Raw genomic sequence first — 230686 nt, 5'->3', positions numbered from 1 at the left:
GGTGGTGTCGACGTTCAGCCAGAAGTCGCGGTTGGTGTAGAGCACCACCCGGTGGCCGGGCCGCAGTTCCTTCACCCTGCGGATGAAGCGGTCCTTCTCGGCGTTGCTCGCGCGGGTGCCGGAACCGGTGGTCTCCCAGTCGACGGCGAGGAGCTCGCCGGCCTTCTCGGGGGCGTGCTCGACGAAGTGCTCGGCCTGGGCGGTGAGATCGCCGGGCCACAGGAAGTGGTAGAAGCCGACGACCAGTCCGGCGTCCCGCCCCGTCCTGGCCTGGGCGGCGAGCCGGGGATTGACGTACGAGTGCCCCTCCGTCGCCTTGACGAAGACGAAGGAGAGACCGTCCGTGTCGTACCCGGAGGACTGGTACGCGCTCACGTCGATACCGTGCAGCATGTGGGGGCTCCCTGAGTGCCGGTGGGGGAGGGGGCGTTGCCTTCGCCCATCCCGTGTTCCCCGACCGGCCCGGAAGATCCGCACGGACATGTGAACGGCCGAGCGGCCAGGCCGGGGCCTGACCCCTCAGCACTCGATGATGTTCACCGCCAGCCCGCCGCGGGCCGTCTCCTTGTACTTGACGCTCATGTCGGCGCCGGTGTCCTTCATGGTCTTGATGACCTTGTCGAGGGACACCTTGTGGGAGCCGTCGCCGCGCATGGCCATGCGGGCCGCGGTGACCGCCTTGACCGCGGCCATGCCGTTGCGCTCGATGCAGGGGATCTGGACCAGGCCGCCGACCGGGTCGCAGGTGAGGCCGAGGTTGTGCTCCATGCCGATCTCGGCCGCGTTCTCGACCTGCTCCGGGGAGCCGCCGAGGACCTCGGCGAGCGCGCCCGCCGCCATCGAGCACGCGGAGCCGACCTCGCCCTGGCAGCCGACCTCGGCGCCGGAGATGGACGCGTTCTCCTTGAAGAGCATGCCGATCGCGCCGGCGGCGAGCAGGAAGCGGACCACGCCGTCCTCGTCGGCACCGGGGACGAAGTTGACGTAGTAGTGGAGGACTGCCGGGATGATGCCGGCCGCGCCGTTGGTGGGGGCGGTGACGACCCGCCCGCCCGCCGCGTTCTCCTCGTTCACGGCCATCGCGTAGAGCGTGATCCACTCCATCGCGTGGGCCAGCGGATCGCCCTCGGCGCGCAGCTGCCGCGCGGTCACCGCCGCCCTGCGTTTGACCCGGAGCCCGCCCGGCAGGATGCCCTCGCGGGACATGCCGCGCGACACGCACGCCTGCATCACCCGCCAGATGCCCAGCAGGCCCTCCCGGATCTCCTCCTCGGTGCGCCAGGCCCGCTCGTTCTCCAGCAGCAGCGCGGAGATCGACAGGCCCGTCTCCCGGGTCAGCCGCAGCAGCTCGTCACCGGTGCGGAAGGGGTACTTCAGGACCGTGTCGTCCAGCTTGATGCGGTCCGCGCCGACCGCGTCCTCGTCCACGACGAACCCGCCGCCGACCGAGTAGTACGTCTTGGAGAGCAGCTCGGCGCCCCCGGCGTCGTACGCCCACAGGGTCATGCCGTTCGCGTGGTAGGGGAGCGCCTTGCGGCGGTGGAGCACGAGGTCGTCGTCGAAGGAGAAGCCGATCTCGTGCTCGCCGAGCAGTCGCAGCCGCCTCGACGCCTTGATCGCCTCGACCCGGGCGTCCGCCGTCTCCACGTCGACCGTGCGCGGCGAGGCGCCCTCCAGGCCGAGCAGCACCGCCTTGGGGGTGCCGTGGCCGTGGCCGGTCGCGCCCAGGGAGCCGTACAGCTCGGAGCGTACCGACGCGACGGACTCCAGGAGCCCCTCGTTGCGCAGGCGGCGGGCGAAGATGCGGGCCGCGCGCATCGGGCCGACGGTGTGGGAGCTCGACGGGCCGATGCCGATCGAGAACAGGTCGAAGACCGAGATGGCCACGGGGAACTCCTTGGAAAAGGGCGGGGGCACACGCCGTCGGGTGCCCCCACCAGGGAACTACTTGTTCAGACCGGGGTAAAGCGGGTGCTTCGCGGTGAGCGCCTCGACCCGGGCCCTCAGGGCCGCCGCGTCGTAGGACGGCTTCAGCGTCTCGGCGATCACGTCCGCCACCTCCGCGAAGTCCTCGGCCGCGAAGCCGCGGGTGGCCAGCGCCGGGGTGCCGATCCGCAGCCCCGAGGTGACCATCGGCGGGCGCGGGTCGTTCGGGACGGCGTTGCGGTTGACCGTGATGCCGACCTCGTGCAGCCGGTCCTCGGCCTGCTGCCCGTCCAGCTCCGATTCCCGCAGGTCGACGAGGATCAGGTGGACGTCCGTGCCGCCGGAGAGGACGTTCACACCGGCCGCGCGGGCGTCGGCGGCGGTCAGCCGCTCCGCCAGGACACGCGCCCCCTCCACCGTACGGCGCTGGCGCTCCTTGAACTCCTCCGAGGCGGCGACCTTGAAGGAGACCGCCTTCGCCGCGATCACGTGCTCCAGGGGACCGCCCTGGAAGCCCGGGAAGACGGACGAGTTCAGCTTCTTCGCGAAGGCCTGGCGCGCGAGGATGATGCCGCCGCGCGGGCCGCCGAGGGTCTTGTGGGTGGTGGAGGTGACCACGTCGGCGTACGGCACCGGGTTCGGGTGCAGCCCCGCCGCCACCAGGCCGGCGAAGTGCGCCATGTCGACCCACAGGTACGCCTCGACCGCGTCGGCGATCCGGCGGAACTCCGCGAAGTCCAGCTGCCGCGGGTACGCCGACCAGCCCGCGATGATCACCTTCGGCCGGTGCTCCTTGGCGAGCCGCTCGACCTCGGCCATGTCGACCAGGCCGGCGTCGTCGACGTGGTAGGCGACCACGTCGAACTGCTTGCCGGAGAAGTTCAGGCGCATGCCGTGGGTCAGGTGGCCGCCGTGCGCCAGGTCCAGGCCGAGGATGGTGTCCCCGGGCCGGGCCAGCGCGAACAGGGCCGCCTGGTTGGCGGAGGCGCCCGAGTGCGGCTGCACGTTGGCGTACTCGGCGCCGAACAGCTCCTTCACCCGGTCGATGGCGATCTGCTCGGTGACGTCGACGTGCTCGCAGCCGCCGTAGTAGCGGCGGCCCGGGTAGCCCTCGGCGTACTTGTTGGTGAGGACCGAACCCTGCGCCTCCATGACCCCGACCGGCGCGAAGTTCTCGGAGGCGATCATCTCCAGGGTGGACTGCTGGCGTGTCAGCTCGGCGTCGACCGCCGCGGCGACCTCCGGGTCGAGCTCGTGCAGGGGCGTGTTCAGGACGGACATCTGTTTCTACGACTCCTAGGCCGGGGCCCGGCGGTTCTCAGCCGGTGGTGAAGGCGGTGTACTCGTCGGCGGAGAGCAGTTCGGCAGGCTCGTCCGCGACGCGCAGCCTGAACAGCCAGCCGCCCTCGAAGGGGGCCGAGTTCACCAGCGAGGGGTCGTCCACGACGTCCTCGTTGACCTCGGTGATCTCACCCGTCACCGGCGAGTACAGGTCGGACACCGACTTGGTCGACTCCAGCTCGCCGCAGGACTCGCCCGCGGTCACCGTGGCGCCGACCTCCGGGAGCTGGACGAAGACGACGTCACCGAGGGCGTTGGCCGCGTGCTCGGTGATGCCCACCGTCGCCACGCCCTCCTCGGTGGCCGACAGCCACTCGTGCTCCTTGCTGTAACGCAGCTGCTGGGGGTTGCTCATGGCCTGAATTCTCCTGTACGCGTGGGAGTGCTGGTGAATGGGGGACTGCGGAAGGCGTGCGTGAGCAGCGACGATGCGCTCGGCACGGCCGGCGGACGGCTGCTTCGGCTACTTCTGCCGCTTGTAGAAGGGCAGCGCCACGACCTCGTAGGGCTCGTGGCTGCCCCGGATGTCCACGCCGACGCCCGCCGTGCCCGGCGCCGAGAACGCCGCGTCGACGTACGCCATCGCGATCGGCCTGCCCAGGGTCGGGGAGGGCGCGCCGGAGGTGACCTCGCCGATCACCGCGCCGCCGGCGACCACCGGGTACCCGGCGCGCGGGACGCGGCGGCCCTCGGCGACCAGGCCGACGAGCACCCGCGGCGGGGCGGCCTCCGCGCGGGCGGCGGCCGCGGTGAGCGCCTCGCGGCCCACGAAGTCGCCCTCCTTCTCGAACTTCACCACCCGGCCGAGCCCGGCGTCGAAGGGGGTCAGGCCGGTGGTCAGCTCGTGCCCGTACAGCGGCATGCCCGCCTCCAGGCGCAGGGTGTCCCGGCAGGACAGCCCGCAGGGCACCAGGCCGACGCCCTCGCCCGCCTCGGTCAGCGCCTCCCAGAGCCGCACCGCGTGCTCGGGCCGCACGAACAGCTCGAAGCCGTCCTCGCCGGTGTAGCCGGTGCGGGCGATCAGGGCCGGCACGCCGGCGACGGTGCCGGGCAGCCCGGCGTAGTACTTCAGGCCGTCCAGGTCGGCGTCGGTCAGCGATTTCAGGATGCCGGGCGACTCGGGACCCTGGACGGCGATCAGGGCGTACGCGTCCCGGTCGTCCCGCACCTCGGCGTCGAACCCGGCGGACCGCCCGGCGAGGGCGTCGAGGACCACCTGGGCGTTGGAGGCGTTGGCCACGACCAGGTACTCGGTCTCGGCCCGCCGGTAGACGATCAGGTCGTCCAGGATGCCGCCGTCGGCCCGGCAGATCATGGTGTAGCGGGCCCGGCCGACACCGACGGAGGCGATGTTCCCGACGAGGGCGTGGTCCAGCAGGGCGGCGGCCCGGGGGCCGGTCACGGTGATCTCGCCCATGTGGGAGAGGTCGAAGAGGCCGGCCCTGGTCCGCACCGCGACGTGCTCGTCGCGCTCGGAGCCGTAGCGCAGGGGCATGTCCCAGCCGGCGAAGTCGGTCATGGTCGCGCCGAGCGAGCGATGCAGGGCATCGAGCGCGGTACGGCGGGGTCCGGAGAGTGGGGTGCTGCTCACGGTCGGTTGTCTCCCAAAGGCATGACAGGCGAGGTCTTTCCTCCCCATCTGTCATCGGAACCTGAGAGGTTCGCCCTGACCACGACGACGGTCAGCGGCTTGCACCTTGGGTGGGACCGCCGTCATGGCGGCCCGCTTTTCAGATGTGCCTCGCCCGCGCGGTAACGGGGCCTGAGAGATTCAAGGGAGGGACTTGCTCCTTCGGCGTCCCAGCGAGACTGCTGGGAACTCTCCCGCGCGGATTCAAGCGGCCGGTATGCAGTTGGCGCGCACATCATTGCACGGCACCCGGGCGCACCGCAGTCCGGACCGGGTACCGCCGTCTGTGACAGGGCTGTGGCCGGAAGCGGACGGAACCGCGAGACATCGTGCATTACCTTCTCTTTACATTAAGTGGGGAGAACCTTTCCTGAACCCCCGGGGAGGACGGACACGGTGACAAGGACCACGGCGTACGCGACGACGACGGGCATCGCCCTGCCCCAGCAGCCGGCGGCCCCGGCCCGCGAGCGGTGCGGCGAACTCCGGGCACCGGTCGTCCGCGACCTGCGCGAGCGGGCCGGCCGCAGTCCGCACGGCCTGCTCTTCGGCCCCCGGGACCTGGTCGTGGTCACCGGCCTGCCGGGGAGCGGCAAGTCCACCCTGATGCACCGCACGGTCCAGGGCATCCGCATCGACTCCCAGGACACCCGCGACCGTTGGGACGCCCGCCTGGGCCGCCTCCTGCCCTACGCCGTCTACCGCCCGCTGGTCCGGCTCGCCCACTACACCGGGCTCCGCCGCGCCCTGCGCTCCGGCGACGGCGTGGTCGTGCACGACTGCGGCACCCAGGCCTGGGTCCGCGACTGGCTGGCCCGGGAGGCCCGCCGCCGCGGCGGCACCCTGCACCTGCTCCTGCTCGACGTCACCCCGGACACCGCGCTGGGCGGCCAGCGCGAGCGCGGCCGGGGCGTCTCCCGGTACGCCTTCCTGCGCCACCGTCACGCGGCCGCCCGGCTGCTGCGCTCGGTGGCGGAGGGCAGGCTGCCCGAGGGCGTCGGTTCGGCGGTGCTGCTCGACCGGGACGCGGCGGACGGACTGCGCCGGATCGCCTTCGCGCGCCGCATCGGCTGATGGACTTGTCCGTGCCACCCGCTAGCCTTTTCCCTCTCAGCAGCGGTTCCCAGCAGGCGGTAGGCAGATGGACTTCCCGGCGGACATTCCCGCGGACTTCCCGGCACAGACACACCCCCACCCGCACGGCGGTTGGCCCGGCAACGAGTTGGAGGAGGTCCTCTCGGCCTCCCTCGGCGTGCCCGCGGCGGCGGCCCGGCTCATCGAGGTACTGGGCCGGGGCTTTTTGTGGATCCCGCTGCCCGAGGGCGGCGGCCCGCACAGCGGTCCGCTGGACCTGCCCACCACGGAGATCGACGGCCAGGTGTACGTCCCGGTCTTCAGCTCCGAGGAGCAGTTCCGGCTGGTGGTCGGCTCCCATCTGTCGTTCGCCGTCGCCCCCGCCGTCGAGTTCGCCCGCGGTCTGCCGCCGCAGGTCGGCATCGCCGTGAACCCCGGGGGAGTGGTCGGCCTGCCGCTGCCGCCGGAGGCGGTCGCCGAGCTGTGCCGGTCCGGTCGCAGCCACCCGGACGGCCCGGCCTCGGGCGGCCGGGTCCGGCTCTTCGAGCCCGACTGGCAGGACGACCCGATGGACTTCCTGGCCGCGGCCTCGGCGGAGTTCGCGGCGGTCGGTGTGGTCGCCACGGCCCGCCGCTGCCTCGCCGCGATCGAGACCGCCGACCCGGTGATGTTCGTGGGCGTCGAACTCTCCCACTGGGAGGGCGAGGACCTGCGGGCGGTGCCGCTGGAGGCACTGGGCAAGGCGCTCGGCCGGGTCCCGGTCGGCTGGCCGGTGAACCTGGTCCTGCTCGACGTGGCGGACGACCCGGTGGCCCACTGGATGCGGGAGAACGTCCGCCCCTTCTACCAGTACGGCCACTGAGGCGCCCCGCCCGGGGCGCGGGGAACTGCGCGACCAGCCATGACGAAACCCGCACTCGCGCACGACCAATCGGCTCCCGCCCCCCGGGCGCTTAAGCTGTCACCACACGCGGGGCAACTCTTCGAAGGGGCGGTACGACAGGTGAGCGCGAGCCTCAGCGGCAGCGTCGAGCACATGCTGCGCCAGGTCACGCCCGGGCGCTACGACGCCTACGAGGCACTCCTTCGCGCACTCGCCACGCCGTCCTCCGGCCAGGTCTGGATGCTGCTCTGGCACGGCCAGGCCGGTTCCCCCGACGCCCAGTACGGGAACATGCAGGTCGACGGCCACGGCTACGCCCCCTGCGTGACCTCGGCCCAGGAACTCTCCGCGAGCGGCTGGAACCGCTCGTACGAGGTGGTCGAGGGCGTCGACGTGGCCCGCACGCTCTACCCCGACCACTACGGTCTCTGGCTCAACCCGCACGCCCCCGGCGGCGGCGTCGGCATCCCCTGGCTCGACCTGCGCCGCATCGCGACCGGCCTGGACCGCCAGCCGGCCGGGCCGCTGCGGCTGTCCGAACCGGCGATCGAGGTGCCGCAGTTCTACGCGGTGCTCTCGCAGAACGCCCACCGCACGCCCGCGGTGCGCTCGCTGCGCCGGGCCTGGGTGCAGCCGGCCCTCGGGGCGCCGTATCTCGCGATCGGCCTCGACGTGTACGACACCTCGCCGCCCGCCGTCGACTCGGTGCGCGGGATGATGCAGCAGTCGATCGGGGCGGTGCCGGACGGGCTGCCGGTGTCGACGGTGGCGATGACCGACGAGAACGATCCCGTGGTGATGTGGATGCGGGCGGCCGCGCGGCCGTTCTACGACCGGGAGGCGCACGCGGCCCTGCCGCCGGCGCCGGTGGCCGGTTACGGGTACCCGCCTGTCCAGGGCGGCTACTGAGCCCTCTAGGCTGCGGGGCGGCCGAGACTGTTCACAGGCTTTACGTGACGAACACATTTCTCCGCGCGTAGATGGCGGCGAAAGGTGCGCCGTTGGGTTCGATGTCCCCTTGTGTCCCAACTGGGTCGCGTCCGGGGGGCGTTACCCCCTGTTCGGATAACGGAATCCCCCGGACTGCATCACGGTTGCGCATACTTTCCCCGCGAGATCTGGCGGGTGATCGCGGCGAAGCTGAAGACTCGCCCATCAGACATGAGGTTTAAACCTCGTGATCGAGCAAGTCGACAAAGCCGCAATCCGCGGCTGGCGTAGGCCGGTTACCACCGGCGAGAGGGGTCGGGTCACTGTGACCGCACCGATCGAGACCACCGGAGCGGCATCCGCGGCACAGCCGGAGGCCGTGCTGGAGGGTGCCGGAAAGGGGCAGATCGAGGGCCGCTCCCTCGGGCAGATCGCCTGGACCCGGTTCAAGAAGGACAGGGTCGCCGTGGCCGGCGGCGTCATCGTCGTCCTGCTGATTCTCGTCGCGGTGCTCTCCCGCCCCCTCCAGGCCCTGTTCGGACTCGACCCCAACGCCTTCCACCAGGACCTGATCGACGCCAACACCTCGCTGCCGAACGGCGGCTGGGGCGGCATGAGCCTCGATCACCCCCTCGGCGTGGACCCGAAGTTCGGCCGTGACATCGCCACCCGCGTCCTGGAGGGCTCCTGGGTGTCGCTGGTGGTCGCCTTCGGCTCCACCATCCTCTCCAACGTGATCGGCGCCATCCTCGGCGTCGTCGCGGGCTACTACGGCGGGCGCGTCGACTCGGTCATCAGCCGGCTGATGGACACCTTCCTCGCCTTCCCCCTCCTGCTGTTCGCCATCGCCATCTCCGCCACGCTCCAGGGCGGCGCGTTCGGCCTGAACGGACTGCCGCTGCACCTCAGCGTCCTGATCTTCGTCATCGGCTTCTTCAACTGGCCCTACCTGGGCCGGATCGTGCGCGGCCAGACCCTCGCCCTGCGGGAGCGCGAGTTCGTCGACGCGTCCCGCGGCATGGGTGCCAAGGGCCCGTACATCCTGTTCCGGGAGCTGATGCCCAACCTGGTCGGCCCGATCATCGTCTACTCGACGCTGCTGATCCCGACCAACATCCTCTTCGAGGCGTCCCTCAGCTTCCTCGGCGTCGGCATCCAGCCCCCGCAGGCGTCCTGGGGCGGCATGCTCCGCGAAGCGGTGACGTACTACCAGGTCGATCCCCAGTACATGATCGTTCCCGGTCTCGCCATCTTCATCACCGTCCTGGCGTTCAACCTGCTCGGTGATGGTCTCCGCGACGCTCTCGACCCGCGCAGCCGCTGACGCCTGTCGCATCGAGAGCCCGAAAAGTTTCCGACAATGGAGGGGAAAGCACCCATCATGCGAAGGTCAGCGCTGGCCGCGATCGCGGCCATCGGCTCCGCCACCCTGCTGGTTGCAGGGTGCAGCAAGGCCGATGACAACAAGGACGACAACGGCGGTGGCAGCTCCGCCGCGGCCAACGCGGCTACCAAGGGTGTCGTCAACGCGTCGGACAAGAAGGGCGGGACGGTCACCTACGAACTGTCCGACGTCCCGGACTCGTTCGACCCCGGTAACACGTACTACGCGTACATGTACAACTTCAGCCGGCTGTACGCCCGCCCGCTGATGACGTTCGAGCCGGCCGCCGGTTCCAAGGGCAACACCCTGGTCCCGGACCTCGCCTCGGGCAAGGGCGTCCCCAGCGACGGCGGCAAGACCTGGACGTACAAGCTGCGTTCGGGCGTGAAGTACCAGGACGGCACGGCGATCACGTCCAAGGACGTCAAGTACGCCGTGGAGCGCTCCAACTTCGCGCGTGACGTGCTCTCGCTCGGCCCCAACTACTTCCAGCAGCTGCTCGTCGGCGGCGACAAGTACAAGGGCCCCTACAAGGACAAGAGCGCCAAGGGCCTGTCGTCCATCGAGACCCCGGACGACACCACGATCGTCTTCCACCTGAAGCAGGCCTTCCAGGAGTTCGACTACCTGGTCGCCGCCCCGCAGACGGCCCCGGTCCCGCAGGCCAAGGACAACGGCGTCGACTACGTCAAGAACATCGTGTCCTCGGGCTCGTACCAGTTCCAGAGCTACCAGGACGGCAAGCAGGCCGTGCTGGTCCGCAACAAGAACTGGGACGCGAAGACCGACCCGCTGCGCAAGCAGCTGCCGGACAAGATCGTCGTCAACCTGAAGGTCAACGCCGAGACGATCGACAAGGACGTCCTGGCCGGCGACGCGATCGACCTCGGTGGTACGGGTGTCCAGGCCGCCACGCAGGCCCAGGTGCTCACCGACGCCAGCAAGAAGGCCAACACGGACAACACCTACGGTGGCCGTCTGGTCTACATGGCGATCAACACCAAGGTGAAGCCGTTCGACAACGTGGCCTGCCGCAAGGCCGTCGAGTACGCGATCGACAAGGTCTCGGTGCAGACCGCCGAGGGCGGTCCGATCCGCGGCGACGTCGCCTCCACCGTGCTGCCGCCGGACATCCCGGGCTACGAGAAGGCGGACGTCTACGCCAGCACCGGCAACAAGGGTGACGTCACCAAGGCGAAGGCCCAGCTGAAGGCGTGCGGCAAGTCCTCCGTCAGCACCAACATCACGGCCCGTTCGGACCGTCCGCAGGAGATCGACGCCGCCACGGCGATCATCAACTCGCTGAAGGCCGTCGGCATCAACGCCACCCTCAAGCAGTACCCGTCGGGCAAGTACTTCACCGACTACGCGGGTGTCCCGAAGTTCACCGAGAAGCAGAACGTCGGCCTGATCATGATGCAGTGGGGTGCCGACTGGCCGTCCGGCTACGGCTTCCTGCAGCAGATCCTGAACGGTGAGGCCATCGGCGCCTCGGGCAACACCAACCTGTCGCAGTACGACAACAAGACGGTCAACGACCTGCTGTCCAAGGCGATCGCCACCCAGGACGACACCGAGCGCAACAGCATCTACACGCAGATCGACAAGCAGACCATGGACGACGCCGTCATCGTGCCGCTGACCTACTTCAAGGTCCTGCTGGCCCGTCCGACCGGTTACACCAACCTGGTCTCCTCGGCTGCCTGGAGCGGTCAGTACGACTACCTCAACATCGGCGTAGCGTCGAAGTAGCAGCCCCGGAAGGCAGGTGAAGGCATTGGTGCCCGCGGGCTCTACGGCCCGCGGGCACCAGCGCCGATCCCCGTGATCTCGTACATCCTCCGTCGGACGCTCGCAGCGGTGATCCTGCTGCTGGTCGTCTCCGCGGTCACCTTCGCCATCTTCTTCGTGCTGCCACGGCTGGCCGGGCAGACCGCCGACCAGTTGGCACAGCAGTACATCGGCAAGAGCCCGTCGAAGGCGGACATCGCCGCGGTCAAGCACAACCTCGGTCTGGACCAGCCTGTCTACGTCCAGTACTGGCACTTCATCAAGGGGATCGTCTCCGGCGCCACCTACGACCTCGGCCCCACCACGGTGCACTGCGACGCACCGTGCTTCGGCTACTCCTTCAAGACCCACCAGGCGGTCTGGCCCCAGCTGACCTCCCGGATGCCCGTGACCCTCTCGCTCGCCGCCGGCGCGGCCGTGCTGTGGCTGGTCTCGGGTGTGGTGATCGGCGTGATCTCCGCGCTGAAGCCGCGTTCCTTCTTCGACCGCGCCTTCATGGGCGTGGCCCTCGCCGGTGTCTCGCTGCCCATGTTCTTCACGGGCAACCTGGCGATCCTGCTCTTCACCTACCAGTGGCCCATCTTCGGCCGCACGTACGTCCCGCTCACCGAGAACCCGGCGCAGTGGGCCAACACCCTGATTCCCGCCTGGTGTTCGCTCGCGCTCCTGTACTCCGCCATCTACGCGCGGCTCACCCGCTCGGGCATGCTGGAGACGATGAACGAGGACTACATCCGCACGGCCCGCGCCAAGGGCCTGCGCGAGCGCAAGGTCGTCGTCCGGCACGGACTGCGCGCCGCGCTCACCCCGATCATCACCGTCTTCGGCATGGACCTCGGTCTGCTGCTGGGCGGCGCGGTGATCACCGAGACCGTGTTCTCGCTGCACGGTGTCGGGCAGTACGCGGTGCAGGCCATCGACGACAACGACCTGCCCCCGATCCTCGGCGTGACCCTGCTCGCCGCCTTCTTCGTCGTGATCGCAAATCTCCTGGTGGACCTGCTCTACGCGGCCGCCGACCCGCGGGTGAGGCTCTCGTGACCGAACTCTCCAAGACCGGCGCGGCCGTGGGCGAGCCCACCCCGTCCGACGTGCCCGACGCCTTCCTCGAAGTCCGCGACCTCAAGGTGCACTTCCCGACCGACGACGGCATCGTCAAGTCGGTCGACGGCCTCAGCTTCTCCCTGGAGAAGGGCAAGACCCTCTCCATCGTCGGCGAGTCCGGCTCCGGCAAGTCCGTCACCTCGCTGGCCGTCATGGGCCTGCACCGGCTCGGCGCCCGCGGCAAGAACGTCCGCATGTCCGGCGAGATCTGGCTGGGCGGCAAGGAGCTGGTGAGCGCGTCCCCGGACGAGGTGCGCCGGCTGCGCGGCCGCGAGATGGCGATGATCTTCCAGGACCCGCTGTCCGCGATGCACCCGTACTACAAGATCGGCGACCAGATCGTCGAGGCGTACCGGGTGCACCACAAGGTCAGCAAGAAGGTCGCCCGCACCCGCGCCATCGAGATGCTCGACCGGGTCGGCATCCCCGAGCCCGCCAAGCGCGTCGACGGATACCCGCACGAGTTCTCCGGCGGTATGCGCCAGCGCGCCATGATCGCCATGGCCCTGGTCAACAACCCCGAGCTGCTCATCGCGGACGAGCCGACCACCGCCCTCGACGTCACCGTCCAGGCGCAGATCCTCGACCTGATCCGCGACCTCCAGAAGGAGTTCGGCTCCGCGGTCGTCCTCATCACCCACGACCTGGGTGTGGTGGCCGAGATCGCCGACGACGTCCTGGTGATGTACGGCGGCCGGTGCGTGGAGCGCGGTCCGGTCGACGAGATCTTCGAGAAGCCGCAGCACCCCTACACCTGGGGTCTGCTGGGTTCGATGCCGCGCATCGACCGCGAGACCTCCGACCGGCTCATCCCGGTCAAGGGACAGCCGCCGAGCCTCATCAACGTCCCCTCGGGCTGCGCCTTCCACCCGCGCTGCCCGTACGCGGACCTCCCCAAGGGGAACGTCACCCGCACGGTCCGCCCCGAGCTTCAGCAGGTCGACGGCGGCCACTGGTCCGCCTGCCACCTCTCGCCCGAGGACCGGACGCGGATCTGGACCGAAGAGATTGCGCCGAAGCTGTGAGCGACACGAAGAAACCCGATGACGCCGTCATCCCGCAGCAGGCGTCGGCCCCCGCGTCCGAGGAGCGGGAGGTGCTGCTGAAGGTCGAGGGCCTCCAGAAGCACTTCCCGATCAAGAAGGGCATCCTCCAGCGGCAGGTGGCCGCGGTGAAGGCCGTCGACGGCATCGACTTCGAGGTGCGCAAGGGCGAGACCCTGGGCGTCGTCGGCGAGTCGGGCTGCGGCAAGTCGACCATGGGCCGGGTCATCACCCGTCTCCAGGACCCGACCGGCGGCAGGGTCACCTTCGAGGGCCAGGACATCACGCACCTGTCCACCGCGAAGATGCGCCCGCTGCGCCGCGACATCCAGATGATCTTCCAGGACCCGTACGGCTCCCTGAACCCGCGCCACACCATCGGCTCCATCGTCTCCGCGCCGTTCCGGCTGCAGGGCGTCGAGCCGGAGGGCGGGGTCAAGAAGGAGGTCCAGCGCCTCCTGGAGCTGGTGGGTCTGAGCCCCGAGCACTACAACCGCTACCCGCACGAGTTCTCCGGCGGCCAGCGCCAGCGCATCGGCATCGCCCGCGCGCTCGCCCTGAAGCCGAAGCTGGTCGTCGCGGACGAGCCGGTCTCCGCCCTGGACGTCTCGATCCAGGCGCAGGTGGTCAACCTCATGGACGACCTCCAGGAGGAGCTGGGCCTCACCTACGTGATCATCGCCCACGACCTCTCCGTCGTCCGGCACGTCTCGGACCGGGTCGCGGTGATGTACCTGGGCAAGATCGTCGAACTCGCCGACAGCACCAAGCTGTACGAGACGCCGATGCACCCGTACACCAAGGCCCTGATGTCGGCCGTGCCGGTGCCGGACCCCAAGCGCCGGGGCCACAAGAGCGAGCGCATCCTGCTCCGCGGTGACGTCCCGTCGCCGATCGCCCCGCCGTCCGGCTGCCGTTTCCACACGCGGTGCTGGAAGGCGACGGAGATCTGCCGGACGACCGAGCCGGCGCTCGTCGAACTCCGTCCGGGCCAGCGGGTCGCCTGCCACCACCCGGAGAACTTCGCCGACCAGGCCCCGCAGGACACGGTCCTGCTGACCGCGGCGAAGGCGGCCTCGGAACTCGTGGGCGACTCGGTCCTGGAGGAGTCGGCGGAGACGTCGGCGGCGGTCGCGGCCGAGGTCGGGGCGCAGTCCGAGGACTCCACAGCCACGTCACAGGAGTCACAGGAGTCAACCGACAAGTAGCCCATGACCCAACTGGGCAAAGTCATGTACATGCCTTAGCGGGAGAGCGCAGAGTCGGGCGTGTCCGTCCGTCGACCGGCACGTTCGAAAGGGACGACCCATGCGCCTCTCCCGTTCGGCACGTCTGGCGGCCGTCGCCACCGCGGCGGCCGCCTCCTTCGTCATCGCGGCCGCACCCGCCCCCGCCCCGGGCGCCGACGGCGTGGGCGACCCGTACTTCCCGCAGCTGGGCAACGGCGGCTTCGACGCCCGCCACTACGACCTCGACATCGCCTACGCCCCGGACACCGGCCGCCTGGACGGCCGTACGACGCTCACCGCGCGTGCCACCCAGAACCTCTCCTCCGACAAGGCCACCTACGACATCCGGATCAAGGCGCCCGAGGGGCTGACCGGCGTCTCCAACGGCCGGCTGGTGTCGACGCACGACCGGGGCGGTTCGACGTACACCCACTGGCGCGAGTCGAAGCCCATGGCGACCTACCTCGCCACCGCCACCATCGGGAAGTTCGACGTGCGGACCGGCAGGACCCCCTCTGGCATACCGGTCTACGTGGCCGTCGACCCGGTCCTCGCGAGCAGCAACAGCGTCGACGCGTACGCCGTGACGGCCGCCGCGACCGACTACTGGGCGTCGCTCTTCGGGCCGTACCCCTTCGAGGAGACCGGCGCGATCGTCGACGACATGCCGGAGGCCGGGTTCTCGCTGGAGGTGCAGAGCAAACCGGTCTACTCCGCGGTGCGCACCGAGTCGACGATCGTGCACGAACTGGCCCACCAGTGGTTCGGCGACTCGGTGAGCGTGGCGCAGTGGAAGGACGTCTGGCTCAACGAGGGCTTCGCCACCTACGCCCAGTGGCTGTGGGCCGAGCACCAGGGCACCAGGTCGGCCCACGACTCCTTCCCGGCCGCCTACGACGCGCGGGCCGCCGACAACCCCTTCTGGCAGACCACCGTCGCCGACCCGCGGCGCGACACGATGTTCGCCTCGGCGGTCTACCGGCGCGGCGCGATGACCCTCCAGACGCTGCGCGAACGCATCGGGGACGAGGCCTTCTTCCGGCTGCTGCCCGCCTGGACGAAGCTGCACCGCCACGGCAACGCGGACACCGCCGACTTCGTCCGCCTCGCCGAGCGGGTGAGCGGACGGCAGCTCGACGACCTCTTCCGGACCTGGCTGTTCACCACAGGGAAACCCGCCTTGTGAGCCTGGCTTTGTAAGGTTCGCACTTCCTGACGGGTCACAATGTCAGGGTGCAGCTCCAGCAACTCTTCTCACCCTCCGTCCAGCACACGCTCGATGTCATCGGCATCTTCGTGTTCGCGATCTCCGGCGCGCTGCTGGCCGTCCGCAAGAACTTCGACGTCTTCGGTATCGCCGTGCTCGCCGAGGTCACCGCGCTGGGCGGAGGGATCTTCCGGGACGTGATGATCGGGGCGGTACCCCCGGCCGCCTTCACGGACCTGGGGTACTTCCTCACCCCGCTCATCGCCGCCCTGGTGGTGTTCTTCCTGCATCCGCACGTCGAGCGGATCCAGTCGGCGGTCCTGGTCTTCGACGCGGCGGGCCTCGGCCTGTTCGCCGTCAGCGGCACCACCAAGGCGTACTCCTACGGTCTCAACCTGACCGCCTCCGCGGCCCTGGGGCTCGCCACCGCGGTCGGCGGCGGCGTGCTCCGGGACGTGCTCGCCAACGAGGTTCCCTCGCTGCTGCGCTGGGACCGCGACCTGTACGCGGTCCCGGCGATCGTCGGGGCGACGACGGTGGTGCTGTGCATCCGCTACGACGCGCTGACCCCGTTCACCAGCGGGCTCGCGGTCGTCACCGCTTTCGCCCTGCGCCTGCTCGCGATGCGGTACCACTGGCGAGCGCCGCGTGCGTGGAACCGCCGCTCGACGGTGCGCGAGGAGTAGTGCCGCCCCGGGGCCGGCTCCGGCCCAGGTTGACCGTGAGCCACTCGAACACGGTCGGCACCTGGGGCCGCCACAGCGCCATGTTGTGACCGCCGTCGCTGCGCGGCAGGAACACCACGTGCACGGTGGTCGGCGCCTTGGCGACCTGTTCGAGCGCCACGCCGGCCTGGTAGCCGTCACCGGACTCCCCGGAGAGGTACAGGGCGATCCGGGGCGGGGTGGCCGCCTTCCTCAGCAGCAGGTAGGGGTTGTTCCGCTCGCGCAGGGTGAGGTTCTGCGCGGCGAGCGAACTCCGCTCGCCGATCGGGTCGTTGTAGCCGGACATGCTGATCGCCGCCCGGTAGCGGTCCGGATGGGCGACGGCCAGCTTGACCGCGCAGTGCGCGCCCGCCGAGTAGCCGGCGACCGCCCAGTTCGCGGGGGAGGGGGCGGCCCGGAAGTTGTCGTCCACCATCTTCGGCACGTCGATGCTGAGCCAGCTGTCGGCGTTGACCGTGCCCGGGATGTTGGCGCAGCCGGTGTCCACGCCGGCCAGCAGGTTGGTGCGCGGCGCGACCAGGATGAACGGCGCGACCCTGCCGCTCCTCATCAGCGGCGCCAGTTGCTGAGTCACCCGCATCGAGCCGAACCACGCCTTGGCCGAGCCCGGGTAGCCCGGCAGCAGCTCCACGACCGGGAACCGGTGGTCGCGGTACTCCGGTTGGCCGTACTGCGGCGGCAGCCAGACGTAGACCTCGGCGTCGACACCCGAGACCCGCCCCTTGAGCTGGGTGACCTCCACCCCGCGCATGCCCGGTCCGTCGGCCGCCGTGAAGGCCTGCTTCACCTTGGGCAACCGTTTCAGCGCTATTCCGCCGGTCCCGTCCTGGCCGAGGTCGGCGGCCTGCTGGACATGGTCGCCGGTACCGAGCAGATCGGCCCAGTTGTCGTACAGGTTGTTCTGGTTGTTGACCAGTACGAAGATCAGCGTCACCGCCGTCGTCTGCGCGAACAGCAGCATCAGGACCCGGGCCGCGACCCGTACGGACCTGGGGCCCCGCATCCTCGACCACAGGACGAGCGGCAGTATGAGGGCGACCACCGACAGCACGACGGTCGTGTAGAGGAACGGAGTCCCGGTGAGGCTCATGTCCCCATAGAGGGGAATTCCCGGCTCCGAGTTACGGACGTCTCCGGACACTTACCTAGAAATTGCCGGAACCTCACCCGGTGGAGGGATCTCTTACCGCCCGGTCGGATGGTGTGTGGATCACAAAAGCAACCGCTTAGTAATGGATTATTGTACGGTTCAGCCATGCCAGAAGCAGCTTCCACGCGGGCCGTGATCGGCGACAGCGAGTTCGACCGCGACACCGCGGTCACCCGGCGCGCTCCCGGCGTCTACGACACCGACCTCTCGGCCGGCTGGACCATCCTCGACGCCGTCAACGGCGGCTATCTGCTCGCCGTGCTCGGCCGGGCCCTCGCGGACGCGCTGCCGCACCCGGACCCGTTCAGCGTCTCCGCGCACTACCTGACCGCATCCCGGCCGGGCCCCGCCGTGATCCGCACGGACACCGTCCGCACCGGCCGCACCCTCTCCACCGGCCAGGCCTCCCTCTTCCAGTACGACGAACAGGGCGACGAGGTCGAGCGCATCCGCGTCCTCGCCTCCTACGGCGACCTCGCCGCCCTCCCCGACGACGTCCGTACCTCGGCGACCCCGCCCGCGTTCCCGCCCATGGAGCGGTGCTTCGGCTCCGAGGACGGACCGGCGCCGATGGAGAAGGGCGGCTCCGCCATCGCCGACCGCCTGACGCTCAGGCTGGACCCGGCCACCCTGGGCTGGGCCCTCGGCACCCCCTCGGGCAGGGGCGAGATGCGCTCCTGGTTCGGCCTCGCCGACGGCCGCGACGCCGACCCGCTCTCCCTGCTGCTGGCGGTCGACGCGCTGCCGCCCACCGCCTTCGAACTCGGCCTCAAGGGCTGGGTCCCCACGGTCGAACTGACCGTCCACGTACGCCACAGCCCGGCCCCCGGTCCGCTCCGGGTCTCCGTCACCACCCGCAACCTGGCGGGCGGCTTCCTGGAGGAGGACGCCGAGGTCTGGGACAGCGCGGACCGGCTGGTCGCCCAGTCCCGCCAGCTGGCCCGGGTGCGCCTCTGAGCCGCAACTCCACTGTTGTGTCACGGACTTGTACCAGCGAGTAGAACGGACCCGTCCGTGAACGCGCAGGTCGGCGAGGTGTCTTGAGGCGCTCTTTACCCGAATCACAGGCTGGGGACAGTACGGGCCCAAGAACGGCCTAAGCGGCGTTGGTTGAGTGCCACCCCTCAGGACTCCCTCATCCTTTATGGAGTTGTCTCTCATGAAGCGTGTCCGTCTCGTCCCCGCCGTGGCTCTGCTCGCCGTGTCCCCGCTGCTGCTGACCGCGTGCGGCTCGGACGACTCGTCGTCCACCGGCAGCGGCAACTCCGGTACGTCGCAGTCCTGTCAGGCGCCGTCCGGGATGCCGAGCGGCAACCCCTCGGGCATGCCGAGCGGCTTCCCCTCCGGAATGCCGAGCGGCAACTCCACCGCCAGGCCGACCGGTACCCCCACCGGCATGCCGAGCGGCGGCCCCGGCGGCGGCGGTCAGGGCGGCCCCGGCGGCGGCTGCGGCGGTGGCCAGGGCGGCTTCGGCGGCGCTGCCCCCAGCGGCGCCCCGACCGCGCAGGCCACCAAGAGCTGACCGCGCCCGCCCGGCGACAGGGGCGGCGCGTCCGGAGCACCGGACGCGCCGCCCCTTCGTGCTGTCCGCCCGCGGTGCCTAGTCGAGCCAGTGCTGCCGGCCGAGGCTGATCAGCCGCATCTGGCGGGCGGCGATCCGGGCGACCCGGTCCCGCTCCGCCTCCGAGGACTCCGGCGGCTCCAGGGTCTCCAGGAACAGCGAGGCGGTGATGAGCATCTGGTCCACGTAGAGGTGGGCGAGCATCAGGAGGTCGTCGTCGTTCCACCCCTCGGCCTCGGGGTCCTTGGCCAGTTCGGCCTTGACCTCCTCGGCGAACCGGGCCAGTTGGTCCCGGATCGCCTCCCGCACCGGCTGCACCCCGCCGTGCCGCTCCCGGGCGATGAACCGGACGTGCGCCGGGTGCGCGGCCACGTAGTCGGCGATCAGCCGCACGGCCCGGTTGATGCGCTCCGCGCCGGGGGTGGAGACCGTCGTGCGGACCATGGGGTGCAGGCTGCCCAGGGCCTCGTCGACCAGGGCGACACCGAGGTCGGCGGTGGAGCGGAAGTGCCGGTAGAAGGCGGTCGGGGCGACCCCCACGGCCCGGGTGACCTCGCGCAGGCCCAGGCTGCTCAGGCTCTGCTCCTCCAGCAGCCCGAGCGCCGCGTCCAGGAAGGCCTGGCGGGTCTTCTGCTTCTGGGCCTGTCGGATGCCGAGGGTGTGACTCATGTCATCCAGTTAACAACTGTTCTCTGGAATTGGAAAGCCGTGCGGCTTGCTAGACTCAAAGTCAGTGAACAACTGTTACTACAACCGTTCACTCAAATGTAACGGACCCACACGCAACGGAGGGGGGATCGAATCCCATGCTGTTCCTCGTCGCCGCACTCATGCTGTTCGGCGTGGTGCTGGGCACCGTGGCCCATGCCCCGGCCGACGTCACCGCCGCACTCGCCACCGTGATCGTCGTCTGGCTGGCCGCCTTCGCGCTCCGCGAGCGCATCGCCCGCCGGCGCGGCACCTCGGCCGACTGACCGTCCACCACGACCTCCAGGAGCTGAGCATGCTGCACCTCACCGCCCCGGCCGCCGGCCGCCCCGAACCCCGCGACCGCACCCGCGACGCCGACGGCATGGCCGTCGCGTCCTTCATCCTCGGCCTGTCGGGCCTGCTCGTCCTCAACCTCTTCCTCGGTCCGATCGCGGTCGTCCTCGCCCTGGTGTCGCTGTGGCGCGGTACGCGGCGCAGGGTCCGCGCCGGCCTGGGGCTGGCCCTGGGCGTGGCGGACCTCGCGGTCCTGGCGATCGCGATGGACGCCTCGAACACGATCTCCTGGAGCCTGTGAGCGGGACCTGGCCGTGACGCCCCTCGGTCCTGCGGCGGAGCCCCCGTAGAATCGACCCCACCATGGCTTACCTCGACCACGCAGCCACGACTCCGATGCTCCCGGAGGCGGTAGAAGCACTCGCCGCCGCCCTGGGCGTCACCGGCAACGCGTCCTCCCTGCACGCCTCCGGCCGCAAGGCCCGCCGCACGGTCGAGGAATCCAGGGAGACCCTCGCGGAGGCGCTCGGCGCCCGCCCCAGCGAGGTCGTCCTCACCTCCGGCGGCACCGAGGCCGACAACCTCGCGGTCAAGGGCCTCTACTGGTCCCGCCGCGACGCCGACCCGGCCCGCACCCGGGTCCTCGCGAGCCCCGTCGAACACCACGCGGTCCTCGACGCGGTGCACTGGCTCGGCGAGCACGAGGGCGCGACCGTGGAGTACCTCCCGGTCGACAGCCACGGCCGGGTCCACCCCGAGGCGCTGCGCGAGGCGGTCGCCCGCAACCCCGACGACGTGGCCCTCGCCACCGTCATGTGGGCCAACAACGAGATCGGCACCGTCATGCCGGTCCGTGAACTCGCCGACGTGACGGGTGAGTTCGGTATCCCTCTGCACGCCGACGCGGTTCAGGCCTTCGGTCAGGTCCCCGTCGACTTCGACGCCTCGGGCCTCGCCGCGATGACCGTCTCCGGCCACAAGGTGGGCGGCCCGTACGGCATCGGCGCGCTGCTGCTCGGCCGCGAGTACACCCCCGTACCGGTGCTGCACGGCGGCGGCCAGGAGCGGCATGTGCGCTCCGGCACCCTGGACGTCCCCGCCGTCGCCTCCTTCGCGGTCGCCGCGCGCCTCGCGGCCGAGCGGCGGGAGTGGTTCGCCCGCGAGATCGGCGCCCTGCGCGACCGCCTGGCCGACGCCGTGCTCGAGGCCGTACCCGACGCGATCCTCGGCGGCGACCCGGTGGACCGGCTCCCGGCCAACGCGCACTTCACCTTCCCGGGCTGCGAGGGCGACTCGCTGCTCCTGCTGCTCGACGCCCAGGGCATCGAGTGCTCCACGGGATCCGCCTGCACCGCCGGGGTGGCCCAGCCGAGTCATGTCCTGCTGGCCACCGGCACCGCCCCGGACCTGGCCCGCGGCACCCTGCGCTTCTCCCTCGGCCACACCTCCACCCGGTCCGACGTGGACGCGGTCGCCAAGGCCATCGGGCCGGCGGTGGAGCGGGCCCGGGCGGCCGGACTGTCGTAGCGGCACCGCGCCCGCGGTGCCCCCTGTCCGGGGCGTCTTGCCCCGACACGCGGAACAGATCACAACTCCGCGTCCAATAAGGTGAGTTGACGGGTTCTTCCCCAGCGACTTCACAGTGCGTGGCCATGGTCTGCCTCAGGTCGTTCTTTAAGTTCTCATGACATGACAGACAACACCCCTGCCTCCGAGCAGACCCCCGAACCCGTCTCCGGCCCGTCGGGCCGCCACCGGACGGACACCACCATGAAGCGGCGTCGCGTGCTGATCGGCGGCGCCACCATCGCCGCGGCCGGCGGCCTGATGGCGGCCGGACTCGCCTCCGCCGACACCACCACCGCGGAGGCCGACTCCGACGCCGCCACCACCGTCACCGGCGACGCCTCCTCCGGCGTCTGCTCCCTCAACGCCGAGGTCACCGAAGGTCCCTACTCGCTCGAGGGTGCGCTCGTGCGAGAGGACGTCCGGGAGGACAAGGAGGGCGTCGAGGTCCAGTACACCTTCACCGTGGTGGACGAGGCCGACGACTGCGCTCCGCTGGCGAACGCGCTGGTCGAGATCTGGCACTGCGACGCGCTCGGCGAGTACTCCGGCTTCGTCGGCAAGAACGGCCACACCGAGACCGACGACGGCACCTTCCTGCGCGGCGGTCAGCTGACCGACTCCGACGGGCAGGTGAGCCTGATCTCGATCTGGCCGGGCCACTACGTCTCGCGGGCCGTCCACGTCCACATGCGGGTGCACACCGACGTCACGCTCACCGACGACTCGTACACCGGCGGCTCGATCATCCACACCGGTCAGCTGTTCTTCGACGCGGACGTCAACACCGAGGTCCAGGCGTCCTCGCCGTACTCCGACAACACCACCAAGGAGACCCAGCTCGACGACGACACCATCTACGACGGCGGCGGTGCCTCCTCCGGCCTGCTGACCCTGACCGCACTGGGTGACAGCGTCTCCGACGGGTACAAGGCGACGCTCACCGTGGGCGTCAGCACCTCCTGAGGCCGACGGGCCCGGAGCTCCTGACGCCGCCGGCCCGGTGACCGCCCGTCACGGTCACCGGGCCGGCCTGTCCGTGTGCCGGCCGCGAGAGCGCCGACGATCCACCGATCACCGAATAGTGTCGGCAGAGCTGCCTGATATTTGGCTGTCGCATCTCTTGAAGGCGGAAAGTGTCGACAGTAGGGTCCCGAGTGAACGCGTGAGAAGACGGCGCCGGGTCGGGTACGGCCGTGACGGCCCGTTCCGCATCCGCACGACCCCCGCCGAATCCAGCACCGCCCTCGGCGTCGGCCGCGCCCCGCTCACCACCCGTGCCGGCCCGCGACCGGGCCCGCACCGCGCCCTGCCCGAAGACCACTGGAAGACAAAGGAGTTCACAGTGCTGCCCACCAACAGGCCGGAGACCCCCGAGTCCCCGTCCGGCACCGGCTTACTGGACCGCCCCGTCGCCAACCGCGCCCGGCCCCGCGCCCTCCTCGTCGCGGTGGCCGCCGCCCTCGCCCCGGCCCTGGCCGCCCCGACGGCCGCGCACGCGGCCACGCAGAAGGCCGGCAAGCGCATCACCGTCGGCGCCGACGAGACCCTCACGCTCACCGAGACCACCACCGCGACCCGGCTGGTGATCGAGGAGGGCGGCACCATCGCCGTCCCGGACGGCTACAGCCTCACCCTCACCGTCAACGGAGTGGAGACCGGCAGCGAACTCGCCGCGCTCACCGACGGCAACGGGGGAGTGGCCACCGCGATCGCCGCCGGCACCTACAGCGGCACGATCGTCCTGAACGTCGCCGAGGCCACCGACGTCGCCTACTCCACCCTGACCTTCCCGTTCCGCCAGGCGATCTACGTCGACTCCGACGGCGTGGACGAGTCCAGGTCGGTGCCCTCCGCCGTCATCGGCGGCACGGTCACCGACAGCGCCGCCACCGGCATCACGCTCACCTCCGACGGCGAGGCGTTCAACGGCGTGTACGTCGCCGACGGCGCCACCTACACCCTCACCGACCCCACGATCGCCTTCGCCGGCAACGGCCGCTGCGACTTCGTCGGCTACGGCGCCGCCGTCGTGGGCACCGGCTCCGGCACCACGCTCGTCGTGGACGGCGCCACCATCGGCAACGAGGGCGTCGTCCGCACGGCGGTGATCGCCGACGCCACCGCCAACGTCGTCGTCAAGAACTCCACCATCCACTGCGCCGACGGCACCGTGCCCGCCGAGTACCCGGCCAGCGGCACCGGCGACACCCGCTACATGATCACCGTGCCCTGGATGCTGGGCATCTCCGGCAACGTCCGGGCCACCAACCTCCTGGGCGCCGGCACCAAGGCGTCGTACATCAACTCCAGCATCTCCTCGGAGAAGTGGGGCGCCCTGTCGGTCGACGGCGGCAGCTACTGCACCCTCACCGCCATCAACAGCACGATCGCCAACACCGGCGGCCAGGGCTACGGCAGTTACGCCATCGGCAACGTCACCGAGCACTTCCTCGGCTGCACCTTCGACGTCGGCGACTACGCCCTGATCCACTGGGGTGCCTCGGCGCACTACGGCGACAGCACCGCCGCCGCGGTCTCCGCGCTCAACGACTCCCTCGGCATCGGCCTCACCGGCGCCGAACTGAGCGCGCTGCCGGAGCGGTCCACCACCATCGACGCCGGCCGCTTCATGGTGCTCTGGTACGCGGCCGGATCCGTCGCCATCGACGGCGGCACCCAGGTCACCACCGGTGAGACCACGTTCATGTGCAAGGCGGTGGCGGGCACCGTCACGGTCGACGGCTCCGACGGCGCGACCATCACCAGCGGCAACGGCGTCCTCTTCCAGCTGATGGACACCGACCGGCCGAGCAGCGTCACGGTGTCCGGCGAGCCGTGGAGCAGCGAGACCACCGGCACCTACACCGAGCCGACCGGCTCCCCGAGCAGGTCCTCCAGCTGGGTGACCACGTCCTCCCAGTCCACCGACGCGAAGGGCACCTTCACCGACATCGCCCTGACCGGCGACTTCTACAACTCGGTCCGGGGCGGCGGCAACGCGAGCCTCCAGGGCCAGAACCTCAGCCTCTCCTTCACCGGCAGCACGGTCGAGGGAGTCATCTCGGCCAGCACCGCCCAGCACGGCGTCTCCACCATCACCTCGGCGGAGTACCGCCAGATCAGCGAGGTCACCAACACCCCGAGCGCGGTGGTGAACAACGGCGTCCTGGTGACGCTGGGCGCCGGCTCGACGTGGACGGTCACCGGCACCTCGTACCTGAGCGCGCTCACCCTGGCGTCCAGCGCGTCGGTGGCGGCGCCCAGCGGCAGCACGGTCACCCTGACCGTCGACGGCACGGCGACCACCCTCACGCCCGGCCGGAGCTACACCGGTGCCCTCACCCTGACGGTGTCGTAACCGGGACGACGCGAGAGGCCGGCCCCCGGGGATGGATGCGAACCGGATCCCGGGGGCCGGAGTCTTACCCCCCGCTTACTTCGGAAGGTAGGCCACCGCACCGCCCAATGTCCACACTTGAGCGGGCAGTTGCGGACAGGCGTGCCCCAGTACGCCGTCGGATGTCGACAGTTCAGGGAGGTCGTGGCGAGCGGCTCGGAGGGCTGAGCGGTGCGTCCCGGGGGCTGTCCGTTGTCGACAGAGAGCGGATGAGCGGGGTACTGGGCGGTAGAAGAGTGCGATAGTGTCGACACCGTTGGTTCCGCTGTGAACCCGGAAACGGCTCCGGGTACGGGCAGGGAGGCCGCCGGATGACCGATCAGGACACGCATGTCGTGCTCGCCCGTCTGCTGCGGCTGCGTGACCGGCGGGAGCCGTTGGTCGCGCAGATCGCCGAGTGGGTGGGCGCCGGGATCATCGAGGGCAGGCTGGCGGCCGGCCAGGACCTCAACAGCGTCGACCTGTCACGGCGGTTCGACACCAGCCGCACCCCCGTGCGCGAGGCCCTGATGGTCCTCGAACAGGAGGGCCTGGTCGAGATGAAGGCGCGCCGCAGGCCCCGGGTGGCCGCGCCCTCCCTCCAGGACATCCGGGACATCTACCAGGTCCGGCGCCAGCTCCTGTCGATGCTCGCCGCACTGCTGGTCGAGCGGGCGGGCGACGACGAGATCGCCGAGCTGCGCGGCCGGGTCGAGAAGATGCGCGCACTCGCCGACGAGGGCGACGTGGACGCCTACTTCTGGGGCCATGTGCAGCTCCAGGAGCGGATGACCGAGATCGTCGGCAACGCCACCCTCAAGCAGATCCTCGACTCCCTGGCGCTGCGCACGCTCATGCTCCGCCACCTCAGCCTGACCCGCCCCGGCCGGCTCGCCTACAGCGTGGACGACCAGGAGCGGCTGATGCAGGCCTGCGAGGAGCGCGACGGCGAACTGGCCGCCGCGCTGATCGCGGGTGCGACGGTCCGGGCGCTGCGCTCGGTGGAGGAGCAGATCCAGGAGCAGGAGGCGGGCCGCAAGCCGGCACGCCGACGGCGCACCTCGTCGACGTGACGGCCCGCGGGGAAGACCTTCCACTTCCTGTCTAGTGTCGACAGTAAGCCTTGGTCAAGGGGTTCTGATTCATTTATAGCGCAAGGTGTCGACACTGTGCGCTTCTTCGGGCAGACTGCGGGCTCAACGGGAAAGGCCGCGCCCCGGGCGCGGGACCTGTGTGCGCGTGTCCAGGGAAGTCACAGGCCGGCAAAGGCCGCGGCAAAGGCGCGCACTTTACGTTCCGTTGAACAGCCGGTCATGCGGCGCGCTGCCCCGCCTGGAAGCCGCATGACCGGTCTCCCCCAGCCATCGAGTCGACGGAGGGCCGCCCCATGACCGTCGTACCACCGAACCGACAGCCTCTCGGAAGAAGGAAGTTGTTCCGGATCGCCGGTGCCGGAGCCGCCGCCTCGCTGATCGGCGCACCCCCGGCGCACGCGGCACCCGCGGCACCCGCGACGGACATCGCGGACGCCGCGGACGCCGTCTCCGTCGCCGGGCAGACCCTGGTGCCGGCCCCCGCCGACCCGGACTTCGCGTTCACGGCCGACCTGTCCAACACCACCACGGGCGAGGCCTCGCCGATCGGCTCGGCGTACTGGCTGGGGGCCTACCAGGTCACCAACGCCCAGTACGCGGCCTTCCTCGCCACGGACGCGGGGGCGGGCCACACCGTGCCGTCGTTCTGGGACGACGGGACCGTCCCCGCCGGGAAGGAGCAGCACCCGGTGCTCCAGGTCGCGCTGGCGGACGCCGAGGCCTACTGCGACTGGCTCACCGGACAGGCGGACGGCTGGACCTTCCGGCTGCCGACCGAGGCCGAGTGGGAGAGCGCGGCCCGCGGCCCCGACTCCTACGCCTACCCCTGGGGAACCGCGGCCGGTACGGCCTACACGGACTCCGTGCTGACCAGCAGGTACAACTACAACGCGGTCTGTGCCGTCTACTACCTGGTCAACTACGGCTCCACCGAGGCGACCTACGACGAGGCGGACTCCACCCGGTACGGCGAGAGCGAGCCGATCTCCGAGATCCTCACCGTCAGCGCGACCGGCGGGGTGACCGGCTGGATCTACCACGACACCTGGACCGGGTTCGTCTACACCGACGTCTTCGACGCGCTGATGGCGACCGGCGGACTCACCTCGGCCGTGGGCGCGTACCCGGACGGCGTGAGCGTGTACGGCGCCTACGACATGGCGGGCAACTGCTTCGAGTGGACCTCCAGCGTCGTCACCGCCACCAACGGGGCGGAGGCCGGCCAGGACGTCAACGCCGTACGCGGCGGCTCCTGGTACGCGACCCTGCGCAGCTGCACCACCCACTACCGCGGCGAGGGCCGGGACGGCGGCGGCGGTTATCCGACCGTGGGCTTCCGGGTCGCCGCCGACCAGGGCTGAGCGACGGGGATCCCGGTGACCGCAACCCACAGAACGGCTGCCGCCGGCACTTCCACTGCCGGCGGCAGCCTGCTCGGGGGGTCCGGGCGGCGGCTAGCTGTCCGTGACCATGAGGGACGCCATCATGCCCTCGTCCTCGTGCTGGAGCAGATGGCAGTGAAGCATGTACATGTACGTGTCGTCGGAGAAGTCGGTGAACTCCATGGCGATCTCGATGGTGCCGCCGCCGACCACCTCGTACGTGTCGTACCAGCCGAGCTCGACGCCGGTCGGATCATCACCGTTGATGGAGACCAACTGGTAGGGCACGTCGTGCAGATGGAACGAGTGCTCCAGCTGGGTGCTGTTCTTGATGGTCCAGATCTCCTTGGACCCCAGCGTGGTGCTGATCATGGCCATGGAGGACATGCTCGTGCCCGCCGAGCCGTTGATCAGCATGGTCGCGCCGGACTGGCCGAGCGTGATGGTGCGCGCGGTGAAGTCGCTGGTGTCGTAGCGGTCGATGGTCCGCAGCGAGCTGGGCAGGTCGTCCGGGGTGTCGGTGCCGCTCGCGGTGACCGCCAGGAAGTCGTACGTGCCGCTGCCGCCGCGGACCCAGCCGGTGGTGACGACGGCCTGGAGGGTGACGTCGTCGGACAGGTCCATGACCATCTCGGCGCGGGCGCCGGCCACCAGGCGGATCTCGGTCACGTCCGCCGCCTCGGCCAGGTAGCCCTGGTCGGTGGCGATCTGGGTCATCGTGCCGCCGTCGCTGCGCTGGACGGTGATGATGTCCGACGGCGAGGCGTTGAGCAGCCGGAACCGGGTCCGGGTCTTGGTCGCGGTGAAGGTGAGGGTGGTGTCGTCGACGTTGGTGCCGTTCACCAGCAGCGGGAAGTTCAGGCCGTTGGTGAGGTAGCCGGTCAGGTCGTACTTGATGTCACCGTCGTCGTCGACCGCCAGGCACTGGAAGATCAGCGGGATGTCGTCGGTGCCGTAGGTGCTGGGCAGGTCGGCGCTGGTGTCGTCGTCGGCCTCGACGATGATCATGCCGGCCAGTCCGTGCACCGCCTGCTTCGCCGTGGTGCCCAGCGCGTGCGGGTGGTACCAGAGGGTCATGGCGTCGTCCTTGACCGTGAAGGTCGGCGACCAGGTGTCCCCGTCGGAGAAGGCGACCTGCGGGCCGCCGTCCATCTTGGCCGGGACGTGCGCGCCGTGGAAGTGGACGGTGGTGTCCTCGCCCAGGCTGTTGGTGATGTTGAGTACGTTGGTGTTGCCCTGGGTCCACTTCATGGTGGGGCCGAGGAAGGACTGGTTGTAGCCGGCGGTGGTGCTGGTGACGCCGCTGACGACCTCGGCGGTCCCGGTCTTCGCCTCCAGGGTGAAGGTGGTGGTGCTGTCGGAGGTGGTGCCCTCCAGCAGGTCGGGGACGGAGAGGGTCGCGGTGTTGGTCGCCGCGCCCGCCTTGTTGCCGCGCGCGTCGGTCAGCAGGGCGAAGGAGGCACCCGCCGCGCCGACCGCGCCCAGGCCGACCCCCGCCATGCCGCCGAGGAACCTCCGCCGGTGAACCCCCTTGCCGCGCTTGGCCGTCGACTCCTTGGAGTGCTCGGCCTTCGTCACCCGCCCGGCCTTGCCGTGCTCCGTGCCCCCGGCCCGCCGTCGCCGGCCGCGGGCTTCCGTGTCTTCGCTGTCGTCCGCCTCGAAGGCGGGATCCGTGGTGTGGGTCATGGCCCCGGATGTTTGACCTGGGGACTGTGCGAAATCTGAGGCGAAGTTAGGAGCGAACCCGGGGGACTGTGAGGTGGCTGTGGATGCTGATAATGCTTAACTCCCTTGAAAACAAGGGGAGTTGATCAGGCGCAGTTGGCGACACGGGTGCGGGACGCAACGGACACAGGAAGGGTACGGACCGCACACAGGATAACGATTTCATCACGGACGGAACCCGGTGTCAGGCCTGTCCGACGCGCCGAACAAGCCCCATGTAGCGGCCCCAGTCCCAGTGCTTCCCCGGGTCGGTGTGATCCGTCCCCGGCACCTCCACATGTCCGATCACATGCTCCCGGTCCAGGGCCATCCCGTACCGCCGGCATATCGCGGCCGTCAGCCGAGCCGAGGCCGCGTACATCGCGTCGGTGAAGTCCTCCGGCCGGTCCACGAACCCCTCGTGCTCGATGCCCACACTGCGCTCGTTGTAGGACCGGTTGCCCGCGTGGAACGCCACGTCCAGCTCGCGGACCAGCTGGGTGATCCGCCCGTCCTTGCGCACGATGTAGTGCGCCGCCGCCTGGTGCCCCGGGTCCTGGAACACCTTCACCGCGCTCGCGTAACCGCCCTGGGTGACATGGACGACCACCCGGTCGATCACGTAGTCGTCCGGCCGGTTCGCCGTCCGGTAGTTCCCCGCGGACGCCGCCACCCAGCGCGCCCCCTCGAAGTCCACCGCGCCCGCCACCCGCGCCTTGTGCACCCCGGGCAGCCGCCAGTACAGCCGCGTCAGCTCCTGCCTGGTCAGCACCGCCGTGCCGGCCGCGGCCGCCGCCCCGCCGACCAGCAGCGCCCGCCGCCCGATCCGCCGGTCCCGATCACCCGTTCTCTCCCCCATGTGATCTCCAACGGATACTCGCGGGCCCCGGTTCCCGCGCCCCCTTACCCTGGAGGGGCTATGACTGACACCCCGCAGCGCACCCGCCCCCTCCGCGTCCTCGCCGCCATGTCGGGCGGCGTGGACTCCGCCGTCGCCGCCGCCCGCGCGGCCGAGGCGGGCCACGACGTGACCGGCGTCCACCTCGCGCTCTCCGCGAACCCCCAGTCGTTCCGCACCGGCGCGCGGGGCTGCTGCACCATCGAGGACTCCCGCGACGCCCGCCGCGCCGCCGACGTCATCGGCATCCCGTTCTACGTCTGGGACCTCGCCGACCGCTTCCGCGAGGACGTCGTCGAGGACTTCGTCGCCGAGTACGAGGCCGGCCGCACCCCCAACCCGTGCCTGCGCTGCAACGAGAAGATCAAGTTCGCCGCGCTGCTCGACAAGGCCCTCGCCCTCGGCTTCGACGCGGTGTGCACGGGCCACTACGCGCAGATCGTGACGCTGCCCGACGGCGGCCGCGAACTGCACCGCGCCTCCGACATGGCCAAGGACCAGTCCTACGTCCTCGGCGTCCTGGACGAGTGCCAGCTCGCCCACGCCCTCTTCCCGCTCGGCGACACCCTGACGACCAAGGACGAGATCCGTGCCGAGGCCGGGCGCCGGGGCCTCGCCGTCGCGAAGAAGCCCGACTCGCACGACATCTGCTTCATCGCCGACGGCGACACCCAGGGCTTCCTCGCCCAGCGGCTCGGCAGGGCCGAGGGCGACATCGTCGACGAGTCCGGCACCCGGATCGGCACCCACGAGGGCGCGTACGGCTTCACCATCGGCCAGCGCAAGGGCCTGCGCATCGGCCACCCCGCCGCGGACGGCAAGCCGCGCTACGTCCTCGACATCTCCCCGGTGGACAACACGGTGACGGTCGGCCCGGCCGCCTCCCTCGACGTGACCGGCCTGACCGCGATCAGGCCCCGCTGGTGCGGCACCGCCCCCACCGGTCCCGGCGTCTACACCGCCCAGCTCCGCGCCCACGGCGGCGAGACCGAGGTGAGCGCGGAACCGGTCGACGGCGGGCTGCGCGTCACGTTCACCGAGCCGGTCCGCGGCGTCGCCCCCGGCCAGGCGATCGTCCTCTACGACGGCACCCGCGTGGTCGGCTCGGCGACGATCGCCACGACGGTACGGCGTCAGCCGGTGAGCTCCACCTCGTAGAAGCAGAGGTGGTCCTTGATCCGGGCGACGTCGGACCTGGGCTCGGGGTAGGCCCAGACGAGGTCCGCCGCGTCCGGCAGGGACCAGTAGGACGCGGTGCCCTTGAACGGGCAGACGGTGTGGGATCCGGACGGCGTCAGCAGGTCGAGCCGCACGTCGTCGGCGGGGATGTAGTAGCGCGGGGGACAACCGGTCTCGTGCAGGACGAGAGCCCGGTCGCTCTCGGCGAGGACCAGCTCGCCGTGCGTCACGCGCACGTGCCGGTCGCTGTTCTCGATGGTGATCGTGTGTCCAGCGGTCATATGGGGATGACGCCCGCGGACGCCCGCTTGTTCCCCACGGCAGGGATCTCACCCGGCAGTGCATACCCTGACGGCATGCGAATCTGTGTCTTCCTCTCCGCCGCCGACCTCGACGACCGCTACACCCGTCCCGCCCGGGACTTCGGCAGACTGATCGGCAAGGGCGGCCACTCCCTGGTCTGGGGAGGCTCCGACACCGGCCTGATGAAGGTCGTCGCCGACGCGGTCCAGGAAGCCGGCGGCCGTCTCGTCGGCGTCTCCGTCGGCTTCCTCGCGAACAAGGCCCGTCCCGGCGCCGACGAGATGGTCGTCGCCGCCGACCTCGCGGAGCGCAAGCGGCTCCTCCTGGAGAAGGCCGACGCCGTGGTCATCATGGTCGGCGGCACCGGCACCCTCGACGAGGCCACCGAGATCCTGGAGCTGAAGAAGCACGGCCGCACCGACAAGCCCGTCGTCCTGCTCAACACCGCCGGCTTCTACGACGGCCTCGAAGAGCAGTTCCGCCGCATGGAGGCGGAGGGCTTCCTGCCCCGCCCCCTCGCGGAGCTGATGCACTTCGCCGACGAGCCCGCCGCCGCGCTCGCCCACCTGGAGGCGCACCGGCCGGCCGGCTGATGCGAGCATGGCCGCATGGCAACTCATGTGATCACCGGCGCCGGTTCCGGAATCGGCGCCGCGGTGGCCCGCCGGCTGCACGCGCGCGGGGACGAACTCGTCCTGCACGCGCGCGACGCCGGCCGCGCGAAGGAACTGGCCGCGGAGTTCCCCGGCGCCCGCACCCTCGTCGGCGACCTGGCGGACCCGGACCGGCTGTCCTGGGCGTTCTCCCACCAGACGCTGCCCGACCGCGTCGACTCGCTGCTGCACATCGCGGGCGTGGTCGACCTGGGCGAGGTCGGCGAGCTGACTCCGAAGTCCTGGCGCCACCAGCTCAACGTCAACCTGATCGCACCGGCCGAGCTCACCCGGCACTTCCTGCCCCAGCTGCGCACCGCCCGCGGCCACGTGCTGTTCGTCAACTCCGGCGCCGGCCTCAACGCCCACGCGGGCTGGTCGGCGTACGCGGCGTCCAAGCACGGCCTGAAGGCACTGGCCGACTCGCTGCGCCACGAGGAACACGGCAACGGCGTCCGGGTCACCTCGGTCTACCCCGGCCGCACCGCCAGTCCCATGCAGGCCAAGGTCCACCAGCAGGAGGGCAAGGAGTACGACGCCTCCCGCTGGATCGACCCGGAGTCGGTGGCCACCACCATCCTCACGGCGCTCGATCTGCCCGGGGACGCCGAGATCAACGACCTCAGCGTCCGTCCCGGCCCGCTTCCCGGCTAGTACCGCGCAGCGTGAGCCGGCCGCGGAAGTTCTCCGGCACCGGCGCGAACCGCAGCGCCATCGTGGCCTCCTGCGGCCGCTCCACGGTGAGCCGGTAACGCGTGCACAGCAGGTGGCACAGGCCCATCAGCTGGACGACGGCGATGTTCGCGCCGACGCACTTCTTCGGCGCCCAGCCGAACGGCACGTAACAGGTGCGGTCCGCCGGCCCGTGCGGCGCGCCCGGCAGGAAGCGGTCCGGGTCGAAGACGTCGGGCCGCTGCCAGACCCGCTCGTCGCGGTGGATCAGATGCGGGCTCAGCAGGTACCACTGCCCCGGCTCCAGCCGGGCCGCGCCCAGGTCGAACGCGAACGTGGAGCGGCGCACCAGCAGCAGCGGCGGGCTCCACATCCGCAGCGTCTCCTTCACGAACCGGTGCGTCTGCGGGGCCGCCCTGGCGGGTGCCGTGCGGAACTCCACCGGGTCCACCGCGCCCAGTTCGGCCTCCATCCGGCGCTGCCACTCGGGGTGTCGTACGAACTCGTACAGCAGGCTCGCGGCGGCGGTGCCCGGCGGGCCGCCGATGGCCGTGAGGACGGTGGTCACCACGTCCAGCGCGCGGTCCATGCCGAGTTCGGGCAGCAGGTCCACGAACGGGTCGGCGAGGTCCGGCTCGCGCTCGCGCCGGCCGTCGGCGCGCTGCCGCAGCACCCGGCGCACCACCAGCCCGGCCCGCACCTGGACGGCGAGGTGACGCAGGTGGTGCAGCGGGCCGCCCGGCGTGGGGGACACCAGCCGCGCCAGCTTCATCTCCAGGTCCCGGCGCACCAGTTCCGCCTCCGCGCCGGTGAGCCCGGCGAGCGCTACGGGCAGCAGCGAGCGCAGCGACACGTCCTGCATCAGCATCGTCAGGTCGGTGTCCGCGCCGGCGCTCGCGTCCATCACCCGCGCCATGCGGTCGATCAGCAGGCCGTGCTGCTCGGCCGTCGCCAGCGTGTGCAGCCGGGTCAGCCAGGTGGAGCGGATCAGGCTCCACCGCACCTCGGGGCTGTGCCGCCGCCGCACCAGGTCGACCAGACGGTCCTGGAGGACGAACCGGTGCCAGTTGGCGGCGCTGACCCGGCGGGCCGCCTCCGGCTCGAAGACCCCGAGCCGTCGGTCGTCGACCCAGAAGATCCCGTCCTCCGCGGCGCTGCGCAGCCGCAGGGCGCTGAGGAAGTCCTCGGGGTGCTGCGGGGTGGTCATCGTGGGTGTTCCCCTCCTGGGGGCGCGGGGAGCCGGCGGACGCCTCCCCGCGCCGGGCCGGTCAGATGTGGTGGTACACGTACCAGAACAGCCCGTACGTGCGACGGACGTTGAGGACCGACATCGTCTTGAGGTACAGCGCGCGCATGCTGGTTCACCTCCTCTCGGGACAGCCGTCGGGACGGCTCAGCACCGCGGTGAACCGCGGCGGAGCCAGCGCCGGACCCACCTGGGGCCCGTCGCCGTCAGGGGTGGCCGACGGGGCGAGCGACACCCGCCAGTCACGGGTCAGGAGGCCGACCAGGTCCTCCAGCAGCCGTACGGTGACGGTCGCGCCGGCGCAGGTGTGCGGGCCGTGCCCGAACGGCAGGTAGGCGGCGTCGGGCGGGCCCTCGGCCCAGCGCTCGGGGAGGAACTCGTCGGGCCGCTCCCAGTGGCCGGGGTGCCGGTGCACCAGGTAGCTGCACACCATGAGCCGGTCCCGGGGCGTGACCGGGACCCCGCCCAGCTGCTGCGCCCGGCTCGGGGTACGGGCGAACAGCCACGCCACCGGCCACAGCCGCAGCGCCTCGCGCACGATCCAGGCCGGTTCCGCCGCCGCCCGCTCCGGGTGGGTGCCGAGCAGCCGCACCGACCAGCCCAGCGCGAACCCGATCGACCCGGCCGTGGCGAACAGGAAGGACAGGTAGACCTCGACCAGGTCGCGCGGGTCCGCGTCCGGGCCGCCTCCGCCGACGACGACGTCCACGAGGTCGCGCGGTCCGGCCGGGTGGTCGAGGGGCCGGGCGGCCCGCTGCCGGGCACGCATCTCCGCGCGCAGGACGGCCAGCGCCCGGTGGCGGAACAGCAGCCGGGACGGGGCCGGGTGGCGGCGCCGGGCGTCCGCCGGCACCGCGCGGGAGACGATCGCCGCCACGGTCGCGTGCAGGTGGGGCGGCGCCCCGGGACGCAGCAGCACATCGCGCAGATGGTCCAGCACGAGCAGGTTCCCGGCGTCCGGCCAGTCGCTGCGCGGCGCGAGCCGCCCGGCCACCAGACCGGGCAACTCGGCCCGGTGCTCGCTTAGGTGACGTTGTATCAGCTGCCGGGCGGCGCGGCCGATGGCGACCTGCGCGGAGCGCGGCCCGAAGACGCCGTGCCGGTGGTGGTAGAAGTCGGAGGTGTCCGCGACGACGCCGTCCCGGTTGCCCATCACCGCGCGGGCGGCCTCGGGACCGGCCACGCACACGCCGCCGTCCAGCGCCGAGCGCCACACGTCGGCCCCGGCGCCGAACTCCGAGGTCAGCAGGGACAGCGCGTCGCCGGGCCGGGCGGCCGGGCCGGTGTCCCCGCCGGTCGCGGGGTGTGCGGGCGACGAGGCCATGGGTGTCCTCCCTGAGCGGTCGGTGGTCAGCGGTGAGCGGTGAGTGGTGACGGGGCGGTGGTACGCGGGGAGCCGAGGGGAGCACCGGCCCGTACCGTGGTGCGGACTCCGTGGCCGACGGACCCAGCCTGGGCGGCCGGCGGCGCCCTGTCGCTCCCTGTGCCGTTGAGCGGAACGGCCGGGCGGCGCGCCGGGTCTGGCGTCACCGGCGGCGGCCGAGCCCCGCCGTGACGGCCGACGCCGCGCGGCGGGCCGTGTCGGCGAGCCGCTCCAGACGGTGGTCGGGCCCGGTCAGCACGCTCAGCGCCGCCACCGGCACACCGTCCGCCCCGTACACCGGCACGGCGGCGCAGCACACCCCCGCCAGCACCTCCTGGTGGTCGTAGGCGGCCCCGGACTCCCGGATCCGCCGGGCCCGGGCCGGCCAGGCCGGGGGCGGCGGACCGGGTGCCGGACCGGAACGCGCCCAGGCGGCCAGGACCTGGCCCGCCGCCGTGTGCCAGGGCCACACCGGACGGTCGTCGGGCAGCGGGCACGCCAGGTCCGCGCCGGTCGCCCGGTCCAGGACCAGCGTCTGCCCCAGGTGCAGCACCGAGAGCTCGGCCGTCATCCCGGTGACGGCGGTCAGCCGCCGCAGCGGCCGCAGCGCGGCCCGCCGCAGCCCCGGGTACGGCTGCCAGGCCTGGCCCAGCCGGAACATGCCCGGTCCGATGCGGTACCGGCCCGCACTGCGTTCCACGGCGCCCAGTTCCGCGAGCTGGTCGAGCAGCCGGTACGCGGTCGTCTTGGGCAGACCGGACGCCGCGGCCAACTCGGTGACCCCGGCGTCCTGTTCCTGGCGCAGGGCGTTCAGCAGCGCGAAGGCGCCCTCCAGCACCCCGCGTCCGGCCGTCGCGGACAGCGCTCCGCCGCCTGGCGGTGCCGTGGCGGTCGCGGTCGCCCTCTCCGATCGATGCACGTGTCAACCCCCGTGGTCACGTGTGAGCCCCGTCGGTCAGCCGGTGCGGGGCGTGGTCGCGGGTGCCGTCGGCCGACGTGCCGGCACGAAAGCGCCCGCACCAGGGTGGAGGCCGCGCATGGGCCGAATTTTTGTCGAAAGCTTGTCGCCCGGCCGAGAACCACGGAAGGCGCGGGGCGGGCGGGCCCGTCCGCCCCGCCCACCGGCGCACACCGTGCCGTCCGCCCCGCTTAGGCTCCTCACGTGAACGAAACCCCCTTCTTCGGCCCGGCCACCGGCGTCGGCTCGCTCCCCGGTGGCGACGCCCGCGAGGCCGCCAAGACCGCGACCGGCAGTTTCGAGGACTTTCCCTTCCTCCCCGAACTGCCCGCCCGCGGCCCCGGCGCCGACATGATCGGCCGCACCGCCGGCCTGCTCGTCGAGCTGTACGCGCGCGTGGAGCCCAGCGGCTGGCGGCTCGGCGACCGGCCGGGCCGGGACACCCGGCGCGCCTGGTCCTGGCTGGGGGAGGACCTGGACGCGCTGGAGGAGTTCACCCAGGGCCACGAGGGACAGGTCAAGGTGCAGGCGGTCGGGCCCTGGACGCTCGCCGCCGCCCTGGAGCTGAGGAACGGCGAGTCGGCGCTCTCCGACCCCGGCGCCTGCCGTGACCTGGCCGCCTCCCTCGCCGAGGGCCTGCGGCTGCACCTCGCCGAGGTGCGGCGCCGCATCCCCGGTGCCCGGCTCGTGCTCCAGCTCGACGAGCCCTCCCTCACCGCCGTGCTGCGCGGCCGGGTGAAGACCGCCAGCGGCTACCGCACCCACCGGGCGGTCGACCGCCAGGTCGTCGAGGCGACCCTGCGGGACGTGATCGGCGTGCACGGCGACGGCGGCGTCGTGGTCCACTCCTGCGCTCCCGAGGTCCCCTTCGCCCTCCTGCGCAGGGCCGGTGCCGCCGCCGTCTCCTTCGACTTCTCCCTCCTCACCGAACGTGACGAGGAGGCGATCGGCGAGGCCGTGGAGGGCGGCACCCGGCTGTTCGCGGGTGTCGTGCCGGGGACGGACACGGCATTGTCGGACCCTGCCGGTAGCGTCATGGGTGTCAGGACGCTGTGGCGCAGGCTGGGGCTGTCTCCGGGGCTTCTCCCGGAGGTGGTCACGGTGACCCCGTCGTGCGGGCTCGCGGGCGCTTCCCCCGCGTACGCCCGGCAGGCGCTCGCCCACTGCGTCCGGGCGGCGAGATCACTCGCGGACAACCCTGAGTAACGGGAGGACCACACGGTGGCCGGCGACAAGCAAGCGGAGACGACGGTGCCCGCCGAGACGCGGGAGCGGCACGCGCAGCTCGCTGAGCAGATCGAGGAGCACCGCTTCCGGTACTACGTGAAGGACGCTCCGGTCGTCAGCGACGCGGAGTTCGACAGACTCCTGCGCGCCCTGGAGGCGTTGGAGGAGGAGTACACCGAACTGCGCACGCCCGACTCGCCGACCCAGAAGGTCGCCGGGGCGTACCAGACGGAGTTCACCTCGGTCGAGCACCGCGAGCGCATGCTCTCCCTCGACAACGCCTTCGACGACCTGGAACTGGCGGCCTGGGGCGAGCGCGTCCACAAGGACGTCGGCACCTCCGACTACCACTACCTGTGCGAGCTGAAGGTCGACGGCCTCGCCGTGAACCTCACCTACGAGCACGGCCGTCTCACCCGCGCGGCGACCCGCGGCGACGGCCGTACCGGCGAGGACATCACGCCCAACGTCCGTACGATCGCCGAGATCCCGGACCGGCTGGACGGCGAGCACGTCCCCGACCTCGTGGAGATCCGCGGCGAGGTCTACTTCCCGATGGAGAAGTTCGCCGAGCTCAACGAGCGGCTGGTCGGGGCCGGTGACAAGCCGTTCGCCAACCCGCGCAACGCGGCGGCCGGTTCGCTGCGCCAGAAGGACCCGCGGGTCACCGCCTCCCGCCCGCTGCACATGGTCGTCCACGGCATCGGCGCCCTGGAGGGCTTCGAGGCCCTGGGCCGCCTCTTTGAGGCCTACGAACTGCTGAAGTCCTGGGGGCTGCCCACCTCCACGCACAACCGGGTGGTCGACGACCTCGACGGCGTACGGGCGTTCATCGCGTACTACGGCGAGAACCGGCACTCCGTGGAGCACGAGATCGACGGGGTCGTCGTCAAGCTCGACGAGATCCGGCTCCAGGGGCGGCTCGGCTCGACCGCGCGGGCGCCGCGCTGGGCGATCGCCTACAAGTACGCGCCGGAAGAGGTCAACACCAGGCTGATCGACATCAAGGTGGGCGTCGGCCGCACCGGTCGGGTCACGCCCTACGCCCAGGTCGAGCCGGTCACCGTGGCCGGCAGCGAGGTGGAGTTCGCGACCCTGCACAACCAGGAGGTCGTCAAGGCCAAGGGCGTGCTGATCGGCGACACCGTGGTGCTGCGCAAGGCCGGTGACGTCATCCCGGAGATCCTCGGCCCGGTCGCCGACCTCAGGGACGGCACCGAGCGGGAGTTCGTGATGCCGGCCGAGTGCCCCGAGTGCGGGACGCCCCTGCGGGCCATGAAGGAGGGCGACATCGACCTCCGCTGCCCCAACGCCCGTACCTGCCCGGCCCAGTTGAGAGAGCGGGTGTCCTACCTCGCGGGCCGCGAGTGCCTGGACATCGAGCACTTCGGCGCGGTGGCCGCGGCCGCCCTCACCCGGCCGCTGGAGCCGGCCGACCCGCCGCTCGTCGACGAGGGCGACCTGTTCGACCTCACCGTCGAGAAGCTGCTGCCCATCAAGGCGTACGTCCTGGACCCGGACAGCGGGCTGCCCAAGCGCGACCCGAAGACCGGCGAGGAGAAGGTCGTCACGGTCTTCGCCAACCAGAAGGGCGAGCCCAAGAAGAACACCCTCGCCCTGCTCCAGACCATCGAGGAGGCGAAGACCCGCCCGCTCGCCCGCTTCCTCAACGGTCTGTCCATCCGGCACGTCGGACCGGTCGCCGCCCAGGCGCTGGCCCGCGAGTTCCGCTCCCTCGACCGCATCGAGCAGGCCACCGAGGAGGAGCTGTCGAACATCGACGGCGTCGGCGGCATCATCGCGGCCGCGCTCAAGGAGTGGTTCGCCGAGGAGTGGCACCGCGAGATCATCCGAAAGTGGAAGGCCGCTGGAGTCCCGCTGGAGGACGAGTCCACCGGGGAGGACGAGGGGCCGCGTCCGCTGGAGGGGCTCACCGTGGTCGTCACCGGCACCCTGGAGCACTTCACCCGGGACGGCGCCAAGGAGGCGCTCCAGAGCCGCGGGGCCAAGGTGACCGGCTCGGTGTCCAAGAAGACGTCGTTCGTGGTCGTCGGGGACAACCCCGGATCGAAGTACGACAAGGCGATGCAGCTGAAGGTGCCGGTTCTGAACGAGGACGGATTCGTCGTCCTTCTGGAGCAGGGACCGGACGCGGCGGCCGAAGCCGCCCTTCCGACCGAGGAGTAGCGGTTGAAGGCCACCCGTTCGGCGCATACCAGATGCATACGGGTGGCCGGGGCGCAATCGGGCAACCGTCGACGACCGCTGCCCGTGACAGCCTTCCGCGGCCTACTGTTGGGACATGCGCCTGCCGTGCCCAGCTGCGGTCGGGGCATTGCTGTGCTCCCGGAGGGCACGGACCGCATGGCGTGGGCACCGCCGGCTGTGAGAGGGACGGGAATGGAACCGACCGAGAGCGCCGCCCCGGACGGGCGGCTGCCGCTGCGCCGCCGGGCGGGCGCATGGCGGGGGACTCGGTGGACGGCAGGGGGTGACCGGCACACGGCCGTCGCGGCCTGCGGCGCCGCGGTGGCCGCGCGCGACCCGCTGCCGCGGTCCGCCGTCGGCCCCGCATCCCACCTGGCCGGCACCGAGCACGAACGGCACCTGCCCTGGCCGGCCCTGCCCGCCGCGGTCGTCGCGACCGCCGCGTTCGTCCTCGGCGCCGGTTTCTACCGCGCGTTCAGCGACCACCACGCGCTCTTCCCGTCCGGCACGGTCGGCTGGTCGCTGGCCGTGCTGACCGGCATCATCGTCGGCCACCTCGTCCTGCTGGGCCGGGCCCGCTGGTGGGGCGGCACCGGCTCCGGCGCCGCCCTCACCCTCGCCGTGCTCCTGCTGTACGGCTGGGTGCCCGCCGGCATGGTCAGCCTCACCGTCGTCGTCCTGGTCGGCATAGCCAGGCGCCACCGCTGGCGGCAGGGGCTCCTGCACGGCGCGGTGGACCTCCTCGGCATCGGCGCCGGCGCGCTGCTGCTCGGCGCCTTCGGCCGGGTGCCGACCGTCGAGTCGCCCTGGGACCCGGACCGCTGGAGCGTCACCACGGCCCCCGAGGTCGTGCTCGTCGCGGGCGCCTACCTCGCCGTCACCCGCGCCCTGCTCTGGTACCTCCAGGCACCCCGCGGCGGCGGTCTGCCCACCGTGGCCCGCACCGCCCTGGTCAGACAGGGCCTGGTCGCGGTCGCCCTGCTCGGCATCGCCCCGCTGATCTGCGTGGTCGCCGTGGCCCAGCCGCTGCTGCTGCCGCTGTTCGCCATCCCGCTGGTCGCCCTCGACTCCACCCTGTGGATGGCCCGGGCCCGCGCGGAGGAGCAGCTGCGCGACCCGCTGACCGGCCTGCCCAACCGGCAGTGGCTGCTGGAGCGGATCTGGACCGCGCTCGACGACGCCGAGCGCATCGGCGCCCGCTCCGCGCTGATGCTCATCGACCTCGACCGGTTCCGTTCGGTCAACGACACGCTCGGGCATCTCGCCGGTGACCGCCTGCTCCTCCAGATAGCGGACCGGCTGCGGGCCGCCCTGCCGCGCGGTGCGGAGGCGGCGCGGCTCGGCGGCGACGAGTTCGCGGTCTTACTGCCGGTCGCCGACTCCACGACCTCCGCCACCCGGGTGGCCCGCAACCTGGTCACCGCGCTCTCCTCCCCGCTCGACCTCGACGGCCTCACCCTCGTCCTGGAGGCCAGCGCGGGCGTCGCCGTCTTCCCCGACCACGCGCTCGACGCGGAGGGGCTGCTGCGGCGCGCGGACGTCGCGATGTACCAGGCGAAGCGGGACCGCACGGGCGTCGAGGTGTACGAGTCCAAGCGGGACTCCAACACCCCGGACCGGCTGGGGCTGCTGGGCGATCTGCGCCGCGCCCTGGACGCGCACGAGGTGCAGCTGCACTACCAGCCGAAGGTGCGCTTCGACGGGCAGGTGGCCGGTCTGGAGGCGCTGGTGCGGTGGGTGCACCCCGAGCGCGGGAAGGTGCCGCCGGACGAGTTCATAGCGATCGCCGAGTCCTCCGGGCTGATGCCCCATCTGACGGAGTACGTGCTGGACACCGCGCTCGCGCAGGTCGCCCAGTGGCGGGCGCAGGGGCTGCGGGTGCCGGTGGCGGTCAACGTCTCGCCGCGGGACGTGCACACCCCGGGGTTCGCGGGGTCGGTGGCGGCCCGGCTGGCCCGGCACGGGGTCCCGGCGGGGGCGTTGCAGCTGGAGATAACCGAGCACGTGCTGCTGGAGGACCCGCAGCGGGCCGCCGACACGCTCGCGGGGCTGACCGGGCACGGCGTGAAGATGTCGCTGGACGACTTCGGCACCGGGTACTCCTCGCTGGTGCATCTGCGGCGGCTGCCGGTGAGCGAGCTGAAGATCGACCGGTCCTTCGTGGCGCGGCTGGCCGTGGACAACGAGGACGCGGAGATCGTGCGCTGCACGGTCGACCTCGCGCACTCGCTGGGGCTGCTGGTCGTCGCGGAGGGCGTGGAGGACGACGAGACGTGGGAGCGGCTGCGGGACCTGGGGTGTGACGCGGTGCAGGGGTGGCTGGTGGCCGCGGCGATGCCCCCGGAGGAGGCGACGGCCTGGCTGCTCGCGCGGGGGTCCCGGGGGTGGCAGCGGCCGCGGGCGGCTCTGCCGGCCGCCGAGTAGTCCACCCGCCCGCCCGTGCGCCGACGATCGAGAAGCGGGCCTCCGCTGCGGGGGCGCCGCCCGGCGGCCGCGGATGCGCCGTGGCCGCTCGCGCCGCGGTCTCCGCACGGGTGATGAAGCGGGCGATCAGGAGTCCCGGGCGTTCCCCGCGGGCGGCTTCCGGCCGGCGGCCGGCCCGGAGGGCGACGCCGCCGTACCGCTCGGCGACACGCTGACGGTGCTGCGGAACGGCGGGCCGCGCGGCGTCGTGTTCGGCGTCCGCCTCGCCACCGCGGCCGTCGTGCCGATCAGCGCCGCACCGCTGTTCCCCGGGTGACCGGAGCCGACGTTCGCGGGGGACCGGGGAAACCGTTTAACGGGCACCCTGCCCCGCCCCATAGGATTGGCTCCAAACCACACACACTCACCCCAGAGGAACGCTGCATGCCTGGCATCACGCGCGAGGAGGTCGCCCACCTCGCCCGGCTGGCGCGTCTGGAGCTGAAGCCCGAAGAACTCGAACACTTCGCCGGCCAGCTCGACGACATCATCGGCGCGGTCGCCCGCGTCAGCGAGGTCGCCGACCAAGACGTACCGCCGACCTCGCACCCGCTGCCGCTGACGAACGTCATGCGCGCGGACGAGGTCCGTCCCTCGCTCACCCCCGAGCAGGCGCTCTCCGGCGCCCCGGCCCAGGAGCAGCAGCGTTTCAAGGTGCCGCAGATCCTGGGGGAGGACTAGACAGTCATGACGGACATCATCAAGCTCACGGCCGCCGAGACCGCCGCGCGGATCGCCTCCGGCGAGCTCACCGCGGTGCAGGTCACCGAGGCCCACCTCGCCCGGATCGAGGCCGTCGACGAGAAGGTGCACGCCTTCCTGCACGTCGACCGCGAGGGCGCCCTGGCGCAGGCCCGCGCCGTCGACGAGAAGCGGGAGCGGGGGGAGAAGCTCGGCCCGCTGGCCGGCGTCCCGCTCGCGCTCAAGGACATCTTCACCACCCAGGGCGTACCGACCACCGTCGGTTCGAAGATCCTGGAGGGGTGGATCCCGCCGTACGACGCGACCCTCACCAAGAGGCTGAAGGCCGCCGACGTCGTCATCCTCGGCAAGACCAACATGGACGAGTTCGCCATGGGGTCCAGCACCGAGAACAGCGCGTACGGGCCGACCGGCAACCCGTGGGACCTGACCAAGATCCCCGGCGGCTCCGGCGGCGGCTCCTCCGCCGCCCTCGCCTCCTTCCAGGCCCCGCTCGCCATCGGCACCGACACCGGCGGCTCCATCCGCCAGCCGGCCGCCGTCACCGGCACGGTGGGCGTCAAGCCGACGTACGGGGCCGTGTCCCGGTACGGCATGGTCGCCTTCTCCAGCTCCCTGGACCAGGGCGGGCCCTGCGCCCGTACGGTCCTGGACGCGGCGCTGCTGCACGAGGTCATCGCCGGACACGACCCGCTGGACTCCACGTCGATCGACGCGCCGGTCCCGGCGGTCGTCGAGGCCGCCCGCAACGGCAGCGTCGAGGGCATGCGCGTCGGCGTCGTCAAGCAGTTCCGCGGCGAGGGCTACCAGCCCGGTGTCATCCAGCGCTTCGACGAGTCGGTCGCCCTCCTCAAGGAGCTGGGCGCCGAGATCGTCGAGCTGGACTGCCCGTCCTTCGACCTCGCGCTGTCGGCGTACTACCTCATCGCGCCGAGCGAGTGCTCCAGCAACCTCGCCCGCTTCGACGGCCTGCGCTACGGCCTGCGTACCGGCGACGACGGCTCGCACTCCGCCGAGGAGGTCACCTCCCTCACCCGTGCGGCGGGCTTCGGCCCCGAGGTCAAGCGCCGCATCATGCTCGGCACGTACGCGCTCAGCTCCGGCTACTACGACGCGTACTACGGCTCCGCCCAGAAGGTCCGCACGCTCATCACGCGCGACTTCGAGAAGGCCTTCGAGCGGGTGGACGTCATCGTGTCGCCCACGACGCCGACCACCGCCTTCGCGATCGGCGAGCGCGCCGACGACCCGATGGCGATGTACCTGGCCGACCTGTGCACCATCCCGACGAACCTCGCGGGCAACGCGGCCATGTCGCTGCCCTGCGGTCTCGCCCCGGAGGACAACCTCCCGGTGGGCCTGCAGATCATCGCCCCGGCGCTGAAGGACGACCGTCTGTACAAGGTCGGAGCCGCTGTCGAGGCCGCCTTCGTGGAAAGGTGGGGCCACCCGCTCCTGGAGGAGGCTCCGTCGCTGTGAGCAACGCACTGTCGAAGGCCAAGGGCTTCAAGAAGTCGAAGTCCGGTACGTACCTGTCCATGGCCACCACCGCGTTCGGTGCGGTCGGTGTCGCCAAGCAGATCAAGAAGGCCCGGTCCGAGCACGACACGCTCCGGCTGATCGACGCCACCGTGTCCGCCGTCGCGATCGTCACCGGCCTCGCCATCCTCTACCGCGAGCTGAAGCGGCTGGGCGACGACGACGTCCTGCTGGGCTGAGAGGGAAGTTTCACCGTGACCACCACGACCGACCTGGTGTCGTACGAGGACGCGCTGGCGTCCTACGACCCCGTCATGGGCCTTGAGGTCCATGTCGAACTCGGCACCAAGACCAAGATGTTCTGCGGCTGTTCGACCGAGCTCGGTCAGGACGCCAACACGCAGACCTGCCCGACCTGCCTCGGCCTGCCCGGCTCGCTCCCGGTCGTCAACGCGACCGGCGTCGAGTCCGCGATCAAGATCGGCCTCGCGCTGAACTGCGAGATCGCCGAGTGGTGCCGCTTCGCCCGGAAGAACTACTTCTATCCGGACATGCCGAAGAACTTCCAGACCTCCCAGTACGACGAGCCGATCGCCTTCAACGGCTACCTCGACGTGCAGCTGGAGGACGGCACGTCCTTCCGCGTGGAGATCGAGCGCGCCCACATGGAGGAGGACACCGGCAAGTCCACCCACGTGGGCGGCGCGACCGGCCGCATCCACGGCGCCTCGCACTCGCTCCTCGACTACAACCGCGCGGGCATCCCGCTCATCGAGATCGTCACCAAGCCGATCGAGGGCGCGGGCGAACGTGCTCCCGAGGTGGCGCGGGCGTACGTCCGTGAGCTGCGCGAGGTCATCAAGGCGCTCGGCGTGTCGGAAGCCCGCATGGAGATGGGCCAGATGCGCTGCGACGTGAACCTGTCGCTGCGCCCCAACGGCACCGAGAAGTTCGGCACGCGCTCCGAGACCAAGAACGTGAACTCGCTGCGGTCCGTGGAGCGTGCGGCCCGCTTCGAGATCATGCGGCACGCGGCCGTGCTGAACGCCGGCGGGACGATCATCCAGGAGACCCGCCACTTCCACGAGGACACGGGGTCCACCACCTCGGGCCGCGTGAAGGAGGAGGCCGAGGACTACCGGTACTTCCCGGAGCCCGACCTGGTCCCGGTCGCCCCGTCCCGCGAGTGGGTCGAGGAGATCCGCGCCGCGCTGCCCGAGCTGCCGCTGGCCCGCCGTACCCGCCTCCTCGCGGAGTGGGGCATCACGGCCACCGACATGCAGGCGATCCTGAACGCCGGCGCGCTGGACCCGATCGTCGCCACCATCGACGCCGGTGCCGACGCGACCTCCGCCCGCAAGTGGTGGATGGGCGAACTGGCCCGCAGCGCCAACGAGTCGGGCACCTCGCTCGACGAGCTGGCGATCACCCCGGCGCAGGTCGCGCGGGTCACCGAGCTGGTCTCGAAGGGCGACCTCAACGACAAGCTGGCCCGCCAGGTCATCGAGGGTGTCCTCGCGGGCGAGGGCACCCCGGACGAGGTCGTCGAGAAGCGCGGTCTGAAGGTCGTCTCCGACGACTCCGCGCTCGGCACCGCCGTCGACGAGGCCATCGCCGGCAACCCGGGCGTCGCGGACAAGATCCGCGGCGGCAAGGTCGCGGCGGCCGGCGCCCTGGTCGGCGCGGTCATGAAGGCGACCCGCGGCCAGGCCGACGCGGCCCGCGTCAAGGAGCTGATCCTGGAGAAGCTCGGCGTCGGCGAGGGCTGAGCCGGAGCACGCGGTACGGCCCCGGAAGCGGCGCTTCCGGGGCCGTACGGCTGTTCAGGGGGCCGTCGGCGGCTGCTTGCCGCGGCGGCCGACGACCCGTACGAAGCCGAGGGTGCGGCCCTGGTCGGCGCGGAGCATCTCGGCGCAGCGGGTCGCCGTCCGGACGTGGAAGTCGTCCGTGCTCTCCTCGGCGACCACCTCGCACCACAGCAGCCAGTCCCGCCAGCCGTCCGGCTGCCAGTCGGCCGCCTCGACCTCGACGGCCCCGCTGCGGGTCCAGTGGCGGTGCCACCAGTCGGGGGAGTGGAAGCACCAGAAGTCGGGCTCCCACCACGGCTTCAGATGCTCCGGCGGCTCGCTGCCCGCGATCTCCTCCCGCAGCGCCGGTACGACGACGCCGATCCGTCCGCCGGGCTTCAGCAGCCGGGTGAGCGTGGGCAGATACAGGTCGTCGGTGCCGAAGTACTGGTAGGCGTCGATGCTCACGATCGCGTCGAACCCGCCCTCGGCGAAGGGCAGGTCGTGCGCCTCGGCGTGCACGGGCTGCACCCGGTCGGCGAACCCGGCCTCGGCGATGCGCCGGGCGTTGTCGTCGGGCTTGACCCACAGATCGGCGGCGGTGACCTGCGCATGGAACTCCCTGGCCAGGAAGATCGAGGTCATCGCCCGGCCGCAGCCCAGGTCGAGCACGCGCGCGCAGGGGCGCAGCGCGTCCAGGCCGAGGGCGGGAGCCAGCCACTCCAGCAGCCACAGGGCGTGCGGGCCCATCTGGTTCTCGACCGCCCAGCGGGCGTCGTAGGTGCTGCTGAGGGGGTAACGGGGCAGAGTCAGTCGGTCAGTGAGCGGATCGTCCTTCGACGGTGGGCGAGAGGTGGCGTCGAACATGGCTGAACGGGCTCCTTGTGATCTTCGTAGTGAAGGGCGATGCGTAGGAGCTCATTCGGACCGGCAAACAATGCACCCGCTTCGGTCGTCGGCGAGGGGCCGATCAAGGCTGACCAGCGGAAGCTAGCAGTTGTGGACCTCGTCCGCAGCCGCTTTCCTCAGGTGCGGGTACTACGCTCGCCCGCCATGACCGCACACGCCGAATCCGACGTCGAACCCCTCGTGACCGAGGTGGAGGCCGCGGACGGGGAGGACCTCGACGAGGAGTCCCTCGACGAGGCCCGCCGGGCCCGCTGGACCGCCGCCGTGACCGGGGTCCTGCTGGCCCTGATGGGGCTCACCGCCTCGCTGATGAGAATCGGCGGGGGCGTGCCCGCGCTGGTGCCGAGCGCGTACGGCATCGGGTCCGCGGTGTGCGTGTCCGCCGCGGCGCTCGGGGCCCGGGGCCGCACCCGCAGGGCCCTGTGGCTGATGATCCTGGGACTGATGGTGATGGCCCTGGGCGACCAGTTCGACTGACGCCCGTGAGAGGCTCGGCGGGGTCGTGGAGGAACTGGCGGAGGAGCGGCGGCACGATGTACGCGAGAGACCTGGGCGACGGCGCCGAACTGCGGCCCCTGGAGGTCTGGCACGCGGGGGAGCTGCTCGCCAACATCGACCGGGGGCGGGACTTCGTGGGGCGGCACATCGGTCTGCCCGACGTGATCGAGGACCTCGCCGGGGCCCGTGCCTACCTGCGTTCCTACGCCGACAAGCGTGCCGCCGACGCCGGCGGCCTGCACGGGGTGTGGCGGGACGGGCGGCTCGTCGGCGGGCTGCTGTTCCGGGTCTGGGACACGCCGAGCGGGGTCTGCGAGGCCGGCTGCTGGCTGGAGCCCGCGGCGGCCGGGCGGGGCCTGGTGACGCGGGGCATGCGGGCGCTTCTGGACTGGGCGTTTGACGAGCGTGGCATGCACCGTGTGGAGTGGCATGCGTCGGCGGCCAACCAGGCCAGCATCAACGTGGCCCGGCGGCTGCACATGACCCGCGACGGCGTGATGCGGGAGAACTACCCCCACCGGGGCGTGCGCACGGACACCGAGGTCTGGTCGGTGCTGGCCCCCGAGTGGCGTGCGGCACGCGCGCGTACCGCCGAGAACGATCATTAAGAGACCTCTCAGACAGCGTCCGTACGGTGCGAGGTATGGGAACGAAGACAGTGGACGGGGCCGGGAGCGGCGCCGAGGCGAAGACCGCAGAGACGGCCGCCGAAGAGAAGACGGTGGACGCCACCGAGGCCTCCGCCGGTGCCGGTGAGCCGGCCGCGCAGACGACGGAGTCCGCCGAGCCGGCCGACACCGCGAGCGACGAGAAGGCCGTGAACGCCGAGAGCGCCGAGAACGCCGAGAACGCCGAGAACGCCGACGACGCCGACGACGCCGAGGACGACGAGGTCGACGAGGAGCTGGCGGCCCTGCTCGCCGAGGAGCAGGCGCAGGGCCCGTCCGGCGTCGGCCAGGGCGCCGGTGCCATCGTCTCCGTCGCGCTCGGCCTGGTCTCCCTCACGGGTGGCTGGGTCGGTACGATCGCCGCCGCCCGTGAGACCCTCATCGGCCAGCTCCAGACCTCGTCGACCGCGAGCGTCGCCAAGCAGGTCAAGGAGGTGTACGGCGACGCCTGGCAGACCACCGCGCTGTGGGCCGGCCTGTTCGCTCTGGTCGCGCTGATCACCGGCGTCGTGGTGCTCGCCCGGCCCGCGTTCGGCGCGCCCGGCAGGGCGCAGGCCCCGTGGATCAAGTCGGTCGCCTGGGCCGGCGTCGCGCTCGGTGTCATCGGCCTGCTGCTGGCCGCCCTCAAGTACTCCGACGTGCTGCTCGGCCTGCCGTCGACCAGCTGAACCGGCGCGTCCCGGCAGGGGCCTTAGACCGTCCGTGAGCACCTCATGGACGGTCTAAGGCCCCTTACGCGTCCCGGCGGCCCGACGGCCGGCCGAAGATGCGGAACTCTCCCGATGTGGCCCACCCCCCTGGGAGACGAAGGTGGAGTCGTCGCGGAAAGCGACGACCCACCTCTCTCACACACAGGGGAACCGCCATGTTCGAGTACGAACTCCACCAGCTCCGTTCCGCCGAGCTGCGCCGCCAGGCCGCGGACGCCCGCCTCGTCCGCGAGGCCGTCCGCTCCCGCCGCGCCGCCCGCCGCGAGGAGGCGGCCCGCAAGGCCGCCGCGGTGGAACACACCCATACCGGCCCCCGGACCGGCCGACGGCTCCCCCACACCGCGTGACCGGGCCCCGCCCCGGCCGGCGGCCGTACGGGGGTCGGCCGTCGGCATCGGAGCGGGAGGTGTGATGAGCGTATCGGGGCTGGGGAAAACCGGTGCCGTCGGCGTCGGGCCGCGTGCGATGCTCTGGCCCGTGGAAACCAGGTCCGTGAGTCCCGTGTTCGTAGGCCGCGACGACGAGTTGGACACACTCGACGAGGCGCTCGCCCGCGCCGGGGCCGCCGAGCCGCAGGCGCTGCTGCTCGGCGGTGAGGCCGGGGTGGGCAAGACCCGTCTGGTGGAGGAGTTCGCCGCGGCCGCCTGCCGCCGGGGCGCGGTCGTCGCGCTCGGCGGCTGCGTGGAGATCGGCGCCGACGGCCTGCCGTTCGCCCCCTTCTCGACCGCGCTGCGTGCGCTGCGGGCCGCCCTGCCCGAGGAACTGGCCGCGGCCGCCGCCGGGCAGGAGGACGAACTGGCCCGGCTGCTGCCCGAGCTCGGCGAGGCCGCCTCCGGCCGCCACGACGAACAGGGCATGGCCCGTCTCTTCGAGCTCACCGCCCGCCTGCTGGAACGCGTCGCCGCCGAGCGCACCGTCGTCGTCGCCCTGGAGGACCTGCACTGGGCCGACGCCTCCACCCGCCACCTCCTCGCCTACCTGCTGCGCACCCTGCGCACCGGCCGGCTCGTCGTCCTCGCCACCTACCGCTCCGACGACATCCACCGCCGCCACCCGATGCGCCCCCTGCTCGCCGAACTCGACCGGCTGCGCACCGTCCGCCGTCTCGAACTCGCCCGTTTCAACCGCGAGGAGGTCGGCCGCCAGATCGCCGGCATCCTCGCCACCGAGCCCGCCCCCGACCAGGTCGACGAGATCTTCGAACGCTCCGACGGCAACGCCTTCTTCGTCGAGGAACTCGCCGTCGCCGCCAGCGAGGGCTGCTGCACCGGGCTCACCGACTCGCTGCGCGATCTGCTCCTGGTCCGTGTCGAGGCGCTGCCCGAGAGCGCCCAGCGGGTCACCCGGATCGTCGCCGAGGGCGGCTCCACCGTCGAGTACCCGCTGCTGGAGGCCGTCGCCCGGCTCGCCGAGGACGACCTCATCGAGGCCCTGCGGGCCGCCGTCGGCGCCAACATCCTCACCGCCACGCCCGAGGGCGACGGCTACCGCTTCCGGCACTCCCTGGTCCGCGAGGCCGTCGCCGACGACCTGCTGCCCGGCGAACGCTCCCGGCTCAACCGACGCTACGCCGAGGCACTGGAGAGCGACCCGGCGCTGGTGCCGGCCGACGCGCGCGTGACCCGCCTGGCCAGTTACTGGTACCAGGCCCACGACCCCGCCAAGGCCCTGCCCGCCGTGCTCGACGCCTCCGTGGTGGCCCGCCGCCGGCACGCCTACAGCGAGCAACTGAGGCTCCTGGAGCGGGCGATGGAGCTGTGGGACACCGCCCCCCAGGAGGTCCGCGCGGCCCTGCGCCCCGTCGACTGCACCGACGTCTACCCTCCCTGCGGCTGCGATCCGGCCACCGCACCGCTGCGCTACCTCGACCTGATGGCGGAGGCCGCGGTCGCCGGCCGGCTCTGCGGGGAACGCGAACGCGCCCTGAAGATCACCAAGAAGGCGCTGCGGATCATCGAGGACGAGGGCGATCCCCTGCGCGCCGCCTGGTTCTGGGTGCAGCGCTCCCGTCTGGTCCAGGCGCTGGCCCGCGGCGACGGCTGGCAGGAGCTGGGCATCGCCCAGGACCTGGTGCGCGGCCTGCCCCCGTCCGAGGTGCACGCCGACGTACTGGCCACCGCCGCCAACTGGTCGATGCTGCACGAGCCCGGCCCGGAGGCCTTCGCCGCCGCCGAACGGGCCGTGCAGTACGCGCGCATGGTGGGCGCCCGCGAGATCGAGCTCAACGCGCAGGTCACCCTCGGCTGCCTGATGGTCGACGCCGGTGACGTCGACGCCGGGCTGGCCGAACTGCGCCGGGTCAAGGAGGCCGCGCTGCGGGAGGGCATGGCGTACGTGGCGGGCCGCGCCTATCTGAACCTGCCCTCCGAGCTGGAGGCGGTCGGCCGGTCCCGGGAGGCCGTGCCGATCCTGCGTGAGGGCCTCGCCTTCGCCCGCAGGTTCGGCCTGCTGGACACCGAGGCATGGCTCTGGGGCAACCTCTCCGACTCGCTGTACGCGCTCGGCCAGTGGGACGAGGCCGCCGAGGCCGCGGCGGGCTCCCTGGGCTCCGCGGCCAGCGCCAAGCCCCGCGGCGCGGGCGCCCTGCGCCTCGCCCACATCGCCCTCGCCCGCGGTGACGCCGCCGAGGCCGCCCGCCAACTGGCCATCTCCCACGCCCACTACGGCACCCACGACCCGATGCCCCAGGTGCTGATCCCGGTCGCCCGGATCGCCATCGGCGTCGCCGCCGAGGAGGGCCGCCTCCACGACGCCCGCGCCGAACTGGACCGCGCCCTGGAATCCGGCTTCCCGCCCGGCACCCAGCGCTACGTCTGGCCGCTCCTGCTGGCCGCCGCCACCGCCGAGGCGGACGCCCGCGCCCTGCCCGCGGCGGCCGACGGCCGCGCCGAGACCCTCGACCGGCTCACCGGGGCGGCGCGCAAGCTCACCACCGGCGCACCCATCTGGGCCGCCTACGCGCACTGGACCCGCGCCGAACTGGACCGCGCCCGGGGCACCGGCACCGCCGCCGTCTGGTCGGACGTGGTCACCGACTTCGAGCGCCTGGACCGCCCCTACGACCTCGCCCGGGTCCGCCGCCGCCTCGCCCAGGCCCTGCTGGAGGAGGCCGCGGGCGACGGCGAACGCGACCGGGCCACCGAACTGCTCCGGCTGGCCGGGACGGTCGCCGACCACCTGGGCGCCCGCCCGCTCGCCGGGGCCGTCGCCCTGCTCGCCCAGCGCGCCCGCCTCACCCTCACGGCCGCCGTCCCCCGGCAGGTCCTCGACCCCGCCGAGCGCCTCGGCCTCACCAGCCGGGAGCGCGACGTGCTCCGCCTGGTCTCGGCCGGCCGCACCAACCGCCAGATAGCCGAGGAGCTGTTCATCTCCCCGAAGACCGCGAGCGTGCACGTCTCCAACATCCTGGGCAAGCTCGGCGTCTCGGGGCGGGGGGAGGCGGCGGCCGTGGCCCACCGCCTCGACCTCTTCCCGGCTAGCTGACCTCCAGCTCCAGGATCCGGTCGTCGCCCGCCTTCGGCTCGCCCCGCCCGTCGGTGTTGCTGGTCACCAGCCACAGCTTGTCGCCGCCCGCCGCCACGACCGTCCGCAGACGGCCGTACTCGCCCTTCAGGAAGGCCTGCGGCTCGGCGGCCGTGACCGTGCCCTTCAGCGGGATGCGCCACAGCCGCTGGCCCTTGAGACCGGTCATCCAGATGACGCCGCCGGCATAGGCGATGCCGCTGGGCGAGGCGTCGTCGGTGTGCCACTCGGCGATCGGGTTCACGTACTTCGCGTCGGTGGACCTGCCCTCGGCGTCCGGCCAGCCGTAGTTCCCGCCCGGCTTGATCGCGTTCAGCTCGTCCCAGGTGTCCTGCCCGAACTCCGAGGCGAACAGCCGCTGTCTGTCGTCCCAGGCCAGCCCCTGCACGTTGCGGTGACCGTAGCTGTAGACGGGGGAGCCGGGGAACGGATTGCCGGGGGCCGGTTCCCCCTCCGGGGTGAGCCGCAGGATCTTCCCGCCCAGGGACTCCCTGTCCTGCGCGAGACCGCGCCGCCCGCTCTCGCCGGTGCCCGCGTAGAGCATGCCGTCCGGGCCGAAGGCGATCCGGCCGCCGTTGTGGATGTAGCCCTTGGGGATGCCCTTGAAGATCGTGTCGGGGGCGCCCAGCTGTTCCCCGGCCGGCTTGCTCTCGTCCCAGAGCATCCGCACGATGCGGTTGTCGGAGGCCGACGTGAAGTACGCGTAGATCATGTGGTCCGAGGCGAAGTCGGGGGACAGGGCGATCCCCAGCAGACCGCCCTCGCCGGCCGCGGACACCCCGGACACCGCACCCAGCTCGGTGATCTTCCCGGTCTTCTCGTCGACCTTGCCGATCGTCCCGTCGTCCCGGTCCGACACCAGCAGCCCGGCCCCGTCCGGCAGCGCCGCCAGCCCCCAGGGCGACTTCAGTCCCTCGGCGACCGTACGCACCACCTTCACCGACCCCTTGGCGGGCGCGGCGGACTCCGTGGCACCGGCGGAGGCGGACGGACCGGCCGACGTGCCCATGGCCCAGGGCGGCCGGGACGACCCACCACCGTCACCGGAGGAACACCCCGCCACCAGCAGGAGCCCGGCCGTAGCCAACACGGCGGTCACAGTGCGACGTTGCACGATCAGTCCCTTCGGGAAGCCTGACGGCCTCCTCCCGACCGACGGTAGTACAGCGCCGCGTCGGGGGCGCGGGACCGTAGCGATTCACCGCTCCGCCGCGCGGGCGCGACCAGCCACGACACCGCCGCACCCGACCACCGGCGGATCACGGCAACGGGCCCGCTAGTCCCACGACCCCTGAGCGGCCGGCAGCCGCCCCAGCTCCGCCAGATCCTGCGCGGTCAGCCGCAGCCGCGCCGCGCCCGCGTTCTCCACCGCCCACCGGCCCTGCTTGCTCCCCGGCACCGGAACCACGTGCGGCCCCCGCGCCAGCACCCACGCCAGCGCCACCTGAGCGGCGGTGACACGGTCCCCGTGCCGGCCCGCCACCCGCCGCAGCCCCGCCACGATCGGCTGGTTCGCCGCCATCATCTCCGCCGTGAACCGGGGATGCCGCGCCCGCAGGTCGTCCGGCTCGAACCCCTCGCCCGGTGTGAGCGTGCCGGTCAGGAAACCGTTGCCCAGCGGCATCGCCGCCAGGAACCCCACCCCCCGCGCCTCGCACCACGGCAGCAGCGCGTCCAGCGCCTCCGGCGACCACACCGACAGCTCGGCCTCCACCGCGCTCACCGGAAACACCTGCTGCACCCGCTGAAGCTGGCGCAGCGTGGCGTCGTACAACCGCGCTCCCGACCTGCGCCCCCCGCGCGCCCCCACGGCGCACAACCCCAGTGCCCGCACCTTCCCCGCCCGCACCAGTTCCGCCATCGCGCCCCAGGTCTCCTCGACGGGTACCTCGGGGTCGGCGCGGTGCAGCTGGTACAGGTCGATGACGTCGGTCTGGAGCCGGCGCAGCGACGCGTCGCAGGCCCGCCGCACATAGCCGGGGCGGCCGTTCGCCACGATGTGCTGCTCGCCCGCCAGCAGGCCGACCTTCGTCGACACGAAGGCCTCCGCGCGCCGCTCCCTGAGCACCCGCCCCAGCAGCAGCTCATTGGTGAACGGGCCGTACATGTCCGCCGTGTCCAGCAGGGTCACGCCGAGGTCGAGCGACCGGTGCACCGTTCTCAGCGATTCCTCGCCCCGCTGCCGGGAGCCGTTGTACGCCCAGCTCATCGGCATGCACCCGAGTCCGACGGCCCCCACCGCGAGCGCCCCCGCGCCGATCGTCCTGCGCTCCACCTGCCCGTGAACCTCCTTCTCCGGACCCCCAACCTAACCTCTGCGCGCCCGCACCCCTGACATAGCCTCCTGACCATGACCCACGACGTATGGCTCCCCATCCCGCCCGACGGGTTCACAGACCTGCCCGAAGGGCTCAATTACCTTTTCTGGGACGGTGACCAGGACTTTCCCGGTGACCCCGCGGACTGTGCGGTCTACGTCGTCCCCTACATGAAGCCCCAGGACGTCAAGGTGCGGCCGCTGGAGCGGATGCGCAACGTCCGGCTCGTCCAGACCCTCACCGCGGGTGTGGACGACATGATCGCGGCCCTCGACCTCATCGCCCCCGGCGTGCCGCTGTGCAACGCGCGCGGGGTGCACGACGCGAGCACCGCCGAGCTCGCCCTCACGCTGACCCTCGCCTCCCTGCGCGGCATCCCGGGGTTCGTGCGCGCCCAGCAGCAGGAGCGCTGGCAGGGCGGGTTCCACCCGGCGCTGGCCGACAGGTCCGTTCTGATCGTCGGATACGGAGCCATCGGCTCCGCCATCGAGGACCGGCTCGTGCCGTTCGAGTGTGCGCGGGTGGCGCGCGTTGCGCGCTCCGGGCGCGCATCGGCGCGCGGTCCCGTGCATCCGCTCACCGAACTTCCGCATCTGCTTCCGGAAGCGGATGTCGTCATCCTCGCCACGCCCCTCACCGACACCACGCGTGGCCTGGTCGACGCGGACTTCCTCGCCAGGATGAAGGACGGCGCCCTGCTCGTGAACGTCGCGCGCGGCCCCGTCGTCGACACCAAGGCGCTGCTCGACGAACTGGAGAGCGGCCGCCTCACCGCCGCCCTGGACGTCACCGACCCCGAGCCGCTGCCGGCCGGACATCCCCTGTGGCAGGCGCCGGGCGTGCTGATCAGCCCCCACGTCGGCGGCCCCACCTCGGCTTTCCTGCCGCGCGCCAAGCGCGTCGTCACCGAGCAGCTGAACCGTTTCGTGAACCGGGAGCCACTGCGCAACGTGATCCTTACGACGGGATCCCCCGACGCCTGACGACCGGCGCGACAGCCGCGCAATCCGCTTCCGGCACCCTCCGCGACCCCCCGGAAGCGGTGCGTACCCGCATATGCGCTGGTCGTCACGGAGCGTAGAGAAGCTATGTCCCTGAGTGACGAACCTGGTGTATCGTCCCGACAGGGGCTGCGCCGCGCACCGTTCGGCGCCGGGGATGGACATTTCAGATTCGTGAGGGGGCGACGGGCGATGCACGGCCTATGGACGAACGATCCGACGCGGCGGAGCCGCCGGCGGCGACCCTGGCGCACAGCTGCGCGCAGACGCGGCCACCACACCAGCCATCACCACCACCGCAGGCACAGCGGACGCAGGAGGCATGCGCACCCAGCGCACCGGGACCAGCGGGACCCGGGGACGGCGCGGACCGGGAGGGTCCGGTGACAGCGCCGACGCCTGTGACGACCACCCTTCCCGGAGCGCTGCGGGCACAGCCTCCGGCAGGGATGCCGCAGCCCCCCCGTCCGCCCGCCGCGGGCGGCGGCGGTGGGGCCGGCGTGGTCCGACAACTGTTACTGGCCCTGATCTGCGCGGGATACGCCGTCGGTTCCGCGCTCGACTGGGGTTCGAGCCAGGTCGCCCTGTTCATGGGCGACTTCGGCCTCACCGCGGCCGCCGGCACCGCCGCCGTGTCGTGCTTCCTCTACGCCCGCTCCCCGCGGGTCCGCTTTCGAACCGCCTGGCTGCTGTTCGCCCTCTCCTCGGCGATGGCGGCTCTGGGCAACGCGGTCTGGGGGTGGTACGAGGTCGTGCTCCAGCGGCCCGTGCCCAGCCCCAGCTACGCCGACCTCTTCTTCCTCTGCTTCGCGCCGCCCGCCATCGTCGGACTGCTGGTGCTGGCCAAACGGCCGGTGACCAGGGCCGGCTGGATCTGCCTGGCGCTGGACGCCTGGCTGATCGGCGGCTCGCTGCTCACCCTGTCGTGGAGCCTCGCGCTCGCCCAGGCCGCCCGGTTCGACGGGCCCAGCGTCGCGCACACCGCGCTCTCGCTGGCCTACCCGCTGCTGGACATCGCCCTGGTCAGCATGGTGCTCGCACTGCACTTCCGGCGCTCGCCGGGCAACCGCACCGCGGTCAACACCGCGATCGGCGCCCTCGCCCTGACCGTGATGTGCGACGCCCTGTTCACCTCGCCGCTGCTGCACAGCAGTTACCGCTCCGGCCAGCTCCTGGACGCGGGCTGGTTCGCCGGCTCGCTGCTGCTCGCCTACGCCCCCTGGGCCGCGCCCCGGCCGCCCGGCCCGCCGGAGGCCGAGGGGCACACGCGCGTGGTCCACGAGCACCTGCCCGGAGCCCGGGTCGCACCGCCCAGGCAGGCGCCCGCGCCCGCCCCGGGAGGCGATCACGGCCGGTACCCGGCGGGCCGCCCGCTGACCGGCTCCCTGGCCGCGCTCACCCCGTACCTGGCCGCCGCCGTATGCACCCTGGGCATCCTCTACAACGTCCTCGACGGCCGCAGCCCCGACCACGTCGTCCTGATCACCGCCGGCTGCGTGGTCCTCGCGCTCGTCGTGCGCCAGGGCATCATGCTGCTCGACAACATCACCCTCACCCAGGAACTGGCGCACCAGGAGAACCACTTCCGCTCCCTGGTGCAGGGCTCCAGCGACGTCATCATGATCGCCGCGCCCAACGGCATCCTCCGGTACGTCTCCCCGGCCGCCGCCGGGGTCTACGGACGGCCCGCCGAGGACCTGGTGGGCTCGGAACTGGCCAACCTCATCCACCCCGAGGACCTGGGCTGCGTGGTGCACGAGGTGCGCCGCTTCCTCGCCGCCCGGCCGCTGGAGGAACCCACCACCCGTATCGAGTGCCGTTTCCGGTCCGGCGAGGGCGGCTGGCTCAACGTCGAGTCGACCGTCAACCGGCACCACGGCGGCCTCATCTTCAACAGCCGGGACGTGACCGAGAGAGTGCGCCTCCAGGCGCAGCTCCAGCACAACGCCGAGCACGACCCGCTCACCGACCTGCCCAACCGCGCCCTGTTCACCCGGCGCGTGCAGCAGGCCCTGTCCGGGCGCCGCTCCTCCGACCGGGGCCCCGCCCTCAGGAACACGGCGGTGCTCTTCATCGACCTGGACGGGTTCAAGGCCGTCAACGACACCATCGGGCACCAGGCCGGGGACGAACTGCTCGTCCAGGCCGCGCGCAGACTCCAGGACGCGGTCCGCCACGGCGACACCGCCTCTCGGCTGGGCGGCGACGAGTTCGCGGCGCTGATCGTCGGGGACGGCACCCGTGACCACGGTGCCCGGGAGCGGCACATCCTGGAGCTCGCCGACCGCCTCAGGATGACCCTCTCCCAGCCGTACCTGATTGACGGCAACGATGTCCGTGTCAACGCGTCCATCGGTGTCGCCTTCGCCGAACCGGGCCTCGGCGCGGGCGAGTTGCTGCGCAACGCCGACCTGGCGATGTACCGGGCCAAGTCGGCCGGGAAGGGCCGCGTCGAGCTGTACAAGCCACAGATGCAGCAGGACGTCGTACGCAAGGCGGAACTGGCCACCCGGCTGCGGGCCGCCCTGCACGACGGCGAGTTCACGCTGCTGCACCAGCCCGTGGTGTGCCTGGAGGACGGCCGGATCGAATCGGTCTCCGCGCAGGCGCGCTGGCGCTCCTCGCAGGGGGTGCTGTTCACCCCGGCGGAGTTCCTGCGGGTGGCCGAGGACAGCGACAAGACCGCCGAGCTGGACCGGTGGATCTTCCAGAAGGCGGTCGAACAGGCCGCCGAGCGGGCCGCGGGCGGGCTGGTGGTGCCGGTCGCCGTGCGCACCAGCGCCCGGCGGCTGCTCGACCGGTCCTCGCCGCTCGGCTCCGTGGAGGCGCTGCTCGCCCGGCACGGGCTGCCCTCCGGGGCGCTGGTCCTGGAGCTGTCCGACACCGACCCGAGGATTCCGCTGGACGAGCTGGAGCGGCGGCTGACCGCCCTCAGCCGGGCCGGTGTCCGGATCGCGCTGGACGGCTTCGGCAGCGGCTACGCGGCCATCACCGCCCTGCGCAAGCTCCCCGTCGACGTACTCAAACTCGACCGCAGCCTGGTCGAGGGCGTCGTCGAGTCGGCCCGGCTGCACAAGATCACCAGCGGTCTGCTCAGGATCGCCTGCGACCTCGGGCTCCAGTCCGTGGCCGAGGGCGTGGACCTGCCCGAGCAGGTCACGGTGTTGCGCGCGATGGGCTGCACCCACGGGATGGGCATGGCCTTCTCCGGGCCGGTGGACGAGTACCGGCTGCGCCGGGCGCTCGGATCCGGCCATTATCCGGTTCCGCACCTCCAGGCCGAGCCGGCGTTCGCGGGCGGTGGCGCGGGGGTGTACACCAGTGGTGTGCCCGCGGTCGCCGGGGGTGTGCCCGCGGTGCTCGGAGGCGGAAGTGCCCTTCGCTCACATAATGAGACTCCCGTCCCACCCACTTGACACGTGGTGCGCGTCGGGGGGAGGGTCAGTCCCATGCGCACCCGAATTCTCGTACTTGGACAGCGCGTCGGCTGAGCTGGGCCCCACCGGAGAAGGATCCGGAAAGCCCAGCGACCACACCGGCGCGCTCCCCTCGCTTGCCTTTTGGCACGAGGGGTTTTTTGTTGCACCAGCACCAGACGTACGGACGTAGAAATCCGTACGAAACTCGCGAAAACCCTCAGCATCGAGAAGAGAATGCCGATGACCGAGCAGGCCACCGGGGCCCACCATCCGCAGCCGCGGCCCCGTTCCGGAGGACAGCAGTCCACCCCCGTCGAGCACGTCACGGGTGCGCAGTCCCTCATCCGCTCCCTCGAGGAGGTCGGCGCTGACACGGTATTCGGCATCCCCGGCGGCACGATCCTGCCCGCGTACGACCCGATGATGGACTCCACCCGGGTCCGTCACGTCCTGGTCCGCCACGAGCAGGGCGCCGGTCACGCGGCCACCGGTTACGCGCAGGCCACCGGCAAGGTCGGCGTCTGCATGGCGACCTCGGGCCCGGGTGCGACCAATCTGGTGACCCCGATCGCGGACGCCAACATGGACTCGGTGCCGCTCGTGGCGATCACCGGCCAGGTGGTCTCGGCCGCGATCGGTACGGACGCCTTCCAGGAGGCGGACATCGTCGGCATCACGATGCCGATCACCAAGCACAGCTTCCTGGTCACCAAGGCCGAGGACATCCCGCGGATCATCGCGCAGGCGTTCCACATCGCCTCCACCGGCCGCCCCGGCCCGGTCCTCGTCGACATCCCCAAGGACATCCTCCAGGCGAAGACCACCTTCTCCTGGCCGCCGGTCATGGACCTGCCCGGCTACCGCCCGGTGACCAAGCCGCACGCCAAGCAGATCCGCGAGGCCGCCAAGCTGATCACCGCCGCGAAGCGGCCGGTGCTCTACGTCGGCGGCGGTGTGATCAAGGCCGGCGCCACCGCCGAGCTGAAGGTCCTCGCCGAGCTCACCGGAGCGCCCGTCACCACCACCCTGATGGCGCTCGGCGCGTTCCCCGACAGCCACCCGCTGCACGTGGGAATGCCGGGCATGCACGGTTCGGTCACCGCCGTCACCGCGCTGCAGAAGGCCGACCTGATCGTCGCCCTCGGAGCCCGCTTCGACGACCGCGTCACCGGCAAGCTGGACAGCTTCGCCCCGTACGCCAAGATCGTCCACGCCGACATCGACCCCGCGGAGATCGGCAAGAACCGCGCCGCCGACGTGCCGATCGTCGGTGACGCCCGCGAGGTCGTCGCCGACCTGATCCAGGCGGTGCAGAAGGAGCACGGCGAGGGCCACAAGGGCGACTACAGCGCCTGGTGGAAGGACCTCTCCCGCTGGCGCGAGACCTACCCGCTCGGCTACGACCTGCCGGAGAACGGCTCGCTCTCCCCGCAGCAGGTCATCGAGCGCGTCGGACAGCTCGCCCCCGAGGGCACGATCTTCACGGCGGGCGTCGGCCAGCACCAGATGTGGGCCGCGCACTTCGTCCAGTACGAGAAGCCCGCGACCTGGCTGAACTCCGGCGGCGCCGGAACCATGGGCTACGCGGTCCCGGCCGCCATGGGTGCCAAGGCCGGCGCCCCGGACCGTACGGTCTGGGCGATCGACGGCGACGGCTGCTTCCAGATGACCAACCAGGAACTGACCACCTGCGCCCTGAACAACATCCCGATCAAGGTCGCCATCATCAACAACGGCGCCCTCGGGATGGTCCGCCAGTGGCAGACCCTGTTCTACAACCAGCGGTACTCCAACACCGTGCTGCACTCCGGGCCGGAAGACGTCAACCCGGACGCCCGCGGCACCCGGGTCCCCGACTTCGTCAAGCTGTCGGAGGCCATGGGCTGCCACGCGATCCGCTGCGAGTCCCCGGACGACCTCGACAAGGCCATCGAAGAGGCGAACTCCATCAACGACCGCCCGGTCGTCATCGACTTCATCGTCCACGAGGACGCCATGGTGTGGCCGATGGTCGCCGCCGGCACCTCCAACGACGAGATCCTCGCCGCCCGGGACCTCCGCCCCGACTTCGGCGACAACGAAGACGACTGAGCGAGAGAGACGCAGAAGAATCATGTCCAAGCACACGCTCTCCGTCCTGGTGGAGAACAAGCCGGGCATCCTGGCCCGGATCGCCGCCCTCTTCTCCCGCCGCGGCTTCAACATCGACTCGCTCGCCGTCGGCGTCACCGAGCACGCCGACATCTCCCGCATCACGATCGTGGTGAGCGTCGAAGCCCTGCCGCTGGAGCAGGTCACCAAGCAGCTCAACAAGCTCGTCGAGGTGCTGAAGATCGTCGAGCTGGAGCCCGGATCGGCCGTTCAGCGCGAACTCGTTCTGGTGAAGGTGCGCGCCGACAACGAGACGCGCTCCCAGATCGTCGAGATCGTCCAGCTGTTCCGCGCCAAGACCGTCGACGTCTCCCCGGAGGCCGTCACCATCGAGGCCACCGGCAGCAACGAGAAGCTGACCGCCATGCTCAAGATGCTGGAGCCGTTCGGCATCAAGGAGCTGGTCCAGTCCGGCACGATCGCGATCGGCCGCGGTGCCCGTTCGATCACCGACCGGTCGCTGCGCGCACTCGACCGATCTGCGTAAGGCTGGAAGCGGGCGGCCCGACGACCGTCGGCCGCCCGCATGCCGAGACCCCGAGACTTCCCTTCCACCCGCCGTCATACGGTGGGACGCAACATCTGCACACCAAGGAGAGAACCCAAAGTGGCCGAGCTGTTCTACGACGCTGACGCCGACCTGTCCATCATCCAGGGCCGCAAGGTCGCGGTCATCGGCTACGGCAGCCAGGGCCACGCCCACGCCCTGTCGCTGCGCGACTCCGGTGTCGACGTCCGCGTCGGCCTGCACGAGGGCTCCAAGTCCAAGGCCAAGGCCGAGGAGCAGGGCCTGCGCGTGGTGACCCCGGCGGAGGCCGCGGCCGAGGCCGACGTCATCATGATCCTGGTCCCGGACCCGATCCAGGCCCAGGTCTACGAGGAGTCCATCGCCCCGAACCTGAAGGACGGCGACGCGCTGTTCTTCGGTCACGGCCTGAACATCCGCTTCGACTTCATCAAGCCCCCGGCGGGCGTCGACGTCTGCATGGTCGCCCCCAAGGGCCCGGGCCACCTGGTGCGCCGTCAGTACGAGGAGGGCCGCGGCGTTCCCTGCATCGTGGCCGTCGAGCAGGACGCCACCGGCGGCGGCTTCGCGCTCGCCCTGTCCTACGCCAAGGGCATCGGCGGCACCCGCGCCGGCGTCATCAAGACCACCTTCACCGAGGAGACCGAGACCGACCTGTTCGGTGAGCAGGCGGTGCTCTGTGGCGGTACGGCCGCCCTGGTCAAGGCCGGTTTCGAGACGCTGACCGAGGCCGGCTACCAGCCGGAGATCGCGTACTTCGAGTGCCTGCACGAGCTGAAGCTGATCGTGGACCTCATGTACGAGGGCGGCCTGGAGAAGATGCGCTGGTCGATCTCCGAGACCGCCGAGTGGGGCGACTACGTCACCGGCCCGCGGATCATCACGGACGCCACCAAGGCCGAGATGAAGAAGGTCCTCGCCGAGATCCAGGACGGCACCTTCGCCCGTGAGTGGATGGCCGAGTACCACGGCGGTCTGAAGAAGTACAACGAGTACAAGCAGCAGGACTCCGAGCACCTGCTGGAGACCACCGGCAAGCAGCTGCGCAAGCTGATGAGCTGGGTGAACGAGGAGGCGTAGGCCTCAGTCGACGGGGCCGGAGCCAGTCGCTCCGGCCCCGTTGTCCACCCCGTCGAATCTCGGACGGGTGATCCTTCCGCAGAGGCGCAGGACGACTTACGCCACGCCACTACACTGCCGTACTACATACGCGTCAGGCCCACAGCGTCGTGCGTCTCCGCGGTAGCCCCCTCCACCGCCAGCGGCCGTCGGGACGGCCGTCCGCATTGGACATGTGAGGACTCACGTGAGCTCGAAACCTGTCGTACTCATCGCTGAAGAGCTGTCGCCCGCCACCGTCGACGCGCTGGGCCCGGACTTCGAGATCCGGCACACCAACGGAGCAGACCGAGCCGCGCTGCTCCCGGCCATCGCCGACGTGGACGCGATCCTGATCCGCTCCGCCACCAAGGTCGACGCCGAGGCCGTCGCCGCGGCGAAGAAGCTCAAGGTCGTCGCACGGGCCGGCGTCGGCCTGGACAACGTCGACGTCTCCGCCGCCACCAAGGCCGGCGTGATGGTCGTCAACGCGCCGACCTCCAACATCGTGACCGCCGCCGAGCTGGCCTGCGGTCTCCTCGTCGCCACCGCCCGCCACATCCCGCAGGCCAACTCGGCCCTGAAGAACGGCGAGTGGAAGCGCAGCAAGTACACCGGTGTCGAGCTCGCCGAGAAGACCCTCGGTGTCGTCGGCCTCGGCCGCATCGGCGCCCTGGTCGCGCAGCGCATGTCCGCCTTCGGCATGAAGGTCGTGGCCTACGACCCCTACATCCAGCCCGCCCGCGCCGCCCAGATGGGCGTCAAGGTGCTGTCGCTGGACGAGCTGCTGGAGGTCTCCGACTTCATCACCGTGCACCTCCCGAAGACCCCCGAGACCCTCGGCCTCATCGGTGAGGAGGCGCTGCGCAGGGTCAAGCCGTCCGTGCGCATCGTCAACGCCGCGCGCGGTGGCATCGTCGACGAGGAGGCGCTGTACGCGGCGCTGAAGGAGGGCCGGGTCGCCGGCGCCGGCCTCGACGTGTACGCGAAGGAGCCGTGCACCGACTCCCCGCTCTTCGAGCTGGACCAGGTCGTCTGCACCCCGCACCTCGGCGCCTCCACCGACGAGGCCCAGGAGAAGGCCGGTATCGCGGTCGCCAAGTCCGTCCGCCTCGCCCTCGCCGGCGAGCTGGTCCCGGACGCGGTCAACGTCCAGGGCGGTGTCATCGCCGAGGACGTCAAGCCGGGCCTGCCGCTCGCCGAGCGTCTCGGCCGCATCTTCACCGCCCTCGCGGGCGAGGTCGCGGTCCGTCTCGACGTCGAGGTGTACGGCGAGATCACCCAGCACGACGTGAAGGTGCTGGAGCTGTCCGCGCTCAAGGGCGTCTTCGAGGACGTCGTCGACGAGACGGTCTCCTACGTCAACGCGCCGCTGTTCGCGCAGGAGCGCGGTGTCGAGGTGCGCCTGACCACCAGCTCCGAGGCGAGCGAGCACCGCAACGTGGTGACCGTGCGCGGCACGCTCGCGGACGGCGAGGAGGTGTCGGTCTCCGGCACCCTGGCCGGCCCGAAGCACCTCCAGAAGATCGTCGCGGTCGGTGACTACGACGTCGACCTCGCGATCGCCGACCACCTGCTGGTGCTGCGCTACGAGGACCGTCCGGGCGTCGTCGGCACCGTCGGCCGCATCCTGGGCGAGGCGGGCATCAACATCGCCGGCATGCAGGTGGCCCGTTCCGCCGTGGGCGGCGAGGCGCTCGCCGTCCTCACCGTCGACGACACGGTGGCCCCCGGTGTGCTGGCCGAGGTCGAGGCGGAGATCGGTGCCACGTCGGCCCGCTCCGTGAACCTGGTCTAGCGCCTGACGCACGAACGCCGGGTGGGCCGACTCGCGTCGGTCCACCCGGCGTTCGCATGTCCGCCTACTCGCCGGCCCCGCGCAGCGTCACCCCCGCCGCGACCGCGGCCCCCGCCAGCAGCACCGCCCCCGCGACCGCCGCCCCCTGCATCCCGCTGGTGAACGCCTCCCGCGCGGTCCGGGCCAGCGCCTTTCCGGTGTGCCCCGGCAGCCGGTCCGCCGCGGCCAGCGCGCCGCCCAGGGTCTCGCGGGCCCCGGCCGGAGCCGTGTCCGGCATCCGGTGGCGGTAGACCGCCGTACCGATCGACCCGAGCACGGCCATGCCCAGCGCGCCGCCGAACTCCGTGCCCGTCTCCAGCAGCGAGGACACCGTCCCGGCCCGCTCCACCGGTGCCCCGCCCATCGCGAGGCCGGTCAGCTGGGACATGATCGCGACCATTCCGCAGGCGAGGACGCCGGCCCCGGTCAGCACCAGCCACAGCGAGTCGGTGCCGACGAGGGCGAGCAGCACGAACCCGGCCGCCATGGCCGCGAAGCCGCCCGCGACCACGTACCCCCGGTCCACGCCCCGCTGCACCAGCAGGGCCGTGACCGGTCCGGCGACGCCGATGAACACCGAGGGCAGCAGGCTCCACAGCGCCGCCGCGAGCGGGCTCATCCCGAGCACCGACTGGAGGTACTGGGTGGTGAAGACCGCCGAGCCCAGCATGGCGAGCGAGGCGAGGAGGTTGAGGACCAGCGCCGGGGCGAAGCCGCGGCCGCGCAGCAGGGCCGGCGGGACCAGCGGGGAGCCGGTGGTGCGCTGGCGGTGGACGAAGAGCGCGCCGAAGCACAGGCCGACGGTGACCGAGACGACGTACAGCGGGTGCCGGCCCTCGGAGGCGATCTCCTTCAGGCCGTAGACCACCGGGAGCACGGCGGCCATCGAGAGCGGGACGCTCGGCCAGTCGAAGCGGCCGGGGGAGGGGTTTCGGGACTCCGGGAGCAGGACCGGGCCGAGGACCAGCAGCAGGGCCATCGCGGGCAGGTTGACCAGGAAGACCGAGCCCCACCAGAAGTGCTCGACGAGGACGCCGCTCAGCACGGAGCCGAGCGCGATGCCGCCCGTCATCACCCCGGACCACAGTCCGATCGCCTTCGCGCGCTGGCCGGGGTCGGTGAACATGGTGCGCAGCAGGGCCATCGTCGAGGGCATCAGGGTCGCGCCGCCGACGCCGAGGACCGCGCGGGCGGCGATCAGGGTGCCGGCGCTGCCGGCGTACGCGGCGAGGAGCGAGGCGCCGCCGAAGGCCGCGGCGCCCGTCAGCAGCAGGCGGCGGCGCCCTATGCGGTCGCCCAGGGCGCCCATGGTCATCAGCAGGCCGGCCAGGACGAAGCCGTACACGTCCAGGATCCACAGCTGCTGGGTGCCGCTCGGCCGCAGGTCCGCGCCGATCGCCGGGAGGGCGAAGTAGAGGACCGAGACGTCCATCGAGACGAGGAGCAGCGGCAGCATCAGCACGCCGAGCGCCGTCCATTCGCGGCGCCCGGCAAGGGAGCCGGTCTCACCTGCGGGCGTGCCCGCGGTCAGGCACGCGGTCGTGCCCGTGGTCGTGCTCTTCGGGTTCGTCATGCCGAGAAATGTACGGCCGTATAAAACACTTGTCTAGAACGAGCGTGTAAGTCACTCGTATAGGACGTCTGTATGGATCGCGGAGTAGGGTGACCCCATGGGACACCGCGAGGATCTGCTCGAAGGCGCCAAGCGCTGCCTGCTGGAGAAGGGGTTCGCGCGGACGACGGCGCGCGACGTGGTCAGGGAGTCGGGGACCAACCTCGCCTCCATCGGCTACCACTACGGCTCCAAGGACGCGCTGCTCGCACAGGCCTACATCGCGCTGGTGGAGGAGCTGTCCTTCGAGGGCGCCGACGGCGTGCTCACCGGAGCGCCCGGCTCGCTGGAGCGGTTCCGCGAGGTCTGGACGAACATCGTCGCCAGCATGCGCGAGCCCGGCACGATGTGGCGGCTCAGCGTGGAGATCATGGCGACGGGCGATCAGCTGCCGGAGGTCCGCGACCAGTTGGCCCGCGCCCAGCGGGAGGGCGGCCGCGGGCTGACCTCGCTGATGATGGGCGTACCGGAGGAGCAGGTCTCCGACGAGACCGCCGACACCCTCGGCCGCTTCTACATGACCCTGATGTCGGGCCTGATCTCGGCGTGGACCTTCGACCCCGGCACCGCCCCCGACGGCGACGCGCTCACCGAGGGCCTGCGCCGCATCGTCGAGGCCGCCACCAGGGCCTGACCTACGCGTCCGCGTCGTTGCGGCGCCCCGGGGGCCCGCGGTGTCTGCCCCCGGGCCTGCCCTCCAGACCCTTCCCCGCGTGCCGCCGGGGGGTGAAGGATTCTTCGTCTCTGCCCTGGCGGACATGAAGGAGATGTGGCGTGCGCGCGCAGCAACGGCCCGGCGCGGTCGAGGAGACCGCGGCCGGGCGGCAGCGGTCCGGAACGGCGACCGTCCGGCCGCCCGTGCGGGACCTGAGCCCTGCGGGCGTCCGGGACCTCCAGCGGACCGCCGGCAACGAAGCGGTGACCCGGACGGTCCAGCGGCAGCGGGACCCCGTCGCGACGGTGCAGCGGACCAGGACGGCCGACCCGGAGATCCAGCCCATCGTCGACGCGGTGGAGGAGATGCTGGGCACCGCCCGGTCCCTGATCACCACGGCCCAGGGGTTCGGGTTCCGGATGCGGGGCAGGGAGAGCCAGCAGAAGCACTGCGACGACCTCGGCTCGTCCCTGGACACCGCCGAGCACATGGTCTACGGGCAGTTCCGCGCCGACGGTCCGGCCGGCCGGGCGACCAACGCGCGCACCACCGCGCTGAAGGAGCTGCTCGACGAGATCCAGCAGCGGCACATCCAGTACGTGGGCATCCTGCGCCGGTTCGGCCTGCGTCCCGTCGGCGCCGACATCGGTCCCGAGGACACCGAGGGCCTGGCCCAGCTGTCGAACACCTGGTCGCGGGTGGTCGGCGGGCAGGGCATCAGGACCTCGTCGACCCCGCGGCCGTTCGGCGAGGACCGCACGCCCGCGCCGGTGCAGGGCTTCGAGGACCAGATGCTGTCCCACCACGCCCGGCTGCTCTCCCGGCAGCACGGCCGCAACCTGGTCGGCGGTCTCACCGCCGGGGTCGCGGGCGCCGGCGCGGCCATGGTGGGCGTGGTGCCCTTCCACCCCGAGCAGATCGAGTTCATGGGCGGCAACAGCGTGGTCGGCGCGGAGGCGGCCGTCGACACGCCCGAAGGACTCGCGTCCGCCCCCGACGCCCCCGGCAGGGGCAGCACCAGCATCGTCGCCGTGCCGCACAACCTGCGGGACAGCGAGGGCGCGCAGGAGGGCGAGTCCGTCTCGCCCGCCTTCCTGGTCTACGGGCACGAGCTGATCCACGCGCAGCACAACATGCACGGCATCAACATCCGGAACATCGGCGACGAGGAGGCGGCGACCGTCACCGGCGACGCGGCCTCCACCGCCCTGCACGAGCAGCGGCGGGTGCCGGTCACCACGGAGGAGATGCTGCGCGACGAGCACGGCCTGCCGCGCCGCGGCGGCTACACGTAGCCCGCGGCCCCGTCGGCGTCACCGGCCGGGGGCTCTCCCGGCGGAGCGCTACCGGAGCCGGGACTCCTTGAGCGCCATGTGCAGGAGCAGACGGTCCTCGCCGTCGTCCAGGTCGAGGCCGGTGAGCTGTTCGACGCGGGACAGCCGGTAGTACAGCGTCTGCCGGTGGATGCCGAGCGCCGCCGCCGTGCGGCCCGCCTGGCCGGCGCAGTCGAGGTACGCCTCGGCGGTGCGGGCCAGCTCCCGGTGGGCCGGGGTGAGCAGCGGGGCGACGGCCGGGTCGGGCGCCGACTCCGGCGGCAGCGCGGTGAGCAGCCGGTACGGCCCGATGCCGCCCCACTGCGCGACCGGCCCGAAGCGGGGCTCCGCCAGCGCCGCCCGGGTCGCGCCCACCGCCTCCCGCCAGACCGTGGCCAGCTCGGCGAGCCCGGTGCGGGCCCCGCCCACGCCGGCCGCGACCGTACCGGCCGTGGCCGCGAACCCCGCGGCGACGGCGGCCGCGGTCCGTGCCCCGGCGCCGCGCAGCGCCGGGGACCGCGCGTCCCGCGCCTCCTTGAGCAGCCGTCCGGCGGCGGTCAGGGCGGGGGTGGCCACATCGGTGCTGCGCAGCCTGACCAGCACGGCGAGCCCCAGACCGGTCTCCCCCCACGGCAGCGTGCACAGCGCGGTCGCGTGCGGGACCGTGCGCGGCGACGGGGCGTCGTCCGGGTCGGCGGACGGCCAGGGGGCCACACAGAGCAGCGTGTGCGGGCCGTCGGCGCGGGCGCCCAGGGCGGTCCGCAGCTCGGCCACCGCCATGTCCCGCTGCCAGCCGCTCTCCGCGACCAGCACCGCCCGCAGCTCCCGGCCCAGCCCGGCCCCCGCCCGCGCCTCGTCCGCGAGCAGCGCCCCGAGCCGCCCGGCCACCCCCATGGCCGCGGTCAGCTGGGCGTCCGTCGGGCCCGGATCGTCGTCCAGCAGCCACACGTACCCGAGCACGACACCCCGATGGCGTACCGGCAGGCAGATCCTGCCCCGGTACACCCCGGCCTCCGGGGTCGGCGGGATGCGGACCGGTCCGGTCGCCCGGGTGATGCCGAAGCCCTCGAACCAGGTGCGGACCGCCGCCGTGGAGCGCCGGGTCAGGATCGAGCGGGTGCGGACCGGGTCCAGCGCCGACGGGTCGAGGTCGCCCTCGCTGTCGTAGGCACCGAAGGCGATCAGCTCGAAGTCGCGGTTCTCCAGGGTCGCCGGGACGCCCAGCAGCTCCGAGATCTCGTCGACCAGCTCCTGGTAGTCACCCTTGAATTCCGACGTCACCCGGGCATTCTCCCGCAGTTCCCCGGGGCCTTCATACATCTGTCTGAGATCTGTGGCACGGATGCGTGACAGCTGTCGATGGCCCACGATCGGAGGGATCCTTAACTTTCACGGTGGTTCCCCGTGCCGTATCCACTCCGTCGGATCGCGGCTGTTCTGGCATGTGTTGTGGAGGTGCCCCGTGCTGGGTCCCGTGATTCTCGCCGCGTCGCGCAGCGACCGGATGCGCCGACTGATCTCGGCGGCTCCGGTGACGAAGCAGGTCGTCGACCGGTTCATCCCCGGAGAGACGGTCGACGACATCGTCCCGATCATCGAGCGGCTCACCGACCGCGGTCTGGAGCTGACGATGGACGTCGTCGGCGAGGACATCACCACCCCCGAGCAGGCCACCGCCGCCCGGGACGCCTACCTCGCCCTCGTCGCGCGGCTGAAGGACCTCGGCCTCGGCGAGCGCGTCGAGATGTCGGTCAAGCTCTCGATGTTCGGCCAGGCCCTCCCGTCGCCCACCACCACCCTGCTCGAAGGGCCCTCCGGGCCCGCCCCCGCATTCCAGGGCGGCCACGAGCTCGCCCTGGCGAACGTACGGCCCGTGGTCGAGGCGGCGGCCGCCATCGGCACGACCGTCACCCTCGACGCCGAGGACCACACCACCCTCGACTCGATGTTCGCCATCCACGAGGAACTGCGCCGCGACTTCCCGCAGACCGGTTGCGTCATCCAGGCCTACCTCTTCCGCACCGAGGCCGACGCCCGCCGCCTCGCCGAGGCCGGCAGCCGCGTCCGCCTGGTCAAGGGCGCCTACAAGGAGCCCGCCGAGGTCGCGTACCAGCAGAAGGGCGAGATCGACAAGGCGTACGTGCGGATCCTGCGCACGCTGATGGAGGGCGAGGGGTACCCGATGGTCGGCTCCCACGACCCGCGCCTCATCTCCATCGCCCAGGAGCTCGCCCGGCGCGCGGGCCGCAAGCCCGACGAGTACGAGTTCCAGATGCTGTACGGCATCCGCGGCGACGAGCACCTGCGGCTCGCCGCCGAGGGCCACCGCATGCGCGTCTACACCGCCTACGGCACCGACTGGTACGGCTACTTCATGCGGCGGCTCGCGGAGAAGCCGGCGAACCTGCGCTTCTTCCTCCGCTCGATGATCAGCAAGGGCTGAGCCCCAGCACGCTTCACCACCCGCTCACGTACAAGGAGTTACGGATCCCATGGACGCTGTGACCCAGGTCCCCACCCCCGTCAACGAGCCGGTGCACGGCTACGCCCCCGGCTCGCCCGAGCGGGCCCGGCTGGAGGCCAGGCTCAAGGAGCTGGCCGAGAACCCGATCGAGCTGCCGATGACCATCGGCGGCGAGCGTCGGCTCGGCGGCGGCGAGCCGTTCCAGGTCGTGCAGCCGCACCACCACAAGGCCGTCATCGGCACCGGCCGCCACGCCACCGCCCAGGACGCCCAGGACGCCGTCGACGCGGCCCTCGCCGCCGCGCCCGCCTGGCGCGCGATGTCCTTCGACGACCGCGCGGCGATCATCCTGCGCGCCGCCGAGCTGCTCTCCGGCCCCTGGCGCGAGACCATCGCCGCCTCCACCATGCTCGGTCAGTCCAAGACCGCCCAGCAGGCCGAGATCGACTCGCCCTGCGAGCTGATCGACTTCTGGCGCTTCAACGTCCACTACGCCCGCCAGATCCTGGCCGAGCAGCCCCCGGCCAACTCCCCGGGCGTGTGGAACCGCATGGACCACCGCCCGCTGGAGGGCTTCGTCTACGCGATCACGCCCTTCAACTTCAGCGCGATCGCGGGCAACCTGCCGACCGCGCCCGCCCTCATGGGCAACGTCGTCGTCTGGAAGCCGTCCCCGACCCAGACCCACGCCGCCGTGCTGCTGATGCAGCTGCTGGAGGAGGCCGGTCTGCCCAAGGGCGTCATCAACCTCGTCACCGGCGACGGCATCGAGGTGTCGAAGGTCGCGCTGGTCCACCGGGACCTCGCCGGCATCCACTTCACCGGTTCCACCAAGACCTTCCAGTACCTGTGGAAGACGGTCGGCAACAACATCGAGAACTACCGCACCTACCCGCGTCTGGTCGGCGAGACCGGCGGCAAGGACTTCCTGGTCGCCCACCCCTCGGCCGACCGCGCGGTCCTCAAGACCGCCCTCACCCGCGGCGCCTTCGAGTACCAGGGCCAGAAGTGCAGCGCGACCTCCCGCGCCTACATCCCGGCCTCCATCTGGAACTCCGGCTTCAAGGAGGAGTTCGCGGCCGAGGTCGACTACCTGACCATGGGTGACGTCACCGACCTGTCGAACTTCATCGGCGCCGTCATCGACGACCGCGCGTTCGCCAAGAACCGGGACGCCATCGAGCGCGCCAAGCAGGACCCGGCGTGCGCGATCGTCGCGGGCGGCACCTGCGACGACTCCGTCGGCTACTTCGTGCGCCCGACCGTCGTGGAGTGCTCCGACCCGGAGAACGAGGTCTTCCGCACCGAGTACTTCGGCCCGTTCCTCGCCGTGCACGTCTACGAGGACGACCGGTACGACGAGATGCTGACGCAGATGGAGTCGGTCTCCGACTACGCGCTCACCGGCTCGGTCGTCTCCAACGACCGCGCGGCGGCGGCGTACACGATGGAGAAGCTGCGCTACGCGGCCGGCAACTTCTACATCAACGACAAGTCGACCGGCGCCGTCGTCGGCCAGCAGCCCTTCGGCGGCGGCCGTGCCTCCGGCACCAACGACAAGGCCGGCGCCCCGCAGAACCTGCTGCGCTGGACCCTGACCCGGGCCATCAAGGAGACGCTGGTCCCGCCGACCGACTACACGTACCCGCACATGGGCTGACCCTCAGCCCGCCCGAGCACGGGCCGGGAAGCCTGACCCACGAGCAGGCTTCCCGGCCCGTTCCCATGCCCGTTCCGCCGCCTCGGTGCCGGCCCGCCGTCTCAGATAGTAGGAAGTCCGAGTAATTGTGCAGACAGGAGCGGGCCGCTCCCTTATTTTTGTAGAAGCCGAACGTCTCGCTCGACCAAGCGAATGGCGGTCGTGAGCCGGGCCCCGTGCAGGCAACCCCTGCGGCACCGCTCCCCGCCCCTTCCGGCGTCTCGTATCCCCCCTCGCGTACTCCGCGTACGTCTAAGGAGTCGATTCCCATGGCCGAGACGACCGTCCGCCGCCGAGTCCGCCACGTGTCCCGCACGAGCGACTCCGAGCGCAAGAACGCGGCCGCCGCTCTCCAGCGCGCCCTCGACCGCCGTGACAACGGCGGCGAGACCGGCCACTGAGCGACGGCCCCCCCGACCGGGAGCCGCACCCGCACGGAGTACGGCGCGGCCGGGACAGCCGCGCCGTACTCCGGGGGCTCACGCCCCGCGCCGTACCTCGAAGTGGTCGATCCGCGTGCCGTTCTGGGCCAGCGCCGACACCTTCAGCCTCGGAGCCGTACCGGCCTCCGCCTCGACCCTGAGGAAGGAGAAGCCGGTGTAGCGCACCCGTGACCACTCCACCGTCTCCGCCACGCTGTGCTGTCCCTCGGCCCAGTGGAAGCTGTCCACCGCGCCGTGCCGGGTGACATGCCCCTCGTAGCTGTCCCTGACCCCGGACGGGAACGCGTAGAGGTTCCGTCCGCCGCCGCCCGCCGTGACGTGGACGATCCCGTCCCGGGTCGGGTCGGTCGAGCCGCCGACCGGCACCGCGCGGCCGACCTCGCCGCCCTTGACCGCGTCGGTGCGCTCGTAGACGTGATTGTGCCCGTTGACCACCAGGTCCACCTGGTACCTGGCGAACAGCGGCAGCCAGGCCGCCCTGACGCCCCCGTCGGAGGCGTGCGAGGACGTCGAGTACGCGCAGTGGTGGAAGAAGACGACCACGAACTCCACGTCCCGCGCCGCCCGCAGCTCCTTCAGCTTCCGCTCCAGCCACTTCGTCTGACGCCCGCCGCTGTAGCCGAGGTTGGCGGGGATCTCGTACGACACGTCGTTCGCGTCCAGCGCCACGAAGCCCACGTTGCCGTAGGTGAACGCGTACACGCCCGGCGCCCCGTGCGGGTCGAAGCCGTTGTCCGGGAGGGCGAAGCGGGCGTACTGGCCGCCGTAGCCGTCGGGGGAGTACCAGGCCTCCATGTCGTGGTTGCCGGTCGTCACCATCCACGGGACCGAGCGGGCCACCGCCTCGTTCTGCCGCAGGAAGCGGTCCCACTCCCGGGCGTCGTAGCCGTCGCTGGTCCTGCCCGTGCCGTTGCCGTCCGCGTAGCAGATGTCGCCCGCGTGCAGATGGAAGGCCGGGTCCTGCTTCAGCAGCGCGCTGTCACTGGCCTTCCCGGCCTGGCTGACGCCCTGGTCCCCGAAGGCCGTGAACACGAACCGCCCGGGCGTCGCGGGCGCGGTGCGGAAGGAGGCGACGGAGGCGCGGTGGCGCGGGCCGGCCGGGTCCCAGCCCTCGTGGCCGACGCCGTAGTAGTACGTGGTGCCGGGGGTCAGGCGGTCCAGGGCCGCGTGCACGTAGTACTGCTCGACCACCGGGCGCACGCCCTGCACGCCCGGCGTGTGCAGGTGCCGGATCTCGGCGGCGACCCGGGTGCCCAGCGCGTCCGGCCGTGTCCCGATCCGCACGAACGGCCTCCGTACCGCGAACGGCACCTGCCAGGAGATCCGCATCTGCGTGCGCGGGTCGGCGCCGAAGGCGAGATGGCGGCCGAAGGGCGTGACCGCCGAGCCGCGGACCGCCGAGGTGGCCGCCGCCGGAGCCGCCGCCGGGGCCGCCCCGCCCGAGCAGCCGCCCAGCAGCCCGCCGCCCGCCAGCGCGCCCGCCGTCACCAGCGTCCGGCGGCCCACCGGCCGGGTGCGCAGGTACTCGTACTGCTCGGCCATGCTCATCCGGGCGGCGAGGCGGGGCGGAATACCGAAGTCGGGGATGTCCATACCCGGGAAACTGCCCAGCGCGGACCAACGACGTCCCCGCGTACGGGTGAACGCCGGTCGAACGAACACCCCGCCATGTCCGTATGGCGGACGGTGCATGTCATCCCATGGGACGAGGAGTAGGGTGCCGGGCATGTCTCGCAGCATCGATCTCGCAGTGATCCCCGGTGACGGCATCGGGCAGGAAGTCGTGGCCGAAGGCCTCAAGGTCCTCTCCGCCGTCCTCCCGCAGGATGTGAAGCTGGAGACCAAGGAGTACGACTTCGGCGCCAAGCGTTACCACGCCACCGGTGAGACCCTCACCGACGCCGACCTCGACGCGCTGAAGCAGCACGACGTCATCCTGCTGGGCGCGATCGGCGACCCGAGCGTCCCCTCCGGCGTCCTGGAGCGCGGCTTCCTGCTCAAGCTCCGCTTCGCCTTCGACCACCACGTCAACCTGCGTCCGTCGAAGCTCCTCCCCGGTGTCGCCACCCCGCTGGCCGGCGAGCCGGAGATCGACTTCGTCGTGGTCCGCGAGGGCACCGAGGGCCCCTACACGGGCAACGGCGGCACCATCCGCAAGGGCACCGAGCACGAGGTCGCCACCGAGGTCTCCGTCAACACGGCCTTCGGTGTCGAGCGCGTCGTCCGGGACGCCTTCGCCCGCGCCCAGGCCCGCCCCCGCAAGAAGCTCACGCTGGTCCACAAGAACAACGTGCTGACCTTCGCCGGGCACCTGTGGACGAACATCTTCAACCAGGTGGCCGCGGAGTTCCCCGAGGTCACGACGGACTACATCCACGTCGACGCCGCCACCATCTACCTGGTCACCGACCCGGCCCGGTTCGACGTCATCGTCACCGACAACCTCTTCGGCGACATCATCACCGACCTCGCCGCGGCCGTCTCCGGCGGCATCGGCGTCGCGGCGAGCGGCAACATCAACCCCTCCCGCGAGTTCCCCTCGATGTTCGAGCCGGTCCACGGTTCCGCGCCCGACATCGCCGGCCAGGGCAAGGCCGACCCCACCGCCACGGTCCTGTCCGTCGCCCTGCTGCTGCGCCACCTCGGCTACGACGCCGAGGCCGCCCGCGTCGAGGAGGCCGTCACCGCCGACCTCACCGAGCGCCAGGGCAAGCCCGCCCGCTCCACCTCGGAGATCGGCGACGCGCTGGCCGTCCGAGTAGCCGGCTGACCCGAGCCACTCGAAGCACGACTTCGAAGCCGCCGGGTCGCACCAGCGCCCGGCGGCTTCCCCATGCCTGCCGCCGGGTGTCACCATCTACCCCGGTCCGCTCCCACCCCGATTCCGTCCGTCCCGGCCCCGCGCGATAATCGAACGCGGAGCCGCGGTGTGAGGGAATGCTCGGACGTCCTACGAGACGAGACAAGGGTGTGAGCGCGGCCACTACTACAACCGGTGAAGGACTACCACTCATGACGACGCCCACGATCGAGCTCAAGCCGTCCGCGCACCCGCTCGCCGCCGCCGAGCGCGAGGCGATCCTGGCCAACCCCGGGTTCGGCCGCCACTTCACCGACCACATGGTCATGATCAAGTGGACCGAGGGCCGCGGCTGGCACGACGGCCAGCTCGTTCCGTACGCGCCGATCCCGCTCGATCCGGCCACCAACGTCCTGCACTACGCCCAGGAGATCTTCGAGGGGCTCAAGGCCTACCGCCGCCCCGACGGCACGGTCGCCACCTTCCGCCCCGACCAGAACGCCAAGCGCTTCCAGCGCTCGGCCCGCCGGCTCGCCATGCCCGAGCTGCCGGTGGAGACCTTCATCGAGGCCTGTGACGTGCTGGTCCGCCAGGACCAGGACTGGGTCCCGGCGCACGGCGGCGAGGAGTCCCTCTACCTGCGCCCCTTCATGATCGCCACCGAGGTCGGCCTGGGCGTCAAGCCGGCCAACGAGTACCTCTTCCTGGTCATCGCCTCCCCGGCGGGCGCCTACTTCCCCGGCGGCGTCAAGCCCGTCTCCATCTGGGCCTCCGACGACCGCGTCCGCGCCGTCCCCGGCGGCATGGGCGACGCCAAGACCGGCGGCAACTACGCGGCCTCCCTGCTCGCCCAGGCCGAGGCCGCCGCCCAGGGCTGCGACCAGGTCTGCTACCTCGACGCGGTCGAGCACAAGTGGGTCGAGGAACTCGGCGGCATGAACCTGTACTTCGTGTACGGGGACCGGATCGTCACCCCGACCCTCTCCGGCTCCATCCTGGAGGGCGTCACCCGCGACAGCCTCCTGACCGTCGCCCGCGACCTCGGCTACGAGTCCGAGGAGGCCCGCGTCTCCATCGACCAGTGGCAGCGCGACTCGGCGAACGGCACCCTCACCGAGGTCTTCGCCTGCGGCACCGCCGCCGTCATCACCCCGGTCGGCACGGTCAAGCGCACGGGCGCCGAGTGGCGGCAGTCGGACGGCGAGCCCGGCGAGGTCACCCTCCGGCTCCGCGAGGCCCTGCTGAACATCCAGCGCGGCACGGCGGAGGACAAGCACGGCTGGATGCACCGGCTCGGCTGATCACCCCGCCCCCGCCCGACGCGTATCACCTCCCCCGTGCGGGTATCTCCCCGATCCACGGGGGAGGGAGAACGCGTAACCTGTTCGGCCCGCAGTTCGCCGAGCGCCTCTTCCGGGGCGTCGGATCCGCCACCGCGAGCGGCGCCCTGCACCTGATCCAGGCCCGCGACCCGGAGCTGGTCGGCCGCCCGTTCTTCGCCGCGTACGACGAGGGCGCGACCTGGTTCACCGACCTCAAGCCCGCGTTCGGGGCGAGCCGGTTCCTGCCGGGACTGGAGCCGGGGTGACGGGCACCGGCGGCCGGCCCGCCGTGAGCGCGAGGTAGACCAGGCCGCCGGTGACGCCCGAGAGCAGGAAGCTGCAGTCCACCCCGCCCGTCAGGGACAGCAGCGGTCCCTCGTACGACGGCAGGGACACCGCCAGCAGGCCGACGCCGGCGCCGGCCGTCCAGGACGCCGTCGCGGGCACGTTCCAGCCCGCCCGGTACCAGTAGATCCCGCCCCGGGAGCGGCGGTTGAAGACCTGGAGCGCGTCCGCGTCGTACACGCCCCGGCAGCGGGCGAAGCCGATGAGGGTGATGACCGCCCACGGGGTGCCGACGGCCGTCAGCAGCAGCACGAAGGACGTCATCGCGGACTGGGCGTTCCAGGCGTAGTGGCCCGCGAAGACGCAGGCCGTGGCCACCACGGCGACCGTGTACGTGGCCCGCGCCCGGGAGGCGCGGGGCAGGATCGCGTCCAGGTCGAGGCCCATGGAGTAGAGCATCAGGCCCGCGTTGCCGACCGAGCCGGCCGAGGCGGAGAGCAGCAGCGGCACCAGGTACCAGGAGGGGGAGGCGGCCACCAGCGGGCCCGCGTAGTCCGTCGCGGCCCGTGCCGCGTAGGCGGTGAACGTGCCGAACAGCTGGGGCACCAGCAGGCCCAGGACCAGGCCCAGCCAGGTCGCGTGCAGGACCCGGCGGGAGGTGTGGCGGGCGGGGGAGATGTAGCGGGTGTAGTCGCCGAGGAGGGTGATGAAGGCGACCGGCCCGGACAGGCCCGCCGCCACCGCCGCCAGACACCACGTCGGCCGGTAGCCGCCCAGCAGGTAGCCGCCCGCGTCCGGGAGGGCGGAGGTGGTGAAGTGGGGCGCGTAGGCGAGGACGCCGAGGACGAGGAGGGACGTCATGCCGACGGCGAGCACCTTGGACATCGCCAGCAGCACCCGGTAGCCGTAGACCGCGCCCGCCACCGTCGCCGCCGCGAGCACCGTGTAGACGACGGCGTACGCCGGCCCGTCCGCCGCCATGCCGGACAGCCGCCCCAGCACGCTCACCATCACGTCGCCGCCGATCCACACGGTCAGCGCGGTGTAGCCGAGGGCCAGCAGCAGGCCCACCACCGAGCCGACCAGCCGCCCGCGCACCCCGAACTGCGCGCCGGAGGAGGTGGAGAGGTTGGTCGCGGTGCGCAGGGAGACCAGCGCCAGCGGGGCCGTGAACACCGTGCCGACCAGCGTGCCGGCCACGATCGCGCTCACCGACGACCACCAGTCGAGCCCGAAGGACGGCGGCAGCCAGCCGAAGATGACCACGCCGAGGCAGAGGTTGGAGCCGAGCAGGATCGAGACCAGGTCCTTCGGCCCGCTGGTGCGTTCCTCGTCCGGGACGGTGTCGACTCCGCGCTGTTCTATCGGCATGGCCGGGCTCCCTCGCATCGCGCTGCACTTAGAACGGCATTCAATGTGAGTCATGACGCCATGGCCGTCAAGCCTTTCCCTGGAGGATTGCTTTGATTAGAGTGGTGTTCTAAGTGAAGGGAACGAGATGCGGCTGACCCCCACCGAACGCGACCGGCTGCTGCTCTTCGGAGCCGCCGAGCTGGCCCGTGCCCGCCGCGCGCGGGGCCTCAGGCTCAACGTGCCGGAGGCCACCGCCCTGATCGCGGACACCGTCTGCGAGGCCGCCCGGGACGGCAGGCGGCTCGCCGAGGCCGTCGAGGCGGCCCGCTCCGTCCTCGGCCCGGCCGACGTCCTGCCCGGCGTCGCCGACATCGTCACGGAGGTGCACGTGGAGGCCGTCTTCGACGACGGGTCACGGCTCGCGGTCGTCACCGACCCCATCGGGGGCGGCTCCCTCGGCACCGAGGGCCCCGGCGCGCTGCTCCCCGGGCCCGAGCACGCCGATCCGGCGGCGGTGGTCCGGCTGACCGTCACCAACACGGCCTCCGTCCCCGTCTCCGTCACCTCCCACTTCCACTTCTTCGAGGCCAACCCGCGTCTCGACTTCGACCGAGCCGCGGCCTACGGCCTGCGGCTCGCCGTGCCCGCCGGGTCCTCCGTGCGGTTCGGACCGGGGGACTCGCTGGAGGTCGGCCTGGTGCCCATCGGCGGCGGCCGGGTCGCCATCGGCTTCGCCGGTCTCGTCGACGGGCCGCTGGACGCGCCCGGCGCCCGCGAGGAGGCCCTGCGCCGGGCGGCCGCCTGCGGCTACCTGGGCGTCCACGACGAGGAGGCCGGCCGATGAGCCGCCCCGGAGGCCACCCCGCCGAGGCCCGCCGCCTCACCCCCCACGAGTACGCGGCCACCCACGGCCCCCGCGCCGGCGACCGCGTCCGCCTCGGCGACTCCGGGCTCGTCGTCCGCGTCGAGGAGGACTCCCAGCGCTACGGCGACGAGTTCCTGGCCGGCTTCGGCAAGACCGCCCGGGACGGACTGCACCTGAAGGCCGCCGCCGTGCGGGAGACCTGCGACGTCGTCGTCAGCAACGTGGTCGTGATCGACGCCGTGCTCGGCATCCGGAAGGTCTCCATCGGCATCCGCGAGGGACGGATCTGCGCGATCGGGCGGGCCGGCAACCCCGACACCCTCGACGGGGTGGACGTCGTGGTCGGCACCGGCACCTCGATCGTCTCCGGCGAGGGGCTGATCGCCACCGCCGGGGCCGTCGACACCCACGTCCACCTGCTGTCGCCGCGCATCATGGAGGCCTCGCTGGCCTCCGGCGTGACCACGATCATCGGCCAGGAGTTCGGGCCGGTGTGGGGCGTCGGCGTCAACTCGCCCTGGGCGCTGAGGCACGCGTTCGGCGCCTTCGACGCCTGGCCGGTCAACATCGGCTTCCTGGGCCGGGGTTCGTCCTCGCACGAGGCCCCGCTGGTCGAGGCCCTCGCCGAAGGGGGCGCCTCCGGTTTCAAGGTGCACGAGGACATGGGCGCCCACACCCGCGCCCTGGACACCGCGCTGCGGGTCGCCGAGGAGCACGACGTCCAGGTCGCCCTGCACAGCGACGGACTGAACGAGTGCCTCTCGGTCGAGGACACCCTCCGCGTCCTGGAGGGCCGCACCATCCACGCCTTCCACATCGAGGGCTGCGGCGGCGGACACGTGCCCAACGTGCTGAAGATGGCCGGCGTCCCGAACGTCATCGGCTCCTCCACCAACCCCACCCTGCCCTTCGGCCGGGACGCGGTCGCCGAGCACTACGGGATGATCGTCTCCGTCCACGACCTCAAGACCGACCTGCCCGGCGACGCCGCCATGGCCCGCGACCGCATCCGCGCCGGCACGATGGGCGCCGAGGACGTGCTGCACGACCTGGGCGCGATCGGCATCACCTCGTCCGACGCGCAGGGCATGGGCCGGGCCGGGGAGACCGTCCGCCGCACCTTCGCCATGGCCGGCAAGATGAAGGCCGAACTCGGCGCCCCGGACGGCGGCGACGACAACGCGCGCGTCCTGCGCTACATGGCCAAGCTGACCATCAACCCCGCCATCGCGCACGGCCTCGCGCACGAGGTCGGCTCGATCGAGGTCGGCAAGCTCGCGGACATCGTGCTGTGGAGCCCGGAGTACTTCGGGGCCAAACCGCAGCTCGTCCTCAAGTCCGGCTTCCCCGCGTACGGCGTGACCGGCGACCCGAACGCGGCCACCGACACCTGCGAACCCCTCGTCCTGGGACCGCAGTTCGGCGCCCACGGCGCGACCCCCGCCGACATCTCGGTGGCCTTCGTCGCCCGGGCCGCCCTCGACCAGGGGAACGACACCATGCCCACCCGGCGCCGCCGGGTCGCCGTCCGCGGCACCCGCGGTATCGGCCCCGCCGACCTGCGCCTCAACTCCCGCACCGGAGCGGTCGACGTCGACCAGCGCACCGGACTGGTCACCCTCGACGGCGAGCCGCTCCGCTCGGAACCCGCCGACTCCGTCTCCCTCAACCGCCTGTACTTCCTGTAAGCGTCACACCCTGTGAGGATCACCATGTCCGCTGCCTCCGACGGCTTCTGGATGCCCGCCGAATGGACCCCGCACCAGCGCACCTGGATGGCCTGGCCGGGCCCGAACCCCACCTTCGACGACCCGGACGACCTGCGCGCCTCCCGCCTGGCCTGGGCCGGTGTCGCCCGCGCGATCCTGCGCTTCGAACCGGTGACGGTCGTCTGCGGCCCCGGCCAGTCGGCGGCCGCCGAGACGCTGCTCGGCCCCGGCGTCGACACCGTCGAGCGCGACCTCGACGACGCCTGGATGCGGGACATCGGCCCCACCTTCCTGACCGACGGACGTGAACTGGCCGCCGTGGACTGGACGTTCAACGGCTGGGGCGCCCAGCACTGGGCCCGCTGGGAGCACGACGCGAAGATCGCCGCCGAGGTCGCCGACCTCGCGGGCGCCCGGACGTACGCCTCGAAGCTGGTCAACGAGGGCGGCGCGATCCACGTCGACGGCGAGGGAACCGTCCTGCTGACCGAGACGGTCCAGCTCGGCCCCGAGCGCAACCCGGACTGGACCCGCGAGGAGGTCGAGGCGGAGATCCACGGGATGCTCGGCACCCGCAAGGCGATCTGGCTGCCCCGCGGCCTCACCGGCGACTACCCCCCGCACGGCTTCGGCACCCTCGGCCACGTCGACATCGTCGCCGCCTTCGCCCGCCCCGGCGTGGTCGTCGCCCACCACCAGCCCGACCCGGCGCACCCCGACCACGAGGTGACCCGGGAGGTCATCGGCCTGCTGCGGTCCCAGACCGACGCGCGCGGCCGGGCGCTGGAGGTCGTCGAGGTCCCGGCCCCGACCGTCCTGGAGGCCGACGGCCACTGGGCCGACTACTCCTACATCAACCACTACCTCTGCAACGGCGGGGTCGTGCTGTGCGGCTTCGGCGACCCGCGCGACGAGACCGCCGCCGGGATCTTCCGCCGTCTCTTCCCCGAGCGTGCGGTGACGCTCGTGGACGCCCGTACGATCTTCGCGGGTGGTGGCGGTATCCACTGCGTCACCCAACAGCAGCCGAGGATCTAGGAGCCGACGATGGCCGGTGCGCGCAGGAACGCCCCGCCCCGCGAGGACGTGCTCGCCGCCGCCATGACGATGATCGCCGAACGGGGGCTGGAGAAGCTCACCATGGCCGCCCTCGGCCGGGAGGTGGGCATGAGCAGCGGCCATCTCCTCTACTACTTCCACTCCAAGGACGAACTGCTGCTGCGGACCCTGGAGTGGAGCGAGGGCCGGCTGGGCGGCGAACGCGGCCTGCTGCTCACCCGCCCCGGCACCGCCCGCGAGCGCCTCGACGCCTATGTCGACCTCTACGTCCCCGACGGCCACCGCGACCCGCACTGGACGCTCTGGCTGGAGGTCTGGAACCGCTCGCAGAACGCCGGCGACCCGGCCCGCGACCGGCAGGCCGCCATCGAGGGCGCCTGGCACCGGGACCTGGTGGCACTGGTCGCCGAGGGCATCTCGCGGGGCGAGTTCCGGGCCGTCGACCCGGACCGCTTCGCCGCCCGCCTGCGCGCCCTGCTCGACGGCTTCTCCATCCATGTGGCGATCGGCCTGCGCGGCGCCGACCGGACCCAGGTGCTCCGGCACGTGGACGAGTTCCTGGCGGCCGATCTCCTCGCGGACGCGTGACCGCATCCTGAGACAGTGGGTGAACCGGGGGCACAGCTGTGCCAGACTGCCCCCGTGCTCTCGTTCGCCATCATTATTGGCAGCAGGCGCGCCGGTCCGCAGTGACCACCACGTACGACCAGGTACGGGTGGCCATCGTCGTCCTCGACCCGCGCGCAGACCTCTCGCACCCGCGAGGGGTTTTTTCGTTTTCCGGCCCACCTTCAGCCGGGGAACGGGCGCGAGGGACTATGGAGGCACGGTGGAGCCGGTCATTCCGGTACGACCGAGATTCGACATCAGGAGCCTTGAGACCATGACCGTGACGGAAACCAACGAGCTGGACGACTCGTTCCACGTCTTCGACACCACGCTGCGCGACGGCGCGCAGCGCGAGGGCATCAACCTCACCGTCGCGGACAAGCTGGCCATCGCCCGGCACCTGGACGACTTCGGCGTGGGCTTCATCGAGGGCGGCTGGCCGGGCGCGAACCCCCGGGACACCGAGTTCTTCGCCCGCGCCCAGCAGGAGATCGACTTCAAGCACGCCCAGCTGGTCGCCTTCGGCGCCACCCGCCGGGCGGGCGCCAAGGCGGCGGAGGACCCGCAGGTCAAGGCCCTGCTCGACTCGGGCGCCGGGGTGATCACCCTGGTCGCCAAGTCCCACGACCGGCACGTGGAGCTGGCGCTGCGCACCACCCTCGACGAGAACCTGGAGATGGTCCGCGACACCGTCTCCTTCCTCAAGGGCCAGGGCCGCCGCGTCTTCGTCGACTGCGAGCACTTCTTCGACGGCTACCGCGCCGACCCCGAGTACGCCAAGGCCGTCGTCCGCGCCGCCGCCGAGGCCGGCGCCGACGTCGTCATCCTCTGCGACACCAACGGCGGCATGCTCCCGGCCCAGGTCAACGCGGTCGTCTCCACGGTCCTCGCCGACACCGGCGCCCGGCTCGGCATCCACGCCCAGGACGACACCGGCTGCGCGGTCGCGAACACCCTGGCCGCCGTCGACGCCGGCGCCACCCACGTCCAGTGCACGGCCAACGGCTACGGCGAGCGGGTCGGCAACGCCAACCTCTTCCCGGTGGTCGCCGCCCTGGAGCTGAAGTACGGCAAGAAGGTGCTGCCGGACGGCCTCCTGCGGGAGATGACCCGCATCTCGCACGCCATCGCCGAGGTCGTCAACCTCACCCCCTCCACCCACCAGCCCTACGTCGGCGTCTCCGCCTTCGCCCACAAGGCCGGCCTGCACGCCTCCGCGATCAAGGTCGACCCCGACCTCTACCAGCACACCGATCCCGCGCTCGTCGGCAACACCATGCGCATGCTGGTCTCCGACATGGCGGGCCGTGCCTCGGTCGAGCTCAAGGGCAAGGAACTGGGCGTCGACCTCGGCGGCGACCGCGAGCTGGTGGGCCGCGTCGTCGAGCGCGTGAAGGAGCGCGAGCTCCAGGGCTACACCTACGAGGCCGCGGACGCCTCCTTCGAGCTCCTGCTGCGCGAGGAACTCGCCGGGAAGCCGCTGAAGTACTTCCGCGTCGAGTCCTGGCGGGCCATCGTCGAGGACCGCCCCGACGGCACCCACGCCAACGAGGCCACGGTCAAGCTCTGGGCCAAGAGCGAGCGGATCGTCGCCACCGCGGAGGGCAACGGCCCGGTCAACGCCCTCGACCGCGCCCTGCGCGTCGGCCTGGAGAAGATCTACCCCCAGCTCGCCAAGCTGGGCCTGGTCGACTACAAGGTCCGCATCCTGGAGGGCAAGCAGGGCTCCGAGTCCACCACCCGGGTACTGATCTCCACCTCCGACGGCACCGGCGAGTGGTCCACGGTCGGCGTCGCCGAGAACGTCATCGCCGCCTCCTGGCAGGCCCTGGAGGACGCGTACACCTACGGTCTGCTCCGCGCGGGGGTCGAGCCGGCCGAGTGACGTCCGCCGGCCCGGTGGCGGGCGCGACCGCTGACCGTCAGTTCCTGGTCAGCGTCCGCGTGAGGCCCGCCACCGCGGCCGTCGTCAGGATCCACCCGACGCCGATCAGCCCGTACGCGAGCGACTGCACCCAGCCCTGGGCCCAGTGCCAGTCGCCGCGCATCCCGAGACCGCCGACCGGGACCAGCAGGTCCAGGGTGTACACGACCGGGTTGAAGGGCGCCCCCTCGCCCGCCTTGTTCGGCACCGGCGTGTGCAGGTGGAAGACGAGCGAGCTGACCAGGGTGAGCAGGGCCAGCCAGAGCCCGGCGAGCCACGGCCGGTAGCCGTACCCGACCGCGCCGTCCAGCAGCCAGCCCCACACCCGCCCCGCCGGCCCCAGCGTCGCCCGCCGGCGCCGCTCCCGCACCAGCAGCACCCGCCGCGCCTCGTCCTCGTGCCCCGACCGCCGGTAGTACGAGGCGAGCTGCTCGTACGGCTGCGGTGCGTAGACCGGCATGCGGCTGAGCCAGTCGAGCCGGTGCGGGACGTCCGCACCGCGCAGGTCGGTGATCCTGCCGAGCCAGTCGTAGGTCAGCCCGTCGAGCCCCAGCGACCCGGGCCAGGTCGACGGATGGTCCTGGATGCGGGTCGCGTGCGCGTTGCGCAGGTTCACGAGCCCCGCGGGGCTACGCGCGAACCGCAGGTCGAGGGCCTCGGTGCGCATCCCCACGCACATCAACGACGAGCCGGTGCTGAGGAGTTCGGCGTCGTGGAACGTCAGCAGATCCGTGATCCGCGCCCCGCGCAGCCGCACCCTGCCGTCCGTCCGGAACCCCTCCGACAGCCGTACCGTCGACGCCGAGAGCCCGTCCCCCTGGAACGCGAACCGCTCCGCGTCCCCGACCGTGATCCGCGCCCCGCGCATCCACAGCCCGCCCGGCAACTCCGCACCGCGAAAACCGACTTCGCCCTCCGCGACGAACCCGTCCTCGCAGAACACCCCGCCCCGTATCAGGAGCCCGCCGGCCTCCAGCGCCACCCGGTCCGGAGCGATGAGCCGTGCCCCGTCGAGCCGCAGCCCGCCGGCGATGTCCGCGTGCACCAGGTCGACGGCGTTCTCGACGCCGTCGGCCTCGCCGATGGTGGAGCGCCGCAGGTCGAGCCGGCCGCCGACGTGCGCGGTCGAGGCCCGCAGCCCCGGCAGCACGCACTCGACCAGCGCGAACGCGAGCGTGCTCGCGCCTTCGAGGGTGACCGGGCCGTCGAACCGGCAGCCCTCGAACCGCACGGCCCGCCGTATCCCGGCCCCGTCGAGCCGGAGTTCCCCCGTGACGAGGGCGCCGCGCAGCAGGTAGGGGCGTCCGCCCGCACCCTCGTCGAGGATCTCCTCCCTGACGCTCTCGGCGTCGACGCTCCGCTCAGGAACGACCGACGACACCGGAGCCCAGGAACGCGGTCCAGGAGGCGGGGGAGACGGTGACTATGGGCCCGGTGGCCGGGTCACGCTTGGAGTCCCGGATGTGGATTGCGACGGGGCGACTGGCGACCTCGACGCAGTTGCCGCCCGCGTCGCTGCTGTAGCTGGACTTGCGCCAGTCGTGGGCGACTTCGAAGCATTCGCCGCCCTCGTTGCTGCTGTAGCTGGATTTGAACCACTGGAGTGCGGTGCTCATGAGTCTCCTAGCAATCCCTCCACGAGGCGCACGCTCTCATCAGGTGAGAGCGCCTGTGACCGCAGCATTCCATACCTCAGTTGATAGTCATTGACTTCGTCGGGGTCGTCAACAAGGAAGCTGGCGCGCTGTACTTCCAGGTAGACGAGGTCAATGTGCTCAAGGGTCTTCAGCAGCGTCATGGGACCGGCGAGGCCGGCGTGGGGCATCCGGTCCATAGGCATGATCTGAAAGCTCATGTGGACTGGCTCCGTGTATTCCAGGATGCGGCGGCACTGGTCCCGCATCACTTCCGCGCCTCCGACCTGGCGCTTGAGGATGCTCTCCTCCATGACGAAGTGGCACACAGGGGGCTGCTGTCGCTCCAGGACCAACTGCCGCTCCATGCGGGCGTTCACCCACTGGTCTGCCGTCTCGCTGCCGAGTGCGGGATAGCGTGCGTCAAAAGCGGCGCGGCAGTACTCCCTGGTCTGGAGCAGTCCGTGGACCATCAGGCTCTGGTAGGACAGGATGCTCAGCGCTTCCTGCTCGTGATCCACATACCCCTGCGCGAACTGCACCACCTTGTCCCGCACCGGCATTCGCGCCACCAGCAGCGCCAACGCACCCTTCGTGTCGAGGAGTTCGTCGAACTGTTCCGCCCGGTCCGGCTGGAGTGCCAGTCGGCCCTGCTCGATGGACCCCACCGTGTCGACGTGGATGTTCGCCGTCTCCGCGAACCGCTCCTGCGTCAGGCGGGCCTGCTTCCGGAAGTGCGCCACGAGCGCACCGACCGCCTGCCACGAACCGACCTTCTTCGACATGGCCGACCTTTCCCCCCGTAGCGATCAGGACTACGACCTCACTCACTGCCCCAGTGTAGTCACGCACGGTGACAGTGATCTCATGAACGCCGCACCCCAACTCCTCCGCGCCCGCACCGCCCTCTACCCCAGGGACCGCAGATCGGTGCACGCCGCCCGTGACTTCACCCGTGTCACCCTCGCCGACTGGGGCCTGGCCTCGCGCGGCGACGACGTCCTGCTGTGCGTGAGCGAACTCGCCACCAACGCCGTGCTGCACGGCGTCCCGCCGGGCCGCCGGTTCCGGCTGGAGCTGAGCCTCGACACCGACGGCGTGCTCCGCGTCGAGGTGCGGGACAGCGGTCCGGGCGAGATCCGTACCCCCGGCGTCACGCCGGAGGCGGAGCACGGCCGGGGGCTGCTGCTGGTCGCCGCGCTCTCCGACGACTGGGGCGTGCGCGGGCGGACTCCGGGCAAAGCGGTGTGGTGCGAGTTCCGGGGGTGTCCGGTGTCTTGACGGTCCCTCGGCGGTGCGCATTAACTCACGAGGTGAACTAAGTCATTTGCGAGACACGAGAGTTGAGGGAAGGTCCATGCGAAGAACCGCCCTGCTCGTCTCCACCGCCCTGCTCACCGCGCTGATGCCCCTCGCCGCGGCCCGCGCCGCGGACGACCCGGCCCCCACCCCCGTCGACCGCTTCGAGGGAGAGGTGCCCTTCGCCTCCCAGCCGGCCGAGGGCATCTTCACCTGGGGGAGCGACAGCGACGACCCGCCCGCGCTGCGGCTCGCCGACCGCGCCGACGCTCCCGAGGGCGCCAAGGTCCTCGCCGGGACGTACGACATCAGCGGCTACGGCGGCTTCACCCACGACTTCGCCGCCACCGAACCCGCCCACGACTGGTCCGCCCACAAGGGCATCCGCTTCTGGTGGGACGGCCAGGACAACGGCAAGAAGGTCTCCTTCGAGATCAAGGACGGCGGTACGAACGGCGAGGCGTCCGAGCTGTGGACGACGTCCTTCACGGACGACTTCACCGGCTGGAAGCAGATCGAGATCCCGTTCACGGACTTCGTCTACCGGACCGACTACCAGCCGGTCGGCGGCATCGACCACGTCCTCGGCCTGACGCAGATGTGGGGCTACGCGCTCACCCTCCCCGTCGGGGTCCAGGGGCAGTTCGCCATGGACGACGTGGAGCTGTACGGCAAGGCCGACCAGTCCCTGCGGGCCTCCGTCACCACGGACGCCGCCGTCTACCCGGTGAAGGAGGGCGCCACCGCGACGGTGCGGGTCTCCGTCGCCACCACCGGCGCCGCCCCGCTCGAGGAACCCGTGACCGTCGCCTACGAGACGGCCGGCGGCACCGCCGACTCCGGCAAGGACTACACGCCCGTCTCCGGCACCCTCACCTTCCCGGCGGGCACCGCCTCCGGGGCCACCCGGACCGTCCAGGTGCGGACGCTGAAGGACAGGTCCGCCGAATCGGCCGAGACCATCCCCCTCAAGCTGACGGTCACCGGCGCCAAGGCCCCCGCGGAGACCCCGCAGGTCGTCGTCGACGCGCACGGACTGCCGTACCTGGACAGCAGGCTGCCGGTGAAGAAGCGGGTCGCCGATCTCCTCTCCCGGATGTCCCTGGCGGAGAAGGCCGGCCAGATGACCCAGGCCGAGCGCGGCGCCGTCGGCACCGGCGGGGACGTCGCGGCCTACGACCTCGGCTCGCTGCTCTCCGGCGGCGGCTCGACCCCCACGCCCAACACGGCCGCGGCCTGGGCGCGGATGATCGACTCCTTCCAGCTCCGGGCACAGGCCACCCGGTACCAGATCCCGCTGATCTACGGCGTCGACGCGGTGCACGGCCACAACAACCTGGCCGGCGCCACCGTCATGCCCCACAACATCGGCATCGGCGCCACCCGCGATCCGCGACTGGCCGAGAAGACGGGCGCGGTGACGGCCTCCGAGGTGCGCGCCACCGGCGTCCCCTGGGACTTCGCGCCCTGCCTCTGCGTCACCCGTGACGAACGCTGGGGCCGCTCCTACGAGTCCTTCGGCGAGGACCCGGCCCTGGTGAAGTCCATGGAGACGGTCATCCAGGGCCTCCAGGGGCGGGCCGACGGGCGGGACCTCAAGGACAACGACAAGGTGCTGGCCACCGCCAAGCACTTCGTCGGCGACGGCGGCACCGCCTACGGCTCCTCCACGACCGGGTCGTACACCATCGACCAGGGCGTCACCACCGTCACCCGGCAGCAGCTGGAGGCGGTCCACCTGGCGCCGTACCGGACCGCCGTGGACCGGGGCGTCGGCACCGTCATGCCCTCGTACTCCTCGCTCGACATCGTCGGCGACGGCCAGGGCCCGGTGAAGATGCACGCCCGCGCGGACATGATCAACGGGGTGCTCAAGGGCCGGATGGGCTTCAAGGGCTTCGTGATCAGCGACTGGAACGCCATCGACCAACTGCCCGGCGACTACCCGTCGCACGTCCGCACGGCCGTGAACGCGGGCGTCGACATGATGATGGTCCCCTACAGCTACCAGGACTTCACCGCCACCCTGACCGACGAGGTGAAGGCGGGACGCGTCAGCGAGCGGCGCGTCGACGACGCGGTCTCCCGCATCCTCACCCAGAAGTTCCGACTGGGGCTCTTCGAGCACCCCTACGCCGACACCGCCAACGCCTCGCGGATCGGCTCCACCGCCCACCGCGCGGTCGCCCGGCAGGCGGCGGCGGAGTCCCAGGTGCTGCTGAAGAACTCCGACGCGGTCCTGCCCCTGAAGAAGTCGCAGAAGGTGTACGTCGCCGGGTCCAACGCCGACGACCTCGGCAACCAGACCGGCGGCTGGACCATCACCTGGCAGGGCCAGTCCGGCACCCACACCACCGGCACCACCATCCTCCAGGGCATGCGCAACGCCGGGGGAGACGTCACCTACTCCGCGGACGCCTCCGCGCCGACGAGCGGGTACGACGTGGGTGTGGTCGTCGTCGGCGAGACCCCGTACGCCGAGGGTGTCGGAGACGTCGGCAACGGCAACGACCTGTCGCTGTCCGCCGCCGACCAGGCCGCCGTGGACAAGGTGTGCGCGGCCATGAAGTGCGCGGTGCTGGTCGTCTCCGGGCGCCCGCAGCTGATCGGCGACCGGCTCGGCGAGATCGACGCCCTGGTGGCGTCCTGGCTGCCCGGCACCGAGGGCGACGGCGTGGCCGACGTGCTCTACGGCAGGCGGGCCTTCACCGGGCAGCTCCCGGTCACCTGGCCCAGGTCCGAGGCGCAGCTGCCGATCAACGTGGGCGACGCGTCGTACGACCCGCAGTACCCGTACGGCTGGGGTCTGACGACCCTGACCAAGGTCCCGCAGGGCGGCGCGGCCACGCTGAAGGCGCTCGGCACCGAGGCCCGCGCGGCCGAGCGGTCCGGGGCCGGCGCGAGGGGCCGGAAGCTGGTCGAGTGGGCGCGGCTGCTGGTCCAGGAGCGGATCGGGCAGTCGATCACCGAGGCGGTCTCGAAGCCCTTCGCCGACGCCGACCACCTGCTGCTGGAAGGGAAGTACGCGGCGGCCGTGGCGAAGCTGACGGAGGCCTACCGGGCGGCCTGAGAAGTCCCGGGGAGTAACAGGGGCACCTCAGGGGAGCCCTGAGCAGTCCTGGCAGCCCTGGCAGTCCTGAGCAGTCCTGGCGGTCCTGGCAGCCCTGGTAGTCCTGAGAAGTCTGGCGAGTCCTGGGGGGCTTTGGGGTAGTTTCGAAGCATGAAGGCCGTGCTCCGGACCCGAAGCCTCCCAGGGCTGCTGCTGGCCCTGGCCGTGATCGCCCTGGCGGTCGTCCTCGCCCCGCGGCCCGCCTCGGCCGCCACCGGGGTCTCCACGATCGCCGAGGCCCTGCGCAAGAGCCCGGTCTACGTCGACCCGGCCGCCGCCGGCCGGCTCTCCACGGCCCAGGCCGACACCCTGGCCCGGCAGATCAAGGACGCGAACAAGCCCCTGTTCGTCGCGGTCCTGCCGGCCGGCTACCCCACCCAGGACCTCTTCACGAACCTGCGCACCGCCACCGGCGTCACCGGCCTGTACGCCGTCCGGCTCGGCGACCGCTTCGACGCGCGGGCGGACTCCTCGGTGCTCTCCCGCACCGCCGTGCGGAACCTGGTCACCAGCGTCCAGGGCGAGAGCGCGAACACCCAGCTGACCGACTTCACCGACCGCGCCCTCGTCAACATGGGCGGCACCGCCCCCGCCACCTGGGGCGGCGGCTCCACGGGCGGTTCCGGCTTCTCCGGCACGGCCCTGATCGCGGCCGGGGCCGTCGTGGTGGCGGGCGGGGCGGGCGCGTACGCCCTGGTCCGCCGCAACCGGCGGCGCCACGAGGAGGAGCAGCGGGCCGCCCTGGACCGGCTCCGGGTGGTCGTCGACGAGGACATCACCGCCTTCGGCGAGGAACTGGACCGCCTCGACTTCCACCCGGCCGAACCGGGCGCCGACGACCCGATGCGCGCGGACTACGAACGCGCGCTGAACGCCTACGACCAGGCGAAGCGGTCCATGGCCGACGCGCGCCGGCCGGAGGACGTCCGCACGGTCACCCAGGCGCTGGAGGACGGCCGCTTCTCGCTGGCCCTGCTCGCCGCCCGCCGCGAGGGGCACCCGCTGCCCGAACGCCGGCCGCCCTGTTTCTTCGACCCCCGGCACGGCCCCTCCGTCACGGACGCCACCTGGGTCCCGCCCGGCGGCTCGGCCCGTGAGGTCCCGGTCTGCGCGGCGGACGCCGCCCGGCTCGCCGACGGCCGCGACCCGGCGGTCCGCGAGGTCGACACCGACGGGGGCCGCCGCCCCTACTGGGACGCGGGCCCGGCCTACGGCCCCTGGGCGGGCGGCTACTTCGGCGGCGGCATCCTGCCCGGCCTCCTCCTCGGCACGGCCCTGGGCGGCTGGATGTCCGCCCCGGCCTACGGAGCCGACTACGGCACCGGCTACGGCGACTTCGGCGCCGGCGGCTACCAGGGCGGCGACCTCTCGGGCGCCGACTTCGACCCGGGCGACTTCGGCAGCTTCGGCGGGGGTGACTTCGGCGGCGGGGACTTCGGTGGCGGGGGAGGCGACGGCGGCGACTTCGGCGGCGGCTTCTGACCTACGCCGGCGCCGCGGCCGCCGACCCGCCCACGCTGCGGACGCACGCCCGCGAACGCGGCCGGCACCGGCTGCGGCTGCTCAGCTGCGGCGACAGCACGTTCAAGTACGACCTCGGCAGCGAGGACGAGGTCGGCGCGCAGGACTCCACCGTCTCCGTCTTCACCCGCGACGGCGACGGCACGGTCCGGCACACCTACTCCGCCCACCCGCGCATGGCCGACGACATCCAGGAACGCGGCATCGACCTGCTGACGCCCGTCTGGCACCTGCTGGACCCCGCGGGGGCGAGGGGACCGGTACCCGGCCGTCGACTCCTAGGGCCCGAGCACGTCGACCACCGGGGCCGGGCATGAGGACAGGTTCTGGCCTACTCGCCCCCTACGGTGCCGCCATGACCACAAGCGACGTCGCCGAGCCATCCGCCGCCCTGCCCTTCGCGTCCCGCTCCGGACTGGACGCCTGGCTCGCCGCGCATCCCGCCCCGCACCCCGGCCTCTGGGTGAAGGTCGCCAAGAAGGGGTCGGGGCCGGAATCGGTCACCTGGGCCGAGGTCAACGACGTCGCCCTCTGCCACGGCTGGATCACCGGGCAGCGCAAGGCACTCGACGCGACGTACTTCCTGCAGAAGATCACCCCGCGCCGGCCGCGCAGTCTCTGGTCCGTGGTCAACGTGCGCCGGGTGGCGGAACTGACCGCCGACGGCCGGATGCGCCCCGCGGGCCTCGCGGAGGTCGCCGCCGCCCGCGCGGACGGCCGGTGGGACGCGGCGTACGAGCCGCAGAGCGAGGCCTGTGTCCCCGAGGACCTGGCGGCGGCCCTGGAGCGCGACCCCGAGGCCGGGGCGGCCTTCGAAGCCCTGGGGCGGACGGACCGCTACCAGGTCGTCTTCGGGCTGCTCACGGCCCGCACCCCGCAGGGCCGGGCGGCCAGGCTCGCGGCCGCCCTGACCCGGCTGTCCTTCCGGCCCCGGACGTGACCGGGGGTCAGGCGTTCTTGATCGCCGAGATGTCGAAGTTCAGCTTGATCTTGTCGGAGACCAGGACACCACCGGTCTCCAGCGCCGCGTTCCAGGTCACGCCCCATTCGGAGCGCTTGATCTCGGCCTTGCCCTCGAAGCCGACGCGCTCGTTGCCGAACGGGTCCTTGGCGGCGCCGTTGAACTCCAGGTCGATGGTGACCGGCTTGGTGACACCGAGGATCGTGAGGTCGCCGGTGATGCGGTAGTCGTCGTCGCCGAGCGCCTCGGCCGCGGTGGAACGGAAGGTCATGGTCGGGAACTCGTCCGTCTTGAAGAAGTCCGCCGACTTCAGGTGACCGTCACGGTCCGGGCTGCCCGTGGTGATGCTGTCCATCTTGATGTCGAGGGAGGCGGTGGATTTCGACGGGTTCTCGCCGTCCAGGTGGAGGGTGCCCTCGAACTCCTGGAAGCTGCCCTTGACGTTGGTGACCATCGCGTGGCGGGCCACGAAGCCCAGCGTCGTGTGCGACGGGTCGATCGTGTAGTCGCCGGTCAGCGCGGCCGTGTCGGTGGCGCCGGCGGTGGTGTCGTCGTTCTTGCGGCCGAAGATGCCCATGACGTGCTCCTTGGGGGACGGATCGCGGCTCCGCTGCGGGAATGCCGAAGGTGCGGGCCGTTGATGTTTAACGTTCAACGAACTCAACGGAGCCCACCGTAGACCTATTCCTTTCAACCTTCAACATCATCGGTCCGCGTGTCGTACTCATCACTCAACGTAACCTCGCACGCCCGGTGGCGCGACGGGAGGCGGCCGCCGGTGCGGCTACGCTCTGCGGGTGCGGACCGCCGTCCGGGGGTCCCCGCGTCACTCCGGGGACGGAGTCGGACGGCCGTGAATGTGAGCGCCGTCTCGGGGAACGCCTTTGTCGCCCCCCTACAACGACGAAGCCCTCTGAGCAGTCGGAACGGCTGCATGCCGCTCTGGTTCTGTTCAGTGTTTCCAGGAAAACGCGTCGGAGACTGTACGGAGTCGACGTCTCGCATTCCTTGGTGTCCTTCGTAAGGTCGCTACATGACCGTTTTGGAAGAGACGACGGGCGAGCCCACCGGTGAACCGACGGACGCGCGCGGGCGGGTCGCCGAGCTGCACGAGATCCGTGCCGCGGCCGTGGCGGGCCCCAGCGAGAAAGCGACCGAGGCGCAGCGGGCCAAGGGCAAGCTGACGGCCCGGGAGCGCATCGAGCTGCTCCTGGACCCGGGTTCCTTCCAGGAGGTCGAGCAGCTGCGCCGGCACCGTGCGGTCGGCTTCGGCCTGGAGGCCAAGAAGCCGTACACCGACGGTGTCATCACCGGCTGGGGCACGGTGGAGGGCCGTACGGTCTTCGTCTACGCCCACGACTTCCGGATCTTCGGCGGCGCGCTGGGCGAGGCCCACGCCGCCAAGATCCACAAGATCATGGACATGGCCATCGCGGCCGGGGCCCCGCTGGTCTCGCTGAACGACGGCGCGGGCGCCCGTATCCAGGAGGGCGTCAGCGCGCTCGCCGGCTACGGCGGCATCTTCCAGCGCAACACCAAGGCGTCGGGCGTCATCCCGCAGATCTCGGTGATGCTCGGCCCGTGCGCGGGCGGCGCGGCCTACAGCCCCGCCCTGACGGACTTCGTCTTCATGGTCCGCGAGACCTCGCAGATGTTCATCACCGGCCCGGACGTCGTCAAGGCGGTCACCGGCGAGGAGATCACCCAGAACGGCCTCGGCGGCGCCGACGTGCACGCGGAGACCTCCGGTGTCTGCCACTTCGCGTACGACGACGAGGAGACCTGCATCGCGGAGGTCCGCTACCTCCTCTCCCTCCTCCCGCAGAACAACCGCGAGAACCCGCCGCGCGTCGAGTCCGCCGACCCGGTCGACCGCCGCTCCGACGTGCTCCTGGACCTGGTCCCGGCCGACGGCAACCGGCCGTACGACATGGCCAAGGTCATCGAGGAGATCGTCGACGACGGCGAGTACCTGGAGGTCCACGAGCGCTGGGCGCGGAACATCATCTGCGCGCTGGCCCGGATCGACGGCCAGGTCGTCGGCATCGTCGCCAACCAGCCGCAGGTCCTCGCGGGTGTGCTGGACATCGAGGCGAGCGAAAAAGCTGCGCGCTTTGTCCAGATGTGTGACGCTTTCAATGTTCCGATCGTCACCTTCCTGGACGTACCGGGCTTCCTCCCCGGCGTCGACCAGGAACACGGCGGGATCATCCGTCACGGCGCGAAGCTCCTCTACGCCTACTGCAACGCGACCGTGCCGCGGATCTCGCTCATCCTGCGCAAGGCGTACGGAGGTGCCTACATCGTCATGGACTCCCAGTCGATCGGCGCCGACCTCACGTACGCGTGGCCGACCAACGAGATCGCGGTGATGGGCGCGGAGGGCGCGGCCAACGTGATCTTCCGTCGGCAGATCGCCTCCGCCGAGGACCCCGAGGCCATGCGGCAGAAGATGGTCAAGGAGTACAAGGCCGAGCTCATGCACCCCTACTACGCGGCCGAGCGCGGCCTGGTCGACGACGTCATCGACCCGGCCGAGACCCGCGAGGTGCTCGCCAGGTCGCTGGCGATGCTCCACACCAAGCACGCCGACCTGCCGTCCCGTAAGCACGGCAACCCCCCGCAGTAATCCTGCGGAAACCTCTCTCACGGAGACTGACATCCATGAACGCCCCTGACATTCGCGTCGAGAAGGGCAATGCCGACCCGGAGGAAGTCGCCGCCATAACGGCGGTCCTCCTGGCCCGCGCGGCCGCCCGGCCGACCGCCGACACCGAGCACACCCACCGAGGCCGTCCGAAGGCCGCCTGGCGCCGTCTGGAACGCGAGAACGGCTTCCGCGCCCCGCACAGCTGGCACGGCTAGGCCGCGCCGCCCGACGGCACGCACGCGCAACAGAAGGGCCCCTCTGCCGAAGAGGGGCCCTTCTGTTGCGCACGCCCGCCGTGCACGCACCGGGAAAGAGTTCGGGCCCCTCTGCGACAGAGGGGCCCGGGGAACTGCGCGACAAGCCGCGAACTACCGCAGACGCGCCATCAGGGCGTGTTCCACGAGGGTGATCAGGGCCGACTTGGCGTCCGCGCGGTGGCGGGCGTCGGTCGTGATGATCGGGGTGTCGGGGCCGATCTGGAGCGCCTCGCGGACCTCTTCGGGGTTGTACGGCTGGCTGCCGTCGAAGCCGTTGAGGGCGACGACGAAGGGCAGGCCCGAGTTCTCGAAGTAGTCGACGGCCGGGAAGCAGTCGGCGAGCCTGCGGGTGTCGACCAGGACGATCGCGCCGATCGCACCGCGCACCAGGTCGTCCCACATGAACCAGAAGCGGTCCTGGCCCGGCGTACCGAACAGGTACAGGATCAGGTCCTGGTCGAGCGTGATACGGCCGAAGTCCATGGCGACCGTGGTGGTCGTCTTGTCCCCGGTGTGGGTGAGGTCGTCGATGCCGGCAGACGCGGACGTCATCACGGCCTCTGTGCGCAGCGGGTTGATCTCCGAGACAGCGCCGACGAACGTGGTCTTGCCCACGCCGAAGCCGCCCGCCACCACGATCTTCGCGGATGTGGTGGAGCGGGAAGGACCGCCGCTAGAGCTTGCGAAGTCCACTGAGCACCCTTTCGAGCAGTGTCACGTCTGGCTGGCCGCCGGCGCTCTCGTCGCCGCCGGGCTGATGGATGGCGACCAGTCCCGCCTCCGCCAAGTCGGCGACGAGGATCCTGGCCACGCCGAGAGGGATCGACAGCAGGGCCGAGACCTCGGCCACCGACTTGATCTCCCGGCAGAGGTTGCAGATGCGCTGATGCTCGGGCAGTTGGCCCTGCATCTGGTGCGGCTGCGCGGTGGTGTGCACCAGTGCCTCGATGGCGAGCTGGTACCGCGGGCGCGTCCGGCCGCCGGTCATGGCGTACGGACGCACCAAGGGGTTGTTGGACCCCGAGGCCGGCGCCGGCTCGGGACGGCGCTGCGGCTGTACCGGCTGGATGCGCGGCGCCGGCGGCTGGTCGTACGCTGAAGGACCTGGGCCCTGCGGCGCGTACGGCTGCCGGTGGCTGGGCGTGGAGGGGAAGTTGTACCGGTTCGCGGAACCGTCGCCGTGGCCCTGTGCAGGACCGTACGACCAGTTGCCGTTATTCGAACCGCCTGGGGGTGTTGCCACTCTCTCTCCTCCTCCGACCGTGCCGGGCACCCATCCTTGTGGAGCCGCGTCCCGAAACCTTACGGCCCCGGGACGCGAAAACGCACCGTCTGACTATTAGTTGAGAAGGCTTCCCTGGAGTTCCGCACGCAGATCCGGGGTAAGAACCGTGCCCGCGCGGTCCACCAAAAGGGCCATCTCGTACCCAACCAGGCCGATGTCGGCCTCCGGGTGGGCCAGGACCGCCAAGGAGGAACCATCGGAGACGGACATGATGAACATGAATCCCCGCTCCATCTCCACAACCGTCTGATTCACGCTGCCGCCCTCGAAGATCCGGGAGGCGCCTGCCGTCAGAGACGTCAGACCGGAGGCGACGGCCGCGAGCTGGTCGGCGCGGTCGCGGGGGAAGCCTTCGGACATCGCCAGAAGGAGTCCGTCGGCGGAGACCACCACCGTGTGGGACACCCCCGGGGTGTTGTCCACGAAGTTGGTGATCAACCAGTTCAGGTTCTGTGCCGCCTGGCTCATCGGGCTCACACTAACGCTCCTGGTTGTAGGTGCTGTCAGGACCGAAGCCCTGGCCGTTCGTTTCCGTGCCTGCGCTGCGTCCGCGCTGGACGCCCTGACGCAGGTTGCTCAGCCTGCCCCGGATGTCCTCCGGGGTGCGGGAGACCTGCGGGCCTCCCTGGGGGGTGGTGGCGGCGGCTCCCTCGACCAGGTTGGCCTTGGGCACCCGCCTCGGCAGACCGGAGGAGGTGACTCCGCCGGCCTTGGGCTTGCGCAGCTGAGAGGCCTGCTGCCAGCGCTCGTCGTTCTGCGAACGCCAGCTGCTGTCGTCGCCCGCCTCAGGAGCGGCCGGAGCCGGGGCCGCGGCCGCCGGAGTCTGCTGTGCGGGACCCGCGCCGTTCGCGCCACGGGCACCGGAACCCCGTCGCGGCAGACCCGCGTCGGTCAGCTGGTGGCCGTTGGAGGGGGCCGTTCCCGGACGGTCGAAGCCTACGCGGTTCAGGTCGTCCACGTCACCGGCCTGCGCCGGCTCCGCCTCCGGAGCGTACTGGGCCGGGTAGCCGTTCCGGTAACCGTCCTGCTGCGGCCAGTCGTCCTGGTAGGGACGCTGCTCCTCGTAGGCCGGGAAGGCCTCGGCCGCGGCGTGCGCGGCGGCGGGCTCCTCCTGGGCCGGCTCCGTGTACGCGGGTTCCGGGTAGCCGCCGGTCGCGGTGAACGCCTCGGAGGAGAAGGGGTCGTTCTGGGGCAGCCCGCCGTTCGGCGCGTAGTACTGCTCGTCGTACGTGCCCTGCTGCTGCTCCTGGTACGCCGGCTGGGCGTCGAAGCCCGCGGGCTGCTCCTGGAAGCCCGTACCGCTCGGGTCGTAGCCCTGCCGGCCGCTGTCGAACTCGTCGGTGTACGCCGGTGTCCCGGCGGTCTCCTGCGGGCTCTGGGCGGCCTGCGGGCCCGGTGCGGCCTGAGGGTCGTGCGTCTGGGCCTCCAGGGCCGCACGGCGCTCCTCGCGGATCAGGGAGCGGCCCACGGGGTCCAGGTCGCGGATGTCGTCCGGGACCTCCACGTAACGGCTGTCGTCGAAGCCGAGTTCGGCCGCCGTACGCATCGGCTGGAGCTGCGGCTGGGCGAAGTTCTCGCCCTGGTACTGCTGCTGCTCCGGGATGATCTGCGAGACGGTGAACTCGTCGCGCTCCGCGGGCTGTTCGCCGCCACCGCCGTGCGTGATCGCGTCCGGCAGCATGACCAGCGAGGTGGTGCCGGCCTGCTCGCCCGAGGGGCGCAGCTGGACCCGGATGCCGTGCCGGTCGGACAGCCGGCCGACCACGAAGAGGCCCATGCGCTGGGAGATCGCGGCGTCCACGGTCGGCGGGTTGGCCAGCTTGTGGTTGATGTCCGCGAAGTCCTCGGCGGTGAGGCCGATGCCCTTGTCGTGGATCTCGATCATCACGCGGCCGTCGGGCAGACGGGTCGCGGTGACGCGGACCTTGGTCTGCGGGGAGGAGAACGTGGTGGCGTTCTCCAGCAGCTCGGCCAGCAGGTGCACGAGGTCGGTGACCGCGCGGCCGTGGATCTCGGCCTCCGGGACGCCGGAGAGCTCGATGCGCTCGTACTGCTCCACCTCGGAGGAGGCGGCGCGCAGCACGTCGACCAGCGGGACCGGCTGGTCCCAGCGGCGGCCGGGCTCCTCGCCGGCGAGGACCAGGAGGTTCTCGCCGTTGCGGCGCATACGGGTCGCCAGGTGGTCCAGCTTGAAGAGGTTCTCCAGCTGGTCCGGGTCGGCCTCGTTGTTCTCCAGGTCGGTGATCAGGGTCAGCTGGCCCTCGATCAGCGACTGGTTGCGGCGCGACAGGTTGGTGAAGATCGCGTTGATGTTGCCCCGCAGCAGCGCCTGCTCGGAGGCGAGCCGCACGGCCTCGCGGTGGACCTGGTCGAAGGCGCGGGCGACCTCGCCGATCTCGTCGGTCGTGCTGATCGGGATCGGCGCCACCCGGGTGTCGACCCGGCCGGGGTCGGTGCGGGAGAGCTGGTCGACCAGCATCGGCAGGCGCTGTTCGGCGATGCCGAAGGCGGCGTTGCGCAGCTGGCGCATCGAGCGGGACATCTGGCGGGCCACCATGCCGGCCAGGATGAACGCGGCGAGCAGCGCGACCACGACGGCGGCACCGGTGATGAACGCCGAGATCTTGGCGTCGTCGGCGATGTCGGACGCCTCGCCCACCGCCTTGTCGGCCATGTCCGACTCGATCGTGCGGTAGGCGTTGTACTTGAGGGTGTTGACCGTCCACCAGTTCTCGGCGGTGATGCCCTTGGTGGCGAGCCCCTGCCGGGTCGACGCGTCGGTGTCCTGGAGCGTCGCGAGCGCCGAGACCATCGTGGTGGTGCTGGACGGCGGGGCCACGTAGTTCGGGTCCTTGGCCTTGGCCTGCTGGACCATCGCCGCGCCGTCGGTCTTGATCTTCTTCTCGAGATCGGTGAGCTTCTGCGCGTCCTCCTCGGTGCCACCGCCGACGTACTCCTCGACGGCGATGCCCTCGAGGTAGGCGTACGAGGAGAGGGCGACGCGCTGCGTGGCCAGGTTGCCGGCGTCGGGGCCGGGCTTGACCAGCAGGTGCATGCCGATCGACCGCTCCAGCGACAGCGCCGACTTGGTGAGCGAGATGGCGTAGACGGTACGGCCGTAGGAGGTGATGTTTCCGGTGCCCAGGCCGAGTTCGTTGGCGAACTCCGTCAGCGGGTGGGCGATCTGGACGTACCCCTCCTCGGTCTGCACACCGGTGAGCTTGGTGGTGTACGCCGCGGCGCGCAGGTCCGTGAGCTGGGGTTCGGCCTCGCGGAACAGCTTCAGCCGGCGCTGGAGGCCGGCTTTCTGGGGCATGTTCTGGGCGGCAGCGTCGAAGGCGTCGGCGGCCTTGTCGGTCGCCGCGCGCGCCGCGGTGACGGTGTCCTTGTCCTTGTTCAGCAGGAGCGGTGCCGCGGTGGTGTCGCGCTCGTTGTAGAGGGCGTCGGCGTAGGTCAGGGCGGCGCGGACCAGGCGCGCGGTGTTCTCCGCGTCGCGGGCCTCGTTCCAGGTGTCGATGGAGCTCTTCACCTGGAAGCCGCCCATGACCAGACCGACGACCACGGGTATCAGCAGGATCGCGTTCAGCCTGGTCGGCACCCGCCAGTTGCGCGGGGAGAAACGGCCGCCGCTCTTCGGGGGCGGGGCCGGTGCTTCGGCGGCCGGCACAGGGGTGGGCGCCGCGGCGCGCGGCGGCGGGGTGAAGTTGCCCCGGGCCGACGGCTCGGGACCGTTCTTGCTTCGCCTCACTCGACCAACAACCTCTCGGCGGCGGCGGGCACCTGTCGTCGTGCCGCAGTCTCTCAGAGCCCGGTGTGTCACAGACCACTACTGAGTACGTCTTTGACTATTGGGCAGTTCAGGCATTCCAGCACGGGGGCCTACGCAGTTCCAAACAGTGGAATCCGCCGAAGTGCGATCTTGTAAGCCCCAGATAAAACGGTCATAAAGAGCGAGCCCCGCCAAAAGGCGGGGCTGTTGTGAGCGCAGCGGCACCGCGTGACCGCGACGCGTGGCGATACCACCGGATTCCTCTGCCGAAACGTTATGAACACCGGAGCCGACCGTGTCAAAGGCCACAGTCGGCTCCGGTTACCGTACGACAACTGCCGTACGTGATGACGGACTTGATTCAGCGCCCGGCCGCTACCGCAGACGTGCCATGAGCGCGTGCTCCACCAGCGTGATCAGCGCACTCTTCGCATCGGCGCGATGCCGTGCGTCGGTCGTGATGATCGGCGCGTCCGGTCCGATCTGCAGCGCCTCGCGCACCTCTTCGGGCGTGTAGGGCTGGTGCCCGTCGAAGCCGTTGAGCGCGATGACGAACGGCAGACCGCTGTTCTCGAAGTAGTCCACCGCGGGAAAACAGTCGGCGAGCCGACGCGTGTCCACCAGAACGACCGCACCGATCGCACCGCGCACCAGGTCGTCCCACATGAACCAGAAGCGGTCCTGGCCCGGCGTACCGAACAGGTACAGGATCAGGTCCTGGTCGAGCGTGATACGGCCGAAGTCCATGGCCACCGTGGTGGTGGTCTTGTCCCCGGTGTGGGTCAGGTCGTCGATGCCCGCCGAGGCGGACGTCATGACGGCCTCCGTGCGCAGCGGGTTGATCTCGGAGACCGCTCCCACGAACGTGGTCTTGCCGACGCCGAAGCCGCCCGCCACCACGATCTTCGCGGAGGTGGTGGCCCGACCTCCGTCAGAGCTTGCGAAGTCCACTGAGCACCCTTTCGAGCAGCGTCACGTCAGGAGCGCCGCCGTTGTTCTCGTCGCCGCCCGGCTGGTGGATGGCGACCAGGCCGGCCTCGGCGAGGTCGGCCACCAGGATCCGGGCCACACCCAGCGGCATGGCGAGCAGTGCCGAGACCTCGGCCACCGACTTCACCTCGCGGCACAGGTGGCAGATGCGCTGGTGCTCCGGGAGCAGCCCCATGAGTGCTGCAGGGTCGGCCGTCGTGCTGATCAGCGCCTCGATGGCGAGCTGGTAGCGCGGCCGGGTCCGGCCGCCGGTCATCGCGTAAGGACGTACCAGCGGCTGGTCGCCCTCGTCCCCGTACGGCTCCGCGTACGGATCATGAGAGGCGGTGGGCGGGGTCATCGTTCCTCCGGGCGGGACAGCAAGTCGGTCAGTCGTGCCGTCGGACGTGGCCGGTGGGGGGATTGTGGCGGCCGGACGGTGATTTGGTGAGGTGGGTTGGATCCTGGCGGTCAGTGCAGCAGACTGCCTTGAAGTTCGGCACGCAGGTCGGGCGTGAGCACCGCGCCCGCGCGGTCGACCAGGAGCGCCATCTCGTAGCCGACGAGGCCGATGTCGCACTCCGGGTGGGCCAGGACCGCGAGGGACGAGCCGTCCGAGATGGACATGAGGAAGAGAAAGCCGCGTTCCATCTCGACGACCGTCTGTGCCACGTTGCCGCCCTCGAAGATCCGGGAGGCCCCGGCCGTCAGCGAGGTGAGTCCGGACGCGACGGCCGCGAGCTGGTCGGCGCGGTCACGGGGGAAGCCTTCGGACATCGCCAGAAGGAGACCGTCGGCGGACACGACGACGGTGTGGGACACACCTGGGGTGTTGTCCACGAAGTTGGTGATCAACCAGTTGAGGTTCTGTGCCGCCTGGCTCATCGGACTCAACTAACGCTCCTGCTGGTGAGTGGGGCTCGGGAAGCTGCCGGTCTGCGGGCCGGGTGCGGCCTGCCTGCCCTGCGCGATACCCCGACGGAGATTGGTCAGCCGGCCACGTACGTCGTCGGGCGCACGTGAGACAGCCGGACCGGTGTGGTGCTGTTGCTGCTGCGCCGTGCCGGGGACGAGGTTCGCCCGGGGCACGCGGCGCGGCAGACCGGAGGTGGTGACACCGCCTGCCGCCGGCTGCCGTACGCGTTCCGCCTGCCGAACGAGGTCGTCGTTGGGCGAGGTGCGCCAGGAGCTGGTGACAGGACGCTGGGGGGCCGCGGCGGTGGGGGCCGGCGGCTGGGTGGGAACGGGCGGGACCTGGGCCGGGCCGCTGCCGTTGCCGTTGTGCTGCGACTGCGGCTGCGGCTGCGGAGCCTGCTGCTCCTGCTGGCCGCCGTGGAACCAGTTGGTCTCCAGCGTGTCGTACAGGGGAGTACGACCGTCACCGGGACCGCTGGCCGGGGGCAGCGCCTCGGGCTCCTGGCGGGCCGGCGGCCCGGACGGGACCGGGGGACGCCGGTCGGCGCCGCCGAAGTCCGTACCGCGGCCGTTGGTGCCCGGACGCTCGAACTGGCCCGTGCCGTGCTGGCCGTTGCCGTTGACGTGGCCGCCCTGGCCGTTGCCCGCGAACCCGTTCTGGCGGTCCGGCAGGGCGTGCTGGCCGGTGGAGCCGGTGTCGAAGCCCTGCGGAGCGGCGAACTGGCCGGTGGAACCGGCGTCGTAGGCCTGCGGGGCGGCGAACTGGCCGGTGTTCTGCGCACCGCCCGGCTGCGCGGCCGGGGTGCCGAAGACGTCGGACCGGACGAACGGGTTCGCGTCCTGCTGGGAGCCCTGCCCGTTCTGCCCGTTGACGTTGGGCCGCGGGAAGGAGCCGGTGTCGTGCTGGCCGTTGAGGTTGGGCCGGGGGAAGGACCCCGTGTCCTGCTGCCCGTTGAGGTCGGGCCGCGGGAACGAGCCGGTGTCCTGCCGGCCGCTGGTGCCGGGCCGCTGGAACGAACCGGTGTCCTGCCTGCCGTCGGTCTCGGGCCGCGGGTAGGCGGCGCTCTGGGAGCCGGCCGGCATGGTGAAGTCCGGGCGCGGGAACTCGCCGGTGGCCGGCGGGTTCTGCGGGATCGCCGGCATCTGCGAGGTGGCGCCGAGGTCGTGCCGGTCGTCGACGCGGGGCATCGGCGCGGTCTGGGTCGGGTCCAGCTCGTCGTGGCCGCGCGGGGTGTCCAGCGAGGCCCGGGAGAGCGGCGGCTGGGCGTTGTCGTCGCTCCAGCTGGGCCGACCCGCCGACGGGTTGCCGCCGGGCAGCTCGGCCCGCGGGCCGCCGCGCGGCGGCAGCTGGGGCTGCCGGCTCTGGTCGGAGGAGCTCCCGGAGCGCTGCGGCGGGACCGGGCCACGGTTGCCGAAGGCGTCCTGGCCGCCGAAGCCGTCCTGCCGGTTTCCGAACGCGCCCTGGCCGTTGCCGAAGGCGTCCTGGCCGTTGCCGAACGCGTCCTGGCCGTTGCCGAAGGCACCGCCGCCCGCGGCCGGCCGGCCGCCCTGCGGCGCACCCTGCTGGCCGCGCGGACCGCCCGGCGCACCGGGACGGCCGCCGTTCGGACCCGCGCCGGGCAGCGCGGCCCGGGGACCCTGGCCGGCACCTACCTGGCCGCGCGGACCCGCGCCGGCACCGAGCAGTCCGCCGCCGGAGGGGCCGCCGGGACCGAGGGCGCCACCGCGCGGACCGGCCCCGGCGGCACCGCCGCCGAGCGCCGGAGCGGGAGCACCCGCGCCGAGCGGACCGCCGGCACCGCCCTGGCCGTTGCCCCGGCGGGCCGCGGCCGCACCGGCGGCCGCCTGCGCGGCGGCCGGACCGCCGGTCGGGGCGGGGGCGCCGGGCTTGCCCGGAGCGGGCTTGCGGCCGCCCTGGGCGACATCGACGGGCAGCATGACCAGCGCGGTCGTACCACCGGAGTCGGACGGGCGCAGCTGGATGCGGATGCCGTGCCGCTGGGACAGACGACCGACCACGAAGAGGCCCATGCGGCGGGAGACGGAGACGTCCACGGTGGGCGGCGAGGCGAGCCGCTCGTTGATCGCGGCGAGGTCCTCGGGGGAGAGGCCGATACCGGTGTCGTGGATCTCGATCAGCACCCGGCCGTCGGGCAGCGCGTGACCGGTGACCTTGACCTTGGTCTGCGGGGAGGAGAACGAGGTGGCGTTCTCCAGCAGCTCGGCGAGCAGGTGCACGAGGTCGTTGACCACGCGGCCGGCCACTTCGGTGGTCGGTACGGAGGCCAGCTCGATGCGCTCGTACTGCTCCACCTCGGACGCGGCGGCGCGGAGCACGTCGACCAGCGGGACCGGGCGGGTCCAGCGGCGGCCGGGCTCCTCACCCGCGAGGACGAGGAGGTTCTCACCGTTACGGCGCATACGCGTCGCGAGGTGGTCGAGCTTGAAGAGGGAGGACAGCTGGTCCGGGTCGGCCTCGCGGGACTCCAGTTCGGAGATGAGCGAGAGCTGACGCTGGATGAGGCCCTGGGAGCGGCGCGAGAGGTTGGTGAACATCGCGTTGACGTTGCCCCGCAGGAGGGCCTGCTCGGCGGCGAGGCGGACCGCCTCGCGGTGCACGTCGTCGAAGGCCGCGGCCACCTGGCCGATCTCGTCCCGGGAGTGCACACCGACCGACTCCACGGACGTGTCGACGTCCTGCGGGTCGGACTCGGAGAGCTGCTTGACCAGCTCGGGCAGGCGGTCCTGGGCGACCTTGGTGGCGGTCTCCTGGAGGCGGCGCAGCGAGCGGATCATGGACCGGGCCACGACGAAGGCGCCGACCAGCGACACACCGAGGACGAGCAGGATCAGCGCACCGTTGATGATCGCGTCCTGCTCGGACGCGGACCGCAGCTCGCGGGCCTTCTGCTCCATGTCCTCGAGCAGCGTGTGCTCGATCTTCTTCATCTGCTCGATCTTGGTCGAGCTGTCGTCCACCCAGTCGCGGTACGAGCGCTTGGCGAGCTCGTTCAGACCGTTCTGGGCGCCGAGCGCGCGCTTGGCGTAGGTGTCCGCGGTCTCGATCGTCGGGTTGCCCCCGTCGATCGGGCTGAGCAGTTCGGACGCGTTGCCCGAGTAGATCTTGCGGAAGATCGTCAGCTCGGAGGTCTCGCTCTCCTGGGCCGACTCGGCGTACAGCCGGTCGTTCTCGGAGAGGTTGCCGGTGGTCGTGTTGTTGGCCGGCAGGGCCGCGGCGATGACGGCCCGCTGCACGGACGCGTACTCCTTGGCGGTGGAGAACGCCGCCAGGGCACGGGTGCGCTGGATCATCTCCGAGTTGCTGGAGGCCTGCGCCATGTCCTGCGAGAGGTCGATCAGCTGCGTGATCAGCCGGTGGTAGGCCTCGACCGTCTGGGTCGAGTTCTCCTTCTGCTGGTACGCGTCCTTGCGGATCTTCGCCAGGTCGTCGAGCTGTCCGGCCAGACCGACGAGGCTGTCACGGACGCCCTGGAGCTGTCCGTTCTTGCTCGCGGTGTCGATCTCCTCGGAGGCGTTGAGGAAGTTCTCGCGGGCGCTGTCGGTCTTCTCCTCGTAGCCCTTGACCGTGATGCTGTTGACCGACTGACCGTGCGCCAGCGGACCGGCCGTCTGGTCGCGCTCCTCCTGGAGCGCGGCGGCCAGCTCGGTCGCCTGCTTGGTCATGTCCGTCAGCAGCTTCATGTTGTCGAGCTGCTGGATGTCGTCGAGCGAGTCGCTGATACGCGCCGCGCCCAGGGTCGTCGCCGCCACCACGGGGAGGGCGAGCAGCGACACCAGGCGGGTGGAGATGCGCCAGTTGCGCAGGGCCACGCGCGAGCCCGGGTTCGACGGACCCTTGGGCGGCTTGGCCGACGGTGTCGGCGGTGCCGTCGGCTGGGGGCCCGTGGACGCCGACACGGCGGGGCGCCCGGAGCGCTCACCGCCGTCACCACCGACCGGGGCCGGGCCCGGGTTCTGGGCGTGCTGGGGCGAGGAACCGCGGTCGGTCCCGCCGTGCGCCTCCGGCTCTACCGGAGCGCTGCCATCCCTCTTGAAACGTCCCTGCACTAGCGTCGCAACCTCTGGACCAGGCACCCCTCCGCTGAACGGAAGGACACGGTGTCGGCGTTGTGAGGGGAGCGCCCTGAATACGCCCCCAGTTGGTCGTGAGTGTGACCGGCGCTGGTTCCCCCTGTCTCGCCGCCACTCGGCGCTGTTGCGCCCCCTGCGCGCCGGCTCGATCCTGCGGCGGTCCGTGGAATTCCAGCACAGTGCCGGATCTCCAACAAGGGCCGTGGGCCGAGCTGTGACCTCCGTGACAGCGTGTAAGTGCCACGTTACGAGATGTCGAAGCTGATCGCGTACATAACGGACGTATGCCTGCCAGTCGAGGGGGCTCGGCGGGTGTCCCAGTCGCCATGATCAGGAGCGGAATGACAGGTTCGGTTCGGCAATGTCCGTTTTGTTATGCCGGGTTGTCCGTCGGGAATGCCCCTTTTGTTCTTGACGTCGTGAGCAAACTCACACGCAGATACGGGCCTCTTCACGGCTTCCGCCGGGAATTCGATGTTTAGCCTGACGCTTTACAAGAGGGAAGTATCTGCCAACTCACACATGACGGGGTCCACGACAACCGTGAAGACGACCATGATGTTCCGCAACATAGCCAACCCCCGGCGCACCACCCTCGCCCACCTGGAGGACGCCGAGGAGCTCCAGACCGCGGAACTGCCCGAGCACTCCCTCGACCTCCCCGCCCAGACCGCGAACCCGCGGCGCACGATCCTCATGGAGATCCCGGCCGGGATCTCGGTCGCGGAGTAGTACGGGGCGGGGCCGCCGGTCACTCACCCACCCGGCCACCCGGTCGTGCCACGGCGGCCGCCCCCTGCCGCGTTAGCCTGGAGCGTCAGACTCCAGCCGGCTCAGTGAGGGGCGCAAGGATCCCGTGCGCATCGCCAGGTTCTCCATCGACGGGAACGTCGCCTTCGGCGCGGTCGAGGGCGACAAGCAGGACGAACTCGTCCTCGACATCATCAAGGGCATTCCGTTCGCCGACCACCGGCTCTCCGGGACCAAGGTCCCGCTGAGCAAGGTGCGGCTGCTCCCGCCGGTGCTCCCCAACAAGGTCGTGGCCTACGGCCGCAACTACGCGGAGCACGCGAAGGAGCTGGGCAACGAGGTCCCGGACGTCCCCTTCGCCTTCTTCAAGCCGTCCACCTCGGTGATCGGCTCCGGCGACGAGATCCAGTACCCGCCCTTCTCCCAGGACCTCCACCACGAGGCCGAACTGGCCGTGGTCATCGGCCGCATGTGCCGCGAGGTCCCCCGCGAGCGGGTGGCGGACGTGATCTTCGGCTTCACCTGCGCCAACGACGTCACCGCCCGCGACGTGCAGAGGCGCGAGAAGCAGTGGGCCCGGGCCAAGGGCTTCGACACCTCCTGCCCGCTCGGCCCCTGGGTGGAGACGGACCTGGACCTCGCCACCGCCTCCGACCTGGAGGTCCGGCTCACGGTCAACGGCGAACAGCGCCAGCTCGGCCGTACGAGCGAGATGATCCACTCCATCGAGGACCTGGTCGTCAACATCACCGAGGCCATGACGCTGCTCCCGGGCGACGTGATCCTCACCGGCACCCCGGCAGGGGTCGGCCCCCTCAACGTCGGCGACGAGGTCGCCGTCACCATCGAAGGCATCGGCACTCTCACCAACAAGGTTGTCAAGCGTGGCTAGCGCACCCGTCCGCGTACGTTTCTGCCCCTCGCCCACCGGTAACCCCCATGTGGGCCTGGTCCGCACCGCCCTGTTCAACTGGGCGTTCGCCCGCCACCAGCAGGGCACGCTCGTCTTCCGCATCGAGGACACCGACGCGGCCCGCGACTCCGAGGAGTCGTACCACCAGCTGCTCGACGCGATGCGCTGGCTGGGCTTCGACTGGGACGAGGGCCCCGAGGTGGGCGGCCCGCACGCGCCGTACCGCCAGTCGCAGCGGATGGACCTGTACACCGACGTGGCGCGCAAGCTCCTCGACGCCGGTCACGCCTACCGCTGCTACTGCTCCCAGGAGGAGCTGGACACCCGCCGCGAGGCCGCCCGCGCCGCCGGCAAGCCGTCCGGCTACGACGGCCACTGCCGCGACCTCACCGCCGAGCAGGTGGCGGAGTACGAGGCCCAGGGCCGCGCGCCCATCGTCCGCTTCCGGATGCCCGACGAGACGATCACCTTCACCGACCTGGTCCGCGGCGAGCTGACCTTCACCCCGGAGAACGTCCCGGACTACGGCATCGTCCGCGCGAACGGCGCCCCGCTGTACACGCTGGTCAACCCGGTCGACGACGCGCTCATGGAGATCACCCACGTCCTGCGCGGCGAGGACCTGCTCTCCTCCACCCCGCGCCAGGTCGCCCTCTACAGGGCGCTGACCGAGCTGGGCATCGCCAAGTCGACGCCGGCCTTCGGCCACCTCCCCTACGTCATGGGCGAGGGCAACAAGAAGCTGTCCAAGCGCGACCCGCAGGCGTCCCTGAACCTCTACCGCGAGCAGGGCTTCCTCCCCGAGGGCCTGCTCAACTACCTCTCCCTGCTGGGCTGGTCGCTCTCCGCGGACCAGGACATCTTCTCGATCGAGGAGATGGTCGCGGCCTTCGACATCGCGGACGTCCAGCCCAACCCGGCCCGCTTCGACCTCAAGAAGTGCGAGGCGATCAACGCCGACCACATCCGCATGCTGGATGTGAAGGACTTCACCGAGCGCTGCGCCCCCTGGCTGAAGGCCCCCTTCGCGCCCTGGGCCCCGGAGGACTTCGACGAGTCCAGGTGGCAGGCGATCGCCCCGCACGCCCAGACCCGGCTGAAGGTGCTCTCCGAGATCACCGACAACGTCGACTTCCTCTTCCTGGCCGAGCCGGTCACCGACGAGGCCTCGTGGGCCAAGGCGATGAAGGAGGGCAGCGACGCCCTGCTGACCACGGCCCGCGAGAAGCTGGAGGCGGCCGACTGGACCTCCGCGGAGTCGCTGAAGGAGGCCGTCCTGGCCGCCGGCGAGGCGCACGGCCTCAAGCTCGGCAAGGCCCAGGCCCCGGTCCGGGTCGCCGTCACCGGCCGCACGGTCGGCCTGCCGCTCTTCGAGTCCCTGGAGGTCCTGGGCAAGGAGCGGACGCTGGCGCGGATCGACGCGGCGCTGGCGAAGCTGGCCGCGTAGCCACGCGCGCTGCTACGGCGAAGGGGCGGTCCGGGTTCACCCCCGGTCCGCCCCTTCGCCGTACCCGCCCGCCGTATCCGTTCGCAGGGTCTGCCGGGTACCGTCGGTCCTATGACGATCAGGGCCGTGGTCTGGGACGTGGACGACACTCTCTTCGACTACACGACCGCCGACCGCGAGGGCATGCGGGCGCATCTCGTGGCGGAGGGGCTGCTCGGCGGCCGGCAGAGTGCCGAGGCCGCGCTGGTGCGCTGGCGGGAGATCACCGATCAGCAGTGGGCGCGGTTCTCCGCCGGGGAGACGAGCTTCGAGGGGCAGCGCCGCGACCGGGTACGGGTCTTCCTGGGCGAGGAGCTGACCGACGCGCAGGCCGAGGACTGGTTCCGCCGCTACCTGACCCACTACGAGGCCGTCTGGGCCCTCTTCCCGGACGTCCTGCCCGCCCTGGACGCGCTCGCGGCCAGCCACCGGCACGCCGTGCTGTCCAACTCCAGTCTCCACGTCCAGGACCGAAAGCTGCGCGCCCTCGGTGTGCACGACCGGTTCGAGGCCGTCCTGTGCGCCGCCGAACTGGGTGTCTCCAAGCCCGAGGCCGGCGCCTTCCTGGCGGCCTGCGAGGCGCTGGAACTCGCCCCGCACGAGGTCGCCTACGTCGGTGACCATCCGGAGATCGACGGGCGGGGCGCCGCCGACGCCGGTCTGCTGTCGGTGTGGATCGACCGCCACGGACCGTCCGCCGCGGCCGGCGCACCCGCGGGCTCGCACCGGATCGGCTCGCTCGCCGAACTGCCCGCGATCCTCGGCGCGGATACCCGTTTTGGAGCCCCGTCCACCTTCGGGTAATGTTCTTCCTGCGCCGCCGGGGAGCGGGCCGAAAGGCCGGAACCGGAGGAGCAAAGCTAGAACAAGAACCCCTCAGGGGCTTGCGTTCCAGTGGCCTATGGTGTAATTGGCAGCACGACTGATTCTGGTTCAGTTAGTCTTGGTTCGAGTCCAGGTAGGCCAGCTCGCAGAGCTCATCTGCATACGCGGATCACATCCGCAGGCCCCCGTTGTGTAGCGGCCTAGCACGCTGCCCTCTCAAGGCAGTAGCGCCGGTTCGAATCCGGTCGGGGGTACGGTAGTCATCCAAGGATGACCGCTAGGGCCCCCGTTGTGTAGCGGCCTAGCACGCCGCCCTCTCAAGGCGGTAGCGCCGGTTCGAATCCGGTCGGGGGTACGAACTGGTCTAAACCATCATTGGTCTATGGTGTAATTGGCAGCACGACTGATTCTGGTTCAGTTAGTCTTGGTTCGAGTCCAGGTAGACCAGCTCGGATCTGCGGAAACGTAAGATCCACGCCCCCGTTGTGTAGCGGCCTAGCACGCCGCCCTCTCAAGGCGGTAGCGCCGGTTCGAATCCGGTCGGGGGTACAGGAAGAAGGCCCTTCGCTTCGGCGGAGGGCCTTCGTCGTGTCCGCGGCCCCCCGGCTACTCGAAGCCGTACCGCCGTGCCGTCTCCTCCTCCTGGGCCAGCCGGTGCAGGGCCCGCAGCAGCGGCTCGTTGACGATCGCCCCCAGTACGGCGAACTCGACCCGCTCCGCCTCCGAGGTGTGCCGCTCCATGTTGTCCAGGTCGAGGACGGCCGTCCGGTGCATCAACTCGGCGTACGGCGCGAGCAGTTCGGCGCCCCAGTCGTAGCCGAGCCGGCGGAACGCGGCCACCCCCACGACCAGTGAGCGGTAGGCGGGGGAGATGGTCGCCAGCTGCCGGGCGTTCTCCCAGCCGAGCCGCTCCAGGAGCGCGCCGACCTCCCGGTGCGCCGCCCGGACGAACTCGTCGTCCTCGTCCGGCTCCGGCACCTGCGGCAGCGCCCACAGCGCGGCGCCCAGCCGGATCGTGCGGCCCAGGGAGTCGTCGTCGACGTGGTCGAGCACCTCGCGCACCGTCGCCACGGGGACGCGGCCGATCTGGATCATCGCCCGCACCAGCCGCAGCCGGCGCAGATGCTCCTCGTCGTACTCGGCGGTGGTGGCGTTCACCTGGCGGCCCGGCGGCAACAGCCCTTCGCGCAGGTAGTACTTGATCGTCGCCGCGGACACACCGCTGCGCTCGCTCAGCTGGGCAAGCCGCATGCCTTGCACCCCTCCTTGGTAAGTGTCACTATCCAAGCATCGTTCGGAAAGATAGTGGCGCTATCTGATGAGGGAGCGGTCATGTTCGCGAAGCCGGTGCCGGGTCGTACGACCGCGGCGGCCGAGGGTGATGTGGTGGTGCTGCTCATCGGCATGCGGATCAACCGCTTCTGGGCGGTGCACCAGTGGTTCCCGGTCATGCGGTCGATGCTGCGCATGCTGAGGGAGCTCGCTCGGGACCCCGGCCGGGGACTGCGGGGGCACGTCCTGCTGACGGCCTCGCCGCGGACGTACTACGTCGTCCAGTACTGGGAGTCGAAGGAGAAGCTGTACGCGTACGCGAGCTCGCCGGACATGCTCCACCACGGGATGTGGAGCGTCCTGAACCGCAAGGAGCGGGCGGGGAAGCTGCGGCAGCACGTGGGCCTGTGGCACGAGACGTACGTCGCATCCGAGGGCTCGTACGAGTCGATCTACTTCGACATGCCGGAGTTCGGACTGGGCGCGGCGAACGGGGTGGTGCCGGTGGAGAGGCGCGGCCGGTACGGGAAGGACCGGTTCGCTTACAGGAGCGCCCCGTAAGGGGTACGGCTGACGGCCGGTGGGGGTGGATCCTGCGCCGTTGAAGCCGCGGTCACCGGTCGGGTGCGGGCCGCGGGCGGCCGGTCGCGCAGTGCCCCGCGCCCCTTGGCGGGACCGGTCTCCGTGCCCAGGAGGTTCCGCCTTCGTCGGGAAAGAGCCTGCCGCGGCGTTGAGGCCGGCTCTTTCCCGAAGAAGTGTCTCCGTGGGCGTCAGCCCGTGCGGCGCAGCGCCTCGGAGAGACGGCCCGCCGCGTCGATGACCGCCTGCGCGTGCATACGGCCGGGGTGGCGGGTCAGGCGCTCGATGGGCCCGGAGACGGAGACCGCCGCCACCACGCGGTTGGAGGGCCCCCGCACCGGCGCGGACACGGACGCGACGCCCGGCTCCCGCTCGCCGATGGACTGGGCCCAGCCGCGGCGGCGCACGCCCGACAGGGCCGTCGCCGTGAAGCGGGCGCCCTGGAGGCCGCGGTGCAGCCGCTCCGGCTCCTCCCAGGCCATCAGGATCTGCGCCGAGGAACCGGCCTTCATGGTGAGCGTGGAGCCGACCGGGACCGTGTCCCGAAGGCCGGACAGGCGCTCCGCGGCGGCGACGCAGATGCGCATGTCGCCCTGGCGGCGATAGAGCTGCGCGCTCTCCCCGGTGATGTCACGGAGGTGCGTCAGCACCGGGCCCGCCGTCGCCAGCAGGCGGTCCTCGCCGGCCGCCGCGGCCAGCTCCGCGAGTCGGGGACCGAGAATGAAACGGCCTTGCATGTCGCGTGCCACCATGCGGTGGTGTTCCAGAGCCACGGCCAGCCGGTGGGCCGTGGGTCGTGCCAGTCCGGTGGCCCCGACCAGACCCGCGAGGGTGGCCGGACCGGACTCCAGAGCGCTGAGGACAAGGGCCGCCTTGTCCAGAACGCCGACGCCGCTACTGTTGTCCATGCAACGATACTCACGTCTCACTCTGTGAAACGCAAGTTCAATTTTCCGTGGAACGCGCCACCCTGGAGAGACACAGTGGCCCGCGGACCAACGGGCCCGGCGGCGGACGCCCGGAATCACGACTTCAGGGGCCCTCGTGAAGGGCAGCCGCCGCTCCTCAAGATCTCTAGTTGGGCCGGTGGACGTTCGCCGGCCGGAGGGAAAGCGATGGGTAGGACACTCGCGGAGAAGGTCTGGGACGACCACGTCGTCCGGCGCGCCGAGGGCGAGCCCGATCTCCTCTTCATCGATCTTCACCTGCTGCACGAGGTGACCAGCCCGCAGGCCTTCGACGGTCTGCGGCAGAACGGCCGCCCGGTGCGCCGCCTCGACCTCACCATCGCGACCGAGGACCACAACACCCCCACCCTCGACATCGACAAGCCCATCGCGGACCCGGTCTCCCGGGCCCAGCTGGAGACGCTGCGCAAGAACTGCGCCGAGTTCGGCGTCCGGCTGCACCCGCTGGGCGACGTCGAGCAGGGTGTCGTGCACGTCGTCGGCCCGCAGCTGGGCCTGACCCAGCCGGGCACCACGGTCGTCTGCGGTGACTCGCACACCTCGACGCACGGTGCCTTCGGCGCCCTGGCGTTCGGCATCGGCACCTCCCAGGTGGAGCACGTGCTGGCCACCCAGACGCTGCCGCTGGCCCGCCCGAAGACCATGGCCATCACGGTCGACGGCGAGCTGCCCGACGGCGTCACCGCCAAGGACCTGATCCTGGCGATCATCGCCAAGATCGGTACCGGCGGCGGCCAGGGCTACATCCTGGAGTACCGCGGCTCCGCCATCGAGAAGCTCTCGATGGAGGCCCGCATGACCATCTGCAACATGTCGATCGAGGCCGGCGCCCGCGCGGGCATGATCGCCCCCGACGAGACCACCTTCGCGTACATCGAGGGCCGCGCCCACGCCCCCCAGGGCGAGGACTGGGACGCCGCCGTCGCGTACTGGAAGACCCTGAAGACGGACGAGGACGCGGTCTTCGACGCCGAGGTCCACATCGACGCCGCCGCCCTCTCGCCGTTCGTCACCTGGGGCACCAACCCGGGCCAGGGCGCGCCGCTTTCGGCCGACGTCCCCGACCCGGCTTCGTACGAAGACGCCTCGGAGCGCCTCGCCGCCGAAAAGGCCCTGGAGTACATGGGCTTGGAGGCCGGTCAGCCGCTGCGCTCCATCAACGTGGACACTGTCTTCGTAGGTTCCTGCACCAACGGCCGCATCGAGGACCTGCGCGCCGCCGCCGAGATCCTCAAGGACCGCAAAGTCGCCGACGGCGTACGGATGCTGGTCGTCCCCGGCTCCGCGCGGGTCGGTCTCCAGGCCGTCTCCGAGGGCCTGGACGCCGTCTTCAAGGACGCCGGCGCCGAATGGCGGCACGCGGGCTGCTCGATGTGTCTGGGCATGAACCCGGACCAGCTGGCCCCGGGCGAGCGCTCCGCCTCCACCTCGAACCGCAACTTCGAGGGCCGGCAGGGCAAGGGTGGCCGTACCCACCTGGTGTCGCCGCAGGTCGCGGCCGCCACGGCCGTCCTGGGCCACCTGGCCTCCCCGGCCGACCTGTCCGACGCCCGTACGCCCGCTGGAGTCTGATCAGCCATGGAAGCATTCACCACGCACACCGGCCGGGCCGTCCCGCTGCGCCGCTCCAACGTCGACACCGACCAGATCATCCCTGCTCACTGGCTCAAGAAGGTGACCCGGGACGGCTTCGAGGACGGTCTGTTCGAGGCCTGGCGCAAGGACGAGAACTTCATCCTCAACCGCCCCGAGCGGCAGGGCGCCACGGTCCTGGTCGCCGGCCCCGACTTCGGCACCGGCTCCTCCCGTGAGCACGCCGTCTGGGCGCTGCAGAACTACGGCTTCAAGACCGTGATCTCCTCCCGCTTCGCCGACATCTTCCGGGGCAACTCGCTGAAGAACGGCCTGCTCACGGTGGTCCTGGACCAGGAGATCGTGGACGCGCTCCAGGAGCTCACGGAGAAGGACCCGCAGACCGAGATCACGGTCGACCTGGAGGCCCGCGAGGTGCGCGCCGAGGGCATCACCGCCTCCTTCGAGCTGGACGAGAACTCCCGCTGGCGGCTGCTGAACGGGCTGGACGACATCTCCATCACCCTCCAGAACGAGGGCGACATCTCCGCCTACGAGGCCAAGCGGCCGTCGTACAAGCCGCGGACGCTCCAGGTCTGATCCGGAGCCCGCTTCGGACCTGATCCACCACATCTGAATACGGCTGGTTTCAGCCACCGCGACACCCCGCCTGTACCCCCGATCGCCACGATTGGGGGTACAGCCATGTCTGCACCCGAACGGACGCTCGCGTTGTCGCAGCTCTTGCCAACTTCCCACGTTAGGACGGATGTTGTGGGGGTACGTGAGTGCTGTGTCCGCGGCTTCCGCAAGTGCCCGGAAGGCCATTCGAGGCGGCAGTTGCCCCCTGCGCAGGCGACAACTCGCCCCAGATGGCACAATCTGTGCATGGAACACGACGGCCAACTCCAGCTGTATGCGGCGGTCGCGGGCCAACTCAAGGAAGCGCACACAAAAGTGCGCGCACTGCAAGTCCCGGAGGGCGTACGGATGGCGCTGGCCCGGAAGCTGCTGGTCATTACGGCCGCGGCCAAGCACGATCTCGCCGACGCGGCAAGACGGCTCGAGCGGTTCAACGCGGACCTCGACGCGGGGCGATTCCCCGAAGAGGACCGCTGACCTGACCGTCCGGGACGGCTGAGTCCGTTGCGGCACAAGGGTGATAAGCCCGTTTCGTGTTTGATTTGCGGTACATATCTGCCTAACGTGCGAAAAAGCTTGAACACATTCGTTCTGGCGATGTCTCCGAAGGGGAAGACGTGAACAAGGCGCAGCTCGTAGAAGCGATTGCCGACAAGTTGGGCGGCCGCCAGCAGGCCGCCGACGCCGTCGACGCGGTCCTGGACGCCATCGTCCGTGCGACCGTCGCGGGTGACCGGGTCTCGGTCACGGGCTTCGGGTCCTTCGAGAAGGTGGACCGCCCCGCTCGCTACGCCCGTAACCCCCAGACGGGCGAGCGGGTTCGGGTGAAGAAGACATCGGTGCCGCGCTTCCGTGCGGGCCAGGGCTTCAAGGACCTGGTGAGCGGGACGAAGAAGCTGCCGCGCGGCGGTGAGGTCGCGGTCAAGAAGGCGCCCAAGGGCAGCCTGACCGGCGGCGCTTCGGCGACGGTCAAGAAGGCGGCGGCGAAGAAGACCACCGCCAAGAAGGCCACGGCCGCAGCGAAGAAGGCCGCCGTGAAGAAGACGACGGCGAAGAAGACCACCACCGCCGCCGCGAAGAAGACCACCGTGACGGCGAAGAAGACCACGGCCGCCGCGAAGAAGACCACGGCGACGGCGAAGAAGGCCGCCGCGAAGAAGGCGCCCGCGAAGAAGGTCACCGCGAAGAAGGCGCCGGCGAAGAAGTCGACGGCGCGGAAGGCCGCCGCGAAGAAGACCACCGCGCGCTAAGGCGGGGCCCGCCGGACGGCGGGATCGGGACACTCACGCGACGGGCCGGACTCCCCAGGGGAGTCCGGCCCGCGGTGTGTCGTCTTCGGGGTGCGACGCCGTGGGGGTGATCGCGCGGTTCAGAACGTCTGCAAGGTGACCAGGGTGATCCGGAGGTCCGGGGCGGTGCCCTCCGTCTCGATGCGTACGCGCTGCCCCGGCCGGAGCAGCCGCAGGCCGCCCGCTTCGAAGGCCTCGGCGTCGAAGGGGACGGGAGTGCCGTCGTCCAGCAGCACCTGGCCGGCACGGGTCCCGGGGTCGTACGTGTACGCGGTCGCCTGCATGGAAGTCAGCCTACTGGCCCGGGATCAGCAGACGGGCCGCCACCGCCGCGGTGCGCGGGCCCACACCCAGCGCCAGGGCCGCCCGCAGGTCCGCGCCGGTGTCGACGTCATGGCGTACCGAGTCCACGCCGAACAGCCGCAGTTCCTCGGCGCCCGAGGCGGCGTGCCGGGCGCGGGAATCCGGGCCGAATGCGGGCGCCAATTCATTGCCCGGGACCGCCGCCAACAGGGTGGTGCCGATTGCCGCCGCGTCCGGCAGGAAAGCGCGCGGGAATTCCGCCGCCGCGTCGAGCACCCGGGACAATTCCAGTGGGCGCAGCGCCGGCAGATCGGCGTTCAGCGCGGCCACCGGGCTTTCCGGTCGCGACGCCCTGACGGCCGCCGCGCCGTGCCGCAGCGCCGCGTTGAGACCGCTGCCCGGCGGGTCCGCGACGATGCGCGCGCCCAGCGCCGAGAGCTCACGTCCGGCCAGCGTGTCGTCCGTGACGACCGCCACATCCTTGACTGCCTGGCAGGCCAGGGCCGCCGCCACGGTGTCCTGGGCGAAGGCGAGGGCCAGTCCCGGACGCAAACCGTCGGCCGCGGTGTCCGCGAGCCTGCTCTTGGCCCGCGCCAGGGGCTTGAGCGGGATGACCAAGGTCCACTGCACCGTCCTACCGTCCCTCCCTCGTTGCCTCATTGTCACCCGGGCCCACCGGGAGCCCGGGACCTTGAGGCGTACGGTGTTCTCGACAGACCGGCGGGCCGGGGCCACACTTCTGCCCGATCCCAGGCCGGGAGGAAGCCCTAGAGGAAGGTGTCCGCGTGCCCCGCCGGAGAATCGGCTTCTGGTACCGCTTCGCCGCAGTGCTCTGCAAACCGCTGCTGGTGCCTCTGCTCAAGCGGGACTGGCGCGGAATGGAGAACATTCCGGCCGAGGGTGGATTTATCACCGCGGTGAACCACAATTCCCACATCGATCCCTTCGCCTACGCCCACTATCAGTACAACAGCGGGCGCGTTCCGCGATTCCTGGCGAAGAGCGGGCTTTTCAAGAAGGGATTCGTCGGCGCCGCGATGCGGGGCACCGGACAGATCCCCGTCTACCGCGAGTCCACCGACGCGCTCAGCGCCTTCCGGGCCGCGATCGACGCCGTGGAACGCGGCGAGTGCGTCGCCTTCTACCCCGAGGGGACGATCACCCGCGACCCCGACCAGTGGCCCATGACCGGCAAGACCGGTGCCGCGCGGGTCGCCCTGCAGACCAAGTGCCCGGTGATCCCCGTCGCCCAGTGGGGCGCCAACGAGGTGCTCCCGCCGTACGCGAAGAAGCTCGACCTCCTGCCGCGCAAGACCCACCACGTCTACGCCGGACCCCCCGTCGACCTCACCCCGTTCTACGACCGGGAGATGACCCAGGACCTCCTCAAGGACGCGACCGCGGTCATCATGGCGGCCATCACACGCCAGCTGGAGGAGATCCGCGGCGAGAAGGCCCCCGGGACCGCCTACGATCCGCGCCAGGAGCGGATCGAGCAGCGGCGCCGGACGCGCGCGCAGAGCGGTCTGGAAGAGGAGAGCGGCAAGTGAGCAAGCCTGCCAAGGCGGCGGTCTTCAGCGCGGGTTCGTGGGGCACGGCCTTCGGGATGGTGCTCGCCGACGCCGGGTGCGAGGTCACCCTGTGGGCGCGGCGCGCGGAGGTGGCGGAGGCGATCAACTCCGGCCGGACCAACCCCGACTACCTGCCCGGGGTGGAACTCCCCGGGAACATGCGGGCCACGACCGACCCCGCCGAGGCCGCGGCCGGCGCGGACTTCACGGTCCTGTCGGTGCCGTCCCAGACCATGCGCGCCAACCTCGCCGACTGGGCGCCGCTGCTCGCGCCGGACACGGTCCTGGTGTCCCTCATGAAGGGCATCGAACTCGGCACCACCATGCGGATGAGCGAGGTCATCGCCGACGTCGCCAAGGTCGGCCGGGACCGCATCGCCGTCGTCACCGGCCCCAACCTGGCCCGGGAGATCGCGGCCCGGATGCCGGCCGCCGCGGTGGTCGCCTGCACCGACGAGACGGTCGCCCGGCGCCTCCAGGCCGTCTGCCACACGCCGTACTTCCGGCCCTACACCGAGACCGACGTGGTCGGCTGCGAGCTGGGCGGCGCGGTGAAGAACGTCATCGGCCTCGCCGTGGGCATCGCGGACGGCATGGGGCTCGGCGACAACGCCAAGGGCTCGCTCATCACGCGCGGTCTGGCGGAGACGGCGCGGCTCGGCATCGCGCTCGGCGCCGACCCGCTGACGTTCTCCGGACTCGCGGGCCTCGGCGACCTGGTGGCGACCTGCTCCTCGCCGCTGTCCCGCAACCACACCTTCGGCACCAACCTCGGCAAGGGCATGACCCTGGAGGAGACCATCGCGGTCACCCGGCAGACCGCCGAGGGCGTCAAGTCCTGCGAGTCGGTGGCCGATCTGTCGCGCCGGCACGGTGTGGAGATGCCGATCACCGAGACGGTCGTCGACATCGTGCACGAGGGCAAGCCGCCGGTGGTCGCCCTCAAGGAGCTGATGTCGCGCAGCGCGAAGCCCGAGCGACGCTGAGCGAACCCGCGCCACGGACGCTGTATCGGGGCTCTACCAACGGGTACTCTCAACGCGATATGAGCACCGAGAACCTCCCCCAGAGCCCTGACCAGCCCGCTCGCAAGCCGCGTGTGGCCATCGTGTTCGGCGGCCGCAGCTCCGAGCACGGGATCTCCACGGTCACCGCCGGAGCCGTACTGAACGCCATCGACCGGACGAAGTACGACGTCCTGCCGATCGGCATCACCCGGGAAGGCCGCTGGGTGCTCACGGCCGACGAGCCCGAACGCATGGCGATCACCGAGCGCCGCACCCCGGAGGTCGGCGAACTCGCCGAGTCCACCGAGGGCGGCGTGGTGCTCCCCGTCGACCCGGCCAGCCGAGAGGTCGTCTACAGCGAGCCCGGTTCGGTGCCCAAGGCGCTCGGCGAGGTCGACGTCGTCTTCCCGGTGCTGCACGGCCCGTACGGCGAGGACGGCACCCTCCAGGGCCTCCTGGAACTCTCCGGCGTCCCCTACGTCGGCTCGGGCGTGCTCGCCTCGGCCGTCGGCCAGGACAAGGACTACATGAAGCGGGTGTTCGCCTCCTTCGGGCTCAAGGTCGGCCCGTACCTGGTGATCCGGCCCCGCGAGTGGAAGCAGGACGAGTCCGCCGCCCGCAAGAAGATCGTCGACTTCGCCGGCGAGCACGGCTGGCCGCTGTTCGTGAAGCCCGCGCGCGCGGGCTCGTCGATCGGCATCACCAAGGTCGACGACCTCTCCGGCCTGGACGAGGCGATCGCCGAGGCCCAGTCCCACGACCCGAAGATCCTGGTCGAGGCGGCGCTGCGGGGCCGCGAGATCGAGGTCGGCGTCCTGGAGTTCGAGGACGGCCCGCGCGCCTCGGTCCCCGCCGAGATCCCGCCGCCGTCCGCGCACGCGTACTACGACTTCGAGGCCAAGTACATCGACTCCACCCCCGGCATCGTCCCGGCGCCCCTGACGCCCGAGGAGAGCGCCGAGGTCCGCGGACTCGCGGTGGACGCCTTCGAGGCCGCCTCCTGCGAGGGCCTGGTCCGCGCCGACTTCTTCCTCACGGAGGACGGCGACTTCGTCATCAACGAGATCAACACCATGCCCGGCTTCACCCCGATCTCGATGTACCCCCAGATGTGGCAGGCGACCGGTGTCTCCTACCCCGAGCTGATCGACCGCCTGGTGCAGGCGGCCCTGAACCGTTCGACCGGGCTCAGGTGACCTGCCCGGGGGCGGCGGACGGCCGGGCCGCCCGCGGCGGCTAGTCGGCGATCCCGGCCGGAACCGCCTTCTTGACGGCCGGCGCCAGGCTCACCAGCGGCGCCATGCCGTCGGCCGTCCGCCCCGCCGGGATCGTCACCTCGACATACGCCTTCCGCAGCGTCGTGGTGAACCGGAACGACTTGTCGGACCGCTCCTCCAGCAGCCACCCGACCCCGTTCACCTCCACCCCGTCGGCCTCGGGATCGGACATCTTCGCAGGCCGCTCCACACCGCAGCGCAGTATGATCGCCGGGTCGCCGCCCCACCCGGCGGTCAGCGCGGAGGCCGGCTCGGGATCACGGCGCCCCAGCTTGTCCATCTTCTTCGGCAGCACCTCGTCGAGACGCCCGCACACCTTGGTGACGGCCGCCCCCGGAGTGGGAACCGCCGCCGACGGGGCGTCGTCTGCTGAGGAGCAGCCCACCGCCGCGATCATCAGCACGGCGAGCGAGGGCAGACCGGACGGCCGGTGACGGAAGAAGTTCACCGGCCCAGCGTAGACGGGGGCTACAGATGGACGACCGGGCAGGTCAGGGTACGTGTGATGCCCTCCACTTGCTGGACCTTCGCGACCACGAGCCGACCGAGTTCGTCGACGGTCTCCGCTTGCGCGCGCACGATGACGTCGTACGGTCCTGTCACGTCCTCGGCCTGGATGACTCCGGGAAGTTTGCTGATCGTCTCGGCGACGGTCGACGCTTTGCCGACCTCCGTCTGGATCAGGATGTACGCCTGTACCACGGAACCTCCAGGGCGGCCACGAGGATCATGTGGGGAAAAGGAACGCCACGGTATCGCGTCGCCGCTCACCGCGGGGAGACCTGCGCGGACAGGGGCTTGCGCGCCAGGGTGCAGGCACGACAGATGTTGACGGTCACCTCGACCGTATCCAGGACCATGATGACGCGCGAGCGGGCACGGCAAGGCACAGAAGGGGCGTAAGGGCCATGAAGGGCACTGTTGGTGAGCTGGGGGAATTCGGGCTCATCAGGGAGCTCACCTCCCGTCTCACCACCACTCCGGGGGTCCGGGTCGGCCCCGGCGACGACGCCGCGGTGGTCTCCGCGCCCGACCGCCGGGTCGTGGCGAGCACCGACATCCTCCTGGAGGGCCGGCACTTCCGCCGCGACTGGTCCACGGCCTACGACGTCGGCCGCAAGGCCGCCGCCCAGAACCTCGCGGACATCGCCGCCATGGGCGCCGTGCCGACCGCTCTGCTGCTCGGCCTGGTCGTCCCCGCCGAACTGCCCGTGACCTGGCCCACCGAGCTGATGGACGGCCTGCGGGACGAGTGCCAGGTGGCCGGCGCCTCGGTGGTCGGCGGTGACGTGGTCCGCGGCGACACGATCATGGTGTCGATCACCGCGCTCGGCGATCTGCGCAACCAGGAGCCGGTCACCCGGGCCGGCGCCCAGCCCGGCGACCTGGTCGCGGTCACCGGCTGGCTGGGCTGGTCCGCCGCGGGGTTCGCGGTGCTCTCCCGCGGCTTCCGCTCGCCGCGTGCCTTCGTGGAGGCCCACCGCCGCCCCGAGCCGCCGTACCACGCGGGCCCGGCCGCCGCCGCCCTCGGCGCCACCGCGATGTGCGACGTGAGCGACGGGCTCATCGCCGACCTGGGGCACATCGCCGAGGCCAGCAAGGTGCGCATCGACATCCGCTCCGGCGCGATCGACATCCCGACCCAGATGAACGACATCGGCCAGGCCGTCGGCGTCGACCCGCTCCAGTGGGTGCTGACCGGGGGAGAGGACCACGCGATCGTGGCGACCTTCGCGCCGGACGTGAAGCTGCCCGCCCGCTGGAAGGTCATCGGCGAGGTCCTCAACCCGTCCGCGCTGCCGCAGGTGACGGTCGACGGCGCGCCCTGGACCAGCAAGGGCGGCTGGGACCACTTCGGGGACATCGAGTCATGAGCGTCCCGCGGGTGCTGACGGTCGCGGGCTCCGACTCCGGCGGCGGGGCCGGGATCCAGGCGGACCTGAAGACGGCGCTCGCGCTGGGCGTGCACGGCATGAGCGTGGTCACGGCGGTCACCGCGCAGAACTCCCGGGGCGTGCAGGGCGCCTGGGAACTGCCGGCGGCCGCCGTGCGCGCCCAGTACCGCAGCGTGGTCGACGACATCGGCGTCGACGCGGTGAAGACCGGGATGCTCGCCTCGGCCGAACTCGTCGAGACCGTCGCGGAGCTGATCGCGGGCACCGACGCGCCCGCGGTCGTCGACCCGGTCGACGTCTCCAAGCACGGCGACCCGCTCCTCGCCGCCTCCGCACTGGACTCGGTCCGCACCAGGCTGCTCCCGGTGGCCACCGTCGCCACCCCGAACCTCGACGAGGTCGCCCGGCTCACCGGCGTACGCGTCGGGTCGGAGGCGGATCTGCGGCGGGCCGCGGTCGCCGTCCTCGCGTACGGACCGAGGTGGGTGCTGGTCAAGGGCGGTCATCTGCCCGGCGAGGCCGTCGACCTGCTCACCGACGGCACGGAGGAGTACCTGCTGCGGGCCCCCCGGCACGGCAACCGGCACACCCACGGCACCGGCTGCACCCTCGCGTCCGCGATCGCGGCGCACCTGGCGAAGGGGCGGTCCGTGCCGGAGGCGGTGGCGGCGGCCAAGGAGTACGTCACCGGGGCGATCGCGGCCGGGTTCGCGCTCGGCGCCGGGATCGGGCCGGTGGACCACGGCTGGGCGCTCGGAACGGGGCTCACAAGGGGCACTGCCACAGCGTGACGCCGCCCGCCGCCTCCTCGGCCAGCCGCTTGGCGAAGCCGGCGGGCAAGGCCGGACCGCGGCGGGCGAGCTCGGGCCGTGGCGGTCGGACCGTGGCGGGCGAGCTCGGGCCATGGCAAAAAGCCGGCCCACCCTGAGGTGGACCGGCTCTGTGCAGCGAACCAGCTGTGGCCGCGCGCTCAGCGACAGTGCGTCAGCGCGAGACCTTGCCGGCCTTGATGCACGAGGTGCAGGCGTTCACGCGCTTCGGCGTCCCGCCGACCACGGTACGCACACGCTGGATGTTCGGGTTCCAGCGACGGGACGTACGGCGGTGCGAGTGCGAGATGTTGTTGCCGAAGCCCGGCCCCTTGCCGCAGACGTCGCAGTTGGCAGCCACGGGTCACTCCAAAGACTTCAGATGCACTTACGGTTGAATCCCGGCACGCCGGGATTCAGATCCTGGGGATCTGAGATCTTGAGTGGCCTGCCAGGGGAATGGCCCGATCAGATCGGGCAACCGGAGCAGCATACAACGGCTGCGACGGTTAGACGAAACTAGCATGGCAGCTCAGGGGCCCGCGCACCGCCCACTACCGGTGGACACCCCTGCGGGGTCTACGCTGCGTCCACGTCCGGCCAGCTCAAGGAGGCGCAGGTGGCGCAGGTGCCGCAGACATTCTTCGATGCTCTCGCGGTACGCGCCTGGTGCGGTCTCGCACTCGGGGCGCTCGGCAGGGCGCGCGAGGAGATCGACGCGATCAACGTCTACCCGGTGGCCGACGGGGACACGGGCACCAACCTCTACATGACGCTGGAGTCCGCCACGGGGGCCGTGGAGGCCGTCTTCGCCGGCTACGAGCTGGGCGAGGAGGTCCCGACCCTGGCCGACGCGGTCCACGCGATGGCGCACGGCGCCCTCATAGGCGCGCGCGGCAACTCCGGCACCATCCTCGCCCAGCTGCTGCGCGGCATGGCCCAGGTCCTCACCGAGAGCGGGACGGCGAGCGAGGCGGACGGTGAGACGCAGAGTGAGGCGGAGCGTGAGGCGGCTCACATAGACGGCGACGGGCTGCGGCTCGCCCTGCGGCACGCGGCCGACTCCGCCCGCGGAGCCGTCGCCCACCCCGTGGAGGGCACCGTCCTGTCGGTCGCGACCGCCGCCGCCGACGCGGCCGACGCGGCCCGGGGCGACTGCGCGTCGGTCGCGCGGGCCGCCTACGAGGGCGCCTGCGAGGCCCTCGCGGCGACCCCGGGCCAGCTCGCCGCCCTGGAACGGGCCGGGGTCGTCGACGCCGGCGGACGCGGCCTGGTCGCCGTCCTCGGAGCGCTCCTGGAGGCGTTCACCGGGGAGACCCCGGCCGCCTTCGACGCGCACACCCGCACGGCCGCCCCGGCCGGCCACGCGCGCGTGGACGCCGTCTCCGACGCCCGTGCCGAGGGCTGCGAGACCGCCGCCGGGCCCGCCTTCGAGGTCATCTACCTCCTGGAGGCCGAGGACACCGCCGTGGACCGGCTGCGGACCCGGCTCGACGCCCTCGGCGACTCCCTGGTCGTGGTCGGCGGCGACGGCCTGTGGAACGTTCATGTGCACGTCGACGACGCCGGCGCCGCCGTGGAGGCGGGCGTCGAGGCCGGACGGCCGTACCGGATCCGGATCACCCACTTCGGCGCCGGGGACGCGCACACCGGCGGGCGGCCGCCGCGCGAGCGGGCGCAGCGGGCCGTGGTGGCCGTCGTGCCGGGCGAGGGACTGGCCGCGCTGTACGCCGAGGCCGGCGCGACCACCGTGCTCGCGCGCCCCGGGGAGCCGCCCGCCAGCGGCGAACTGGTGGACGCCGTACGCCGGGCCCACGCGCGCGAGGTGGTGGTCCTGCCCAACGACGCCGACCTGCGGCACACCGCCGCCGCCGCGGCCGAGCAGGCCCGCGCCGAGGGCATCCGGGTCGCCCTCATCCCCACCCGCTCGGCGGTCCAGGGCATCGCCGCGCTCGCGGTCCACCAGCCCGACCGCCGCTTCGACGAGGACGTCGTCCAGATGACCTCGGCGGCCGGCGCCACCCGCTACGCCGAGGTCGTGGTCGCCGAGCGCCAGTCCTGGACCATGGCCGGCATCTGCCAGGCCGGGGACGTGCTGGGACTCGTCGACGGCGATGTGGCCGTCATCGGCTCGGACGTCACCGCCACCGCCGAGACCGTCCTGGACCGGATGCTCCAGGCCGGCGGCGAACTGGTCACCCTCGTCCTCGGCGACGAGGCCCCCGACGGCGTCGCCGACCGCCTGGAGGCACGCGTGCGCGAGGCGTACCTCGCCGTCGACACGGTGGTCTACGACGGCGGCCGGCAGGGAGCCCCGCTCCTCATCGGCGTCGAGTAGGCCGGGCGGGCCGAAGTGGGCCGGGCGGGCCGAAGTGGGCCGGGCGGGCCGCCCCGCTCACTCCTGGGCGGGCTCCAGCAGCTGCCGCGCCTCCGCCCGCCGCGCCCGGACCGTCTCGTCGGCCGGGTCGGCGCCCTCGTAGGCGTCCAGCACCGCACGCGCGCGTGCCGCCGCCCGGGCCGGCCGGCTCAGGTCCGCCTCCAGCCAGCCCGCGGCCAGCTCGGCGCCGGTACGGCTGTGCAGCCCGTCCTCGCCCAGCGTGGCGAAGACCGAGACCGCCGCGGCCATCTCCACGAGCGCCGCCTCGAACGCCTCCTGGATCGCCGCGTCCTCGGCCTCCTCGGGCACCGAACGCGCCAGCAGGTCACCGAACTGCCGATGGGTGTGACCGAGCTCACCTGTGAGCCGCTCCGCCGCGGCCGGGTCGGACACCGTCGCCAGCGCCGCCCCGCACTCCTCGACCGCCTCCGCCATCAGCCGGCGCGCACCCTGCGCACCCGCCTCCGTGCGCAGCGCCAGCCAGGCACGGGCACGCAGCGACCGGACCAGGAAGTGCACGTTGCCCATCGCCCGCCACAAGTCGCCCGCGCGCGTGTACGCCCGGTCCGCCTCGGCGGGCAGCCCCGCGTTGCCCAGCGACTCGGCCGCCAGGTGGGCCAGCGTCGCGTGGTCGTGCTGCTCGGGCCAGTGCCGGGCGATCTCGGCCGCCTGGAGCCGCCGCTCGGCCGCCGCGTGGTGCTCGCCCAGCTCGCTCAGACAGTCCCCGAGCCACCACTGCGTCTGGACCACCGCGCCGTCGCCGTGCTTCTCGGCGCTCAGGTCGGCCAGCGCCGACTCCAGCACCTCGGCGGCCTCCGCGAACCGCCCCTGGCGCAGCAGGAAGCCGCCCAGCTGATGCCGGGCCCAGGCCCCCAGCGTGCCGCTCTCCCCGGCCTCGTCGGCCCAGTGCGCCGCCTCCAGGGCGTGCTCCGCCGCCTCCTCGGCGGCCCCCCGCCCGCCGACGACCTCGGCGAGCTGGAGACGCAGCTGGGCCCGCCCCACCGGCTCCACGTACGGCCCGCCGTGTTCCAGCGCCGAACGCAGCGCCCGCTCCGCCTCGGCCATGTCGCCCTGCTCGTGGGCGAGCGCGGCCACCCGCACCTCGTACTCCACCGCGAACCACGGCAGCTGCGCGCCCACGAACTGCGCCGACGCCTGCCGGAACAGCTCGCCGGCCCGCTCCCGGTCCCCGGCGTGCTCGGCCAGCTCCGCGAGCATCGCCCGCGCCTCGGCCGCCCGGGACACCAGCCGCACATCGGACCCGCCGCGGCCGCCGACCAGCGCCAGTACCTCTCGCACCGCCCGCTCGGCGTCCGCGGCGCCCTCGGACCGCTCGTGCACCCGGCGCATCAGGATCCGCGCCCTGCTCATCAGCACCGACGCCGTCTGCCGCACCCCGGTCGCGTCGTCCGCGTACAGCGCGAGAATCCGGTCGTACGGCTCCTCGATCGCGGCCGTCGCCTCGTCCAGCTCCCCGGACAGCGCCCGTACGTACGCGGCACGCGCGTGTGCCGCGACCGCCTCGCCCTCGTCGCCGGCCTCCGCGTACAGCTCGGCCGCCCGCTCGAACAGCCCGACCCCCTCGGGGCCCCGGCCCATCGCCGTGTGGTCGGCGATCTCCGCGCGCACGTACGCGTCCACCTCGGTGTCCGGGGCGTCCTCGACGGCGCGCGCGACCTCTGCCCACGCCTCCAGGGCGTGCGGCTGGAGCGTGTCCGACAGCCTGCGCGCCTCCGCGAGGAGCTCGGGCAGCTCCCGCCGCTCCGGCCGCTGGGGCGCGCGCTCCCGCACGACCGGCGCGGACGGCACGGCGGGCGCCGTGCGCGCGGCCCGCACGCCCAGCGGCAGCCGGTCCACCAGCGGCCGCTGCGCCATGCGCTCCCGCAGCCGGTCGCCGACGTACGAGGTGCCGTTGCGGGCGTCGAACCGCGCGGCCAGCTCCTCGGCCTCCGCGCGCGCGTGCCCGGCGAGTTCCCCGGCCGTCCACGCCCGCCCACCGGGCCCCGGCACCCGCTGCCCGCCGAGCCCCAGCCCGGTCAGCCGCTCCATCAGCAGCGCCACCACCGCCATGAAGTCCATCCGGCTGCGCGGCTGCCCGCCGTCCGTGAAGTAGGCGGGACGTTCCGCCAGCAGCTCCAGACCGCGCGCCTCGTTGCCGGTCAGCGCACAGAACTCCACATGGTCCGCGTAGGCGCCCCGCATGCTCTCCATCGGGCGCACGAGACGGAAACCGCGCAGATGGTGGGCGCGCGCCTCGTCGGCCCGGCCCAGCCGCAGCAGCGGGGCCAGCGAGGAGGCGAGCACCGTGTGCGGCTCGTGGGCGCAGCTGTACTCGCCCTCCAGCACCGGCCCCCACAGCTCCAGCGCCTCCGCGTCCCGGCCGTTGCGCAGCTGCCAGCCGCCCTGCCCGTGCAGCTCGCACGCGTGGCAGTCGGCCATCCGGTCCCGGTCCGCCGCCAGCCAGGCCGCGTACGCCCGCTCCGCCCGCGCGAGGTCGCCCACGTGCCCCGCGACACTGAACTCGGCGCTGCGCACCGCCCGCTCCGAGTGCCCCGCGAGCCGGTAGCGGTGCTCCATCTCGCCCAGCCACTTCTCGATCGAGGCGAGCGGGACGTGCGGCTGGTCCAGCATGCCCGCCGTCATCCACTTGAAGACCCAGTGCAGCGAGTGCGTCTCGTACTCGTCGAAGTCCTCGGGCCGCTCGTCCCACATCCGCAGCAGCCGCGCGAACGGGACGAACATCTTGTCCTTCTCGGAGCTGTAGTTGTAGACCTTCAGCTGGTGCCCGAGCGCCTCGATCACGGCGAGCGGGACGTTCAGCTTCTCGGCCTCCAGCAGCAGCTGCTCCGCGCGCGCGTTGCGGGCGGGCCCCTCCGGTGCCTCGGAGTTCTCCGCCATCGCCCGGCGCAGCGAGTCGAAGTCCGTGACCCTGCCGACCTCACTCATCAGCGGTCACCCTCCCCATGCGTGGCCCACTCCAGCAGGCCGATGAACGAGCGGTTGATCAGCGCCGAGTCGGCGGGGCGCAGCGGACGCTGCGCCATCAGCAGCGCCTGCCCGTAGAGCGACTCGGTCGCGGTGCCGATCAGCTCCGGGTCCTTGAGAGAACTGATCCGCCGGATCAGCGGGTTGAGATGGTTCAGCACCAAACGCGCGCGGGGCGCGCTGCCGCGCAGCGAGCCCAGGATGCCCGCCCACAGGTCGTCGGCCTGCTCCTCGGCCTCCGCGCGGGCCTGCTCATGGCGGGCGGCGCGGTCGTCGAGATGGAGGGCGGGGACCGACAGCGGGTGGAAGGCGCGCAGCACGATGTCGCACTGCAACGGTTCCAGCCTGGCCCGGGCCACCGCGAGGAAGCCCGCCAGCGCCAGCTCCTCCGCCGGGTCCACCGCGTCCAGGTGCGCGGTCACGGTGTCCGCGTCCAGCTCCGCGACGGCCGTCCCGGGCCGCACCGACGGCAGCGCCTCGACCAGCTCGCTGTCGTACGTGTAACCGCCGTTGACCACCCCGACGCCCTGCGCGGAGGCGATCGGCGCGACCTGCCGGTACTCCTCGACCGTCCGCGTGAAGTGCACCACCGGGTGCCGCTGCGCGAACTCCTCCAGCGACAGCTGCCCGTCGGTCGTCTCGAAGGGCAGCCACGGCAGCATCGTGCGCAGCATCTCCCCGTCGTGCCGGGCCAGTGACTTCACGCCCAGGTGGTGCACGGACAGGAACGCCGACAGCCGTTCCGGATCACCCGCCGCCAGCCCGGTCAGCCAGGACCTGATCCTCTCGCCCAGCGCCTCCCGCACGGCGGCCAGGGTCTCGTCCTCGTACAGCGACTCGCGCGAGGCCGTCGGCCGCAGACTGTCCGTGTCCAGCACACAGCGCACGAAGAACGCCCAGTCCGGCAGCAGCTGTTCGGCCCGCTCGGTGAGCAGCATGCCCTTGAGGTGCACACGGTGCGTGGCCCGCTGCGCCGGACTCACCGCCGCCGGCAGCACGTACGCCACCCCGCGGATCCCGGCCAGCGGCACGTCCAGCGCGATCGAGTCCAGCGGTGTGAACCCGAACAGCTCGTGACAGTGCCGGGCCAGCGCCACCCGCCGGGTCGCGGGGGAGGGGTACGGCCGGTCCCAGGGCGCGGGCAGATCGGTGACCGCCTCCTCGCCCACCCGGACGTCGTACGGCAGCAGCGCGCCGAAGTCCCGGGCCAGCGCCAGCACCCGCCGCTCGTCCAGCCACTCCGCCGCGCCCGCCCGCGCCACCAGGTGCACGGTGGTGCCCGGCTCGGGCCGGGCCCCGGGCGCCAGCGTCCGCACGGTGTACGAACCGTCGTCGCGCGCCGTCCACTCCACGGGCGGCGCGTCCGGCGTCCGGGCGCTGTGGCTGACCACCCGGATCCGCTCGGCGACCACGAAACAGGCCAGCAGCCCGATGCCGAACTGGCCCAGGAAGTCCGAGCGGGCCTCCTGAAGCCCGTCCGCCCGCTTGGAGCTGCGCCCGATGGTCGCCAGCAGGCTGTGCACGTCCGACTCGGTGAGCCCGACGCCGCTGTCCTCCACGCGCAGCGAGCTGCCGTCGGCGTACAGCCGCACCCGGGCCGGGGCGTGGGGCTGCTCCGCCCGTCTCGCGGTGATCGCGTCCACGGCGTTCTGCAGCAGCTCGCGCAGGTAGACCTTGGGACTGGAGTACAGGTGATGGGAGAGCAGGTCCACCAAACCACGCAGGTCGACCTGGAACGTATGGGGTGACTGTGATGCCTGTGATGACTGTGAGGTCTGGGAATCCATCGTCGCTGCGCCGGAGGGGGGAAGACGCGGTCGGCGCGGGGTCGGGCGGTCCCGGGTGGGGTGGTGACCGCGGAAGGATGGCCGGAGCGCGTCATCCTATGACTCAAAACGACCGTCTGACCAGGACTTTCCCGAACCGTATCCGGCATTGTCAGTGGCGTGGTGTGCAATGGATCTCGTGCCCGCACTGGAAGAACCACTGAAGAAGGTGCTCGGCCCAGCCACCGCGAAGGTGATGGCCGAGCACCTCGGCCTGCACACGGTCGGCGACCTCCTGCACCACTATCCCCGCAGGTACGAGGAGCGCGGCCAGCTCACCCACCTCGCCGACCTGCCCATGGACGAACACGTCACGGTGGTCGCCATGGTCGCCGACGCCCGTCTGCACACGTTCGCTTCCTCCAAAGCGCCCCGCGGCAAGGGCCAGCGCCTGGAGGTCACCATCACCGACGGAAACGGCCGGCTCCAACTGGTCTTCTTCGGCAACGGCGTGCACAAGCCCCACAAGGAACTCCTGCCGGGCACCCGCGCGATGTTCGCCGGCAAGGTCTCGGTCTTCAACCGCCGCCTCCAACTGGCGCACCCGGCCTACGAGCTGCTCAGCGGCGAGGACCCCGCCGAGTCCGTCGAGAGCTGGGCCGGAGCCCTGATCCCCCTGTACCCGGCCACCGCCAAGCTGGAGTCCTGGAAGATCGGCAAGGCGGTCCAGACCGTGCTGCCCAGCGCCCAGGAGGCCCTGGACCCCCTGCCGCCGACGCTCCGCGAGGGCCGCGGTCTGCTGCCGCTGCCCGAGGCCCTCCTCAAGATCCACCGCCCGCACACCAAGGCCGACATCGCCGGGGCCCGCGACCGCCTCAAGTGGGACGAGGCCTTCGTCCTCCAGGTGGCCCTCGCCCGCCGCCGCCACGCGGACGCCCAACTCCCCGCGGTGGCCCGCCGCCCGTCCCCCGACGGCCTCCTCACCGCCTTCGACGACCGCCTCCCCTTCACCCTCACCGACGGCCAGCAGAAGGTCTCGAAGGAGATCTTCGACGACCTCGCCACCGAGCACCCGATGCACCGCCTCCTCCAGGGCGAGGTGGGTTCGGGCAAGACCATGGTCGCCCTGCGCGCCATGCTCGCCGTCGTCGACGCGGGCGGTCAGGCGGCCATGCTCGCCCCGACCGAGGTGCTGGCCCAGCAGCACCACCGGTCGATCACCGAGATGATGGGGGAGCTGGCCGAGGGCGGGATGCTCGGCGGCGCGGAGCACGCCACCAAGGTCGTCGTCCTCACCGGCTCGATGGGCACGGCCGCCCGCCGGCAGGCGATGCTGGACCTGGTCACGGGCGACGCGGGCATCGTGATCGGCACACACGCGCTGATCGAGGACAAGGTCCAGTTCCACGACCTGGGCCTGGTGGTCGTCGACGAGCAGCACCGCTTCGGTGTCGAGCAGCGCGACGCCCTGCGCGGCAAGGGCAAGCAGCCGCCCCACCTGCTCGTCATGACCGCGACCCCCATCCCGCGCACGGTCGCGATGACGGTCTTCGGCGACCTGGAGACCTCCGTCCTGGACCAGCTCCCGGCCGGCCGCTCCCCGATCGCCACCCACGTGGTCCCCGCCGCCGACAAGCCCCACTTCCTGGCCCGCGCCTGGGAACGGGTCCGCGAGGAGGTGGCCAACGGCCACCAGGCCTATGTCGTCTGCCCCCGCATCGGCGACGACGTCGACGAGGCGGCCGCCTCCGGGAAGGCGAGGAAGTCGGCCGAGGACGAGGCGGAGAAGCGCCCGCCGCTGGCCGTCCTCGACGTGGCGGACCACCTCGCCAAGGGCCCGCTGAACGGCCTGCGGGTGGAGGTCCTGCACGGCCGTATGCACCCCGACGACAAGGACGCGGTGATGCGCCGCTTCGCCGCGGGCGACACGGACGTCCTGGTCGCCACCACGGTCATCGAGGTCGGTGTCAACGTCCCCAACGCCACCGCCATGGTGATCATGGACGCGGACCGCTTCGGCGTCTCCCAGCTCCACCAGCTGCGCGGCCGGGTGGGCCGCGGCTCGGCGCCCGGCCTCTGCCTGCTGGTCACGGAGATGCCGGAGGCGAGCGCGGCCCGCCAGCGCCTCACGGCGGTCGCCTCGACCCTGGACGGCTTCGAGCTGTCGCGGATCGACCTGGAGCAGCGCAGGGAGGGCGACGTACTGGGCCAGGCCCAGTCGGGCGCCCGCTCCAGCCTGAGGGTCCTGGCGGTGATCGAGGACGAGGAGATCATCGCGGAGGCGAGGGAGGAGGCGACGGCCCTGGTGGCCCGGGACCCCGAACTGACCGACCTCACCGGCCTGCGAACGGCTCTGGACGCCCTCCTGGACGAGGAGCGGGAGCAGTACCTGGAGAAGGGCTGAGCGAACGTGCCCGGCGGGGGCGCGGGACCGTGTCGGCAGGCGGCTGCCGCCGTGCGGGCGCGAGCGGCCACGACGCACGTGCTGCCAGACTGAATCCGCAACCACCCCGGACCGAGGATTCAAGATGACCCGCGTGATCGCAGGCGCAGCCGGCGGACGCCGGCTCACGGTGCCGCCAGGCACCGGCACCCGGCCAACTTCCGACCGCGCACGCGAGGGACTCTTCTCCACCTGGCAGTCCCTCCTCGGCGGCCCCCTGGACGGCGAACGCGTCCTCGACCTCTACGCCGGTTCGGGCGCCGTGGGCCTGGAGGCGCTCTCGCGCGGCGCCGGCCACACCCTGCTCGTGGAGGCCGACGCCAGGGCGGCCCGGGTGATCCGGGAGAACGTGAAGTCCCTCGCCCTCCCCGGCGCCGAGGTCAGAGCGGGCAAAGCGGAACAGATCGTCCAGTCCCCGGCGCCCTCACAGCCGTACGACCTCGTCTTCCTCGACCCCCCGTACGCGGTCACAGATCACGATCTTCGGGAGATTCTCCTCACACTCCACTCCGGAGGCTGGCTCGCGCCCGACGCCCTCGTCACCGTGGAGCGCAGCACCAGGGGCGGCACGTTCCACTGGCCGGCGGGCTTCGAGGACCTGAGGTCCCGTCGCTACGGCGAGGGAACGTTTTGGTACGGTCGCGCCGCCTCTACGTGCGAAGACGCACGATGACCGGACCGGAGAGCGAGGGATCACAAGTGCGCCGCGCCGTCTGTCCCGGGTCGTTCGACCCGATCACCAACGGACACCTCGACATCATCGCCCGGGCCTCCCGTCTCTACGACGAGGTCTACGTCGCGGTGATGATCAACAAGTCCAAGAAGGGCCTGTTCGAGATCGACGAGCGGATCGACCTGATCCGCTCGGTCACCAGCGACTACGGCAACGTCCGCGTCGAGGCGTTCCACGGCCTCCTCGTCGACTTCTGCAAGCAGCGCGAGATCCCCGCCATCGTGAAGGGCCTGCGGGCCGTCAGCGACTTCGACTACGAGCTGCAGATGGCGCAGATGAACAACGGTCTGACCGGCGTCGAGACCCTGTTCGTGCCGACCAACCCCACCTACAGCTTCCTGTCCTCGTCGCTGGTCAAGGAGGTGGCCCAGTGGGGCGGCGACGTGTCCCACCTGGTGCCGCCGCCCGTTTTCGAGGCTCTCAACAAGCGTATTCACAGGGACTGATGGGGCTACAGTCGTCCCGTCCGTCTCCAACACGGCTGTAGAGAGTGGCGAGCGCAGGGTGGACGTACAGAAGAAGCTCGACGAGATCGTGGCCACGGTCTCCGGTGCCCGGGCCATGCCCATGTCCGCGTCGTGCGTGGTCAACCGCGCCGACCTGCTCGCGATGCTCGAAGATCTGCGCCAGGCGCTGCCCGGCTCCCTCGCGCAGGCCCAGGAGCTGATCGGCGACCGGGACCAGATGGTCGAGCAGGCCCGGATGGAGGCCGAGCGGATCATCGAGACCGCGCACGTCGAGCGCGGTTCGCTGATCTCCGGCACCGAGGTGGCCCGCCGCTCGCAGTCCGAGGCCGACCGCATCCTCACCGAGGCCCGTCAGGAGGCCGAGGAGGTCCGCGCCGAGGCCGACGACTACGTCGACTCCAAGCTCGCCAACTTCGAGGTCGTCCTCACCAAGACGCTCGGCTCGGTCGGCCGCGGCCGCGAGAAGCTGCTCGGCACCGGCCCGGGCCTCGACGAGCAGGGCTACGAGGACGAGGACGCCCCCGAGCGCAGCCACGACCCCGAGACCCTGCGCCGGGACGCCGACGCCTACGTCGACACCAAGCTGGGCGCCTTCGAGGCGGTCCTCGCCAAGACCCTGGAGGCGGTCGGCAAGGGCCGCGCCAAGCTGCACGGCCGGATCGCCACCGACGACCTCGGCGCCCTGGCCGAGGACAGCACGACCTTCCAGCACTCCAGCGACGCCGACTACCTCGCCGACCTCGCGGCCCTCGCCGACCAGGACGGCCGGGCGGCCCGGACGGCCCAGGCCGAGCAGCCCGCCGCCCGGCCCCAGCAGCAGCCGCAGTACGACCAGCAGCCGGTGCAGCAGCCCGTGGCGCAGGATCCCTACGGCTACCCGCAGCAGCAGGACCCCTACGGCGGCTACCCCCAGCAGCAGCCCGCCTACGCCCAGCAGGACCCCTACGGGTACCAGCAGGCGGACCCGTACGCCGCGGCCTACCAGGGCTACGACACCGGCCAGCAGCCCGCGTACGACCCCCAGCAGCAGCCGGCCCAGCACCAGCAGTCGTACGCGCTCGACGAGACCAGCCTCTTCGACACCAGCATGATCACGCCGGAGCAGCTGCGCGCCTACGAGCAGGGCCGGGGCCTGTAGCGACCGGGCGGATTGGGCCGACAGCGAAAGGTCCAGTATCCTGGCTGTTCGGTCGCGCCTACGTCCGCGATCCACGCTGCCCGGGAGCTCTTCCAGGCGGCGTCCCTCTGAGTTCGAAGATCGAAAGCAGGAATGGCTCCTCACGCGCGCCTCGACCACCGCAACCCGTTCGTGTTCGACACACACGAGCTGGGCCGGCGTCCTGGTGCCCTGCAGCGCCTGTCCCGCACGGTCGACGCTCCCCAGGACTTCGGCATCAAGGGAGTCATCGGAGTGCCGGAAGGCGCCCCGGTGGAGCTCGAACTCCGGCTCGAGTCGGTCATGGAAGGTGTGCTCGTCACAGGCACCGCCCGTGCACAGGCCGAGGGGGAGTGCGTAAGGTGTCTGGAGCCGCTCGGGCAGGAGCTCGAAGCGGACTTCCAGGAACTGTTCTCGTACCCTGACGCCGACGACCGGGGCCGCGTGATCGCGGAGCCGGGCGACGACGCCGAGGACGACGAGGACAGGTACTTCATCGAGGACGGCCTGTTCGACCTCGAAACCGTGCTGCGTGATGCGGTGGTGCTCGCACTGCCGATGCAGCCGGTGTGCCAGGACGACTGTCCAGGGCTGTGCTCCGAGTGCGGAGCCCGTCTTGCGGACGACCCGGACCACCACCATGACGCCGTCGACATCCGTTGGGCGGCTTTGCAGGGACTCGCCGGTTCCACCAGGGACGGCGAGAAGGACGAGATGAGCGGCGCTGACGCGGAAGCGGGCGTCGACGAGAAGCAGGAGAAGTAGCCGTGGCTGTTCCGAAGCGGAAGATGTCGCGCAGCAACACGCGCCACCGCCGGTCGCAGTGGAAGGCTGCGGTCCCCACCCTGGTTGCGTGCGAGCGCTGCCACGAGCCCAAGCTGCAGCACATCGCGTGCCCGTCTTGCGGCACCTACAACAAGCGCCAGGTCCTCGAAGTCTGAGCGGCCAGGTGAGAGGCACTGTGTCCAGTCCCAAGAAGGCGGATGACGCCAAGGCGGACCCGTCCGCCAAGAAGAAGACGGACAACACAGCCTCGTCCCACACGCTTCTGGAAGGGCGGCTCGGCTATCGGCTCGAGTCCGCCCTTCTGGTGCGTGCGCTGACCCACCGTTCCTACGCGTACGAGAACGGCGGTCTGCCGACGAACGAGCGGCTGGAGTTCCTCGGTGACTCCGTCCTCGGCCTCGTCGTCACGGACACGCTGTACACCACGCACCCCGATCTGCCCGAGGGCCAGCTGGCCAAGCTCAGGGCAGCGGTCGTGAACTCGCGTGCGCTCGCGGAGGTGGGCCGAGGCCTCGACCTGGGCTCCTTCATCCGGCTCGGCCGCGGTGAAGAAGGCACGGGCGGCCGGGACAAGGCGTCCATCCTCGCCGACACCCTTGAAGCGGTGATCGGCGCGGTCTATCTCGACCAGGGCCTCGACGCGGCGTCCGAGCTGGTGCACCGGCTCTTCGACCCGCTGATCGAGAAGTCCTCGAACCTCGGAGCCGGCCTGGACTGGAAGACCAGTCTCCAGGAGCTCACCGCGACGGAGGGCCTCGGCGTGCCCGAGTACCTGGTCACGGAGACCGGCCCCGACCACGAGAAGACCTTCACTGCTGCCGCCCGCGTCGGAGGCGTCTCGTACGGCACCGGCACCGGCCGCAGCAAGAAGGAGGCGGAGCAGCAGGCCGCCGAGTCCGCCTGGCGCGCCATCCGCGCCGCCGCGGACGAACGCGCCAAGGCCAAGGCAGCCGAACAGGCAGCCGCGGCCGAGCAGGGCGACGGTCCGTCGTCCGCCGCCGCCTCCGCCTGACGAACAGAGCAGACCGAGCGCCCGCCTCCGTGCCACGGAGGCGGGCGCTCGGACCTTCCACGGTCCCGCACAGGAGCCCCGATGCCTGAATTGCCCGAGGTCGAGGTCGTACGGCGCGGTCTGGAGCGGTGGGTCGCCCACCGGGTCGTGGCCGAGGTCGAGGTGCTGCACCCGCGTGCGGTACGGCGGCACGTGGCCGGAGCCGACGACTTCGCGCACCGACTCAAGGGGCACCGCGTCGGCACGCCGAGCCGGCGCGGCAAGTACCTGTGGCTGCCGCTGGAGGACACCCACCAGTCGGTCCTCGCCCACCTCGGGATGAGCGGCCAGCTGCTGGTGCAGCCGCACGCGGCACCGGACGAGAAGCACCTGCGCATCCGCGTCGGGTTCGCCGACGAGGTCGACACCGAACTGCGCTTCGTCGACCAGCGCACCTTCGGCGGACTGTCGTTGCACGACACCACCCCGGACGGGCTGCCCGACGTCATCGCGCACATCGCCCGCGACCCCCTCGACCCGCTGTTCGGCGACGAGGCCTTCCACCAGGCGCTGCGCCGGAAGCGGACCACCATCAAGCGGGCGCTGCTCGACCAGTCGCTGATCAGCGGGGTCGGCAACATCTACGCCGACGAGGCCCTGTGGCGGGCCCGTCTGCACTACGAACGCCCCACGGCCGGCCTCACCCGCCCGCGGACGGCCGAACTCCTCGGCCATGTGCGGGACGTGATGAACGCGGCCCTGGCCGTCGGCGGCACCAGCTTCGACAGCCTGTACGTCAACGTCAACGGCGAGTCGGGCTACTTCGACCGCTCGCTGGACGCGTACGGCAGGGAAGGGCTGCCCTGCCGGCGGTGCGGTACGCCGATGCTCAGGCGGCCCTGGATGAACCGGTCCAGCTACTTCTGCCCGAAGTGTCAGCGGGTGCCGCGGGCCTCGTCGTAACGCTCGCGGGCGGTCAGCACCTCGTCCATCCGGCTCTCCACGAAGTGCACGACGGACAGCAGACGGTCGGCGATCTCGCGGCCGAGCGGGGTGAGCTCGTAGTCGACGCGCGGCGGGTTGGTGGGCTGGGCCTCGCGGTGCACCAGACCGTCGCGCTCCAGCGCCTGGAGGGTCTGGGAGAGCATCTTCTCGCTGACGCCGTCCACGCGGCGGCGCAGCTCGTTGAACCGGAACGAACCCTCGTGCAGCGCGCTGAGCGTGAGTCCGCCCCAGCGGCCCATGACGTGTTCCAGGGTGGTGCGCGAGGGACAGGCCCTGGCGAAGGCGTCGTACGGAGGCGGCAGCTCCTCGGCGCGGTCCTGCGTGATGGTCATGGACCAAGGGTAAGGGAGCGCAGCGCTAACCGACAGGGCGCGCTAACCGATGGTTAGTGCACCCTGCCGGTCGGTCGCGGGCTCAGTACCCGAAGTCCTGCGTCCACCACGGGCCGCCGTCGCCGAACTCCACCCCGACCCCGAGGGTCTTGAAGTCGCAGTTCAGGATGTTGGCGCGGTGGCCCTCGCTGTTCATCCAGGCGTCCATGACCGCCTCGGCGGTGGTCTGGCCGCGGGCGATGTTCTCGCCGCCGAGGTTGCTGATGCCCGCCGCGGCCGCCCGGTCCCAGGGCGTCTTGCCGTCCGGGTCGGTGTGGTCGAAGAAGTCCCGCGCGGCCATGTCCGCGCTGAACGCCTCGGCCAGCTCGGTCAGCGAGGAGTTCGCCGACAGCGCGCTGCAGCCGACCTTGGCCCGCTCCTCGTTCACCAGCTTGAGCACCTCGGCCTCGGCGGCGGCCGCCTCGGACACGGTGATCGGCGCGGCCGACTTCGCCGGGGCCTTGGACGCCGTCTTGGAGGGCGTGGCCGTCGGCTTCTCGGTGGACGGCGTGGCGCTCGGCGTCGGCTCCTCGCTCGCCTTCTTCGCCGGGGCCGAGGGCGAGGCGGTGGACGCGGTCGGCGCAGGCGAGGCGGAGCGCTGGGTGGCCCCGCCGGCCGCGGTGCCGGTGCTGTCGGCGCTGCCGGAGGTGCCGCCCTGCTCGGTGGTCGTGTTGCTGGGCGCTCCGTCGGCCTGCACCTGCTCGCCGCCGGCCGTGCCGCTGTTGCCGCCGAGCTTGTAGTTCTCCAGCCCCGGCACCACGCCGGTGGCCACGGCCACCGTGCCGATGGCCACGGCGGCCGAGACGCCGAGCAGACCCGTCGCCACGGGCCGCCCGCCCTTCTTCCTGCGCCGGTGGCCGCTGCCCGAGGGGACGCCGCCGCCGGGGGCGAACTCCTCGGCGGAGAAGACGGCCGTCTCGTCGGCGCGGGCGAAGTCCTCGGTCGAGTACAGGTAGGCCGAGCTGCGCGCGTTGGCGTCGGCGTACTCCTCCTGGCGCAGGTAGGGCGCCGTGCCCGTGCCGTACCGGAGGGCCGCGTACGAGTCCTGCGACTCGTGGCCGCCGGTGTACGGGCCGTCGTTCTCAGTGATCCCCGTGGCGCGGCCCGTGGCGGCGCGGCCGGCGGCGGAGCGTCGGTGGCGTCCCATGTCCTTGCCTTCTTCCCTCGTCCTCGCGGTCGGGGTCGACCAGGGGCCGGTGTGGCCAGTGACTGTTTCTGGTCAACCAGGCTCACTCGATCGAGTGAGTTTCATATGAGATTCATTGGGTGGGGACGGTACCGCATGGTGCTGAGGGAGGAAGTGTCCCGAGTGACATTGGCCGGTTAGGTTGCACCCATGAGCGAGGATGTACGACTGGTCGCCTGGGTCCGTGGACACGTGCAGGGCGTGGGATTCCGCTGGTTCACACGGGCCAAGGCGCTGGAGATCGGCGGGCTGAGTGGTTTTGCTCTCAATTTGGGGGACGGCCGCGTCCAGGTGGTCGCCGAGGGCTCCCGGAACGGCTGCGAAGGGCTGCTCGACTGGCTCCAGGGGGCCGACACGCCCGGGCGGGTGGAGGGTGTCACCGAGATCTGGGACACACCCCGGGGCGGCTACGACGGCTTCGCCATCCGCTGAGTCCGAGCGGTCAAGCGGCGCGGGCGGAAGCGGAGCGAACTGCCACCGGCATGTGCCCGGAGCAGAAAGAGCCTGGTGGTTGCCAAGAACCGCCGGTCGTGGCAGGCTCCGCAGGTAGAGATGATCGCCACGCCCTGAGGGCCCCGCAGGAGTCGCAGCGCCGCCCGGTCAGGGCCGCCCGCCCCCGGGTTCGCCCGCCAATACAGGGCGTGATCGTGTTGACCGTCAAACTTTTTGGTGAGACGCTGAAAGCCCCGCGCACCTTAGCTGTTTGGCATGGCGCAACAGTCGAGCAACACCCGGTGTGCCAAGCACCGCGGGTGCGAATCCCTCACGACCCACACCGCTTCGGTCGGTCACTCAGTGTGGAGGACCATCCATCATGGCAAAGGCGCTTCTCGGTTACGTCGGCGGCTCCGACCCGCGACTCCTCGCCGAGATGCGACGGCTCCAGCAGCGTGTCCAGGACCTCGAATCCGAGCTCGTACGGATCCAGGCCGAGAACGACGCGCTGACGGCTGCCGCTTCTCCCGACAGGATCATGGAGAGCATCGACGCAAACCAGGCGGAGCCTGCGCTCACCTGATCGCTGCATCGCTCCACAACAGCACATGCGGCGGTTGGGCAGCCCTTTCCACCGCTTAAGTTGTCAAGATCTGCAAGGGACGCCCCGGCGTCCCTTCTTTTCTTTCCCGCCCCGCTCGCCCCGCCCGCTTGTAGCCCCGCGCATCCTTTCACCTTCTTTAACGTCTGGTGTGCCCTGCATGTTCATGCGCGAAACCGCGGGGTTGCGAGGCTTCGTGGAGTGGGGTAGCACCGCCGGGTAAAGTCCGACCCCGTGCACCTCAAGGCCCTGACCCTCCGCGGGTTCAAGTCGTTCGCCTCGGCGACCACGCTGCGGTTCGAACCGGGGATCACGTGCGTCGTCGGGCCGAACGGCTCGGGCAAGTCCAACGTCGTCGACGCGCTCACCTGGGTGATGGGCGAGCACAGCGCCAAGTCGCTGCGCGGCGGCAAGATGGAGGACGTCATCTTCGCCGGCACCACCGGCCGCCCCCCGCTGGGCCGCGCCGAGGTGTCCTTGACCATCGACAACTCCGACGGCGCGCTGCCCATCGAGTACGCCGAGGTCACCATCACGCGGATCATGTTCCGCAACGGCGGCAGCGAGTACCAGATCAACGGCGACACCTGCCGCCTCCTGGACATCCAGGAACTGCTTTCCGACTCCGGCATCGGCCGCGAGATGCACGTCATCGTCGGCCAGGGCCAGCTCGACTCCGTCCTGCACGCCGACCCGATGGGCCGCCGCGCCTTCATCGAGGAGGCGGCCGGCGTCCTCAAGCACCGCAAGCGCAAGGAGAAGGCGCTGCGGAAGCTGGACGCGATGCAGGCCAACCTCGCGCGCGTGCAGGACCTCACCGACGAACTCCGCCGCCAGCTCAAGCCGCTCGGCCGCCAGGCCGCGGTCGCCCGCCGGGCCGCCGTCATCCAGGCGGACCTGCGCGACGCCCGGCTGCGTCTGCTCGCCGACGACCTCGTACGGCTGCGCCAGGCGCTCCAGACGGAGATCGCCGACGAGGCCGCCCTCAAGGAACGCAAGGAAGCCGCCGAGCGGGAGCTGAGGAAGGCCCTCCAGCGCGAGTCGCTCCTGGAGGACGAGGTACGCCGGCTCTCGCCACGCCTCCAGCGGGCCCAGCAGACCTGGTACGAACTCTCCCAGCTCGCCGAACGGGTCCGCGGCACCGTCTCGCTGGCCGACGCCCGGGTCAAGAGCGCCACCGCCGCGCCCGCCGAGGAACGGCGCGGCCGCGACCCCGAGGACATGGAGCGCGAGGCCCACCGCATCCGGGAGCAGGAGGCCGAACTGGAGGCCGCCCTGGAAGCGGCCGAGCACGCCCTCGACGACACGGTCGCCCACCGCGCCGAGCTGGAGCGCGAGCTGGCCGTGGAGGAACGGCGCCTGAAGGACGTCGCCCGGTCCATCGCCGACCGCCGCGAGAGCCTGGCCCGGCTGAACGGCCAGGTCAACGCGGCCCGTTCACGCGCCGCGTCCGCCCAGGCGGAGATCGACCGCCTGGCCGCCGCCCGCGACGAGGCCCAGGAGCGGGCGGTCACCGCGCAGGAGGAGTACGAGGCGCTCAAGGCGGAGGTCGACGGTCTGGACGCCGGCGACGAGGAACTCGCCGGACGGCACGACGAGGCCAAGCGGCGGCTCGCCGAGGCGGAGACGGCCCTGAGCGCGGCCCGCGAGGCGGTCACGGCGGCGGACCGCAGCCGCGCCGCGACCCAGGCCCGCCACGAGGCGCTGGCACTGGGACTGCGGCGCAAGGACGGCACGGGGATACTGCTGGGCGCCCGTGAACGCCTGACCGGAATCCTCGGCCCGGCGGCGGAACTCCTGACGGTGGCCCCGGGCCATGAAGCGGCCCTGGCGGCGGCCTTCGGCGCGGCGGCGGACGCGATCGCGGTGACGACCCCGTCCGCCGCGGCCGACGCGATCCGCCTGCTCCGCAAACAGGACGGCGGCCGGGCCGCACTGCTGCTGGCGGGGGCACCGGACGATCCGGCACTCCGCGGCGGAATCCCCCGGTTCGATGGTTCCCGGACCGATGCGCTCCGCTTCGACGCGTACCAGTCCGACGGGTCCCAGTCCGACGGGCCCCGGGCCGAAGCGCCCCAAAGGGGCGCGGGGAACGGCGCGACCGGCCCCCGCCCGCCCGCGGCCGACGGACGGCCCTTCGCCGCGGACCTGGTCCGCGGCCCCGCCGACCTGATGCCCGCCGTACGGCGACTGCTCAGGAACATCGTCGTGGCCGACACCCTCGAAGACGCCGAGGACCTGGTCTACCGCCGCCCCGACCTCACCGTGGTGACCGCCGAAGGCGACCTCCTCGGCGCCCACTTCGCGCACGGCGGCTCCGCCGGCGCCCCCAGCCTCCTCGAAGTACAGGCCTCCGTCGACGAAGCCGCCGCCGAACTGGAGGAGCTCGCGGTCCGCTGCGAGGAACTGTCCGAGGCGCAGGAGTCGGCCCGGACGCACCGCAAGGAGTGCGCCGCCCTGGTGGAGGAACTGGGCGACCGGCGCCGCGCCGCCGACCGGGAGAAGTCCGCGGTCGCCCAGCAGCTCGGCCGCCTGGCCGGCCAGGCCCGCGGCGCGGCCGGCGAGGCGGAACGCTCCACCGCGGCGGCCGCCCGCGCACAGGACGCCCTCGACAAGGCACTCGAAGAGGTCGAGGTGCTCGCCGAGCGGCTCGCGGTGGCCGAGGAGATGCCCGTCGAGGAGGAACCGGACACCTCCGCGCGGGACCGGCTCGCCGCCGACGGCGCCAACGCCCGCCAGACCGAGATGGAGGCCCGCCTCCAGGTCCGCACCCACGAGGAGCGGGTCAAGGGCCTGGCCGGCCGCGCCGACTCCCTCGACCGCGCCGCCCGCGCGGAGCGCGAGGCACGCGCGCGTGCCGAGCAGCGCCGGGCCCGGCTGCGTCACGAGGCCGCCGTCGCCGAGGCCGTGGCGGCCGGTACGCGGCAGCTGCTCGCGCACGTGGAGGTGTCGGTCGGGCGTGCCGAGCGGGAGCGGGCCGCCGCCGAGGCCGCGAAGGCGCTGCGCGAGCAGGAGCTGACCGCGGCCCGGGGCACCGGCCGCGACCTCAAGGCGGAGCTCGACAAACTCACGGATTCAGTTCACCGGGGCGAGGTACTCGGCGCCGAGAAGCGGCTGCGGATCGAGCAGCTGGAGACCAAGGCGCTGGAGGAACTCGGTGTCGAACCGGCGGGGCTCGTCGAGGAGTACGGCCCCCATCAGCCCGTGCCGCCCTCGCCCCCCGCCGAGGGCGAGACGCTGCCGGACGACCCCGAGCACCCGCGCAACCGGCCCAGGCCGTTCCACCGGGCCGAGCAGGAGCGCCGGCTCAAGACGGCCGAGCGGGCCTACCAGCAGCTCGGCAAGGTCAACCCGCTGGCGCTGGAGGAGTTCGCGGCCCTGGAGGAGCGGCACCAGTTCCTCAGCGAGCAGCTGGAGGACCTCAAGAAGACCCGTACCGACCTGCTTCAGGTCGTGAAGGAGGTCGACGAGCGGGTCGAGCAGGTCTTCACGGAGGCCTACCGGGACACGGCCAGGGAGTTCGAGGGCGTCTTCAGCCGTCTCTTCCCGGGCGGCGAGGGACGGCTGATCCTGACCGACCCCGACAACATGCTCACCACGGGCGTGGACGTCGAGGCCCGTCCGCCGGGCAAGAAGGTCAAGCGGCTGTCCCTGCTCTCGGGCGGGGAGCGCTCGCTGACCGCGGTCGCCATGCTGGTGGCGATCTTCAAGGCCAGGCCCAGCCCGTTCTACGTCATGGACGAGGTCGAGGCGGCCCTGGACGACACCAACCTCCAGCGGCTGATCCGCATCATGCAGGAGCTCCAGGAGTCCTCGCAGCTCATCGTGATCACGCACCAGAAGCGCACGATGGAGGTCGCGGACGCGCTGTACGGCGTGTCCATGCAGGGCGACGGTGTGTCGAAGGTCATCAGCCAGCGCCTCCGCTGAGTTTGCGTGCACTCTGCACCGGTTCTTCACCGCCGGTCCCCGCCCTGACCTGCGTCTCCCCTTCATCTCTTCAAGTGTTGAACACAGAAACCTTCACCGCGCCTTCAAGCTCACACGATCCGGATTATTGACTTCGAAACTTGAAGGCATAGTCTCTGCAGCGTTGCTTTTACCTTCAGGTGTGAGTGGCGTGAAGTTGTGCGCCACTTGAACCTGAGAGGGCTCACCCCCACCCCGGCAGCGTTGCCGGTGGCCCGAGGAGTTTCTTGTGACCAGCACTGCGCAGGCACCTCAGTCAGGAGCCGGGACGGCTCACCCCGATCATCTCGGGCATGTCATCTTCATCGCGGCGGCCGCCGCGATGGGCGGTTTCCTCTTCGGCTACGACAGCTCCGTCATCAACGGCGCCGTCGAGGCCATCCGGGACCGCTACGACATCGGGTCCGCGGCTCTCGCCCAGGTCATCGCCATCGCCCTGATCGGCTGTGCCATCGGCGCCGCGACCGCCGGCCGGATAGCCGACCGGATCGGCCGTATCCGCTGCATGCAGATCGCCGCCGTGCTGTTCACCGTCAGCGCCGTCGGTTCGGCGCTGCCCTTCGCCCTGTGGGACTTCGCGTTCTGGCGGATCGTCGGCGGCTTCGCCATCGGCATGGCCTCCGTGATCGGTCCCGCCTACATCGCGGAGGTCGCCCCACCGGCCTACCGCGGTCGCCTCGGGTCCTTCCAGCAGGCCGCGATCGTCATCGGCATCGCCATCTCGCAGCTGGTCAACTGGGGTCTGCTCAATGCCGCCGGCGGTGACCAGCGCGGTGAACTGATGGGCCTGGAGGCCTGGCAGGTCATGCTCGGCGTCATGGTGATCCCGGCCGTCCTCTACGGCCTGCTCTCCTTCGCGATCCCCGAGTCGCCCCGGTTCCTGCTCTCCGTCGGCAAGCGTGAGCGCGCCCGCGCGATCCTCGAAGAGGTCGAGGGCAAGGGCGTGAACCTCGACGCCCGCGTCGCCGAGATCGAGCACGCGATGAAGAGCGAGCACAAGTCCACGTTCAAGGACCTGCTCGGCGGCAGCTTCTTCTTCAAGCCGATCGTCTGGGTCGGCATCGGCCTGTCGGTCTTCCAGCAGTTCGTCGGCATCAACGTCGCGTTCTACTACTCCTCGACGCTGTGGCAGTCGGTCGGCGTCGACCCGACGGACTCGTTCTTCTACTCCTTCACGACGTCGATCATCAACATCGTCGGCACCGTGATCGCGATGATCTTCGTGGACCGCATCGGCCGCAAGCCGCTCGCCCTCATCGGCTCCGTCGGCATGGTGATCGGCCTCGGCCTGGAGGCCTGGGCGTTCTCCTACGACCTGGTCGACGGCAAGCTCCCGGCCACGCAGGGCTGGGTCGCCCTGATCGCCGCGCACGTCTTCGTCCTCTTCTTCGCGCTGTCCTGGGGTGTCGTCGTCTGGGTCTTCCTCGGCGAGATGTTCCCGAACCGGATCCGCGCCGCGGCGCTGGGTGTGGCCGCGTCCGCGCAGTGGATCGCCAACTGGGCCATCACCGCGAGCTTCCCGTCGCTGGCCGACTGGAACCTCTCCGCGACCTACGTGATCTACACGGTGTTCGCTGCCCTCTCCATCCCCTTCGTCCTCAAGTTCGTCAAGGAGACGAAGGGCAAGGCCCTGGAGGAGATGGGCTGACCGACTCGAGGAGAAGGGCCAAGTCCCCGCTGCCCCTCTCCTCGTCCCTTCCACCGCCCCCGGCCACCCCTCGGCCGGGGGCGGTGGCCGTGCCACCCCACACGCACCCCTCCCGCCACCAAGACGGCCCCCCCGCAGCCCACCCCTTCCCGCCCGACGGCGTTCCCCGACGGCGGACCGCTCTCTCGCAGCCGCGTCGGCGCCTCGCAGCCCACCTCTTCCCGCCGCGACGGCGATCGGCCGCGACGGTGGTGCCCGGTGGTGGAGCGCTCTCGCCGTCGCGACGGCGCCCTCGTCGTGGGTGTGGTGCCCGGCGGGGCCGAGCGTGTCAGGGCGCTGCTCGCCCCTCTTCGGCGCGGCGGTGACCGGCGTCGGTGGGGGGTGCGGTTGTCTGGGCCGGTTCTTGGCGGTCCTGGCGCCGCTACGCCGGGAGTGCCGGGAGGACCTGTTCGGCGAACAGGCGGAGGCTGCGCCAGGCCTCGTCCAGGGGCATGCCGCCCGCCAGGGGGTGGAGGACCAGGTTGTCCAGGCGGGCCGTGGCGCACTCGTGCGGGGTGAGGATGCGGTAGACGCCCTCGGCACGCAGCTCCGCCACGGTCGTGGCCGTCGAGCGCACCGCCGAGCGGATGTCCCCGGACTGCCAGGAGGCGTACGTGCGGGCCTCGTGCAGGAAGTGCCCGCCGTACTCGGCCCACGCCCGGTCCGGGTCCTCGGCGATGTGCAGCAGCGGTGTCTCGGCGGTGGGCATCATCGTCCAGCCCTCCTTGCCGTGCTCGGTGAGCTGCTCCTTGTAGTACGCCTCCAGCTCGGGCAGGTGCGCGCTCGGGAAGAACGGCAGACCGAGGCGGGCGGCGCGGCGGGCCGCGGCCCTGGAGGAGCCGCCGACCAGGAGCAGCGGGTGCGGCGCCGTGAAGGGCCGCGGTGTGACCCGTACCGTACGGCCCCGGTACTCGAACTCCTCCCCGGTCCAGGCCGCGAGCAGGGTCTCCAGCAGCTCGTCCTGGAGCCGCCCCCGCCGCTTCCAGTCGACGCCGAACTGGGCGTACTCCTCGGGCCGGTAGCCGATGCCGGCGACCGTCACCAGCCGTCCGCCGCTGAGCAGGTCGAGTACCGCGATGTCCTCCGCCAGCCGCAGCGGGTCGTGCAGCGGACCGATCACCGCCGACACGGTCACCGCGATGTTCCGGGTCGCCCCGAACACCGCGCCCGCGAAGGCGAACGGCGACGGCAGCCAGTTGTTGTCGACCCCGTGGTGCTCCTCGGTCTGCACGGTGGTGATCCCGTGCTCGTCGGCGTACGCGGCCATGTCGAGGGCGGCCCGGTAACGGGCACCCAGGGAAGCGGAGTCGGCGCCGGGCTCGACGAGGTTGAAGCGGACGACCGAGACGGGCATGGGAGTTCCCCTTCACCTGGGCCGGACGGGTGTGCGGGGGACGGTAGCTGACGGTGCGTCAGACGGCCAGGGGTGCGGACCCGGTGACGACCGCCGGTTTCGGCAGCACCGCGTACAGCAGGCCCGAGACGACGATCGTCGCGACCCAGCCGAGGCCGTACCGGCCGACGGGGTTGTTCGCGGCGAGCGGGCCGGTGAACCAGTCGGACGTGCTGAAGAGCAGGCCGGTCACCAGGCCGAGGGCCCAGGCCGCGACGGCGGCGGGGGAGAAGCCCGCCCGGTACCAGTAGGCACCGGCCGGGGTCGTGTCGAGGAGGGCCTCCGTGTCGTACACCGGGCGTCGGAGCATGTCCGCGCCGAAGACGCCGACCCAGGCCGAGAAGGCCACCGCCAGCAGCGACAGGAACGCGATGAACGAGCCCATGAAGGAGGTCGCCGCCAGCATCAGGACGCCGCCGAGGACGAGCGAGATGACCGCGTTGACGGAGACCGCCCAGGGGCGGGGCATCCGGAAGCCGAGGGTCTGCGCGGTGAAACCGGCCGAGTACATCGACATCGCGTTGATCAGCAGCATCCCGGCCAGGGCGGTGAGGAGGTAGGGCACCGCGAGCCAGCGGGGGAGGATCTCGGCCAGGAAGGAGACCGGGTCGGCCGCCCGTGCCAGCCCCGGCGTGGCCGACGCCATCACCGCGCCCATCAGGACCAGCGGGAGTACGACGATCCCGGCGCCGCCGACCGTGTTGCGCACGATCGCCGCCGAGGACGCCGTACCCGGCAGATACCGCGTGAAGTCCGGCGAGGCCGGTGCCCAGCTCATCCCGCCCGCCGCGACCAGCCCGATCCCGGTGATCATCGCGGCGGTGGAGCCGGCGCCCCGCCCGAACACCCGGCCCCAGTCCGTCGCCACCGCCAGATGGCCGAGCACCAGCAGGGAGAATGCGCCGAACAGCCAGGTCGCCCACCGGTTGCAGCCCCGCACCGCCTTGATCCCCATGCCCGAGATCGCGAACGTGGTGGCCACGAAGAGCAGCAGGGTGACGACGATCAGCACGGTGTTGCTGCCGATCCCGAAGACGATGTCCAGGACGGTCAGCAGCGCATAGGCGCCGGTCACCGCGTTGATCGTCTCCCAGCCCCAGCGTGCGACCCAGATCAGCGCCCCGGGCAGCAGGTTCCCGCGCCGGCCGAAGACCGCGCGGGAGAGCGCCATCCCCGGTGCGCCGCCGCGCTTGCCCGCGATGCCGATGAGGCCGACCAGACCGAACGCCACGGCCGGCGCGGCGACGCCGACCACCAGGGCCTGCCAGAAGTTCAGCCCGAAGGTGACCGAGAGTCCCGCGCCCACGGTCACCAGCAGGACGGTGATGTTGGCGGCGATCCAGGTGGGGAGCAGTCCGCGGGTCGTCGCGGTCCGCTCGGAGTCCGGGACCGGTTCGATGCCCCGGGTTTCGAGGCCGTGCCGCTCCAGCGACTCTTCGAGATGTTCGAGCGCGCCATCGTGGTGGGCGGTGGTGCTCATGGTCAGTCATCGTACGTCAGTCCGACAAATTCCCTCAAAAGATACCTAAAAGGTTCATCGTCTTCGGAGAATCGTCCAGAAACTCCCGCGCGAGGGAGCAAAGTCGCGCTCGGGGGAGGGATGGATACTGGACGGGTTATGGAAACCGTCATCCTTGCTGTAGTCATCGCCGTGGTCGTGCTCGGCGCGCTCGGCGGGCTCGTCGTCGGCAGCCGGCGCAAGAAGTCGCTGCCCCCGCCGCCCCCCGCCGCGCCCGACATCACCGCGCCCCCGGCCGAGCCGCACGTCGGCGACGAGGCCGAGACGCCACGCGACGAACCGCGCCGGACGATAGAGGAGGTCGACCTTCCCGACGGCTCGGCCGCTCCCGTCGTCGTCGAAGAGCCCTCGGCTCCCGAGATCGAGATCCCCGAGCCCACCGCCGGCCGTCTGGTCCGGCTGCGCGCCCGGCTCTCCCGCTCCCAGAACGCCCTCGGCAAGGGGCTGCTCACGCTGCTGTCGCGCGAGCACCTCGACGACGAGACCTGGGAGGAGGTGGAGGACATCCTGCTCACCGCCGACGTCGGTGTGCAGCCCACCACCGAGCTGGTCGAACAGTTGCGCGAGCGGGTGAAGGTGCTCGGCACCCGCACCCCCGACGAGCTGCGCGGGCTGCTGCGCGAGGAGCTGCTGAAGCTCGTCGGCACCGACGTGGACCGCGTGGTGAAGACCGAGCCGGCGGACCGCAAGCCGGGCATCGTGATGGTCGTCGGCGTCAACGGCACCGGCAAGACCACCACCACCGGCAAGCTCGCGCGCGTGCTCGTCGCCGACGGCCGTACGGTCGTCCTCGGCGCCGCCGACACCTTCCGGGCCGCCGCCGCGGACCAGCTCCAGACCTGGGGCGAGCGGGTCGACGCCTACACCGTGCGCGGGCCGGAGGGCGGCGACCCCGCCTCCGTCGCCTTCGACGCGGTGAAGGAGGGCAAGGAGATGGGCGTCGACGTCGTCCTCATCGACACCGCCGGGCGCCTGCACACCAAGACCGGCCTGATGGACGAGCTGGGCAAGGTCAAGCGGGTCGTCGAGAAGCACGCCCCGCTGGACGAGGTGCTGCTCGTGCTCGACGCCACCACCGGGCAGAACGGCCTGGTCCAGGCCCGGGTGTTCGCCGAGGTCGTCGACATCACCGGCATCGTGCTGACCAAGCTGGACGGCACCGCCAAGGGCGGCATCGTGATCGCCGTCCAGCGTGAACTGGGCGTTCCCGTCAAGCTCGTCGGCCTCGGCGAGGGTGCGGACGACCTGGCGCCGTTCGAGCCGGAGGCCTTCGTTGACGCCCTTATCGGGGAGTAGCGGGGCGGTAAATCCACTACCCACAGGTGTGCGAAGCGCCCGTTCCCGAGAGAGTCGGGGCGGGCGCTTCGGTGTGCGGGTCCGGCCGCTACGCCCGTGAGCGGTGCGCCACGTAGGCCAGCGTCCCCAGCAGCAGCCGGGCGGCGGGCGGCCTGGTCGCGGAGTCCAGGGAGGGGGGCCGCAGCCAGCGCACCGGGCCCAGGCCGCCCCGGTCCGACGGCGGGGCCGTGAGGTACGCGCCGGTGCCGAGGCCGCGCAGGTCCAGGGAGGTCGGGTCGTCCCAGCCCGTGCGGTAGAGCAGCCGCGGGAGTTCGGCGGCGGCGCCGGGGGCGACGAAGAAGTGGGCGCGGCCGTCCGGGGTGGCGGTGACCGGGCCGAGCGGGAGGCCCATGCGCTCCAGGCGGACCAGGGCGCGGCGCCCGGCGGGCTCGGCGACCTCGATGACGTCGAAGGCGCGGCCGACCGGCAGCATCACCGCGGCGCCCGGGAACTCGCCCCAGGTCTTGGCGGCCTCGTCCAGGGTGGCCCCGGCGGACAGCTGGGGCGCGAAGTCCAGCGGATGGGCCCCCGGCGCCGGACAGCCGGTGCGCCCGCAGGAGCACGCGCCGGCCGCGGCCCGGGCGCCCGGCACCACGTCCCAGCCCCACAGACCGGTGAACTCGGCGACGGTGGTGCACTCCGACGAGCGGCCGCGCCGACGCGTGCCGGAGCGGATCTCGCGAATGCCGCCGATCGTGAAGCCCATGCCCCCTCCAACGGGTCCGGCGCGCCGGTGGTTACGAAACGGAACGAGACGGAAGCGGAACGTGACGTCACGGTCCGCTTTCCCGCCCGGCCGCGCGGTCAACGCGGCGCCCTGAAGCGCTTCGGGTGGTGCACCTGGGGGTGCGCGCCCCTGAATGCATCGCTCCGCCTACTTCTCGCCGTCCTATGTCAAGTGAATCGCGCCAAGGCCATCGGTAGTTCATTCGAAGGGGTGGCGAATGGTGGCGTTTCCGGGATCGCCATGGCTGGAGCAGTGATCGTAGGATTACTTTGAGTGCACGAGGCCTGGGGGCACATGCACTCGCGGGTATGCCGGAGGCAACTCGGTACCCCGTTCGAAGGGTGAGAACTACCGGACGGGAGGCCGTATTTACCGGCATTCTGATAGGGCTTGGCGCACTCGGCATCAAGTGGTCTCAGGGATGGGGGCGTTCCAGTGGGCGGCAACGGCGGAAGCGGGACGACCGCGACCAGCACGGACAAGCGCCCCAACGAGCTGCTCAACTCGTGGTTCGTGCGCAGTGGCTGGTCGAAGGGCGAGCTGGCGCGCCAAGTGAACCGCAGGGCACGCCAATTGGGCGCGAACCACATCTCGACCGACACGTCCAGGGTGCGTCGCTGGCTCGACGGGGAGAACCCGCGCGAACCGATCCCCAGGATCCTCTCCGAGCTGTTCTCCGAGCGGTTCGGCTGCGTCGTCTCGGTCGAGGACCTCGGACTGCGGGCCGCCCGCCAGTCACCCTCGGCGACCGGCGTCGACCTGCCCTGGACGGGCCCGCAGACGGTGGCCCTGCTCAGCGAGTTCTCGCGCAGCGACCTCATGCTGGCGCGGCGCGGCTTCCTCGGAACCTCGCTGGCCCTGTCCGCGGGCCCGTCCCTCGTCGAGCCCATGCAGCGCTGGCTGGTGCCCTCGCCGAACGGCCCGCAGACGGACCCGGAGTCCGCGGCCGACTCCCGCCGTCCGGGCCGCCTCTCCAGGCCCGAGCTGGACCTCCTGGAGTCCACCACGGTGATGTTCCGCCAGTGGGACGCCCAGTGCGGCGGGGGACTGCGCCGCAAGGCCGTCGTCGGCCAGTTGCACGAGGTCACCGACCTCCTCCAGGAACCCCAGCCCGAGGCCACCGCCCGCAGGCTCTTCAAGGTCGCCGCCGAACTGGCCGAACTGGCCGGCTGGATGTCGTACGACGTCGGGCTCCAGCCCACCGCCCAGAAGTACTTCGTGCTCGCCCTGCACGCGGCCAAGGAGGCCGGCGACAAGCCGCTCGGCTCGTACGTCCTGTCCAGCATGAGCCGCCAGATGATCCACCTCGGCCGGCCCGACGACGCCCTGGAGCTGATCCACCTCGCCCAGTACGGCAGCCGGGACTGCGCCAGCCCGCGCACCCAGTCGATGCTGTATGCGATGGAGGCCCGCGCCTACGCCAACATGGGCCAGCCCGGCAAGTGCAAACGGGCCGTCCGGATGGCCGAGGACACCTTCGCCGAGTCCGACGAGTGGGACGAGCCGGACCCCGACTGGATCCGCTTCTTCTCCGAGGCCGAGCTCTACGGCGAGAACAGCCACTCCTTCCGCGACCTCGCCTATGTCGCCGGCCGCAGTCCCACCTACGCCTCCCTGGCCGAACCCCTGATGCGGCGGGCCGTGGAGCTGTTCGCCAAGGACGCCGAGCACCAGCGGTCGTACGCGCTGAACCTGATCGGCATGGCCACCGTGCACCTGCTGCGGGGCGAGCCCGAGCAGAGCACCGTGCTCGCTTCCGAGGCCCTCGGCATCGCCAAGAAGGTGCGCTCGGAGCGCGTCAACACTCGTATTCGAAAGACGGTCGACTCGGCCGTCCGCGACCACGGCGACCTCGCGGTCGTCGTCGACCTCACCGAACAGCTCGCCGTCGACCTCCCGGAGACCGCCGACGCGGTCTGAACCCGGCAACCCCAAGACCCCGGCCGCGGCCGGCCCTCCCGAACTGTCCGACTCGGCTCCCCCACGCCAGGTCATCGGAAGGCCGCCGCGGCCGGTTCTGTTCGTCCGCGGGAAGGTTGCGCCACGATAACGATCCCGCAGCCGGACATCTCGCAATTCATCCATGCGTAACACGCCAGGCACCTTCGTCACTCCGGCGAAACAACGAGGGGCAACGACCGAAACCGCGCTGCGCCAGTCTCATGGCGCATAACCGGCCCACCCCCCGCTTCACCGGACCGCTCACGCTCCGACCCGCACGGGGCCGTACAACCGACGAGGAGACGCCGATGGCATCAGCCGCCATCACGCTTGCCGCGGAGGCACCCAAGCTGTCTGCCGCGAACACAGGCTTCATGCTCATCTGTTCCGCCCTGGTGCTGCTCATGACACCGGGTCTCGCCTTCTTCTACGGCGGCATGGTCCGCGTCAAAAGCACCCTGAACATGCTGATGATGAGCTTCATCAGCATCGGGATCGTCACGATCCTGTGGGTGCTCTACGGCTTCTCCCTGGCCTTCGGCGCCAGCAACGGCTTCATCGGCTTCAACTCCGACTGGCTGGGCCTGAGCAACATCGGCCTGACGGAGCTCTGGGACGGCTACACCATCCCGATCTTCGTCTTCATGGTCTTCCAGATGATGTTCGCGGTCATCACGCCGGCCCTGATAAGCGGCGCCATCGCGGACCGCGTCAAGTTCTCGGCCTGGGCGCTCTTCGTCGCCCTGTGGCTGACGATCGTCTACGTCCCGGTCGCCCACTGGGTCTGGGGCGCCGACGGCTGGGCCTACAAGCTCGGTGTGATCGACTTCGCCGGTGGTACCGCGGTCCACATCAACGCCGGTGCCGGCGCCCTCGGCGTCATCCTGGTCATCGGCAAGCGCGTCGGCTTCAAGAAGGACCCGATGCGCCCGCACAGCCTCCCGCTGGTCATGCTCGGCGCCGGTCTGCTGTGGTTCGGCTGGTTCGGCTTCAACGCCGGCTCGTGGCTCGGCAACGACGACGGCGTCGGCGCGCTGATGTTCGTCAACACGCAGGTCGCCACCGCCGCCGCCATGCTCGCCTGGCTCGCCTACGAGAAGATCCGGCACGGCGCGTTCACCACGCTGGGCGCCGCCTCCGGCGCGGTCGCCGGTCTGGTCGCGATCACCCCGTCCGGCGGTGCGGTCTCCCCGCTCGGCGCGATCGCCGTCGGCGCCATCGCCGGTGTCGCCTGCGCCGCGGCCGTCGGACTGAAGTTCAAGTTCGGCTACGACGACTCCCTCGATGTGGTCGGCGTCCACATGGTCGGCGGCATCATCGGCTCCCTGCTCATCGGCTTCTTCGCCACCGGCAAGGGCCAGTCCACCGCGACCGGCGTCTTCTACGGCGACCACTCCTTCACCCAGCTGTGGAAGCAGTTCGCCGGTGTCGGCGCGGTCCTCGCCTACTCCCTGGTCGTCTCGGCCGTCCTCGCCTTCCTCCTCGACAAGACCATCGGTATGCGGGTCTCCGAGGACGACGAGGTCTCCGGCATCGACCAGGCCGAGCACGCCGAGACTGCATACGACTTCAGCGGAGCGGGCGGCGGTGTCGTCAGCGCGGTCTCCGCGGCGGCCCTGGCCGGCACGAGCAAGAAGGTGGACGCATGAAGCTCATCACCGCCGTCGTGAAGCCCCACCGGCTGGACGAGATCAAGGAAGCCCTCCAGGCCTTCGGCGTACACGGCCTCACGGTCACCGAGGCCAGCGGCTACGGCCGCCAGCGCGGCCACACCGAGGTCTACCGTGGTGCCGAGTACACGGTCGACCTGGTGCCCAAGATCCGCATCGAGGTGCTGGCCGAGGACGACGACACCGAGCAGCTGATCGACGTCATCGTCAAGGCCGCCCGCACCGGCAAGATCGGTGACGGCAAGGTCTGGTCGCTCCCGGTCGAGACCGCCGTACGGGTCCGCACCGGCGAGCGCGGTCCGGACGCGCTGTAGAACAGAACCACCTGAATACAGGCAGGAGTCGCTGGGTGACGGGTACGAATGTGCGGAACGACGCAGAGGACACGGGACCCAGCGGCTACGCGGCGGCCCGGCTGCGCCTCCTCTCCGAGGGGGCGCGGTCCGGGCCGCCGCGCCGTACCGCCCTCGCCGAGCTGACCGACGACTGGCTGACCGGCCTCTTCGCGGCGGCCACCGAGGGCAGCACGGGCGGCGTCTCCCTCGTCGCCGTCGGCGGCTACGGCCGCGGCGAACTCTCCCCGCGCAGCGACCTCGACCTCCTGCTGCTGCACGACGGCAGCGACCCGGCCGCGGTGGCCGCCGTCGCCGACCGCCTCTGGTACCCGGTCTGGGACCTGGGCCTGGCCCTCGACCACTCCGTGCGCACCCCGGCCGAGGCCCGCAGGACCGCCGGCGAGGACCTCAAGGTCCAGCTCGGCCTCCTCGACGCCCGCCACATCACCGGCGACCTGGGCCTGACCTCCGGCCTGCGGACCGCGGTCCTCGCCGACTGGCGCAACCAGGCACCGAAGCGCCTCCCCGAACTCCGGGAGCTGTGCGCCGAGCGCGCCGAACGCCAGGGCGAGCTCCAGTACCTCCTGGAACCCGACCTCAAGGAGGCCCGCGGCGGCCTCCGCGACGCGACCGCCCTGCGCGCCGTCGCCGCCTCCTGGCTGGCCGACGCCCCGCGCGAGGGTCTCGCCGACGCCCGCAGGAGCCTGCTCGACGTCCGGGACGCCCTGCACCTGGCGACGGGGCGCGCGACCGACCGACTCGCGCTCCAGGAGCAGGACCAGGTCGCCGCCGAACTGGACCTGCTGGACGCCGACACCCTGCTGCGCCAGGTCTACGAGTCCGCGCGCGTCATCGCGTACGCCAGCGACGTCACCTGGCGCGAGGTGGGGCGCGTGCTGCGGTCGCGCGCCGTCCGCCCGCGCCTGCGCGCCATGCTGGGCGGCGGCAAGCCGGTCGCCGAGCGCTCCCCGCTCGCCGAAGGGGTGGTGGAACAGGACGGCGAGGTGGTGCTCGCCCGCACCGCACGCCCCGAACGCGACCCCGTGCTTCCGCTGCGCGCCGCGGCCGCCGCCGCCCAGGCCGGCCTCCCGCTCTCCCTGCACGCCGTCCGGCGCATGGCCGCCACCGCGCGCCCCGTGCCCACGCCCTGGCCCGCCGAGGCCCGCGAGCAACTGGTCACCCTCCTCGGCTCCGGCCGCCCGACCGTCGACGTCTGGGAGGCGCTGGAGGCGGAGGGACTGATCACGCGCCTGCTGCCGGACTGGGAGCGGGTGCGCTGCCGGCCCCAGCGCAACGCCGTGCACATCTGGACCGTCGACCGGCACCTCATCGAGACCGCCGTCCGCGCCTCCGAGTTCGCCCGCCGCGTGCACCGCCCCGACCTGCTCCTGGTCGCCGCGCTGCTGCACGACATCGGGAAGGGCTGGCCCGGTGACCACTCGGTGGCCGGCGAGATCATCGCCAAGGACGTGGCGGCCCGGATCGGCTTCGACCGCACGGACGTGGCGGTCCTGTCGACGCTGGTACGGCACCACCTGCTGCTCATCGAGACCGCCACCCGGCGTGACCTGGAGGACCCGGCCACGGTCCGCTCGGTCGCCGAGGCGGTCGGCAGCCAGGGCACCCTGGAGCTGCTGCACGCCCTCACCGAGGCCGACGCGCTGGCCACCGGCCCGGCGGCCTGGTCCTCCTGGCGCGGCTCCCTCGTCGCCGACCTGGTCAAACGGGTCTCCGGGGTGCTCGCGGGGGAGACCGCCGACGAGCCCGAGCCGGGCGCGCCCACGGCCGAGCAGGAACGGCTCGCCATAGAGGCCTTCCGCACCGGCGGCCCGGTACTCGCCCTGCGCGCCCAGACCGAGCCGGCGGCCACGGACGAGGAGCCGGCCGCCGACCCGGAACCGCTCGGCGTGGAACTGCTCATCGCCGTACCGGACCAGCCCGGCGTGCTGCCGGCCGTCTCCGGTGTGCTGGCCGTGCACCGCCTCACCGTGCGCACCGCCGAACTGCGCTCCCTGCGCCTCCCCGACGACGTCGACGAGGGCGCCGTCCTGCTCCTGGACTGGCGGGTCGCGGCCGAGTACGGCTCGCTGCCCCAGGCCGCCCGGCTGCGGGCGGACCTGGTGCGGGCCCTGGACGGCTCGCTCGACATCGCCGGACGGCTGGCGGAGCGGGAGGCGGCCTACCCGCGGCGCCGCGGCCGGGTGGCCCCGCCGCCGCGGGTGACGGTGGCCCCGGCGGCCTCCCGGCACGCCACGGTGATCGAGGTGCGGGCCCAGGACGCGCCGGGTCTGCTGTTCCGGATCGGCAACGCGCTGGAGAAGGCGGGCGTGCGTGTGCGCAGCGCCCATGTCTCGACGCTGGGCTCGAACGCGGTGGACGCCTTCTACGTCACGTCCGCCACCGGTTCCCCGCTGCCGGGGGAGGAGGCGGCCTCGGTGGCGAGGGCACTGGAGGAGACACTGAGGGCGTGACCTCGGGTCGTGCCGCGCGTTGACCGGGCGTGCTCCCCGCCGCTGCGGGACTTCGTCCCCGTCTGCCCTTCCGGCAGGCGGGGACGATTCGCTTGCGCGGCCAGATACCCTGGAGGGCAGCCCAGACTGTCGCCTACGCCGAGGACCGACGCAGCCGTGTTCGATACCCTTTCTGATCGCCTCTCAGCCACATTCAAGTCCCTCAGGGGCAAGGGACGGCTCAGCGAAGCGGACATCGACGCCACGGCGCGGGAGATCCGTATCGCGCTGCTGGAAGCGGACGTGGCGCTTCCGGTCGTCCGCACGTTCATCAAGAACGTCAAGGAGCGGGCGCTCGGCTCCGAGGTCTCCAAGGCGCTGAACCCCGCCCAGCAGGTCCTCAAGATCGTCAACGACGAGCTGGTCACCATCCTCGGCGGCGAGACCCGCCGGCTGCGGTTCGCCAAGCAGCCGCCCACCGTGATCATGCTCGCCGGTCTCCAGGGCGCCGGCAAGACCACCCTCGCGGGCAAGCTCGGCCGCTGGCTCAAGGAGCAGGGCCACTCCCCGCTGCTGGTCGCCTGCGACCTCCAGCGCCCCAACGCCGTCAACCAGCTCAGCGTCGTCGCCGAGCGCGCCGGTGTCGCCGTCTACGCGCCCGAGCCGGGCAACGGCGTCGGCGACCCGGTCAAGGTCGCCCAGGACTCCATCGAGTTCGCCAAGCAGAAGGTCCACGACATCGTGATCGTGGACACCGCCGGCCGCCTCGGCATCGACCAGGAGCTGATGCGGCAGGCCGCGGACATCCGCGACGCGGTCTCGCCCGACGAGATCCTGTTCGTCGTCGACGCCATGATCGGCCAGGACGCCGTCACCACCGCGGAGGCCTTCCGCGACGGCGTCGGCTTCGACGGCGTCGTGCTCTCCAAGCTCGACGGCGACGCCCGCGGCGGTGCCGCGCTCTCCGTCCGCCAGGTCACCGGCAAGCCGATCATGTTCGCGTCGAACGGCGAGAAGCTCGACGAGTTCGACGCCTTCCACCCGGACCGGATGGCCTCCCGCATCCTCGACATGGGTGACCTGCTCACCCTGATCGAGCAGGCCGAGAAGACGTTCAGCCAGGAAGAGGCCCAGAAGATGGCCTCCAAGCTGGCGTCGAAGAAGGGCCAGGACTTCACCCTGGACGACTTCCTGGCCCAGATGGAGCAGGTCAGGAAGATGGGCTCCATCTCCAAGCTGCTCGGCATGCTGCCGGGCATGGGCCAGATCAAGGACCAGATCAACAACCTCGACGAGCGGGACGTCGACCGCACCGCCGCGATCATCAAGTCGATGACCCCGGGCGAGCGCCAGGACCCGCACATCATCAACGGCTCGCGCCGCGCCCGTATCGCCCGGGGTTCCGGTGTCGAGGTCAGCGCGGTGAAGAACCTCGTCGAGCGGTTCTTCGAGGCCCGCAAGATGATGTCCCGCATGGCCCAGGGCGGCGGGATGCCGGGCATGCCGGGCATCCCGGGCATGGGCGGCGGCCCCGGCCGGAGCAAGAAGCAGCCGAAGCAGGCCAAGGGCAAGCAGCGTTCCGGCAACCCGATGAAGCGCAAGCAGCAGGAGCTGGAGGCGGCCCAGCGCCGCGAGGCCGCCGCGCAGGGCGGTGCCTTCGGGCTGCCGCAGCAGGGCGGCGAGGACTTCGAGCTGCCGGACGAGTTCAAGAAGTTCATGGGCTGAGTTCACCTGCGCGGGTGCCGGGGGCCGGTCGTCCCGTCACGTACGCTCACGCCCCCCGCGCCGCCCCGCGGGTCGCCCGAGGAGGCGGACGCCTACCGGATCGCCGGGATCACCCGGGTGTGAGCGCCCCCGAGGCGCGCGGGGAACCGCGGCCGGCCGCGACGGCGCCGCGGCCGAACGGCGGCGGTCCCTCCCGGGCGTCGGCCCACCCGGCGGCGCGTCAGCGCACGCGCGCGACCAGGTAGCGGAAGACGTTGGGCATCCACACCGTGCCGTCCGGGCGCTGGTACGGGTGGAGCGCCTCGGCCAGTTCCTTGTCGACCTGCTGCCGGTCCGTCGCCGTGATCGCCGCGTCGAACAGCCCGGTCGACAGCAGCCCGCGTACCGCGCTGTCCGGGTCCGCGTAGCCGAACGGGCAGGAGACCCGCCCGGACCCGTCGATGCGCAGGCCGGCCCGCTGGGCGACCTCCTCCAGGTCGTCCCGGCACGCGGGCCGCCAACTGCCCGCGCTGCGCAAAGGATCGGCCAACTTCGCGGCCACCCGCAGCACGGACGAGGTCGCGCAGCGCTCCGGCGGACCCCAGCCCGCCAGCACCACGGCCGCCCCGTGCTCCGCCAGCGGCACCGCGCCGGCGAGCAGCTCACCGAGCCCCTCGGCGTCCCCGGCCAGGCAGCCGATGGGGTCGAAGGCGGTGATCAGGTCGTACCCGGGCGCTCGCGCGCCCGCCCTGTCCGCCGCGTCGGGGGGTGCGCCCTCGACGATCCGGACGGCGCGGCCACGCGCGCGTGGCCCGGACGCCGGCTCGGGCAGCAGCCGCTCACGGGCGAGCGCCAGGCGCTCGGGGCAGGAGTCGACGCCGGTCACCGCGGCCCCTCTGGCCGCCGCCATCAGCAGGGCGAGACCGGAACCGCAGCGCAGGCCCAGCAGCCGCGTCGCGGGGCCCACTTCGAGCCGGTCGAGGACGGTCTCGTAGAGCGGGACCAGCATCCGCTCCTGGATCTCCGACCAGTCACGCGCGCGTGCGCCCGGGTCCACGCGGGGTGCGGAGTCCGCGTGGGACCGGTGCTGCCGCACGAGCGTAGGTGTCATAGGTAAGCGCCCCAATCCGCCGAGAGTTACGCACTGACCGATTCCGTGGCCCCCGTGCCGTGCGCTCGCACTTCCCACGTATGCCACATAACTCCGGGCTCGCGGTGGCGTCCAGGGGTCGCGGGTCCCGGCTTGTACGTGCGCTGTGACTGTGGCGAGATTTCACATCCCGGCAACTCGGGGCTCTACCATCGGACCCACGACGCGGCGGTTTTGGCCATGGTCGGCCCGGACGGCGACGGGACGGCGTCCGCCGCCCGGGACGGGGCGGCGCAGGGCGGCCGCGGGCTCCCGGGTAACGTCGGGGGCCCCGGTGGCGCTGACCGAGGTAGCGTCCCGTGCCACCAGAGCGACCGAAACGCCTCTTGCGCAGCCGCCGGCCGCGACCGCCCCCGCCCCGTACCGGCGGTACGCGTCGGGTCGTACGTCGGACTACGCACCGGCTTGGTACGAGCTGTGAGGCTTCTCCGCAGATCAGCGCACCCGTACTCGTCTCCACGCATCAGCGGCAACTGACGGGTACGTGCAAATTATTTGGGATGCCCCGGAATAGGAACACAGCGGCACTCCCGCTCGTTGTCATTACGTGAGCACGACACAGACACCACCTGTTCTCGCCGCAGAGCTGGCAGAGGCGTGGGCCGACATTCAGCGGTACCACCCCGAGCTGCCGGACCTTGCCGCGCCAGAGTCCCTGATCGGGGAGTCGTCGTCCGCGTGCGGTCACGAGCTCTCCTTCGAACGACTGCTCCATGAGGCAGTCCACGGCATCGCCGCCGCCCGTGGAGTCCGCGACACCTCCCGGGCCGGGCGCTACCACAACCGCAGATTCCTCGCGATCGCCGAGGAGCTGGGCCTGGACCATCCCGACGAGCCGCATCCCAGCAGCGGCTTCTCGCTGGTCACGCTCAACCCCGAGGCGAAGCGCCGCTACCGTCCGACCATCGAGCGGCTGCAGCGCGCTCTCAAGGCACACACGGTGGCCACCTCGGCCGACACCTCCCGTACGTTCCGCGGCCCGGCCGCCCGCCACGGCTCGTCCGGCGGCGGCGTCCGGGTCAAGGCGGTCTGCGACTGCGGTCGCAACGTCCGGGTGGTCCCCTCGGTCCTGGCCCAGGCCCCCATCGTGTGCGGCGGCTGCGGCAAGCCGTTCCGCATCCCGGAGGTCGTCGGGGCGGCGTAGGTCACGGCTGCTCGTGGCAGCCGCAGCCGTCGCCGCACCGTGATGCCGGTCAACGCACCCGACGTACACCACCTCCACGCCGGGTGCGCCTCCGGCCTGCCCGCGCGACCGCCGGACAGCGGGACCCGCGGGGTGTGGCACAATGGCTAGCTGTACTCGACAGCCGCACAGGACCCCTCTCTCCTCCGGCTGACGCGTCCATCGGGCACTCGGGTACCGCAACCCCACGCGGCAGTCTCGCCGTGCCCAACCACGTCAAAACCAGGAGAACCCACTCCCGTGGCAGTCAAGATCAAGCTGAAGCGTCTGGGCAAGATCCGTTCGCCTCACTACCGCATCGTCGTCGCCGACTCCCGCACCCGCCGTGACGGCCGTGCGATCGAGGAGATCGGCAAGTACCACCCGACCTACAACCCGTCGGTCATCGAGGTGGACGGCGACCGCGTCGCCTACTGGCTCGGCGTCGGCGCCCAGCCGACCGAGCCCGTGCTCGCCATCCTGAAGAAGACCGGCGACTGGCAGAAGTTCAAGGGCGAGCCCGCCCCTGCTCCGCTGCTCGTGGCCGCGCCGAAGGCCACGCGTCCGTCGTTCGAGGCGCTCGGCGGTGACGACGAGGGCAAGGGTGAGGCGATCACCCAGAAGAAGAAGGCCGAGAAGAAGGACGAGGCCGCTGCTGAGTCCGAGTCGACCGAGGCCTGAGCAGCATGCTCGAAGAGGCGCTTGAGCACCTCGTGAAGGGCATCGTCGACAACCCCGACGATGTGCAGGTCGCCTCGCGCGACCTGCGCCGCGGGCGCGTGCTGGAGGTCCGGGTGCACCCCGACGACCTCGGCAAGGTGATCGGCCGCAACGGTCGCACCGCCCGCGCCCTGCGCACCGTCGTGGGCGCCATCGGCGGTCGCGGAGTCCGTGTCGACCTCGTCGACGTGGACCACGTCCGCTGACGCTTTCGCAGCACCGGCTCGGGCCGGGGATGGCCACTGGCCGTCCCCGGCCCGCAGTCGTATGAGCAGGAGACGACAGGAGAACCAGCACAGTGCAGCTCGTAGTCGCACGGATCGGCCGCGCCCACGGCATCAAGGGCGAGGTCACCGTGGAGGTACGCACCGACGAACCGGAGCTCAGGCTCGGGCCGGGCGCCGTACTCGCCACCGATCCCGCCGGCGTGGGACCGCTCACCATCGAGGCGGGCCGCGTGCACAGCGGCCGCCTGCTCCTGCGCTTCGAGGGCGTCAAGGACCGCACCGGCGCCGAGGCCCTCCGCAACACCCTCCTGATCGCCGAGATCGACCCGGAGGAACTGCCCGAGGGCGAGGACGAGTACTACGACCACCAGCTCATCGACCTGGACGTGGTCACCGCGGACGGCACCGAGGTCGGCCGGATCACCGAGATCTCGCACCTGCCCTCCCAGGACCTGTTCATCGTCGAGCGCCCCGACGGCAGCGAGGTGATGATCCCGTTCGTCGAGGAGATCGTCACCGAGATCGACCTGGAGGAGCAGCGGGCGGTCATCGCGCCGCCGCCCGGCCTGATCGACGACCGGGCCGAGATCGCCTCCTCGCGGGACGAGTCGTGATGCGCCTCGACGTCGTCACGATCTTCCCCGAGTACCTGGAACCGCTGAACGTCTCGCTGGTCGGCAAGGCACGCGCGCGTGGGCAGCTCGACGTCCATGTGCACGACCTGCGCGCGTGGACCTACGACCGGCACAACACCGTGGACGACACCCCGTACGGCGGCGGCCCCGGCATGGTCATGAAGACCGACCCCTGGGGCGACGCCCTCGACGCCGCGCTCGCCGACGGCTACGAGACCGGCTCGCACGCCCCCGCGCTGATCGTGCCCACCCCGAGCGGCCGCCCCTTCACCCAGGAACTCGCCGTGGAGCTCTCCGAGCGGCCCTGGCTGATCTTCACACCGGCCCGCTACGAGGGCATCGACCGGCGCGTCATGGACGAGTACGCGACCCGGCTGCCGGTCTACGAGGTCTCCATCGGCGACTACGTGCTGGCCGGCGGCGAGGCCGCCGTACTGGTGATCACGGAGGCCGTGGCCCGGCTGCTGCCCGGCGTCCTCGGCAACGCCGAGTCGCACCGGGACGACTCCTTCGCGCCCGGCGCCATGGCCAACCTCCTGGAAGGCCCCGTCTACACGAAGCCGCCCGTCTGGCGCGGCCGGGACATCCCCGAGGTGCTGCTCAGCGGCCATCACGGGAAGATCGCCCGCTGGCGCCGCGACGAGGCGCTGCGGCGCACCACGGCCCACCGGCCCGACCTGATCGAGGGCTGCGACCCCAAGGCCTTCGACAAGAAGGACCGCGAGATGCTCTCCATCCTGGGCTGGGAGCCCGACCGCGAGGGCGAGCCGTACGGCCGATTTTGGCGCCGGGCCGCGGGCATGGAAGAATAGGCGGCTGTTGTGCTGTGAACCGTCCGGTGTGCGCCCCTGCCGCAGGGGGACACGACGCCCGTCCCGACGCCACGGCCCTCTTCCGAACCACCTCTAGTTGCCGTTGATGACCTGTGGCATCAGCGAAGAAAGCAGACGAAATGTCCCACCTGCTCGACTCCGTCGACGCCGCGTCGCTGCGCAGCGACGTCCCGGCCTTCCGCCCGGGTGACACCGTCAACGTCCACGTCCGCGTCATCGAGGGCAACCGCTCCCGTGTGCAGCAGTTCAAGGGCGTTGTGATCCGTCGCCAGGGCAGCGGTGTCCGCGAGACCTTCACGGTCCGCAAGGTCTCCTTCTCCGTCGGCGTCGAGCGCACCTTCCCGGTGCACACCCCGATCGTCGAGAAGATCGAGCTCGTCACCCGCGGTGACGTGCGTCGCGCCAAGCTGTACTACCTGCGCGAGCTGCGCGGCAAGGCCGCGAAGATCAAGGAGAAGCGCGAGAAGTGATCTCGCGCGACGGGGTTCTCATCGAGGCCGGATAACATCTGGCCCCGATGGACACCGAAGCACAGCCCACGGAGCGCGACCGCTCCTCCAGCCCCGAACCAGAGGCCGCGGAGGACCGGTCGCGTTTCGCGTTCCCGGCCCGGATCACCGACTGGCTGCCGGGCGGCTGGATCACCCTGACCCTCTTCGCCTGCCTGGCGTTTTTGCTCGTCCTCAACGCTTTCGTGGCTCAACCATTCCAGATTCCCAGCGGATCCATGGAAGAGGGATTGAGGATCGGGGACCGCGTTCTCGTAAATAAGTTGGCGTACCGTTTCGGTGCCGAGCCGCGCCGGGGAGATGTCGTCGTGTTCGACGGAACCGGGTATTTCGGGGACGCCGACTACATCAAGCGCGTCGTCGGTGTGGGAGGAGACCACGTGGTCTGCTGCGACAAGGAGGGGAGGATCGAGGTGAACGGCCGCTCGGTCGACGAGACCGCGTTCCTCTTTCCCGGGGACAGCCCCTCCAGTGTGGCCTTCGACGTCGTCGTACCCGAGGGCAGGCTCTTCGTCCTCGGCGACCACCGCGGCGACTCCAGCGACTCACGCGACCACCTGGGCTCACCCGGCGGCGGCATGATCCCCGTCGGGGAGGTCATCGGCCGGGCCGACTGGATCGTCTGGCCGTACGCGCACCGGACCCACCTGACCCGTCCCGACGCCTACGCGCGCGTGCCCGCGGCGGAGGGCGCGCATGGGTAACCGGGGCAGGCCGCGCGGAGTGGCCACGGACGCGGCCGCCAACCTGCTGCCCACCGGTGCCCGGCGCACCTCCGGCCCGTCCGGCGGCCGCAGCCGCGCCGAGCGGCGCAAGCTGCAGCGCAAGGTCAAGCGCAAGCGCAGGCGCGGTGCGGTGCGGGAGATTCCGCTGCTGGTCGGGGTGGCCGTCCTGATAGCGCTGGTGCTGAAGACGTTCCTCGTGCAGGCCTTCGTGATCCCGTCGGGCTCCATGGAGCAGACGATCCGCATCGGTGACCGCGTCCTGGTCAACAAGTTCACCCCGTGGTTCGGGTGGCAGCCGCACCGCGGTGACGTCGTCGTCTTCCACGACCCGGGCGGCTGGCTGGCGGACGAGCAGACCACCAAGGCGGACGACCCGATCGTGGTCAAGCAGGTCAAGGAAGGGCTCACCTTCATCGGTCTGCTGCCCTCCGCCAACGAGAAGGACCTGATCAAGCGGGTCATCGGTGTCGGCGGCGACCGCGTGAAGTGCTGCGACTCGCAGGGCCGGGTGACCGTCAACGGCGTGGCCCTGACCGAGGGCGACTACCTGTATCCCGGGAACGCACCCTCCACTCAGAAGTTCGACATCACCGTGCCCCAGGGGCGGCTGTGGGTGATGGGCGACCACCGCGGCAACTCGGCCGACTCGCGGGCCCACCAGGACACCGACTACGGCGGCACGGTCGCCGTGACGTCGGTGGTGGGCCGGGCCATGATGATCGGCTGGCCCATCGGCCACTGGACCAGTCTCGACGAACCTAAAACCTTCGCAAGCGTTTCCAACTCCGTGTCGGGGTCGACCGCGGCTCCCCAGCTGTCGCATAGGGTTGCCTCCGACGATCCGAACGGATACATCCAACTCCCGACCCCTGCGGAACTCCCGCTCGTTATGGGAGTGGTGGGCCTTCGCCGGGGATGGCGCGGGCGGCGGCACGGAGTGAGGAGTTGGCGTGGGGGATGTGGCGGTAGGCGCACGGTCGGGACACGACGGCGAAGAGCACGGCGGGCGCCCCGAGGAGAATGTCCCCAGCGCAGACGGTGGTTCCGCCTCCGGGAGTGACGCCGGACCGGCCGAGGCGGGCGCCCCGGCGGACGGGCCGTACTCCGGCGGAGACGGCGCCGGCACGGACGAGGGGGCGGGCGGTTCGGCGGCGGCCGCGCCGAAGAAGCCGCGGTCGTTCTGGAAGGAGCTGCCGATCCTGATCGGTATCGCGCTGGTCCTGGCGCTGCTGATCAAGACGTTCCTGGTGCAGGCCTTCTCGATCCCGTCGGACTCGATGCAGAACACCCTCCAGCAGGGTGACCGGGTCCTGGTCGACAAGCTCACCCCGTGGTTCGGCTCCGAGCCGGAGCGCGGCGAGGTCGTCGTCTTCCACGACCCGGACGACTGGCTGGCGGGCGAGCCCGCGGCCCAGCCGAACGCGATCCAGACCTTCCTGAGCTGGATCGGCCTGATGCCGTCCGCCCAGGAGAAGGACCTCATCAAGCGGGTCATCGGCGTCGGCGGCGACACCGTCACCTGCAAGAACAGCGGCCCGCTCATGGTCAACGGCCATGCGCTGAACGAGCCCTACGTGTACCCGGGCAACACCCCGTGCAGCGTCGACGACCAGGGCGGCCAGTTCACGGTCAAGGTGCCCAAGGGCTACATCTGGGTGATGGGCGACCACCGCCAGAACTCCCGCGACTCGCGCTACAACCAGTCCGACAAGCACCACGGCATGGTCCCGGTGAAGGAGGTCGTCGGCCGCGCGATCGTCAAGGCCTGGCCGATCAACCGCTGGGGCACGCTGCCCGTCCCGAGCACCTTCGACCAGTCGGGCATCGGCACGCAGTCGTCCGCCGCCGCCTCCCTCACGGTGGCTCCGCAGGGCGTGGCCGTCGCGGCCGTCCTGCCGGTCGCGGTGTGGCGCCGTCGCCGGGGCGACCGGACCGGGGCGAAGTTCGAGAAGCGCGCGGCCGCCGGCAAGCCCTGACGGCGCTCCGCGACCGTCCGCCGGCCCACCCATGTGAAACCCTTGGGGAGCTTGTGACCAGGGGCGGGGAAGAAGGGCTGCCCCTGCCCGGTACCGCCGGGTAGGGTGCGGCCTCATGGGTGGCGAGAGCACGATACGTACGGCCCCGCGCAGCGGCGGAGGCACCGGGACGGGCGCGGCGCGGACCGGCGGCAGCACCCTCGGGCACCGGCTGTCCGGGATCGCCGTCGCGCTGGGCATCGTGCTCTTCCTCGGCGGATTCGGGTGGGGAGCGGTGATCTACCGGCCCTACACCGTCCCCACCGGTTCGATGACGCCGACGATCGACGCCGGGGACCGGGTCCTCGGCCAGCGCATCGACGGCAGCCAGGTGCGCCGGGGCGACGTCGTCGTCTTCCACGACACCAGCTGGGTCACCAACGCGGACGTCGTCAAGCGCGTGGTCGCGGTCGGCGGCGACACGGTCTCCTGCTGCACCGACGGCAAGCTGACCGTCAACGGCAAGCAGATCGACGAACCGTATCTGCCGGCGGGCAGCCTGGCCGAGCTCCAGGACTTCCCGACCGTCACCGTCCCCAAGGGCCGGCTCTTCCTCCTCGGTGACGAGCGCCAGGGCTCCCTGGACTCCACCGCCCACCTCACGGACGCGGCCAAGGGCACGGTCGCGCGCAGCGCCGTCAGCGCCCGGGTGGACGCCGTCGTCTGGCCGATGAAGGGCCTGCTGGCGCGCCCGACCGGCTTCGAGACGCTGGGCACCCTCTCGCAGCCGGGCCCGCTGCGGATCATCGAGTTCCTGATCGTCGCCGGTGCCGTGCTGGTGCTCGGGGGCGGTGCTTACGGCCCGGTCGCCAAGGTGCTGGGCCGCTCCCGCTCCGCGGGCCGCAAGGAGCCCGCCGGTGCCCGCTGAGGCCACGGAGGGCGGGCCGCGCAAGGTGGCCCGGGTGGTGCTGCTCGACCCCGACGACCGCATCCTGCTCCTGCACGGCCACGAACCCGACGACCCCGCCGACGACTGGTGGTTCACGCCCGGCGGCGGGCTGGAGGGCGACGAGACCCGTGAGCAGGCCGCGCTGCGGGAACTCGTGGAGGAGACCGGCATCACGGAGGTCGAACTCGGCCCCGTGCTGTGGCGGCGGATGTGCTCCTTCCCGTTCGCCGGCCGCCGCTGGGACCAGGACGAGTGGTACTACCTCGCCCGTACGACGCAGACGGCCGTCGAGGCCACGGCACTGACCGAGCTGGAGCGGCGCAGTGTGGCCGGAGCACGTTGGTGGACGTGCCAGGAACTGACCCGGGCACATGAGACGGTGTATCCGACCAGACTCGCCGAGCTGTTCCGTAGGCTGCTCGACGAAGGTCCCCCCGCCGGGCCCGTGACCCTTGACACGGAAATCGTCTAGGGGCGCGCGGGACTGGCGCACAATGGTGGGATCGCACGGCTGAAGGGGAACATGCCATGAGCGCCGAGGACCTCGAGAAGTACGAGACCGAGATGGAGCTGAAGCTCTACCGGGAGTACCGCGATGTCGTCGGTCTGTTCAAATACGTGATCGAGACCGAGCGGCGCTTCTACCTCACCAACGACTACGAGATGCAGGTGCACTCGGTCCAGGGCGAGGTGTTCTTCGAGGTGTCCATGGCGGATGCCTGGGTCTGGGACATGTACCGGCCGGCTCGGTTCGTGAAGCAGGTCCGTGTCCTCACGTTCAAGGACGTGAACATCGAGGAGCTGAACAAGAGCGACCTGGAGCTTCCGGGCGGCTGAGCCCCGCCCGGTGGTCGCTCGTGCGGGTGACGAAGTTGTCCACAACCGCTGAGCCGTCCACCAAGATCAACACCTTGGCCGGGTGTGCGTGACCGTTGGCGCCGGAGGTGGTGCCGACATGAACACCAATCTGGCACGCAGTGCACTCGGCAAGTACGGCGAGACGCTGGCCGCGCGGCGGCTGGCGTCGGCCGGTCTGACGGTCCTGGAGCGCAACTGGCGCTGCGGCAGGACGGGCGAGATCGACATCGTGGCACGGGACGGCGACGTCCTGGTCGTCTGCGAGGTCAAGACCCGGCGGGCGGGGCCCTTCGGGCACCCCATGGCCGGGGTGACCCCGGAGAAGGCGGAGCGGCTCCGCGGCCTCGCCGAACACTGGATCCACGCCCACGGAGGGGCACCCCCGGGCGGCGTCCGCATCGACGTGGTCGGCGTGCTCCTGCCCCGGCGCGGCGCGCCCGTCGTCGAGCACGTGCGGGGGGTGGCCTGAGATGGGGTTCGCGCGTACCTGCTCGGTGGCGCTGGTGGGCGTCGAGGGCGTGGTGGTCGAGGTCCAGGCCGACCTGGAGCCCGGGGTCGCGGCGTTCACGCTGGTGGGGCTGCCGGACAAGAGCCTGACGGAGAGCCGGGACCGGGTCCGGGCCGCGGTGGTCAACTCCGGCTGCGCCTGGCCCTCGAAGAAACTGACCGTGGGGCTGAGTCCGGCCTCGGTGCCGAAGAGCGGCAGCGGCTTCGACCTCGCCGTCGCCGCCGCCGTCCTCGGGGCGGCCGAGCGGATCGACCCCCGGGTGCTCGCCGAGATCGTGATGATCGGCGAACTGGGCCTGGACGGCCGGGTGCGGCCGGTGAGGGGCATCCTGCCCGCCGTGCTGGCCGCCGCCGACGCCGGATACGAGCAGGTGGTCGTCCCGGAGAGCGCGGTACCGGAGGCCTCGCTGGTGCCGGGGGTGTCCGTGCTGGGCGTCCGGAGCCTGCGCCAGCTGATCGCGGTCCTCACCGACGAACCCGTGCCCGACGAGGAGCCCGTCCCCGGGGAGATCCGCCCCGACCCGTTCCTCGCCGGACTCGCCCTCCCGGGCATGGGACTGGGCACCGGCACCGCGACCGGCGAGCACGCGCCCGACCTGGCGGACGTCGCCGGGCAGCACGTGGCCCGGGCCGCCCTGGAGGTCGCGGCGGCCGGCCGGCACCACGTCTTCTTCAAGGGGCCGCCCGGCGCGGGCAAGACCATGCTCGCCGAACGGCTGCCGGGGCTGCTGCCCGAGCTGAGCCGCCAGGAGTCCCTGGAGGTCACCGCCGTCCACTCGGTCGCCGGGATGCTGCCCCCCGGCCACCCCCTCGTCGACAGGCCGCCCTACTGCGCCCCGCACCACTCGGCCACCATGGCCTCCCTGGTCGGCGGCGGAAGCGGCCTGCCCCGCCCCGGAGCGGTCTCCCTGTCCCACAACGGCGTACTTTTCCTCGACGAGGCGGCCGAGTTCCACGGCAGTGTCCTGGACGCCCTGCGCCAGCCCCTGGAGTCGGGGCACGTGGTGGTCGCCCGGGCCGCCGGGATGCTGCGGATGCCCGCGAGGTTCCTCATGGTGCTGGCCGCCAATCCCTGCCCCTGCGGCCGCCACGGCACCCCCGGTGACGCCTGTGAATGCCGGCCCTCCTCGATCAAGCGGTACCGGGCCCGGCTCTCCGGCCCCCTGATGGACCGCGTGGACCTCAGGGTGGCCGTCGAACCGGTCGCCAGAGAGGAACTGCTGCGCCTCCACCGGGCCGCCGAGCCGTCCGCCGCCGTCGCCGACCGGGTGCGCGTCGCCCGGGAGCGGGCCGCCCGGCGCTACGAGGGGCTGCCCTGGCGCACCAACAGCGAGGTCCCCGGCCACGAGCTGCGCACCCGCTGGCACGTCCGGCCCGGGGCGCTCGCCAAGGCCGAGCTGGACCTCGACCGGGGCCTGCTCACCGCCCGCGGCCTCGACCGGGTGCTCCGGGTCGCCTGGACCCTCGCCGACCTGGCGGGCCACGACCGCCCCACGGCCAACGACGTCAACCTCGCGCTGGAACTGCGCACCGGGATCAGGCGCGGCGCGGTCCTGGAAGGGGCCGCGTCATGAACGACGCCGGACCGCTCGCCCGGATCTTCCTCACCCGGGTCCTGGAGCCCGGCGACGAGACGGGCGGGCGGTGGCTGCGGGAGTACGGGCTCCCGGAGGTGGTCCGGCGGCTGCGCGAGGGCGGGGCGGCGGCCCTGCCCGGGGTGAGCGGGGCACGCTGGACCGGCCTGCGGGCCCGGGCCGCCCAGGCCGACCCGGAACGGGACCTCGCGACCGCGCGGGCGGCCGGGGTGCGCTTCGTCGCCCCCGGTGACGGCGAGTGGCCCAGCCAGCTCGACGACCTCGGTGACGCACGGCCCCTCGGGCTCTGGGTGCGGGGGCGGGCCGGGCTGCGGATGTGGGGGCTGCGGGCCGTGGCCGTCGTCGGGGCGCGGGCCTGCACGGAGTACGGCGCGCACATGGCGGCCACCCTCGCCGCCGGACTCGCCGAGCGCGGCTGGGTCGTGGTGTCCGGCGGAGCCTACGGCGTCGACGGCGCCGCCCACCGCGGAGCCCTCGGCGCCGGCGGGGCCACCGTCGCCGTGCTGGCCTGCGGGGTCGACCGGCCCTACCCCCGCGGACACACCGAGTTGATCAGCAGGATCGCCGAACAGGGACTGGTGGTGGGGGAGTTGCCGCCCGGCGAGCATCCGACGCCCAGCAGGTTCGTGCTCCGCAACCGCGTCATCGCCGCCCTCACCCGGGGCACCGTGGTCGTGGAGGCCGCCCACCGCAGCGGCTCCCTGGTCACCGCACGGGCGGCACAACGGCTCGGCCGGTTCACCATGGGCGTCCCCGGCCCCGCCACCAGCGGCCTCTCCGCCGGAGTGCACGAACTGCTGCGCGGCGAGGCCGTGCTGGTCACCGACGCCGCGGAAGTCGTCGAACTCGTCGGCGACATGGGAGAACTGGCCCCGGCCAGACGCGGCCCCGTCCTCCCGCGCGACCTGCTGGAACCCGCCGCCCGCCGGGTCCTGGCCGCACTGCCCGGCGACCGGCCCGCGTCACCCGAAGAGGTGGCACGCGGCGCGCAGACGTCCCCGGACGAGGCCGTCGCGAGACTGTACGAACTCCGAGCACTTGGTTACGTCGAACGACACGGCGACGGCTGGAAGTTGACACGCCAGGCGGTGATCTCGGTCCGGGGCGGTCGGAGTCTGTGCTGACCGAGGGTGTTCGGCCGTCCGGGCTAACCCCGACGCCCTTGGTAATTCCCGGAGTTGACACCCGGGGCCGATCACGCAGAGCTACCCGCCGGGCGCGGCCGGACGCCCCGTACAGGGGGTTCGCGCGGGGGTGGAGCCTCGTTGTTCGCACACCGCGACTCCTCAGTCACGCTACGCTCACGAAAGTCCGGCGCAGACCGCGCCGATCCGACACCGCACCGACAGCCCGACACCGCACCGACAGCCGCCCGGCGGACCCTTCTCCGGCCTCCTCCACCCTCTTCCACCCTCCTTCGCCCCCTTCCCCCCACCCCGCCCCGCTCACCGCACCTCGCGGCACATCACGGCACTTCCTGGCACTTCACGGCAGAACGGCACTAGGCGACGAATGCCCCAGCACACCTCCGGGTCCGACCGGGCGGCGATCCCCCCAGCCGCCCGTGACGGTGGCAACGTGCGGCCGCCCGCTCCCTCGACGCTCGACGAGCTGTGGCGGTCGTACAAGGACACGGGGGACGACCGGCTGCGGGAACAGCTGATCCTGCACTACTCACCGCTGGTGAAGTACGTGGCGGGACGCGTGAGCGTCGGACTGCCGCCCAACGTGGAGCAGGCCGACTTCGTCTCCTCCGGGGTGTTCGGCCTCATCGACGCGATCGAGAAGTTCGACGTCGACCGGGAGATCAAGTTCGAGACGTACGCGATCACCCGGATCCGGGGCGCGATGATCGACGAGCTGCGGGCGCTGGACTGGATCCCACGCTCGGTCCGGCAGAAGGCGCGCAACGTGGAACGGGCGTACGCCACGCTGGAGGCACGGCTGCGGCGCACGCCCTCGGAGAGCGAGGTGGCCGCCGAGCTGGGCATCGAGGTCGAGGACCTGCACGCCGTCTTCAGCCAGCTGTCACTGGCCAACGTGGTGGCGCTGGAGGAGCTGCTGCACGTCGGGGGCGAGAGCGGCGACGGGCTCAGCGTCATGGACACGCTGGAGGACACCGCCGCGGACAACCCCGTGGAGGTGGCCGAGGACCGTGAGCTGCGACGGTTCCTGGCGCGGGCCATCAACACGCTGCCGGAGCGGGAGAAGACCGTGGTGACGCTCTACTACTACGAGGGGCTCACCCTCGCCGAGATCGGCAACGTGCTCGGGGTCACCGAGAGCCGCGTCAGCCAGATCCACACCAAATCCGTGCTGCAGCTGCGCGCCAAGCTGGCGGGTTTCGGCCGCTGAGGGCGTTCGGACCCGCCGGAGTGAGCCGTGTCCCGGCCGGTGTGGCTCCCCTCCGGGGGGCTGCGTCCGTAGAGTGGTTGACGTGCCAAGGATTCGAGCGGCCTCCGTGGCCGAGCACCGGTCGATGCAGCGAGCCGCCCTGCTGGACGCGGCGCGGTCCCTCCTGTCCGAGGGCGGGACGGAGGCGCTGACCTTCCCCGCGCTCGCCGAGCGGACGGGGCTCGCGCGGTCGTCGGTGTACGAGTACTTCCGCTCCCGGGCCGCCGTGGTCGAGGAACTGTGCCAGGTCGACTTCCCCGTCTGGGCCGCCGAGGTCGAGGCCGCGATGGAGCGGGCAGATTCGGCCGAGGGCAAGGTCGAGGCGTACGTCCGGCAGCAGCTGGCCCTGGTCGGGGACCGGCGGCACCGGGCGGTGGTCGCGATCTCGGCGAGCGAGCTGGACGCGGGCGCGCGGGAGAAGATCCGGGCCGCCCACGGAGGCCTGGTCGCGATGATCGTGGAGGCGCTCGGGGAACTGGGGCACGCGCAGCCCCGGCTGGCCGCGATGCTGGTGCAGGGGGTCGTGGACGCGGCCGTACGCCGAATCGAGCTGGGCGCGGCCGAGGACCCGGAGGTCATCACGGCCGCCGCCGTGGCCATGGCGCTGCGGGGCGTCCGGGGCTGAGGGCGCCCGCGCCCCGCGAGGGGCACGGGGAACCATGCGGCCTGCGAGGGGCACGGGGGACCGCGCGCCTCGCCCCGTCGGCCCGCGGTCGCGCGCCCCGCGGCCGTCAGCCCGCAGGAAGCGGGACCCCGAGCACCGGCAGCAGTCTCGACGGACCCCGGTTCAGCAGCCACGGCGGCAGCAGGAGCAGCGGGTCCAGGTACGCGTCGCCCCTGAGCAGCCCCCAGTGCACACAGGTACGCCCGCCGCAATGCGCACCCGCGGCCTCCACCGTCCCCACCATCTCGCCCGCCGCCACCTCGCGCCCCTTCTCCACCGTCGCCTTCACCGGCTCGTAGGTCGTGCGGAGATCCGTCCCGGAGATGTCCACCGACACCACACCCCGCCCCGCCACCCGCCCCGCGTAGGACACCCGGCCCGCGGCCACCGCCCGCACCGGTCCGCCCACGGGCGCGGCCATGTCGACGCCGCGGTGCCCGGGGCCGTACACCGTCGCGGGCGGTTCCCAGCCGCGCAGGACCGGCGGCCGTACCCCCACCGGCCAGGCGCGGGCGACCGCCGGCACCGGTGCGGTGGGCGGATCGTCCGCCCGCGCCGCCGGCATCCCCAGCACCAGGGGCACCGCCGACGCCGTGCACATCAGCCGAGCCGCCCACCGAACCGTTCGCCGGCCCGCCCCAGGGGCCGTCCCTCGCGTGATCGTCATGCCCGAACCGTCCCGCATCTCCGCCGATCATGGCCGGTACCTGTGGATTACTCCCCGGTTGTGCACAGCGGCGTCACCCGGTACCCCGTGGGTCCCGTACACTTCTTACGGCGATCCGGGTCACCGGGTCGACTTCGCACGCCCCGACACCAGGTCAGCAGGACGATCTGGGTCAGCGCTTCTCGGTCCTTCGCGGCACAGTGCACCCGGGCGTCAGGCGCGGGAGCCGTCCGGCACCCGCGGCACAACCGAGAAACTCAAGGAGATGGCCATGGCCGTCGTCACGATGCGGGAGCTGCTGGAGAGCGGCGTCCACTTCGGTCACCAGACCCGTCGCTGGAACCCGAAGATGAAGCGCTTCATCTTCACCGAGCGCAACGGCATCTACATCATCGACCTGCTCCAGTCGCTGTCGTACATCGACCGCGCCTACGAGTTCGTCAAGGAGACCGTCGCCCACGGCGGCACGGTCATGTTCGTCGGCACGAAGAAGCAGGCGCAGGAGGCCATCGCCGAGCAGGCCACCCGCGTCGGCATGCCCTACGTCAACCAGCGCTGGCTGGGCGGCATGCTCACCAACTTCTCGACCGTCTACAAGCGTCTGCAGCGCCTCAAGGAGCTCGAGCAGATCGACTTCGAGGACGTCGCCGCCTCCGGTCTGACCAAGAAGGAGCTTCTCGTGCTCTCGCGCGAGAAGGCCAAGCTGGAGAAGACCCTCGGTGGTATCCGCGAGATGCAGAAGGTGCCCAGCGCCGTCTGGATCGTGGACACCAAGAAGGAGCACATCGCGGTCGGCGAGGCCCGGAAGCTCAACATCCCGGTCGTCGCCATCCTCGACACCAACTGCGACCCCGACGAGGTCGACTACAAGATCCCGGGCAACGACGACGCGATCCGCTCCGTCACCCTGCTCACCCGCGTGATCGCCGACGCGGTCGCCGAGGGTCTGATCTCCCGCTCCCGCGTCGCCACCGGCGACAAGGGCGAGAAGCCCGCGGCCGAGCCGCTGGCCGAGTGGGAGCGCGACCTGCTCGAGGGCGAGAAGAAGGCCGACGAGGCGGAGAAGCCCGCCGAGGCCCCTGCCGCCGAGGCCGCTGCCGCCGAGGCTCCGGCTGCCGAGGCTCCGGCCGCCGAGGCCGCTGCCGAGACCGAGGCTGTCGCCGAGGCCCCGGCCGCGGACGCCGAGCAGGCCTGACCCGCAAGCGTTGACGGCGGGGGCGGCGACATCCCGAACGCCCCCGCCGTTCACCCATAGGTTCGCGCTCCACATCTACGTGTGGATCGTGGATCGGGCAGATCTTCCGACTTCGAGAAAGACTTACGACTCATGGCGAACTACACCGCCGCTGACGTCAAGAAGCTCCGCGAGCTCACCGGCGCCGGCATGATGGACTGCAAGAAGGCGCTGGACGAGGCCGAGGGCAGCGTCGACAAGGCCGTCGAGGCGCTCCGCATCAAGGGCCAGAAGGGCGTCGCCAAGCGCGAGGGCCGCTCCGCCGAGAACGGCGCCGTGGTCTCGATCATCGCCGACGACAACTCCTCCGGCGTGATCGTCGAGCTGAAGTGCGAGACGGACTTCGTCGCCAAGGGTGAGAAGTTCCAGGCCGTCGCCAACCAGATCGCCGCGCACGTCGCCGCGACCTCCCCGGCCGACCTCGAGGCCCTGCTCGCCTCCGAGATCGAGGCCGGCAAGACCGTCCAGGCGTTCGTGGACGAGGCCAACGCCAACCTCGGCGAGAAGATCGTCCTGGACCGCTTCGCCCAGTTCTCCGACGGCTTCGTGCTCGCGTACATGCACCGCACGATGCCCGACCTGCCCCCGCAGATCGGTGTCCTCGTCGAGCTGGACAAGCCGAACGCCGACGTCGCCAAGGGCATCGCGCAGCACATCGCCGCCTTCGCGCCGAAGTACCTCTCCCGTGAGGACATCCCGGCCGAGGTCGTCGAGTCCGAGCGCCGCATCGCCGAGGAGACCACCCGCGCCGAGGGCAAGCCCGAGGCCGCGATCGCCAAGATCGTCGAGGGTCGCCTCAACGGCTTCTTCAAGGACGCCACGCTGCTCGGCCAGCCGTACGCGCTGGACAACAAGAAGTCGGTCCAGAAGGTGCTGGACGAGGCCGGTGTCGCGCTGAAGCGCTTCGCGCGCATCAAGGTCGGCATCTGAGTCCGTACCGCGATCGACGCGCGACCCACGGGGAAATCCCGATAGGGTCGGTCGACAGCAGTCGTCCGTACACACCGGCACACACAGGGACGTGACGGACGGCGGCAGATCTGACGAGGAGGCCATTGCCGCGCATGGGCAGCGAAAAGCGACCCCACCGGCAATGGCCTTCTTCGTATGTGCAACACGTGAAAGAGGCGGGATCCCCATGACCACCAAGGCTCAGAAGAGCGACGACGGCAAAGTACGCGGCCGGTTTCTGCTGAAGCTGTCCGGAGAGGCCTTCTCCGGAGGCGGCGGCCTGGGCGTGGACCCCGACGTGGTGCACAAGATCGCCCGTGAGATCGCGGCCGTCGTCCGCGACGGCGCCGAGATCGCCGTCGTCATCGGCGGCGGCAACTTCTTCCGCGGCGCCGAACTCCAGCAGCGCGGCATGGACCGGGCCCGCTCGGACTACATGGGCATGCTCGGCACCGTGATGAACTGCCTCGCCCTCCAGGACTTCCTGGAGAAGGAGGGCATCGACTCCCGGGTGCAGACCGCGATCACCATGGGCCAGGTCGCCGAGCCGTACATCCCGCTGCGCGCCGTGCGCCACCTGGAGAAGGGCCGCGTGGTCATCTTCGGCGCCGGTATGGGCATGCCGTACTTCTCCACCGACACCACCGCCGCCCAGCGCGCCCTGGAGATCGACGCCGAGGCGCTGCTCATGGGCAAGAACGGCGTGGACGGGGTCTACGACTCCGACCCCAAGACCAACCCCGACGCCGTCAAGTTCGACTCGCTCGGCTACGGCGAGGTCATCACCCGCGAGCTGAAGGTCGCCGACGCCACCGCGATCACGCTCTGCCGTGACAACAAGCTGCCGATCCTGGTCTTCGAGCTGCTGGCGGAGGGCAATATCGCGCGCGCCGTCAAGGGTGAGAAGATCGGCACTCTGGTGGGTGACCAGGGCAGCCGGTCCTGACCGGTAACGCCTGACGCACCCTGACCGGGGGATGGACAATGTCCTGCCGGTCGGGAACCGTGCAGGAAAGAAGACGCGACGAAGCCGGCCGCCGCCCCGCAACGGAACCGCAGCCGGGCCTTACTCAAGACACGCAGGAGCAAGTGGTGATCGAAGAGACCCTCCTCGAGGCCGAGGAGAAGATGGAGAAGGCCGTCGTGGTCGCCAAGGAGGACTTCGCCGCGATCCGCACCGGCCGTGCGCACCCGGCGATGTTCAACAAGATCGTGGCCGACTACTACGGCGCGCCGACGCCGATCAACCAGCTGGCCTCGTTCTCCGTGCCGGAGCCGCGCATGGCGGTCGTGACCCCGTTCGACAAGACGGCCCTGCGCAACATCGAGCAGGCGATCCGCGACTCGGACCTGGGCGTCAACCCGAGCAACGACGGCAACATCATCCGTGTGGTGTTCCCCGAGCTCACCGAGGAGCGCCGCCGCGACTACATCAAGGTCGCCAAGGGCAAGGCGGAGGACTCCCGGGTCTCCATCCGTTCCGTCCGCCGCAAGGCCAAGGACGCGATCGACAAGCTGATCAAGGACGGCGAGGTCGGCGAGGACGAGGGCCGCCGCGCCGAGAAGGAGCTCGACGACCTCACCTCGAAGTACGTCGCCCAGGTGGACGAGCTCCTCAAGCACAAGGAAGCGGAGCTTCTCGAAGTCTGATGAACGACTCATCCTGGGGAGCGCCGCCAGACGCCGGGCCGCAGGCCGGGTCACCGGCCGGGTACTGGGGGCCGACCGATCAGGGCACCGGGCACGGGTACGACCAGGGCCCTGCCGTCGGGTACGGCCAGGGTCCCGCCCACGGGTACGGCCAGGGTCCCGCCCAAGGCTTCGGCCAGGGGTACGACCACGGCCACGCCCATGGCCACGACCAGGGGTATGTCCAGGGAGCCGCCCCGGCGGGTCCCGCGTACGATGCGCATGACGCGCAGCAGACTCGCCCCATGCCCATCGTGCCCGACGACGTACCCGCGTACGGCTCAGACCAGGACGACGACCGGGGGGCCGCTCGGCTGAGCGGTCCCTTGTTCCGTGACGACACCCCGTCGGCGCAGCCCCTGCCTCACGCGGCGGCGCCGCAGAATCCGGAGCCCATGCCCGACGCCCCACAGCCGGCGCCCGCGCCGCAGAAGAAGAGCGCGGGCCGCGACCTGGGTGCGGCCATAGGCGTCGGTGTGGGACTGGGCGTCGTGATCGTGGCGTCCCTGTTCGTCGTCAAGGCCGTCTTCGTCGGCGTGGTCGCGGTCGCCGTCGTGGTGGGTCTGTGGGAGCTGACCAGCCGGCTCCAGGAGCGCAAGGGCATCAAGGCGCCGCTGGTCCCGCTGGCGCTCGGCGGCGCGGCGATGGTCGTCGCCGGCTATGTGCGCGGTGCCGAGGGCGCCTGGGTCGCCCTGGCGCTCACCGGGCTCGCGGTGCTGGTCTGGCGGATGACGGAACCGCCGGAGGGCTACCTCAAGGACGTCACGGCGGGCCTCTTCTCGGCGTTCTACGTCCCGTTCCTGGCGACGTTCGTCGCGATGATGCTCACCGCCGACGACGGCGCGTTCCGGGTCATGACCTTCCTGCTCCTGACGGTGGTCAGCGACACCGGCGCCTACGCGGTCGGCTGGCGCTTCGGCACCCACAAGCTCGCCCCGCGCATCAGCCCCGGCAAGACCCGCGAGGGCCTGGTCGGCGCGGTGCTGTTCGCCATGGTCGCGGGCGCGCTGTGCATGCAGTTCCTGATCGACGACGGCACCTGGTGGCAGGGCCTGCTGCTGGGCCTCGCGGTCGCCGCCAGCGCCACCCTCGGCGACCTCGGCGAGTCGATGATCAAGCGGGACCTCGGCATCAAGGACATGGGCACGCTGCTTCCGGGCCACGGGGGCATCATGGACCGCCTGGACTCCCTGCTGCCCACGGCTCCGGTGGTGTGGCTGCTGCTGGTGCTGTTCGTCGGCAGTCGCTGACACGCGGGCGTACGCACGACTCACGTGACCGGGCCCCCGTCCTCCCCAGGGCGGGGGCCCGGCCGTGTCCCGGCCCCGGATGCCGCAGCCGAAACCGCAGCCTCTGATGCCGCGTAGCCGAAACCGCAGCCTCTGATGCCGCAGCCGCAGCCGCAGCCGCAGCCGCAGCCGAAACCGCAGCCCCGGATGCCGTAGCTGAAATCGCAGCCCCGGGTGGGCCGGAGGACACTTCGAGTGCGGATGCAGTCTCTTTTGACGTGCAGGGAGTGTGCCCATGCCCCTCGACCCAGCCCCGGCCTCCACCCCGGCCTCCACCCCGTCCCCGACCCCGCCGCCTCCGCCGGTGCGGTTCTGGCCCGTCGACGACCTGCCGGCGCTCGACCCCGACCCCTTCCTGGACGAGGTGCTGCGCGAGGAGCCGGTCACCCGCATCAGGCTCGCGCACGGCGAGGGACACGCCTGGCTGGTCACCCGGTACGAGGACATCCGCTTCGTCACCGCGGACCCGCGCTTCTCCCGGGAACAGGTCGTCGGCCGTGACGTCACCAGCATGCGCCCGGAACCCGTCGCCTCGCAGACCGCGGGCCTCCAGTACATCGACCCGCCCCGGCACAACCGGCTGCGCCGGGTCGTCGCCCGGGCCTTCACCGGGCGGGCCATGCAGCGGCTGCGCCCGCTGGCCGAGCGCAGGGCCGCCGAACTCCTCGACGCGATGGAGGGGGCGGGGCCGCCGGCCGACCTCATGGAGCATCTGCACGGCCCCTTCCCGATCGCCGTGATCCGCGACTTCCTGGGCGTCGACGAGAAGGACTGGCACCGCTGGGCGGCGACCGGCGAGGTCCTGCTGTCCGCGGGCGCCGACGCCCAGGAGCGTGCCGCGGAGGCCGCCCGGGCCACCCGGGCCCGCATCGCCGAGCTGTTCCAGCGGCGTCGCGAGGAGCCCCGCGAGGACCTGGCCGGGGTGCTGGCGCTGGCCGCCGCGGCCGGGGAGATCACCGACGACGAGGCGATCTCCCTGGCCACCGCCATCCAGGTCAGCGGCGGCCACGCGGTCCGCAACAACAGCGGCTCGATGATGTACGCGCTGCTCACCCACCCCAAGCACCTGGAGCGGCTGCGCCGGGAGCCGGAGCTGCTGCCCAAGGCCGTCGACGAGCTGTTCCGCTACGTCCCGCACCGCAACGGCGTCGGCATCCCGCGGGTCGCCGTCGAGGACGTCGAGGTCGGCGGCCAGCTGATCCGGGCCGGTGAGGTCGTCTACAACGCGTACGTCGCCGCCAACCGGGACCCCGCGGTCTTCCCCGACCCCGACGCCCTGGACTTCGACCGCGCCGACGGCCCCCACCTGGCCTTCGGGCACGGGCCGCACCACTGCATGGCCGCGATCATGGCCCGGATGGAGGCCGAGGTCCTCATCGCCTCGGTCCTGGACCGCTTCCCGGAGATCCGCCTGGCCGTACCCCCCGAGGAGGTCGAGTTCCAGCGCCAGGGCCTGATCCGGGGCCCCCGCACCCTCCCCGTGACCTGGTGACCGAGGCCCCCGGCACAGCCCCACCGGGCCCCGGCCGGGGCCCGTCCACAGGGCGGCAGGGTCACCCGTGTGGATCTGCGACACTGGTTGGACCATGCCCAAGCCCGGAGAACTCACTTTCGTCGCCCCGCGCGGAGCCAAGAAGCCGCCGCGGCATCTCGCCGATCTCACGCCCGCCGAGCGCAAGGACGCGGTGGCCGAGGCCGGTGAGAAGCCGTTCCGTGCCAAGCAGCTCTCGCAGCACTACTTCGCGCGGTACGCGCACGACCCCGAGCAGTGGACGGACATCCCGGCCGCCTCGCGCGAGCGGCTGCGCGAGGCGCTGTTCCCCGAGCTGATGACCGTCGTCCGGCATCTGTCGACGGACGAGGGCACCACCCGCAAGACGCTGTGGCGGCTCTTCGACGGCACGCTCGTCGAGTCGGTGCTGATGCGCTACCCGGACCGGGTCACCATGTGCATCAGCTCGCAGGCCGGCTGCGGGATGAACTGCCCGTTCTGCGCGACCGGGCAGGCGGGGCTGGACCGGAACCTGTCCGCCGCCGAGATCGTCCACCAGATCGTGGACGGCATGCGCGCGCTCAGGGACGGCGAGGTGCCCGGCGGCCCGGCGCGGCTGTCCAACATCGTCTTCATGGGGATGGGCGAGCCGCTCGCCAACTACAAGCGGGTCGTCACCGCGATCCGCGCGCTCACCGACCCCGCCCCGGACGGGCTCGGGCTCTCGCAGCGCGGGATCACCGTCTCGACCGTCGGACTCGTGCCGGCCATCCACCGGTTCGCCGACGAGGGCTTCAAGTGCCGGCTCGCGATCTCCCTGCACGCCCCCGACGACGAGCTCCGCGACACCCTCGTCCCGGTCAACACCCGCTGGAAGGTCCGCGAGGTCCTCGACGCCGGTTTCGACTACGTCGAGAAGAGCGGGCGGCGGCTCAGCATCGAGTACGCGCTCATCCGCGACATCAACGACCAGGCCTGGCGCGGTGACCGGCTCGGGCGGCTGCTCCGGGGCAAGCCCGTGCACGTCAACCTCATCCCGCTGAACCCGACTCCGGGCTCGAAGTGGACCGCGTCGCGGCCCGAGGACGAGAAGGCGTTCGTCGAGGCGATCGCCGCGCACGGTGTGCCGGTGACCGTCCGGGACACCCGTGGCCAGGAGATCGACGGCGCCTGCGGTCAGCTGGCGGCCACCGAGCGGTAGGATCTGGCCACCACACCTTCATATCGACACATCTTCATATTCCGACAGGGGAGCGCCACAGCGCTGAGAGTGCGGCAATCGGGCCGCAGACCCTCTGAACCTCGCCCAGGTCATTCTGGGTAGGAAGTTCGGTCATCACTCAAGCTGTTGCGCCCTGCCCGCACACCGCGGGCAGGGCCGCGTCTCTTCCTGGTCCATCCCAGGAGGAAAACACCCGTGCACACCAGGCACACCATGCACACCAGGACCCTCGTGGCCGCCGCCGCGGGGCTGGGGCTCGTCGCGCTGTCCGCGTGCTCGTCCTCGGACACCGGCACCGGCGCCGCCTCCAAGACCGTCACCCTGGTCAGCCACGACTCGTGGGCCGTCTCCAAGAGCGTGCTCAAGGACTTCGAGAAGCAGTCCGGGTACCAGGTCAAGGTCCTCAAGGACGGCGACGCCGGGCAGGCCGTCAACAAGGCGATCCTGACCAAGGACAACCCGCAGGGCGACGTCTTCTTCGGCGTCGACAACACCCTGCTGTCCCGGGCGCTCGACAACGGCCTCTTCCAGTCGTACGAGGCCAAGGGGCTCGGCCGGGTCGGCACCGAGTACCAGCTCGACGCCGCCAGGCACCGGGTCACGCCCGTCGACTACGGCGACATCTGCGTCAACTACGACAAGGCGTACTTCAGCAAGCACAAGCTGACCCCGCCGGCCTCGTACGCCGATCTCGTCAAGCCGCAGTACAAGAACCTCCTCGTCACCGAGAACGCGGCCACCTCCTCGCCGGGGCTCGGTTTCCTGCTCGGCTCCGCCGCGAGGTACGGGGACAGCGGCTGGCAGGACTACTGGAAGAAGCTCAAGGCCAACGGCGTCAAGGTCGTCGACGGCTGGGAGCAGGCCTACAACGAGGAGTTCTCCGGCTCCGCGGGCGGCAAGAAGGCGGGCGGCGACCGGCCGCTCGTCGTGTCGTACGCGTCCTCCCCGCCCGCCGAGGTGATCTACGCCGACCCGAAGCCCAGCACCGCGCCCACCGGGGTCGCGACCGGCACCTGCTTCCGGCAGATCGAGTTCGCCGGGCTGCTGAGCAACGCCGGGAACAGCAAGGGCGGCAAGGCGCTCATCGACTTCCTGGTCTCCAAGGAGTTCCAGCAGGACATGCCGCTGAACATGTTCGTGTACCCGGTGGTGAAGGGGGCGAGCGTGCCCGCCGAGTTCACCGAGTACGGTCCCGCCGCCCAGGACCCCGAGACCCTGGCGCCCGACAAGATCGCCGCCAACCGTGACCAGTGGGTCAAGACGTGGACGTCACTCGTACTCAAGTGACCGGCCGTACTCAAGTGACGGGCCGTACTCAAGTGACGGGCCGTACCCAAGTGACCGGCCGTGCCCAGGCGGCCGGCCGGCGCGGGAGCGCGGCGCGGCTCGGGCTGATGCTCGTGCCCGTCGCGTTCTTCGCCGTCTTCTTCGCCTGGCCGGTCGCGGCGATCGTCGCGCGCGGGCTGCGGACCGACGGGGTCTGGCGGTTCGGGCGGATCGTCGACGTCGTCGGCCGGTCCGACATCCGGCACGTGCTCTGGTTCACCACCTGGCAGGCGCTCGCCTCCACCGCGCTCACCCTGCTGGTCGCGCTGCCCGCCGCCCATGTCTTCGCCCGCCTGGACTTCCCGGGCAAGCAGGTGCTGCGGGCCGTGGTGACCGTGCCGTTCGTGCTGCCGACGGTCGTGGTCGGCACCGCCTTCCTGGCGCTCGTCGGGCGCGGCGGACTCCTCGACGAGCTCTGGGGCGTACGGCTCGACACCACCGTCTGGGCCATCCTGCTGGCGCATGTCTTCTTCAACTACGCGGTCGTCGTGCGGACCGTGGGCGGGCTCTGGGCCCAGCTGGACCCGCGCCAGGCGGAGGCCGCCCGGATGCTGGGCGCCTCGCCGTTCGGCGCCTGGCGCAAGGTCACGCTGCCCGCGCTGGCGCCCGCCGTGGCCGCCGCCGCCCTGATGGTCTTCCTGTTCACCTTCACCTCGTTCGGTGTGGTGCAGATCCTCGGCGGCCCCACCTTCTCCACCCTCGAAGTGGAGATCTACCGGCAGACCTCCGAGATCTTCGACCTCTCCACGGCCGCCGTGCTCACGATCGTGCAGTTCGCCGCGGTGGGCGCGATCCTCGCCGTGCACGCCCGGACGGTACGGCGCCGGGAGGGCGCGCTGCGGCTCGTCGCCCCCGAGACGACCGCCCGCCGGCCGCGCGGGGCCGGGCAGTGGGCGCTGCTCGGCGGGGTCCTCGCGACCGTCGCCGTCCTCCTGGTGCTGCCGCTGGCCGTGCTGGTGCGGCGGTCGTTCGACGGCGGGCTCGGCTACTACCGGGCGCTGGGGGACGCCGACGGCGGGACGTTCCTGGTCGCGCCGATCGAGTCGGTCGTCAACTCCCTCCAGTACGCGGTCGTCGCGACCGCCGTCGCCGTGGTGATCGGAGGGCTCGCCGCCGCCGCGCTGGCCCGCCGGGACGCGGGACGGCTGGTACGGGGCTTCGACGCGCTGCTGATGCTGCCGCTGGGCGTGTCGGCCGTGACCGTCGGCTTCGGGTTCCTGATCGCGCTCGACAAACCGCCGCTGGATCTGCGCCAGTCGTGGATCCTCGTCCCGCTGGCGCAGGCGCTGGTCGGCGTGCCCTTCGTCGTACGGACCATGCTGCCCGTGCTGCGGGCCGTGGACGAGCGGCTGCGGGAGGCGGCGGCCGTGCTCGGGGCCTCGCCGTGGCGGGTGTGGCGGGAGGTCGATCTGCCGCTGGTGCGGCGGGCGCTGCTGGTCGCGGCGGGCTTCGCGTTCGCGGTGTCGCTCGGGGAGTTCGGGGCGACCGTGTTCATCGCGCGGCCGGACAACCCCACGCTGCCGGTCGCCGTGGCCCGGCTGCTCGGCCGCCCCGGTGATCTCAACTACGGCCAGGCGATGGCCCTTTCCACGATTCTGATGGTGGTGTGCGCGGTGGCGCTGCTGGTGCTCGAACGGCTGCGGACCGACCGGACGGGGGAGTTCTGATGCCACTGCTCGAACTGGAGCGGGCCACCGTGCGGTTCGGCGGCCGGGCGGTGCTCGACGACGTCGGCCTGGAGGTCGCCGAGCACGAGGTGGTCTGCGTGCTGGGCCCGAGCGGGAGCGGCAAGTCGACGCTGCTCAGGGCCGTGGCGGGACTCCAGCCGCTCGACCTCGGACGGGTGCTGCTCGACGGACGGGACCGGACACGGGTGCCGGCGCACCAGCGGGGGGTCGGGCTGATGTTCCAGGACCACCAGCTGTTCCCGCAGCGGGACGTGGCCGCGAACGTGGCCTTCGGGCTGCGGATGCGGGGTGCCGACAGGGGCCGGCAGGCCGAGCGGGTCGCCGAGCTGCTGGAGCTGGTCGGACTGCCGGGGGCCGGCCGGCGGGCCGTCGCCGGGCTCTCCGGCGGGGAGCAGCAGCGGGTGGCGCTCGCGCGGGCGCTGGCGCCCCGGCCCCGGCTGCTGATGCTCGACGAGCCGCTGGGACAGCTGGACCGCTCGCTGCGGGACCGGCTGGTGGTCGAACTCCGTGAGCTGTTCGGGCGGTTGGGGACGACCGTGCTCGCGGTGACCCACGACCAGGGCGAGGCGTTCGCGGTGGCCGACCGGGTGGTGGTGATGCGGGACGGGCGGATCGCCCAGTCGGGGACGCCCCTCGACGTCTGGCAGCGGCCCGCCGACGAGTTCGTGGCCCGCTTCCTCGGCTTCGGCAACGTGGTCCCCGCGACCGTCGAGGGGGCGGCGGCCGTGACCCCGTGGGGCAAGCTGCCGGTGCCCGGGAACGCTCCGCAGGGGCCGCGCACGCTGCTCGTCCGGCCCGCCGGGGTGCGGCTCGTGGCGGCCGAGGCGGGGCTGCCCTGCACGGTGGCCGCCCGCACCTTCCGGGGCACCCATGTCACCGTCCACCTCCAGCCCCGGGGCGACGGCCCCCGCCTGGAGGCGGCCTGCGCGCTGCGGGAGGCCCCGGCGGCCGGGGACACGGTGGGCGTGGAGTTCGACGCGGCGGAGACCGTCGTACTGGACTGAGCGCCGTGCGGGTACGGCCGAAGCCCGTCCCCCGGGGATACGGGGACGGGCCTCGGCGGTGTACGAGGGGTGGTGACGCGTCAGCTGCCGCTGTGCGCACCACGACGGCGCATGCCGAACCAGACGGCGCCGCCGCCGACCACGACCAGGGCGCCCGCGACACCGGCGATCAGGCCGGTGTTGGAGTTGGCACCGGTCTCGGCGAGGTTCGACTCGCCGACCGCCGGGGACGGGGCGTTGCTCGACGTGCCCGCCGGGGCGGTGCTGCTGCTCTCCGAGGCCGACGGGGTGGCCGAGTCGGACTCGGCCGGGGTGGACTCGGACTCCGACGGCGACGGCGTGGCCGACTCCGACGGGGAGGGGCTGGAGCTCTCCTCGGTGGTGCAGGCGGTGGACGGGGTCGTCAGGTTGGGGCTGATGTCCTCGTCGACCTTGTTGCTCGCCTTGACGTGGATGCGGTACGTGGCGTTCGGCGCCCAGTCCTCGTCGAAGGTGATCGTGACACCCTCGCGCGAGCCCTTGACGTCCTGCTCGCCGACCTTCTTCGCGTCCGCGCCGTTCTGCTCCAGGAAGACGGAGACGGTCGCGTTCGTACCGGAGGCGTCGACGTCGGTGACGGCGATCACGCCCTTGGTGCCGTCGCACTTGGCTTCGGCGGAGAACTCTTTGATGTTGCACGCGAGGGCCGTGCCGGACAGGCCCAGGGCCAGGGCGGCCGACGCGGAGGCAACACCCAGGACGCGCACGGAACGACGTGCGCTGCGGCGGGATATGGACACGTTTGTCCTTACTGAGTGCATAACTGCGGGGGGTGATAGGGGGAGTTGACGCAACGGTGAGGTGAGGCGTCGTCATCCCCAGGAGTCTCACAGGTCTATAAGCGCTCCATAAGCAGTGTCAATGCATATGCGGTCCACGGGCGTTGACTTTGCCTGCGCTTTAACTGCTGAGACGTTTCAGCGCCTCGGGAGCCTGCTCGATCCGGTCAACCAGGGCGATACGGGACTCCATCGGCCGCTCCCGTGCGAGCGCCGTCAGCAGCGGCCAGGCGGGCAGTTCGGCACGCCAGTGCGCCTCGTCCACGAGCACCATCGGCGTCGGTTCGCCCCGCGATCCGTAGTAGTTGGCCGTCGCGTTGTCGAAGATCTCCTGTACGGTCCCGGCCGCGCCCGGCAGGAACACCACCCCGGCGTCGGAGCGGGCCAGCAGGCCGTCCTCGCGGGTGGCGTTGGCGAAGTACTTGGCGATGTGCGCGGCGAAGGCGTTCGGCGGCTCGTGACCGTAGAACCAGGTGGGGATGCCGACCGAGGGACCGCCGTGCGGCCAGCGTCCGCGGACCTCGAAGGCGGCGCGCGCCCAGTCGGTCACCGACGGTGTGAACGCCGGTGCCCCGGCGAGCAGTTCCAGCGCCTCGCCGAGCATCCCGTCGTCGTACGGCGCCGCGTACGCGCCGAGGTTCGCGGCCTCCATCGCGCCCGGGCCGCCGCCGGTGGCCACCGTGAGGCCGGACCGCGCGAGCTCCCGGCCGAGCCGGGCGGCAGTGGCGTACGCCGCCGTGCCGCGCGCCGTCGCGTGGCCGCCCATCACCCCCACCACCCGGGCGCCGTAGAGGAGTTCGCCGAGCGCGTCGGAGACGGCGTCGTCGTGGATCGAGCGGAGCATCGAGCCGAACAGGTCGCCCTCGGCCCGGGTCCGCCGGTCCCAGGCGTAGGTGCGGGCGTCCGGAGTCGCCTCGTACCCCTCGTCGAGCGAGTCGAACAACTCGGCGGGCGTGTAGGCGAAGGCGCGGTACGGGTCGAAGGGGAGGTCCGGCACGGGCGGGAACACCAGGGCGCCCGTCGCGCCGACCCGGGCGGCGGCCTCGGCCGACATCGCACAGCCGAGGAAGACGGCGCCGGTGGTGTCGGTGGCGAGCAGGGCGTCCGTGCGGTCCGTCAGATCGACCGCCTGGACGCGGTACCGGGCCAGTGTGCCGCGCTCGGCGACGATCTCGTCGAACTCGGCGAGGGACTCGATCTCGCAGTCGCGCGCGGCCCGGTGGGGCTGGGCGGGACGCGGCTGGGCGGGTGTCGGAGGCACCCGCCCACTCTAGGTGTCAGCCCTGCACCGCGGCCGGGTCCATCCACATGACCTCCCAGGAGTGGCCGTCGAGGTCGTCGAAGGAACGCCCGTACATGAAGCCGTGGTCCTGGACGTCGTCGTTCGCGGTGCCGCCGGCCGCGACCGCCTTCGCCACCAGCTCGTCGACCTTCTCGCGGCTCTCCGCGCTCAGACAGAGCAGCACCTCGCTGGTCTTCCTGGAGTCGGCGATCTCCTTCTTCGTGAAGTCGGCGTAGCGCTGCCTGCCGAGCAGCATCGCGATGATCGTGTCGCTGATCACGACGCAGGCGCAGTCCTCGCCGCTGAACTGCGGGTTGATCGTGTAGCCCAGCTCCGTGAAGAACGTCCGGGACGCGGCGACGTCGTCGGTGGCCAGGTTCACGAAGATCATCTGCTGGTACATGGGTGCCTCTCCCTCGGGTGTCGTGCCGTTCGGGTGTACAGACCCCCGGTGGCCGCGAAACTCATCGGCGGCCCCGGTCAGCGTGCCAGCGGCAGTGCGGCGAGGTCGGCGATCAGCAGGGTGAGGGGGACGAAGAGAGCCAGCAGGGCGCCGGTGCGCAGGGCCGCGGCGCCGCGCAGCACGGTGGCCGGGGCGCCCAGGCGCAGCAGCGCCTCGGTGGTGCCGGCGCGGGACTGGCGGGCCTCCACGGCCGCGGTGAGGAGGGTGGCCACCGTGCACCCGGCGACCACCAGGCCGCCCAGGGTGGTGAGCGGGCCGAAGGAGAACGGGCTGCCGTCGTCGTACAGCGTGGCCGTCGCGAAGGCGGCGGACGCCACCGCGCAGACGATGCCCAGGGGGCGGCCGATCCGGGTGGCCTCCGCCATCAGGACCCGGCCGGCGAGCAGGCGCAGGGCGCCGGGGCGGACGGACTGGAGGAGGCGGCCGCAGAGGTGGGTGAGGCCGGGTGCGGCCAGGACCAGGCCGACGGCGGTCAGGGCCCAGCCGGCGAGCACGCCCGCGGGGCCGCCCGCCAGACCGCCGGGCAGGGTCGTGTGCGGGGCGGCCCCGGTGCCGCCGGCGGAGGACTCCACGGCGAGACCGGCGGCCAGCACGGCGATGCCCCAGGGGAGGCCGGCCAGCGCGGTGCGGGGGGCGGCGGGGAGGGCGGGGGCGGGGGCCGGGGCCGCCTGGGCGCCGTCCGCGGGGGAGGGGATGACGAACGCGCCCGGGGTCCGCGGGGTGCCGTCCGCGCCCGGGGTCGGTGGCGGGCCGTCCGCGGCGGGCGGCGGGGTCTGCGGCGCGGGTCGGGCGGAGCGCCCGGACGGCGGTCCGCCCGCCGGGGTCCGCGGGGTGCCGTCCGTGGCGGGCGGCGCGGCTTCGGAAGAGCTGCCGAGCAGCCGGGCGCCGAAGCGGCCGTAGGCACCGAAGGTCTCACGCGCGGCGCCCCTGCCGTACGCGCCGAAGCGGCCGTAACCGCGGTCGCGGTCGCGGGGCAGGTCCCTCGGCCGGAGGGTGAGCGCCACCGCCGCGGAGGCGAGCACCGGGGGCACCGCCAGCAGGGTCAGGGCCGCCGGGAGCGGCAGGGACACGTCCGCCGCCAGGAAGTCCTTCGCCGCGCCGTCGAAGGGCATGCCCGTGAGGTCGCCGCGCAGGTGCAGGAAGACCAGCAGGGCCAGCAGGGAGCCCAGGGTGCAGGCGAGGGCCGTGTTGAGGGCGGCGATCGCCATCAGCCGGGCCGGGCCCAGGCCCAGCGCGGACAGACCGGGGCGCGGCCTGGTGCCGGGGTCGGTGCGGGCCACCGCCACCGCGAGGTGGACCGTGGTGGCGAGCGGGATCGCGCACCAGGCCAGGCGCAGCAGCGCCGCCGCGGAGGCGTCCGGGCGGGCCATCGCGTAGCCGAGGGCGGACAGCATCAGGAAGGCCGTGCCGGCCGCCGCGGCGGCCACCAGGAGGCGGCGCAGATGGACGGCCGGGTGGGCGACGCGGGTCAGACGGAGAGCGAGCACTCGGCCCGGCCTTCCGTCTCGGGGGCCGCCGGGAGGTGGAGCGTGGTCACCCGGCGGCCGTCCAGGAGCGCGACCCTGCGGTCGGCGAGGGCCGCCGTCTCCGCGTCGTGGGTGGCGAGGACGACGGTGATGCCGTGCGAGCGGGCCGCCGTGGTGAGGGTGCGCAGCACATGGGCGCGGTCGGAGCGGTGCAGCGGGGCCGTCGGCTCGTCCGCGAAGAGGACCGTGGGCGCCGGGGCGAGGGCGCGGGCGATGCAGACGCGCTGGCGTTCGGCCTGCTGGAGTTCGGCGGGGCGCCTGCGGGCCCTGTCGCCGACGTCGAGCCGCTCCAGCCACTCCAGCGCGGCCACCTTGGCCCGGCGGCGGCTGGTGCCGCGCAGCATCAGGGGCAGGGCGGTGTTCTCCCAGACGTTCAGCTCGGGGACGAGCGCCGGGGCCGGGTCGATCCAGCCGAAGCGGTTGCGGCGCAGCCGCTCACGGGTGGCCGGGCCCATCCGGTGCACGGCCGTGCTGTTGAACCAGACCTCGCCGCGCTGTGCCGGGACCAGACCGGCCAGGCACCGCAGGAGCGTCGTCTTGCCGCTGCCGCGCGGGCCGCTGACGGCGAGGATCTCGCCCACCCGCACGCCGAGCGAGACACCGGCGAGACCGGGCGAGCCGTCCTGGTGGCGGAAGTGCAGGGACCGTGCCCACAGCACGTCGTTGTCCGGCGGGGCCTCCATGGGCGTACACCTCGGTTCTGATCCGTTTTCCCGTATCCCGATCCCCCGTCCGGGGGAACGAAGGCTGGGCCGATCGGTCACGTGCACGCTAGGCAGGTCGGTGGGCGGAGCCCGGACGGCACACGGCCCCGGGCCGCCGTTCTCACTCGAACGGAGGGCACCGGGGCCGAGGGGGGCCGCTGATCGGATGATCAGAGCTTCGTCCACGCCTCCGTGAGGGTGGCGCGCAGGATCTGCTCGATCTCGTCGAAGGTCTCCTGGTTGGAGATCAGCGGCGGGGCGAGCTGGACGACCGGGTCGCCGCGGTCGTCGGCACGGCAGTACAGGCCGTTCTCGAAGAGGGCCTTGGAGAGGAAGCCGTACAGGACGCGCTCGGTCTCCTCCTCGTCGAAGGACTCCTTGGTGACCTTGTCCTTCACCAGCTCGATGCCGTAGAAGAAGCCGTTGCCGCGGACGTCGCCGACGATCGGCAGGTCGTGCAGCTTCTGGAGGGTCGAGAGGAAGGCGCCCTCGTTGTCGAGGACGTGCTGGTTCAGGTTCTCGCGCTCGAACAGGTCGAGGTTGGCGAGGCCGACCGCCGCGGAGACCGGGTGGCCGCCGAAGGTGTAGCCGTGCAGGAAGGTGTTGTCGCCCTTGTAGAACGGCTCGGCGATCCGGTCGGAGACGATGCAGGCGCCGATCGGGGAGTAGCCCGAGGTCATGCCCTTGGCGCAGGTGATCATGTCCGGGACGTAGCCGAACTTGTCGCAGGCGAACATCGTGCCCAGGCGGCCGAAGGCGCAGATGACCTCGTCGGAGACGAGCAGCACGTCGTACTTGTCGCAGATCTCGCGCACGCGCTGGAAGTAGCCGGGCGGGGGCGGGAAGCAGCCGCCCGCGTTCTGGACCGGCTCCAGGAAGACCGCGGCGACGGTCTCCGGGCCCTCGAAGAGGATCTCCTGCTCGATCTGGTCGGCGGCCCAGCGGCCGAAGGCCTCCGGGTCGTCGCCGAAGAGCGGGGCGCGGTAGATGTTGGTGTTCGGCACCTTGTGGGCGCCGGGGACCAGCGGCTCGAAGGGGGCCTTCAGGCCCGGCAGGCCGGTGATGGACAGGGCGCCCTGCGGGGTGCCGTGGTAGGCGACCGCGCGGGAGATGACCTTGTACTTGGTCGGCTTGCCCTGGAGCTTGAAGTACTGCTTGGCCAGCTTCCAGGCGGTCTCCACGGCCTCACCGCCGCCGGTGGTGAAGAAGACCTTGTTCAGGTCGCCGGGGGCGTAGTCGGCGAGGCGCTCGGCCAGCTCGACGGCCTTCGGGTGGGCGTAGGACCAGACCGGGAAGAAGGCCAGCTCCTGGGCCTGCTTGAAGGCGGTCTCGGCGAGTTCCGTGCGGCCGTGACCGGCCTGGACCACGAACAGGCCCGCGAGACCGTCGAGGTAGCGCTTGCCCTTGTCGTCGTAGATGTAGGTGCCTTCGCCCCGGACGATGGTCGGGACGGGGGCGTTCTCGTACGAGGACATGCGGGTGAAGTGCATCCACAGGTGGTCGTACGCGGTGCGGCTGAGGTCCTTCTGGCTCACGGTTATCGGGTTCCCCACATGTAGGTCTGCTTCTTCAGCTTCAGATAGACGAAGCTTTCGGTGGAGCGCACGCCGGGCAGCGCCCGGATGCGTTTGTTGATGACGTCCAGCAGGTGGTCGTCGTCCTCGCAGACGATCTCCGCGAGGATGTCGAACGAGCCCGCGGTCATCACCACGTACTCGACTTCCGACATGGCGGTCAGCGCGTCCGCGATCGACTCGACATCGCCCTCGACGTTGACGCCGACCATCGCCTGCCTGCGGAAGCCCACGGTGAGCGGGTCCGTGACGGCGACGATCTGCATGACGCCCTGGTCCAGCAGCTTCTGGACGCGCTGGCGCACGGCCGCCTCCGACAGGCCGACGGCCTTGCCGATCGCGGCGTACGGCCGGCGGCCGTCCTCCTGCAGCTGCTGAATGATGGCGAGGGAGACGGCATCCAGCTGGGGGGTGCCGTTCCTGGACTCGCGGGAGGAGTCCCTCTGGTCTGCGCTTCGACTGGCCACGACCTCACTGTGCACGACGTCTCGACGGTTCCGCAAGGCCGTATCGATGAAATTCGTTGTTTATAGCGGTGCGGATTGCGGATTTCGCAGACTTGGCGCGGTCGGGGGTGTTGAAAACGTGGGATCTCGGATTAGTGTGGGTGTCTCAGCCAACGGACACCCGAACTTGGAGGGCCGGCAGTGAGCACCGAGCTGCGTCGTCTGCGCAATTACATCGACGGTGAGTTCCGGGACGCCGCCGACGGACGGACCACCGAGGTGGTCAACCCCGCGACCGGCGAGGCGTACGCGACCGCGCCCCTGTCCGGGGAGGCGGACGTCGACGCCGCGATGGCGGCCGCGGCCGCGGCCTTCCCGGCCTGGCGGGACACCACCCCGTCCGAGCGTCAGAAGGCCCTGCTGAAGATCGCCGACGCGTTCGAGGAGCGGGCCGAGGAACTCATCGCGGCCGAGGTGGAGAACACGGGCAAGCCCGTCGGGCTCACCCGCTCCGAGGAGATCCCGCCGATGGTCGACCAGATCCGCTTCTTCGCGGGTGCCGCCCGGCTGCTGGAGGGCCGCTCGGCCGGCGAGTACATGGAGGGCATGACCTCCATCGTCCGCCGCGAGCCGGTCGGTGTCTGCGCGCAGGTCGCGCCGTGGAACTACCCGATGATGATGGCCGTCTGGAAGTTCGCCCCGGCGCTCGCCGCGGGCAACACGGTCGTGCTGAAGCCGTCCGACACCACGCCGGCGTCGACCGTCCTGATGGCGGAGATCCTCGGCGGCATCCTCCCCAAGGGCGTCTTCAACGTCGTCACCGGCGACCGCGACACCGGCCGCCTGATGGTCGAGCACCCGACCCCGGCGATGGCCTCCATCACCGGTTCCGTACGCGCCGGCATGCAGGTCGCCGAGTCCGCGTCCAAGGACCTCAAGCGCGTCCACCTGGAGCTGGGCGGCAAGGCCCCGGTCGTCGTCTTCGAGGACACGGACATCGCCAAGGCCGTCGAGGACATCTCCGTCGCGGGCTTCTTCAACGCCGGCCAGGACTGTACGGCCGCGACCCGCGTGCTGGTGCAGGAGTCCGTCCACGACGAGTTCGTGGCCGCGCTCGCGAAGGCGGCGGCCGAGACGAAGACCGGGCAGCCGGACGACGAGGACGTGCTCTTCGGCCCCCTCAACAACCCCAACCAGCTCAAGCAGGTCGCCGGCTTCGTCGAGCGGCTGCCGGCCCACGCGAAGGTCGAGGCCGGTGGCCACCGGGTCGGCGACAAGGGCTACTTCTACGCGCCGACCGTGGTGTCGGGGCTGAAGCAGGACGACGAGATCGTCCAGAACGAGGTCTTCGGGCCGGTCATCACCGTCCAGTCCTTCACGGACGAGGAGCAGGCGGTGGAGTGGGCCAACGGCGTCGAGTACGCGCTGGCCTCGTCCGTGTGGACGAAGGACCACGGGCGCGCGATGCGGATGTCCAAGCGGCTGGACTTCGGCTGCGTGTGGATCAACACCCACATCCCGCTGGTCGCGGAGATGCCGCACGGCGGGTTCAAGAAGTCGGGCTACGGCAAGGACCTGTCGGCGTACGGGTTCGACGACTACACCCGGATCAAGCACGTGATGACGTCGCTGGAGGGCTGATCCGGCCGCGGCTCACGGCAGCCGCCCGCGCTGCCCGGGGGTTCGGAAGACCCCCGGGCAGCGCTCTGTTCCGGGCCCTGCCGTCAGCCCTTCGAGGTCGTCAGGGACGGGCCCCTGTCGTCGGACTGGGACCGCTGGAGGCCCTTCTCCGGTGTGCCGGGTGCGGTGGGTGCGGTGGGTGCGGCGGGCAGGTCGTCGGCGTCCGTCAAGGTGAGGCCGGCCCTGGCGAGGACCGGGGCGCAGTGGTCCAGCGCCTTCTCGTACGACGCCGACGACGGGTCGACGGCGCCGCCCTTCACCCGGACCCGGAGCCGGACGGAGCCCTTCGCGTCCTTCGTCGCGTGGAAGGCCGGGTACGCCGTCACGCCCCGGCCGGCCATGCAGGCGCCGAACGCGTCGCTCGCGGTGTCGACGTCGGCGGGGGCCTGGGCGGTGGGCCGGTAGGACACCCCGAACCCGGCGCCCCGCGGCGCTCCGGGCCGCACGTGCTTCGGCGTGCTCGGCGCGGCCGGCGCCGCCTGCGCGGCCCGCACCCCGACCGTGCCGAGCGCGGCGGCCGTGAGCGCGGCCACGCCCAGCGTGAGGCGGTGCTTCCCGAGGATCATGGATCTCTCCCTGTCGTGGTCGTGACGCTGTCGTGCTGACGGCCCCCACGGAACCGGTCCGGCGGTTACCGGACGGGAACGGCCGGTCTTACGGCGGTGGAACCGGCCGCCGCGCACACTGGGCGCCATGCGAGTGCTGGTGGTCGAGGACCACGAAGAGCTGGCCCTGACCGTGGCCGGCGGACTGCGCCGGGAGGGGATGGCCGTCGATCTCGCCTTCGACGGCCCGACCGCCCTGGAGCGCGCCGCGGTCAACGGTTACGACGTCGTCGTGCTCGACCGCGACCTGCCCGGGCTCCACGGCGACCAGGTGTGCCGGACCCTCGCGGGCGCGGGCGGCCGGGCCCGGGTGCTGATGCTCACCGCGTCCGGGACGGTCGCCGACCGGGTCGCGGGGCTCGGGCTCGGCGCCGACGACTATCTGCCCAAGCCGTTCGCCTTCACGGAACTCGTGGCCCGCATCAGGGCGTTGGGACGCCGGGCGCAGCCCGCCCTGCCGCCGGTGCTGGTCCACGGTGAGCTGCGGCTCGACCCGGCGCGCCGGGACGCCACCCGGGCCGGGACCCAACTGGCGCTCAGCCCGAAGGAGTTCGCGGTGCTGGAGCTGCTGCTGGCCGCGCGGGGCGCCGTCGTCTCCAGCGAGGAACTGCTCGAACGGGCCTGGGACGAGGCCGCGGACCCGTTCAGCCAGACCGTGAAGGTGACCGTCAGCAGGCTGCGGCGCAAGCTGGGGGAGCCGCCGGTCGTCGAGACCGTGGAGCGGGCGGGGTACCGGATCGGATGAGGCCGCCGCGGACCGTCCGGTGGCGGCTCACCCTCCTCTACACCGCGCTGTTCGTCCTGGCCGGCGCCCTGCTGCTGGGGATCACCTACGCCCTGGTGGCGCGGTCCGGGCCCGGACTGACCACGTCGGTGGAGGGACCGGGGGTGCCCGGCGGGCCGACGCTCACCGCGGTCGCCGAGGGCATCCACCGGGACCAGATGCACGAACTCCTGGTCTGGGGCGGGGTCGCGCTGGGGCTGACGGCCCTGGCCTCGCTCGCGCTGGGGCGGCTGATGGCCGGGCGGGTGCTGGCGCCGCTGCGCACGATGACGGCCGCCGCGCGCCGGATCTCCGCCGACAACCTCCACGAGCGGCTCGCGGTGACCGGGCCGGAGGACGAACTCAAGGCGATGGCGGACACGTTCGACGACGTGCTGGCGCGGCTGGAGGGGGCTTTCGAGGCGCAGCGGCGGTTCGTCGCCAACGCCTCGCACGAACTGCGCACTCCGCTCACGCTCCAGCAGGCGCTCGTCGACGTCACGCTCGCCGATCCCGACGCCCCGGCGGAGGTGCTGCGTGCCGCGCTGGTCCGGGTGCGGGCGGCGGGGCAGGAGCAGGAGCGGCTCATCGAGGCGCTGTTGACGCTGGCGCGCAGCCAACGAGGACTGGAACGACGGGAGTTGGTGGACCTCGCGGAGCTGGTGAGGGAACGGCTGCCGTCCGCGCCGCACGGGACGGGGGAGGAGGCAGGGCCGGGGCCGGGGCCTGAGGGTGTGTCCGGGGTGGGGCCGGGGCTGGAGGGCGTGTCCGGGGTGGGGCCGGGGCCTGAGGGTGTGTCCGGGGTGGGGCCGCGGGTTGTGGTCCGGCTGGAGCCGGCGCCCGTGCTCGGGGACCCGCAGCTGCTGGAGCGGCTCGTGGTGAACCTCGCCGACAACGCCGTACGCCACAACCTCGCCGAGGGCGGCTGGGTGCGGGTGTGGACCGGGACGGACGCGGCCGGGCGGCCCGGGCTGTGGATCGCCAACAGCGGACCGGTGATCCCGGCCGACCGGGCGGCGGAGCTGTTCCAGCCGTTCCGGCGGCTCGGCGCGCGGGACCGGGTGCGGGGGCGGGACGGCCTCGGCCTCGGGCTGTCCATCGTGGCGGCGGTGGCCGCGGCGCACGGCGGCGGCGTACGGGCGCGTCCGCATCCCGCCGGCGGACTCACCGTGGAGCTGGCCCTGCCACCGGCGACGGGCCGTGTAACCCGGTGTTGACCTGGGCCATCGACAAGGTGTCCGGTCCAGGTCGGGCCGCTCGACGCAGCGTCGATTGTCCGATCACCGGTATCGGCGGCATGCTTCCCGGATGTCCCAGACCTCTCCGCGAACGCCCGCGCCCTCCCGTCGCTCCCTGCTGCGCGCGCTCGGCGGCACCGCCGCGCTCGGCGCGCTGGCGGGCTGCGGGGTGCCCGCCGCCTACGTCAGGGCCGGCGACCGCGCCGTGACCGACCTGTCCGCCGAGGACCACAAGCTGGTCTTCGCGAACTGGCCGCTCTACATCGACGTGGACGACGACGACCCGAACAAGCGGCCCACCCTCGACGCCTTCGAGAAGCGCTCCGGGATCTCCGTCGACTACGTCGAGGAGATCAACGACAACGACGAGTTCTTCGGCAAGATCAGCCCCGCGCTGATGAACCACCAGTCCACCGGCCGGGACATCATCGTCATCAGCGACTGGATGTGCGCGCGGTTCGTGCGCCTGGGCTGGGTGCAGAAGATGGACCGGGCCCGCCAGCCGAACGTGGCGAAGTACCTGGACCCGCTGCTGCGCACGCCCGCCTTCGACCGCGGCCGCCTCCACACGGTGCCGTGGCAGTCGGGCATCACCGGCATCGCGTACAACCGGAAGAAGCTGGGCCGCGAGATCCGGCACGTCTCGGACCTGTGGGCGAGCGACCTCAAGGGCCGCGTCACCCTCCTCTCCGGCCTCGACGAGGCGTTCGCGCTGCTCATGCAGGGCAACGGCGTGGACATCACCCGGTGGACCGCCGACGACTTCTACGACGTCTGCGACCTGGTGCAGAAGCAGATCGGCCGGGGCCAGATCCGCCGTTTCACCGGCAACGACTACACCAAGGACCTGGTCAGCGGGGACGTGCTGGCCTGCCAGGCGTACTCCGGCGACGTCATCCAGCTCCAGGCCGACAACCCCGACATCCGCTTCCTCGTCCCGGAGGAGGGCGCGGAGCTCTGGTCCGACTCCCTGATGATCCCCGACCGCGCCGACCACAAGGCCAACGCGGAACGCCTGATCGACTACTACTACGACCCCGAGGTCGCCGCCGAGCTGGCCGCCTGGGTCAACTACGTCTGCCCGGTCCCGGCGGCCCAGCAGGTCCTCGCCGACGCCAAGGACAAGGACACCGCGGCCCTCGCCGACAACCCCCTGATCTTCCCGGACACGCAGATGCGCGAGCGACTCGCCATCGCCCGCGACATCACCTCGACCGAACGCGTCGACTTCGCGAAGCGCTGGAACAAGATCGTGGGCCTGTAGGGACCACCGCCGGCCGCGCGGCCGTCAGCGGTTCTGGCTGCTGGCGCGGACGACCAGTTCCGGCCGCAGCAGGATCTGCGGATGGTTCCCGCCGTCGAGTTCGAGGTTCTCGGAGACCAGGAGCTCGACCGCGGTGTCGGCGAACTCCTCGCGCGGCTGCCGGATCGACGACAGCGGCACGACCGCGGCCGCCGCGAACTCGATGTCGTCGTACCCGATGACCGCGATGTCCTGCGGTACGCGGACACCGCCCTCGGTCACGATCGTCTGGAGGAGGCCGAACGCGAGCCGGTCGTTCATCGCGAACACGCCGTCGGGCCGGTCGCGCGGCGGCCGCATCAGCAGCGCCTCGCCGACCCGGCCGCCCTCCTCGACATCGCGGTTGCGTACCGGGATGATCTCCAGGCTCACACCGGGGTGGTCGCGCACGGCCTGGCGCGCTCCGGCGACGCGGTCGTCGAACTGCCGCAGTCCCTCGGGTCCGCCGACGACCGCGATGCGCGTCTTGCGCCGCGAGACGAGGTGGGCGGTGGCCATGTAGCCGCCCAGGGTGTCGTCGACCGACACCGACGGGCTGAGCGCCGGGTCCCCCGTGTTGTCCAGCAGCACCACGGGGATGCCGCGCTGGTGGAAGCGGGCGATGCGGTGGTCGATCGAGCGGACCGGTGAGACGAGCACACCGTGGACGCGCTGCTCCTCGAACAGGTCGAGATAGTGCGCCTCGCGCTCCTCGTCCTCGTCGCTGTTGCCGAGCAGCACCGACAGCCCGTGGCTCGTCGCGCGCTGTTCGACGCCGTGGGCGAGGGCGATGAAGAAGGGGTTCCCGATGTCGAATGCGAGCAGTCCGATCGTGCGGCTGCGCCCCGCCCTCAGCTGGCGCGCGGCGTCGTTGCGTACGTAGCCGAGCTCCGTGATGGCCGCCTGGATCCGGGCCCCGGTCTGCGGGGAGACGCGGTGCGGGGTGTTGAGGTATTTGGATACGGTGCCTGCCGAGACCTTCGCCCGCGCGGCGACATCGCGGATCCCCAGAGCCACTGAGCTCTCCTTCGTGATGAATGGGCCCGGGACCGGGCCCTGAAGTACGCAGACGCGGTACCTCACGCAGCCCGCTGTTCCTCCGTCCGACCGGATGAAGCCGATTCTCCCAGACCATGTGGTGCTGCACGGCGTTCCATCCATGACGGCCGAAATGATCGAGACCGGAATTGCGATGCGTCGGGTGTGTCCTGCGACGGTGGCAGATATCGGATAATGGATCGAGTGTCCCGGCGGCCACCATCCGCCGGGACACTCTGTCCGAGAGGGCTACACAGCGGGGTGTGTCGCCCAGTCGTCGGTCAGCTTCGCGGTCTTGACCGTCTCCTTGGCCCAGCCGATCCAGCCTTCCTCCAGGTATTTCAGCTGCTGCTCCAGCGAGCGGGTGCCGATGAGGTAACCCTCCCAGCGGTTGCTCCCGGTGTCGGCGGCCGGCGAGTTGGAGCCGATGTTCACCAGGCGCGGCTTGGACCAGTCACCGGTGAGGAGGTCCCTCAGCCCCGCCGAGGCGGTCGACACGTCCGCCGTGGCCGGGATCGCGTTGGTCGCGGCCACCCAGGTGCCGTTGCCCTTCGGGCTCGTGGCGAACTGGAGGAACTTGACGGCCGCGTCGAGCTTCGCCCCGGTCGTGGTCGCCGGGATCATATAGCTCGTACCGCCCGCGACGGCACCGTAGCGGGCCGCCGAACCGTCGGCGAGCGAGGTGTCCGACGCGGTCACGCTCGGGAACGGCATGCTCGACCACTCCCAGCCGACCTGGGAGAAGTTGCTGACGGCGAAGTTGGTGCCCCACGCCATCGCGGCCTTGCCGGCGAGGAACTGCTCACCGCCGACGAAGGTCGCCGAGGACTCGACGCCCGTCCAGTTCTTGGTCGCGCAGCGGGTGAAGACCTGCTTGAGGAGCTTGACGGCCTCCGCGACCTCGGGGTTCTTGGTCGCGTCGAGCTTCCCGGTGAGGATCGCGCGGGCGAGGCTCTTGTCGGTGAGGGTCGCCGCCGTGCCGGACTTCCCGTCGGCGCCGTACACGTTCCACGTGCTGCCGTACTTGTGCAGCAGGTTGGACAGCAGGGTCTCCGCCGTCCAGCCGGTGCCGAGCAGCCCCTTGTCCATCGCGAGCGGCGTGTAGCCGGCCCCCGACAGGGCGTCGCAGGCCTGGAGGAGGCCGCCGACGCTGGTGATGGGGGTCTTGACGTGCACCTTGTCGAGGATCTTCGTGTTGTAGAAGAGGCCTGTGGTGACCAGGTTGAACGGCACGTAGTAGTGGTGGCCGGCGGCGTTGCGCTGGGCGTCGCCGTAGGCGTTCTTGTTGAACCCGTCCAGCCAGGTGGCGGCGGTCTTGTCGTACGGGCTGGGCTTGGCGAGATAGGGGTCGAGGTCGACGACGAGGCTCGGGTCCGAGGGCGCCGGCTGGTTGAAGATCAGCTCGGGCGCGGTGCCGGCCGTGAGCTGGGTGGTGAGCGTGTCCGAGAAGCTCGACAGCGGCAGCACCACGGTCTTGACCTTGATGTTCGGTTCGGCGGCCTCGAACTTCGCGACCAGCGCGTCCCATTCCGGGCCGAACGTGTCGGTCTTGGAGTTCCACTGGTTGGGGCCCGCGAGCGTGATGGTGACGCCGTCGCCGGAGTCGCCGGCCGCGGAGCAGCCGGTGAGCGCCGCGCCGGTGAGCACCGCGGATATGGCGAGAGCGGAGACCCGCGCCCGTACGGGCCGTCTCTTTGTGCGCATTTCTCTCCTTGGGGTTGGTGATCTGACTCTCGGTGGGAGTTGCTCAATGCGATCCGGGGATTCCGCCCTGCACTCCGGCGAGGAAGTAGCGGGAGAACAACCCGAAAAGGATCAGGAGCGGAATGCTCGCGAGCAGATAGCCGGCGAAGAGAGGACCGAATGACGTGGCGGACTGGCCCTGGAAGAACAGCAGACCCACCGAAACGGTCTTCAGGTCGTTGTCGCTGACGGTCAGCAGCGGCCAGAAGAAGTCGTTCCAGACCGCCTGGACCGTCACGAGGCTCACGGTGCCGATGACCGGGAGCGAGAGCGGAAGCAGGATGGAGCGGAAGACACGGGCCTGGCCGGCGCCGTCCAGCGCGGCGGCCTCGAAGATCGACTCCGGGATGCCCTCGATGTACGTGCGCATCAGGAGCGTGCCCAGCACGGCGCCGGTGGCGATCTGCGGGATGATCAGGACCAGCATCGTGTTGAGCAGCTGGAAGTCCTTCATCATCAGGAAGAGCGGAATGAGGCTCGCGATGCTCGGCACCATCAGCAGCGCCGCGACGAGCGTGAAGAGCAGGTTCCGGCCCGGGAACCGGAAGCGGGCGAACACGAAGCCCGCGACGAGCGCCACCAGGACGACCCCGGCCACCGAGAGCGCGGCGACGACGACCGAGGAGAGCAGGAAGGGCGCGATCTGGTTCCAGGCCGTGGCGTAGTTCTCGAAGTGGAACGGGAACGCGATCGCCCAGAAGCTCTCGTTGTACTGCTGGTTCGTCTTGAGCGACGTGACGATCATGAACAGGTACGGCGCGAGGCTGACGGCGACGAACGCCAGCAGGGCGGTGTGCACCCCCCGCTGCCGGCGTCCCCGGCGGGTGCGGGACGGTGTCTGCGGCGCGGCGGTTCCGGTACCGGCGGTCATCGTGCGCTCCGGGGCGTGAGGGTGCCGCCGGACAGCGTGCCCTCGTCCCGTCCGCGGCGCCGCGCGAACATGACGAGGCAGCTGAGCGCCAGCGTGATGAGGAACAGGGTGGTCGACAGGGCGGCGGCGTAGCCCCACTGGCCGCCGCGGAAGGCCTGGTCGATGATGTGCAGGATCGGCACCTCGGTCGCGTTGTCGGGTCCGCCGCGGGTCAGGATGTACGCGGTGAACCCGTACTGGAGCGTTCCGACGACGGCGAGGAAGAGCAGGACGCGGACCTGGCTCGCCATGAGCGGCAGGTCGAAGGACCAGACCCGGCGCAGCCGCCCCACCCCGTCCAGGGCCGCGGCCTCGAAGATCTCCTTCGGGATGTTCTGGAGGCTCGAGTACATGATGAGGAACGGCAGGCCCGCGACGAACGGGAAGCCGACGAAGAGCAGGGACAGCAGCGCGGTGTCGGGATCGCCCGTCCAGTTCTGCCGGAGGGACCCGAGCCCGACCGCGTCGAGCACCGCGTTGAGCACGCCGTTGTTGGGGTCGTAGAAGAACTGCCAGACCATCGCGGTCACCGTGCCGGGGAAGGCCACCGGGACGATCAGCAGGGTGCGGTAGACGAACGCCGACCGGGCGCTGCGCAGGCTGACCAGCAACTCCGCCGCGATGAACGGGAAGATCCACATCACGATGCCGAAGACGAAGATCACCCCGAGGTTCCCGAACGAGGACCACCACGCGGTGTCGTGGAACATGCGGACGTAGTTGTCCAGCCCGGTGAAGGCCGACCCGGTCGCGGGCCGCCAGTCCCAGAACGAGAAGAAGACGCCCCTGAAGGCCGGGTAGAACTGGAAGACCCCCAGGACGGCGAAGACGGGGAGCAGGGCGAGGTAGGGGCCGAGCGGGACGCGCCGCCGTTCCTTCGCGGGCCGGGGCCGGGGCCGGGGCCGTGCGGCCGGACCGTGCGGCGGCCCGTCCGCCGCACCGGGGGACCGCCGGCTCGGGCCGGGGCCGGTCGCCGACGCGTCCGGGCCGGTCACCGAGGTGCCGGCATCGGTCAACGAGGTGTCGGGACCGGTCACGGACGCTCCGGTGCTGGTCACGGACGTGCCGGCCCGAGGATCGAGGACACCCGAGGCGTCGGCACCGCGCGGGGGAGCCATGTGCGGCGGGGCGTCCGCACGCCGGGTAAATCGATTCATTCCTAGGGCCCTCCCGGTCGAGATGTCCGCGGGATCACGAGGTGACGCCCGGGTGGCGCAAAGGCGCCGGTAAATCGATTCATTCCTAGACCTGCCCGACTGGTGTGTCAAGAGTGTGACAGGCAGATACTCGGGTGATGACGGTTCATTTTCGACATCGTTACATCCCCAGCTCTGCTGTGGTGGGCTGTCCGGAAGGTATGGCGACGACCGGATGGCCATCGCGTATTGCACCGCCGTCCGTGGAGTGAAACCATTCACCGCGATGTGATCGAACGAGATGGGGCAGCGACGAATGACACTTGACGATGACTGGTGCGTTGAAGGTCCGGCCGGCCCGGTCGCCGTCACGCCCACGCCGTTCGACCTCAGGGTCGACGGCCGCGTCACCCGCGAGCCGGGACCCGGCGAACGCGGGGTGAACCTCGCGACCCGCGCACATCCACGGCTCTCCTGGCGGCCGGACGGCATCGCGCACTCCGCCTTCGAGGCGGAGCTGACGGACCCGGCCGGCCACCGCGTGTGGACCTCGGGCCGGGTGCCGTCGGCAGCGGGCACCTCGGTCACGGTCGGGACGGACCTGCCGGCCCGCGAGCGCTACGGGTGGGCCGTGCGGCTGCGCTCGGCGGACGGGGTGTGGGGCGAGTGGGCCCGCTCGGAACTGGAGACCGGGCCGGCACACGGCGCGGACTGGACGGCGCCGTGGATCTCGGCCCCCGCGACCTCGCGGCTCCGCCGCCCCTTCACGCTCCCCGGCCCGGTCGCACGTGCCCGCCTCTACCTCACCGGGCAGGGCCTCGTACGGGCGGAGCTCAACGGGGTCCCGGTGAACGCGGACCACCTCGATCCGACGCGCACCGACGCCGGCCGCGCGCTGTACCGCTGCTACGACGTGACCGACCTGCTGCGCACCGGCCCCAACGCACTCGATCTCGTACTGGGCCTGGGGGAGTGGGGCCGTACCGGACTCGACCCGCGCGTCCGGGCCGAGATCGCGATCCGGTACGGGGACGGAAGCCGGTCGACGGTCGGCGCCGACGCGCACACCCTCGTCTCGGCGAGCCGGATCGTCGAGGACGATCCCTTCTACCTGGAGCGGCACGACGTCGCGGCGGAGGCCGCGCACGGCTGGTCGGCACTCGACCCGTCGTGCCTGCGGACACCCGGGCGGGGCCCGGGCGCGCCGCCGTCCGTCGTCGAGCCCGATCCCACCCCCGCGGCCCGGATCGTCGCCCGGCACCGGCCGGCCGAGGCCCACCGGCGCGGCGGGACGCGGCTGTTCGACGTCGGGACCAACATCGCCGGCCGCAGCCGGGTCGAGATCCTCGACGCGCTGCCCGCCGGCACCGTCGTGCGCGTCGTGCACGGTGAGCACGTCGGGGCCGACGGCAGGCTGGACACGACCAACCTGATGATGCCGTTCGACGAGGGCCGCCGACGGCAGGTCGTCGAGTGGGTCTCCGCGGGCACCGCGGGCGAGGTCGTCGAGGCGTGGTTCGCCTACCACGGGTTCCGCTACATCGAGATCGACGGGCTCCCCGAGGACGCCGTGATCAGCCTGACGGCCGGGGCCCTGCACACCGATCTCACACCGACCGGCGTCATCCGCACCGACGACCCGCTCATCGGCACCCTCCTCGAACGCGCCGAGCGCACGCTCCTGAACAACGTGCACGGCGTCCCCGAGGACTGCCCGACACGGGAGCAGGCCGCCTGGACCGGCGACACCGCCTCGGTCGCCGAGTACGAACTCGCCGCGTTCGACACCGAGAACTTCCTCGCGAAGTGGATACGCGACCTGCTGACCAGCCAGGGCGAGGACGGCGCGCTCCCCGCCGTCGCCCCGGACGTACGCTCCCCGCGGCTGCCCGCCGACCCGGTGTGGGGCGCGGCCCTGCACCGCGTCCTGCTGGGCCACTGGCTGCACTACGGCGACCCGGACCTGGTCCGCGAGGCGCTCGCGGGCCTGCGCCGCTGGGCGGACTACCAGCTCGCCCGCGCCGACGGCACCGGCGTCATCGCGCGGATGCCGATCAGCTACGGCCACGACTGGCTCGGCCTGGAGCAGACCCCGCCGCCCGTCCACCACACCGCCGCGACCATCGACTGCCTGCTCGCGCTCGCCCGGCTGGAGGAGGAACTCGGCGACCGTGCCGCCGCCGTCTGCCGCCGCCGGCAGGCCGACCGCCTGCGCACCGCGGCGAAGGCGCGCTTCCACGACCCGGCGACGGGTGTCTTCGCCAACGGCTCCCAGGGCTCCTACGCCGCCGCGATCGACGCGGGCATCCTCACCGGGGCCGATGCCGAGGAGGCCGCCCGGCGGCTCGAACACGACGTCCGCGCGCGCGGCAACCGGGTCTCCGGCGGCTTCGCGACGACCCGCACCATCGTCCGCGCGCTGACCGCCACCGGGCGCTCGCACGTCGTCGCCGACGTCCTGCGCCAGCCCGCCGAGCCCGGCGTCGGCGCGATGCTGGTGTCGGGCCCCGGCACGTTCTGGGAGTGCTGGTGGATCGACCCGGCCAACACCGGCACCGGATCGCTCGACCACGTGGGCCTGGGCGGCGTCTTCGCGAGCTGGGTCTGGGAGGGCCTCGCCGGGATCACCCCGACCGGCGCCGGCTACCGCTCCTTCCTCGTCGCGCCGCAGTTCGTGGCGGGCGTGGACCGGCTGAGCCTGACGACGCGGACCGCGGCCGGGACCGTCGCGCTCGCCTACCGCGTCCAGGGCCCGTCGGCCGCGATCGAACTCGACGTGCCCGACGGCGCGGTGGCCGTGCTCCGGACCGGCGGGCTGCCCGACCGCGAGTTCACCGGCGGCCGCCACGAGGTCACCGTCCCCGTCCGGCGGGCGGCGGCGACCCCGGCGCCCGAGTCGGCCGAGCCGTGGGCCCCGCCCTCGACCGCCCCCAGGCCGGCCGACGTGACCGGGCCCGGCGACCTGCTCACCCGCGCCGTCCGGGACTGCCTCCTGCGCCCGGCCGACGGCTCGGGGCTCGAACTCCTCGACGGCCTGAACTGCATGCCGATCCCGCACGCCCAGCCCGCCGGTCCGGTCGCCCGGGTCTGGGCGGCCCACGCGGGCGACCGCCCCACCGTGCGCGTCGAGCCGCCCGCCCCGCTCGACGCGACCGGGGCCGCCTTCTTCTACGCGCTCGTGGACCTGTGCGACGAGCGCTCGGCCCGAGGCGCGCGGCCCGTCATCCGGCTCCGGTCGGCCGACGGGACCGACATCGCCGCTGTGGCCGACAGCTGGCCCGCGGGCTGGAACCGGGTCGCGGTCGACACCGGCGGATGGGCCGGCCGCTTTGCGGTCACCGCGATCGAAGTCTCCCTCCTGCCTCCCGACCAAGGCGCCGACGACCTGCTCATGCCACAGGCCGACGACCCGGGTGAGGGCTTCCACCTGGGCGGTCTGGGCTTCAGCACGGCCCGGAGGACCTGGTGAACCGACAGCCGCAGCACGACAGAGAGGCCAGCATGCCGAACACCGGTACGACCGTCACGTTCGACGCGCACGCCGCGGGCATCACCCCGACGCCGCTGGACGGGTGGGGGGCGACCCACCCCGACGGGCGGCGGCTCGGCGCGAACAGCCACCACCTGACCCTCGACGACAAGCCGTTCCCCGCGGTCTCCGGCGAGCTGATCCCGCAGCGCTACCCGGCCGCCGAGTGGCGCGAGGCGATCCTCGCCCTGCGCGACGCCGGGGTCTCCGTCGTGTCGTCCTACGTCTTCTGGGGCCTGGTCGAGCCGCGCGCCGGGGAGTTCGACTTCACCGGGCAGAACGACATCCGCCGGTTCGCCGAGCTCTGCGCCGAGCTGGGGATGCTGTTCGCCCCGCGCATCGGCCCGTTCAACAACTCCGAGTACCTGCTCGGCGGGCTGCCGCCCTGGCTGTACGGGATGCCGCTGGTCGAGCGCTCCAACGACCCGCGCTACCTGGACCGCGTACGCCGGTACTTCGAGCGGGTCGCCGACGAACTGCGGGGACTGTTCTGGCCGGACGGCGGGCCGGTCGTGCTGGTCCAGCTGGAGAACGAGCTGGCGCACGCGCCCAACGACTGGCGGACGCTGTTCGGCCACACCGCGACCGACCACCGCGGTCCCGAGGACGGCGCCGAGTTCGCCGCGCACATGGAGAACCTCCGCCGGCTCGCGACCGAGGCCGGGATCACCCCGGCGTTCTTCGCGATGACCGCCTGGGGCCTGCCCGACGCGGTCGAGGCCGGGGGATTCCTGCCCACCTACGGCGCCTACATGGACCTGCACCCGCGGCCCGGCGCCAACCATCCGCTCACCACGTTCCAGGGCGGCGAGTACCCCTACCGCGGCCTGCTGCCGACCGCCTTCTGCGAGCTGGGCACCGGCTCTCCCACCCGCGCCGCCTACCGGCCGACGACCCCCGCCGCGGCGATGACCACCACCGCCGTCACCCGCTTCGCCTCGGTCGAGTCGCTCTTCCTCGGCTACTACCTCTTCCACGGCGGGACCAATCCGGTGCGCGGCGACGGCTTCGGCTGGACGACGAAGGAGCCCGGCTTCCCGCTCCGCTCCTACGACTTCTGGGCCCCCGTCAGCGAGTTCGGCGAGCGGCGCGAGTCCTTCCACCGCGCGATCCCCTTCAACCGGTTCGTCCTGGAGTTCGGCGCCGACCTGGCGCCGACCCAGGTCGTGGAACCGGCCGATCCGGTGACCGACCCCGCCGACGACCGGCTGCGCACGGTCCTGCGGGCCGCCGGCGACGCGGGCTTCGTGTTCTTCGCCAACTACGGCAACAGCCACCCGCTCCCGGACCGCGACGACGTGACGATCGAGGTCCGCCTCGCCGGCCGGAAGACCGTCTTCCCCCGCCGGTCCGCCCTCGCGATCCCGAGCGCCGCGGCGGGCGTGCTCCCCGTCGGACTCGACGCGGGGGCCGGACTGACGATCCTCTCCGCCACGGCACAGCCGCTCGCACGCCTCGGCACGCCGGACGAGCCGTTCCTCGTCCTGCACGCCCCCGACGGCGGCGAGGCCGAGTTCACGTTCGAGAACGTCACCGCGGCCGCCGTCGACGGGGACACCACGACCCACCCCGAGGCCGACGGCGTGACGGCCGTCGTCCGCGTCGACCGCCCCCGGACCTTCCGCGTCCGCGGACCGCGGGGCACCGCGACGATCACGACGATCCCGACGTCGTACGCCGAACGGAGCGTCCCCGTACCGACGCCGGCCGGCCGCCTGCTCGTGTCGAGCGACGTCGACGCCGGCTGGGACGACGACGTCCTGGTGCTCTCGGACATCCGTCCGATCGGGGCGCCCGCGACCGTCGCGGCCCTGCGCCGCCCCGGCGTGGGCGAGGACCTCGCCGTACCGCTGCCCGCACCGGCCCCGGAGGCTCCCGTCCGCGCCGAACACCTCGACGGGCGCCGGGTGCTGCTCACCGCGGCACCCGGTGCGGAGCTGGGCGACCTCTGGGCCGACATCACCTACACCGGTGACCTGCTGCGCCTCTTCGACGCCGGGACCGGCGTCCTCCTCGGCGACGACTTCCACCGGGGCATCCCGTGGCGGGTGCGTCTCGCCCGCTTCGCGGAGCAACTGCACGGCGACGGGCTGCTCCTGCGGGCCGAACCCGTCTCGACCAAGGTCGACGTGCCCAACGAGGAGGGCATCCTGCTCGACAGCGCCGAACGCCCGTCCGGCGACGCGCGGATCGACGGCCTCGCCTACTCCCAGCGGGTACGGGCGACGGTGCCGGTCGCCGGGCTGCTCGGAGGCTGAGGCGATGACGACCGACTGGGGCACGGTGGCCCTGCACCGGGCCGTCTCGGGCATGCCGCTGCTGGCGGCGGAGAGCGAACCCGCCGCCTTCTTCGGCCTCGGCTACGCCCAGGCCGCCGACGACCTCCACGGCCTGCTGCGCCAGTACCTCCTCGTACGCGGTGAGCTGGCGGCCTCCGGCGCGGCCGGCGCCGGGGACGACGCGGCCGAGCGCGACCGCAACCAGCGGCTCTGGCGCGTCCGCGAGGAGGCCGAGGACGCCTACCGCTCGCTCGGACCGCCGATGCGGGAGTGCTACCGCGCGTTCATGGCCGGGGTCCGCGCCCGCATGGCCGAGCGGCCCGACGCGGTGCCGGACTGGGCTCCGCCGCTCGACCCGTGGCTGCCGATCGGGGTCAACCGCACGGTCAGCCTGTACTGGACGACCGCCGACGCGGTGGCCGTACTGCGCGCCGCCGGCGTCCCGCTGCCGCCCGTCGTCTCGGAACTCGACCGGACGCCGATGGTGCCCGGCTCGAACGCCTGGGTGCTCATGCCCGCACGGACCCGGGACGGCGAGACGATCCTCGTCAGCGACCCGCACCTGCCGTTCGGCGGACCCCTCGCGCTGTACGAGGCGACCGTCGCGACACCCACCCTGCACTACACGGGATTCGTGTTCCTCGGCGCGATGCTCCCCGCGCTCGCCCACAACGCCGACGTCGCCTGGGGCGTCACCACCGGCGGCCCGCGCGCCTCCGACGCCTACCGGGTCCCCGACACCGAGGCCGACGCGGTCGTCCTCAACGGCGTACGGTCACCGGTCGTCGCACGCCACGACGGCGCGGCCTACGCCATCTGCAGCCCCTACACCGGAAAGGCCGGCGACACCGAGCGCCAGCTGCTGCGGATGCTGCGGTCCCGGTCCGCCGGCCAGTTGCGCGAGGCGATGTCGGCGTGCGCGTTCGCGCCGCAGAACGTGCTGGCGGCCGACCGCCACGGGCACGCCTTCTACCTGCGCACCGGGCGGGTGCCCCGACGCGCCCCCGACGCGGTGGGCGTGCTGGAGCCCACCCAGCTCTGGGACGGCTTCCTCCACCAGGACGAGCTCGTCCAGGCGGCCGATCCGGAGCAGGGCTGGCTCCAGAACGCCAACTCCGCTCCCGACACAGTCACTTACGGCATCCGCGCCGCCGACTGGCCGCCCGACGCCTTCCACGACGTGCCCGGCCGCCACACCTCGCGCAGCCTGCGCGGCATCCAACTGCTGTCCGCCGCGGGCGCCGTGGGCGTCGAGGAGGTGAAGGCGTGGGCGGAGGACGACCTCTGGCCGGACACCCCGCAGTGGCAGGCCGGACTCGCGGCGGCGGTGGCGGCCGCGCCGCGGCGCGTCGCGGAACTCCCCGCCGAACGCCGCGAACTGCTCGCCCGGCTCCTGCGGTTCGACGGGCGCGCCGCTCCCGGCTCGACCGACGCGAGCGCGTGGCTGTCGTGGCGCCGGCACATCGCGCAGACCCCCGTCGAGCCCGCGCTCCTGCGCGACCTGGTGGCCGCATTCGACGCCGGACTGCTGCTCACAGCCCTTGAGCACTGCGCACTGGAAGCGCGCGCGTACGGGGAGATCCACCGGTTCCCCTCGGGGGCGCCCGGCCGGGCGGGCGCGTTCACGGTGCGCCCCCCGGCACCGGGCGACGTACAGCCGGAGATGCAGGTGCCGCTGCGGGCCACCTACTTCTCCCGGGGCGTCGCGGTCGGCGGCGGTCCCGCGCTGCGGATCGTCCGGTTCGGCGCGGGCGGCATGTCCTCGTGGAGCCTCGCGCTGCCCGCGCACGCGGAGAGCTTCGCCCGCGGCGAGGTGTTCCCGACCGCCTTCCACCCCGCCGACGCCGCGTTCCGGCGACGGCTCACCGCCCAGGACCGACCGCCCGCCGCCCGTCGCGAGAAAGGCGACTGACATGACCGGATTCCACCCCGACCTCCTCGCGGCCCGCGATCTGCCGCGGACACCCGTGACGGCGGAGGAGATCGCGGCCGTCCAGGCCGCCGAGCCGGCCGGGCTGACCGCGCCGCACGACGTCGCGATCGACGACATCGAGGCCCCCGGCGGGTGGGGGGCTCCACCGGTACGGCTGCGCGTCTACCGTCCCCGGGTCCCGGCGCGGGTCCTGCGGCCGGCCCTGTACTGGATGCACGGCGGCGGATACGTCAGCGGCTCCCCGGAGGGCGACGACGCCGCGATGATCGGCCTGGTGCGCACGCTCGGCCTGGTCGCCGTGTCGGTGCGCTACCGCCTGGCGCCCGGACATCCGGCCCCCGCCGCGGTCGAGGACGCCTACTCCGGGCTCGCCTGGACCTGGGCCTGGGCGGCCGACCTCGACATCGACGTACGCCGGATCGCGGTCGGCGGCGGCAGCGCGGGGGCCGGCCTCGCGGCCTCGCTCGCCCAACTGGCCCGCGACCGGGGCGAGTACACGCCGGTGTTCCAACTGCTGATCGCGCCGATGCTGGACGACCGGACGGCGGTCCGCACCGACCTCGACACCACCTTCGTCCGCGGCTGGGAGGCCCCGAGCAACCGGTTCGCCTGGACGGCGTACCTCGGCCAGGAACCCGGGCTCCCGGAGGTGCCCGCCCACGCGGTGCCGGGCCGGCGGTCCGATCTCTCCGGTCTGCCGCCCGCGTGGATCGGCGTCGGCACGCTCGACCTCTTCCTCGACGAGGACCTCGACTACGCGCGGCGGCTGCGCGCGGCGGGCGTGCCGTGCGAGACCCTGACCGTGCCCGGGGCCTTCCACGGCTTCGAGTCGATCTACCCCGAAGCACCGGTGTCACGGGACTTCCTCGCCGCCGCGACCCGCGCGCTCGCGGCCGGTCTGGGCATCGGGGGTGCGGCATGACCGGAGGCGTCATCCGGCCCGGCGAGCCGTGGCTCGACACCGGCGGCAACCGCATCCAGGCCCACGGCGGCTCGGTCCTCGCCGAGGACGGCGTCTTCTACTGGTACGGCGAGAACAAGGAGCGCACCGCGCCGGGCAGCGGGATCTGGCACTGGGGCATCCGCTGCTACCGGTCGACGGACCTGTGCTCCTGGGAGGACCTCGGCCTCATCATCCCGCCCGTGGAGGACGACCCGGACTCACCGCTGCACCCCGCCCGGATGGTCGACCGGCCGCACATCGTGCGCGACCCGCGCACCGGCCGCTACGTCTGCTGGCTCAAGATCATGCATCTCGACGGGCGGCAGCTCTCGACGGTCCTCGTCGCCGACGCGCTGCCCGGACCGTACGAGATCGTCGCGACGGACGTACGGCCGAACGGCATGTACGCGGGCGACTTCGACCTCGTCGTCGATCCGGCCGACGGCAAGGGCTACTACTACTACGGACGGCCGCACTCGGAACTCGTCTGCGCCGACCTCACCGACGACCTCACGGCGACGACCGGCCACTACTCGACGCACTTCCCCGGCAGGCAGCCGCCCGAGGCGCGCGAGGCACCGGCCCACTTCCGCCGCGGGAGCAAGCACTACCTGGTGACCTCGGGCACGAGCGGGTACTTCCCCAACCGCTCGCAGATCGCCTCGGCCGACACCTACCACGGCCCCTGGACGGTGCTCGGCGATCCGCACCCCGGCGATCCGAGCGGCACCTCCTTCCGCAGCCAGGTCAGCTCGGTCCTCCGGCACCCCGGCAAGCGCGACCTCTACATCGCGCTCGCCGACCGCTGGCTGCCGCACCGCAGCGCCGAACAGTCCGACCAGACGGAGGTGTTCCGGCGCCTGGCCGCCGGCGAACCGCTCGACGACGTCGTCACCGCGGAACTCCGGCAGGACTTCTTCACCGCCGACACCCGCGTCGCCGACTACGTCTGGCTGCCGATCCGGTTCGACGGCGACATCCCGGTGATCGACTGGCGCGACGAGTGGCGCGTCGACGAGTTCGACTGAGAGGAAACCCGATGCCCCGGCCCCGCACCGCCCCGATGCCCCGGCCCCGCACCGCCCCGACGACGGGCGGCCGCCCGTGCGTGTGACCTCCCTGCGGACCGATCTGCGCGCGTCCCCGCTGGGCGTCGGCACCCCGCGGCCCGAGTTCGACTGGCGGATCACCGCGGACGACACCCCCGACACCCGCCAGGCCGCGTACCGCCTGCGGGTCGAGGACGCCGTGACCCGGGCCTGCGTCTGGGACAGCGGCGAGGTCGCCGACGAGCGCCCGTTCGGCGCCCGCTACGACGGCTCACCGCTCGCGTCGTCCCGCGCCTACCGCTGGCGTGTGCGCGTCACCGGCGACGCGGGCACCCGCAGCGCCTGGAGCGACTGGGCGGAGTTCGAGACCGCGAAGCTCGACCCGGCCGAGCTGGCCGCCGGGTGGATCGCCCTCGCGGAGGAACCCGACCCCGACGACGCCTCGGTCGCCGCGTTCCGGCGCGAGCTGGACCTGCCGGCGGCCGTGGTGCGCGGCCGGGCGTACGTCTCGGCGTGCGGCTGGTACAAGTTCTTCGTCAACGGACACGACCTCACCGGCCCCGCGCTCGTGCCGCGCTGGACGCCGATGGACCACCTCGTCGAGTACCAGGTCCACGACCTCGGCGACCACCTGCGGCCCGGCCGCAACGTCCTCGGCGTGGCCGTCGGCGACGGGCGCTACCGCGGCGGCCTGAGCGCCTTCGACCGCCGCCGCACCTACGGCGACCGGCTGAGCGCCCTCGTCCGGATCGAGCTCGACCTCGCCGACGGCTCCTCGGTACGGCTCCTCGGCGACGGCACCTGGAGCGGCGGCCGGGGCGCGATCGTGCGCAGCGACCCGATGCGCGGCGAACGACGGGACCTGCGGCTCCCCTTCGACGACTGGCTCGGCGGCGCCGTCCCCGCGCGGTTTCGTCCCGTGGCCGTCGTCCCGCCGCCGCGGGGCGTCCTCGTCGCGGAATCGGTGCCCCGCGTCACCGAGGTCGGCACCCGCACACCGGTCGCCGTCACCGTCGCGCCGGGCGGAGCGCAGATGGTCGACTTCGGGCAGAACCTCGCCGGCGTCGTCCGGGTACGGCTCGCCGCCGGCGCCGGACCCGAGGTGCGGATCACCTACAGCGAACTGGTCACTCCAGAAGGCGAGTTGGAGACCGACTACATTCAGGTGGACAAGGCGCGCCCGAAGTTCTTCCGCGACGAGGTCGTGCTCGACGGCCAGGAGCACGTCTTCCAGCCCTGGTTCAGCATCCAGGGCTTCCGGTACGTCGAGATCGTGGGAGCGCAGCCGCTCGGCCCGGACGACGTGACGGCCGTCGTGCTCTCGACCGACCTCGCCCACACGGGCGAGTTCCACTGCTCCGACCCGCGCCTGGAGCGGCTGGAGGCGAACGTCCGCTGGAGTCTGCGCTCGAACTTCACCGACACCCCGACCGACTGCCCCACCCGTGAACGCGCGGGCTGGACGGGGGACATCCAGGTCTTCGCCGGGACGGCGGCCCTGCTCGTCGACGCCCAGGCCTACCTGCGCCGCTACCTCGTCAACGTGGCCGCCGAGCAGTTGCCCGACGGCCGCATCCCGCCGTACATCCCGAGCGAGACCTCGGCGTTCAGCGGGCCGCTCCTCGGGTCCCTGGACGCCGTGTCGAGTTCCGCCGGCTGGGGCGACGTGGCGGTCCTCACCCCGTGGGAGCTGTATCTCGCCTACGGCGACCGCCAGGTCCTGGAGACGCTGTACGCGACGGCCGAGCGCTGGGTGGCGAGCCTCGACGCCCTGGCCCGCCGCGGCCGGCACCGCAGCCGCCGCCTCACCCGGGGCGCCGGCCGGCTCGAACGGTGGATCGTCGACCAGGGATTCCACTGGGGCGAGTGGCTGCGCCCCGGCGAGGGCGACGAGGAGATGGATCACAACTGGCGCTTCGGGCGGCCCGTCGTCGCGACGGCGTACTTCGCCCACTCCTCGGCCGTGCTCGCCCGGATCGCGGGTGTCCTCGGCCGCGAGGACGACCGGGCCCGCTACGAACGCCAGGCCGCCCTGATCCGGGAGGCCTGGCGGCGCGCCTTCGTCCGCCGGGACGGCCGCATCGGCGACGACCGGCAGGACGACTACGTGCGGGCGCTCGCCTTCGGCCTGATCGAGGAGCGCGACCGGTCCGCCGCCGTCACCCGGCTCGCGGCGCACGTCGAGGCCGCCGGACACCATCTCGGCACCGGGTTCCTCTCGACCGGACTGCTGCTGCCGGTGCTGGCGCGGCACGGGCGGGCGGACCTCGCTCACGCGCTCCTGCTCCAGGAGACCCAGCCCTCCTGGCTCGCGCAGATCGCGCTCGGCGCCACGACGGTCTGGGAGCGCTGGGACGGCATCGACGCGGACGGCCGGCCGCAGGCGTCGCACAACCACTACGCGCTCGGCGCGGTGGTGAGCTGGCTCTACCAGGGGATCGCGGGCCTGGCCCCGACCGCCCCCGCGTGGCGGGAACTGCGGATCGAGCCGCTCCTCGGGGGCGGTCTGACCTCGGCGTCGGCGCGGGTGCGCACGCCCTACGGGGTCGCCGCGAGCTCCTGGGAGCTCGCGGACGGCACCGTACGGCTGCGGGCACAGGTGCCGTTCGGCACGAGCGCCGTCGTCGCACTGCCCGACGGGGACCACGGGGTCGGGCCGGGAACACACGAGTTCCGGTACCGGGCAGGGGGCTGAGACGGCGGTGCCGTACGCCTGTCGCGTACGGCACCGCCGTCGGTCGGGTCAGGAGAAGCGGATGTAGTCGATCTTCCCGGACCAGGTGCTGCTCAGGCTGCCGATGCGGTAGCTCCACCGCGTCGCCGGCTCGAACAGGAACTGCTGGACCGTCCCCGTCCACCCCGGCACGGTCGACATGTCGAGCACGTACTCGTGGTAGTCGGAACCCGGCACGAGCGAGAAGGAGATGCCCTTCAGGCCCGGCTCGTCCGGCACCGGCCAGCCGACCCCCGGCTGGTCGAACGACGTCTTCGCGGTCGTCGTGAACAGCAGGTAGGCCGTGGACCGGTTGTCGGGGTTGCTCATCCGGATGTGGACGTAGCGCGTGCTCGCCGCCGAGATCCCGAGCGAACCCGGCGACAGGAACGCCGGCTCGTAGCCGCCGGCCGTCGTGGTGGTCCCGCCGGACACCGTGACGGCCGAGTAGCCCGCCGTCGGGTTCTGCGCCGCGACGGTCTTGGCCGTGTAGGTGCGGAACCTGAGGCTGCGGTTGGTCTCCGGGCCGTTCCAGGTGCCGCGGTTGTCGGCCGAGTAGTACTCACCGTACGAGGCCGCGGTGTTGTCCGGGTCGTCGCTGTACCCGACCCCGTAGTCCCCGCCCCCGGGGATCACGTACGGGCTGTGGATGACCAGCGCGTACGTCGCCGAGGTGTCGAGGCCGGTGAGCCCCGGGTAGACGCTCACATAGCCGCCCGAGGTGGTCACCGAGGAGGCCGGGACGGCACCGGTGAACAGGGTCGTCCCCTTGTGGGCCGACGAGTCGGTGATCTTCACGACGCTGAGGTGGAGGCAGCCCGCCGGACTCCCCGACTTGTACGCCCAGAAGTCGATCTGGGCCAGCCGCGCGGTGCTCACCTTGAACTGCTGCATCCGCGAGAAGTTCCAGTTGATGTCGGCGTACGAGGCGAAGCCGCCGCTGGTGTTGTCGACGTCGGCGGTCGGTGCGGCGGAGGCCGTGCCGGTGCTGGAGCAGCTGATGTCGGACTTCGCCGTCCAGCCGTCCGCGGCGGTGAACTCGTAGCCCGAGGCCGCCGGCTTGGTCAACTGGACCCGGTCGACGAGGAAGGTCCCGGCCGCGCTGGTGAGTTCGATCCGGATGCGCTGGATCCTGCCGTTCCAGGAGGAGTTGCCCGACATCGGGACGACGGTGTTGCGGAAGCCCTCCACGAGCCCGGTCGTCGCCTTCGGCTCGACGGAGAACGCCACCGAGCGGGCGGTGGTGAAGGACTGTCCCGCGGCCGTGGTGAAGTAGATCCGGCCCGAGGTCGCCGAGCTGTTGTTGGCGTAGTTCAGCCGCACCGCGGTGTACTTCGAGGCGGTCAGGCCGAGGCTGTCGGGCGAGTCCATCGTGGTCGTGCCCGCACCGGTGTCGACCGTCGCGTAGCCGCGCCGCACCGACGCCGTGGCGCTGGAGGTCCAGCCCTGCGCGTCACCGGCGGTGGAGAAGGACCAGGTGCCCGCCGGGTCGGAGCCCGCCGACGTCGACGTGTACGCGACCGACGGTGCCCAGCTCACGGGGGAGGCTCCCGCCGGGACCGAGAAGCGGATCACGTCGCCGGCCGTGACGGCGAGGTCGTCGGCCTTGACCGAGGTCCCCGAGGTGCCGGCGTCCGCGGTCGCCAGCGTCGTGCCGCCCCGCGTCACCGAGACCGTGGCGGTGCCGGACTCCGTCATCGGGTAGCCCCGGAGGCTGACGACACCGGTCGACGGGGCGGTCCAGGTGAGCCCCGCGCCGGTGGCGGCCGTCGGGGTCAGGGTGAACCTGTCGATCGCGGCACCCGAACCGGTGTAGCTCTCGCTGGAGGAGTCGTAGGCGAGCGCCGTCCACGACGACCCCGAGCCCCGCTGGTATCCCCAGGGCGACGTGCCGAACCCGGCGGCCGCGTTGGAGATGTCCGACGCGTCGGCGACGGAGGTGTTGTTCGACGACGTGAAGTCCGCGACGCTGCCGCCGCCCTGAGCCGTCAGAAGCCCGTACGGCTCGTAGTAGAGGTTGTCGGAGACCGTCGCCTGTACGGCGGTGCCGTCGCCGTTCTGCGTGATCGCCCCGCCGCCGGGATAGGGCACGTTGTTCTGGTAGCCGTTGCGGATGAACACGTTCGAACTCGCGGCCCCGTCCGTCGAGAAGTCGGACGAGCCGTGGATCGCGAGGTACTCGATCGCCCCGCCGTAGTTGTCGGCGAAGTAGCTGCCGACGACCTTCACGTCGTTCGTCAGCGACTCGTAGTCGATCGCCGTCATGTCGGGGTTCTGCGTGTTCGGCGCGTTCACGATCATGTTGTTCGCGAGCAGCACGTGGTTGACCCGCCCCAGGAACAGCGAGGTGGTGCCCACGGCGGTGCGGCACGCGCCCGCGGTGTCGATGACCGAATTGCGCACCACGACGTCGGTCGCGGCCTGGAGAGTGAGCGCGACGCAGGGGATGCCGGTCTCGGAGACGCGGTCGAGGGTCTGGTTCGCGTCGTCGTGGCTCGACTCGTACCGGTCGACGAGCACGTTCCGGAAGGTCAGGTCGCCGTCCTCGCCCGCTTTCGCCGTCGCTCCGGAGAGCGTCCCCTGCTGGGTGATCGCGATGCCCTGGGCGTTGTGGCTGGTGCGGACGCGGGAGAAGGTCAGACCGGTCAGCGCGGTCTGGGCGGCGGTCTGCGCGGCCGTGGACCGCACCATGACACCGATCTGCCGGGCGTCGTGGACCGACAGGTCGCTGAAGGTCAGGCCCTCGTTGTCCAGGGTCGTGTAGGTCGCCATGACGCCGTAGTCGAGCGCCCCCGACCCCGACGACGTCTTGTCGCCGATGTCGAGACCGGTGACGACGGCGTGTTCGGGATCGGTGAGGTCGATCCCGGTGCCGGTCGAGGTGCCCAGGATGCGCGGCGCGGCTCCGGTGCCGTACGCGCCGATCGTCGCCGGCTGGCTCGAAGTGCCCGACATGCCGACGCTCAGCTCCTGCGACCAGGAGGCGCCGCGGGCCAGCAGCAGGCTGTCACCGGCCCCGAGGGTCACGGAACCGGCGGGGGTGAACGTGCACCACGGCCGGGCGGTGCTGGTGCCGGGGCCCGAGTCGGAGCAGTCCGAACCGCTGAGGTTGTTCACGTAGTAGGTGACGGGGGTGGCGGCCCGGGCCGGCACCGCGCCGGCGAGGCCTGCCGCCAGGACACCGGCGGCGAGCACCGCGGGCAGGGGCGTTCGACTGAGTTTCAGGGATGGTCGCATCGTCGCGTCCTCATCTTCGAGTCCGGCAGAACGGGCATCCTGCCGGGCGGGTCGCACATGACGGCGATCACCCGCGATCGCGAGGCTGGTGGTGCGCCACGAGGGGAGTGAATCGATACACTAGTGGTATCGATCGCCCTTCCCGGTGTCAATACCCGTGCTCATCAAGGGTTTTGCATCCCCCCATTCCCTTCCTCCTCCCACTGTGTTGACTCGCCCGACGACATCGCCATAACGTTTCACCGACCATTTTCACGTGGTGTGACGAGACGGGCGAGGGTGACGACGATGAGCACCGCGGAGCACGCGATCGAGTGGGGCGACGACCGGCTGGCGGTACGCGTCCTCGTGTCCGCCGACGGCCGCACCCGCCTCGCGGGAATCGCGCCGGACCGGCCGCCGGCCGCCTTCGACGCGCTGCTGCCGCTGGTCGAACTCGTCACGACCGAACGCGGGCGCCGCGCGGGGGAGCGCTTCGACCGCACCGCCGCGGGACTCGACCTGCGCTACCTCGCGCACCGGGAGAGCACGGTGGACGGCGTCGCGGTCCTGGAGATCGACCACCGCGACCCGGTCTCGGGACTCGAAGCCACCGTGCGCCACACCCGCCGGCCGGGCACGCCCGTCCTGTCCTCGTCGGTGCGGGTGCGCAACGGCGGCGCCGCTCCCGTCCGGCTCCTCTTCGTCAGCAGCTTCGTCCTCGGCGACACGACCTGGGACGTGGCGTCGACCGCGATCCGCCGCGCCGACAGCGAGTGGCTCGCGGAGAACCGCTGGCGCCGGGGCGGCTACGCCGAACTCGGCGGACCCGACGTCGCGATGGCGGCCCACGCGGGTGCGACGCCGCGCGGCTGCCTGGCCGTCACCGGCCGCGGCACCTGGTCGACCGGACAGAGCGTGCCGATGGGCGCGCTCGAATCGCCCGGCGGGGCCACGCTGCTCTGGCAGATCGAGTCGAACGGCGGCTGGCGGTTCCAGCTCGGCGTCGGACCCGGTCCCGATCCGGCGGGCGCCCTCGAACTCGTTACCTCCGGTCCGACCGATCCCGACCACGCGTGGTCACCGGTGCTGGCGCCGGGGGAGACGTTCACGACGCCCGTCACGACGCTCGCCTTCTCGCCGCGCTCCTTCGAGGACGCGGTGGCCGCGCTGACCGCCCACCGGCGGGCCGACCGGCGGCCGTACGCCGGGGACGACGGCCTGCCGGTGATCTACAACGACTACATGGACACCCTCATGGCCGACCCGACGACGGAGCGGCTGCTCCCGCTCGTCGCCGCGGTCGGGCGCACGGGTGCCGAGATCTTCGTCGTCGACGCCGGCTGGTACTCCGACGAGCCCGGCTGGTGGGACCTGGTCGGGGCGTGGGAGCCGTCCGCGACCCGGTTCCCGGGAGGCATCGACGAGGTCTTCGACGCGATCCGCGCCGCGGGGATGGACCCCGGACTGTGGCTCGAACCCGACGCCGTCGGGGTCCGCAGCCCCGTCGCCGCGCTCCTGCCCGACGAGGCGTTCTACCAGCGGGGCGGGCGGCGGGTCGTCTTCGACGGCCGCTACCGCCTGGACTACCGGTGCCCCGAGGTCGTCGCGCGGATGGACGCGGTGGTCGACCGCCTCGTCGGCACGTACGGGCTGCGCCATCTGAAGTTCGACGACAACGTCGACGGCCGGACCGGCACCGACCGGGGCGGCACCTCGCCCGGGCAGGGCCTGTTCGAAGCGGGCCGCGCCATGCTCGACTGGGTCGACGGGGTACGCCGCCGGCATCCGTCGCTGCTCATCGAGGACTGCGCGTCGGGCGGGATGCGCGCCGACTGGCTCACGATGTCGCGCTTCGCCCTGCTGTCGACGAGCGACCAGCAGGACGCGCTGCGCCTCGTGCCGATCGCGGCCGCGGCCCCGCTCCTCGTCCCGCCGGAGCAGGCGGGCGTCTGGTCCGTTCCGCAGCCCGGGATGCCCCTCGAACTGGCGCGGACGAGCCTGGCCGGAAGCCTGCTGCGCCGCCCGATCCTGTCCGGCCGCTACGACCTCATGAGCGAGGACGAACTCGCCCTCGTCCGCGAGTTCGTCGCCGTGCACAAGAGCGTGCGGGCCGGGCTTCGCGAGAGCACCTGCGTCTGGCCGCTCGGGCTGCCCGGCTGGGACGACGCCTGGATCGCGGCCGGGCTGGCAGGTCCGCGCGAGGGCCACCTGGTCGTCACCCGCCGCCAGGGCGGCCCGGACCGGATGACGATCCCGCTCGACGGCATCCTCGCCGCGCTCGGGCGGCCGGCCCGCCCCGCCGTCGCCTGTGTCTTCCCGGCCGGGGAGGCGCGCACCTGGGAACTCGCGGGCGACACGCTCCACGTCGGCCTCGGTGAGACGGCGTCGGCCGCGTTCCGGATCCGCCCGGCCTGACCGCGGCTCCTCACCGCTTGCGTTCCAGCGCCGCCAGGCGCAGTTCGAGCTGGTCGACGCGGTGGCGCAGCAGGGTGACCTGGGCCTCCAGGCTGACCTCGCGTTCCGCCCTGCGCTGGATGCGCGGGGAGGCGGCGGCGCGCTCGACCACCGCGTCCAGCCGGACCAGGCGCTGCGGTCCGTTCGGGCCGTCCACCAGCCGGGAGCGGATCTCGCCGTTGCGGTACCAGGACCGCAGGGCCGAGCGGGAGACGCCGGTCTCGGCCTCCGCCCTGGCCAGCGTGACCCAGGGTTTCTCGTCCAGCTGCTCGAACAGCTCCAGCTCGCTCTGCCAGCGGGCGAGCCGGTCCTCCCAGTCCGACGGCGTCTCCATCAGCCCCTCCTCTGTCACGGTGACCCTGTCAAAAGCAGTGTATTGACAGGGTTGAGACCATGGAAGCATGACTTTCGAGAGGTTCACGGTGAAGGCCCGCCGGGCGGTCGTCGCGGCCCAGGAGCGGGCGAGGCTGCTCAGGCACGACCACATCGGCACGGAGCACATCCTGCTGGGGCTGCTCGACGTGCCGGACGGCACGGCGGCGACGGTGCTCGACGGACTCGGGTACGACAAGGAGACGGCGCTGGCCGACGTCACCGCGTCGACCGAGGCCGGCACCAGGGAACTGAGCGGCCACATCCCCTTCTCGGCGCCCGCGAAGAAGACACTGGAACTCGCCCTGCGCGAGGCGCAGCACCTGCACGACCAGCACATCGGGACCGAGCACATCCTGCTCGCCCTGGTCGGCGAGGGGGAGGGCGAGGGCGCCGGAACCGGAGCGCGGGTGCTCGCCGAGCGGATCAGCCCGGTCGGCAGGATCCGCGCCGCGGTGCTGGCGTCCCGGGAGGGCGCGCGGGACGCCCCCGCGGCCGGGCCGTGGCAGGCCGGCACCCGCGCCGCCGAGGACACGGTCTCCACCGCGGGCGCGCTGGCCGGCGGGGCGCCGGTCGGCAGCCATCACCTGCTGGAGGCGATGCTCCGGTCGGAGAACAGCATGGCGGCCAGGGTGCTGCGCGAACTCGGGGTCGACGCGGACGCGGTCGCCGCCAAGATCGGCGAGCTGGACCAGGAGACCACCACGGACGCGAACCCGGAGGAGGCCGCCGCGCGCGGGATGGAGATCCGGCTGGTCGACGGCGAGGTGCACCTGATCCTGCGGGACCCGGCGACGGTCGCGGCCGCCGAGCGGGTCACCGAGCTGTCCGGCGGCCCGGTCCGGGGGGTCGGCCCGGTCGCCGGCCTGTTCGTCCCGCTCTGGCGGTCGACCAACCAGCTGCTCCAGCAGCTCCGCACCGCACTGGAACCGGAACCTTCCGGGGCCGGACCCGACGAGACCTCCCCCGCGGCCAAGGCGGCCAGGGCCGTACGAGCGGCCCTCACCTCCCGCAACCGCCGATAGAACACCCGCCCGCCCCAGCGGAACCGACCGACGGACGACGGCGTCCGGCCGGCACCCCGTAGGTTTTCCGGCCGTCGTCGCGCTGTCGACGGCCGGGGGACGTTCCGGTGCGTCGGAGCGGCCCGTCATCTGTTCGGCCCGGTGGAGCCGGTCGGCGGGCGGCGGGGGCCTGGCCGGGACTTCGACGGCGCGCCGGACGGCATCCCGGCCGTGGTCGCGCTGTCGACGGCCGGGGGACGTTCCGGTGCGTCGGAGCGGCCCGTCATCTGTTCGGCCCGGTGGAGCCGGTCGGCCGCAGCGACGGTGTCCCGGACGGGACTCCGGCGGCGTTCCCGGCCGCCTGTCGCCGCCGTCCGTCGTCGCCGACGCCCGTCTGCGGTCCGTGTGCGTCCGGCGGGTTCCGGCGGCGCCCGCTGCCGGGCGGAGGGGGCACCCGTGCTCCCGGACTCCCAGGTCGGCTAGGCGGTCGTGGGGGGCAGGTTGAGTGGGGTGACCACCTGGATCGCGGAGGGCAGGGTCGGGCCGTCGTCGGGCAGGGCCCCGTGGGCGCGCATGACGGTCTGGCAGGCGCGGCGCACATCCTGGCGCAGGTCGTGGTGGAGGACCGCGGACAGGCGGCGCTCGCGCAGCAGCCGGGTGTTGTCGTGGTCGAGGTCGTGCGCGACGAAGACCGCGCACGACCGGCCCAGCGCGTCGAACGCGTCCAGCGTGGCGAGATTGCCGCCCCCCATGGAGTAGACGGCCACGATCTCCTCGTCCCGGCGGAGCGCGGCCAGCACCAGGTCGCGCTGGGTGGCGTCCAGGCCGTCGCTGTCCGTGACCTCCACCAGCGACCGCCTCGGCGCGGCCAGGCGCATCGCGCTGCGAAATCCCATCTCGCGCTCCTCCTCGCCACGGAAGGAGCCCCGGCTGACGGTGGTGAGCACGTTGCCGGGCCGGTCGCCGAGCCACTGCTCGATCAGATAGGCGGCGGTCGCCCCGGCCGCCCGGTTGTCGATGCCGACGTAGGCCAGACGCGCGCTGTGCGGGAGGTCGGTGACCAGGGTGACGACCGGGACGCCGGCCGCGACCAGCCGGCCGACGGCGGCAGCGATCTCCGGCACGTCGGGGGCCTTGAGGATCACGCCCTGGGTACCGCGCCCGGCGATCCGGTCCAGGGCGGCGGCCAGCTCCGCGGGCGGGCAGGTCTCCCGGAAGTGGAAGCGGGAGCGCACGACCGCCGGGTGCAGCGAGGGCAGTTCGGCCTCCAGCGCCTCGCGCACGGCGGTGGAGAACCGCTCCGGCGTCTGCATCACGATGTCGATCATGAAGGTGCGGCCGCCGATGCGGACCTGGCTCCGCTGCCGGTCCAGGTCCTTGACGGCCTGGTGCACCTCACGGACCGTGCTCTCGCGCACATTGCCCCTGCGGTGCAGGACACGGTCGACCGTGGCCGTGCTCAGCCCGGCCTGCCGGGCGATCTCCCTGATCGTGTACGGGTGGCGCATGTCTGGATCCCCGTGGGTGATGATGGACTATTGATGCGGTGCTGAGGATTGAATGATGGGTTCGGGTTCCCAAGACTGGCAGAAAGGCAAGCACTTCGAAAGGGACCCGGATGCTCACCCAAGCCACCGCGGGCCGGACCTGGCTGACCGAGGCCGACTGCGATCTCGACACGTTCCGCACACTCGTCGAGCGGGAGACCGACGCCGCCGACCACCCCTCGGCACAGGGCGTGGAGCAGAACGTCCCCCTCTACGACAGCGAGCGGCTCCGCGGCCTCGCCGCCACCCCCGAGGGAGGGCGCGAGGTGCAGAGCGAGCTGATCCGGGCGCTGCTCGACGGGCCCGGCATCGTCGTCCTCAAGGGCGCGTTCGCCGACCCGGACGTGGTCGACCGGGCCACCGAGGCCTTCACCGCGCTGATCGAGGAGGAGCGCGCGAGCGGTACCGCCCGCGGCGACCACTTCGCCAAGCCGGGCGCCAACGACCGCGTCTGGAACGCCCTGGACAAGATCGCCGTACGGGCGCCGGAGGTGTTCGCCGACTACTACGCGAACGACATGGTCGCGCTGGTCGCCGAGGCCTGGCTCGGCCCCGCCTACCAGGTCACCTCGCAGGTCAACGTCGTCAACCCGGGCGGGGCCGCGCAGAGCGTGCACCGCGACTACCACCTCGGCTTCCTCGGCCAGGAGCGCGCCGCCGCCTACCCGGCGCACGTCCACCGCCTGTCGCCCGCGCTCACCCTCCAGGGCGCCGTCGCCCACTGCGACATGCCCGTCGAGTCCGGACCGACGCTCTACCTCCCGCACTCCCAGAAGTACGAGCCCGGCTACCTCGCCTGGCGGCTCCCGGAGTTCATCGAGTACTTCGACGCCCACCACGTCCAGCTGCCCCTCGCCAAGGGCGACGCGGTCTTCTTCAACCCCGCGCTCTTCCACGCCGCCGGGCACAACCGCTCGGCCGGCATCCGGCGCATGGCCAACCTGCTCCAGATCTCCTCCGCCTTCGGGCGCGCGATGGAGACCGTGCACCGCGAGGCGATGGCCGGGGCGCTCTTCCCGGTGCTGCTCAAGCGCAAGGCCGAGGGCGTCTCGGCGGACTGGCTGCGCCGCGTGGTCGCCGCCACCGCCGAGGGCTACCCCTTCCCGACCAACCTGGACCTCGACCCGCCGGTCGACGGTCTCGCCCCGCCCTCCCAGGCGGACACCGTCGAGCGGGCCGTGGCCGAGGAGTGGGACCCGGAGCGGCTGCGCCGGGAACTGCGGGCCGCCGCCGAACGCCGGCACGGCTGAGAGGAACGGACACCCATGACACTTCTTCAGGACAAGGTCGTCCTGGTCAACGGCGGCAGCCAGGGCGTCGGCGCCGGCATCGTGCGGGCGGCCGTACGGGAGGGGGCGCGTGTCGTCCTCACCGGCCGCCGGGCCGAGGTCGGCGAGAAGCTCGCCGCCGACACCGGGGCACTGTTCGTACGGGCGGACCTCGCCGACCCGGCCGAGGCGCGGGGGTCCGTCGCACGGACCCTGGAGGCGCACGGCCGGATCGACTGCCTGGTCAACGCGGCCGGGCTGACCACCCGAGGCTCGCTCCTGGACACCACGCCGGAGCTGTTCGACCAGCACATGGCGATCAACCTGCGGGCGCCGTTCTTCTCGATGCAGGCGGCGGTGGCCGACATGACGGCCCGGCGGGCACCGGGCACCATCGTCAACATCATCTCCAACTGCGCCCACGGCGGCCCGCCCTACCTGGCCCCCTACTCCACCGCCAAGGCCGGACTGGCCGGGCTGACCCGCAACGCGGCCCACGCCCACCGCCGGGACCGCATCCGCGTCAACGGCCTCAACATCGGCTGGACGGACACCGAGGGCGAGGACGCGATCCAGCGCGCGTTCCACGGCGCCGGGGACGACTGGCGGGAGAAGGCGGCCGCGGCCCAGCCCATGGGCAAGCTCGGCCAGGTCGACGAGATCGCCGACTTCGTCGTCTTCCTGCTCTCCGACCGCAGCGGCGTGGTCACCGGCTCGGTCATCGACTGGGACCAGATCGTCTTCGGCGGCATGGACTGAGCGGCGGACCGCCGACCGCCGCACACCCGGCGCCCGGCGGTCGGTGTCGCTCCTGCGGCCGGCGAGCGGCACCTCGGCCGCCCACACCCGGCGCCCGGCGCCCGGCAGTCGGTGTCGCTCCTGCGCCCGGTGTCCTACGGCCCGCGCCGCTCCTGTGGTGACGGTCGGTGTCGCTGCTGTGCCCGGCGTCCGACGGCCGGTGTCGCTCCTGCGCCCGGTCCGCCGGCGATCGGCGTCGCTCCCACTCCCGGCGCCTTACTCCAGGCGTCCGACGGCCCGCGCCGCTCCTGCTCCCAGCGGCCCCTGCCGTTCCTATGCCCGGCTCAGCAGTGCCGCGGTGCTGCGGTAGGCCGCCGCTGTCGCCTCGCGGACCGGTAGCGCGCGGTGCGCGTCGGAGAGGATCTCCACGCCCCAGGGGCCGGTCCAGCCGGCCGCGCGGAGTGCGGTGACGACGCCCGGCAGGTCGAAGGTGCCCTCGCCGCACAGCCGGCGGCGCCGGACGGTGTCCTCGAACAGGCTGCCGACGACCTGCCCGTCGGCGTCGTTCAGCTCCACGCCGACGATCCGGGAGCCGGGGACCGCCGCGAGTTCGGCGGCCGGGGTGCCCGCGCGCTCGGTGTGCCACACGTCGATGACGAGACCGCCCGCCGGATGCCCGGCGGCCTCCACGAGCCGCAGTCCGTCGTGCACGGTCCGCAGGTTGGACCAGGGCAGGAACTCGATGCCGAGCCGGGCGCCCACGCCGTCGGCCTCGGCGGCCAGCGCGGCGAACTCACCGGCCCAGACGTCGAGGTCCCAGGGCCCGTCCGTCACGTCGGGCCCGATCTTGAGGTGGTGCGCGCCCAGCGCCTCGGCGGCCCTCAGCAGGTCCCGGCGCACCGCGTCCGACGCGGCCCGCCGGGGGCCGTCCGCCCACCAGTCGGTGAGCAGCTCCAGCTCGATGTGGTCGAGGCCGTTGTCCGCGAGGATCGAGCGCACTCCCGCGAGGCCGTGGACGCGCTCGGCCTCCGCCAGGTCCGTGTGCAGCAGGCCGAAGCCCGTGAACCCGGCGGCGCCCGCGGCCTCCGCGCGCTCGCGCAGGCCCAGCGGGCTGCGCCCGTCGCCACGGCCGGGCGCTGCGTCACCGGCCGTGGTCCAGCAGGTGGCCAGCAGCGCCTCGGTGGTCACGCGCCGGCCCGCAGCACCGACCGCAGGTGCTCGGCGCTCGCCCAGACGTCGTCGACCGGACCCTTGTCCCGGGGCTCCTCGGTGAGGATCGTGTCCTGCTCCAGCACGTACCAGCCGTCGTAGCCGCGGGCGCTCAGGTGCGTGACGATCGCCTCGACGTCGACGTCACCGGCGCCCAGCGGGCGGTACATCCCGGCGCGGACGGCGTCGGTGTAGCTGAGGCGGCCGGACTGCACCTTGGCGGCGAGGGAGGCGTCCACGTCCTTCATGTGGGTGTGGGCGATCCGCTCGGGGGCCTGCCGGGTCAGCTCCGCGGGGTCGGTGCCGCCGATGAGGAGGTGGCCGGTGTCCAGGCAGAGGGAGATCGAGGAGTGCTCCAGGACGCGGCGGACCTCCTCGCCGTTCTCGATCATCGTGCCGACGTGCGGGTGCAGGACCGCGCGCACACCGCGCTCGGCGGCCAGCGCCGTGAGCCGGTCGAGGTTGGACAGCAGCAGCTTCCAGCCGTCGGCGTCCAGCTCGGGGCGGGAGTCGTAGCCGTCCTGGCCGGTGACGGCGGACAGCACGAGGACCTCGGCCTTCGAGGCGTCGTAGCCCGCCAGGAGCCGCTCGGCCTCGGGCAGCGGGTCGTGTCCGGGGACGTGCAGCAGCAGCGGGGTGAAGCCGCCGACGGCGTGCAGGTCGTGGTCGGCGAGGACCTGGGCCATCGCCTCCGGCGCGGCGGGCAGGAACCCGTCGGGACCGAACTCGGTGGCGGCCAGACCGACCTCCCGCATCTCCTTCAGCACCCGCTCCGGCGTCAACTGGTAGCCCCATCCGGGCACTTCGCACACACCCCAGGAGATGGGGGCGCCGGCGATCCGGTTCGGCGAGGAGGTGGTCATGGCGTGGCCTTTCGATGGGCGGGTCGGGTGCGGGCCGGCCGGGCCGTTCACGCGCTCGTAACGCTAGGTTCGGGGCGGACGTTTCTGAAGCCCTCGAATCCATCATTTACCCGTCAACGCCACCCTCATTTTTCCGTCACACCGGCCGGGTGCCCGCGAGGCCTCGCCCTAGTTGTTCTGTCCGGGGAGGTTGTGGACAGTGATGCAGGTCTCGGCTGACCGATCTTGAAATGGGTGAGGGCCTTCTGGCCTGGTGTGGATTGCGACA

At 71.8% G+C, this 230686-nt stretch carries 199 protein-coding genes, 5 tRNA genes and 2 riboswitches (1 of these 206 cut by a window edge); of the genes, 139 read left to right on the top strand and 65 right to left on the bottom strand.

Going from position 1 to position 230686, the window contains the following annotated elements; translation table 11 throughout:
- The 5 genes from ACZ619_RS22690 to gcvT form a co-directional block, all read right to left on the bottom strand.
- Positions 1–393 carry the 5' portion of a glycoside hydrolase family 25 protein gene (locus ACZ619_RS22690; RefSeq protein ID WP_469601675.1) on the bottom strand. 168 nt of this gene lie to the left of the window's left edge, so only the first 393 of its 561 coding nucleotides appear in the window; it begins with the start codon at positions 391–393; the stop codon falls past the left edge of the window.
- Between the two features lie 126 nt (positions 394–519).
- Positions 520–1887, bottom strand: a complete 1368-nt coding sequence (locus ACZ619_RS22685) for an L-serine ammonia-lyase (protein WP_469601672.1) — start codon at positions 1885–1887, stop codon at positions 520–522.
- Between the two features lie 57 nt (positions 1888–1944).
- Positions 1945–3207: a serine hydroxymethyltransferase gene (gene glyA / locus ACZ619_RS22680; RefSeq protein ID WP_469601670.1), complete on the bottom strand. Its 1263-nt coding sequence runs from the start codon at positions 3205–3207 to the stop codon at positions 1945–1947.
- 37 nt (positions 3208–3244) lie between these two features.
- Complete coding sequence (gene gcvH, locus ACZ619_RS22675) at positions 3245–3622, bottom strand: glycine cleavage system protein GcvH (protein WP_469601668.1); 378 nt, start codon at positions 3620–3622, stop codon at positions 3245–3247.
- A 108-nt stretch (positions 3623–3730) separates the two neighbouring features.
- On the bottom strand, positions 3731–4858 hold the full coding sequence (gcvT, locus tag ACZ619_RS22670; RefSeq protein WP_469601665.1) for a glycine cleavage system aminomethyltransferase GcvT: 1128 nt from the start codon (positions 4856–4858) through the stop codon (positions 3731–3733).
- A 38-nt stretch (positions 4859–4896) separates the two neighbouring features.
- Positions 4897–5007, bottom strand: a riboswitch (glycine riboswitch).
- Positions 5008–5104, bottom strand: a riboswitch (glycine riboswitch).
- A 189-nt stretch (positions 5105–5293) separates the two neighbouring features.
- Here gcvT and ACZ619_RS22665 point away from each other — a divergent pair.
- The 10 genes from ACZ619_RS22665 (at position 5294) to ACZ619_RS22620 (ending at position 16228) form a co-directional block, all read left to right on the top strand.
- Positions 5294–5971 (top strand): AAA family ATPase, encoded by a 678-nt coding sequence (locus ACZ619_RS22665; protein ID WP_469601662.1) that lies wholly within the window; start codon positions 5294–5296, stop codon positions 5969–5971.
- A 67-nt stretch (positions 5972–6038) separates the two neighbouring features.
- Positions 6039–6833 (top strand): enhanced serine sensitivity protein SseB, encoded by a 795-nt coding sequence (locus ACZ619_RS22660; protein ID WP_469601660.1) that lies wholly within the window; start codon positions 6039–6041, stop codon positions 6831–6833.
- Between the two features lie 174 nt (positions 6834–7007).
- Positions 7008–7763 (top strand): enhanced serine sensitivity protein SseB C-terminal domain-containing protein, encoded by a 756-nt coding sequence (locus ACZ619_RS22655; protein ID WP_469601761.1) that lies wholly within the window; start codon positions 7008–7010, stop codon positions 7761–7763.
- 346 nt (positions 7764–8109) lie between these two features.
- Entirely contained in the window at positions 8110–9108 is a 999-nt protein-coding gene (locus tag ACZ619_RS22650) for an ABC transporter permease (RefSeq protein WP_469601659.1), read from the top strand.
- A 57-nt stretch (positions 9109–9165) separates the two neighbouring features.
- On the top strand, positions 9166–10920 hold the full coding sequence (locus ACZ619_RS22645; RefSeq protein WP_469601656.1) for an ABC transporter substrate-binding protein: 1755 nt from the start codon (positions 9166–9168) through the stop codon (positions 10918–10920).
- Between the two features lie 72 nt (positions 10921–10992).
- Positions 10993–12000, top strand: coding sequence for an ABC transporter permease (locus tag ACZ619_RS22640; RefSeq protein ID WP_469601654.1), 1008 nt, complete (start codon positions 10993–10995; stop codon positions 11998–12000).
- Entirely contained in the window at positions 11997–13088 is a 1092-nt protein-coding gene (locus ACZ619_RS22635) for an ABC transporter ATP-binding protein (RefSeq protein WP_469601652.1), read from the top strand. The genes ACZ619_RS22640 and ACZ619_RS22635 overlap by 4 nt, the downstream gene beginning before the upstream one ends.
- Complete coding sequence (locus ACZ619_RS22630) at positions 13085–14314, top strand: ABC transporter ATP-binding protein (RefSeq protein WP_469601650.1); 1230 nt, start codon at positions 13085–13087, stop codon at positions 14312–14314. Before ACZ619_RS22635 ends, ACZ619_RS22630 begins: the two co-directional genes overlap by 4 nt.
- A 100-nt stretch (positions 14315–14414) precedes the next feature.
- Positions 14415–15521 (top strand): M1 family metallopeptidase, encoded by a 1107-nt coding sequence (locus tag ACZ619_RS22625; RefSeq protein WP_469601648.1) that lies wholly within the window; start codon positions 14415–14417, stop codon positions 15519–15521.
- Positions 15522–15568: 47 nt separating this feature from the next.
- The gene (locus ACZ619_RS22620) at positions 15569–16228 is read left to right on the top strand and encodes a trimeric intracellular cation channel family protein (protein ID WP_469601645.1); all 660 of its coding nucleotides are present in this window, start codon (positions 15569–15571) and stop codon (positions 16226–16228) included.
- Here the strand turns inward: ACZ619_RS22620 and ACZ619_RS22615 are convergent.
- Complete coding sequence (locus ACZ619_RS22615; protein WP_469601642.1) at positions 16137–17357, bottom strand: alpha/beta hydrolase; 1221 nt, start codon at positions 17355–17357, stop codon at positions 16137–16139. The two genes, ACZ619_RS22620 and ACZ619_RS22615, sit on opposite strands and share 92 nt — an antisense overlap.
- Before the next feature lie 165 nt (positions 17358–17522).
- Here ACZ619_RS22615 and ACZ619_RS22610 point away from each other — a divergent pair, with 165 nt between their 5' ends.
- Positions 17523–18374 (top strand): thioesterase family protein, encoded by an 852-nt coding sequence (locus tag ACZ619_RS22610; RefSeq protein WP_469601639.1) that lies wholly within the window; start codon positions 17523–17525, stop codon positions 18372–18374.
- A gap of 202 nt (positions 18375–18576) precedes the next feature.
- The gene (locus ACZ619_RS22605; protein WP_469601636.1) at positions 18577–18939 is read left to right on the top strand and encodes a hypothetical protein; all 363 of its coding nucleotides are present in this window, start codon (positions 18577–18579) and stop codon (positions 18937–18939) included.
- Positions 18940–19017: 78 nt separating this feature from the next.
- Here the strand turns inward: ACZ619_RS22605 and ACZ619_RS22600 are convergent, their stop codons facing one another.
- On the bottom strand, positions 19018–19647 hold the full coding sequence (locus tag ACZ619_RS22600; protein WP_469601634.1) for a TetR family transcriptional regulator: 630 nt from the start codon (positions 19645–19647) through the stop codon (positions 19018–19020).
- A gap of 137 nt (positions 19648–19784) precedes the next feature.
- Between ACZ619_RS22600 and ACZ619_RS22595 the strand changes: the two genes are divergently transcribed.
- From ACZ619_RS22595 to ACZ619_RS22565, 7 genes are all read left to right on the top strand, one after another.
- The gene (locus ACZ619_RS22595; RefSeq protein WP_469601631.1) at positions 19785–19952 is read left to right on the top strand and encodes a hypothetical protein; all 168 of its coding nucleotides are present in this window, start codon (positions 19785–19787) and stop codon (positions 19950–19952) included.
- A 32-nt stretch (positions 19953–19984) separates the two neighbouring features.
- Complete coding sequence (locus tag ACZ619_RS22590; RefSeq protein ID WP_469601760.1) at positions 19985–20263, top strand: DUF4190 domain-containing protein; 279 nt, start codon at positions 19985–19987, stop codon at positions 20261–20263.
- 62 nt (positions 20264–20325) lie between these two features.
- Positions 20326–21489, top strand: coding sequence for a cysteine desulfurase family protein (locus ACZ619_RS22585; RefSeq protein ID WP_469601628.1), 1164 nt, complete (start codon positions 20326–20328; stop codon positions 21487–21489).
- Positions 21490–21651: 162 nt separating this feature from the next.
- Positions 21652–22494 (top strand): intradiol ring-cleavage dioxygenase, encoded by an 843-nt coding sequence (locus ACZ619_RS22580; RefSeq protein ID WP_469601625.1) that lies wholly within the window; start codon positions 21652–21654, stop codon positions 22492–22494.
- Positions 22495–22693: 199 nt separating this feature from the next.
- Positions 22694–24889 carry an autotransporter outer membrane beta-barrel domain-containing protein gene (locus ACZ619_RS22575; RefSeq protein WP_469601623.1) on the top strand — a complete coding sequence of 732 codons (2196 nt, stop codon included), beginning with the start codon at positions 22694–22696 and terminating at the stop codon, positions 24887–24889.
- Between the two features lie 350 nt (positions 24890–25239).
- The gene (locus tag ACZ619_RS22570; RefSeq protein ID WP_469601620.1) at positions 25240–25980 is read left to right on the top strand and encodes a GntR family transcriptional regulator; all 741 of its coding nucleotides are present in this window, start codon (positions 25240–25242) and stop codon (positions 25978–25980) included.
- A gap of 359 nt (positions 25981–26339) precedes the next feature.
- Positions 26340–27362, top strand: coding sequence for a formylglycine-generating enzyme family protein (locus ACZ619_RS22565; protein ID WP_469601618.1), 1023 nt, complete (start codon positions 26340–26342; stop codon positions 27360–27362).
- 93 nt (positions 27363–27455) lie between these two features.
- Here ACZ619_RS22565 and ACZ619_RS22560 read toward each other — a convergent pair whose 3' ends face one another.
- Both ACZ619_RS22560 and ACZ619_RS22555 read right to left on the bottom strand, forming a co-directional pair.
- The gene (locus ACZ619_RS22560; RefSeq protein WP_469601616.1) at positions 27456–29069 is read right to left on the bottom strand and encodes a multicopper oxidase family protein; all 1614 of its coding nucleotides are present in this window, start codon (positions 29067–29069) and stop codon (positions 27456–27458) included.
- Positions 29070–29292: 223 nt separating this feature from the next.
- On the bottom strand, positions 29293–29946 hold the full coding sequence (locus ACZ619_RS22555) for an N-acetylmuramoyl-L-alanine amidase (protein WP_469601615.1): 654 nt from the start codon (positions 29944–29946) through the stop codon (positions 29293–29295).
- A 60-nt stretch (positions 29947–30006) separates the two neighbouring features.
- Here ACZ619_RS22555 and mnmA point away from each other — a divergent pair, with 60 nt between their 5' ends.
- Complete coding sequence (mnmA, locus tag ACZ619_RS22550) at positions 30007–31143, top strand: tRNA 2-thiouridine(34) synthase MnmA (protein ID WP_469601614.1); 1137 nt, start codon at positions 30007–30009, stop codon at positions 31141–31143.
- Here the strand turns inward: mnmA and ACZ619_RS22545 are convergent.
- Complete coding sequence (locus tag ACZ619_RS22545; protein ID WP_469601612.1) at positions 31119–31445, bottom strand: DUF427 domain-containing protein; 327 nt, start codon at positions 31443–31445, stop codon at positions 31119–31121. The two genes, mnmA and ACZ619_RS22545, sit on opposite strands and share 25 nt — an antisense overlap.
- Positions 31446–31520: 75 nt before the next feature.
- Between ACZ619_RS22545 and ACZ619_RS22540 the strand changes: the two genes are divergently transcribed.
- A complete protein-coding gene (locus ACZ619_RS22540; protein ID WP_469601610.1) occupies positions 31521–32060 on the top strand; it encodes an LOG family protein in 540 nt (179 codons plus the stop codon).
- Positions 32061–32075: 15 nt separating this feature from the next.
- Entirely contained in the window at positions 32076–32774 is a 699-nt protein-coding gene (locus tag ACZ619_RS22535) for an SDR family oxidoreductase (RefSeq protein WP_469601608.1), read from the top strand.
- On the opposite strand, the gene ACZ619_RS22530 is transcribed toward ACZ619_RS22535, so the two are convergent.
- The 3 genes from ACZ619_RS22530 to ACZ619_RS22520 all read right to left on the bottom strand — a co-directional run bounded on the left by ACZ619_RS22530 (position 32743) and on the right by ACZ619_RS22520 (position 36320).
- Positions 32743–33999 (bottom strand): cytochrome P450, encoded by a 1257-nt coding sequence (locus ACZ619_RS22530; protein WP_469601605.1) that lies wholly within the window; start codon positions 33997–33999, stop codon positions 32743–32745. The genes ACZ619_RS22535 and ACZ619_RS22530 overlap by 32 nt on opposite strands.
- Before the next feature lie 154 nt (positions 34000–34153).
- The gene (locus tag ACZ619_RS22525) at positions 34154–35362 is read right to left on the bottom strand and encodes a cytochrome P450 (protein ID WP_469601603.1); all 1209 of its coding nucleotides are present in this window, start codon (positions 35360–35362) and stop codon (positions 34154–34156) included.
- 202 nt (positions 35363–35564) lie between these two features.
- Positions 35565–36320, bottom strand: a complete 756-nt coding sequence (locus tag ACZ619_RS22520) for an IclR family transcriptional regulator (protein WP_469601601.1) — start codon at positions 36318–36320, stop codon at positions 35565–35567.
- Positions 36321–36563: 243 nt separating this feature from the next.
- Between ACZ619_RS22520 and ACZ619_RS22515 the strand changes: the two genes are divergently transcribed.
- The 8 genes from ACZ619_RS22515 to gatB all read left to right on the top strand — a co-directional run bounded on the left by ACZ619_RS22515 (position 36564) and on the right by gatB (position 46207).
- Positions 36564–37565 (top strand): methionine synthase, encoded by a 1002-nt coding sequence (locus ACZ619_RS22515; protein ID WP_469601598.1) that lies wholly within the window; start codon positions 36564–36566, stop codon positions 37563–37565.
- Between the two features lie 15 nt (positions 37566–37580).
- Positions 37581–39773: an NAD-dependent DNA ligase LigA gene (gene ligA / locus ACZ619_RS22510; RefSeq protein WP_469601596.1), complete on the top strand. Its 2193-nt coding sequence runs from the start codon at positions 37581–37583 to the stop codon at positions 39771–39773.
- A 213-nt stretch (positions 39774–39986) separates the two neighbouring features.
- On the top strand, positions 39987–42218 hold the full coding sequence (locus tag ACZ619_RS22505; RefSeq protein ID WP_469601593.1) for a putative bifunctional diguanylate cyclase/phosphodiesterase: 2232 nt from the start codon (positions 39987–39989) through the stop codon (positions 42216–42218).
- Between the two features lie 73 nt (positions 42219–42291).
- Positions 42292–42534: a hypothetical protein gene (locus ACZ619_RS22500; protein WP_469601591.1), complete on the top strand. Its 243-nt coding sequence runs from the start codon at positions 42292–42294 to the stop codon at positions 42532–42534.
- A 107-nt stretch (positions 42535–42641) separates the two neighbouring features.
- The gene (gatC, locus tag ACZ619_RS22495; RefSeq protein ID WP_007384860.1) at positions 42642–42938 is read left to right on the top strand and encodes an Asp-tRNA(Asn)/Glu-tRNA(Gln) amidotransferase subunit GatC; all 297 of its coding nucleotides are present in this window, start codon (positions 42642–42644) and stop codon (positions 42936–42938) included.
- Positions 42939–42944: 6 nt separating this feature from the next.
- Entirely contained in the window at positions 42945–44438 is a 1494-nt protein-coding gene (gene gatA, locus ACZ619_RS22490; RefSeq protein ID WP_469601589.1) for an Asp-tRNA(Asn)/Glu-tRNA(Gln) amidotransferase subunit GatA, read from the top strand.
- Complete coding sequence (locus ACZ619_RS22485) at positions 44435–44677, top strand: hypothetical protein (protein ID WP_365342860.1); 243 nt, start codon at positions 44435–44437, stop codon at positions 44675–44677. Before gatA ends, ACZ619_RS22485 begins: the two co-directional genes overlap by 4 nt.
- A gap of 15 nt (positions 44678–44692) precedes the next feature.
- Complete coding sequence (gatB, locus tag ACZ619_RS22480; protein WP_469601586.1) at positions 44693–46207, top strand: Asp-tRNA(Asn)/Glu-tRNA(Gln) amidotransferase subunit GatB; 1515 nt, start codon at positions 44693–44695, stop codon at positions 46205–46207.
- A 54-nt stretch (positions 46208–46261) separates the two neighbouring features.
- Here the strand turns inward: gatB and ACZ619_RS22475 are convergent, their stop codons facing one another.
- On the bottom strand, positions 46262–47092 hold the full coding sequence (locus tag ACZ619_RS22475) for an SAM-dependent methyltransferase (protein WP_469601583.1): 831 nt from the start codon (positions 47090–47092) through the stop codon (positions 46262–46264).
- A gap of 186 nt (positions 47093–47278) precedes the next feature.
- On the opposite strand from ACZ619_RS22475, the gene ACZ619_RS22470 reads away from it, so the two are divergent.
- The 5 genes from ACZ619_RS22470 (at position 47279) to ACZ619_RS22450 (ending at position 52493) form a co-directional block, all read left to right on the top strand.
- A complete protein-coding gene (locus tag ACZ619_RS22470; RefSeq protein ID WP_469601580.1) occupies positions 47279–47611 on the top strand; it encodes a hypothetical protein in 333 nt (110 codons plus the stop codon).
- Between the two features lie 56 nt (positions 47612–47667).
- Complete coding sequence (locus ACZ619_RS22465) at positions 47668–48240, top strand: GNAT family N-acetyltransferase (protein ID WP_469601578.1); 573 nt, start codon at positions 47668–47670, stop codon at positions 48238–48240.
- A gap of 35 nt (positions 48241–48275) precedes the next feature.
- The gene (locus ACZ619_RS22460; protein ID WP_469601575.1) at positions 48276–48968 is read left to right on the top strand and encodes a hypothetical protein; all 693 of its coding nucleotides are present in this window, start codon (positions 48276–48278) and stop codon (positions 48966–48968) included.
- 197 nt (positions 48969–49165) lie between these two features.
- The gene (locus tag ACZ619_RS22455; RefSeq protein ID WP_469601572.1) at positions 49166–49357 is read left to right on the top strand and encodes a hypothetical protein; all 192 of its coding nucleotides are present in this window, start codon (positions 49166–49168) and stop codon (positions 49355–49357) included.
- 118 nt (positions 49358–49475) lie between these two features.
- Positions 49476–52493: a helix-turn-helix transcriptional regulator gene (locus ACZ619_RS22450; RefSeq protein WP_469601757.1), complete on the top strand. Its 3018-nt coding sequence runs from the start codon at positions 49476–49478 to the stop codon at positions 52491–52493.
- Here ACZ619_RS22450 and ACZ619_RS22445 read toward each other — a convergent pair.
- Both ACZ619_RS22445 and ACZ619_RS22440 read right to left on the bottom strand, forming a co-directional pair.
- Positions 52486–53652: a PQQ-dependent sugar dehydrogenase gene (locus tag ACZ619_RS22445; protein ID WP_469601754.1), complete on the bottom strand. Its 1167-nt coding sequence runs from the start codon at positions 53650–53652 to the stop codon at positions 52486–52488. The two genes, ACZ619_RS22450 and ACZ619_RS22445, sit on opposite strands and share 8 nt — an antisense overlap.
- A gap of 156 nt (positions 53653–53808) precedes the next feature.
- Positions 53809–54807 (bottom strand): aldo/keto reductase, encoded by a 999-nt coding sequence (locus tag ACZ619_RS22440; RefSeq protein WP_469601569.1) that lies wholly within the window; start codon positions 54805–54807, stop codon positions 53809–53811.
- A 75-nt stretch (positions 54808–54882) separates the two neighbouring features.
- On the opposite strand from ACZ619_RS22440, the gene ACZ619_RS22435 reads away from it, so the two are divergent.
- The 6 genes from ACZ619_RS22435 (at position 54883) to serA (ending at position 64843) form a co-directional block, all read left to right on the top strand.
- On the top strand, positions 54883–55833 hold the full coding sequence (locus tag ACZ619_RS22435; protein WP_469601567.1) for a 2-hydroxyacid dehydrogenase: 951 nt from the start codon (positions 54883–54885) through the stop codon (positions 55831–55833).
- A 467-nt stretch (positions 55834–56300) separates the two neighbouring features.
- Positions 56301–59267 (top strand): putative bifunctional diguanylate cyclase/phosphodiesterase, encoded by a 2967-nt coding sequence (locus tag ACZ619_RS22430; RefSeq protein ID WP_469601564.1) that lies wholly within the window; start codon positions 56301–56303, stop codon positions 59265–59267.
- A 243-nt stretch (positions 59268–59510) separates the two neighbouring features.
- Positions 59511–61361: an acetolactate synthase large subunit gene (locus tag ACZ619_RS22425; protein ID WP_469601562.1), complete on the top strand. Its 1851-nt coding sequence runs from the start codon at positions 59511–59513 to the stop codon at positions 61359–61361.
- Between the two features lie 22 nt (positions 61362–61383).
- Positions 61384–61908, top strand: coding sequence for an acetolactate synthase small subunit (gene ilvN, locus ACZ619_RS22420; protein ID WP_362325683.1), 525 nt, complete (start codon positions 61384–61386; stop codon positions 61906–61908).
- A gap of 120 nt (positions 61909–62028) precedes the next feature.
- Positions 62029–63027, top strand: a complete 999-nt coding sequence (gene ilvC, locus ACZ619_RS22415; RefSeq protein WP_469601558.1) for a ketol-acid reductoisomerase — start codon at positions 62029–62031, stop codon at positions 63025–63027.
- A gap of 226 nt (positions 63028–63253) precedes the next feature.
- The gene (gene serA, locus ACZ619_RS22410) at positions 63254–64843 is read left to right on the top strand and encodes a phosphoglycerate dehydrogenase (protein ID WP_469601555.1); all 1590 of its coding nucleotides are present in this window, start codon (positions 63254–63256) and stop codon (positions 64841–64843) included.
- Between the two features lie 64 nt (positions 64844–64907).
- Here the strand turns inward: serA and ACZ619_RS22405 are convergent, their stop codons facing one another.
- The gene (locus ACZ619_RS22405) at positions 64908–66455 is read right to left on the bottom strand and encodes an MFS transporter (RefSeq protein WP_469601552.1); all 1548 of its coding nucleotides are present in this window, start codon (positions 66453–66455) and stop codon (positions 64908–64910) included.
- 97 nt (positions 66456–66552) lie between these two features.
- Here ACZ619_RS22405 and ACZ619_RS22400 point away from each other — a divergent pair, with 97 nt between their 5' ends.
- Together ACZ619_RS22400 and ACZ619_RS22395 are read left to right on the top strand one after the other, a co-directional pair.
- Entirely contained in the window at positions 66553–67128 is a 576-nt protein-coding gene (locus tag ACZ619_RS22400) for a TetR/AcrR family transcriptional regulator (RefSeq protein WP_469601549.1), read from the top strand.
- 140 nt (positions 67129–67268) lie between these two features.
- Positions 67269–68444, top strand: coding sequence for a type III secretion system effector protein (locus ACZ619_RS22395; protein ID WP_469601547.1), 1176 nt, complete (start codon positions 67269–67271; stop codon positions 68442–68444).
- A gap of 48 nt (positions 68445–68492) precedes the next feature.
- Here ACZ619_RS22395 and ACZ619_RS22390 read toward each other — a convergent pair whose 3' ends face one another.
- A complete protein-coding gene (locus ACZ619_RS22390) occupies positions 68493–69782 on the bottom strand; it encodes a PucR family transcriptional regulator (RefSeq protein WP_469601545.1) in 1290 nt (429 codons plus the stop codon).
- 142 nt (positions 69783–69924) lie between these two features.
- Between ACZ619_RS22390 and ACZ619_RS22385 the strand changes: the two genes are divergently transcribed.
- From ACZ619_RS22385 to ACZ619_RS22375, 3 genes are all read left to right on the top strand, one after another.
- Entirely contained in the window at positions 69925–70905 is a 981-nt protein-coding gene (locus ACZ619_RS22385) for a proline dehydrogenase family protein (protein WP_469601542.1), read from the top strand.
- A gap of 49 nt (positions 70906–70954) precedes the next feature.
- Positions 70955–72586, top strand: a complete 1632-nt coding sequence (pruA, locus tag ACZ619_RS22380; protein WP_469601539.1) for an L-glutamate gamma-semialdehyde dehydrogenase — start codon at positions 70955–70957, stop codon at positions 72584–72586.
- A 308-nt stretch (positions 72587–72894) separates the two neighbouring features.
- Positions 72895–73026 carry a hypothetical protein gene (locus ACZ619_RS22375; protein ID WP_132889751.1) on the top strand — a complete coding sequence of 44 codons (132 nt, stop codon included), beginning with the start codon at positions 72895–72897 and terminating at the stop codon, positions 73024–73026.
- A 78-nt stretch (positions 73027–73104) separates the two neighbouring features.
- Here ACZ619_RS22375 and ACZ619_RS22370 read toward each other — a convergent pair whose 3' ends face one another.
- Positions 73105–74661 carry a purple acid phosphatase family protein gene (locus ACZ619_RS22370; protein ID WP_469601537.1) on the bottom strand — a complete coding sequence of 519 codons (1557 nt, stop codon included), beginning with the start codon at positions 74659–74661 and terminating at the stop codon, positions 73105–73107.
- Positions 74662–74794: 133 nt separating this feature from the next.
- Here ACZ619_RS22370 and ACZ619_RS22365 point away from each other — a divergent pair, with 133 nt between their 5' ends.
- Together ACZ619_RS22365 and ACZ619_RS22360 are read left to right on the top strand one after the other, a co-directional pair.
- Positions 74795–75838, top strand: coding sequence for a 3-isopropylmalate dehydrogenase (locus ACZ619_RS22365; RefSeq protein ID WP_469601535.1), 1044 nt, complete (start codon positions 74795–74797; stop codon positions 75836–75838).
- Positions 75839–76080: 242 nt separating this feature from the next.
- Entirely contained in the window at positions 76081–77169 is a 1089-nt protein-coding gene (locus tag ACZ619_RS22360) for a branched-chain amino acid aminotransferase (RefSeq protein ID WP_469601534.1), read from the top strand.
- Positions 77170–77403: 234 nt separating this feature from the next.
- On the opposite strand, the gene ACZ619_RS22355 is transcribed toward ACZ619_RS22360, so the two are convergent.
- Positions 77404–78846, bottom strand: a complete 1443-nt coding sequence (locus ACZ619_RS22355; protein ID WP_469601532.1) for a cytosine permease — start codon at positions 78844–78846, stop codon at positions 77404–77406.
- Positions 78847–78973: 127 nt separating this feature from the next.
- Here ACZ619_RS22355 and ureA point away from each other — a divergent pair, with 127 nt between their 5' ends.
- The 5 genes from ureA to cimA all read left to right on the top strand — a co-directional run bounded on the left by ureA (position 78974) and on the right by cimA (position 84955).
- Complete coding sequence (ureA, locus tag ACZ619_RS22350) at positions 78974–79672, top strand: urease subunit gamma (protein ID WP_469601530.1); 699 nt, start codon at positions 78974–78976, stop codon at positions 79670–79672.
- Positions 79669–81381: an urease subunit alpha gene (locus tag ACZ619_RS22345; protein ID WP_469601528.1), complete on the top strand. Its 1713-nt coding sequence runs from the start codon at positions 79669–79671 to the stop codon at positions 81379–81381. The genes ureA and ACZ619_RS22345 overlap by 4 nt, the downstream gene beginning before the upstream one ends.
- A 24-nt stretch (positions 81382–81405) precedes the next feature.
- On the top strand, positions 81406–82440 hold the full coding sequence (locus ACZ619_RS22340; RefSeq protein WP_469601525.1) for an agmatine deiminase family protein: 1035 nt from the start codon (positions 81406–81408) through the stop codon (positions 82438–82440).
- A gap of 9 nt (positions 82441–82449) precedes the next feature.
- Positions 82450–83049, top strand: coding sequence for a TetR/AcrR family transcriptional regulator (locus tag ACZ619_RS22335; protein ID WP_469601522.1), 600 nt, complete (start codon positions 82450–82452; stop codon positions 83047–83049).
- A 301-nt stretch (positions 83050–83350) separates the two neighbouring features.
- Positions 83351–84955, top strand: coding sequence for a citramalate synthase (gene cimA, locus ACZ619_RS22330; protein WP_469601752.1), 1605 nt, complete (start codon positions 83351–83353; stop codon positions 84953–84955).
- Between the two features lie 37 nt (positions 84956–84992).
- Here the strand turns inward: cimA and ACZ619_RS22325 are convergent, their stop codons facing one another.
- Genes ACZ619_RS22325 through ACZ619_RS22315 form a run of 3 tightly spaced genes read right to left on the bottom strand, consistent with a single transcriptional unit; the run spans position 84993 to position 87413 of the window.
- Entirely contained in the window at positions 84993–86375 is a 1383-nt protein-coding gene (locus ACZ619_RS22325; protein ID WP_469601520.1) for an oxidoreductase, read from the bottom strand.
- On the bottom strand, positions 86356–86610 hold the full coding sequence (locus ACZ619_RS22320; RefSeq protein WP_469601517.1) for a DUF397 domain-containing protein: 255 nt from the start codon (positions 86608–86610) through the stop codon (positions 86356–86358). Before ACZ619_RS22320 ends, ACZ619_RS22325 begins: the two co-directional genes overlap by 20 nt.
- Positions 86607–87413, bottom strand: coding sequence for a helix-turn-helix domain-containing protein (locus ACZ619_RS22315; protein WP_469601514.1), 807 nt, complete (start codon positions 87411–87413; stop codon positions 86607–86609). The genes ACZ619_RS22320 and ACZ619_RS22315 overlap by 4 nt, the downstream gene beginning before the upstream one ends.
- An 82-nt stretch (positions 87414–87495) precedes the next feature.
- Here ACZ619_RS22315 and ACZ619_RS22310 point away from each other — a divergent pair, with 82 nt between their 5' ends.
- The 5 genes from ACZ619_RS22310 (at position 87496) to ACZ619_RS22290 (ending at position 93497) form a co-directional block, all read left to right on the top strand.
- Entirely contained in the window at positions 87496–87909 is a 414-nt protein-coding gene (locus ACZ619_RS22310) for an ATP-binding protein (RefSeq protein ID WP_469601511.1), read from the top strand.
- Between the two features lie 76 nt (positions 87910–87985).
- Entirely contained in the window at positions 87986–90997 is a 3012-nt protein-coding gene (locus ACZ619_RS22305) for a glycoside hydrolase family 3 protein (RefSeq protein WP_469601508.1), read from the top strand.
- A 150-nt stretch (positions 90998–91147) separates the two neighbouring features.
- Positions 91148–92518, top strand: coding sequence for a hypothetical protein (locus ACZ619_RS22300; RefSeq protein ID WP_469601505.1), 1371 nt, complete (start codon positions 91148–91150; stop codon positions 92516–92518).
- The gene (locus ACZ619_RS22295; RefSeq protein ID WP_469601750.1) at positions 92515–92874 is read left to right on the top strand and encodes a DUF899 family protein; all 360 of its coding nucleotides are present in this window, start codon (positions 92515–92517) and stop codon (positions 92872–92874) included. The genes ACZ619_RS22300 and ACZ619_RS22295 overlap by 4 nt, the downstream gene beginning before the upstream one ends.
- 38 nt (positions 92875–92912) lie before the next feature.
- Complete coding sequence (locus ACZ619_RS22290; protein WP_469601503.1) at positions 92913–93497, top strand: YdeI/OmpD-associated family protein; 585 nt, start codon at positions 92913–92915, stop codon at positions 93495–93497.
- A 7-nt stretch (positions 93498–93504) separates the two neighbouring features.
- Here ACZ619_RS22290 and ACZ619_RS22285 read toward each other — a convergent pair whose 3' ends face one another.
- A complete protein-coding gene (locus ACZ619_RS22285; protein WP_469601500.1) occupies positions 93505–94095 on the bottom strand; it encodes a YceI family protein in 591 nt (196 codons plus the stop codon).
- Between the two features lie 456 nt (positions 94096–94551).
- Here ACZ619_RS22285 and ACZ619_RS22280 point away from each other — a divergent pair, with 456 nt between their 5' ends.
- Together ACZ619_RS22280 and ACZ619_RS22275 are read left to right on the top strand one after the other, a co-directional pair.
- Complete coding sequence (locus ACZ619_RS22280; protein WP_469601497.1) at positions 94552–96147, top strand: acyl-CoA carboxylase subunit beta; 1596 nt, start codon at positions 94552–94554, stop codon at positions 96145–96147.
- A 35-nt stretch (positions 96148–96182) separates the two neighbouring features.
- Entirely contained in the window at positions 96183–96383 is a 201-nt protein-coding gene (locus tag ACZ619_RS22275) for an acyl-CoA carboxylase subunit epsilon (protein ID WP_469601495.1), read from the top strand.
- 153 nt (positions 96384–96536) lie between these two features.
- Here the strand turns inward: ACZ619_RS22275 and ACZ619_RS22270 are convergent, their stop codons facing one another.
- The 8 genes from ACZ619_RS22270 to ACZ619_RS22235 form a co-directional block, all read right to left on the bottom strand.
- Positions 96537–97118 carry a GTP-binding protein gene (locus tag ACZ619_RS22270; RefSeq protein WP_123973912.1) on the bottom strand — a complete coding sequence of 194 codons (582 nt, stop codon included), beginning with the start codon at positions 97116–97118 and terminating at the stop codon, positions 96537–96539.
- On the bottom strand, positions 97099–97668 hold the full coding sequence (locus ACZ619_RS22265) for a DUF742 domain-containing protein (RefSeq protein ID WP_469601492.1): 570 nt from the start codon (positions 97666–97668) through the stop codon (positions 97099–97101). The genes ACZ619_RS22270 and ACZ619_RS22265 overlap by 20 nt, the downstream gene beginning before the upstream one ends.
- A gap of 96 nt (positions 97669–97764) precedes the next feature.
- The gene (locus ACZ619_RS22260; RefSeq protein WP_469601489.1) at positions 97765–98178 is read right to left on the bottom strand and encodes a roadblock/LC7 domain-containing protein; all 414 of its coding nucleotides are present in this window, start codon (positions 98176–98178) and stop codon (positions 97765–97767) included.
- Between the two features lie 10 nt (positions 98179–98188).
- Positions 98189–101458: a nitrate- and nitrite sensing domain-containing protein gene (locus ACZ619_RS22255; protein ID WP_469601487.1), complete on the bottom strand. Its 3270-nt coding sequence runs from the start codon at positions 101456–101458 to the stop codon at positions 98189–98191.
- A 396-nt stretch (positions 101459–101854) separates the two neighbouring features.
- Positions 101855–102430, bottom strand: coding sequence for a GTP-binding protein (locus tag ACZ619_RS22250; RefSeq protein ID WP_046729249.1), 576 nt, complete (start codon positions 102428–102430; stop codon positions 101855–101857).
- Entirely contained in the window at positions 102411–102809 is a 399-nt protein-coding gene (locus tag ACZ619_RS22245) for a DUF742 domain-containing protein (protein WP_019058642.1), read from the bottom strand. Before ACZ619_RS22245 ends, ACZ619_RS22250 begins: the two co-directional genes overlap by 20 nt.
- 110 nt (positions 102810–102919) lie before the next feature.
- Entirely contained in the window at positions 102920–103333 is a 414-nt protein-coding gene (locus ACZ619_RS22240) for a roadblock/LC7 domain-containing protein (protein ID WP_030382516.1), read from the bottom strand.
- 9 nt (positions 103334–103342) lie between these two features.
- Positions 103343–107431 carry a sensor histidine kinase gene (locus tag ACZ619_RS22235; RefSeq protein WP_469601484.1) on the bottom strand — a complete coding sequence of 1363 codons (4089 nt, stop codon included), beginning with the start codon at positions 107429–107431 and terminating at the stop codon, positions 103343–103345.
- A 567-nt stretch (positions 107432–107998) separates the two neighbouring features.
- Between ACZ619_RS22235 and ACZ619_RS22230 the strand changes: the two genes are divergently transcribed.
- The 9 genes from ACZ619_RS22230 (at position 107999) to ACZ619_RS22190 (ending at position 111978) form a co-directional block, all read left to right on the top strand.
- Entirely contained in the window at positions 107999–108187 is a 189-nt protein-coding gene (locus tag ACZ619_RS22230; RefSeq protein WP_469601481.1) for a hypothetical protein, read from the top strand.
- A 124-nt stretch (positions 108188–108311) separates the two neighbouring features.
- Entirely contained in the window at positions 108312–109097 is a 786-nt protein-coding gene (locus ACZ619_RS22225) for a fumarylacetoacetate hydrolase family protein (protein WP_469601478.1), read from the top strand.
- Entirely contained in the window at positions 109081–110565 is a 1485-nt protein-coding gene (gltX, locus tag ACZ619_RS22220) for a glutamate--tRNA ligase (protein WP_469601475.1), read from the top strand. The genes ACZ619_RS22225 and gltX overlap by 17 nt, the downstream gene beginning before the upstream one ends.
- Positions 110566–110676: 111 nt before the next feature.
- Positions 110677–111408, top strand: a complete 732-nt coding sequence (locus ACZ619_RS22215; RefSeq protein WP_469601473.1) for an HAD family hydrolase — start codon at positions 110677–110679, stop codon at positions 111406–111408.
- 91 nt (positions 111409–111499) lie between these two features.
- Positions 111500–111571, top strand: a tRNA-Gln gene (locus tag ACZ619_RS22210).
- Positions 111572–111610: 39 nt separating this feature from the next.
- A tRNA-Glu gene (locus tag ACZ619_RS22205) sits at positions 111611–111683 on the top strand.
- 28 nt (positions 111684–111711) lie between these two features.
- Positions 111712–111784: transfer RNA gene (locus ACZ619_RS22200), tRNA-Glu, on the top strand.
- A 21-nt stretch (positions 111785–111805) separates the two neighbouring features.
- Positions 111806–111877: transfer RNA gene (locus ACZ619_RS22195), tRNA-Gln, on the top strand.
- Between the two features lie 28 nt (positions 111878–111905).
- Positions 111906–111978: transfer RNA gene (locus ACZ619_RS22190), tRNA-Glu, on the top strand.
- A gap of 57 nt (positions 111979–112035) precedes the next feature.
- On the opposite strand, the gene ACZ619_RS22185 is transcribed toward ACZ619_RS22190, so the two are convergent.
- Positions 112036–112680 (bottom strand): MerR family transcriptional regulator, encoded by a 645-nt coding sequence (locus tag ACZ619_RS22185; protein ID WP_469601471.1) that lies wholly within the window; start codon positions 112678–112680, stop codon positions 112036–112038.
- An 81-nt stretch (positions 112681–112761) separates the two neighbouring features.
- On the opposite strand from ACZ619_RS22185, the gene ACZ619_RS22180 reads away from it, so the two are divergent.
- A complete protein-coding gene (locus ACZ619_RS22180) occupies positions 112762–113262 on the top strand; it encodes a DUF4188 domain-containing protein (RefSeq protein ID WP_469601469.1) in 501 nt (166 codons plus the stop codon).
- Between the two features lie 209 nt (positions 113263–113471).
- On the opposite strand, the gene ndgR is transcribed toward ACZ619_RS22180, so the two are convergent.
- Positions 113472–114188, bottom strand: coding sequence for an IclR family transcriptional regulator NdgR (gene ndgR / locus ACZ619_RS22175; RefSeq protein WP_003993203.1), 717 nt, complete (start codon positions 114186–114188; stop codon positions 113472–113474).
- Positions 114189–114395: 207 nt separating this feature from the next.
- Here ndgR and leuC point away from each other — a divergent pair, with 207 nt between their 5' ends.
- The 4 genes from leuC (at position 114396) to ACZ619_RS22155 (ending at position 117712) form a co-directional block, all read left to right on the top strand.
- Complete coding sequence (gene leuC, locus ACZ619_RS22170; protein WP_469601466.1) at positions 114396–115820, top strand: 3-isopropylmalate dehydratase large subunit; 1425 nt, start codon at positions 114396–114398, stop codon at positions 115818–115820.
- Positions 115821–115826: 6 nt separating this feature from the next.
- Entirely contained in the window at positions 115827–116420 is a 594-nt protein-coding gene (gene leuD / locus ACZ619_RS22165) for a 3-isopropylmalate dehydratase small subunit (protein ID WP_469601464.1), read from the top strand.
- A gap of 288 nt (positions 116421–116708) precedes the next feature.
- Entirely contained in the window at positions 116709–116939 is a 231-nt protein-coding gene (locus ACZ619_RS22160; RefSeq protein WP_469601462.1) for an SCO5555 family protein, read from the top strand.
- A 140-nt stretch (positions 116940–117079) separates the two neighbouring features.
- A complete protein-coding gene (locus tag ACZ619_RS22155; protein ID WP_469601460.1) occupies positions 117080–117712 on the top strand; it encodes an HU family DNA-binding protein in 633 nt (210 codons plus the stop codon).
- A 119-nt stretch (positions 117713–117831) separates the two neighbouring features.
- On the opposite strand, the gene ACZ619_RS22150 is transcribed toward ACZ619_RS22155, so the two are convergent.
- The gene (locus tag ACZ619_RS22150; protein ID WP_469601458.1) at positions 117832–118035 is read right to left on the bottom strand and encodes a hypothetical protein; all 204 of its coding nucleotides are present in this window, start codon (positions 118033–118035) and stop codon (positions 117832–117834) included.
- 10 nt (positions 118036–118045) lie between these two features.
- Positions 118046–118684 (bottom strand): 2-phospho-L-lactate guanylyltransferase, encoded by a 639-nt coding sequence (gene cofC, locus ACZ619_RS22145; protein ID WP_469601455.1) that lies wholly within the window; start codon positions 118682–118684, stop codon positions 118046–118048.
- Between the two features lie 155 nt (positions 118685–118839).
- Here cofC and ACZ619_RS22140 point away from each other — a divergent pair, with 155 nt between their 5' ends.
- From ACZ619_RS22140 to ACZ619_RS22130, 3 genes are read left to right on the top strand one after another with little or no spacing between them, the layout of a single operon-like run.
- On the top strand, positions 118840–119604 hold the full coding sequence (locus ACZ619_RS22140) for a lysophospholipid acyltransferase family protein (RefSeq protein WP_469601453.1): 765 nt from the start codon (positions 118840–118842) through the stop codon (positions 119602–119604).
- Entirely contained in the window at positions 119601–120611 is a 1011-nt protein-coding gene (locus ACZ619_RS22135; protein WP_469601450.1) for an NAD(P)H-dependent glycerol-3-phosphate dehydrogenase, read from the top strand. The genes ACZ619_RS22140 and ACZ619_RS22135 overlap by 4 nt, the downstream gene beginning before the upstream one ends.
- Before the next feature lie 59 nt (positions 120612–120670).
- A complete protein-coding gene (locus ACZ619_RS22130; protein WP_469601448.1) occupies positions 120671–121828 on the top strand; it encodes a D-alanine--D-alanine ligase family protein in 1158 nt (385 codons plus the stop codon).
- A gap of 40 nt (positions 121829–121868) precedes the next feature.
- Here the strand turns inward: ACZ619_RS22130 and ACZ619_RS22125 are convergent, their stop codons facing one another.
- Positions 121869–122357, bottom strand: a complete 489-nt coding sequence (locus tag ACZ619_RS22125) for a DUF3515 domain-containing protein (protein ID WP_469601445.1) — start codon at positions 122355–122357, stop codon at positions 121869–121871.
- Positions 122358–122377: 20 nt separating this feature from the next.
- The gene (locus tag ACZ619_RS22120; RefSeq protein WP_469601443.1) at positions 122378–122611 is read right to left on the bottom strand and encodes an Lrp/AsnC family transcriptional regulator; all 234 of its coding nucleotides are present in this window, start codon (positions 122609–122611) and stop codon (positions 122378–122380) included.
- A 206-nt stretch (positions 122612–122817) separates the two neighbouring features.
- Here ACZ619_RS22120 and ACZ619_RS22115 point away from each other — a divergent pair, with 206 nt between their 5' ends.
- Together ACZ619_RS22115 and thiD are read left to right on the top strand one after the other, a co-directional pair.
- Positions 122818–123783 (top strand): thiamine-phosphate kinase, encoded by a 966-nt coding sequence (locus ACZ619_RS22115; protein ID WP_469601441.1) that lies wholly within the window; start codon positions 122818–122820, stop codon positions 123781–123783.
- Complete coding sequence (gene thiD, locus ACZ619_RS22110) at positions 123780–124595, top strand: bifunctional hydroxymethylpyrimidine kinase/phosphomethylpyrimidine kinase (protein WP_469601438.1); 816 nt, start codon at positions 123780–123782, stop codon at positions 124593–124595. The genes ACZ619_RS22115 and thiD overlap by 4 nt, the downstream gene beginning before the upstream one ends.
- 193 nt (positions 124596–124788) lie before the next feature.
- Here the strand turns inward: thiD and rpmB are convergent, their stop codons facing one another.
- A complete protein-coding gene (rpmB, locus tag ACZ619_RS22105) occupies positions 124789–124974 on the bottom strand; it encodes a 50S ribosomal protein L28 (RefSeq protein ID WP_003993230.1) in 186 nt (61 codons plus the stop codon).
- A 258-nt stretch (positions 124975–125232) separates the two neighbouring features.
- Between rpmB and ACZ619_RS22100 the strand changes: the two genes are divergently transcribed.
- Positions 125233–126951 carry a DAK2 domain-containing protein gene (locus ACZ619_RS22100; protein WP_469601436.1) on the top strand — a complete coding sequence of 573 codons (1719 nt, stop codon included), beginning with the start codon at positions 125233–125235 and terminating at the stop codon, positions 126949–126951.
- A gap of 57 nt (positions 126952–127008) precedes the next feature.
- Here ACZ619_RS22100 and ACZ619_RS22095 read toward each other — a convergent pair whose 3' ends face one another.
- Together ACZ619_RS22095 and ACZ619_RS22090 are read right to left on the bottom strand one after the other, a co-directional pair.
- Positions 127009–129936: an ATP-binding protein gene (locus ACZ619_RS22095; protein WP_469601433.1), complete on the bottom strand. Its 2928-nt coding sequence runs from the start codon at positions 129934–129936 to the stop codon at positions 127009–127011.
- Positions 129936–131762 carry an HSP90 family protein gene (locus tag ACZ619_RS22090; protein ID WP_469601430.1) on the bottom strand — a complete coding sequence of 609 codons (1827 nt, stop codon included), beginning with the start codon at positions 131760–131762 and terminating at the stop codon, positions 129936–129938. The genes ACZ619_RS22095 and ACZ619_RS22090 overlap by 1 nt, the downstream gene beginning before the upstream one ends.
- Positions 131763–131931: 169 nt before the next feature.
- Here ACZ619_RS22090 and recG point away from each other — a divergent pair, with 169 nt between their 5' ends.
- The 8 genes from recG (at position 131932) to mutM (ending at position 139280) form a co-directional block, all read left to right on the top strand.
- Entirely contained in the window at positions 131932–134145 is a 2214-nt protein-coding gene (gene recG / locus ACZ619_RS22085) for an ATP-dependent DNA helicase RecG (protein WP_469601427.1), read from the top strand.
- A gap of 124 nt (positions 134146–134269) precedes the next feature.
- Entirely contained in the window at positions 134270–134857 is a 588-nt protein-coding gene (rsmD, locus tag ACZ619_RS22080) for a 16S rRNA (guanine(966)-N(2))-methyltransferase RsmD (RefSeq protein WP_469601424.1), read from the top strand.
- A gap of 26 nt (positions 134858–134883) precedes the next feature.
- On the top strand, positions 134884–135363 hold the full coding sequence (gene coaD, locus ACZ619_RS22075) for a pantetheine-phosphate adenylyltransferase (protein WP_469601747.1): 480 nt from the start codon (positions 134884–134886) through the stop codon (positions 135361–135363).
- A 58-nt stretch (positions 135364–135421) separates the two neighbouring features.
- Positions 135422–136522 (top strand): ATP synthase subunit B family protein, encoded by a 1101-nt coding sequence (locus tag ACZ619_RS22070; protein ID WP_469601421.1) that lies wholly within the window; start codon positions 135422–135424, stop codon positions 136520–136522.
- A gap of 132 nt (positions 136523–136654) precedes the next feature.
- Complete coding sequence (locus ACZ619_RS22065; protein WP_469601418.1) at positions 136655–137305, top strand: YceD family protein; 651 nt, start codon at positions 136655–136657, stop codon at positions 137303–137305.
- A gap of 2 nt (positions 137306–137307) precedes the next feature.
- A complete protein-coding gene (rpmF, locus tag ACZ619_RS22060) occupies positions 137308–137481 on the top strand; it encodes a 50S ribosomal protein L32 (protein WP_007493396.1) in 174 nt (57 codons plus the stop codon).
- A gap of 8 nt (positions 137482–137489) precedes the next feature.
- Positions 137490–138338 (top strand): ribonuclease III, encoded by an 849-nt coding sequence (rnc, locus tag ACZ619_RS22055; RefSeq protein ID WP_469601415.1) that lies wholly within the window; start codon positions 137490–137492, stop codon positions 138336–138338.
- An 81-nt stretch (positions 138339–138419) separates the two neighbouring features.
- Entirely contained in the window at positions 138420–139280 is an 861-nt protein-coding gene (gene mutM / locus ACZ619_RS22050; protein ID WP_469601414.1) for a bifunctional DNA-formamidopyrimidine glycosylase/DNA-(apurinic or apyrimidinic site) lyase, read from the top strand.
- Here mutM and ACZ619_RS22045 read toward each other — a convergent pair.
- Together ACZ619_RS22045 and ACZ619_RS22040 are read right to left on the bottom strand one after the other, a co-directional pair.
- Positions 139253–139654, bottom strand: coding sequence for a winged helix-turn-helix transcriptional regulator (locus ACZ619_RS22045; RefSeq protein WP_469601412.1), 402 nt, complete (start codon positions 139652–139654; stop codon positions 139253–139255). The genes mutM and ACZ619_RS22045 overlap by 28 nt on opposite strands.
- Before the next feature lie 82 nt (positions 139655–139736).
- Positions 139737–140840, bottom strand: coding sequence for a CAP domain-containing protein (locus ACZ619_RS22040; protein WP_469601410.1), 1104 nt, complete (start codon positions 140838–140840; stop codon positions 139737–139739).
- Positions 140841–141029: 189 nt separating this feature from the next.
- Between ACZ619_RS22040 and ACZ619_RS22035 the strand changes: the two genes are divergently transcribed.
- From ACZ619_RS22035 to ACZ619_RS22020, 4 genes are all read left to right on the top strand, one after another.
- Positions 141030–141311 (top strand): acylphosphatase, encoded by a 282-nt coding sequence (locus ACZ619_RS22035; protein ID WP_469601407.1) that lies wholly within the window; start codon positions 141030–141032, stop codon positions 141309–141311.
- Between the two features lie 382 nt (positions 141312–141693).
- A complete protein-coding gene (locus tag ACZ619_RS22030; RefSeq protein ID WP_093498859.1) occupies positions 141694–141897 on the top strand; it encodes a hypothetical protein in 204 nt (67 codons plus the stop codon).
- Between the two features lie 252 nt (positions 141898–142149).
- Positions 142150–145845 carry an AAA family ATPase gene (locus ACZ619_RS22025; RefSeq protein WP_469601404.1) on the top strand — a complete coding sequence of 1232 codons (3696 nt, stop codon included), beginning with the start codon at positions 142150–142152 and terminating at the stop codon, positions 145843–145845.
- A gap of 268 nt (positions 145846–146113) precedes the next feature.
- On the top strand, positions 146114–147532 hold the full coding sequence (locus ACZ619_RS22020) for a sugar porter family MFS transporter (protein WP_469601402.1): 1419 nt from the start codon (positions 146114–146116) through the stop codon (positions 147530–147532).
- A 421-nt stretch (positions 147533–147953) separates the two neighbouring features.
- Here ACZ619_RS22020 and ACZ619_RS22015 read toward each other — a convergent pair whose 3' ends face one another.
- Both ACZ619_RS22015 and ACZ619_RS22010 read right to left on the bottom strand, forming a co-directional pair.
- Positions 147954–148925: an LLM class flavin-dependent oxidoreductase gene (locus ACZ619_RS22015; RefSeq protein ID WP_469601399.1), complete on the bottom strand. Its 972-nt coding sequence runs from the start codon at positions 148923–148925 to the stop codon at positions 147954–147956.
- A 58-nt stretch (positions 148926–148983) separates the two neighbouring features.
- Positions 148984–150444: a cytosine permease gene (locus tag ACZ619_RS22010; RefSeq protein WP_469601396.1), complete on the bottom strand. Its 1461-nt coding sequence runs from the start codon at positions 150442–150444 to the stop codon at positions 148984–148986.
- Positions 150445–150582: 138 nt separating this feature from the next.
- Between ACZ619_RS22010 and ftsY the strand changes: the two genes are divergently transcribed.
- On the top strand, positions 150583–151779 hold the full coding sequence (gene ftsY, locus ACZ619_RS22005) for a signal recognition particle-docking protein FtsY (protein WP_469601393.1): 1197 nt from the start codon (positions 150583–150585) through the stop codon (positions 151777–151779).
- An 88-nt stretch (positions 151780–151867) separates the two neighbouring features.
- Here ftsY and ACZ619_RS22000 read toward each other — a convergent pair whose 3' ends face one another.
- On the bottom strand, positions 151868–152524 hold the full coding sequence (locus ACZ619_RS22000; protein WP_469601391.1) for a bifunctional DNA primase/polymerase: 657 nt from the start codon (positions 152522–152524) through the stop codon (positions 151868–151870).
- A 456-nt stretch (positions 152525–152980) separates the two neighbouring features.
- On the opposite strand from ACZ619_RS22000, the gene nsdA reads away from it, so the two are divergent.
- The 5 genes from nsdA (at position 152981) to ffh (ending at position 160666) form a co-directional block, all read left to right on the top strand.
- On the top strand, positions 152981–154465 hold the full coding sequence (nsdA, locus tag ACZ619_RS21995; RefSeq protein WP_469601388.1) for a transcriptional repressor NsdA: 1485 nt from the start codon (positions 152981–152983) through the stop codon (positions 154463–154465).
- Positions 154466–154794: 329 nt separating this feature from the next.
- Complete coding sequence (locus ACZ619_RS21990) at positions 154795–156135, top strand: ammonium transporter (RefSeq protein ID WP_469601386.1); 1341 nt, start codon at positions 154795–154797, stop codon at positions 156133–156135.
- Positions 156132–156470, top strand: coding sequence for a P-II family nitrogen regulator (locus ACZ619_RS21985; RefSeq protein WP_123997477.1), 339 nt, complete (start codon positions 156132–156134; stop codon positions 156468–156470). Before ACZ619_RS21990 ends, ACZ619_RS21985 begins: the two co-directional genes overlap by 4 nt.
- A 35-nt stretch (positions 156471–156505) precedes the next feature.
- Positions 156506–158962: a [protein-PII] uridylyltransferase gene (locus ACZ619_RS21980; RefSeq protein WP_469601382.1), complete on the top strand. Its 2457-nt coding sequence runs from the start codon at positions 156506–156508 to the stop codon at positions 158960–158962.
- 156 nt (positions 158963–159118) lie between these two features.
- Entirely contained in the window at positions 159119–160666 is a 1548-nt protein-coding gene (ffh, locus tag ACZ619_RS21975; RefSeq protein WP_469601379.1) for a signal recognition particle protein, read from the top strand.
- A gap of 220 nt (positions 160667–160886) precedes the next feature.
- Here ffh and ACZ619_RS21970 read toward each other — a convergent pair whose 3' ends face one another.
- Positions 160887–161756, bottom strand: coding sequence for a class I SAM-dependent methyltransferase (locus tag ACZ619_RS21970; protein WP_469601377.1), 870 nt, complete (start codon positions 161754–161756; stop codon positions 160887–160889).
- Between the two features lie 586 nt (positions 161757–162342).
- Here ACZ619_RS21970 and ACZ619_RS21965 point away from each other — a divergent pair.
- From ACZ619_RS21965 to ACZ619_RS21885, 17 genes are all read left to right on the top strand, one after another.
- Complete coding sequence (locus ACZ619_RS21965; RefSeq protein ID WP_037741615.1) at positions 162343–162939, top strand: hypothetical protein; 597 nt, start codon at positions 162343–162345, stop codon at positions 162937–162939.
- Positions 162940–163218: 279 nt separating this feature from the next.
- Positions 163219–163638: a 30S ribosomal protein S16 gene (gene rpsP / locus ACZ619_RS21960; protein WP_469601374.1), complete on the top strand. Its 420-nt coding sequence runs from the start codon at positions 163219–163221 to the stop codon at positions 163636–163638.
- A gap of 5 nt (positions 163639–163643) precedes the next feature.
- Positions 163644–163883: an RNA-binding protein gene (locus ACZ619_RS21955; RefSeq protein ID WP_005479813.1), complete on the top strand. Its 240-nt coding sequence runs from the start codon at positions 163644–163646 to the stop codon at positions 163881–163883.
- Between the two features lie 92 nt (positions 163884–163975).
- Positions 163976–164518 carry a ribosome maturation factor RimM gene (gene rimM, locus ACZ619_RS21950; RefSeq protein WP_469601372.1) on the top strand — a complete coding sequence of 181 codons (543 nt, stop codon included), beginning with the start codon at positions 163976–163978 and terminating at the stop codon, positions 164516–164518.
- Positions 164518–165351 (top strand): tRNA (guanosine(37)-N1)-methyltransferase TrmD, encoded by an 834-nt coding sequence (trmD, locus tag ACZ619_RS21945; RefSeq protein WP_469601369.1) that lies wholly within the window; start codon positions 164518–164520, stop codon positions 165349–165351. The genes rimM and trmD overlap by 1 nt, the downstream gene beginning before the upstream one ends.
- A gap of 140 nt (positions 165352–165491) precedes the next feature.
- Positions 165492–165842 (top strand): 50S ribosomal protein L19, encoded by a 351-nt coding sequence (rplS, locus tag ACZ619_RS21940; protein ID WP_469601367.1) that lies wholly within the window; start codon positions 165492–165494, stop codon positions 165840–165842.
- Between the two features lie 47 nt (positions 165843–165889).
- Positions 165890–166585 carry a signal peptidase I gene (lepB, locus tag ACZ619_RS21935; RefSeq protein ID WP_469601364.1) on the top strand — a complete coding sequence of 232 codons (696 nt, stop codon included), beginning with the start codon at positions 165890–165892 and terminating at the stop codon, positions 166583–166585.
- Complete coding sequence (gene lepB / locus ACZ619_RS21930) at positions 166578–167666, top strand: signal peptidase I (protein WP_469601361.1); 1089 nt, start codon at positions 166578–166580, stop codon at positions 167664–167666. Before lepB (ACZ619_RS21935) ends, lepB (ACZ619_RS21930) begins: the two co-directional genes overlap by 8 nt.
- Positions 167557–168582: a signal peptidase I gene (lepB, locus tag ACZ619_RS21925; protein ID WP_469601359.1), complete on the top strand. Its 1026-nt coding sequence runs from the start codon at positions 167557–167559 to the stop codon at positions 168580–168582. The genes lepB (ACZ619_RS21930) and lepB (ACZ619_RS21925) overlap by 110 nt, the downstream gene beginning before the upstream one ends.
- A gap of 115 nt (positions 168583–168697) precedes the next feature.
- On the top strand, positions 168698–169489 hold the full coding sequence (gene lepB, locus ACZ619_RS21920) for a signal peptidase I (RefSeq protein WP_469601357.1): 792 nt from the start codon (positions 168698–168700) through the stop codon (positions 169487–169489).
- Entirely contained in the window at positions 169479–169982 is a 504-nt protein-coding gene (locus ACZ619_RS21915; protein ID WP_469601355.1) for an NUDIX hydrolase, read from the top strand. The genes lepB (ACZ619_RS21920) and ACZ619_RS21915 overlap by 11 nt, the downstream gene beginning before the upstream one ends.
- Positions 169983–170038: 56 nt before the next feature.
- Positions 170039–170347: a DUF2469 domain-containing protein gene (locus ACZ619_RS21910; RefSeq protein ID WP_003965949.1), complete on the top strand. Its 309-nt coding sequence runs from the start codon at positions 170039–170041 to the stop codon at positions 170345–170347.
- A 118-nt stretch (positions 170348–170465) separates the two neighbouring features.
- Positions 170466–170837, top strand: coding sequence for a YraN family protein (locus tag ACZ619_RS21905; protein WP_469601353.1), 372 nt, complete (start codon positions 170466–170468; stop codon positions 170835–170837).
- A 1-nt stretch (position 170838) separates the two neighbouring features.
- On the top strand, positions 170839–172449 hold the full coding sequence (locus ACZ619_RS21900; RefSeq protein WP_469601350.1) for a YifB family Mg chelatase-like AAA ATPase: 1611 nt from the start codon (positions 170839–170841) through the stop codon (positions 172447–172449).
- Positions 172446–173594, top strand: a complete 1149-nt coding sequence (gene dprA / locus ACZ619_RS21895) for a DNA-processing protein DprA (protein WP_469601348.1) — start codon at positions 172446–172448, stop codon at positions 173592–173594. The genes ACZ619_RS21900 and dprA overlap by 4 nt, the downstream gene beginning before the upstream one ends.
- Before the next feature lie 388 nt (positions 173595–173982).
- The gene (gene whiG / locus ACZ619_RS21890) at positions 173983–174825 is read left to right on the top strand and encodes an RNA polymerase sigma factor WhiG (protein WP_469601345.1); all 843 of its coding nucleotides are present in this window, start codon (positions 173983–173985) and stop codon (positions 174823–174825) included.
- Positions 174826–174931: 106 nt separating this feature from the next.
- A complete protein-coding gene (locus tag ACZ619_RS21885) occupies positions 174932–175489 on the top strand; it encodes a TetR/AcrR family transcriptional regulator (protein WP_469601745.1) in 558 nt (185 codons plus the stop codon).
- A gap of 106 nt (positions 175490–175595) precedes the next feature.
- Here ACZ619_RS21885 and ACZ619_RS21880 read toward each other — a convergent pair whose 3' ends face one another.
- The gene (locus ACZ619_RS21880) at positions 175596–176093 is read right to left on the bottom strand and encodes a peptidoglycan DD-metalloendopeptidase family protein (protein ID WP_469601742.1); all 498 of its coding nucleotides are present in this window, start codon (positions 176091–176093) and stop codon (positions 175596–175598) included.
- Positions 176094–176466: 373 nt separating this feature from the next.
- Between ACZ619_RS21880 and rpsB the strand changes: the two genes are divergently transcribed.
- The 10 genes from rpsB (at position 176467) to ACZ619_RS21830 (ending at position 188090) form a co-directional block, all read left to right on the top strand.
- Entirely contained in the window at positions 176467–177390 is a 924-nt protein-coding gene (gene rpsB, locus ACZ619_RS21875) for a 30S ribosomal protein S2 (RefSeq protein WP_469601342.1), read from the top strand.
- Between the two features lie 132 nt (positions 177391–177522).
- Entirely contained in the window at positions 177523–178359 is an 837-nt protein-coding gene (gene tsf / locus ACZ619_RS21870) for a translation elongation factor Ts (protein ID WP_469601339.1), read from the top strand.
- A 208-nt stretch (positions 178360–178567) separates the two neighbouring features.
- The gene (gene pyrH / locus ACZ619_RS21865; protein ID WP_469601338.1) at positions 178568–179326 is read left to right on the top strand and encodes a UMP kinase; all 759 of its coding nucleotides are present in this window, start codon (positions 178568–178570) and stop codon (positions 179324–179326) included.
- Positions 179327–179472: 146 nt separating this feature from the next.
- Positions 179473–180030, top strand: coding sequence for a ribosome recycling factor (frr, locus tag ACZ619_RS21860; RefSeq protein ID WP_469601336.1), 558 nt, complete (start codon positions 179473–179475; stop codon positions 180028–180030).
- Positions 180030–181319, top strand: coding sequence for a phosphatidate cytidylyltransferase (locus ACZ619_RS21855; RefSeq protein WP_469601334.1), 1290 nt, complete (start codon positions 180030–180032; stop codon positions 181317–181319). Before frr ends, ACZ619_RS21855 begins: the two co-directional genes overlap by 1 nt.
- Before the next feature lie 274 nt (positions 181320–181593).
- Complete coding sequence (locus ACZ619_RS21850) at positions 181594–182850, top strand: cytochrome P450 (RefSeq protein ID WP_469601331.1); 1257 nt, start codon at positions 181594–181596, stop codon at positions 182848–182850.
- A gap of 94 nt (positions 182851–182944) precedes the next feature.
- Entirely contained in the window at positions 182945–184051 is a 1107-nt protein-coding gene (gene rlmN, locus ACZ619_RS21845; protein WP_469601329.1) for a dual-specificity RNA methyltransferase RlmN, read from the top strand.
- Positions 184052–184285: 234 nt separating this feature from the next.
- Positions 184286–185359, top strand: a complete 1074-nt coding sequence (locus ACZ619_RS21840; protein ID WP_469601740.1) for a thiamine ABC transporter substrate-binding protein — start codon at positions 184286–184288, stop codon at positions 185357–185359.
- Between the two features lie 107 nt (positions 185360–185466).
- Complete coding sequence (locus ACZ619_RS21835) at positions 185467–187065, top strand: ABC transporter permease (protein ID WP_469601737.1); 1599 nt, start codon at positions 185467–185469, stop codon at positions 187063–187065.
- The gene (locus ACZ619_RS21830) at positions 187065–188090 is read left to right on the top strand and encodes an ABC transporter ATP-binding protein (protein ID WP_469601327.1); all 1026 of its coding nucleotides are present in this window, start codon (positions 187065–187067) and stop codon (positions 188088–188090) included. Before ACZ619_RS21835 ends, ACZ619_RS21830 begins: the two co-directional genes overlap by 1 nt.
- An 80-nt stretch (positions 188091–188170) precedes the next feature.
- On the opposite strand, the gene ACZ619_RS21825 is transcribed toward ACZ619_RS21830, so the two are convergent.
- The 7 genes from ACZ619_RS21825 to ACZ619_RS21795 form a co-directional block, all read right to left on the bottom strand.
- A complete protein-coding gene (locus ACZ619_RS21825; protein ID WP_469601324.1) occupies positions 188171–188890 on the bottom strand; it encodes an LAETG motif-containing sortase-dependent surface protein in 720 nt (239 codons plus the stop codon).
- A gap of 139 nt (positions 188891–189029) precedes the next feature.
- The gene (locus ACZ619_RS21820; RefSeq protein WP_469601322.1) at positions 189030–190169 is read right to left on the bottom strand and encodes an LOG family protein; all 1140 of its coding nucleotides are present in this window, start codon (positions 190167–190169) and stop codon (positions 189030–189032) included.
- A gap of 16 nt (positions 190170–190185) precedes the next feature.
- Positions 190186–190593 carry a VOC family protein gene (locus tag ACZ619_RS21815; protein WP_469601320.1) on the bottom strand — a complete coding sequence of 136 codons (408 nt, stop codon included), beginning with the start codon at positions 190591–190593 and terminating at the stop codon, positions 190186–190188.
- 77 nt (positions 190594–190670) lie between these two features.
- Positions 190671–192140, bottom strand: a complete 1470-nt coding sequence (locus tag ACZ619_RS21810) for a hypothetical protein (RefSeq protein ID WP_469601317.1) — start codon at positions 192138–192140, stop codon at positions 190671–190673.
- Entirely contained in the window at positions 192122–192862 is a 741-nt protein-coding gene (locus tag ACZ619_RS21805; RefSeq protein WP_469601314.1) for an ABC transporter ATP-binding protein, read from the bottom strand. Before ACZ619_RS21805 ends, ACZ619_RS21810 begins: the two co-directional genes overlap by 19 nt.
- A gap of 191 nt (positions 192863–193053) precedes the next feature.
- Positions 193054–194418, bottom strand: a complete 1365-nt coding sequence (locus ACZ619_RS21800; protein ID WP_469601311.1) for an aspartate aminotransferase family protein — start codon at positions 194416–194418, stop codon at positions 193054–193056.
- A 2-nt stretch (positions 194419–194420) separates the two neighbouring features.
- Positions 194421–194939 (bottom strand): Lrp/AsnC family transcriptional regulator, encoded by a 519-nt coding sequence (locus ACZ619_RS21795; protein ID WP_089098474.1) that lies wholly within the window; start codon positions 194937–194939, stop codon positions 194421–194423.
- 165 nt (positions 194940–195104) lie between these two features.
- Here ACZ619_RS21795 and ACZ619_RS21790 point away from each other — a divergent pair, with 165 nt between their 5' ends.
- Positions 195105–196544 (top strand): gamma-aminobutyraldehyde dehydrogenase, encoded by a 1440-nt coding sequence (locus ACZ619_RS21790; protein ID WP_469601309.1) that lies wholly within the window; start codon positions 195105–195107, stop codon positions 196542–196544.
- 83 nt (positions 196545–196627) lie between these two features.
- Here the strand turns inward: ACZ619_RS21790 and ACZ619_RS21785 are convergent, their stop codons facing one another.
- On the bottom strand, positions 196628–197149 hold the full coding sequence (locus tag ACZ619_RS21785; RefSeq protein ID WP_469601307.1) for a hypothetical protein: 522 nt from the start codon (positions 197147–197149) through the stop codon (positions 196628–196630).
- 127 nt (positions 197150–197276) lie between these two features.
- Here ACZ619_RS21785 and ACZ619_RS21780 point away from each other — a divergent pair, with 127 nt between their 5' ends.
- The 3 genes from ACZ619_RS21780 (at position 197277) to ACZ619_RS21770 (ending at position 200453) form a co-directional block, all read left to right on the top strand.
- Positions 197277–197933: a response regulator transcription factor gene (locus tag ACZ619_RS21780; protein WP_469601304.1), complete on the top strand. Its 657-nt coding sequence runs from the start codon at positions 197277–197279 to the stop codon at positions 197931–197933.
- Entirely contained in the window at positions 197930–199168 is a 1239-nt protein-coding gene (locus tag ACZ619_RS21775) for a sensor histidine kinase (protein ID WP_469601301.1), read from the top strand. Before ACZ619_RS21780 ends, ACZ619_RS21775 begins: the two co-directional genes overlap by 4 nt.
- A gap of 91 nt (positions 199169–199259) precedes the next feature.
- Positions 199260–200453, top strand: a complete 1194-nt coding sequence (locus tag ACZ619_RS21770) for an ABC transporter substrate-binding protein (RefSeq protein ID WP_469601299.1) — start codon at positions 199260–199262, stop codon at positions 200451–200453.
- A 24-nt stretch (positions 200454–200477) separates the two neighbouring features.
- Here ACZ619_RS21770 and ACZ619_RS21765 read toward each other — a convergent pair whose 3' ends face one another.
- From ACZ619_RS21765 to ACZ619_RS21750, 4 genes are all read right to left on the bottom strand, one after another.
- On the bottom strand, positions 200478–201488 hold the full coding sequence (locus tag ACZ619_RS21765) for a LacI family DNA-binding transcriptional regulator (RefSeq protein ID WP_469601296.1): 1011 nt from the start codon (positions 201486–201488) through the stop codon (positions 200478–200480).
- Positions 201489–201758: 270 nt separating this feature from the next.
- Positions 201759–203213: an ABC transporter substrate-binding protein gene (locus ACZ619_RS21760; protein WP_469601293.1), complete on the bottom strand. Its 1455-nt coding sequence runs from the start codon at positions 203211–203213 to the stop codon at positions 201759–201761.
- 43 nt (positions 203214–203256) lie between these two features.
- On the bottom strand, positions 203257–204123 hold the full coding sequence (locus ACZ619_RS21755) for a carbohydrate ABC transporter permease (RefSeq protein ID WP_469601290.1): 867 nt from the start codon (positions 204121–204123) through the stop codon (positions 203257–203259).
- Positions 204120–205199: a carbohydrate ABC transporter permease gene (locus tag ACZ619_RS21750; RefSeq protein ID WP_469601287.1), complete on the bottom strand. Its 1080-nt coding sequence runs from the start codon at positions 205197–205199 to the stop codon at positions 204120–204122. Before ACZ619_RS21750 ends, ACZ619_RS21755 begins: the two co-directional genes overlap by 4 nt.
- A 415-nt stretch (positions 205200–205614) precedes the next feature.
- Here ACZ619_RS21750 and ACZ619_RS21745 point away from each other — a divergent pair, with 415 nt between their 5' ends.
- From ACZ619_RS21745 to ACZ619_RS21720, 6 genes are all read left to right on the top strand, one after another.
- The gene (locus tag ACZ619_RS21745; RefSeq protein WP_469601284.1) at positions 205615–208767 is read left to right on the top strand and encodes a family 78 glycoside hydrolase catalytic domain; all 3153 of its coding nucleotides are present in this window, start codon (positions 205615–205617) and stop codon (positions 208765–208767) included.
- A 32-nt stretch (positions 208768–208799) separates the two neighbouring features.
- Positions 208800–211085: a beta-galactosidase gene (locus tag ACZ619_RS21740; protein WP_469601282.1), complete on the top strand. Its 2286-nt coding sequence runs from the start codon at positions 208800–208802 to the stop codon at positions 211083–211085.
- A gap of 4 nt (positions 211086–211089) precedes the next feature.
- A complete protein-coding gene (locus ACZ619_RS21735) occupies positions 211090–213018 on the top strand; it encodes a penicillin acylase family protein (protein ID WP_469601279.1) in 1929 nt (642 codons plus the stop codon).
- Position 213019: 1 nt separating this feature from the next.
- Entirely contained in the window at positions 213020–213961 is a 942-nt protein-coding gene (locus ACZ619_RS21730) for an alpha/beta hydrolase fold domain-containing protein (protein WP_469601276.1), read from the top strand.
- A complete protein-coding gene (locus tag ACZ619_RS21725; protein ID WP_469601273.1) occupies positions 213958–215010 on the top strand; it encodes a family 43 glycosylhydrolase in 1053 nt (350 codons plus the stop codon). Before ACZ619_RS21730 ends, ACZ619_RS21725 begins: the two co-directional genes overlap by 4 nt.
- A gap of 76 nt (positions 215011–215086) precedes the next feature.
- Positions 215087–217726, top strand: coding sequence for a family 78 glycoside hydrolase catalytic domain (locus ACZ619_RS21720; protein WP_469601270.1), 2640 nt, complete (start codon positions 215087–215089; stop codon positions 217724–217726).
- Positions 217727–217774: 48 nt separating this feature from the next.
- Here ACZ619_RS21720 and ACZ619_RS21715 read toward each other — a convergent pair whose 3' ends face one another.
- Positions 217775–220981 carry a hypothetical protein gene (locus tag ACZ619_RS21715; RefSeq protein ID WP_469601268.1) on the bottom strand — a complete coding sequence of 1069 codons (3207 nt, stop codon included), beginning with the start codon at positions 220979–220981 and terminating at the stop codon, positions 217775–217777.
- A gap of 288 nt (positions 220982–221269) precedes the next feature.
- Between ACZ619_RS21715 and ACZ619_RS21710 the strand changes: the two genes are divergently transcribed.
- Positions 221270–223378, top strand: coding sequence for a glycoside hydrolase family 36 protein (locus ACZ619_RS21710; protein WP_469601265.1), 2109 nt, complete (start codon positions 221270–221272; stop codon positions 223376–223378).
- Between the two features lie 10 nt (positions 223379–223388).
- Here the strand turns inward: ACZ619_RS21710 and ACZ619_RS21705 are convergent, their stop codons facing one another.
- Entirely contained in the window at positions 223389–223751 is a 363-nt protein-coding gene (locus ACZ619_RS21705) for an excisionase (RefSeq protein ID WP_469601263.1), read from the bottom strand.
- A 67-nt stretch (positions 223752–223818) separates the two neighbouring features.
- On the opposite strand from ACZ619_RS21705, the gene ACZ619_RS21700 reads away from it, so the two are divergent.
- Positions 223819–224814, top strand: coding sequence for a Clp protease N-terminal domain-containing protein (locus ACZ619_RS21700; protein WP_469601261.1), 996 nt, complete (start codon positions 223819–223821; stop codon positions 224812–224814).
- 458 nt (positions 224815–225272) lie between these two features.
- Here the strand turns inward: ACZ619_RS21700 and ACZ619_RS21695 are convergent, their stop codons facing one another.
- On the bottom strand, positions 225273–226301 hold the full coding sequence (locus ACZ619_RS21695; protein WP_469601259.1) for a LacI family DNA-binding transcriptional regulator: 1029 nt from the start codon (positions 226299–226301) through the stop codon (positions 225273–225275).
- A gap of 110 nt (positions 226302–226411) precedes the next feature.
- Between ACZ619_RS21695 and ACZ619_RS21690 the strand changes: the two genes are divergently transcribed.
- Both ACZ619_RS21690 and ACZ619_RS21685 read left to right on the top strand, forming a co-directional pair.
- Positions 226412–227590 (top strand): phytanoyl-CoA dioxygenase family protein, encoded by a 1179-nt coding sequence (locus tag ACZ619_RS21690; protein WP_469601256.1) that lies wholly within the window; start codon positions 226412–226414, stop codon positions 227588–227590.
- 15 nt (positions 227591–227605) lie between these two features.
- Positions 227606–228367: an SDR family oxidoreductase gene (locus ACZ619_RS21685; protein WP_469601253.1), complete on the top strand. Its 762-nt coding sequence runs from the start codon at positions 227606–227608 to the stop codon at positions 228365–228367.
- Between the two features lie 312 nt (positions 228368–228679).
- On the opposite strand, the gene ACZ619_RS21680 is transcribed toward ACZ619_RS21685, so the two are convergent.
- Positions 228680–229534 carry a sugar phosphate isomerase/epimerase family protein gene (locus ACZ619_RS21680; protein ID WP_469601250.1) on the bottom strand — a complete coding sequence of 285 codons (855 nt, stop codon included), beginning with the start codon at positions 229532–229534 and terminating at the stop codon, positions 228680–228682.
- The gene (locus tag ACZ619_RS21675; protein WP_469601248.1) at positions 229531–230418 is read right to left on the bottom strand and encodes a sugar phosphate isomerase/epimerase family protein; all 888 of its coding nucleotides are present in this window, start codon (positions 230416–230418) and stop codon (positions 229531–229533) included. The genes ACZ619_RS21680 and ACZ619_RS21675 overlap by 4 nt, the downstream gene beginning before the upstream one ends.
- Positions 230419–230686 lie beyond the last annotated feature (268 nt).

Source organism: Streptomyces sp. NPDC104367 (assembly GCF_055583825.1).
Note: the sequence above shows the minus strand (reverse complement) of the source record. Positions and strands in the feature narration are given on the sequence as shown.

Coding starts and splice junctions, on each gene's coding strand:
- glyA (WP_469601670.1), bottom strand. CDS start 3,207: ATGTCCGTCCTGAACACGCCCCTGCACGAGCTCGACCCGGAGGTCGCC.
- gcvH (WP_469601668.1), bottom strand. CDS start 3,622: ATGAGCAACCCCCAGCAGCTGCGTTACAGCAAGGAGCACGAGTGGCTG.
- ACZ619_RS22660 (WP_469601660.1), top strand. CDS start 6,039: ATGGACTTCCCGGCGGACATTCCCGCGGACTTCCCGGCACAGACACAC.
- ACZ619_RS22655 (WP_469601761.1), top strand. CDS start 7,008: ATGCTGCGCCAGGTCACGCCCGGGCGCTACGACGCCTACGAGGCACTC.
- ACZ619_RS22645 (WP_469601656.1), top strand. CDS start 9,166: ATGCGAAGGTCAGCGCTGGCCGCGATCGCGGCCATCGGCTCCGCCACC.
- ACZ619_RS22625 (WP_469601648.1), top strand. CDS start 14,415: ATGCGCCTCTCCCGTTCGGCACGTCTGGCGGCCGTCGCCACCGCGGCG.
- ACZ619_RS22615 (WP_469601642.1), bottom strand. CDS start 17,357: ATGAGCCTCACCGGGACTCCGTTCCTCTACACGACCGTCGTGCTGTCG.
- ACZ619_RS22610 (WP_469601639.1), top strand. CDS start 17,523: ATGCCAGAAGCAGCTTCCACGCGGGCCGTGATCGGCGACAGCGAGTTC.
- ACZ619_RS22605 (WP_469601636.1), top strand. CDS start 18,577: ATGAAGCGTGTCCGTCTCGTCCCCGCCGTGGCTCTGCTCGCCGTGTCC.
- ACZ619_RS22600 (WP_469601634.1), bottom strand. CDS start 19,647: ATGAGTCACACCCTCGGCATCCGACAGGCCCAGAAGCAGAAGACCCGC.
- ACZ619_RS22595 (WP_469601631.1), top strand. CDS start 19,785: ATGCTGTTCCTCGTCGCCGCACTCATGCTGTTCGGCGTGGTGCTGGGC.
- ACZ619_RS22585 (WP_469601628.1), top strand. CDS start 20,326: ATGGCTTACCTCGACCACGCAGCCACGACTCCGATGCTCCCGGAGGCG.
- ACZ619_RS22580 (WP_469601625.1), top strand. CDS start 21,652: ATGACAGACAACACCCCTGCCTCCGAGCAGACCCCCGAACCCGTCTCC.
- ACZ619_RS22570 (WP_469601620.1), top strand. CDS start 25,240: ATGACCGATCAGGACACGCATGTCGTGCTCGCCCGTCTGCTGCGGCTG.
- ACZ619_RS22560 (WP_469601616.1), bottom strand. CDS start 29,069: ATGACCCACACCACGGATCCCGCCTTCGAGGCGGACGACAGCGAAGAC.
- ACZ619_RS22555 (WP_469601615.1), bottom strand. CDS start 29,946: ATGGGGGAGAGAACGGGTGATCGGGACCGGCGGATCGGGCGGCGGGCG.
- mnmA (WP_469601614.1), top strand. CDS start 30,007: ATGACTGACACCCCGCAGCGCACCCGCCCCCTCCGCGTCCTCGCCGCC.
- ACZ619_RS22545 (WP_469601612.1), bottom strand. CDS start 31,445: ATGACCGCTGGACACACGATCACCATCGAGAACAGCGACCGGCACGTG.
- ACZ619_RS22540 (WP_469601610.1), top strand. CDS start 31,521: ATGCGAATCTGTGTCTTCCTCTCCGCCGCCGACCTCGACGACCGCTAC.
- ACZ619_RS22535 (WP_469601608.1), top strand. CDS start 32,076: ATGGCAACTCATGTGATCACCGGCGCCGGTTCCGGAATCGGCGCCGCG.
- ACZ619_RS22530 (WP_469601605.1), bottom strand. CDS start 33,999: ATGACCACCCCGCAGCACCCCGAGGACTTCCTCAGCGCCCTGCGGCTG.
- ACZ619_RS22525 (WP_469601603.1), bottom strand. CDS start 35,362: ATGGCCTCGTCGCCCGCACACCCCGCGACCGGCGGGGACACCGGCCCG.
- ACZ619_RS22505 (WP_469601593.1), top strand. CDS start 39,987: ATGGAACCGACCGAGAGCGCCGCCCCGGACGGGCGGCTGCCGCTGCGC.
- ACZ619_RS22500 (WP_469601591.1), top strand. CDS start 42,292: ATGCGCCGTGGCCGCTCGCGCCGCGGTCTCCGCACGGGTGATGAAGCG.
- gatC (WP_007384860.1), top strand. CDS start 42,642: ATGCCTGGCATCACGCGCGAGGAGGTCGCCCACCTCGCCCGGCTGGCG.
- gatA (WP_469601589.1), top strand. CDS start 42,945: ATGACGGACATCATCAAGCTCACGGCCGCCGAGACCGCCGCGCGGATC.
- ACZ619_RS22475 (WP_469601583.1), bottom strand. CDS start 47,092: ATGTTCGACGCCACCTCTCGCCCACCGTCGAAGGACGATCCGCTCACT.
- ACZ619_RS22470 (WP_469601580.1), top strand. CDS start 47,279: ATGACCGCACACGCCGAATCCGACGTCGAACCCCTCGTGACCGAGGTG.
- ACZ619_RS22465 (WP_469601578.1), top strand. CDS start 47,668: ATGTACGCGAGAGACCTGGGCGACGGCGCCGAACTGCGGCCCCTGGAG.
- ACZ619_RS22460 (WP_469601575.1), top strand. CDS start 48,276: ATGGGAACGAAGACAGTGGACGGGGCCGGGAGCGGCGCCGAGGCGAAG.
- ACZ619_RS22455 (WP_469601572.1), top strand. CDS start 49,166: ATGTTCGAGTACGAACTCCACCAGCTCCGTTCCGCCGAGCTGCGCCGC.
- ACZ619_RS22450 (WP_469601757.1), top strand. CDS start 49,476: ATGCTCTGGCCCGTGGAAACCAGGTCCGTGAGTCCCGTGTTCGTAGGC.
- ACZ619_RS22435 (WP_469601567.1), top strand. CDS start 54,883: ATGACCCACGACGTATGGCTCCCCATCCCGCCCGACGGGTTCACAGAC.
- ACZ619_RS22430 (WP_469601564.1), top strand. CDS start 56,301: ATGCCGCAGCCCCCCCGTCCGCCCGCCGCGGGCGGCGGCGGTGGGGCC.
- ACZ619_RS22425 (WP_469601562.1), top strand. CDS start 59,511: ATGACCGAGCAGGCCACCGGGGCCCACCATCCGCAGCCGCGGCCCCGT.
- ilvN (WP_362325683.1), top strand. CDS start 61,384: ATGTCCAAGCACACGCTCTCCGTCCTGGTGGAGAACAAGCCGGGCATC.
- ACZ619_RS22405 (WP_469601552.1), bottom strand. CDS start 66,455: ATGACGAACCCGAAGAGCACGACCACGGGCACGACCGCGTGCCTGACC.
- ACZ619_RS22400 (WP_469601549.1), top strand. CDS start 66,553: ATGGGACACCGCGAGGATCTGCTCGAAGGCGCCAAGCGCTGCCTGCTG.
- ACZ619_RS22390 (WP_469601545.1), bottom strand. CDS start 69,782: ATGTATGAAGGCCCCGGGGAACTGCGGGAGAATGCCCGGGTGACGTCG.
- pruA (WP_469601539.1), top strand. CDS start 70,955: ATGGACGCTGTGACCCAGGTCCCCACCCCCGTCAACGAGCCGGTGCAC.
- ACZ619_RS22375 (WP_132889751.1), top strand. CDS start 72,895: ATGGCCGAGACGACCGTCCGCCGCCGAGTCCGCCACGTGTCCCGCACG.
- ACZ619_RS22370 (WP_469601537.1), bottom strand. CDS start 74,661: ATGGACATCCCCGACTTCGGTATTCCGCCCCGCCTCGCCGCCCGGATG.
- ACZ619_RS22365 (WP_469601535.1), top strand. CDS start 74,795: ATGTCTCGCAGCATCGATCTCGCAGTGATCCCCGGTGACGGCATCGGG.
- ACZ619_RS22360 (WP_469601534.1), top strand. CDS start 76,081: ATGACGACGCCCACGATCGAGCTCAAGCCGTCCGCGCACCCGCTCGCC.
- ACZ619_RS22355 (WP_469601532.1), bottom strand. CDS start 78,846: ATGCCGATAGAACAGCGCGGAGTCGACACCGTCCCGGACGAGGAACGC.
- ureA (WP_469601530.1), top strand. CDS start 78,974: ATGCGGCTGACCCCCACCGAACGCGACCGGCTGCTGCTCTTCGGAGCC.
- ACZ619_RS22345 (WP_469601528.1), top strand. CDS start 79,669: ATGAGCCGCCCCGGAGGCCACCCCGCCGAGGCCCGCCGCCTCACCCCC.
- ACZ619_RS22340 (WP_469601525.1), top strand. CDS start 81,406: ATGTCCGCTGCCTCCGACGGCTTCTGGATGCCCGCCGAATGGACCCCG.
- ACZ619_RS22335 (WP_469601522.1), top strand. CDS start 82,450: ATGGCCGGTGCGCGCAGGAACGCCCCGCCCCGCGAGGACGTGCTCGCC.
- ACZ619_RS22320 (WP_469601517.1), bottom strand. CDS start 86,610: ATGAGCACCGCACTCCAGTGGTTCAAATCCAGCTACAGCAGCAACGAG.
- ACZ619_RS22315 (WP_469601514.1), bottom strand. CDS start 87,413: ATGTCGAAGAAGGTCGGTTCGTGGCAGGCGGTCGGTGCGCTCGTGGCG.
- ACZ619_RS22310 (WP_469601511.1), top strand. CDS start 87,496: ATGAACGCCGCACCCCAACTCCTCCGCGCCCGCACCGCCCTCTACCCC.
- ACZ619_RS22305 (WP_469601508.1), top strand. CDS start 87,986: ATGCGAAGAACCGCCCTGCTCGTCTCCACCGCCCTGCTCACCGCGCTG.
- ACZ619_RS22300 (WP_469601505.1), top strand. CDS start 91,148: ATGAAGGCCGTGCTCCGGACCCGAAGCCTCCCAGGGCTGCTGCTGGCC.
- ACZ619_RS22290 (WP_469601503.1), top strand. CDS start 92,913: ATGACCACAAGCGACGTCGCCGAGCCATCCGCCGCCCTGCCCTTCGCG.
- ACZ619_RS22285 (WP_469601500.1), bottom strand. CDS start 94,095: ATGGGCATCTTCGGCCGCAAGAACGACGACACCACCGCCGGCGCCACC.
- ACZ619_RS22280 (WP_469601497.1), top strand. CDS start 94,552: ATGACCGTTTTGGAAGAGACGACGGGCGAGCCCACCGGTGAACCGACG.
- ACZ619_RS22275 (WP_469601495.1), top strand. CDS start 96,183: ATGAACGCCCCTGACATTCGCGTCGAGAAGGGCAATGCCGACCCGGAG.
- ACZ619_RS22260 (WP_469601489.1), bottom strand. CDS start 98,178: ATGAGCCAGGCGGCACAGAACCTGAACTGGTTGATCACCAACTTCGTG.
- ACZ619_RS22245 (WP_019058642.1), bottom strand. CDS start 102,809: ATGACCCCGCCCACCGCCTCTCATGATCCGTACGCGGAGCCGTACGGG.
- ACZ619_RS22240 (WP_030382516.1), bottom strand. CDS start 103,333: ATGAGCCAGGCGGCACAGAACCTCAACTGGTTGATCACCAACTTCGTG.
- ACZ619_RS22215 (WP_469601473.1), top strand. CDS start 110,677: ATGACGATCAGGGCCGTGGTCTGGGACGTGGACGACACTCTCTTCGAC.
- ACZ619_RS22185 (WP_469601471.1), bottom strand. CDS start 112,680: ATGCGGCTTGCCCAGCTGAGCGAGCGCAGCGGTGTGTCCGCGGCGACG.
- ACZ619_RS22180 (WP_469601469.1), top strand. CDS start 112,762: ATGTTCGCGAAGCCGGTGCCGGGTCGTACGACCGCGGCGGCCGAGGGT.
- ndgR (WP_003993203.1), bottom strand. CDS start 114,188: ATGGACAACAGTAGCGGCGTCGGCGTTCTGGACAAGGCGGCCCTTGTC.
- leuC (WP_469601466.1), top strand. CDS start 114,396: ATGGGTAGGACACTCGCGGAGAAGGTCTGGGACGACCACGTCGTCCGG.
- leuD (WP_469601464.1), top strand. CDS start 115,827: ATGGAAGCATTCACCACGCACACCGGCCGGGCCGTCCCGCTGCGCCGC.
- ACZ619_RS22160 (WP_469601462.1), top strand. CDS start 116,709: ATGGAACACGACGGCCAACTCCAGCTGTATGCGGCGGTCGCGGGCCAA.
- ACZ619_RS22150 (WP_469601458.1), bottom strand. CDS start 118,035: ATGCAGGCGACCGCGTACACGTACGACCCCGGGACCCGTGCCGGCCAG.
- ACZ619_RS22130 (WP_469601448.1), top strand. CDS start 120,671: ATGAGCACCGAGAACCTCCCCCAGAGCCCTGACCAGCCCGCTCGCAAG.
- ACZ619_RS22115 (WP_469601441.1), top strand. CDS start 122,818: ATGAAGGGCACTGTTGGTGAGCTGGGGGAATTCGGGCTCATCAGGGAG.
- thiD (WP_469601438.1), top strand. CDS start 123,780: ATGAGCGTCCCGCGGGTGCTGACGGTCGCGGGCTCCGACTCCGGCGGC.
- ACZ619_RS22095 (WP_469601433.1), bottom strand. CDS start 129,936: ATGAGTGAGGTCGGCAGGGTCACGGACTTCGACTCGCTGCGCCGGGCG.
- ACZ619_RS22090 (WP_469601430.1), bottom strand. CDS start 131,762: ATGGATTCCCAGACCTCACAGTCATCACAGGCATCACAGTCACCCCAT.
- recG (WP_469601427.1), top strand. CDS start 131,932: ATGGATCTCGTGCCCGCACTGGAAGAACCACTGAAGAAGGTGCTCGGC.
- rsmD (WP_469601424.1), top strand. CDS start 134,270: ATGACCCGCGTGATCGCAGGCGCAGCCGGCGGACGCCGGCTCACGGTG.
- ACZ619_RS22065 (WP_469601418.1), top strand. CDS start 136,655: ATGGCTCCTCACGCGCGCCTCGACCACCGCAACCCGTTCGTGTTCGAC.
- mutM (WP_469601414.1), top strand. CDS start 138,420: ATGCCTGAATTGCCCGAGGTCGAGGTCGTACGGCGCGGTCTGGAGCGG.
- ACZ619_RS22045 (WP_469601412.1), bottom strand. CDS start 139,654: ATGACCATCACGCAGGACCGCGCCGAGGAGCTGCCGCCTCCGTACGAC.
- ACZ619_RS22040 (WP_469601410.1), bottom strand. CDS start 140,840: ATGGGACGCCACCGACGCTCCGCCGCCGGCCGCGCCGCCACGGGCCGC.
- ACZ619_RS22035 (WP_469601407.1), top strand. CDS start 141,030: ATGAGCGAGGATGTACGACTGGTCGCCTGGGTCCGTGGACACGTGCAG.
- ACZ619_RS22030 (WP_093498859.1), top strand. CDS start 141,694: ATGGCAAAGGCGCTTCTCGGTTACGTCGGCGGCTCCGACCCGCGACTC.
- ACZ619_RS22015 (WP_469601399.1), bottom strand. CDS start 148,925: ATGCCCGTCTCGGTCGTCCGCTTCAACCTCGTCGAGCCCGGCGCCGAC.
- ACZ619_RS22010 (WP_469601396.1), bottom strand. CDS start 150,444: ATGAGCACCACCGCCCACCACGATGGCGCGCTCGAACATCTCGAAGAG.
- ftsY (WP_469601393.1), top strand. CDS start 150,583: ATGGAAACCGTCATCCTTGCTGTAGTCATCGCCGTGGTCGTGCTCGGC.
- ACZ619_RS22000 (WP_469601391.1), bottom strand. CDS start 152,524: ATGGGCTTCACGATCGGCGGCATTCGCGAGATCCGCTCCGGCACGCGT.
- ACZ619_RS21990 (WP_469601386.1), top strand. CDS start 154,795: ATGGCATCAGCCGCCATCACGCTTGCCGCGGAGGCACCCAAGCTGTCT.
- ACZ619_RS21985 (WP_123997477.1), top strand. CDS start 156,132: ATGAAGCTCATCACCGCCGTCGTGAAGCCCCACCGGCTGGACGAGATC.
- ACZ619_RS21970 (WP_469601377.1), bottom strand. CDS start 161,756: ATGACACCTACGCTCGTGCGGCAGCACCGGTCCCACGCGGACTCCGCA.
- ACZ619_RS21955 (WP_005479813.1), top strand. CDS start 163,644: ATGCTCGAAGAGGCGCTTGAGCACCTCGTGAAGGGCATCGTCGACAAC.
- trmD (WP_469601369.1), top strand. CDS start 164,518: ATGCGCCTCGACGTCGTCACGATCTTCCCCGAGTACCTGGAACCGCTG.
- rplS (WP_469601367.1), top strand. CDS start 165,492: ATGTCCCACCTGCTCGACTCCGTCGACGCCGCGTCGCTGCGCAGCGAC.
- lepB (WP_469601364.1), top strand. CDS start 165,890: ATGGACACCGAAGCACAGCCCACGGAGCGCGACCGCTCCTCCAGCCCC.
- lepB (WP_469601361.1), top strand. CDS start 166,578: ATGGGTAACCGGGGCAGGCCGCGCGGAGTGGCCACGGACGCGGCCGCC.
- lepB (WP_469601357.1), top strand. CDS start 168,698: ATGGGTGGCGAGAGCACGATACGTACGGCCCCGCGCAGCGGCGGAGGC.
- ACZ619_RS21910 (WP_003965949.1), top strand. CDS start 170,039: ATGAGCGCCGAGGACCTCGAGAAGTACGAGACCGAGATGGAGCTGAAG.
- ACZ619_RS21905 (WP_469601353.1), top strand. CDS start 170,466: ATGAACACCAATCTGGCACGCAGTGCACTCGGCAAGTACGGCGAGACG.
- ACZ619_RS21900 (WP_469601350.1), top strand. CDS start 170,839: ATGGGGTTCGCGCGTACCTGCTCGGTGGCGCTGGTGGGCGTCGAGGGC.
- dprA (WP_469601348.1), top strand. CDS start 172,446: ATGAACGACGCCGGACCGCTCGCCCGGATCTTCCTCACCCGGGTCCTG.
- whiG (WP_469601345.1), top strand. CDS start 173,983: ATGCCCCAGCACACCTCCGGGTCCGACCGGGCGGCGATCCCCCCAGCC.
- ACZ619_RS21880 (WP_469601742.1), bottom strand. CDS start 176,093: ATGCCGGCGGCGCGGGCGGACGATCCGCCCACCGCACCGGTGCCGGCG.
- rpsB (WP_469601342.1), top strand. CDS start 176,467: ATGGCCGTCGTCACGATGCGGGAGCTGCTGGAGAGCGGCGTCCACTTC.
- tsf (WP_469601339.1), top strand. CDS start 177,523: ATGGCGAACTACACCGCCGCTGACGTCAAGAAGCTCCGCGAGCTCACC.
- pyrH (WP_469601338.1), top strand. CDS start 178,568: ATGACCACCAAGGCTCAGAAGAGCGACGACGGCAAAGTACGCGGCCGG.
- ACZ619_RS21855 (WP_469601334.1), top strand. CDS start 180,030: ATGAACGACTCATCCTGGGGAGCGCCGCCAGACGCCGGGCCGCAGGCC.
- ACZ619_RS21850 (WP_469601331.1), top strand. CDS start 181,594: ATGCCCCTCGACCCAGCCCCGGCCTCCACCCCGGCCTCCACCCCGTCC.
- rlmN (WP_469601329.1), top strand. CDS start 182,945: ATGCCCAAGCCCGGAGAACTCACTTTCGTCGCCCCGCGCGGAGCCAAG.
- ACZ619_RS21840 (WP_469601740.1), top strand. CDS start 184,286: ATGCACACCAGGACCCTCGTGGCCGCCGCCGCGGGGCTGGGGCTCGTC.
- ACZ619_RS21835 (WP_469601737.1), top strand. CDS start 185,467: ATGCTCGTGCCCGTCGCGTTCTTCGCCGTCTTCTTCGCCTGGCCGGTC.
- ACZ619_RS21830 (WP_469601327.1), top strand. CDS start 187,065: ATGCCACTGCTCGAACTGGAGCGGGCCACCGTGCGGTTCGGCGGCCGG.
- ACZ619_RS21825 (WP_469601324.1), bottom strand. CDS start 188,890: ATGCACTCAGTAAGGACAAACGTGTCCATATCCCGCCGCAGCGCACGT.
- ACZ619_RS21815 (WP_469601320.1), bottom strand. CDS start 190,593: ATGTACCAGCAGATGATCTTCGTGAACCTGGCCACCGACGACGTCGCC.
- ACZ619_RS21805 (WP_469601314.1), bottom strand. CDS start 192,862: ATGGAGGCCCCGCCGGACAACGACGTGCTGTGGGCACGGTCCCTGCAC.
- ACZ619_RS21785 (WP_469601307.1), bottom strand. CDS start 197,149: ATGATCCTCGGGAAGCACCGCCTCACGCTGGGCGTGGCCGCGCTCACG.
- ACZ619_RS21780 (WP_469601304.1), top strand. CDS start 197,277: ATGCGAGTGCTGGTGGTCGAGGACCACGAAGAGCTGGCCCTGACCGTG.
- ACZ619_RS21775 (WP_469601301.1), top strand. CDS start 197,930: ATGAGGCCGCCGCGGACCGTCCGGTGGCGGCTCACCCTCCTCTACACC.
- ACZ619_RS21770 (WP_469601299.1), top strand. CDS start 199,260: ATGTCCCAGACCTCTCCGCGAACGCCCGCGCCCTCCCGTCGCTCCCTG.
- ACZ619_RS21760 (WP_469601293.1), bottom strand. CDS start 203,213: ATGCGCACAAAGAGACGGCCCGTACGGGCGCGGGTCTCCGCTCTCGCC.
- ACZ619_RS21755 (WP_469601290.1), bottom strand. CDS start 204,123: ATGACCGCCGGTACCGGAACCGCCGCGCCGCAGACACCGTCCCGCACC.
- ACZ619_RS21745 (WP_469601284.1), top strand. CDS start 205,615: ATGACACTTGACGATGACTGGTGCGTTGAAGGTCCGGCCGGCCCGGTC.
- ACZ619_RS21740 (WP_469601282.1), top strand. CDS start 208,800: ATGCCGAACACCGGTACGACCGTCACGTTCGACGCGCACGCCGCGGGC.
- ACZ619_RS21735 (WP_469601279.1), top strand. CDS start 211,090: ATGACGACCGACTGGGGCACGGTGGCCCTGCACCGGGCCGTCTCGGGC.
- ACZ619_RS21730 (WP_469601276.1), top strand. CDS start 213,020: ATGACCGGATTCCACCCCGACCTCCTCGCGGCCCGCGATCTGCCGCGG.
- ACZ619_RS21725 (WP_469601273.1), top strand. CDS start 213,958: ATGACCGGAGGCGTCATCCGGCCCGGCGAGCCGTGGCTCGACACCGGC.
- ACZ619_RS21715 (WP_469601268.1), bottom strand. CDS start 220,981: ATGCGACCATCCCTGAAACTCAGTCGAACGCCCCTGCCCGCGGTGCTC.
- ACZ619_RS21710 (WP_469601265.1), top strand. CDS start 221,270: ATGAGCACCGCGGAGCACGCGATCGAGTGGGGCGACGACCGGCTGGCG.
- ACZ619_RS21705 (WP_469601263.1), bottom strand. CDS start 223,751: ATGGAGACGCCGTCGGACTGGGAGGACCGGCTCGCCCGCTGGCAGAGC.
- ACZ619_RS21700 (WP_469601261.1), top strand. CDS start 223,819: ATGACTTTCGAGAGGTTCACGGTGAAGGCCCGCCGGGCGGTCGTCGCG.
- ACZ619_RS21695 (WP_469601259.1), bottom strand. CDS start 226,301: ATGCGCCACCCGTACACGATCAGGGAGATCGCCCGGCAGGCCGGGCTG.
- ACZ619_RS21690 (WP_469601256.1), top strand. CDS start 226,412: ATGCTCACCCAAGCCACCGCGGGCCGGACCTGGCTGACCGAGGCCGAC.
- ACZ619_RS21685 (WP_469601253.1), top strand. CDS start 227,606: ATGACACTTCTTCAGGACAAGGTCGTCCTGGTCAACGGCGGCAGCCAG.
- ACZ619_RS21675 (WP_469601248.1), bottom strand. CDS start 230,418: ATGACCACCTCCTCGCCGAACCGGATCGCCGGCGCCCCCATCTCCTGG.